185 protein-coding genes (1 of these 185 only partly in view) are annotated in these 230,686 nt (G+C 34.5%); 108 read left to right on the top strand and 77 right to left on the bottom strand.

Annotation, left to right across the window (positions count from 1 at the left end; genetic code table 11):
- Nucleotides 1–111 precede the first annotated feature (111 nt).
- From leuB to PBT89_RS10945, 4 genes are all read right to left on the bottom strand, one after another.
- A complete protein-coding gene (gene leuB, locus PBT89_RS10960) occupies nt 112–1,224 on the bottom strand; it encodes a 3-isopropylmalate dehydrogenase (protein ID WP_270061943.1) in 1,113 nt (370 codons plus the stop codon).
- A gap of 37 nt (nt 1,225–1,261) precedes the next feature.
- On the bottom strand, nt 1,262–1,873 hold the full coding sequence (gene leuD / locus PBT89_RS10955) for a 3-isopropylmalate dehydratase small subunit (RefSeq protein ID WP_270061942.1): 612 nt from the start codon (nt 1,871–1,873) through the stop codon (nt 1,262–1,264).
- Entirely contained in the window at nt 1,873–3,255 is a 1,383-nt protein-coding gene (leuC, locus tag PBT89_RS10950) for a 3-isopropylmalate dehydratase large subunit (protein ID WP_270061941.1), read from the bottom strand. Before leuC ends, leuD begins: the two co-directional genes overlap by 1 nt.
- Nucleotides 3,256–3,325: 70 nt before the next feature.
- Nucleotides 3,326–4,498 carry a 2-isopropylmalate synthase gene (locus tag PBT89_RS10945; protein ID WP_270061940.1) on the bottom strand — a complete coding sequence of 391 codons (1,173 nt, stop codon included), beginning with the start codon at nt 4,496–4,498 and terminating at the stop codon, nt 3,326–3,328.
- A gap of 147 nt (nt 4,499–4,645) precedes the next feature.
- On the opposite strand from PBT89_RS10945, the gene PBT89_RS10940 reads away from it, so the two are divergent.
- Together PBT89_RS10940 and PBT89_RS10935 are read left to right on the top strand one after the other, a co-directional pair.
- Nucleotides 4,646–6,190, top strand: coding sequence for a hypothetical protein (locus PBT89_RS10940; RefSeq protein WP_270061939.1), 1,545 nt, complete (start codon nt 4,646–4,648; stop codon nt 6,188–6,190).
- Between the two features lie 11 nt (nt 6,191–6,201).
- On the top strand, nt 6,202–7,068 hold the full coding sequence (locus PBT89_RS10935; RefSeq protein WP_270061938.1) for a DMT family transporter: 867 nt from the start codon (nt 6,202–6,204) through the stop codon (nt 7,066–7,068).
- Nucleotides 7,069–7,084: 16 nt separating this feature from the next.
- On the opposite strand, the gene PBT89_RS10930 is transcribed toward PBT89_RS10935, so the two are convergent.
- Entirely contained in the window at nt 7,085–8,887 is a 1,803-nt protein-coding gene (locus PBT89_RS10930) for a glycoside hydrolase family 15 protein (protein ID WP_270061937.1), read from the bottom strand.
- A 323-nt stretch (nt 8,888–9,210) separates the two neighbouring features.
- Between PBT89_RS10930 and ypfJ the strand changes: the two genes are divergently transcribed.
- Nucleotides 9,211–10,053 (top strand): KPN_02809 family neutral zinc metallopeptidase, encoded by an 843-nt coding sequence (gene ypfJ / locus PBT89_RS10925; protein ID WP_270061936.1) that lies wholly within the window; start codon nt 9,211–9,213, stop codon nt 10,051–10,053.
- Here ypfJ and PBT89_RS10920 read toward each other — a convergent pair.
- The 6 genes from PBT89_RS10920 to PBT89_RS10895 form a co-directional block, all read right to left on the bottom strand.
- A complete protein-coding gene (locus PBT89_RS10920; protein ID WP_270061935.1) occupies nt 10,050–10,748 on the bottom strand; it encodes an RluA family pseudouridine synthase in 699 nt (232 codons plus the stop codon). The two genes, ypfJ and PBT89_RS10920, sit on opposite strands and share 4 nt — an antisense overlap.
- Nucleotides 10,749–10,867: 119 nt before the next feature.
- Nucleotides 10,868–11,368, bottom strand: coding sequence for a cupin domain-containing protein (locus PBT89_RS10915; RefSeq protein WP_270061934.1), 501 nt, complete (start codon nt 11,366–11,368; stop codon nt 10,868–10,870).
- 24 nt (nt 11,369–11,392) lie between these two features.
- On the bottom strand, nt 11,393–12,211 hold the full coding sequence (panB, locus tag PBT89_RS10910; RefSeq protein WP_270060952.1) for a 3-methyl-2-oxobutanoate hydroxymethyltransferase: 819 nt from the start codon (nt 12,209–12,211) through the stop codon (nt 11,393–11,395).
- A 302-nt stretch (nt 12,212–12,513) separates the two neighbouring features.
- Entirely contained in the window at nt 12,514–13,518 is a 1,005-nt protein-coding gene (locus PBT89_RS10905; RefSeq protein WP_270061933.1) for an alcohol dehydrogenase, read from the bottom strand.
- Nucleotides 13,519–13,576: 58 nt separating this feature from the next.
- Nucleotides 13,577–14,212: a CPBP family glutamic-type intramembrane protease gene (locus tag PBT89_RS10900; RefSeq protein WP_270061932.1), complete on the bottom strand. Its 636-nt coding sequence runs from the start codon at nt 14,210–14,212 to the stop codon at nt 13,577–13,579.
- A 73-nt stretch (nt 14,213–14,285) separates the two neighbouring features.
- Entirely contained in the window at nt 14,286–15,710 is a 1,425-nt protein-coding gene (locus PBT89_RS10895; protein ID WP_270061931.1) for an L-serine ammonia-lyase, read from the bottom strand.
- A gap of 240 nt (nt 15,711–15,950) precedes the next feature.
- Between PBT89_RS10895 and dnaK the strand changes: the two genes are divergently transcribed.
- The 5 genes from dnaK to PBT89_RS10870 all read left to right on the top strand — a co-directional run bounded on the left by dnaK (nt 15,951) and on the right by PBT89_RS10870 (nt 20,303).
- A complete protein-coding gene (gene dnaK, locus PBT89_RS10890; protein ID WP_270061930.1) occupies nt 15,951–17,867 on the top strand; it encodes a molecular chaperone DnaK in 1,917 nt (638 codons plus the stop codon).
- Nucleotides 17,868–17,983: 116 nt separating this feature from the next.
- A complete protein-coding gene (locus tag PBT89_RS10885) occupies nt 17,984–18,370 on the top strand; it encodes a hypothetical protein (RefSeq protein WP_270061929.1) in 387 nt (128 codons plus the stop codon).
- A gap of 110 nt (nt 18,371–18,480) precedes the next feature.
- Entirely contained in the window at nt 18,481–18,831 is a 351-nt protein-coding gene (locus PBT89_RS10880; protein WP_270061928.1) for a hypothetical protein, read from the top strand.
- A gap of 124 nt (nt 18,832–18,955) precedes the next feature.
- The gene (locus tag PBT89_RS10875; RefSeq protein WP_270061927.1) at nt 18,956–19,540 is read left to right on the top strand and encodes a hypothetical protein; all 585 of its coding nucleotides are present in this window, start codon (nt 18,956–18,958) and stop codon (nt 19,538–19,540) included.
- A gap of 106 nt (nt 19,541–19,646) precedes the next feature.
- Nucleotides 19,647–20,303, top strand: coding sequence for a hypothetical protein (locus PBT89_RS10870; RefSeq protein ID WP_270061926.1), 657 nt, complete (start codon nt 19,647–19,649; stop codon nt 20,301–20,303).
- A gap of 7 nt (nt 20,304–20,310) precedes the next feature.
- On the opposite strand, the gene PBT89_RS10865 is transcribed toward PBT89_RS10870, so the two are convergent.
- Nucleotides 20,311–21,588 carry an NRAMP family divalent metal transporter gene (locus tag PBT89_RS10865; RefSeq protein WP_270061925.1) on the bottom strand — a complete coding sequence of 426 codons (1,278 nt, stop codon included), beginning with the start codon at nt 21,586–21,588 and terminating at the stop codon, nt 20,311–20,313.
- Between the two features lie 205 nt (nt 21,589–21,793).
- Nucleotides 21,794–22,429, bottom strand: coding sequence for an alpha/beta hydrolase (locus PBT89_RS10860; RefSeq protein ID WP_270061924.1), 636 nt, complete (start codon nt 22,427–22,429; stop codon nt 21,794–21,796).
- Nucleotides 22,430–22,477: 48 nt separating this feature from the next.
- Between PBT89_RS10860 and PBT89_RS10855 the strand changes: the two genes are divergently transcribed.
- The 6 genes from PBT89_RS10855 (at nt 22,478) to PBT89_RS10830 (ending at nt 28,024) form a co-directional block, all read left to right on the top strand.
- Nucleotides 22,478–22,900 carry a PaaI family thioesterase gene (locus PBT89_RS10855; protein WP_270061923.1) on the top strand — a complete coding sequence of 141 codons (423 nt, stop codon included), beginning with the start codon at nt 22,478–22,480 and terminating at the stop codon, nt 22,898–22,900.
- Nucleotides 22,897–24,036 (top strand): chorismate-binding protein, encoded by a 1,140-nt coding sequence (locus PBT89_RS10850; RefSeq protein WP_270061922.1) that lies wholly within the window; start codon nt 22,897–22,899, stop codon nt 24,034–24,036. The genes PBT89_RS10855 and PBT89_RS10850 overlap by 4 nt, the downstream gene beginning before the upstream one ends.
- Nucleotides 24,037–24,234: 198 nt before the next feature.
- Entirely contained in the window at nt 24,235–25,965 is a 1,731-nt protein-coding gene (gene menD / locus PBT89_RS10845) for a 2-succinyl-5-enolpyruvyl-6-hydroxy-3-cyclohexene-1-carboxylic-acid synthase (protein ID WP_270061921.1), read from the top strand.
- Nucleotides 25,966–25,992: 27 nt separating this feature from the next.
- Nucleotides 25,993–26,538: an HNH endonuclease signature motif containing protein gene (locus PBT89_RS10840; RefSeq protein ID WP_270060963.1), complete on the top strand. Its 546-nt coding sequence runs from the start codon at nt 25,993–25,995 to the stop codon at nt 26,536–26,538.
- A gap of 196 nt (nt 26,539–26,734) precedes the next feature.
- Nucleotides 26,735–27,079, top strand: coding sequence for a DUF2853 family protein (locus tag PBT89_RS10835; protein ID WP_270060964.1), 345 nt, complete (start codon nt 26,735–26,737; stop codon nt 27,077–27,079).
- A gap of 105 nt (nt 27,080–27,184) precedes the next feature.
- The gene (locus PBT89_RS10830) at nt 27,185–28,024 is read left to right on the top strand and encodes a CvfB family protein (protein ID WP_270060965.1); all 840 of its coding nucleotides are present in this window, start codon (nt 27,185–27,187) and stop codon (nt 28,022–28,024) included.
- On the opposite strand, the gene PBT89_RS10825 is transcribed toward PBT89_RS10830, so the two are convergent.
- On the bottom strand, nt 28,021–28,518 hold the full coding sequence (locus tag PBT89_RS10825; RefSeq protein WP_270061920.1) for a hypothetical protein: 498 nt from the start codon (nt 28,516–28,518) through the stop codon (nt 28,021–28,023). The genes PBT89_RS10830 and PBT89_RS10825 overlap by 4 nt on opposite strands.
- A gap of 220 nt (nt 28,519–28,738) precedes the next feature.
- Between PBT89_RS10825 and PBT89_RS10820 the strand changes: the two genes are divergently transcribed.
- The 6 genes from PBT89_RS10820 to PBT89_RS10795 all read left to right on the top strand — a co-directional run bounded on the left by PBT89_RS10820 (nt 28,739) and on the right by PBT89_RS10795 (nt 34,145).
- Nucleotides 28,739–29,482: a GLPGLI family protein gene (locus PBT89_RS10820; protein WP_270061919.1), complete on the top strand. Its 744-nt coding sequence runs from the start codon at nt 28,739–28,741 to the stop codon at nt 29,480–29,482.
- Between the two features lie 84 nt (nt 29,483–29,566).
- Nucleotides 29,567–29,974 (top strand): DUF2059 domain-containing protein, encoded by a 408-nt coding sequence (locus PBT89_RS10815; protein WP_270061918.1) that lies wholly within the window; start codon nt 29,567–29,569, stop codon nt 29,972–29,974.
- A 337-nt stretch (nt 29,975–30,311) separates the two neighbouring features.
- The gene (locus PBT89_RS10810; protein ID WP_270060969.1) at nt 30,312–31,151 is read left to right on the top strand and encodes a 1,4-dihydroxy-2-naphthoyl-CoA synthase; all 840 of its coding nucleotides are present in this window, start codon (nt 30,312–30,314) and stop codon (nt 31,149–31,151) included.
- Nucleotides 31,139–31,663: a PH domain-containing protein gene (locus PBT89_RS10805; protein ID WP_270061917.1), complete on the top strand. Its 525-nt coding sequence runs from the start codon at nt 31,139–31,141 to the stop codon at nt 31,661–31,663. Before PBT89_RS10810 ends, PBT89_RS10805 begins: the two co-directional genes overlap by 13 nt.
- A complete protein-coding gene (locus PBT89_RS10800) occupies nt 31,656–33,188 on the top strand; it encodes a PH domain-containing protein (RefSeq protein ID WP_270061916.1) in 1,533 nt (510 codons plus the stop codon). The genes PBT89_RS10805 and PBT89_RS10800 overlap by 8 nt, the downstream gene beginning before the upstream one ends.
- Before the next feature lie 96 nt (nt 33,189–33,284).
- Nucleotides 33,285–34,145, top strand: a complete 861-nt coding sequence (locus PBT89_RS10795) for a right-handed parallel beta-helix repeat-containing protein (protein WP_270061915.1) — start codon at nt 33,285–33,287, stop codon at nt 34,143–34,145.
- A 67-nt stretch (nt 34,146–34,212) separates the two neighbouring features.
- Here PBT89_RS10795 and PBT89_RS10790 read toward each other — a convergent pair whose 3' ends face one another.
- The 5 genes from PBT89_RS10790 to PBT89_RS10770 form a co-directional block, all read right to left on the bottom strand.
- Nucleotides 34,213–36,618, bottom strand: a complete 2,406-nt coding sequence (locus tag PBT89_RS10790) for an alpha-ketoacid dehydrogenase subunit alpha/beta (protein WP_270061914.1) — start codon at nt 36,616–36,618, stop codon at nt 34,213–34,215.
- Between the two features lie 195 nt (nt 36,619–36,813).
- The gene (locus PBT89_RS10785) at nt 36,814–39,573 is read right to left on the bottom strand and encodes a metalloprotease (RefSeq protein ID WP_270061913.1); all 2,760 of its coding nucleotides are present in this window, start codon (nt 39,571–39,573) and stop codon (nt 36,814–36,816) included.
- A gap of 105 nt (nt 39,574–39,678) precedes the next feature.
- A complete protein-coding gene (locus PBT89_RS10780; protein ID WP_270060975.1) occupies nt 39,679–40,368 on the bottom strand; it encodes a TIGR00730 family Rossman fold protein in 690 nt (229 codons plus the stop codon).
- A gap of 90 nt (nt 40,369–40,458) precedes the next feature.
- Nucleotides 40,459–43,290, bottom strand: a complete 2,832-nt coding sequence (uvrA, locus tag PBT89_RS10775; protein WP_270061912.1) for an excinuclease ABC subunit UvrA — start codon at nt 43,288–43,290, stop codon at nt 40,459–40,461.
- A gap of 118 nt (nt 43,291–43,408) precedes the next feature.
- Complete coding sequence (locus PBT89_RS10770) at nt 43,409–44,002, bottom strand: acyl carrier protein phosphodiesterase (RefSeq protein WP_270061911.1); 594 nt, start codon at nt 44,000–44,002, stop codon at nt 43,409–43,411.
- 119 nt (nt 44,003–44,121) lie between these two features.
- On the opposite strand from PBT89_RS10770, the gene glmM reads away from it, so the two are divergent.
- Nucleotides 44,122–45,507 (top strand): phosphoglucosamine mutase, encoded by a 1,386-nt coding sequence (gene glmM, locus PBT89_RS10765; RefSeq protein WP_270061910.1) that lies wholly within the window; start codon nt 44,122–44,124, stop codon nt 45,505–45,507.
- Nucleotides 45,508–45,568: 61 nt separating this feature from the next.
- On the opposite strand, the gene PBT89_RS10760 is transcribed toward glmM, so the two are convergent.
- Both PBT89_RS10760 and PBT89_RS10755 read right to left on the bottom strand, forming a co-directional pair.
- Complete coding sequence (locus PBT89_RS10760) at nt 45,569–46,033, bottom strand: hypothetical protein (RefSeq protein ID WP_270061909.1); 465 nt, start codon at nt 46,031–46,033, stop codon at nt 45,569–45,571.
- Nucleotides 46,034–46,341: 308 nt separating this feature from the next.
- On the bottom strand, nt 46,342–47,244 hold the full coding sequence (locus tag PBT89_RS10755; protein ID WP_270061908.1) for a lysophospholipid acyltransferase family protein: 903 nt from the start codon (nt 47,242–47,244) through the stop codon (nt 46,342–46,344).
- A 52-nt stretch (nt 47,245–47,296) separates the two neighbouring features.
- Here PBT89_RS10755 and PBT89_RS10750 point away from each other — a divergent pair, with 52 nt between their 5' ends.
- Together PBT89_RS10750 and PBT89_RS10745 are read left to right on the top strand one after the other, a co-directional pair.
- Nucleotides 47,297–47,944, top strand: a complete 648-nt coding sequence (locus tag PBT89_RS10750; protein ID WP_270061907.1) for a rhomboid family intramembrane serine protease — start codon at nt 47,297–47,299, stop codon at nt 47,942–47,944.
- 53 nt (nt 47,945–47,997) lie between these two features.
- On the top strand, nt 47,998–48,675 hold the full coding sequence (locus tag PBT89_RS10745; RefSeq protein ID WP_270061906.1) for an SIMPL domain-containing protein: 678 nt from the start codon (nt 47,998–48,000) through the stop codon (nt 48,673–48,675).
- 76 nt (nt 48,676–48,751) lie between these two features.
- On the opposite strand, the gene PBT89_RS10740 is transcribed toward PBT89_RS10745, so the two are convergent.
- A complete protein-coding gene (locus PBT89_RS10740) occupies nt 48,752–49,879 on the bottom strand; it encodes a redoxin domain-containing protein (RefSeq protein ID WP_270061905.1) in 1,128 nt (375 codons plus the stop codon).
- Nucleotides 49,880–49,996: 117 nt separating this feature from the next.
- On the opposite strand from PBT89_RS10740, the gene PBT89_RS10735 reads away from it, so the two are divergent.
- Nucleotides 49,997–52,363: a GAF domain-containing protein gene (locus PBT89_RS10735; RefSeq protein ID WP_270061904.1), complete on the top strand. Its 2,367-nt coding sequence runs from the start codon at nt 49,997–49,999 to the stop codon at nt 52,361–52,363.
- Between the two features lie 20 nt (nt 52,364–52,383).
- On the opposite strand, the gene PBT89_RS10730 is transcribed toward PBT89_RS10735, so the two are convergent.
- Nucleotides 52,384–53,568, bottom strand: a complete 1,185-nt coding sequence (locus tag PBT89_RS10730; protein WP_270061903.1) for a Pycsar system effector family protein — start codon at nt 53,566–53,568, stop codon at nt 52,384–52,386.
- Between the two features lie 56 nt (nt 53,569–53,624).
- Between PBT89_RS10730 and PBT89_RS10725 the strand changes: the two genes are divergently transcribed.
- Together PBT89_RS10725 and PBT89_RS10720 are read left to right on the top strand one after the other, a co-directional pair.
- A complete protein-coding gene (locus tag PBT89_RS10725) occupies nt 53,625–57,344 on the top strand; it encodes a metallophosphoesterase (protein WP_270061902.1) in 3,720 nt (1,239 codons plus the stop codon).
- A gap of 197 nt (nt 57,345–57,541) precedes the next feature.
- Complete coding sequence (locus PBT89_RS10720; RefSeq protein ID WP_270061901.1) at nt 57,542–60,313, top strand: outer membrane beta-barrel protein; 2,772 nt, start codon at nt 57,542–57,544, stop codon at nt 60,311–60,313.
- A gap of 68 nt (nt 60,314–60,381) precedes the next feature.
- Here PBT89_RS10720 and PBT89_RS10715 read toward each other — a convergent pair whose 3' ends face one another.
- From PBT89_RS10715 to PBT89_RS10700, 4 genes are all read right to left on the bottom strand, one after another.
- Nucleotides 60,382–61,290 carry a mechanosensitive ion channel family protein gene (locus PBT89_RS10715; RefSeq protein WP_270061900.1) on the bottom strand — a complete coding sequence of 303 codons (909 nt, stop codon included), beginning with the start codon at nt 61,288–61,290 and terminating at the stop codon, nt 60,382–60,384.
- A gap of 11 nt (nt 61,291–61,301) precedes the next feature.
- Nucleotides 61,302–61,802: a Dps family protein gene (locus PBT89_RS10710; protein ID WP_270061899.1), complete on the bottom strand. Its 501-nt coding sequence runs from the start codon at nt 61,800–61,802 to the stop codon at nt 61,302–61,304.
- A 99-nt stretch (nt 61,803–61,901) separates the two neighbouring features.
- Complete coding sequence (locus tag PBT89_RS10705) at nt 61,902–62,222, bottom strand: phosphoribosylpyrophosphate synthetase (protein ID WP_270061898.1); 321 nt, start codon at nt 62,220–62,222, stop codon at nt 61,902–61,904.
- A gap of 118 nt (nt 62,223–62,340) precedes the next feature.
- On the bottom strand, nt 62,341–62,475 hold the full coding sequence (locus tag PBT89_RS10700) for a hypothetical protein (RefSeq protein ID WP_270060991.1): 135 nt from the start codon (nt 62,473–62,475) through the stop codon (nt 62,341–62,343).
- 398 nt (nt 62,476–62,873) lie between these two features.
- On the opposite strand from PBT89_RS10700, the gene PBT89_RS10695 reads away from it, so the two are divergent.
- The 6 genes from PBT89_RS10695 to PBT89_RS10670 are packed head-to-tail and all read left to right on the top strand — an operon-like array spanning nt 62,874 to nt 69,309.
- Nucleotides 62,874–63,893, top strand: a complete 1,020-nt coding sequence (locus PBT89_RS10695; RefSeq protein WP_270060992.1) for a LacI family DNA-binding transcriptional regulator — start codon at nt 62,874–62,876, stop codon at nt 63,891–63,893.
- Nucleotides 63,894–63,898: 5 nt separating this feature from the next.
- Entirely contained in the window at nt 63,899–64,900 is a 1,002-nt protein-coding gene (locus PBT89_RS10690) for an SDR family oxidoreductase (protein ID WP_270064258.1), read from the top strand.
- On the top strand, nt 64,901–66,181 hold the full coding sequence (locus PBT89_RS10685; protein WP_270061897.1) for a nucleotide sugar dehydrogenase: 1,281 nt from the start codon (nt 64,901–64,903) through the stop codon (nt 66,179–66,181).
- 52 nt (nt 66,182–66,233) lie between these two features.
- Entirely contained in the window at nt 66,234–66,830 is a 597-nt protein-coding gene (locus PBT89_RS10680) for a sugar transferase (protein ID WP_270061896.1), read from the top strand.
- Nucleotides 66,831–66,857: 27 nt separating this feature from the next.
- Nucleotides 66,858–67,997 (top strand): DegT/DnrJ/EryC1/StrS family aminotransferase, encoded by a 1,140-nt coding sequence (locus PBT89_RS10675; protein ID WP_270061895.1) that lies wholly within the window; start codon nt 66,858–66,860, stop codon nt 67,995–67,997.
- Nucleotides 67,990–69,309, top strand: a complete 1,320-nt coding sequence (locus tag PBT89_RS10670; protein WP_270061894.1) for a polysaccharide biosynthesis protein — start codon at nt 67,990–67,992, stop codon at nt 69,307–69,309. The genes PBT89_RS10675 and PBT89_RS10670 overlap by 8 nt, the downstream gene beginning before the upstream one ends.
- Here PBT89_RS10670 and PBT89_RS10665 read toward each other — a convergent pair.
- Entirely contained in the window at nt 69,306–70,037 is a 732-nt protein-coding gene (locus tag PBT89_RS10665) for a tyrosine-protein phosphatase (RefSeq protein WP_270061893.1), read from the bottom strand. The two genes, PBT89_RS10670 and PBT89_RS10665, sit on opposite strands and share 4 nt — an antisense overlap.
- A gap of 254 nt (nt 70,038–70,291) precedes the next feature.
- On the opposite strand from PBT89_RS10665, the gene PBT89_RS10660 reads away from it, so the two are divergent.
- Nucleotides 70,292–71,980, top strand: coding sequence for a PAS domain-containing protein (locus PBT89_RS10660; RefSeq protein ID WP_270061892.1), 1,689 nt, complete (start codon nt 70,292–70,294; stop codon nt 71,978–71,980).
- Nucleotides 71,981–72,031: 51 nt separating this feature from the next.
- Nucleotides 72,032–72,436, top strand: a complete 405-nt coding sequence (locus tag PBT89_RS10655) for a response regulator (RefSeq protein WP_270061891.1) — start codon at nt 72,032–72,034, stop codon at nt 72,434–72,436.
- Here the strand turns inward: PBT89_RS10655 and PBT89_RS10650 are convergent.
- Nucleotides 72,420–73,517, bottom strand: a complete 1,098-nt coding sequence (locus tag PBT89_RS10650; protein ID WP_270061890.1) for an endonuclease/exonuclease/phosphatase family protein — start codon at nt 73,515–73,517, stop codon at nt 72,420–72,422. The two genes, PBT89_RS10655 and PBT89_RS10650, sit on opposite strands and share 17 nt — an antisense overlap.
- A 203-nt stretch (nt 73,518–73,720) precedes the next feature.
- Here PBT89_RS10650 and PBT89_RS10645 point away from each other — a divergent pair, with 203 nt between their 5' ends.
- The 6 genes from PBT89_RS10645 (at nt 73,721) to PBT89_RS10620 (ending at nt 82,254) form a co-directional block, all read left to right on the top strand.
- Nucleotides 73,721–74,872 (top strand): vWA domain-containing protein, encoded by a 1,152-nt coding sequence (locus PBT89_RS10645; RefSeq protein WP_270061001.1) that lies wholly within the window; start codon nt 73,721–73,723, stop codon nt 74,870–74,872.
- 14 nt (nt 74,873–74,886) lie between these two features.
- Complete coding sequence (locus PBT89_RS10640; RefSeq protein WP_270061889.1) at nt 74,887–76,350, top strand: magnesium chelatase; 1,464 nt, start codon at nt 74,887–74,889, stop codon at nt 76,348–76,350.
- Between the two features lie 346 nt (nt 76,351–76,696).
- Nucleotides 76,697–79,144, top strand: a complete 2,448-nt coding sequence (gene thrA / locus PBT89_RS10635; RefSeq protein ID WP_270061888.1) for a bifunctional aspartate kinase/homoserine dehydrogenase I — start codon at nt 76,697–76,699, stop codon at nt 79,142–79,144.
- 2 nt (nt 79,145–79,146) lie between these two features.
- On the top strand, nt 79,147–80,067 hold the full coding sequence (locus PBT89_RS10630; RefSeq protein WP_270061887.1) for a homoserine kinase: 921 nt from the start codon (nt 79,147–79,149) through the stop codon (nt 80,065–80,067).
- 4 nt (nt 80,068–80,071) lie between these two features.
- Nucleotides 80,072–81,367: a threonine synthase gene (thrC, locus tag PBT89_RS10625; RefSeq protein ID WP_270061886.1), complete on the top strand. Its 1,296-nt coding sequence runs from the start codon at nt 80,072–80,074 to the stop codon at nt 81,365–81,367.
- Nucleotides 81,368–81,471: 104 nt separating this feature from the next.
- Entirely contained in the window at nt 81,472–82,254 is a 783-nt protein-coding gene (locus PBT89_RS10620) for an SDR family oxidoreductase (RefSeq protein ID WP_270061885.1), read from the top strand.
- A gap of 73 nt (nt 82,255–82,327) precedes the next feature.
- On the opposite strand, the gene PBT89_RS10615 is transcribed toward PBT89_RS10620, so the two are convergent.
- The 7 genes from PBT89_RS10615 to proC form a co-directional block, all read right to left on the bottom strand.
- Nucleotides 82,328–83,809 (bottom strand): S10 family peptidase, encoded by a 1,482-nt coding sequence (locus PBT89_RS10615; protein ID WP_270061884.1) that lies wholly within the window; start codon nt 83,807–83,809, stop codon nt 82,328–82,330.
- A 129-nt stretch (nt 83,810–83,938) separates the two neighbouring features.
- The gene (locus tag PBT89_RS10610; protein ID WP_270061883.1) at nt 83,939–85,609 is read right to left on the bottom strand and encodes an ABC1 kinase family protein; all 1,671 of its coding nucleotides are present in this window, start codon (nt 85,607–85,609) and stop codon (nt 83,939–83,941) included.
- 127 nt (nt 85,610–85,736) lie between these two features.
- A complete protein-coding gene (locus PBT89_RS10605; protein ID WP_270061882.1) occupies nt 85,737–87,740 on the bottom strand; it encodes a monovalent cation:proton antiporter family protein in 2,004 nt (667 codons plus the stop codon).
- Between the two features lie 149 nt (nt 87,741–87,889).
- Entirely contained in the window at nt 87,890–89,761 is a 1,872-nt protein-coding gene (locus PBT89_RS10600) for a M61 family metallopeptidase (protein ID WP_270061881.1), read from the bottom strand.
- Nucleotides 89,762–89,895: 134 nt separating this feature from the next.
- Nucleotides 89,896–91,095, bottom strand: a complete 1,200-nt coding sequence (locus PBT89_RS10595; protein ID WP_270061880.1) for a glutamate-5-semialdehyde dehydrogenase — start codon at nt 91,093–91,095, stop codon at nt 89,896–89,898.
- 107 nt (nt 91,096–91,202) lie between these two features.
- Entirely contained in the window at nt 91,203–91,979 is a 777-nt protein-coding gene (proB, locus tag PBT89_RS10590; protein ID WP_270061012.1) for a glutamate 5-kinase, read from the bottom strand.
- A 30-nt stretch (nt 91,980–92,009) separates the two neighbouring features.
- Nucleotides 92,010–92,813 carry a pyrroline-5-carboxylate reductase gene (gene proC / locus PBT89_RS10585; protein ID WP_270061879.1) on the bottom strand — a complete coding sequence of 268 codons (804 nt, stop codon included), beginning with the start codon at nt 92,811–92,813 and terminating at the stop codon, nt 92,010–92,012.
- A 544-nt stretch (nt 92,814–93,357) separates the two neighbouring features.
- Here proC and PBT89_RS10580 point away from each other — a divergent pair.
- From PBT89_RS10580 to PBT89_RS10565, 4 genes are read left to right on the top strand one after another with little or no spacing between them, the layout of a single operon-like run.
- Entirely contained in the window at nt 93,358–97,020 is a 3,663-nt protein-coding gene (locus PBT89_RS10580; protein ID WP_270061878.1) for a CheR family methyltransferase, read from the top strand.
- On the top strand, nt 97,021–99,246 hold the full coding sequence (locus PBT89_RS10575; protein ID WP_270061877.1) for an ATP-binding protein: 2,226 nt from the start codon (nt 97,021–97,023) through the stop codon (nt 99,244–99,246).
- 55 nt (nt 99,247–99,301) lie between these two features.
- Nucleotides 99,302–99,865, top strand: a complete 564-nt coding sequence (locus PBT89_RS10570) for a response regulator (RefSeq protein ID WP_270061016.1) — start codon at nt 99,302–99,304, stop codon at nt 99,863–99,865.
- On the top strand, nt 99,846–100,418 hold the full coding sequence (locus PBT89_RS10565) for a biliverdin-producing heme oxygenase (RefSeq protein ID WP_270061876.1): 573 nt from the start codon (nt 99,846–99,848) through the stop codon (nt 100,416–100,418). The genes PBT89_RS10570 and PBT89_RS10565 overlap by 20 nt, the downstream gene beginning before the upstream one ends.
- Nucleotides 100,419–100,430: 12 nt before the next feature.
- On the opposite strand, the gene PBT89_RS10560 is transcribed toward PBT89_RS10565, so the two are convergent.
- From PBT89_RS10560 to PBT89_RS10540, 5 genes are all read right to left on the bottom strand, one after another.
- Complete coding sequence (locus PBT89_RS10560) at nt 100,431–101,003, bottom strand: pseudouridine synthase (RefSeq protein WP_270061875.1); 573 nt, start codon at nt 101,001–101,003, stop codon at nt 100,431–100,433.
- Between the two features lie 62 nt (nt 101,004–101,065).
- Nucleotides 101,066–101,554, bottom strand: coding sequence for a MarR family winged helix-turn-helix transcriptional regulator (locus PBT89_RS10555; protein ID WP_270061874.1), 489 nt, complete (start codon nt 101,552–101,554; stop codon nt 101,066–101,068).
- Nucleotides 101,555–101,642: 88 nt separating this feature from the next.
- Complete coding sequence (locus PBT89_RS10550; protein ID WP_270061873.1) at nt 101,643–102,194, bottom strand: hypothetical protein; 552 nt, start codon at nt 102,192–102,194, stop codon at nt 101,643–101,645.
- A gap of 554 nt (nt 102,195–102,748) precedes the next feature.
- A complete protein-coding gene (locus tag PBT89_RS10545; protein ID WP_270061872.1) occupies nt 102,749–103,081 on the bottom strand; it encodes a hypothetical protein in 333 nt (110 codons plus the stop codon).
- A gap of 142 nt (nt 103,082–103,223) precedes the next feature.
- Nucleotides 103,224–103,850 (bottom strand): hypothetical protein, encoded by a 627-nt coding sequence (locus PBT89_RS10540; protein WP_270061871.1) that lies wholly within the window; start codon nt 103,848–103,850, stop codon nt 103,224–103,226.
- Nucleotides 103,851–104,015: 165 nt separating this feature from the next.
- Between PBT89_RS10540 and PBT89_RS10535 the strand changes: the two genes are divergently transcribed.
- The 8 genes from PBT89_RS10535 to PBT89_RS10500 all read left to right on the top strand — a co-directional run bounded on the left by PBT89_RS10535 (nt 104,016) and on the right by PBT89_RS10500 (nt 113,804).
- The gene (locus PBT89_RS10535) at nt 104,016–104,768 is read left to right on the top strand and encodes a YwqG family protein (protein WP_270061870.1); all 753 of its coding nucleotides are present in this window, start codon (nt 104,016–104,018) and stop codon (nt 104,766–104,768) included.
- Nucleotides 104,769–104,798: 30 nt separating this feature from the next.
- Nucleotides 104,799–106,025, top strand: coding sequence for a hypothetical protein (locus PBT89_RS10530; protein ID WP_270061869.1), 1,227 nt, complete (start codon nt 104,799–104,801; stop codon nt 106,023–106,025).
- A 23-nt stretch (nt 106,026–106,048) separates the two neighbouring features.
- Complete coding sequence (locus tag PBT89_RS10525) at nt 106,049–106,855, top strand: alpha-ketoglutarate-dependent dioxygenase AlkB (protein WP_270061868.1); 807 nt, start codon at nt 106,049–106,051, stop codon at nt 106,853–106,855.
- Entirely contained in the window at nt 106,852–107,361 is a 510-nt protein-coding gene (locus PBT89_RS10520; protein WP_270061867.1) for an endonuclease V, read from the top strand. The genes PBT89_RS10525 and PBT89_RS10520 overlap by 4 nt, the downstream gene beginning before the upstream one ends.
- A gap of 302 nt (nt 107,362–107,663) precedes the next feature.
- Nucleotides 107,664–108,257 (top strand): TetR/AcrR family transcriptional regulator, encoded by a 594-nt coding sequence (locus PBT89_RS10515; protein ID WP_270061866.1) that lies wholly within the window; start codon nt 107,664–107,666, stop codon nt 108,255–108,257.
- A 21-nt stretch (nt 108,258–108,278) separates the two neighbouring features.
- Nucleotides 108,279–109,325 (top strand): efflux RND transporter periplasmic adaptor subunit, encoded by a 1,047-nt coding sequence (locus tag PBT89_RS10510; protein ID WP_270061865.1) that lies wholly within the window; start codon nt 108,279–108,281, stop codon nt 109,323–109,325.
- Between the two features lie 21 nt (nt 109,326–109,346).
- The gene (locus PBT89_RS10505) at nt 109,347–112,451 is read left to right on the top strand and encodes an efflux RND transporter permease subunit (protein ID WP_270061864.1); all 3,105 of its coding nucleotides are present in this window, start codon (nt 109,347–109,349) and stop codon (nt 112,449–112,451) included.
- An 18-nt stretch (nt 112,452–112,469) separates the two neighbouring features.
- Nucleotides 112,470–113,804 carry a TolC family protein gene (locus PBT89_RS10500; RefSeq protein ID WP_270061863.1) on the top strand — a complete coding sequence of 445 codons (1,335 nt, stop codon included), beginning with the start codon at nt 112,470–112,472 and terminating at the stop codon, nt 113,802–113,804.
- 104 nt (nt 113,805–113,908) lie between these two features.
- On the opposite strand, the gene PBT89_RS10495 is transcribed toward PBT89_RS10500, so the two are convergent.
- Nucleotides 113,909–116,056, bottom strand: a complete 2,148-nt coding sequence (locus PBT89_RS10495; RefSeq protein WP_443089594.1) for a M3 family metallopeptidase — start codon at nt 116,054–116,056, stop codon at nt 113,909–113,911.
- 182 nt (nt 116,057–116,238) lie between these two features.
- Here PBT89_RS10495 and PBT89_RS10490 point away from each other — a divergent pair, with 182 nt between their 5' ends.
- Nucleotides 116,239–116,895: a porin family protein gene (locus PBT89_RS10490; protein WP_270061861.1), complete on the top strand. Its 657-nt coding sequence runs from the start codon at nt 116,239–116,241 to the stop codon at nt 116,893–116,895.
- Between the two features lie 3 nt (nt 116,896–116,898).
- On the opposite strand, the gene PBT89_RS10485 is transcribed toward PBT89_RS10490, so the two are convergent.
- Genes PBT89_RS10485 through PBT89_RS10475 form a run of 3 tightly spaced genes read right to left on the bottom strand, consistent with a single transcriptional unit; the run spans nt 116,899 to nt 119,647 of the window.
- On the bottom strand, nt 116,899–117,840 hold the full coding sequence (locus tag PBT89_RS10485) for a cation diffusion facilitator family transporter (RefSeq protein ID WP_270061860.1): 942 nt from the start codon (nt 117,838–117,840) through the stop codon (nt 116,899–116,901).
- 44 nt (nt 117,841–117,884) lie between these two features.
- A complete protein-coding gene (locus tag PBT89_RS10480; RefSeq protein WP_270061859.1) occupies nt 117,885–118,739 on the bottom strand; it encodes an NAD(P)-dependent oxidoreductase in 855 nt (284 codons plus the stop codon).
- Between the two features lie 2 nt (nt 118,740–118,741).
- Nucleotides 118,742–119,647, bottom strand: coding sequence for a formate/nitrite transporter family protein (locus PBT89_RS10475; protein WP_270061858.1), 906 nt, complete (start codon nt 119,645–119,647; stop codon nt 118,742–118,744).
- A 372-nt stretch (nt 119,648–120,019) separates the two neighbouring features.
- Between PBT89_RS10475 and PBT89_RS10470 the strand changes: the two genes are divergently transcribed.
- The 5 genes from PBT89_RS10470 to PBT89_RS10450 all read left to right on the top strand — a co-directional run bounded on the left by PBT89_RS10470 (nt 120,020) and on the right by PBT89_RS10450 (nt 128,428).
- Nucleotides 120,020–124,720: a PAS domain S-box protein gene (locus tag PBT89_RS10470; protein WP_270061857.1), complete on the top strand. Its 4,701-nt coding sequence runs from the start codon at nt 120,020–120,022 to the stop codon at nt 124,718–124,720.
- Nucleotides 124,721–124,777: 57 nt separating this feature from the next.
- A complete protein-coding gene (locus PBT89_RS10465) occupies nt 124,778–125,506 on the top strand; it encodes an Hpt domain-containing protein (protein ID WP_270061856.1) in 729 nt (242 codons plus the stop codon).
- 2 nt (nt 125,507–125,508) lie between these two features.
- Entirely contained in the window at nt 125,509–125,865 is a 357-nt protein-coding gene (locus PBT89_RS10460) for a response regulator transcription factor (RefSeq protein ID WP_270061031.1), read from the top strand.
- 185 nt (nt 125,866–126,050) lie between these two features.
- Nucleotides 126,051–126,995 (top strand): HEAT repeat domain-containing protein, encoded by a 945-nt coding sequence (locus PBT89_RS10455; protein WP_270061855.1) that lies wholly within the window; start codon nt 126,051–126,053, stop codon nt 126,993–126,995.
- Entirely contained in the window at nt 126,995–128,428 is a 1,434-nt protein-coding gene (locus tag PBT89_RS10450; protein ID WP_270061854.1) for a glycosyltransferase family 2 protein, read from the top strand. Before PBT89_RS10455 ends, PBT89_RS10450 begins: the two co-directional genes overlap by 1 nt.
- Here PBT89_RS10450 and PBT89_RS10445 read toward each other — a convergent pair.
- Entirely contained in the window at nt 128,425–129,126 is a 702-nt protein-coding gene (locus PBT89_RS10445; protein WP_270061853.1) for a Crp/Fnr family transcriptional regulator, read from the bottom strand. The genes PBT89_RS10450 and PBT89_RS10445 overlap by 4 nt on opposite strands.
- Before the next feature lie 131 nt (nt 129,127–129,257).
- Here PBT89_RS10445 and PBT89_RS10440 point away from each other — a divergent pair, with 131 nt between their 5' ends.
- The 8 genes from PBT89_RS10440 (at nt 129,258) to PBT89_RS10405 (ending at nt 138,074) form a co-directional block, all read left to right on the top strand.
- Entirely contained in the window at nt 129,258–131,660 is a 2,403-nt protein-coding gene (locus PBT89_RS10440; RefSeq protein WP_270061852.1) for a heavy metal translocating P-type ATPase, read from the top strand.
- A gap of 90 nt (nt 131,661–131,750) precedes the next feature.
- Entirely contained in the window at nt 131,751–131,930 is a 180-nt protein-coding gene (gene ccoS, locus PBT89_RS10435; protein ID WP_270061036.1) for a cbb3-type cytochrome oxidase assembly protein CcoS, read from the top strand.
- Nucleotides 131,931–131,944: 14 nt separating this feature from the next.
- A complete protein-coding gene (gene ccoN / locus PBT89_RS10430; RefSeq protein WP_270061851.1) occupies nt 131,945–134,185 on the top strand; it encodes a cytochrome-c oxidase, cbb3-type subunit I in 2,241 nt (746 codons plus the stop codon).
- A gap of 55 nt (nt 134,186–134,240) precedes the next feature.
- Entirely contained in the window at nt 134,241–134,426 is a 186-nt protein-coding gene (locus PBT89_RS10425) for a CcoQ/FixQ family Cbb3-type cytochrome c oxidase assembly chaperone (protein ID WP_270061038.1), read from the top strand.
- A complete protein-coding gene (locus tag PBT89_RS10420; RefSeq protein WP_270061850.1) occupies nt 134,423–135,397 on the top strand; it encodes a cbb3-type cytochrome c oxidase N-terminal domain-containing protein in 975 nt (324 codons plus the stop codon). Before PBT89_RS10425 ends, PBT89_RS10420 begins: the two co-directional genes overlap by 4 nt.
- 64 nt (nt 135,398–135,461) lie before the next feature.
- Complete coding sequence (ccoG, locus tag PBT89_RS10415) at nt 135,462–136,883, top strand: cytochrome c oxidase accessory protein CcoG (protein ID WP_270061849.1); 1,422 nt, start codon at nt 135,462–135,464, stop codon at nt 136,881–136,883.
- A 12-nt stretch (nt 136,884–136,895) separates the two neighbouring features.
- Nucleotides 136,896–137,336, top strand: a complete 441-nt coding sequence (locus PBT89_RS10410) for a FixH family protein (protein ID WP_270061848.1) — start codon at nt 136,896–136,898, stop codon at nt 137,334–137,336.
- A complete protein-coding gene (locus tag PBT89_RS10405) occupies nt 137,337–138,074 on the top strand; it encodes a sulfite exporter TauE/SafE family protein (protein ID WP_270061847.1) in 738 nt (245 codons plus the stop codon). It abuts the gene before it with no gap.
- Nucleotides 138,075–138,824: 750 nt separating this feature from the next.
- Here the strand turns inward: PBT89_RS10405 and hemN are convergent.
- Nucleotides 138,825–140,183 carry an oxygen-independent coproporphyrinogen III oxidase gene (gene hemN, locus PBT89_RS10400; RefSeq protein ID WP_270061846.1) on the bottom strand — a complete coding sequence of 453 codons (1,359 nt, stop codon included), beginning with the start codon at nt 140,181–140,183 and terminating at the stop codon, nt 138,825–138,827.
- Between the two features lie 2 nt (nt 140,184–140,185).
- Nucleotides 140,186–140,467: a hypothetical protein gene (locus PBT89_RS10395; RefSeq protein WP_270061044.1), complete on the bottom strand. Its 282-nt coding sequence runs from the start codon at nt 140,465–140,467 to the stop codon at nt 140,186–140,188.
- Nucleotides 140,468–140,672: 205 nt separating this feature from the next.
- Here PBT89_RS10395 and PBT89_RS10390 point away from each other — a divergent pair, with 205 nt between their 5' ends.
- Nucleotides 140,673–141,821, top strand: a complete 1,149-nt coding sequence (locus PBT89_RS10390; protein WP_270061845.1) for an MFS transporter — start codon at nt 140,673–140,675, stop codon at nt 141,819–141,821.
- A gap of 57 nt (nt 141,822–141,878) precedes the next feature.
- On the opposite strand, the gene PBT89_RS10385 is transcribed toward PBT89_RS10390, so the two are convergent.
- Both PBT89_RS10385 and PBT89_RS10380 read right to left on the bottom strand, forming a co-directional pair.
- Nucleotides 141,879–142,784 (bottom strand): DUF6892 domain-containing protein, encoded by a 906-nt coding sequence (locus PBT89_RS10385; protein WP_270061844.1) that lies wholly within the window; start codon nt 142,782–142,784, stop codon nt 141,879–141,881.
- 21 nt (nt 142,785–142,805) lie between these two features.
- A complete protein-coding gene (locus PBT89_RS10380) occupies nt 142,806–143,246 on the bottom strand; it encodes an SMI1/KNR4 family protein (RefSeq protein WP_270061843.1) in 441 nt (146 codons plus the stop codon).
- 213 nt (nt 143,247–143,459) lie between these two features.
- On the opposite strand from PBT89_RS10380, the gene PBT89_RS10375 reads away from it, so the two are divergent.
- From PBT89_RS10375 to PBT89_RS10330, 10 genes are all read left to right on the top strand, one after another.
- Nucleotides 143,460–143,813: a hypothetical protein gene (locus PBT89_RS10375; protein ID WP_270061842.1), complete on the top strand. Its 354-nt coding sequence runs from the start codon at nt 143,460–143,462 to the stop codon at nt 143,811–143,813.
- A gap of 2 nt (nt 143,814–143,815) precedes the next feature.
- A complete protein-coding gene (locus PBT89_RS10370; RefSeq protein WP_270061841.1) occupies nt 143,816–144,682 on the top strand; it encodes a hypothetical protein in 867 nt (288 codons plus the stop codon).
- Nucleotides 144,683–145,819 (top strand): adenylosuccinate synthetase, encoded by a 1,137-nt coding sequence (locus tag PBT89_RS10365; protein ID WP_270061840.1) that lies wholly within the window; start codon nt 144,683–144,685, stop codon nt 145,817–145,819.
- A 115-nt stretch (nt 145,820–145,934) separates the two neighbouring features.
- Entirely contained in the window at nt 145,935–146,972 is a 1,038-nt protein-coding gene (locus PBT89_RS10360) for an SMI1/KNR4 family protein (RefSeq protein ID WP_270061839.1), read from the top strand.
- 84 nt (nt 146,973–147,056) lie between these two features.
- On the top strand, nt 147,057–148,610 hold the full coding sequence (locus PBT89_RS10355; protein WP_270061838.1) for a hypothetical protein: 1,554 nt from the start codon (nt 147,057–147,059) through the stop codon (nt 148,608–148,610).
- Between the two features lie 281 nt (nt 148,611–148,891).
- On the top strand, nt 148,892–149,593 hold the full coding sequence (locus tag PBT89_RS10350; RefSeq protein WP_270061837.1) for a hypothetical protein: 702 nt from the start codon (nt 148,892–148,894) through the stop codon (nt 149,591–149,593).
- A 3-nt stretch (nt 149,594–149,596) separates the two neighbouring features.
- Nucleotides 149,597–150,253, top strand: coding sequence for a DUF1266 domain-containing protein (locus PBT89_RS10345; RefSeq protein ID WP_270061836.1), 657 nt, complete (start codon nt 149,597–149,599; stop codon nt 150,251–150,253).
- Between the two features lie 2 nt (nt 150,254–150,255).
- Nucleotides 150,256–152,487, top strand: coding sequence for a hypothetical protein (locus tag PBT89_RS10340; RefSeq protein ID WP_270061835.1), 2,232 nt, complete (start codon nt 150,256–150,258; stop codon nt 152,485–152,487).
- Between the two features lie 55 nt (nt 152,488–152,542).
- Nucleotides 152,543–154,486, top strand: coding sequence for a tetratricopeptide repeat-containing sensor histidine kinase (locus tag PBT89_RS10335; protein WP_270061834.1), 1,944 nt, complete (start codon nt 152,543–152,545; stop codon nt 154,484–154,486).
- Nucleotides 154,483–155,121, top strand: a complete 639-nt coding sequence (locus tag PBT89_RS10330) for a response regulator transcription factor (protein WP_270061833.1) — start codon at nt 154,483–154,485, stop codon at nt 155,119–155,121. Before PBT89_RS10335 ends, PBT89_RS10330 begins: the two co-directional genes overlap by 4 nt.
- 60 nt (nt 155,122–155,181) lie before the next feature.
- On the opposite strand, the gene PBT89_RS10325 is transcribed toward PBT89_RS10330, so the two are convergent.
- From PBT89_RS10325 to PBT89_RS10315, 3 genes are all read right to left on the bottom strand, one after another.
- Nucleotides 155,182–155,676, bottom strand: a complete 495-nt coding sequence (locus PBT89_RS10325; protein ID WP_270061832.1) for a hypothetical protein — start codon at nt 155,674–155,676, stop codon at nt 155,182–155,184.
- Between the two features lie 115 nt (nt 155,677–155,791).
- Nucleotides 155,792–156,988: an IS256 family transposase gene (locus PBT89_RS10320; RefSeq protein WP_270061650.1), complete on the bottom strand. Its 1,197-nt coding sequence runs from the start codon at nt 156,986–156,988 to the stop codon at nt 155,792–155,794.
- Between the two features lie 39 nt (nt 156,989–157,027).
- Nucleotides 157,028–157,534 (bottom strand): hypothetical protein, encoded by a 507-nt coding sequence (locus PBT89_RS10315; protein WP_270061831.1) that lies wholly within the window; start codon nt 157,532–157,534, stop codon nt 157,028–157,030.
- Between the two features lie 148 nt (nt 157,535–157,682).
- Between PBT89_RS10315 and PBT89_RS10310 the strand changes: the two genes are divergently transcribed.
- Nucleotides 157,683–158,078, top strand: coding sequence for a hypothetical protein (locus PBT89_RS10310; protein WP_270061830.1), 396 nt, complete (start codon nt 157,683–157,685; stop codon nt 158,076–158,078).
- 118 nt (nt 158,079–158,196) lie between these two features.
- Here PBT89_RS10310 and tssD read toward each other — a convergent pair whose 3' ends face one another.
- Both tssD and PBT89_RS10300 read right to left on the bottom strand, forming a co-directional pair.
- Nucleotides 158,197–158,598 (bottom strand): type VI secretion system tube protein TssD, encoded by a 402-nt coding sequence (gene tssD, locus PBT89_RS10305; RefSeq protein ID WP_270061829.1) that lies wholly within the window; start codon nt 158,596–158,598, stop codon nt 158,197–158,199.
- A 12-nt stretch (nt 158,599–158,610) separates the two neighbouring features.
- Entirely contained in the window at nt 158,611–159,300 is a 690-nt protein-coding gene (locus PBT89_RS10300) for a hypothetical protein (protein WP_270061828.1), read from the bottom strand.
- 300 nt (nt 159,301–159,600) lie between these two features.
- Here PBT89_RS10300 and PBT89_RS10295 point away from each other — a divergent pair, with 300 nt between their 5' ends.
- Nucleotides 159,601–161,991 (top strand): WG repeat-containing protein, encoded by a 2,391-nt coding sequence (locus tag PBT89_RS10295; protein WP_270061827.1) that lies wholly within the window; start codon nt 159,601–159,603, stop codon nt 161,989–161,991.
- 165 nt (nt 161,992–162,156) lie between these two features.
- Nucleotides 162,157–163,350 (top strand): hypothetical protein, encoded by a 1,194-nt coding sequence (locus tag PBT89_RS10290; RefSeq protein WP_270061826.1) that lies wholly within the window; start codon nt 162,157–162,159, stop codon nt 163,348–163,350.
- 27 nt (nt 163,351–163,377) lie between these two features.
- Here the strand turns inward: PBT89_RS10290 and PBT89_RS10285 are convergent, their stop codons facing one another.
- The 7 genes from PBT89_RS10285 to PBT89_RS10255 all read right to left on the bottom strand — a co-directional run bounded on the left by PBT89_RS10285 (nt 163,378) and on the right by PBT89_RS10255 (nt 174,605).
- On the bottom strand, nt 163,378–163,695 hold the full coding sequence (locus PBT89_RS10285) for a hypothetical protein (RefSeq protein ID WP_270061825.1): 318 nt from the start codon (nt 163,693–163,695) through the stop codon (nt 163,378–163,380).
- A gap of 1 nt (nt 163,696) precedes the next feature.
- Nucleotides 163,697–164,338, bottom strand: a complete 642-nt coding sequence (locus PBT89_RS10280) for a hypothetical protein (RefSeq protein WP_270061824.1) — start codon at nt 164,336–164,338, stop codon at nt 163,697–163,699.
- Nucleotides 164,339–164,350: 12 nt separating this feature from the next.
- Nucleotides 164,351–166,099, bottom strand: a complete 1,749-nt coding sequence (locus tag PBT89_RS10275) for a hypothetical protein (RefSeq protein WP_270061823.1) — start codon at nt 166,097–166,099, stop codon at nt 164,351–164,353.
- A gap of 35 nt (nt 166,100–166,134) precedes the next feature.
- The gene (locus PBT89_RS10270) at nt 166,135–166,503 is read right to left on the bottom strand and encodes a hypothetical protein (protein WP_270061822.1); all 369 of its coding nucleotides are present in this window, start codon (nt 166,501–166,503) and stop codon (nt 166,135–166,137) included.
- Between the two features lie 35 nt (nt 166,504–166,538).
- On the bottom strand, nt 166,539–166,952 hold the full coding sequence (locus tag PBT89_RS10265; protein ID WP_270061821.1) for a hypothetical protein: 414 nt from the start codon (nt 166,950–166,952) through the stop codon (nt 166,539–166,541).
- A gap of 114 nt (nt 166,953–167,066) precedes the next feature.
- On the bottom strand, nt 167,067–172,061 hold the full coding sequence (locus PBT89_RS10260) for a DUF4132 domain-containing protein (protein WP_270061820.1): 4,995 nt from the start codon (nt 172,059–172,061) through the stop codon (nt 167,067–167,069).
- Nucleotides 172,062–172,340: 279 nt separating this feature from the next.
- Complete coding sequence (locus PBT89_RS10255; RefSeq protein WP_270061819.1) at nt 172,341–174,605, bottom strand: serine hydrolase domain-containing protein; 2,265 nt, start codon at nt 174,603–174,605, stop codon at nt 172,341–172,343.
- A gap of 336 nt (nt 174,606–174,941) precedes the next feature.
- On the opposite strand from PBT89_RS10255, the gene PBT89_RS10250 reads away from it, so the two are divergent.
- The 4 genes from PBT89_RS10250 to PBT89_RS10235 all read left to right on the top strand — a co-directional run bounded on the left by PBT89_RS10250 (nt 174,942) and on the right by PBT89_RS10235 (nt 180,697).
- Nucleotides 174,942–177,455: a TonB-dependent receptor gene (locus tag PBT89_RS10250; protein ID WP_270061818.1), complete on the top strand. Its 2,514-nt coding sequence runs from the start codon at nt 174,942–174,944 to the stop codon at nt 177,453–177,455.
- Nucleotides 177,456–177,466: 11 nt separating this feature from the next.
- Nucleotides 177,467–178,405 (top strand): alpha/beta hydrolase, encoded by a 939-nt coding sequence (locus PBT89_RS10245; RefSeq protein WP_270061817.1) that lies wholly within the window; start codon nt 177,467–177,469, stop codon nt 178,403–178,405.
- Complete coding sequence (locus tag PBT89_RS10240) at nt 178,405–179,337, top strand: glycerophosphodiester phosphodiesterase family protein (RefSeq protein WP_270061816.1); 933 nt, start codon at nt 178,405–178,407, stop codon at nt 179,335–179,337. The genes PBT89_RS10245 and PBT89_RS10240 overlap by 1 nt, the downstream gene beginning before the upstream one ends.
- A gap of 421 nt (nt 179,338–179,758) precedes the next feature.
- A complete protein-coding gene (locus PBT89_RS10235) occupies nt 179,759–180,697 on the top strand; it encodes a hypothetical protein (protein ID WP_270061815.1) in 939 nt (312 codons plus the stop codon).
- Between the two features lie 31 nt (nt 180,698–180,728).
- On the opposite strand, the gene PBT89_RS10230 is transcribed toward PBT89_RS10235, so the two are convergent.
- Together PBT89_RS10230 and PBT89_RS10225 are read right to left on the bottom strand one after the other, a co-directional pair.
- Nucleotides 180,729–183,284, bottom strand: coding sequence for an ABC transporter permease (locus tag PBT89_RS10230; protein ID WP_270061814.1), 2,556 nt, complete (start codon nt 183,282–183,284; stop codon nt 180,729–180,731).
- 1 nt (nt 183,285) lies between these two features.
- Nucleotides 183,286–183,972 carry an ABC transporter ATP-binding protein gene (locus tag PBT89_RS10225; RefSeq protein ID WP_270061813.1) on the bottom strand — a complete coding sequence of 229 codons (687 nt, stop codon included), beginning with the start codon at nt 183,970–183,972 and terminating at the stop codon, nt 183,286–183,288.
- 111 nt (nt 183,973–184,083) lie between these two features.
- On the opposite strand from PBT89_RS10225, the gene PBT89_RS10220 reads away from it, so the two are divergent.
- Nucleotides 184,084–184,785 carry an arylesterase gene (locus PBT89_RS10220; protein ID WP_270061812.1) on the top strand — a complete coding sequence of 234 codons (702 nt, stop codon included), beginning with the start codon at nt 184,084–184,086 and terminating at the stop codon, nt 184,783–184,785.
- Between the two features lie 311 nt (nt 184,786–185,096).
- On the opposite strand, the gene PBT89_RS10215 is transcribed toward PBT89_RS10220, so the two are convergent.
- Nucleotides 185,097–185,882 (bottom strand): 3-keto-disaccharide hydrolase, encoded by a 786-nt coding sequence (locus tag PBT89_RS10215; protein WP_270061811.1) that lies wholly within the window; start codon nt 185,880–185,882, stop codon nt 185,097–185,099.
- Nucleotides 185,883–186,330: 448 nt separating this feature from the next.
- Here PBT89_RS10215 and PBT89_RS10210 point away from each other — a divergent pair, with 448 nt between their 5' ends.
- The 10 genes from PBT89_RS10210 to PBT89_RS10165 all read left to right on the top strand — a co-directional run bounded on the left by PBT89_RS10210 (nt 186,331) and on the right by PBT89_RS10165 (nt 198,701).
- Nucleotides 186,331–186,930, top strand: a complete 600-nt coding sequence (locus PBT89_RS10210) for a YkgJ family cysteine cluster protein (RefSeq protein ID WP_270061810.1) — start codon at nt 186,331–186,333, stop codon at nt 186,928–186,930.
- 102 nt (nt 186,931–187,032) lie between these two features.
- Nucleotides 187,033–187,545 carry a DUF4494 domain-containing protein gene (locus PBT89_RS10205; protein WP_270061809.1) on the top strand — a complete coding sequence of 171 codons (513 nt, stop codon included), beginning with the start codon at nt 187,033–187,035 and terminating at the stop codon, nt 187,543–187,545.
- A gap of 348 nt (nt 187,546–187,893) precedes the next feature.
- Entirely contained in the window at nt 187,894–189,534 is a 1,641-nt protein-coding gene (locus PBT89_RS10200) for a TldD/PmbA family protein (protein WP_270061808.1), read from the top strand.
- A gap of 27 nt (nt 189,535–189,561) precedes the next feature.
- A complete protein-coding gene (locus PBT89_RS10195; RefSeq protein ID WP_270061807.1) occupies nt 189,562–190,878 on the top strand; it encodes a TldD/PmbA family protein in 1,317 nt (438 codons plus the stop codon).
- 98 nt (nt 190,879–190,976) lie between these two features.
- Nucleotides 190,977–191,597, top strand: coding sequence for a DUF4159 domain-containing protein (locus PBT89_RS10190; RefSeq protein ID WP_270061806.1), 621 nt, complete (start codon nt 190,977–190,979; stop codon nt 191,595–191,597).
- A 12-nt stretch (nt 191,598–191,609) separates the two neighbouring features.
- Entirely contained in the window at nt 191,610–192,605 is a 996-nt protein-coding gene (locus PBT89_RS10185) for an AAA family ATPase (protein WP_270061805.1), read from the top strand.
- Nucleotides 192,606–193,499 carry a DUF58 domain-containing protein gene (locus PBT89_RS10180; protein WP_270061804.1) on the top strand — a complete coding sequence of 298 codons (894 nt, stop codon included), beginning with the start codon at nt 192,606–192,608 and terminating at the stop codon, nt 193,497–193,499.
- Complete coding sequence (locus PBT89_RS10175) at nt 193,500–194,774, top strand: BatA domain-containing protein (RefSeq protein WP_270061803.1); 1,275 nt, start codon at nt 193,500–193,502, stop codon at nt 194,772–194,774. It begins immediately after the preceding gene.
- Nucleotides 194,771–196,975, top strand: coding sequence for a tryptophan-rich sensory protein (locus tag PBT89_RS10170; RefSeq protein ID WP_270061802.1), 2,205 nt, complete (start codon nt 194,771–194,773; stop codon nt 196,973–196,975). Before PBT89_RS10175 ends, PBT89_RS10170 begins: the two co-directional genes overlap by 4 nt.
- Entirely contained in the window at nt 196,965–198,701 is a 1,737-nt protein-coding gene (locus PBT89_RS10165; protein ID WP_270061801.1) for a hypothetical protein, read from the top strand. The genes PBT89_RS10170 and PBT89_RS10165 overlap by 11 nt, the downstream gene beginning before the upstream one ends.
- 507 nt (nt 198,702–199,208) lie before the next feature.
- On the opposite strand, the gene PBT89_RS10160 is transcribed toward PBT89_RS10165, so the two are convergent.
- Both PBT89_RS10160 and PBT89_RS10155 read right to left on the bottom strand, forming a co-directional pair.
- Nucleotides 199,209–199,490 (bottom strand): STAS domain-containing protein, encoded by a 282-nt coding sequence (locus PBT89_RS10160; protein ID WP_270061085.1) that lies wholly within the window; start codon nt 199,488–199,490, stop codon nt 199,209–199,211.
- Between the two features lie 111 nt (nt 199,491–199,601).
- Nucleotides 199,602–200,297, bottom strand: a complete 696-nt coding sequence (locus PBT89_RS10155) for a LytR/AlgR family response regulator transcription factor (protein WP_270061800.1) — start codon at nt 200,295–200,297, stop codon at nt 199,602–199,604.
- A 201-nt stretch (nt 200,298–200,498) separates the two neighbouring features.
- Between PBT89_RS10155 and PBT89_RS10150 the strand changes: the two genes are divergently transcribed.
- Complete coding sequence (locus tag PBT89_RS10150) at nt 200,499–201,191, top strand: hypothetical protein (protein WP_270061799.1); 693 nt, start codon at nt 200,499–200,501, stop codon at nt 201,189–201,191.
- A 351-nt stretch (nt 201,192–201,542) separates the two neighbouring features.
- On the top strand, nt 201,543–201,809 hold the full coding sequence (locus tag PBT89_RS10145; protein WP_270061088.1) for a hypothetical protein: 267 nt from the start codon (nt 201,543–201,545) through the stop codon (nt 201,807–201,809).
- Nucleotides 201,810–201,814: 5 nt separating this feature from the next.
- On the opposite strand, the gene PBT89_RS10140 is transcribed toward PBT89_RS10145, so the two are convergent.
- Nucleotides 201,815–201,979, bottom strand: a complete 165-nt coding sequence (locus PBT89_RS10140; protein ID WP_270061798.1) for a hypothetical protein — start codon at nt 201,977–201,979, stop codon at nt 201,815–201,817.
- A gap of 48 nt (nt 201,980–202,027) precedes the next feature.
- Here PBT89_RS10140 and PBT89_RS10135 point away from each other — a divergent pair, with 48 nt between their 5' ends.
- The 4 genes from PBT89_RS10135 (at nt 202,028) to PBT89_RS10120 (ending at nt 208,424) form a co-directional block, all read left to right on the top strand.
- Nucleotides 202,028–202,471, top strand: a complete 444-nt coding sequence (locus PBT89_RS10135) for a hypothetical protein (RefSeq protein ID WP_270061797.1) — start codon at nt 202,028–202,030, stop codon at nt 202,469–202,471.
- A 137-nt stretch (nt 202,472–202,608) separates the two neighbouring features.
- Nucleotides 202,609–203,691 carry an efflux RND transporter periplasmic adaptor subunit gene (locus tag PBT89_RS10130; protein ID WP_270064257.1) on the top strand — a complete coding sequence of 361 codons (1,083 nt, stop codon included), beginning with the start codon at nt 202,609–202,611 and terminating at the stop codon, nt 203,689–203,691.
- A gap of 97 nt (nt 203,692–203,788) precedes the next feature.
- On the top strand, nt 203,789–206,953 hold the full coding sequence (locus PBT89_RS10125) for an efflux RND transporter permease subunit (RefSeq protein WP_270061796.1): 3,165 nt from the start codon (nt 203,789–203,791) through the stop codon (nt 206,951–206,953).
- Complete coding sequence (locus tag PBT89_RS10120) at nt 206,943–208,424, top strand: TolC family protein (RefSeq protein WP_270061795.1); 1,482 nt, start codon at nt 206,943–206,945, stop codon at nt 208,422–208,424. Before PBT89_RS10125 ends, PBT89_RS10120 begins: the two co-directional genes overlap by 11 nt.
- Before the next feature lie 78 nt (nt 208,425–208,502).
- Here PBT89_RS10120 and PBT89_RS10115 read toward each other — a convergent pair whose 3' ends face one another.
- Together PBT89_RS10115 and PBT89_RS10110 are read right to left on the bottom strand one after the other, a co-directional pair.
- Nucleotides 208,503–209,039, bottom strand: a complete 537-nt coding sequence (locus PBT89_RS10115) for a hypothetical protein (RefSeq protein WP_270061794.1) — start codon at nt 209,037–209,039, stop codon at nt 208,503–208,505.
- A gap of 74 nt (nt 209,040–209,113) precedes the next feature.
- Complete coding sequence (locus tag PBT89_RS10110; RefSeq protein ID WP_270061793.1) at nt 209,114–210,193, bottom strand: phosphatidylinositol-specific phospholipase C1-like protein; 1,080 nt, start codon at nt 210,191–210,193, stop codon at nt 209,114–209,116.
- A gap of 441 nt (nt 210,194–210,634) precedes the next feature.
- Between PBT89_RS10110 and PBT89_RS10105 the strand changes: the two genes are divergently transcribed.
- From PBT89_RS10105 to PBT89_RS10085, 5 genes are all read left to right on the top strand, one after another.
- Nucleotides 210,635–213,634, top strand: coding sequence for a SusC/RagA family TonB-linked outer membrane protein (locus PBT89_RS10105; RefSeq protein ID WP_270061792.1), 3,000 nt, complete (start codon nt 210,635–210,637; stop codon nt 213,632–213,634).
- 3 nt (nt 213,635–213,637) lie between these two features.
- Nucleotides 213,638–215,401, top strand: coding sequence for a RagB/SusD family nutrient uptake outer membrane protein (locus tag PBT89_RS10100; protein ID WP_270061791.1), 1,764 nt, complete (start codon nt 213,638–213,640; stop codon nt 215,399–215,401).
- A gap of 704 nt (nt 215,402–216,105) precedes the next feature.
- The gene (locus tag PBT89_RS10095; protein WP_270061790.1) at nt 216,106–219,015 is read left to right on the top strand and encodes a SusC/RagA family TonB-linked outer membrane protein; all 2,910 of its coding nucleotides are present in this window, start codon (nt 216,106–216,108) and stop codon (nt 219,013–219,015) included.
- A 16-nt stretch (nt 219,016–219,031) separates the two neighbouring features.
- Nucleotides 219,032–220,840, top strand: coding sequence for a RagB/SusD family nutrient uptake outer membrane protein (locus tag PBT89_RS10090; protein ID WP_270061789.1), 1,809 nt, complete (start codon nt 219,032–219,034; stop codon nt 220,838–220,840).
- A gap of 66 nt (nt 220,841–220,906) precedes the next feature.
- Nucleotides 220,907–222,025, top strand: coding sequence for an alkaline phosphatase (locus PBT89_RS10085; RefSeq protein WP_270061788.1), 1,119 nt, complete (start codon nt 220,907–220,909; stop codon nt 222,023–222,025).
- Between the two features lie 202 nt (nt 222,026–222,227).
- Here the strand turns inward: PBT89_RS10085 and PBT89_RS10080 are convergent, their stop codons facing one another.
- The 3 genes from PBT89_RS10080 to PBT89_RS10070 form a co-directional block, all read right to left on the bottom strand.
- Entirely contained in the window at nt 222,228–222,779 is a 552-nt protein-coding gene (locus PBT89_RS10080) for a hypothetical protein (protein ID WP_270061787.1), read from the bottom strand.
- Nucleotides 222,780–222,881: 102 nt separating this feature from the next.
- Nucleotides 222,882–224,639 (bottom strand): metallophosphoesterase family protein, encoded by a 1,758-nt coding sequence (locus tag PBT89_RS10075; RefSeq protein ID WP_270061786.1) that lies wholly within the window; start codon nt 224,637–224,639, stop codon nt 222,882–222,884.
- Between the two features lie 74 nt (nt 224,640–224,713).
- On the bottom strand, nt 224,714–225,790 hold the full coding sequence (locus PBT89_RS10070) for a glycosyltransferase (protein ID WP_270061785.1): 1,077 nt from the start codon (nt 225,788–225,790) through the stop codon (nt 224,714–224,716).
- Nucleotides 225,791–226,087: 297 nt separating this feature from the next.
- Here PBT89_RS10070 and PBT89_RS10065 point away from each other — a divergent pair, with 297 nt between their 5' ends.
- Complete coding sequence (locus PBT89_RS10065) at nt 226,088–227,110, top strand: helix-turn-helix transcriptional regulator (protein WP_270061784.1); 1,023 nt, start codon at nt 226,088–226,090, stop codon at nt 227,108–227,110.
- A gap of 64 nt (nt 227,111–227,174) precedes the next feature.
- A complete protein-coding gene (locus PBT89_RS10060; protein ID WP_270061783.1) occupies nt 227,175–228,026 on the top strand; it encodes a universal stress protein in 852 nt (283 codons plus the stop codon).
- Here the strand turns inward: PBT89_RS10060 and tenA are convergent, their stop codons facing one another.
- The 4 genes in view from tenA to thiM are tightly spaced (each overlapping or abutting the next) and all read right to left on the bottom strand, a layout consistent with a single transcriptional unit that may run on beyond the window.
- Nucleotides 228,027–228,674, bottom strand: a complete 648-nt coding sequence (gene tenA, locus PBT89_RS10055; protein ID WP_270061782.1) for a thiaminase II — start codon at nt 228,672–228,674, stop codon at nt 228,027–228,029.
- Entirely contained in the window at nt 228,661–229,494 is an 834-nt protein-coding gene (gene thiD / locus PBT89_RS10050) for a bifunctional hydroxymethylpyrimidine kinase/phosphomethylpyrimidine kinase (RefSeq protein WP_270061781.1), read from the bottom strand. The genes tenA and thiD overlap by 14 nt, the downstream gene beginning before the upstream one ends.
- Nucleotides 229,481–230,128 carry a thiamine phosphate synthase gene (thiE, locus tag PBT89_RS10045; RefSeq protein ID WP_270061780.1) on the bottom strand — a complete coding sequence of 216 codons (648 nt, stop codon included), beginning with the start codon at nt 230,126–230,128 and terminating at the stop codon, nt 229,481–229,483. The genes thiD and thiE overlap by 14 nt, the downstream gene beginning before the upstream one ends.
- Nucleotides 230,128–230,686, bottom strand: partial view of a hydroxyethylthiazole kinase gene (gene thiM / locus PBT89_RS10040; RefSeq protein ID WP_270061779.1) — the 3' portion only. 236 nt of this gene lie beyond the right edge of the window; 559 of the gene's 795 nt are visible here — the last part of the coding sequence; its start codon lies off the right edge, out of view; the stop codon is at nt 230,128–230,130. The genes thiE and thiM overlap by 1 nt, the downstream gene beginning before the upstream one ends.

The raw sequence follows: 230,686 nt of genomic DNA, 5'->3' as shown, positions 1-230,686 counted from the left end.
AATATATAAACTAAGATTTTTCTTTTTTCTTCACATGCCGATATATCGGGAAAGAATCTCATATTTTCTTATGAAATTCTGAAACGGGTTCAGGATGATGATGATTATTTTTTAAATAATCGTCATTTGCCCAAAATTCAGATTTTCATCGTTGATATTACTTTCAGATTCGCTAATTAAACCTTCTAAGAAGTCACCTACTTTTTCAGTACTGTAAGGATTATCTTTATTGATATCTTCAGTACAAACATTTAAATTGATGCTTATGGCAACAGCTTTTCTAATTACGTCTCCTTCTTCAGTTAAACCAAAATGATCCAAAAGCATTGCTGCAGAAAGGATCGAAGCTACAGGATTGGCAATTCCTTTACCGGTGGCTTGTGGATAAGAGCCATGAATTGGCTCGAACATCGCATTATCACCGCCAACAGAAGCTGAAGCTAATAAACCAATACTTCCACCAATTACACTTGCTTCATCAGAAATAATATCGCCAAACATATTTTCAGTAAGAATTACATCAAATTGTTTAGGATTTAAGATCATTTGCATTGCGGCGTTATCTACGAATAAGAAATCTAATGCTACATCTTGATAATCTTCAGCAATTTTTTTAACCGTTTTTCTCCAAAGTCGGGAAGTTTCTAAAACATTGGCTTTATCAACTAAAGTTAGTTTCTTACGGCGTTGCTGCGCAGCTTTAAAAGCCAAATGCGCCATTCTTTCGATTTCTTCAACAGAATAGGTGCAAATGTCTGTAGCGCTTTGTCCGTCTTCGCTAACACTTTTTTCACCGAAATAAATTCCGCCGGTCAGTTCTCTAAAAATGGTTAGATCTGCCCCTTGAATTCTTTCTGGACGAAGTGGTGACTGGTCGATCAATTTCGCATAGGTAGTTACAGGGCGAATATTCGCGAAAAGGCCAAGTTCTTTTCTAAGTTTTAAAAGTCCTTGCTCTGGTCGTACTTTTGCATCTGGATTATTGTCGTATTTAGGATGCCCAATCGCACCAAATAGAACAGCGTCAGATTTTTTACAAAGATCTAAAGTTGCTTCTGGAAGTGGGTTATCTAATAAGTCTATTGCAGCAGCACCTACAATGGCATCTTCGAATTCAAATTCGTGATCAAAACGATCTGCGATAGCTTTAAGTACTTTTATAGATTGCTGAGTGATTTCTGGACCAATTCCGTCTCCGGCTAATACGGCTATTTTTAATTTCATAATGTTCTTTCTCTAAAAGTTATAGATTCAGTTTTAATTACTGAATCGCAGCTTCACGCATTTGCGTTTGTTTCTCTTCAAATTTCTTAATGGCGTCTAATTTACTCACTAAAAAGTCGATATCGTCAAAACCATTAATTAAACAGGTCTTTTTATAAGCGTCGATGGCAAAATTTTCAGATTTACCACTGCTTAAAATTTCTATTTTTTGATTTTCAAGATCAACTTTAAAGCTTTCTTTGTTGTCTTTTCGAATCGCAAGAAAGAGTTCGTCTAAAAATTCTGGAGAAACCTGAACAGGCAATAAACCATTGTTTAGTGCATTTCCTTTAAAAATATCGGCAAAATAGCTGGAAACAACAACTTTGAAGCCATAAGCTTTTAGTGCCCATGCTGCGTGCTCTCTACTAGAACCACAACCAAAGTTATTTCCGGCAATTAAAATTTGTCCCGAATATTGATTTTGGTTTAAAGTAAAATCTTCAACCGGTTTTCCATCTTTGTCAAAACGCCAATCTTTAAATAAATTCTCTCCAAATCCTGCTTTATCGGTTGCCTTTAGGAAACGGGCAGGGATAATTTGATCGGTATCTATATTTTCGACCTCTAAAGGGACGGCTGTATCTTGTAATGTGGTAAACTTTTCCATTAATTCAAACTTTTTGTAAAGTCGGTTATTTTTCCGGATATGGCAGTTGCTGCTGCGGTTAAAGGGCTGGCTAGGATCGTTCTAGATCCTTGTCCCTGTCTACCTTCAAAGTTTCTATTACTTGTAGAAACACAATATTCTCCTTCCGGAATTTTATCATCGTTCATTGCCAAACAAGCTGAACAACCTGGTTGTCTTAATCTAAACCCAGCTTCTTCAAAAACTTTATCCAGACCTTCTTCCTGAATTTGAGCAGCAACCTGTCTACTTCCCGGAACGATCAAAGCATTTACATTTTCTGCTTTTTTCTTTCCTTTGATATAACTGGCAGCCATTCTGAAATCTTCGATACGGCTGTTGGTACAACTACCAATAAAAATGTAATTTATTGGCTTGTCAATTAAACTTTCACCAGGTTTGAAGCCCATATAACTTAATGCTTTTGCATCACTTTTACCACCTTCAACCGGTATTGCTCCTGTGATCTTAATACCCATTCCAGGATTGGTTCCGTAGGTGATCATTGGCTCAATATCTTCAGCATCAAAAGAGTATTCCTGGTCAAACTCGGCACCTTCATCGGTTTTTAAAGTTTCCCAGTAGGCTTTCAGCTTGTCGAATTCTTCTCCTTTAGGCGCAAATTCTCTTCCTTCAACATAATCGTAAGTGGTTTGATCTGGCGCTATAAGTCCGCCACGAGCTCCCATTTCGATACTCATGTTGCAAACCGTCATACGGCCTTCCATAGACATGTTTTCAAAAACATCTCCGGCATACTCACAAAAATAGCCAGTACCCGAATTGGTTCCCAGTTTGCTAATCACATAAAGAATGACATCTTTTGGAGTTACTCCTTTCTTAAGATCCCCATTTACATTTACACGTAATCTTTTTGGTTTCTCTACCAATAAACATTGGGAAGCAAAAACTTGTGTTACCTGGCTGGTACCAATCCCAAAAGCAATAGCACCAAAAGCCCCATGAGTAGAAGTATGGCTATCGCCACAAACCATAGTTTTTCCCGGTTGTGTGATACCAAGTTCAGGCGCCATTACGTGAACGATCCCGTTATAAGGATGGCCTAAACCATAAAGTGTAATATTATTTTCTTCGCAGTTTTGCGAAAGTTCTTTTAATTGTTTTCTAGATAGCAAATCCTTTACCGGTAAATGCTGATTTTCTGTTGGGGTGTTGTGATCTGCCGTAGCAACGATCTTATTTGGTCGAAAAACCGGGATATCACGTTCCTTCAGTTCGTTAAAGGCCTGCGGACTCGTAACTTCGTGAATTAAATGTTGATCGATATATAAAATATCCGGACCATCCGGAATCGACTCTACCACGTGGGCATCCCAAATTTTATCGAAAAGGGTCTTCTTCATTTCTTTAAATTTTTAAACACAGCACGAGGGCTGTGTTTTTCTGAATTCTAATAAAATTCAGTATTTTATGTTAGGCAATAGCTTTAAATTTCTTTTTTGAGATTTGCATGATTTCGTGAATATCATCATCCAAAACTTCTTTTTTCATATCTGCATAATTAAGAAATTCTGCGTAAACCGTGTCTAGTTCTAATTTTGTAAGATTATAACCTACTTTTTTAGCTCTATAAGCTAAAGCTGCCCGCCCGCTACGAGCTGTTAAAACAATAGCAGATTCGGTTACCCCAACATCTGCTGGATCGATAATTTCGTAAGTTTCACGATTTTTTATGAATCCGTCCTGATGTATTCCGGAGCTGTGTGCAAACGCATTTGCACCAACAATTGCTTTATTTGGTTGTACAAACATTCCCATCTCTTTAGAAACCATCGTACTTAATTGATACAATAGTTTAGGGTTGATGTCTGTATTTAAATTTAATGTAGGATGTTGGCGAAGAATCATTACAACTTCTTCTAAAGCCGTATTACCGGCACGTTCACCAATACCGTTAATGGTACATTCTATTTGGCGCGCTCCATTAGTTATTCCCGCAATGGCATTTGCTGTGGCCAAACCTAGATCGTTATGGCAATGGCACGAGATAATTGCATTATCTATGCCTACTACATGATCTTTTAAATATTTGATTTTCTTACCATATTCTTCAGGAAGACAATATCCTGTAGTATCTGGAATATTTAAAACTGTTGCACCTGCGTTGACGACTTCCTGGCAGACCTGCGCCAAAAAATCATTATCTGTTCTACCTGCGTCTTCAGCATAAAATTCAACATCGTCTGCAAAATTTTTCGCATAGGAAACTGCATTTACAGCACGCTCGATAATTTGCTCTCTGGTTGCATTAAACTTATATTTAATATGGGATTCTGAAGTACCAATACCTGTATGAATACGAGGTTTTTTTGCATATTTTAAAGCTTCAGCAGCCACCTCAATGTCTTTTTTTACAGCTCTGGTGAGTCCACAAACGGCAGCGTTTTTTGCAATTTTTGAAATTTCGGTAACCGATCTAAAATCACCAGGACTAGAAACAGGAAAACCAGCCTCGATAACATCTACACCCAGTTCGTCCAGTTTTGCGGCAATCTTAACTTTCTGTTCTGTATTTAATTTACAGCCCGGCACTTGCTCTCCGTCTCTCAAAGTTGTGTCAAAAATTTCTACCTTTTCTGCGCTCATAAGAGTTTTTTTTTGCTTTATCTTTAACTAAAGTATTATAAAGCATATTGCTTTACTATCGGGCAGTGTAAAGTGTTACGATAATTAAATCAGTTATATTTCTTTAATATAACTGATTATCAATTAATTAAAAACTATCTTGTTACAATGACTAACGATTTAACGGATAACCTTTTTTCTTTAATTAAATCATTATCTCCTTCTGAAAAGCGCCAGTTTTCGCTGTATGTAGGAAGAATTGGCGTAAATTCTGATAGCAAATTTTTAAACCTTTTTAAGGTTTTATCAAAACAGAAGAAATATGACGAAGAATTTGTGCTTAAAAATACCAATATTAGTAAGCAGCAATTGTCTAATATTAAAGCGCACTTATATAAGCAAATTTTAATTAGTTTACGTTTAAATCCCGCCCACCAGAGTATACCAATTCAGATTCGAGAACAATTAGATTTTGCTATTATTTTATATAGAAAAGGTCTTTATAAACAAAGTTTGAAACTTTTGGATAAAACAAAAGCTACGGCTTTGGCCTATGAAGAAAAAAATCTTGCTTACGAGATTTTAGAATTAGAAAAGATTATAGAATCGCAATACATCACACGTAGTATTGAAAATAGGGCCGAAACCTTAATTAAACAAACGGAAGAGCTTACGCGTCTAAGTGAAATTTCCAGTAAATTATCAAATCTTTCCCTTCAGCTATATGGTATTTTTTTAAAAATGGGATATGCACGTACTGAAGAAGAGGCCGAGGCAATTCGGCATTATTTTGATACAAATTTACCCGATTATAAATTTTCAGATCTTGGGTTTAAAGAGAAATTATGGTTATACCAGACGCATTTATGGTTCAGTTTTATTACACAAAATTTTTTAAACGCATTTAAATATTCCTCTAAATGGATAGATTTATTTAATGATAATGAACATTTAATCCCGGTGCATCCGGTCTTCTATTTAAAAGGGAATCATTATTTATTAGAATCTCTGTTCTATTTAAACCATACCACAACTTTCGAGAAAGTATTACATCGTTTTGAGGATACACTCAAAAATCCTAAAATCCCTGATGATGATAATATTGCCTCGTTGTCCTTTCTATATTTATATGAAAATAAGCTGAATCTTAAGTTTATGAAAGGAGAGTTTCATGGCGGCGAAAACTTAGTCGAAAAAATAGAGCAAAAAATTAAGCGATATAAAGGCAAAATCGATGAACATCATATCATGGTGTTTTATTACAAAATAGCGTCCTTATACTTCGGAAGTGGAAACAATAAAAAATGCATCGAATACTTGCGAAAAATTATATATAATAAATCTCTAGAGATGCGTGAAGATTTGATGTGTTTCTCCAGAATTTTAAGTTTAGTTGCCCATTACGAAGCCGGGATGGATTACCATTTAGAACGATTAATTAAAACGACCTATAAGTTTTTGATCAAAATGAACGATTTGCATGAGGTGCAAAAAGAAATGATCAAATTTCTAAGAAATCTGCCAGATGTTAGTCCGCTTGATATTAAAAATGAATTTAAAAAACTTCACGCTACCTTAAAGCAATACGAAGATCATCCATTTGAGCGTCGTGCTTTTTTATATTTAGACATTATCTCTTGGCTGGAAAGTAAAATTGAAAATCGCCCGGTAGCCGATATAATTAAAGAAAAGGTAAATGAATATGCACGCTAAAATGATTGAATTTGGTTGAAAAAAAAGCCGACTTAAAACATATTCTTCAGCTTAATCTCGCGGTCATCATTATAAGCACCTCGGGTACTCTTGGAAGATATATCGAGCTAAGCCCATTCTTAATTATTTTTCTGCGATCATTTATTGCGATTTGCGCGCTTGTAATATTCTGTAAGATTAGAGGTTTTAAGCTCAGTTTTTCTAACAAGAAGGATTTATTAAAAGTTCTTTTCGCCGGCGTTTTAATGTGTATTCACTGGCTTACCTACTTTCAATCATTAAAATTATCCAGCGTAGCCATTGGTATGCTTTCTATTTATACTTACCCGGTAATAACAACCTTTTTAGAGCCGCTCATCAGGAAAACAAGTTTTAGTAAAATACACTTGATTTTAGGGATTTTGGTTTTATTGGGGGTGTATTTTTTAGTTCCCGAATTTAGTCTCGATAATCAACAAACCATTGCGGTCTGTTTTGGCGTAGGTTCAGCATTTTTCTATTCTATTCGGAATATTTTAATGAAGCAGGAATCGGCTAAATATAATGGTTCAGTTTTGATGTTATACCAAATGTTTGTGGTAAGTACATTACTTATTCCGGTTCTGTTTATTTTTGATCTAACAACTGTACCTTCTCAAATCGCACCGGTTTTAGCCTTAGGCTTATTAACAACATCAGTAGGGCATACATTACTGGTAAGCAGTTTTAAATATTTTTCTGCCACCACAGCGAGTATTATTAGTAGTGCGCAGCCTATCTACGGAATTTTGCTTGGTTATTTTTTTCTGAATGAAATTCCTGCAACCAATACAATAATCGGTGGTTTTTTGATCGCTACTGCCGTTTTTACTGAAATTTTTAGAAGTTTTAAAAAGTAGCTGAAATTATAGAATATCAAGCATTATTCTTTCTGTCCATTTTTTTGTTGAGTTCTAAGCAGGCATTAATAAGTGCCAAATGAGTTAAAGCCTGCGGAAAGTTGCCCACCTGCTCACCACTTTTACTAATTTGCTCGCTAAATAATCTAAGGGAATTTCCGTAGCCTAAGATTCGTGAAAAATTTTCAGCAGCTTCATCTACGCGATCCATAAGTGCCAGACATTCGATATACCAAAATGAACACATGGTAAAGGTGCCTTCTTCGCCCTCTAGACCATCTGTTTCGGTTTCAGCGGCTCTATAGCGGTAAATTAAAACATCATATTTTAATTCTCGTTCAACAGCTTCAAGAGTTTTTTTCCATTTTTCATCATGTTTGTCGATAAAGTGGAGAATAGGCATTAACATGACCGAGGCATCAATTTCATCGGTTTCACTATGTTGTACAAAAGCTTCTTTTTTTTCGTTCCAAAAATCAGAATAGATACTGTCTTTAATTGCTGTTCTTACCTTTTCCCATTTTTCCTTTGGATAATCTAAATCATTATTCTCAGCGAGTTTTATGCCGCGGTCTAATGCAATCCAGCAGGTTAAGCGAGAATGTAAAAATTCTTTCTTGTCCCCTCTAATTTCCCAAATACCACGATCTTTATCTTTCCAGTGGTCACAAACATAGTCTACATATCGTTTAATATTTTTCCAGAAACTCTTTTTAATGTTACCATCATGTAGATTGTAAACATATACAGCATCTATAAGTTCTCCATAAATATCAAGTTGTTTTTGATTTTTCGCATCATTACCAACTCTTACCGGTTTACTGTTTTTATAACCATTAAAATGTTCTAATGTAGTTTCATCAGGCGGCGTTTTACCGTCGTAGGTATAAACCAAATCCATTTTTTCCTGAAAACAATATTTTTCTACCCATTTAAAAAATGCACTTGCTTCTTCTTTAAAACCAAGTTTCATAAAGGCATACATGGCAAAAGCTGCATCTCTAATCCAGGTATAGCGATAATCCCAATTGCGCTCGCCACCTATCTTTTCGGGTAATCCAAAGGTTGGAGCCGCAATAATACTTCCTTCTTTATGAGAGGTAAGGAGTTTTAAAGTTATAGCAGATCTTATTATTGTTTCTATCCACCTGCCTTTATAGGTAGTTTTGCTAATCCACTTTTTCCAGTAATCTTGACTTTCCCAATGATACTGCTCACCAAAAGAAGGCATATTTTCTTTGTTTTCTTCTGAAAGATGAAAATCTGTTAAAATAAAATAGCAGGATTCTTTTTCATCTAATTTGAATTCAGAATACGCATCATCACGAGAAATATATAAATCCCGACAACTATTCAGACAAAGAAATTTATCATCATCTGTAGTGAAAGTGATTTCATTCTGGTGCTGCTTAGCAGTATGCCTTGCCTTCGCATTATCAAATCTGGGTTTGCATTTAACTCTGAAGGAGATGTTGCCATGATTAGAGGATACTTTTCGTAATAATTTAAATTTATGGTCTTTTTCATCTATAACCATCGTGTCAGAAATTTCTCCAACACCTTTTTCAGAAGTAAAACGGGTAATTAAAGTTGCTGTGTCGGTTATATAGAATTGTGTATACTTTAAGTTTTCTATAAGCGGTTCTATAGAAAAACAACCGCCTTTATCTCCGTCTAGAATTGTAGCAAAAACACTAGGAGAATCAAAATTGGGAAAACACATAAAATCAATATCACCTTGTTGCGATACCAATGCTGTGGTTTGCAAGTTTCCTATAAAGCCGTAATTATTTATTTTTGTAAATCTATTTTTTATCATTCTATTATATAGTCAGAAGAAATTTTTCAACTCAATATTTTCATTTTTATTAATTATTTAATTGATCAAAAATCTCTTATTGAATTTTAGTATTTCGTTTGTATCACAAAATAGATTATCAAGAACAGACCTTCAAATTATTGGCATAGCATTGGCAAATAATTAATACTTTATTTAAGTATTATAGATATTTTACAATTTTAATTCACTTTAGATCTTATATCGATTGATAGAACAGATACGATAATTTCACAAATTTTTAATTCTTTTATTATCGTAGTAAGCCTCTGAAATTCATAATATAGCGTTTCTAAAACTAGGTTATGAAATGGAAAGGTAGAAGACAAAGTTCTAATGTTGATGATCGCAGAGGAATGTCGACAAAAGGCAAAACGATTGCCGGCGGAGGTATTGTTGCAGTTATTGTAATAGCGCTTCAATTATTTACAGGAGTAGATCTTAGCCAAATAATATCTGAAGAACCATCGAGCGTTGCAACTGAAAAAACTCGAGAACTTTCTGAAACTGAAGTCGAGGAGGGAGAATTTGCAGCCACCATATTAGCAGATACCGAAGATATTTGGACTTCCATTTTTTCAAAAAATGAAATGAATTACCCAAAACCAGGGATGGTGTTGTTTGATGATGCTGTAAATTCTGGATGTGGTAGAGCTTCTGCCGCGATGGGTCCGTTTTATTGCCCTGCAGATCAAAAGTTATATTTGGATCTTCGATTCTTTGACGAATTGCATAATAAATTTGGCGCAGAAAAAGGTGATTTTGCTACTGCCTATGTTATTGCACACGAGGTAGGACATCATATACAAACCGTTTTAGGAACTTCTCAAAAAGTTAGACAATTACAGCAAAGTAAATCTCAGGATCAGGCAAATGAACTTTCTGTTGCCTTAGAACTTCAAGCCGATTTCTACGCAGGAGTTTGGGCCAATCATAATCAAGAATATCTTCAAGAAGGCGATATTCAGGAGGCATTAAGTGCAGCAAACGCGGTAGGAGATGATGCTATCCAGCGTCGTATAAACGGAACTGTAAATCCAGATTCTTTTACGCACGGAACCTCTGCTCAAAGAATGGAGTGGTTTATGAAAGGTTACCGTAGCGGGGATATTAGTAAAGGAAATACATTTCAGGCACTTTTAAATTAGGTGCAGGCTTGCCAAAGCGGTTCGTCTGGGACTTCAGCAATTATTTTTATAGGTTCCTTTTTTACCGGATGGATAAATTCTAATTTACGAGCATGTAAATGAATTCCCGCATCTTTATTACTGCGATCAAAACCATATTTTAAATCTCCTTTTATAGGGCATCCAATAGCTGAAAGCTGACTACGAATCTGGTGATGTCTCCCGGTTTGTAAATCGATTTCCAACAAAAAATAATTGTTCAATTCTTTCAAAATTCGATATTCCAGGATCGCTTTTTTACTTTCTGGAACTTCTTTTTTATGCGCGAAAGATTTGTTTTGCTTTGGATTGCGTTTTAAATAATGGATCAAAACATCATTATCCTTTGGTGGTCTGTTTTTTACCACCGCCCAATAGGTTTTTTTAGCGTCTTTTTCCTGAAATAATTTGTTTAATCTCGGAAGTGCTTTAGAAGTCTTTGAAAATAAAACAATACCGCTAGTTGGGCGGTCCAAACGATGTACCACACCCAAATACACATTCCCCGGTTTATTATACTTTTCTTTAATGTAGGACTTTACAACATCACTTAGGGGCTTATCACCGGTTTTATCGCCCTGTACAATATCACCAACGCGTTTATTCACGATGATTATATGATTATCTTCGTGTAGTATTTGTAAATTATTTTTATTAGAAAGTAATTTTTCTGGCAAAATAGAAGTATTAAAATGGAATTATTAATTTTTAGTAAAATACCTCAGCGCAAGCCATAAGGCATTTATCAAAAAATCATTTATTATTTCGAGGCGAGCCTCGGAGCATTTAATCTCAATTATCGAGTAAATTCAGCGATTATTTTATCATGCTGCGGAAATTCTCTGGTAAGATTATTTCTTGCTGCTAATGTGAAATCTTCAAAATCAAATCCCGGTGCCACTGTGCAACCCACAAAAGAAAAATGATCTGGCTGAATAACCTTTGCTGCAAACCAGTAATTTCTAGGCACTACAAATTGAGGTTTTTCGTCCTTATCCAGATCTCTCCCAATTTTTATTTCTGAAAGTTCTCCGGAAGGTGAAATCATATATAAAAGTAGAGGAGAGCCGTCATAAAAATGCCAGATCTCCTCTTGATTTATTTTATGAAATGCAGAAAAATTTTCTGAAGTGAGTAAAAAATAAATACTGGTAGAATAGTTACGTTCTGTTTTAAAAGCTTCAGGTAATGCCTCCGCCTTGATAACATCGTCGCTTCGATAAACTTCTTTAAAGTAACCACCTTCAGGATGCGGTTGTAGCTTCAGTTTTTCGATAATTGCTTCTGCAGTATTCATTCAGCAAAAATATTTTCAGAAAAATTAATATTGTTCATCTTCCGAAGGAAAATCACCACTTTTTACATCTTCAGCATAGCGTTGGAACGCGCCTGTCATTTCAGTATAAAGATCTAAGTATCTTCTTAAGAATCTAGGATTAAATTCTTTGGTCATTCCTAACATATCGTGGACCACCAACACCTGGCCGTCGCATCCGTTACCAGCACCAATTCCGATTACAGGAATACTTACACTTTCAGCAACCTCCTTCGCTAATTTTGCCGGTACTTTTTCTAAAACTACAGCAAAACATCCTAATCTTTCTAAAAGTTTAGCATCAGATTTTAGTTTTTCAGCTTCTTCTTCGTCTTTTGCTCTAACCGTATAGGTTCCGAATTTATAAATAGATTGCGGAGTTAATCCCAAGTGTCCCATTACGGGAATACCAGCATGAAGAATTCGCTTTATCGATTCTTTAATTTCTTTGCCACCTTCAAGTTTAATGGCATGTGCGCCGCTTTCTTTCATAATTCTTATGGAAGATCGCAAAGCTTCCTTAGGATCACTTTGGTAGGTTCCAAAAGGTAGATCGACCACTACCAAAGAACGGTTAATAGCGTTTACCACACTCGTCGCGTGATAGATCATATGATCTAGCGTCATTGGGAGCGTAGTTTCGTATCCAGCCATTACGTTACTGGCTGAATCGCCAACAAGGATCACATCGATCCCGGCGCCATCCATAATTTTAGCCATTGAATAATCGTAAGCAGTTAACATAGAGATTTTTTCTCCACGTTTTTTCATGTCAACTAAAGACTTTACAGTAATTCTTTTATATTCTTTTTTAGCAACAGACATTAATTTAAATTTTGGTATGCGTAAAAATAAGGTTTTAATGAGAGACTAATTAAGATTGCCTCAAAAAATTGGGGATTCTGTAGTTTTATAATTTTCGAATTGAGATTTTAGAAATGCTTTTTTCATCCCAACTTATTTTTTTAATACTGTTTCTAGATTTTAACTAGTTTACTTTTAGAACATAATCATTATTCCAATTTTTAGAGAGTAGATTTTTTATTCAAATTTTTCTGGTTGAATTAAAAATAATCAAAAAAGCCATCAATAAAGATGGCTTAAATATACTATTTTGAAGCTTCTTGTTATGGCTTTAAAACGACTCTAAAACGAGCTTTATTATCCATCATCCTTTTATAGGCTTCCTTAACATCAGAAAGTGGGTATTCTTCAATCATTGGTTTCGTTCCGCTTAGCGCACTAAATTTTAAAGTATCTTCACTGTCCATGGCAGTTCCACTGGCCCATCCTGCGACAGAATTTTTGCCCATAATTAACTGCATTGGTGAAACTTCTACAGGCTCGCCGGTAGCACCTACGATTAGCAATTTTCCGTTGGGACCTAATCCATCAACCACACTACTTATGGCTTTACTGTTTGGTGCTGTTGCCAAAATTAGTTTTGCGCCACCAAGTTTTTTAAGTTCTTCTACGGTATCTTGTTCTTTAGCATTAATAAAATGGTGCGCACCAAGATCTGAAGCTAAAGATTTTTTATCATCGCTGGTGGAAATCGCTACGGTACGCATTCCCATTTTTGCAGCATACTGTATTGCTAAATGGCCTAAACCACCGATTCCCTGGATAGCGACAACATCACCCGGCGTAATTCCGGAGTTTCGCAAAGCGTTAAAAACGGTAATCCCAGCGCAAAGTAGCGGAGCAGCTTCTGCTGAAGATAATTCGTCTGGAATACTCGCAATAGCTTCTTGCGGCGCCGTCATAAATTCGGCATAACCGCCATCGTAAGAGATTCCGCTAATTTTTGCATTCTCGCAATTAATAAAATCACCACGACGACAAGGCTCACATTCAAAGCAGTGACCACCATGCCAGCCAACTCCAACTCGCTGTCCTTTTTTCCATTGTGAAACACGATCGCCAACGCTTTCTACAAGACCAACAATTTCATGCCCCGGTATTCTTGGATAATCGATAGGCATTATACCGTCTTTTGTAATAGCATCGCTATGGCAAATTCCGCAAGCCTCAATCTTGATTAATATTTCATTTTCTTTAGGAGATGGTTTTTCGACATCTACATATTCGAAATTACCACCTTTTTCTTTTACTTGTACAGCTTTCATCATTCAATTTTTTTGGTTCTTGAATTTACGAAATTGAAGGGCGAAGATTTTTAAGTCTTTGTTAAATAAAGAGATCGGTGATTTTTTCAGCATTGGTAGAAATGAGTACTACAATGGCATTATTCATCGCATGTAAAAGCATAGGCCAGTATAATTCTTTATTCTGAACTTTTAATCTGCCCATAAAATAACCAGCAATTATTCGTGGAAAAATGAGGAAGAATAATATAATATTGAATTCGAATCCAGAGACGTAATTCCACACATGTACGTAGCCAAAAATAATTGCTGAAAGGATCCAAACTACCCTAAAATTTTTATGAAGATAATATTGAAGTCTTTTCATTTTACTTTCAGGAATTACCGACTTCAGAAATAAAAAGATGATAAAAACGCTTAATAGTAATAGTGCATATCTAAGAATAAGATTGGCTTCCGCAGGAATAAAAGATAAACTCAAAAATAAAATCCAGGAACAGATGAATATAAGAATTTCATTTTTTGAGGGTTTTATTAAACTCCTAAAAAGACTTTCTTCCATAATCGGAGCAATAATTACGGCAAGAATAAAAAAGATGATGGGATTATCGGTCATCATCTCGTAGATCCCGGTTTGTTCGTAACGATCAAGATCTATTGTTGGAAAGAACTTATTTAGCAATCCCATTCCCATAAAAAACAAAATATAGCACATCATTATAAGAAAATAATGACGGATAAGATTTTTGATTTTCGATGGTAAATTTTGAGCGTACAATTATAAAATAGATTTAACAATCACTAAGGCTAACTTTAACCGCTAATCCTCCTTCGCTGGTTTCTTTATATTTAGAATTCATATCTTTTGCCGTGTCCCACATGGTAGCAATTACTTTATCTAATGGAACTTTGGCTTTAGTAGCATCACTCTCTAAAGCAATTTCTGCCGCGTTTATCGCTTTAATCGCTCCCATTGCATTACGTTCTATACAAGGCACCTGAACCAAACCAGCGATAGGATCGCATGTTAAACCAAGATGATGTTCCATTGCAATTTCGCTGGCCATTAAAACCTGCTCGGGCGTACCACCAAGTAATTCGGTTAATCCACCAGCGGCCATTGCGGAAGATACACCAATTTCTGCCTGGCAGCCACCCATAGCGGCTGAAATTGTTGCTCCTTTTTTAAATAGACTTCCTATTTCGCCTGCGACTAACATAAAGCGTTTCATATCTTCGAAAGTAGCTTCATGATTTTCGATTACCATATAATACATCATCACGGCGGGAACAGTTCCTGCACTGCCATTGGTTGGTGCAGTAACAACACGTCCTAAACTGGCATTAACTTCGTTTACACTTAAAGCAAAACAACTTACCCATTTAAGGATCTGGCGAAATTTAACTTCAGTATTTCTTATCGCATCGATCCAGTTTTCTGGCGAATCATATTTTTCTTCGCCAATAAGTCGCTGATGCATTTCAAAAGCGCGTCGCTTTACACTAAGTCCACCAGGCAATGTTCCTTCTGTATGGCAACCAATATACATCGATTCTAACATGGTATTCCATATTTGTTGAAGACCAGTATCGATTTTTTCGTCACTTCTTAAAGAACGTTCATTCTCTAAAACTAACTGCGAAATACTTAGATTTTCTGCTTTGCAATAATCTAGTAATTGATTGGCAGTTTCAACCGGAAAAGGAAATTCGTCAAATTTATCCTGTTTCTTTTTAGCGTTTTTCCTTGTTTTTTTAATTACAAAGCCACCACCAATAGAAAAGAAAGAGGAAGAGCATTTTTTTCCGTTCGATAAACTCGCTCTAAAGATCATTCCGTTAGGATGAAAATCAAGAAATTTTCGGTTGAATTTTATATCGCTTTCAATATTAAAGGGAATGTCATTTTCCTTATTTAGCTTCAGTATTTTTTCTGCTCTAATTTTATAAATTTCAGTATCAATTATTGAAATATCCATCGTCACGGGATCGTAGCCACTAAGACCTAAAATAGTAGCGATGTCTGTAGCGTGTCCTTTTCCTGTGAGTGAAAGAGAACCGTAAAGATCGATGTGAATTTTTTCTACTAAATCAAAAGTACCTTTATTTTTTAATTCGGAAATCCAACGTTGTGCAGCACGCCATGGCCCCAATGTGTGAGAACTTGAAGGACCAACGCCAACCTTCAACATATCGAAAACGCTAATACATTCCATATTGAAATATTATGCCGACAAATGTATTGTTTCAGAAACAGATTCAGAAATAAAAAAGCAATTGTAACTGCCTAATTATGCACAAATCAAAAGGAACTCTGCAAAATTTACATTGAATTCTCTCCAAAACACAGCTGTTTAAAAATGTTTCTGCCAACCTGTCATAAGTTTTTTGCTGGCATAAAGATTGACTTTTAGAGATCGAAACATTGAATAAAAAATTAAATTAAGTATAAAGTTATGAGTAAGATAATTGGAATTGATTTAGGTACAACAAACTCCTGCGTTTCAGTTATGGAAGGTAACGAGCCTACGGTAATCCCTAATGCCGAAGGTAAAAGAACAACTCCTTCTGTAATTGCTTTTGTAGAAGGTGGTGAAATTAAAGTTGGAGATCCTGCAAAAAGACAGGCTGTTACCAACCCAGAAAAAACGATTGCTTCCATCAAAAGATTTATGGGTAATAAATACTCTGAATCTTCAAGAGAAGCAGGGCGTGTAGCATATAAAGTAAAAAAAGGAGATAATGATACTCCTCGTGTAGATATTGACGGTCGTCTTTATACTCCGCAAGAACTTTCAGCAATGATCCTTCAGAAAATGAAAAAAACTGCTGAAGATTATTTAGGACAGGATGTTACTGAAGCTGTAATTACAGTACCAGCATATTTTAACGATTCTCAGCGTCAGGCTACTAAAGAAGCTGGTGAAATCGCAGGTCTTAAAGTAAGACGTATCATTAACGAGCCAACAGCGGCTGCACTTGCATACGGTCTTGATAAAAAATCAACAGATCAAAAAATCGCAGTATATGATCTTGGTGGTGGTACTTTCGATATTTCTATCCTAGAATTAGGTGATGGTGTATTTGAGGTATTATCTACAAATGGTGATACTCACCTTGGTGGAGACGATTTTGACGAAGTGATTATCGATTGGTTAGCTGATACTTTTCAGAAAGCTGAAGATATCGATCTTAGAAAAGATCCTATGGCGTTGCAGCGTCTAAAAGAAGCTGCTGAAAAAGCGAAGATTGAGTTATCATCTTCTTCTCAAACAGAAATTAATCTACCTTATGTTACTGCTACAGCTAGTGGACCAAAACACTTGGTAGAATCTTTATCTAGATCTAAGTTTGAGCAATTAGCTGCAGAATTAGTGACAAGATCTATGGAGCCAGTTAAAAAAGCGCTTCAAGATGCAGGTCTTTCTAAAAGTGATATTGATGAAGTAATTTTAGTAGGTGGTTCTACTCGTATTCCTAAAATTCAGGAAGAAGTAGAAAGTTTCTTCGGAAAAAAACCTTCTAAAGGTGTGAATCCAGATGAGGTAGTATCTATTGGTGCTGCAATTCAGGGTGGTGTATTAACTGGTGATGTTAAAGACGTATTGTTATTAGATGTTACTCCGCTTTCATTAGGTATCGAAACTATGGGTGGTGTGAACACTAAACTAATTGAAGCGAATACAACTATTCCTTCTAAAAAATCCCAAACATTCTCTACCGCAGCAGATAATCAGCCTTCAGTAGAAATTCACGTACTACAAGGAGAGCGTCCAATGGCGGCAGATAACAAAACGATTGGTAGATTCCATTTAGACGGAATTCCACCAGCGCCAAGAGGAACACCTCAGATTGAAGTAACTTTCGATATCGATGCTAACGGTATTATTAAAGTAAGCGCGACAGATAAAGCAACAGGAAAATCTCAGGATATTCGTATCGAAGCTTCTTCAGGACTAACAGAAGAAGAAATCGAGAAAATGAAGCAGGAAGCTGAAGCTAATGCTGATGCCGATAAAAAAGCGAAAGAAAAAGTAGATAAGCTTAACGAAGCAGACGGGATGATCTTCCAAACTGAGAAGCAGTTGAAAGAATTTGGAGACAAACTTTCTGACGATAAGAAAAAGCCTATTGAAGATGCTTTAGAAGAGCTTAAGAAAGCTTACGAAACTAAAGAGTTGGAACAAATAACTCTTGCATTAGACAAATTGAATGAAGCATGGAAAACAGCTTCTGAAGAAATGTATAAAGCGCAAGCTGAAGCACAAGGTGGTGCTCAGGGAGCTGCTGGTGCAGAAGGTGGACAAGCCGGAGGCGGTGAAGCCAAAGGTGGAGACGATGTAGAAGATGTAGACTTTGAAGAAGTGAAATAAACTTCATCTAGATATTAGATAAAAAGCCGCTGGATTTTTCAGCGGCTTTTTTTATACGCAACCTTTTAGGGTTTTTTGCATCTATAGTGTGAAAGCATGTTTTAATTCAATCAATTATGAGAAGATCATTATTATTTTTCCTTTTACTCTCTGTACTATTTTCCTGCACTGAAGATGGAAATGAAGTCGTTGCAAATTCGCAAATTAAGTTAGAAAGTGCTTGTACAGCAGAAGATCCTTTAGCAATAGGTTGGATGCAGGACTTAAAACAGAAGTTAGATTGTGGTGAATTTTCCTGCGAAGTTTCAATTATAAAAAGTGAATATGAAGGTGAAACAGTTTTTTATATTCAAATGATAGACCCGTTATGTTATGGATTCGACGAGATTACTTTATACAGTTGTACGGGAAAAAAGGTTGAATCATTTACTATTGAAGAGAGCAGGGAGTTCGTAAATAGTCCAGGTCGAGAGATCGAGGAAATCTTTATTTGTAATGACTAAAGGAGATTAAAATTTCATATTTGATAAAAAGCCGCTGGATTTTTCAGCGGCTTTTTTTGTACGCAACCTTTTTTGAATTTTAGTATCTAATTAGAAATCAATGAAATATTATGATCAGAAAACTATCAATTTTAGCTTTAACAATTTTACTATTTTCTTGTTCAGACGATGATGATACTAACTGTCCAGGTGGATTAAATGAAACTTGGTTTACTAATTTTAAAGCTGAACTGAACTCAAATTGCGAAATTGAAGTTTCAATTTTTAGAGGTAATTATAAGGGACAAACTGTTTATTATGAATTAATCACTGATGGTGCTGTGAATTTTCAAGCGATGATAACATTTTATAACTGTAATGGAGATGTTGAAGCTGAATTAACTGCAGAACAAAGTAATGAGTACTTAGACAATGAAGGTCAGGATGATTTAAAGCTTTTTACCTGCTCTGATTCGGATTAATTTTAATGATAGTGATCTCCACTTTTTGAGATAAATACTTATTTGACTCAAATTAATCCTTTTTGCATAAGTGCTTTTTTGATGAAAAAATAAAATAATCATATATCGAAATTCAAAAAAACAAATGAAAAAACTTTTACTTCTATGTGTATTAACCTTTCTTACACTTTCCTGTAGTAATGATGACGATGATTCAACAGATTTTAGATATGAACCGTATAATTTAAGCATTGGTTCTTTAAATGATTGTACAGCGCTTGAAATCACTTGTCCTGTTAACGTCACTTGTGACGAAAACTATTATTATCGAGCTTATAGTTATATGGATGAGCGTTTTCAAATTTATATAAGTTTGGATGCAGACATCGTTAATAATTTTTCCGAAAAAAGTATTCGTGAAAATTTTCAATATATAAATTTTGTATTCCGTTTTCCGGAGCAATCGAGCGAAACTGTAAGCTATCATTATAGTACACTAGATCCTATTAAAAAATTAGATGAAGCTACTGAAGAAGGAGCTAATTTTAGAATTAATAGTTTTGAAAATGGAGTTTTAAATGCAACAATATCTGGATATACCAATAGGATTTCAAAAATAATAATTTCAGATGATCCAGATTGTAGTATTGGTGACGTTCGAGGTATGTGTGGCGAAAATATTGAGGCGGATATTAATTATAGCATAGATTTAAGTTTTTGTTTTGAGTAAACTTTTAAAAATACAATTGTAGAAAAAGCCGCTAAGAAATCAGCGGCTTTTTTTATACGCAACCTTTTTTGAATTTTAGTATCTAATTAGAAATCAATGAAATATTATGATCAAAAAACTATCAATTTTAGCTTTAACAATTTTACTATTTTCGTGTTCAGACGATGATGATGGTATTAAAGTCAATTTTGATGATTTTGAAGCCATACCTGAAGAATATCCTTTTTCAGATATAAATCCAGAAACGCCAATCTCTTATTTTGAGTATATCCAGACAATGCCAGATTATGAAGATCCCGATGATCCAAATTCAATAATATATCGCAATACTATACTTTTTTCTTTTGGTGAAACTTGTTCAGATGTTGATTGTAAAACAGCTTTTAACGAATTACAGGCCGAAGAAGGATTTAACTATGGTTGCCTACCGGGATACTGCTTTAGTTACATCAAATATCAAAGACAAGAAGATAATTTTTTAGTCACTTCTAAAGAGGATGTTCTTAATTTCCTCGGAGAAATAAGCACACCAGGCGAAGCCTTACTCGTTGCGAGAGCTAACGGATATTATTGGGCAGTAGATGATAAAAATAATGGAGCTTATAAACAAGTAGAAGATGGATTTGAATTAATCGTTAGGCAAACCGTAAAATTCTGTGAACCAGTACAGACCGATCGATTTTATATAAAAATAAGTGCAGATGGTACAATTAGCATTTTGAAACAAGAAGTTGCTGAGGTTTTGGAGAATGCCTGCGTTTAATATGATTCTATACAAAAAAATTATAACCCAAATATGCAATATTAAATATCAAAAGCATCACAAAGCATATCATGGTAAATATTCGATAGTTTTTACCGGGACGGTCGGCTTCTGGCATTTCTTTGCCGGTAACTAATTTATAATTAAACCATGCGAGAATCGGAGCTGATAAAAAAGATAATCCGGCAGCAAAATCAACAAGAACAGTAAAAGATCCAGAACTAAAATATAGAATCGCCAACGAAAGTATCGGGATAATGAATATCGATATTTTATAAAATTGCCAGCGTTTTTTACGATTATCGGTTTTGGATACTTCAGGATGAAAAAGTTCTGAGATTACTCTGGGATACGCATCGGTCACGGTAATTACAGTACTCAGCATGGTGACAAAAGCAGCGATTGCGATAATCGGTTTGCTCCATTCTCCAAGTGTTTTTCCGTAGAGATTAATAAGCTGAGAAGAAAATTCAACGCTGTTGCTGCTAAAACTCTCACCACTCCCAAACATTACTAAAACACCAAGTAAAAAGAAAAGCACTCCAATAAAACATGCCGAAAAATACCCAATATTGAAGTCTAAAAAGGCATTTTTTAAAGTCAATTTTTCTATGTTGCCGTGAGCTTTTTCCTTAGTCCATATTGAATGCCATACTGCAGCATCAAGGGGAATAGGCATCCAACCCATAAAAGCGATAATAAAGCCAAGACTTGCAGTAGTCCAAAGCGACGGAATTTCTACGGTTTCAATTGGGTCTTTTTGTATTCCCAAGGCCATACAAACTGCCGCCAAAGTGGCTACGGTAAGCAGACTCACGATAATCTTCATGCTTTTGTCTAATCCGGGGTATTTCCCGATTAAAAGCAAAGCAATACTAGCTCCAAAGATGATAAAACTCCATACAAAAGGGGATAAGCCGAAATTAAAAAGCCGTTCAGCTAAACCAGCAGTCACGATAGTTACAGCGGCCTGAATAATAAACATGCTGGCCACGGTAATAAATATGAACAAATAATACGGAATCTTACCTAACTGCTTATAGCCGGAAATTAAATGTTTCCCGGTTCCGGCCACATAACGAGCACCAAATTCTAAAAATGGATACTTAGAAATACACGCCAGCAATAACGCCCAAATTAAGATGTATCCATAATCAGCTCCGGCACGTGTAGACTGCACCAAGTGTGAAACTCCAATTGCAGCGCCCGCAAGTAAAAATCCCGGACCGATATTCTTTAAAACTGAAGTTTTTTTTGAAGTTCCTACGCTTTTTTGTGATTCCATTGCTTTTATAAATCGTATGTCGCGAAAATATTCAAAATTATTCAGAAAAAAATGAAAAGTGGATAATGTAATTTAGGCGTAAGTTATAGGAAACAAGACTCAAGATAAAAGAGTCTAGAAGATAGAATATAGAATTTGTGTTGAATTTTGAATTATAAATTTATTAAGATAGTTGCTAACAGCTGATCGCTCAAACAAATGCAAATCAACTAAGTTTCTTAATAATTTCAGTGTTAAATTCGTGTCCGCCGTTATACCTTATAATTTCAAAATTTTTTGGGAACAAGGATTTCATACGTTCTTCTTCAACTTTTATGATTCCTTTTTTTAGGTATTCATCTTCTGTTCCGTAGAGATAAGTAACTTTTGTGTCTTTTAAGAATTTAAAATCTTCGGGATTTAATTCCGCAGGCACTTTTCCGGAATGAAGAATTAGTTGATCGCATTTAATCTGTCTTCGCGCTAAAAATCGTGTAGCTACAGAAACTCCCTGGGAATATCCCAAAACAATCAAATTGGGCGCTTTAGCTAACTTTTCTTCTGTAAATAATTCATCTAAATAGTTCAGCACGTTTTCAATATCAGCGTCTGTATTTTCTTTTGTAAGCCAGGAAGCGCCTACATGTCGATAATCAGATTTTAAATAATATTTGCTTTGTGCCTGTGGTGCGATAATATAGTTTTCACTGGGATCCAGATGATTAAAAAACCGAATAAAATACCGGCTTAAATATCCAATACCATGGCAAACCAACCAGACATTTTTTGTGGTTTCGGTAAACTCGTTTAAAACACTATAGGTGTTGCTAATTTGGTAATAAACCTGTTTTTCGCGGCTCATGCTGTAGATTCAATTTTGTACTTTTACAAAGTAATTAATCGTAATGCTATGAACAAAGAGGAAATCCTGGGAATGTGTGCAAAAATGTGTGAAAACACGTTGATGGAAACCTTGAATATTGAATTTATCGATGTTGGTGAAGATTTTTTAACCGCAAAAATGCCTGTGACGCCAAGAGTGCATCAGCCAGATGGCGTGTTGCATGGCGGCGCAAGTGTGGCTTTGGCCGAAAGTGTTGGGAGCGCTGCGAGTTATCTATTTTTAGATACCCAAGATTTTGTGATTCGCGGTATAGAAATTTCTGCCAATCACCTTAAAAGCATAAAAGAGGGCGATGTTTTTGCCAAAGCCACTTTTATTCATAAAGGCCGTACCACGCAACTTTGGAATATTCATATTACCGATGCTGCAGATAATTTAATTTCCCTGGTAAAACTAACAACCATAGCACTAGCAAAAAAGAAATCATGATGCAGGCGATGGCGTTTTTTAACGCATTAGAAGATCATATCAATAAAAATTTACCCGTTGTAGCTTATCGAAAACCCGATGAAAATGTAATCCAAGCATTGCTACAAAAGGATAAGCAATCGTATACAACGACCGATTTTTCAGAAAGCGGATTTGTTTTTTCTGATTTCTGCGGAAAGAAAAGTTTTTTAATTCCTGAAGATAAATCTGAACATATTTCTACGGAATTAAAAACTGAAGATTCTATAAAAGAAACTTCAGAATATATTCCAGAAATTACAAATCATACTCAGCAAAAAGAGCATGAAGAGCTGGTTGAAAAAGCAATTACTGAAATTGAATCCGGTAGTATGAAAAAAGTGGTTTTAGCCAGAAAAGAGCATAGCCAAACGCAACTTTCAGCCGTTTCGATCTTTAAAAATTTACTCGAAAATTATCCAAAAGCCTTTTGCTATATCTGGTCTCATCCTGAAAGCGGAATTTGGTTAGGAGCTACACCAGAGACTTTGGTGAAAGTTGAACGAAATCGCTTTAAAACTATGGCTCTTGCTGGAACGCAGGCTTTTAAAGCAACCATCGATGAAGCTACGTGGACACCAAAAGAGGTAGAAGAGCAAAAAATTGTTTCAGACGAGATTGTGCAAAAATTAAAGGATTTTAAAGTATCTGCCGGAGCAATTAACCTGAGTGATCCTTATACCGTAAAAGCGGGGAATTTGTTACATATTCGTACCGATATATCAGCTGTTTTAGAGAATGATAATTTATCGAATTTATTGGAAAGTTTACATCCAACTCCTGCTGTATGCGGATTTCCGCGTGAGAAAGCAAAGAAATTCATTTTGGAGAATGAGCATAGTGATCGCGAATTTTACTCCGGTTTTCTTGGGGAGATTAATCTTAAACAAGAAATAAAGCGAAATTCGAATCGTCGAAATCAAGAAAATCAGGCGTATGCCAGCATTTCAAAACAATCACAGATATTCGTGAATCTTAGATGTATGAAATTAGTGAAAGGCGAAGCTGAAATTTTTATTGGCGGCGGTATAACGGTAGATTCTAACCCGGCAGCCGAATGGGAAGAAACAGTGAACAAAAGTTATACGATTAAATCGGTTTTGGTCCATCAGGATTAAAATGAAAATCAATTAAACCTCACAGGTTTTTGAAACCTGTGAGGTTTGGCTAAGTTTTCTCTATCTAAAAAATTCAGTTAAATACTTTTTAAAGGTGCTGCGGAAGTCTGCCGTAAATCGTAATTTTGAGGTATAATTATGTTGCGTTGAAGTTTCCTAACTTTCCCTAGAAGCTTCCGCTCGCAAAAAATAAACTTTGTGAAGTATTCTAAAATACCTGTTGCACGTAATGTGGTTTCACTTTGCGTTTCAAAAAATATAAAACACGTAGTAATCTCTCCAGGCTCAAGAAATGCACCGTTAACAATTGGATTTACGCATCATCCAGAAATACGGTCTTACAGCATTGTAGACGAGCGTTGTGCCGCTTTTGTTGCCCTAGGAATGGCGCAGCAACTACAGCAACCGGTGGCACTGGTGTGCAGCTCTGGTTCAGCATTGCTTAATTATTATCCGGCAATTTCAGAGGCTTTTTATAGCGATATTCCGCTTGTAGTAATTTCTGCAGATCGCCCAATCGAACGTATCGATATTGGGGACGGGCAAACCATTAGGCAGAAAAATGTCTATGAAAATCATATTCTTTATTCGGCAAATCTTTATTCTGAGCTGGTTTTAGAATCTGAAGCGATCGATAAAAAACTTCAGCAAAAACAATGGGAAGCACAAAAACATAATGAGCGTGAGATTAATTTAGCGCTGAATAAAGCTATTGAAGAAAAAGGACCGGTGCATATTAATGTGCCTTTTTACGAACCGCTTTATGATACGGTTGAAGATATCGAGGTAAATCCTATCGAGATCCTTCCTGAAATTACCAAAAGGCACTATTCCAAAGAAGAGCTTTTGCCTTATGCCGAAATTTGGAATAAGTCTAAGCGCAAAATGGTAATTGTTGGTGTTGCTCATCCAAATGTAGTGGAGCAAAAATTCCTTGAGAAACTAGCTAAAGATGACTCTGTAATTGTATTTACTGAAACAACCTCCAACTTACACCACTCAGCATTTTTTACCAGAATCGATACGATCGTTGGCCCTATCGAGAAAGACGAAAATATGCAAGAGCTTTTTGAAGCTTTGCGACCAGATATTTTGTTTACGTTTGGAGGAATGATCGTTTCAAAAAAAATAAAAGCTTTTCTGCGGAATTATAATCCCAAGCATCACTGGCACGTCGATTCTAAAAAGGCGTATAATACGTTCTTTTGCTTAAATAAGCATTTTGAAACATCGGTGAATGATTTTTTTAAAGATTTCTTTCCGCTTACATCAAAAATCGATAGTGATTATGGCGAATTTTGGAAAAATATACGTGAAAAACGCCAGGTGCGGCACGATGCGTATATGGACGAGATTCCGTATTCAGATTTAAAAGCCATGCAATTATTGGTGCCAAAGGTGCCAGATCATTATATTATGCAATTGGCCAATAGTTCTACTATTCGCTACGCGCAATTATTTAAATGGAATCCTTTGCTGCGAATTTTCTGTAATCGCGGTACTAGTGGTATCGATGGTAGTATCTCAACCGCAGTAGGATCTGCGATGGCGAGTAAAGAACCTGTTTTGATGGTAACGGGCGATCTTAGTTTCTTTTACGATAGCAACGCCCTTTGGAATAAATATTTACCTGCTAATTTTAGAATTATAATTCTGAATAATTCAGGTGGAGGAATTTTCAGAATTCTGCCAGGAAATAAGAATAGCGAACAGTTTGATACATTTTTTGAAACCGTTCATGACCTTAAAGCAGAACAATTGGCAAAAATGTATAAATTTGAATATGATTCGGCCAATTCAGAACCTGAAATTAATCATTCTTTAAGCACATTTTTTGAGGCTTCAGAACGACCTAAAATTTTAGAGATTTTTACGCCGCGTAAAGTAAACGATAAGGTTTTACTAGAGTATTTTAGTTACATGAGGTAATTAACATTTGATAAAAAAAATTGAGAAATGATACGAAGTTATTGGAATGAAGAATGGAAAGAGATTGAGTTTGATAGCAAAATATCTGAAAAAGAAAAATTTAAAATATCAAATTACGGTAGAATTATAAATTGCAAAACTGATAAGGAATTTCTTGTAAAGAAATATTTTATAAACGGTTATCAAACTTTACCTCTTCAGCAAAAAGAGAATGGAAAACGGACAAGCAGATACGTCCATAGGCTTATTGCAGAGCATTTTTTAGAAAGAAATGATGGCACTTGCGTGATTCATTTGAATTACGACAAGACCGACAATCGAATTGAAAATCTAAAATGGGCTACTAAAAGAGAAAAAGAACTTCATCAATTTAATCATCCAGATTGGGCCAAAATTGTTGAAAAAAGGAGCAAGAATATTGGTAAATTAAACGAAGGAAAAGTAAAGATTATTAAACGCCAATTAAAAAACAATAGGACTAGAATTAAAATGATTGCAAAAAATTTCGGAGTATCCGATATGCAAATTCATAGGATAAAAACGGGAGAAAATTGGAGTTCTGTAACGGAATAAGAACTTTAAATAACAGGTACATTAATTCTGAATTTTGAGTGAGCTGCTAACTAAACAGCTCACTATATATTGAATTCTTTAACAAATTCTCAGGTTTTTGATTAGATTTTAATTTTTCAGTAAGTATTCTTATGATTCTGTTGGGGCAAATTTGCTGAGTTTCTATGTAAATTCGAAGAAACCAAAAAACAAAATTATGAGTGCTAAGACTGATGAAAAAGTAGGAAAATATATTCAGGATATTAAAGAAAAGGTAGGAGAGGAGCCCGACGTGGCATTAATTCGAAAAATAACCGAATCGTTAGGTCCCGTAGTTTTTAGAAATGATGCAGAGACAGTTTCATCAAGCAGCGAAGACGAGTTAGAAACAGTAAAGCAAAATTTTCTAATTAAAAAACTGGGATTGCCTAACGATAGTAAACTTGATGTAGGATTAAATGCCATGCTAGAAAAATATGGCAAATCCAACCGAAATAAATACAGAGTAACACTGTATTATTTGCTTACCAAATACTTTAATAAAGAATCTGTATTTGCCTAATCTCATAGATTAGTTAAAAATGAATCCGTTTTCTAATTTAGGAAGCGGATTCTTTTTTGTGTAAGCCTGAAATTAAAAAGTATCTTTGTCATCTAAATTTATATTATGCTGAATATTGGCGAAAATCATCGTTTAATAATTGATCGTGAAACCGAACCCGGCTTGTTTCTAAAAAACGCTGAAGGAGACGAGGTGTTATTACCTAATAAATATATTCCTAAGAACTTTCAGTTAGAAGATGAAATAGAAGTTTTTGTGTACCTGGATCATTCAGAGCGACCGGTGGCGACTACTTTAGAGCCTTATGTAAAATTAGATGAATTCGCTTTTTTAGAATGTGTTGAAGTAACCGATTTTGGTGCATTTTTAGATTGGGGTTTAGAGAAACACCTTTTTGTTCCGTTTAAGGAGCAAGTATATCCTATGCAAAAAGGACATCGTTATTTGATCTTTTGTTATTTAGATGAAGACACTAATCGATTGGTAGCTTCAAGTAAAGTACATGCTTATTTAGATAATTCAGATTTAACAATAAAACCTTTTGAGGAAGTCGATCTAATTGTAAGTAACAAAACAGATCTTGGTTATAACGTGATTATCAATGAAATTCATCTTGGTTTGGTGTATAATGATGATGTTTTTCAGCCTATAGAAATTGGGGATCGCATTAAAGGATTTATAAAAAAGACTCGGAAAGACGGCAAAATCGATGTTACGCTGCAACGTCCTGGATATCGAAGTATTGAGCCAAACGCACAGGCTATTTTAGATGAATTACAACACCATGACGGCTATCTAAATATTACCGATAAATCTTCACCAGAAAAGATAAAAGCGGTGTTTAAAATGAGTAAAAAGAGTTTTAAGCGCGCGGCAGGAAATCTTTATAAACAACGCCAAATTGATATTAAAGAAGACGGTATTTATTTAAATCAGCAAAACTAATAATAATATCTACGGTTAGTGCGATATGGTTGTGAGTAATAACCTCTCATGGTATTATTGTATAATGCATTATGATATTGATAGAAAGGATTATTACTATTGGTAGTATTATTGAAGTTGCTAATACCGGTATTTAGTTGATTTTGTTCCTGATTATTACCGGTAAGCTGAAACACTTTTTCCTCTTTTCGCTGCGTTTGCGGTAAACTAATATTAGCCAATCTTTTAGCTTTCGCCATTTCACGTTGGCGATTTTCTTTTTCTATAATACCCACCATATCAAATTCTTCGCGCTCATTTTGGACGCCTATAAAAGTTCCACTTGGTAAATTAGGGTCGTATTGTAGAAATTGATTAGGGCTTAATTCCGTTAACGCAGGGGCGATAGAATGATCTTCCATTTTTAGATTCACAATGTTATTTTCAGGATTTTCCTGTGCCAAGGCAATTGCATTGAAACCTATGATAAATAATATGGCAAGAAGTCTTTTCATTAAAAATGAATATTTTAAAAAAGAAGATTCAAAAATTATGCTAAACTTAAAACAGACGGCGGTAATTTCAAAATTAAGAATCATTTTTTTATAGTAAACATATATTCTCAAATTTTAGTATCCATTTTTCTAAACTTTATCATTAAAATCCAATATTGTAAAATTGGTAAAGATTTTCTCTATATTTAGATAGCCTTACAAACAAAAACCATCAATCATCATGAAAAAAGTAAGTTATCTCTTAATAATATTAGTTTTATTTTTCAATTTAAACTCATTGCTAGCTCAGGAGACTTCGGGAATTATAAAGTATAAAGCAGTGATGAATGAAGATTTTAAAAACAAATCTCTTGAAGAGTTCAAGAAGAAAAAAGATGTTCCTCCGGCTATACGTAAACAAGTTATAGACATGTATCTAAACGATGAAGAGGATAATTACGAACTTCATTTTAAAGATCAAGAATCGTATTTTCATTACATCGAGAAATTAAAAAATGAAAATAGTAGCCTCAGTTTTGGAAGCAAAGCTGGAATAAACGATTTTTATGTAAATCTAAAAGACCAGAGAATTATAGAAAAAAGTTCTATGATGGGGTTATTGAAATATGATGTTATAAGCTGGAAAGTTAAAAACGAGACCAAATTAATTGGTGATTACAAATGCTTTAAAGCTGAAGGCTTAGAAAAAAAATATATGCGTGACGGGACAATTGAAGAAGAACCTGTTGTTGCATGGTTTACGCCAGAAATCCCATTGCAATTTGGACCACATAGTTATAATGGGCTCCCGGGCTTGATCTTAAGAATAGATAAGGAAGAGTCTACCGTTATCGCTACTGAAATTATGCTGAATCCAGAAGAAAAAATTAAGATCGATCCAATAAAAAAGGACGCAAAGGTTCGCTCTAGAAAGGAAGCTTATCAAATAGCAACAGATTATTATAACGACACCTACGGAAATTAATCTTTAATTGAAAAAACTTTGTGAAAATGACGATTCTTAAAAAATAAGACTACTTTAGGCTAAATTATAAAACCAAACCTAAATATGAAAAAGTTGATATTTGTCCTATTTGTAATCTTAGGAACCAGCGTTTTTGCACAGGAAACTGAAGGAGATTCATTTCAGAAAAAAGCAGTAAAATTAATCGAATTAACCTCTGGGCAACAATTTGAAATTATTAGCGAGCCTATTGTACAGCAAATTCCTGAAGAAAGTCGCGAAGATTTTAAAAAAGATTTAAATGAGAGTTTAAACGGACTCTATGTTAAGTTAGCTGAAATTTATCGAGAAGAATTTACTGAAGCAGAAATAGATGAAATTCTTGCGTTTTATGATACTTCGGTAGGAAAGAAAATGGTAGCTACCACACCAAAAGTAATGCAAAAAGCTATGACCGTTGGACAACAATGGGGGATGGAACTACAATCGATTATGGCAAAATACATGCAATAAGCGATAAATTCGAGAAAAATTAAAAAGCCTGGTTTAATCACCGGGTTTTTTTATAACTATTTTTTAAAGATTAGAATTTAGATCGCTGCGCTTTTAGAATCTAGAGAACAGACAAAAGAGAATTGTCAAGAAATACCGGAGATTTTATAATGTTGTATTCTAAATTTCAGGAAGAAACCAAGTCCACTTTTAATTCAAAATGTATAAAAAATCAGAGTTTTTCTGTAGATTATTAAATGGCGAGCTTCTTTTTAACGCAAACGGTAAAGTCCAAACTCCAACTTTCACTTTATAAACTCCTTCCAAAACCTTATTTTTACTTCATAAATTTTACATTATGGAAAAAGCTGACTGGAAAACAGTTAAGGAATACGACGATATCACTTATAAAAAGAGCAATGGTGTTGCCAGGATTGCATTTAACCGTCCAGAGGTTCGTAACGCATTTCGACCAAAAACAACTAGCGAGTTACTTGATGCTTTTCAAGATGCACACGAAGATACTTCTATAGGTGCTGTTTTACTTTCTGCAGAAGGTCCTTCACCAAAAGATGGAGTGTATTCTTTTTGCAGTGGTGGCGATCAAAAAGCCAGAGGTCACCAGGGTTATGTAGGAGAAGATGGTTATCATCGTTTAAATATTTTAGAAGTACAGCGGTTAATTCGCTTTATGCCAAAAGCGGTTATTTGTGTAGTGCCAGGATGGGCTGTTGGCGGTGGTCACAGTTTGCACGTGGTTTGTGACATTACTTTAGCAAGTAAAGAGCATGCTATTTTTAAACAAACCGATGCAGATGTTACCAGTTTCGATGCAGGTTATGGATCGGCTTATTTGGCCAAAATGGTTGGTCAAAAGAAAGCACGTGAAATTTTCTTTTTAGGTCGAAATTATTCAGCGCAAGAAGCTTACGATATGGGAATGGTAAATGCTGTAATTCCGCATGAAGAATTAGAAGATACCGCTTACCAATGGGCGCAGGAAATTCTTGCGAAATCACCTACTTCCATAAAAATGCTCAAGTTTGCCATGAATCTAACCGATGACGGAATGGTAGGACAACAGGTTTTTGCTGGTGAAGCGACTCGTTTGGCGTATATGACAGATGAAGCCAAAGAAGGTCGTAACGCATTTTTGGAAAAAAGAAAGCCAAATTTTGAGAAAAAATGGATTCCGTAGAGACTCAATTTAGCAATAATACGATCGATATCGCTACACTACCAAATTTTGAACAGGTAGCTATGAATCCCGTTCGTGCAAAATTATTAACCAAGCATCTGTTACAGACAGGTGCTTGGTTTCTACTTATTATTGCCTTTGGTGTTTTTATGTATTTTCAGAAAGAAGTTTTGGTTGGAAGTATTATTAGCGGAATTTTAATGCTGTTTTTAATATTTATGGTCTTCAACTTCATCAAAAAACAGCCGCGCTATGCCTACGCGATCAGAGAAAAAGATCTAATTTATAAACGCGGATTTCTTTTGAGTAAATCTACGGTTGTTTCTTTCAATAGAATTCAGCATGTATCTATAAGCCGTAGCCTTCTAGATAAGTGGCTCGATCTCTCTACTCTTAAAATTTTTACTGCCGGTGGTAGTGGCAGTGATGTGAAAATCCCTGGTTTAGATCCAACAATTGCCGAGAAACTAAAAGAAACTCTAGCAGGTAAAATAGCTAACGAAAATGGCTAAAGCTTTTAGTATACCGCAACGGCAATCTTTAGTAGGGATTCTACTCATTTTTACTTCTACTTTTTACAAGCTCGTTAGAGGTTTTTGGGCAGTTTTGGCCTATTTTGTATTCAAAAGGCCAGATGGTGACTTGTTATTATACATAGGTTTGGGACTTGCTGTGCTTTTGGTTTTGATCGCGATTTATAGCTATTTTGATTATAGAAAATTCCTCTTTCATATCGATTATGAAGCAGAAGAATTTATTCTGAAAAAAGGCGTTTTTAATTCAGATTTTGTGTCGATTCCTTTTGATAAAATTCAGCAGGTAAATTTTAAACGAGGCATTTTACAGCGTATCGCCGGAGTGTATAGTTTGGTTATCGATACTGCCGGAAGTAACGAAAAAGAAGTTGAAATAAAGGCGGTAAATACTGAAGATGCTAATCAACTGGCCGATATTTTAAACAGCCTGAAGGAGTCTAATAATACCGATACTGAAGTTTTAGAGGCGAATCAAATTAACGCTGAAGTCAAAACTGAAGAAGTTCAGAAAGAGAAATGGACGTATCGTTTAAGTTTGTCAACTTTGATCAAAACAGGTTTAAGCAGTAATTTCTTTAGAGGTTTTGGTCTTATCTTCGTATTTATTTCCACTATTTTTAATGAGCTGAATCAATTTTTCAGGGAAGAAACATCACAGTGGGAATCACAGTTTACTGAAGATATAGGAGGTGTAGCAACCGAGTCGATTTTGTTTATTTCCGCACTTATTTTTTTACTGCTCGCACTAAGTATTTTTATTACTACTGCGGAGGTTTTTATTAAATATTTCAATCTTAATCTTACGCAAACCAAAAGCAGTTTAGATCTGCAAATGGGTTTGCGTACCAATACACGGGTTTCCTTAAAACCAATCAGGGTTCAGATCTTAAAGATCGTTACCAATCCTATACAAAAACGCTTAAATTTATACAAAGCGAGCTTATGGGTAGCAAGTAGTGAAGACAATGATAAGAAAAGCGTGATTCAGATTCCTGGATTGGAAAAAGCTACGATTCAGAAAATAAAATCCTTTCTTTATCAGTCTTCAAAAGACGAATCCGGTATTACTTTTAGACCGCATTGGGTGGAATTATCGCGTCGTTTGCTTGTAGGCGTTATACCAGTGGTTGCCATCGGAATTTTACAATACTTCACTAATTTTATCGCATTTAGGTGGTGGATATTGGTAGCTTCAGTATATGTATTGCTCTATGCAATTTTACAATTCAGAATTTATAATTCATTATGTTTAAAGATAGGAGAGGAGTTTATAGCCAAATCCTATTCAGCTTGGGATGAAAGCACCGAAATCGTAGAAATCTACAAATTACAGGGGATTACTGTAGAACAACCTTTGTGGTATAAAAGGAGAAATCTTGTACACGTAATTTTTCATAATGCTGCAGGGGACATTACATTTAGAGCCGTTGATAAAGCCATTTTGCACAAAATGAACTTTTGTCTTTATGCTATAGAACGAAGCAATAAAGCCTGGATGTAATCCTAAACTTATAATATTTTCTTAAATTTTTTACGAAAACGTTTTCTTAAGACGAATCCTATTTATCTTTAGGTTACCTATTTAAACTAATTTATCATGAAAAAAATTGTACAAATTTTTGTCGTATTCTGTCTTTTCTTTACCAGTTGTAGCAAAGATGATCTGGACAAAACGGAAGATGATCTGAAAGTTTTAGACGCTAGCGTTGGCGTTTATAACGAGACCCAATTGAGAAACGCCGTAAATAATGCAAACCCCGGTGATATAATAACTATCAACGGAACCATTTATCTTACCCAGCAGTTACAGCTTTTACGTAATGGAACTTCGAGCGGTAAAATTAATTTAACAGGGGGAACTTTAGATTGTTCTAATATCTCTTCTGGTTGGGGTGTTAAAGTGAATGGTAGTTATTGGAATATTAGTAATATGACGATACGCTATGCACCAGATTGCGGGATTGTTTTTCAGCATGGTGGATATAATTGGGTATATAATGTAACCACCCATGGGAATGGCGATTCTGGTCTTCAAATTTACAATGGGTCCCATCATAACAGTATTAATAATAGTTACTCTTACGATAATTACGATGCTAATAACGGAGGAGAAAATGCAGATGGTTATGCATGCAAATTATCTGCAGGACCTGGTAATCAGTTTAACAATTGCACTGCTACCCATAATTCTGATGATGGTTGGGATTTATACGGGCAGCCATATTCAGTTTCCATTAAAAATTGTAATGCCTATAATAATGGCTATGGAGTTAATGGCGATGGAAATGGTTTTAAATTAGGTAGCGCTAACCAAAATGTAAGCCATACCGTTACAAACTGTTGGGCCCAAAATAATCTTGCTTATGGTTACGACGGGAACGGAAATACCGGACATATGAATATGAGCGGTAGCGGTGGTACCGGAAACCAGAAAGGACTTTTTGCAAGAATTTATTAATTATATAATTATCTAAAAAAAAAGCCGCTAACATAGCGGCTTTTTTAATATTAAGAATCTATAATACTTAGATAAATTTCGGGAATTTTTCTGGATTGGTTTCATGCATAATGCCATAAACTTTTTCAAAAACATCCTCGGGTGATGGCTTAGAAAAATAATCACCATCACTACCGTAAGCCGGGCGATGTTCTTTGGCAGTTAGCGTTTGTGGTTTGCTATCCAAATATCTCCATGCATTTTGGTCTTCCAGCACTTGTTGTAAAATATAAGAAGAGGCTCCACCTGGCACATCCTCATCGATTACCAGAAGACGGTTAGTTTTCTTAACACTCTCTACAATGTCTTTGGAAATATCAAAAGGAACTAAAGATTGGACATCAATAATTTCAACATCTATTCCGCTTTCAGCTAGTTCTTCAGCACTCTGTTCAATAATTCTAAGTGTTGAACCATAAGATACTAAGGTGATATCTTTCCCTTCTCTAATCGTTTCTACTTTTCCGATTGGTGTTTTGAATTTTCCTAAATTTTCTGGCAGCTTTTCCTTTAAACGATAGCCATTTAAGCATTCGATAACTAATGCAGGATTATCTAAATCTAAAAGATTGTTATAGAAGCCGGCAGCTTTTGTCATGTTTCTAGGAACCAAAACATAAACACCTCTCATTAAATTTAAAAGTCCACCAAGTTGCGATCCACTATGCCATATACCTTCCAGGCGATGTCCACGAGTTCTAACAATAAGTGGGTTTTTTTGTGTTCCCTTGGTACGATAATGTAAAGTTGATAAATCGTCACTAATTGTTTGTAATGCGTACATTACATAATCTAAATACTGAATTTCAGCTATAGGACGTAAACCTCTTAAAGATAAACCAATACCCTGGCCTAAGATCGTCGCTTCTCTAATCCCTGTATCGGCAACACGGTATTCTCCATATTTTTTCTGAAGCCCTTCTAAACCTTGGTTTACATCTCCAATTTCTCCAGCGTCTTCTCCAAAAATTAAGGTTTCTGGACGAGTTTCAAAAATCTTATCGAAATTATCACGAATTACAATTCTTGCATCCACAGTTTTAGACTCGTCACTATAAAATGGTTTTATTTCTTCATCAATTTTTTTGTTGTTACTATAGAGGTGACTGCTATATTCATCATCGGTTTGGACTTTGAAGTCTTCCATCCAGGCTAGCAAATCTCTTTTTTCACTACCTTCAAAATTAATGAGATGTCTTAAACTTTTCCTCGCAGTTGAAAGAACATCCTTTTTAAGAGGCTCTTTGCAACTTTTTAGCCCATTGATTAATTTCTTGATATTCTCTGCATCTTCACTTTTCTTAGCTATAGTGCTTAAAAGATGCAGTAATTCTTTTTGTCTTTGTTTATTAGGATTAATATAAGCCTCCCAAGCGCGTTTTTTACCTTCTCGTACTTCTCGCTTAATATTCTTTTCTAAATCACTAATCTCTTCAGGAGTGCTGAATCCATTATCGATAATCCATTTTCTAAATTGTGTATTACAATCATATTCTTTTTCCCACGCAAGACGTTTTTCACTTTTGTAACGTTCGTGAGATCCAGAGGTCGAGTGGCCTTGCGGTTGTGTTAACTCAACCACATGAATCAGTACCGGGCAATGTTCTGCTCTGGCGATTTTCTGAGCTTTATCATAAGCTTCAACAAGGGCTACATAATCCCAACCATTCACAACGATTATTTCGTAACCATTGTTTTTATCTTCATCTCTTTGGAAACCTTTTAAAACTTCAGAAATACTTTCTTTAGTTGTTTGATGTTTTGCGTGAACAGAAATTCCGTATTCATCATCCCAAACGCTTAAGATCATTGGAACTTGCAAAACACCTGCTGCGTTTACAGTTTCCCAAAAATGTCCTTCACTGGTACTGGCATTTCCAATGGTACCCCATGCAATTTCATTTCCGTTATCTGAAAATTTTTCAGCATCAATACCTTCAACGTGACGATAAATTTTAGAAGCTTGCGCCAATCCTAATAATCTTGGCATTTGTCCTGCAGTTGGAGAAATATCTGCACTAGAGTTTTTCTGCTCCATCAAATTTTTCCAACTTCCGTCTTCATTTATGTTGTGGGAAATAAAATGGCCACCCATTTGGCGACCTGCAGACATTGGCTCATTCTTAATATCTGTATCGGCGTAAAGGCCGGCAAAGAAGTTTTCTATGGTAAGAGCTCCAATCGCCATCATAAACGTTTGATCGCGATAGTAACCAGATCTAAAATCTCCGTTTTTGAAGCTTTTAGCCATAGCAAGTTGTGGCAATTCTTTTCCGTCTCCAAAAATACCAAATTTAGCTTTTCCGGTTAGTACTTCTCGTCTTCCCAGTAAACTACATTCTCGGCTCGTAACGGCAACTTTATAATCTTCTAAAACCTGAGTTTTAAAATCTTCGTAAGAAATCGATTCTTTAGTTTCGGTTTCGCTTTGCATGAACTTCTTTTTTGGATCATACAAATATAGCGAAAATTAGAATTATACACAATTCATAAAAATCGTGATATTTTAAATATAACATATTTTAACATCGATTAATTAAATATAATTTAAAAAATATTAGCGAATTGTAGTTTTTGTTGAATTCTTTAAAATTTGTAGTTCTTGCTGAAATTTTCGGATTCTAGTCCTTTAGTACCAACGCCTGGTAAATAATCTTATTAATGTATTGATATCCAGAGAAACTATAAATCGAATTTTTTGGTCGTAATTGGGTTGAGCTACTTCCCAGCCCAAATTTGAATAAACCGGGAAAAATAATTCGAAATAATCTTCAACAAGGGCTACGCGAACTCCTGAATCGTATAGAAATTCGCTGTTCTTGCCTTGGTTTTTTACTATTCCGGCATCACCGTAAGCAAAAATCCATTTCCAGATATTAGTACTTGCATTAACTGTAGTGATCCATTGGTTTGCGTATTCTGGCATCACCTGAGATTTAAAGCCGCCTTCAGCCATAATAATTTGCTGGCTAAATAATCCAGAGCCTTCGCTTCTTCCGTAGTAATTATAATCGAACAAATAATCTGTAGGGCGATCTAGAGCGAAGCTAAAGTAATCTGAATCCTGAATGTCTCTATAAATAAATGCTCCACCAAAAAATCTTAAATTTAACTGGCGATTATTTTTGAAAAGCTTACGATATTGAAGTGTTAATGAAACTTTACTAAAATTTTCTGCAAGCTGGTAATCTATCAGTGCTGAGGTACGATCTACTAAATACGATTTGCTAAAAGCATAGCGAATATTGAAAACATTGTAATTAGGGGTTTCATTTTCAATCTCCGGGTTATCATCGCGAAACACATTTACATTTCTTATGGATAAAGTTTGTCTTTCGTTATCGCGAAGATTTTGCGGCCTAAAGTAAAAGCTAAGATAAGGGGTGTATCTTCTATAATACAAATCGTATCCATAAGAAAATCTATTACCACTTATACCCATTCTAATAGTGCTTAAGTCGCGATTTAGATATTGCCAAGTGTAATCTAAACCTGCGCTCCCAACTACTGTATTACTATTAAAACCATATTTTGGAGATAATTTAAAACTGAAATTGCGTGACAAAAATGTCGTATTATATAATTTAGGGCCTAAGGCTATACCGTCGTATAAATTGTATTCGAACTCTGGCATAAAAAAAACTTGCGTATATCGTGGATCTTCAATATCTTCTAGTAATCTAAACTGAAGTGGTTTGTTGAATAATTTACTAACCCCTTTGTAATTATTGCGTTGATTAAACTCAGGGATTATCTGCTCGTAGTTTAGTGCAATTCTTTCGGCGTCATTACGCGGGATCGTCACTGTTTTCTCTTTATTAATACTGTCTACCCAGGTTTTGTAAATTATTTGGTCGTTTTTAATCGCATATAGAGAAACGGGCAGGTTATTTTCCCGACGATTTTTAATTGTAACCTTAAGTGAATCTTTAGATTTTTTGAGTTTCGATATTTTGAAATCGATTTTTTTACGAGTACTCACATAGTCCTCGAAAAACCAATTTATATTCTTATCGGTATTGTTCCGAAGTATCGAGGCAAATTCTTCTGCATTGCTCAGCTTTAATTTATTTTCTGAATAAAATTTAGAAATCGAATTTCTTACAGCCGTGCTTCCAAGATAATCTTCTAAATATTTTATTCCAATTCCGGCTTTATAAGGATTGGCAATATTAAGGTTAAATTTTAATAGCGAATCTTTATGTTCATTTAGAGGCTGATCGATATTCATTCGCGCCATATTCATATAAAGCAATTGATAGCGATCATTAAATTCCAGATCTGCTGCATGAAACCAGCGAAGACCTATAATTTTACTAAGACTACCAAGAAGTTTCATTTTTGGATAATAACGATCTACATAATCCATCATTATTGAAATAGCTATGGCATCATAAATCCATTGATCTTCTCTTGGATTAAGTAAAAGGCTATTGCTAAGAAAATTGTTGGTAATTGTTTTTAATTGCTGAATATCATAATTAAAACCATCGGGGAAAGGTCTTATAAAATCGGGTAATTGGTTTAAGCCATAAACAGGATTTTTAAGATAATCTTCTTTGGTAATTAAAAGTTTTTTGTGGGGATATGCTCCCAAACGTTCTTCTAAGAAATCAAAAATTCTAATAAGAATTAGATCTTTTATTTCTGGTTGCAAACCATCATCATCAAGATTAGTTACTAATCGATGGCGACCAACGGGTAAGGTTTCTAACTGGTAAGTTTGGGTGAGTAAAAGTTCAGATTCAACCCGGTTTTTCCCCGATAATGAAATGCATCTTCTATTGCCTTTAACATAATTTTCGGTAATATTTAATGAGCTCGAAGGACTAAATTCGGTAGGTGTATTTAGATGAATATCAATATCAGCAGGCGGTGTAAATTGCTCGCCAATATCTTTATGGCTATAAATTTTCCAACCCCCATTAAAAACAGCCGGAGTTAAATACCAGAATTTTAATTTGTAGTCGCCCTTATCGCTTACACCAAAGCGAGTAAATTTATCGCTGGGCAATTTGATATTGTAATCAAAATGAAGTGTTACTGATGCACCAGGTTCGATCTTTTTATTTAACAGAACCCGAATAATATCTGGATGGTCTTTAGGTCTTAGCCAAATAAGACTGTCACCATCCAGTTTTACATTATTTATCGTAGTATATCCTTTTTCTTCTGGTTTAGAAAAATGAAATTTTCTTATGTATTCTTCCTCAAAGCGCCGTGCTAGGGGAGTACTTTTATCCTTAAACGCGTTCGCCCAATCATTTAGATAAACTTCCCTAATTGCTTCTGTGGAAGTATTTAAAAATTTAACTTCCTGTTGAATATAAATTTTACTCTCTTCTTTATTTATTCTAGCATCTATTGAAATATAATGCTGAGCGACCAAGCTCGTTATATTAACTAGGCAACATAAAACTAATAGAAGAAAGTTTCTCAAAAGGCTTTTAGGTTTTAGTGTCTAATATGCTTACGAAAACTTTGATATCAAGGTTTAGAAGTTAGGACTTAAATTGTACTCTTCATAAAATTTATCCAGAATTTCAATTACTTCCTCTGGAGTATCAACTACCTGAACAAGATCCATATCTGGAGCGCTAATGTTTTTAAAACTATCTAATAACGTAGTTTTTATCCATTCTACCAAACCACTCCAAAAATCGCTTCCCACTAAAATTATAGGAAACTTGTCGATTTTATGGGTTTGAATAAGTGTAATCGCTTCAAACAATTCGTCTAAAGTTCCAAAACCTCCCGGCATTACCACAAATCCCTGAGAATATTTAACGAACATTACCTTTCTTACAAAGAAATAATCGAAATCTAAACTTTTATCATTGTCAATATATGGATTGTCGTGCTGCTCAAAAGGTAGTTCAATATTAAGTCCAACTGAAGTTCCTCCGGCAAGATGTGCTCCTTTGTTTCCTGCTTCCATAATCCCGGGACCACCACCTGTTATAATTCCGTAGCCATGATCTACTATTTTCTTCGCTACTTCTTCAGTAAGCTTATAATATTTCATATCGGGTTTTGTACGAGCTGAACCAAATATCGAAACACATGGGCCAATCTGACTCAATTTTTCGTATCCATTCACAAACTCGCCCATAATTTTAAAGATTGCCCAGCTATCGTTTGTTCTTATTTCGTTCCAGGTTTTTCCTCCTTGTTTTGGTCTCATTCTTTTATTCTTTTGCCCGAAAATCGGGATTAAATTTTTCGTTCCAATCCATCTAACTTTCGTTATCCGAAAGGTTCGAATTCAAAATTTTTATTTAAGTTCTTTTTTTAGGAATCTAGCCGTATGGCTTTTCTTGTTTTTGGCGACTTCTTCTGGTGTTCCGGTAACGATCACTTCGCCACCACCTTTACCACCTTCTGGGCCAATATCGATAATATGGTCTGCCATTTTAATAACATCCAGATTATGCTCGATAATTAAAACTGTATTTCCTTTATTGGTTAGTTTATTAAGGACTTCCATTAATACTCTAATATCTTCAAAATGAAGTCCGGTTGTGGGTTCATCTAAAATATAAAATGTATTGCCGGTATCACGCTTAGATAATTCAGTAGCTAATTTAATTCGTTGAGCTTCACCTCCAGATAAGGTAGTACTTTGTTGCCCAAGCGTAATGTAGCCTAAACCAACATTTTTAATTGTATTTAATTTTCGATAGATTTTGGGTATAGGCTCAAAGAAATCTGTTGCTTCGTCGATAGTCATTTCTAACACATCTGCAATCGATTTGCCTTTATACCGAATTTCTAAAGTTTCGCGGTTAAATCTTTTTCCGTGGCAGGTTTCACATTCCACATAAACATCGGGTAAAAAATTCATTTCGATTACTCGAAGTCCGCCACCCTTGCAGGTTTCACATCGACCACCTTTTACGTTAAAACTGAATCTCCCAGGTTTATAACCTCTAATTAAAGCTTCAGGAGTTTTAGCGAAAAGGCTTCTAATTTCAGAAAAAACACCGGTATAGGTCGCCGGGTTACTTCTTGGTGTACGCCCAATCGGCGATTGATTGATATCAATTACTTTATCGATATGATCTAATCCCTTTATTTTTTTATAAGGTTTAGGTTCTTTAACGCCATTAAAGTAATGCGTGTTCATAATCGGGTAAAGTGTCTCATTGATTAAGGTTGATTTTCCACTTCCCGAAACTCCAGTTACAGCGATCATTTTTCCCAGAGGAAAGTCTACTGAAACATTTTTTAGGTTATTTCCGCTAGCACCAGTAAGTTTTATTTTCTTCCCGTTGCCTTTTCTTCTTTCCTTTGGAACAGCGATTTCTCTTTTGCCGCTTAAATAATCTGCAGTAAGCGTGCTGTTTTTATGCATTTCTGAAGGTGGTCCCTGGCTAATAATTTCCCCACCGTGTTTTCCTGCTTTTGGCCCAATATCAATTACATGATCGGCGCGTTCGATCATATCTTTGTCGTGTTCTACCACGATTACTGAATTTCCGATATCTCGCAAAGAAACCAAGGAATTGATTAGTTTTTCGTTATCACGCTGATGCAAACCAATACTTGGTTCATCTAAAATATAAAGTACGCCAACTAATTGCGACCCAATTTGAGTCGCCAATCGAATGCGTTGTGCTTCACCACCAGATAAACTTTTAGAGCTTCGATTTAGGTTTAAATAGGTAAGCCCAACATCTTCTAAAAACTGAAGTCGGGTTCTAATCTCCTTAACCACTTCTGTAGCGATCTTTTTTTGTTTTTCTGAAAGTCGTTCTTCCATATTTTCAAAAAGAGCTACCAGATCACTAATATCAAGATTCGCTAATTCAGCAATATTTTTATTGTCGATTTTAAAGTAAAGCGATTCTTTTCGTAATCTACTTCCATTACAGGTAGGACATTCTATTTTATCCATATATTCTTTAGCCCATCGTCGCAGTGAAGTAGAATCATTATTTTTAAAAGTTTCTTCAATAAATGTAGCAACACCTTCAAAATCGATTTTATATTCTCGAGTAATGCCTATGGTCTTAGATTCTTTACTGAATTTTTCTTTCCCTCCATTCATGATCATATCCATGGCTTCCTTCGGAATTTTTTCAATAGGATCATTCAGGCTGAAGTCAAATCGGTCTGCAATAAGCTGAAGTTGGGAAAATACCCAATTCTTTTTTTGCGGTCCATGTGGCGCAAGTCCACCTTTTTTGATAGACTTTGATTTATCTGGTATAATTCGATCTTCATTAACCTTATAAAGTGTACCAATACCATTACAGCTAGGACAAGCTCCTTTTGGAGAATTAAAAGAAAAGGTATTAGGTTCTGGGTTTGGATATGAAATCCCGGTTGTAGGACACATTAAATTTCTACTAAAAAAACGCGTCTCACCGGTTTCCTGTTCCATGATCATCAGCACATCATCGCCATGGTACATCGCGGTTTTAATGCTCTCGTCCAGACGTTTTTGCGCATCGGTATTATCGTCGATCTTAAGCCGGTCGATTACAATTTCTATATCGTGCGTTTTATAGCGATCCAGCTTCATACCTTTTACGATATCTCTAATCTCTCCGTTGGTTCTTACTTTAACAAAACCCTGTTTGGCGATATTTTCGAATAGTTCTCTATAATGTCCCTTTCTAGATCGCACCACGGGAGCCAAAATGCTTACGCGTTTATCCTTATAATGTTCGATAATCAATTCTTTAATTTGATTATCGGTATAACTTACCATTTTCTCACCGGTGTTGTAACTGTAAGCTTCACCGGCACGGGCAAAAAGAAGCCTCAAGAAATCGTAAATCTCGGTTATGGTTCCTACCGTACTACGCGGATTTTTACTAGTGGTTTTTTGCTCGATCGCAATTACGGGAGAAAGTCCTTCAATTTTATCGACATCGGGACGTTCTAAACCACCAAGAAACTGGCGTGCGTAAGCAGAAAATGTTTCAATATAGCGGCGTTGGCCTTCAGCATAAATCGTATCAAAAGCAAGAGAAGATTTTCCAGATCCTGAAAGTCCCGTGATCACAACTAATTTTTCACGGGGAATTTCTACGTCAATATTTTTTAAATTATGAACTCTGGCTCCTAAAACTTCTATTTTTTCTTCAGTTTTCGTCATATTTTTCATCAAGATCGCAAAGTTACTCAATGCATTGCTAACTAAAAAGTAAGCAAAGTTTCACCATTGTTAATTTCAATCTAAAATTGAGTGATTTTTTTAAACTATCGATTGGCAATTACTGTTCTAGTAGTTCTTTTTTTCTTTTTTCTGAAAATTCTTCAAGTTCAGCAAAAAACCTATAGAATTCATCTTTAAACTCATCATAATATTGGCGAAGTTCGTTTACAGATTCGTCCATTTTCGACCTAAATTTTGTACGCTTATTCATTTGTGATAAAATTAGCCCAATTCCGTCTATAGTAGAATAGGTAACAAGCCAATTATGTTCGATCATGTAGGGCATAAAATTTTTTACCCGTTTTGGTAACACATCGGGATTATTTTGAATAAGATTGTAAAAATCTGCACTGTACTCTTCTAATTTCGTTTTATGGAAATCTTGCCAGTTGGCAGCCAAAAAATGATCGTATAAAATATCAACGATTACGGTACTGTAATGCGAATATTTCTCAAAAAGTCGGTGAACACTTTGGTGAACAATAGGGTGGGAGTCTGTAAATTCATCGATATTGCGATGTAAAGTAATTCCCTTTTGTACGGCTTTTGGGTATTCTAAATATTGCTTTCCTTTTACAGAATCGGCGATAAAATTACCGATTTTAAGCATGTCGTTATTGCCAGAAAGGTAAATGTGGGCGAGGTAATTCATTTTCACAATATACAATATCTACTTCTTTAAGTTATGTTAAGATTTTGAGTAGGCGGCGCATCCTGCTATATTTGTAAAAAGGCATTAAAAAAGCCGGATGAAACAAACAAACTTACAACATGAGCTTAATAAAATCTATTTCAGGAATACGTGGCACTATCGGTGGGAAAATTGGTGATAACTTAACACCAATCGATACCGTAAAGTTTGCTGCCGCTTACGGGACCTGGTTAAAATGGACTTCAGATAAAAAAGATTTAAAGGTCGTTATTGGTCGCGACGCCAGAATTTCTGGGAGTATGATCCAACAACTAACGGTAAATACATTAATTGGCTTAGGAATAAACGTGATAGATATTGATTTGTCTACAACACCAACAGTTGAAGTTGCGGTGCCTTTAGAAAATGCAGATGGCGGAATTATCCTCACTGCAAGTCACAATCCAAAACAATGGAATGCATTAAAATTGCTGAATAGGAAAGGTGAATTTTTAAGCGGCGAAGACGGAGCCAAGATCCTTGAAATCGCCGAGAGTGATGATTTTAATTTTGCCGAAGTAGACGATCTTGGAAAAATTATTGAAATCGATGATTATATTGATCGACATATCGAGGAAGTTTTAAAACTGAAGTTGGTCGATGTTGAAAAGGTAAAATCTGCAAAATTTAAAGTGGTTGTAGATGCGGTAAATTCTACTGGCGGAATTGCCATCCCAAAACTTCTACAAAAATTAGGCGCTGAGGTGGTGGAGTTATATTGTGAACCAAATGGTCATTTTCCACATAATCCAGAACCTTTAAAAGAACATCTTACTGATATTTGCGAATTGGTGAAAACGGAAAATGCCGATTTTGGAGTGGTGGTAGATCCCGATGTAGATCGTTTGGCATTTGTCGATGAAACCGGAGAAATGTTTGGTGAAGAATATACGTTAGTGGCCTGTGCCGATTATGTGCTGGGAAAAACTCCGGGTGATACAGTTAGTAATTTATCGTCCTCTAGAGCTTTACGCGACGTTACCCAAAAACATGGCGGAAATTATAATGCCAGCGCTGTTGGAGAAGTAAATGTGGTCACCTTAATGAAAGAAAGTAATGCGGTAATTGGTGGAGAAGGAAACGGCGGAATTATTTATCCTGAAGCGCATTACGGGCGTGATAGTTTGGTAGGTGTAGCCTTGTTTTTAACACATTTAGCTGAAAAGAACGTAAAAGTTTCTGAATTGCGAGCTGAATATCCTGCGTATTATATGAGCAAAAATAAAATTGAACTGACTCCGCAAATCGATGTCGATGCCATTTTAAAAGCGATGGAAGAGAAATATGCTGATGAAGAAATTAGCACGGTAGACGGAGTGAAAATCGATTTTCCTGAAAACTGGGTACATCTAAGAAAATCGAACACAGAACCTATTATTCGAATTTATACCGAAGCAAAATCACAACAAAAAGCCGATGAACTTGCACAACAAATGATTGAAGAGATTAAAAAAATAATCTCATAAGTTTTCCCATAAAAGAATAAAAGCCGAAATTCAATAATTTCGGCTTTTTTGATGTGGGCATTTATTCTAAATCGATGCCATTTATCTGCACATCTTCTAGGATTGAAGCAAAATAAATAATTGTATTTAGAGGTCTTTCTTTATCTATGGTTTGGCTAAAAGAAGAGATTTTAGATTGTTCAAAATCTAAGGTAAATACAGGTTCTTTTTTTCCGTTTTGATAAACAATTAAATTTCCAGACCATTCTTCAGGGTTGCCTTTAAGCCAATCTAAAAATGTTTTATCGATTTGATGTTCTAACGAAGCTGAAAAGTGAACTTTAAATTTATTAGTTTCTTCCGATTTATTATAGCTATCCAGTATATAATCAATTTGGCTTAGTGAATAAGTTTGCTGGATTTTTTGATTCTTTTTTAAAGTAAGCTGGATGCTGTCTAGTGTTTCTTCAGCAGTAGGATCGTTCTTTTTTTGTGCACTAACAGAAATGCTTACAACTAAAAAGAGAATGGCTAATAGGTTTTTCATAATCTTAATTTTAATGTTTTTGTTTTTTAGAATAGTTTTTTTGGAAAAATTTAAAATCCATAAAAAATAGATTGATTTAAAAATTACCGGTTCACAAAAATCATTTTTTATAACATATTATTTTTCACTGTTTTCAGTGAAAAGTATTTTTATCTCAGGCCAACTATTAAAAAGAGTTATACAGCTTGAAAATTAGCTAAGCCGCTTATGCTAAATCTCTTAATATTTGAAAAATTATAAATTATGTCTTTTGACTGAGCAGGAAAACTAAGGCATTATTTAATGCTAGTATATCAGTAATTTCGAATTTATTTCACCACAGCATTTTCTGGAATGGGAGCATTACGATGTTTCCAACGTTTGTGCGTCCAAAGATAAAATTCGGGATTAGATTTGATTTGAGCTTCCAATCGGTCACGAAAAGAAGTGGTGATAAAGAAATCAGGTTCAGATTGTGGTGTCTTGGTAATTTCTTTTAATCGAGCTTCGTAAAAACCACGCTTTACTTTTTCAACCTCAAGGTAATACACCGGCATATCAAAATCTCTAGCTAGTTTTTCAGATCCGGTGAAGAAAGGAACTTTAACGCCCATAAAATCGGTCCAGAATTTATAGTTTGCGCGCTTTGGGGTTTGATCGGCGATCATTCCGTAAATTCCTTTTAGATCATTTTTTTGATGGCGCGCGATGGTGCTCACTACACGGTGAGATTCGATCATTTCAGTATTAAATTTTCCGCGAATGTCTTTAATAAGTTTATCAAAGCGTTTATTTCTAATCCTTTTGTAAATACCGTGACCTTTTAATTTGAGTCCGTATACTTCCATAGAAATCATCCACTCGTAACTGGCATAATGTCCGCACATTACTAAAACACCTTTGCCAAGTTTATTAATATTTTCAATTTCTTCAGGATGGGTAAATACAAAACGTTTTTTAATTTCTTTTTCAGAAATATTCATCGTTTTAATCATCTCTAGAAACATATCGCACATGTGGTGGTAGAATTTCTTTTTGATGATGTTTCTTTCTTTTTCAGACTTTTCAGGGAAAGCGATTTTTAAGTTTTTAACGACCGTTTTTTTCCGGTAACCAATTAAATGATACACCAAAATATAAATTAAATCTGAAAAAATATAGAATAGCCTAAATGGCAAAATAGAAATTAACCAAAGTAGAGGATAGGCCAGCCAGAAAACTAATCCTTGCATAAAAAAACTTTCAGCAAATATATGGTATATTTGAAACTAAACTGCAACACCTATGGGAGATTTAAGCTTGGTAACCATTATCATTATCGCGGCTAACGTGATTATATCCTTTAAAGGATTTAATGATCCAGGATTTTTTCATAAATATAAATTCAATATTGCTGATATAAAAAGTGGTAAAAAATATCAAATATTTACTTCGGGATTTTTACATGTAGATCATTCTCATTTATTTGTGAATATGCTTACGCTTTATTTTTTTGCGGAATCTGTGATGTATTATTTGGGTACCACAGGTTTTATTGTTGTGTATTTAGTGAGTTTGATATTAGGCAATTTACTTTCTCTTTATTTCCATAAGGATGAGTATCACTATACCGCCGTAGGGGCGAGTGGTGCAGTAATGGGCGTGTTATATGCAGCAATCTTACTAAATCCTGATATGATGCTAGGATTGTTTTTTATTATACCTATCCCTGCATACTTATTTGGAATTGGTTATTTGCTTTATACTATTTACGGTATGAAGAGTAGACGAGATAGTATTGGTCATGATGCTCATTTTGGCGGAGCGGTGGGAGGATATTTATCAACAATAATTCTTGCTCCTTATGTATTAGAGGCTCATCTTATGATGGTTATACTTTTAGCTATTCCAATCATTATTTTATTTATCCTTCATCGTACCGGTAAATTATAGTTTGGTATCGTATTTGAAATACTTACTATAAATCTAAAAAAAAAATCAATCTTATGAAAAAGTTAGTGCTACTACTGGCGGTTATCACCAGCATGGGTGTAAACGCACAAAATTCTGCTGAAAGAAATGTAGTTAATGTAAATGGAGAAGGTACTGTAAATGTAGTTCCCGATCAGGTTACTATAAGTTCTAGAATAGAAACAGAAGGATTAAATGCTGAAGATGTTAAGAAGGAAAATGATAAAATAGCGAATAATATATTCAAATATTTAAAATCTCAAGGTGTTGCTGAAAAGAATATCCAGACCGAATATGTGAATCTTAATAAGCGTACTGATTATAATACCAAAGAAGAAACGTATGTAGCCAACCAGTCTATTTCTATTAAGTTGGAAAACTTAAAAAACTACGAAAAGATTATGCAGGGGTTACTTAAAAATGGCTTAAATCGAATTAATAGCGTAAGTTTCTCTTCTTCTAATATGGAAGAGTATCAAAAGGAGGCCAGGAAAAAAGCGGTTTTAGATGCAAAGCAAAAAGCTGAAGATCTTGTGGCTCCATTAGATCAGGAAATTGGTAAAGCGGTAATGATTTCAGAAAGTAGTCAGAATAATTATCCAGTAATGCGAATGGCAGAGATGAAGTCTTCACAGAGTTCAGATCAACAAACTATCGCTCCTGGTGAAATGGAGATTAGCGTAAGTGTAACGATAAGTTTTCAATTATATTAATCAACAATATAGAATTAGTAGAACAAAAAAATCCCCGGTTTTGCCGGGGATTTTTTTTAAATTATTTCCGAAGAAATTATTCAGCATTCGCTAAAAGCTCCTCTATTTTTTTGTCTAGCGCTTCTTCACCTCTAACATCGCGATCTACGATCACTCCGTTTTCATCCAAGATAAAAGTTGCCGGGATAGCACGAACTCCGTATTTTTTAGCAATAGGATCATTCCAGGCCTGTAGGTTAGATACGTGATTCCAAATAAGACCATCATCTTCGATAGCTTGTAACCATTTATCTTTATCTTCTTCTTTATCTAAAGACACAGCAATAATATTTAAGCCTTTATCATGATACTTATTGTAAACTTTAACCACATTAGGGTTTTCTTTTCGGCAAGGCTTACACCATGATGCCCAAAAATCTACGATCGTAACTTTACCAAGAACATCACGCAATGCAAGATTTTCACCTTCTGGAGTAGTAGCGCTAAAATCTGGTGCTTTGCTACCAATTTCTGTAGCCGTCATAGATTCTAATTGTTCTCCAACTTTACTACCAAGCGGTGTGTTTTTAATTTCTTCGTTTAAAGAACTGTACATATCTTTAAGCTCTTTAGTAGTAGCTCCCTGCATTCTTAACAAATCCATTATCGCCATTAAAGATACAAATGCATCTTTGTTCTCTTTAATAATTTGTTTTTTGAATAACTTGTCGTTATCCATAATTTCTTGTTGTGTACCTTGTAAGGTTTCCAATTTCGTAGAGTCTTGACTTTGATAAGCCGATCGCATCTCTACTCTTAAATTACTAACCTCTTTATTTATGCTATTTAAGTTTTCAAGATATTCATTAAGAAGTTCGTTTTGTTTACCTCCTTGTTTCTTAGAAGTCTGTAAGCTATCTTTATATAATGTAAAATCGATATTTTCGTTTTCAGAAATAAAAAGAACCATACCATTTACACCTTCAACCTCGAGATAACTTAAATTAGGACTTTTGGTTTCTGCAAGATCTGCTTCAAACTTACCGTCTTTTACGGTAGTAGAATCAATTCTTTCTGGACGTTGGTTTAGATCTGTTAATTCAGAAATATAAATTTTCTTTCCATTTTCGATACCATCAGCCTTACCTGAGATCGAATATCCCTTATCTTTTTCGCATCCGGTTAGTATAACCAATAAACTAGCTATTCCTATTAATTTTCGCATGATAAAATATTAATTTTGTGCAAAAGTAATGAACTGGTGATTGAAAGCGGTGTGATTATTGCAAAAGTTTTGTAATTTAAAAACCGATATAATTTACCGAAAACGACGCGATAAAGAATGAAGGATCAAAAACAGGATTTTCCCTTAGATATAAAAGTTAGCTTTCATAAAGTAATAGAGCAATACGAAGATCGGCTTAAAGTTGAAGAAAATCCTATTGCCAAAAATTATATCGAAAGCGTGCTAAATTATATTAAGGATTATCCAAACCTTGTCGATGGAATTGATACTATAGAGGAGTTAAAAAAATATCGGGATCCAATTAAAATTTTACTTGACGATCTTTTTCCCAGCGTTTTGAGTAATAACGAGATTAAAGCAGTTTCTATACCTTATCATAATTTACTTTTTAATCATTCTAATCGTTTAAAAAAAATTATAGAGGCTGCAGGAGAAGATTTTAAGCCTGAAATGCGAGAAATCGACGGGAATTCTAAATACATTCATGCCTGTATTAATATTCTAAATAATTATTACGATTTTAATTTAGATTTTTCCAGACCACCATATTATGATATTCCAGACGAAAATGGAATAGAGAAGCATTATAGAGCGAGTTTGAATGGTGATTTTGTGGAACTGTATCCTAAAAAAGAAGCAAAAGAAATTACACAAGATGATGTAGATGAATTACTTCAGGATGTGGATAATATTGATCTTTGGAAAGAGAAATTCCCTCCATGTAGCTGGGTTTTCAAGGGATTCATAATCGTAAACCTTACAGATGTAACTATCGAGGATGCTATATCTGAATTGAAAACAACCTTACTTTTCCAAAAAACGACACGCAAAGACGAGCTTGAAAAATTGCAAGGTATTTTTAGAACTATTTATAAAGTACCAGATCTACGTGTAGGATTTACGAGTTACAATATTGATGAAAAAACTTTTGAACGCGTCACTAAAATGAACGCAAAAAGTTTTATGCTGAATAAAGATCTATCCAGCGATTGTAAAACCGGTATTTGCGAGCAAAGTTTTAATAGTCTTATTGAGAAGAATAAAAAATTTAGCATTCCTAATGTGGAAATCTATGCTAAAGAAAATGACAATCTTTTAGCCAAAAATCTTCTGGCGAACGATGTTAAAAGCTGCATTTTGGCGCCATTATCAAAAAATGGTACTTTGGTAGGAGTATTAGAATTAGTGGCCAATCGAAAAAATGTATTAAATCGGATCAATGCAATGAAGCTTGATGAGATTTTGCCATATATCATCACTGCATCAGAGCGGAACAAAAATGATTTTGAAAATCGTGTAAAAGCTGTAATCCAGAGCGAATGTACATCAATCCACCCAAGTGTTCTCTGGATTTTTGAACGGGAAGCACGTAAATTCATCAGTGATTACGATAGCGACGGTTTAGCTTCTTTTAAAGATATTGTTTTTAAAGATGTTTATCCTTTATACGGGCAAATTGATATCGTAGCAAGTAGTGACGCTAGGAATGATGCTATTCAAAAAGATTTGCTTTATCAATTAGATGTAATTCTTAATATTATTGATAAAGCTTATAAAATTGAAGAATTACCTATTTACGAACAGGTGAAGTTCAGGATTAAAGACTTTAGAGAAGACATCGATGAGAGTCTAAACGCTAGTAGTGAGCAAAAAATATTTGGTCTTTTGCAAAAAGAGGTGAATCCATTAATGGAACACTTAGAGAAACAAAGTGAAGAAATTCGCGGAATGGTTGCCGAGTATCAAGAACTGCTAAATCCTGAGACAGGTATTGTGTATAATCACCGTAAAAATTATGATGACACGGTGCAACAAATTAATCGTACCATGTCTCGTTTTTTAGATAAAAAACAGTCGGAAGCGCAGCAAATTTATCCTCATTATTTTGAACGTTACAAAACCGATGGTGTAGATCACAATATGTATATCGGGGCATCGCTAACCAAAAATAAACCTTTTAATGCCGTTTATCTTTATAACCTAAGATTGTGGCAAATTAAGACGATGGTAGAAATGGAAAATAAATTCTATCATTTGCAAGAATCTACACCTATGCATCTAGATGCCGCTTCACTAATTTTAGTTTATAATTCTACTTTATCTATTAGGTATCGGATGGATGAAAAGAAATTTGATGTCGACGGCACTTATAATGCACGCTACGAAATTATTAAAAAACGAATTGATAAAGCATTCATTAAGGGAACTGAAGAGCGAATTACTCAAAAAGGTAAGATTGTAATTATTTATTCTCAAAAATCTGATGAACGCGAATATTTGAGATATGTAAAGTATTTACAAGCAAAAGATTATTTAGGAGACGAATTAGAATTACTAGAGCTAGAAGATGTTCAGGGGGTGATTGGTTTAAAAGCAATACGTGTAAATGTTCTATATACTTCAGATAAAAAAGATCATCAAGACTCTATAACTTACGAAAATCTTATGGAAGAGTTGCATTAAACTCTTCCATGTTATTTCTTTTACATTAGATAAAATGCAATCACAAAAGCTATTACAGATACGATAATTCCTAGCATAAAAACGGTATACGTTAATCGTAGCAATAAGTATTTGCGATGAAGTACTTTACCTAAAAGATGTAAATCTAGCATCAAAGATTCGTAAACATAATCTTTATCCTGAATCATTTCATTAATTCCCCATTTGAACAAATCGAAAGGCATTTTATGAAAATTTCCAAAGAAAAGAAGATTTACATCACGATTTTTAACCTGTTCTTTAGTGAATTCGCCACTGGTAACATTGGGCCGTGTAGACATTATCGATAATATCATAGAAGCCACACTAAAAAGAACCAATACTAATGTAGGAATTAGTAAATGCCGATTACTTACCGCATCTAATTTTGGAATAAGATTAGAGATGGCTAATGAAATTATAATAGCATTTACCGATAGTAAAATATTCGCCTTTGTATCTGCAATATCACTAAGTTTGATGTGATTTCGTAACGTTACACGAAACAAAGTTTGGATACTACGTTCTGGGTTATCGTTTTTATATTTTGCTTTTAGACGGGCTTTATGCTCTTCTTTAGTTAGCTTTTTTTCTCTTTTATTCTGCTTCTCAACGAGATTTAAAAGATTTTGTTCTTTGGCCTGATTCCAATTTTTTAACGCATAATCTGTATAAAAGGTATGCTTTTCTGTAAGCATTTTGATATTCTCCATGATCCATTCGCTGGAAGAGAAATTTTTACGATTATGTAATTGAAGTTCCTGTCTTAAGAGTTCGCTGGTTTCATCGTAGTATTCTTTTGCAAAATGTGAAGAATCGGCATCACGAATAATTTTTTCTCCAATTCCTTCAGGATTATGGCTAAATTTTGTGGCCATAATATACCTTGAAACCATATTTATAAGTTCCTGGGTGGCGTTATTTTCTTCAAGAAAGTTCTTAGCTATTTTAACACTAGATTCTTCATGCTTATCATAACCTTCAGTATAACCACTGTCGTGAAACCAAGCAGCCAGCTTTAGCGCTTCTTCTTGTTTAACATTAATTTCAGAATGTTCAATTAATTCTTCTGTACTTTTAACAACCCTTTCTGTATGCTTATAATTGTGATATAGATAAGTATTTGGAAGGTTTTCCTTGAACAGTTCAAGGATATATTTATCAGCTTTATCTAAGAGGTTGTTCATCTATAAATTACTTGTTTAACAGAGGCCAAATTACGAAAATTTGTGTAACAACATTTATGAAAAGAAATAACTACTACTGTTTTTTATTAATTTTAACGCTTGTTGCTTCTTGTACAAGCTCAGATCCCAAATATCGTAAGGGAGAACCAACTACAAATTTCGAATATCCTGAAAATAAAGAAATTGAAAAGACTTTTTATCTTTTAGGTGATGGTGGATATTCACCCGCTGGTGGAACTTCTAAAGCTTTAATAGTTTTTAAAGAGTTTATTAAAGAACGGGATACACGCGGCGATTACGCTATTTTTTTAGGTGATAATATTTATCCTGCGGGAATGCCTCCTAAAGATGATCCTTTACGCGAACAATCTGAATATCGACTAGATGCACAGCTTGATGCTGTAGAAAATTATAATGGTAAAGTTATTTATATCCCCGGTAATCATGATTGGTATAGCGAACGAGTTGAAGGCTTGGAGCGACAAGAGGAATATCTAATAGAACAATACGGCGATTCTTTAGATTGGTCACCCAGCACCGGTTGTGGTTTAGAAATCAAAGAAATATCAGAAGATATTCAAATGATTATTATCGATTCGCAATGGTATTTAGAAGATTGGGACAAAAGCCCTACGATAAACGACAATTGCGAGCAAATAAAAACTAGAGAAGCCTTATTTACTGAAATTGAGAGTGAACTTAAGAAATCTCAGAATAAAACAGTGATTATTGCATTGCATCATCCAATATTTTCAAACGGTATTCATGGGGGGCAATATAATTTTAATCGACATTTATATCCTTCTCAAAATAAAATTCCAATTCCGCTTCTTGGATCTTTGGCTATGCTTATAAGAACAACGGGCGGAGTATCTATTCAGGATTTACAAAACGAACGTTATAAATCACTTTCAGATCGATTACAAACACTGGTAAAAGGTAAAGAAAGAGTAATTTTTGTTTCTGGCCATGAGCATACACTTCAGTATATTGATCATGATGGAATAAAACAAATAATTTCAGGATCTGGTTCTAAAGAAAATTATGTAGCGCTAGGAACAGACGGCTTATTTGCTTTTTCACTTCAGGGATTTGCGGTATACGATGTTTTTAAAGACGGATCTTCTTGGGTAAGTTACTATCGGAATAAAGATGATAAACCTGAATTGATGTACCAAAAAGAAGTTTTTGCTTCACCTAAACCTTACGAATTAGCAGATTATCCAGATTCTTTCCCTAAAACAGAAACTACAAGTATATATTCCAAAGAAGAAACCGATGTTAGCGGGTTGTATAAAACTTTATGGGGAGAACGCTACCGGAAATTATACGGTACCGATGTTACTTATAAAGTAGCAGATTTGGATACACTTTATGGAGGATTAACACCACTACTGGAAGGTGGTGGTCACCAAACGGTATCTATTAGGGTTAAAGATTCTTTAGATAGAGAATATAATATTAGAAGAATAAGAAAGGATGCAGTACAATTTTTGCAAACGGTAGCTTATAAAACCAAGCCTATAGAAAAGCAATTTCAAAATACGGCGGCAGAAGATATCATAAGCGACTTCTATACTTCTGCACATCCATTTGCTTTTTTAGCAATACCCACTTTGTCTGAAGCTATTGGTTTAGCACATACGAATCCTGAAATTTATTATTTGCCAAAGCAAGATAATCTTGGTGCCATGAACGAAAATCATGGTGATGATGTTTATATGATTGTAGAACGTCCTGAAGAGCATTGGTTGAAAAACAAAAGTTTTGGCGCTCCAAATCATGATATCGTTAGCACAGCAGATATGTTTGAGCGAATTAGAAGAGATGAGAAATATAAAGTAGACGAACCCGCTTACGTTAAAGCTAGAATTTTTGATATGCTTGTTGGAGACTGGGATCGACATCAAGATCAATGGCGATGGGCGGAGAACGAAGATGAAGAAGGTAATCACACTTTCACACCTATACCCAGAGATCGGGATCAGGTTTTCTCAAATTTCGACGGTGCTTTTTTTGGAACTTTACGCTCATTGGTCGGTTTGGCAAATCAATTCGCTGTCTACGATGAAAAATTACCAAATATAGAGTGGTTTAATATTGCAGCAATTGGCTTAGATCGTTCTATACTTCAGAATACCGGAAAAGATACATGGTTAGCTCAGGCAAGATTTGTGCAGGAAAATATTACCGATCAGGTTATAGAAAATGCATTTAGTAAGCTCCCGCCGGAAACGCAGGGAGATATCACTCAAAATCTTATAAAAAAGGTAAAAGGCCGAAGAGACAATATTGTTGATATTGCCGAACGATACTACGATTATTACGCAAAATTAGCGATTATCACAGGTACTGATAAAGATGATTTTATAGACATTACCAGAATGCCAGAAGGCAAAACAAGAGTAACCGTTTACCGTAATAAAAAAGGAGAGCGAAAAGACATTGTGAGTGATTATGTTTATGATAAAGAATTTACAAAAGATATTTGGGTTTATGCTCTTGATGACGATGATATAATAACCGTAGACGGGGAAGGAGATCACTTAATTTACACCCGTATTATTGGAGGGCAGAATAATGATATTTATAGAATAAGAAATAAGAAAAAACTTAAAATCTATGATTATAAATCTAAACCAAATACTATAGAAGAAGGTAAAGATGCTCGTTTTAGATTTACCGATAAATACGATTTAAATGTTTACGATAAGGATAAAAAAGTTTTTAAATCTACAAGTATAACTCCGGGAATAGGTTATAATCCAGATGATGGTTTAAAGCTTGGTTTTAAAGCACTGTATACGATAAACAATTTTAAGCGCAACCCATATACATCTCAGCATGAATTAAACGCCGGTTTCTATTTTGCTACAGATGGGTTTGATCTAGATTATCAAGCAAGATTCGCTACTATTATAGGAAATTATAATTTGCAGGTAGGAGCTCATTTTACAAGTCCTAATTTTGCAAGAAACTTTTTTGGCTACGGAAATGAGACCGTGAATTTAGACGACGATAGAACTCTAGACTATAATCGTGTAAAGATTAGCCGAATTGGTGGTGATGTTGGTTTAGTTAACGAAACACCATTTGGAAGTTATTTTAGTTACAAAGCAAGTTTCGAAACAGTAGAAGTAGATAATACTGAGGGACGCTTTATAGATGAATTTACTCCTGAAAATCCTGATGGATTTTTTGAAAGGAAATTTTTTGCTGGTCTAGATGCTCTTTATCGTTATGAGAGTTATGATGATGTTTTAAACCCTAGTAGAGGAATGCAATTTGATCTAAATTTAGGCGGTAAATTAAACACTTCAGAAGCAGACCGTTATTATGGTTATTTTAAATCTTATTTAGAATTTTATAATTCATTAATTAGAAGTAGAAAATTGGTTTTAAAAAGTCATGTTCAAACACAAATAAACATTGGTAGCGATTACGAATTCTATCAGGCGGCAGTTCTAGGTAGTGGCTCTGGTTTACGAGGTTACCGATTACAGCGTTTTGCCGGTAAAAGCACATTTGCAACGGGTGGAGATTTACGCTATAGCTTTAATAAATTCAAAACGTCATTTTTGCCATTTCAGGTAGGCGTTTTTGGAGGATACGATATTGGTAGAGTTTGGGCCGATAACGAAGATAGTGATGAATGGCACGATAGCTACGGTGGTGGTATTTGGATTAATAGTGCGGAAGCAGTAAACGGAACTGTTCATTTATTTAAAAGTGACGAAGGATGGCGATTGAGCTTTGGTTTTGGCTTTAGATTCTAGAAAAATATTTCATTATTTAGAATTAAAAAACCTGCATTTTTGCAGGTTTTTTTATGTTTAATATTGGATGAATTAGAGGTGAAATCTAAAATTATCAAACTTAAATAAATGTTAAATAAAACTTAAAAGAATAGTTATATGCAATTTTATAACTGTTTTTTTAGTTCTTAGAGGACATCAATCAAAATAATCATCTCATGCTCAAAAAATTACTGGTTCTCGCCATAGGACTTTTCAGTGTATCATTAACTGCTCAGAAATTCGAAATTTCAGGAAAATTATTAGATAAGGAAACTGCTGAACCATTAGAAGCAGCTACAGTTTTTGCCGAAGCTGTTAGCGATAGTACGCTGGTAACCTACACGATCAGCGATAAAGATGGTTCCTTTAAACTAAAAGGTATCACATCTCTAAAAGAGCTGAATTTATATGTCACTTTTGTTGGATACATACCGTATGAAAGTCGAGTTAGCTTAAAAGAAAGCAGAATAGTAAATTTAGATCCTATTTCCTTAGAATTTCAGGTGGAGTCGTTAGGTGATGTTTTAGTAAAAGCAAGACGAGCACCTGTAACCATAAAAAAGGATACGCTTGAATTTAATGCGGAATCATTCAAGACGAAGAAAGATGCTACTGTAGAGGATTTGCTGAAAGAATTACCGGGGGTTGAGGTTGATGCTGAAGGAAATATTACAGTGAATGGGAAGCCGGTAAATAAAATACTTGTTAATGGTAAAACATTTTTTGGCGGGGATGATCCTACGATCGCAACCAGAAATCTTACCAAAGAGATGATCAGTAAAATACAGGTTTCAGATTCGAAATCAGATTCAGATGCGTTTACCGGCGAAAATAGTGATGGCGAGAATAAAACCATCAATATAACCATAGATGAAGATAAAAATAAAGGAATCTTCGGTAGAGTTTCTGGTGGCGGAGGGACAGACGACAGGTTTGAATATGCTGGGCTCGTAAATTATTTTGATAATGATTTACAAATAAGCGCACTTGGTGGAGGGAATAATATTAATTCCCCTGGATTTAGTTTTGGTGAAATTGAAAAAATGTTTGGAGGAGGAGGGAGTTTAATGATTTCCAGCTCTGGAGCTTTTAGTATAAACGGCCGTAATTTCGGTTTCGGTAGTGGCATTATAAATTCTAGAACTGGCGGTTTAAATTTTGCAGATTCCTGGGGAGAAACTTCAGAAATTTCCGCAGATTATTTTTATTCAGGATCAAATAATTACGAAAATACGCAGCGAGAGCGCCAAAATATATTACCAGACGAGCGATTTTTTACAGAAAGTTATTCTAGAAGTGATGGAAATACCGATCGTCATCAGGCGAATATGAAGTTTACTACAAAGCCAGATACGACCTGGTTTATTGATGCTCGTCCTAGCTTTAGCATTACCAAAGCAGAAAATAATTACGAGAGCAGTTCTGAAACTTATAATGAAGCCGGAGAACTAGTAAATCAGTCTGAAAGTGATAACCAAACATTTAGTGATGGGCAAACCTTTGGAGGTAACTTCAATATAAATAAAAAATGGGCAAACGGATCTTCATTATCGTTGCGAACTGAAGGAAATATTGAAAAAAATGAATCGGAATCCTTTATTATGACTTCCGCAGAAACTTTTGGCGATGAAGGAGAAGATATCTTTAGAAACCAAGTGACCGATGGAAACCAGGATAATGCAAATATAAGTTCATCTTTAAAATATCGAATACCGGTTTTAAAGGATAAACTTTTTCTTAATGCTGAAGCAGGCTACGGAAACGATTCCAGAGATGATAAACAATATGTTTATGATGTAAGTGGCGATTCTTATTTAGACAATTTTAATGAAGAGCAAAGTACCGATTTTGAAAATATTAATGAATATTATAGACCTGAATTTGGCGTAGACTGGAATACAGAGAAACTTAATCTTGGTCTGGATGTCGGCTACATTTTACGAGAACTGTCCAGTCGTGATAATTTAAGGAATTTTGATTTTTCTCAGGATTTTGATGCCATCGAATTTGATTTGAATATGAATTATTCGCTTAGTCAGAAGACGAGAATTTACGCATCGGTTTCACGAAATAATAATGCACCCCAAGTTCGGCAATTATCACCTTATGTTGATGTTTCAGATCCATTGAATATTATCCAAGGTAATCCAGATTTAAAACCTTCTAACGAAACACAATTTTATTTAAATTATAATAATTATGATTTTCAATCGCGAAGCGGATTTTACGCGTATGTCATGTATAGTTATACCAACGATCAGGTAGTTTCAAGGTCTACCGTAGATGATAATTTTGTGAGAACCACAACCTATGATAATGTTGATGGAGCTTATAGAGGATCAGGAAATATTAGCTATAGTAAAGAAGTTCAAATTGATTCTCTTTCATCCCTAAGAATTGGTTTAGGATTCTATGGAACGTTACTAAGAAATGTGAATTTTATAAATAATGAAATATATAACAGCAACACCACAGCTTTAAACCCAACTTTAAATTTAACCTATACTCTTGGGGATTTCTTAGAGCTACGACCAGGATATACCATGAGGTTTAATAATACCGATTTCGATATCAATGCCATACAAGATTATGAGTTTACGCGGCACGAATTGAGATTAAGAGCAACTACAAATTGGCCGAAAAATTTAGAGTGGCAAAATGATTTTCGCTATTTTAATAATCCTAATGTGGGGGAAGCTTTTCAGAAAAATACGTTCTTATGGAATAGTACATTAACGTATTCGATACTAGATAATAAAGGAAATATTAGTTTAAAAGCTTTTGATCTTTTAAATCAAAATACAAATACAGAACGTCAAACTTCAGAAAACTTTGTAGAGGATGTGCAAAGTACCGTTTTGCAACAATACTTTATGATAGGTTTTAGTTATAAGTTTAATACCTTGGGTAAAAAAGGAGAAGTTAGAGAAACCAATTTTTTCTTTTAAGTTGAGTTAAATAAAAATCGGCTTCTGAAATTTCAAAAGCCGATTTTATAAAGAAATCTTATCAATTTTTAATCTTCTGAATCCTGACTAGATTTTTCTTGAGCCTTATTTAAATCTAGTTTGTTTGAAAAATCAATGGTTCTAATTGGGAATGGAATATTAATACCTTCACCATCAAAAGCCTTCTTAATCCCTATAATAGCACGACTTTGGGCTACTAAAATATCGTAATTCTTTTTAGCGTCGGTCCAGAATCTCACTGTAAAGTTAATCGAACTATCACCAAATTCATTATACATAAATTCCACTTCTTCCTGACCGTTTTGCGGAAATAAATCTGCTATGGTATCTACGGTTAATTTCTGTACCATTTCTAGGTCAGAATCGTAATGCACTCCGCAATCCACGAATATTCTTGATCGTTCGGTTCTACTAAAATTCTTAAAAGATTCATTTACGATCTTAGTATTCGGTATAATTACAAAATTATTATCAGATTGCTTAATCTTAATGCTTCGTAAATTAATTTCTATTACGCTACCAGCATAGCCGTTGGTTTCTACCCAATCACCAATCTGCAATTCTGGTAAAAAACTTAATATAACACCGGAAAAGCTATTATTTAATGGCCCTTGCAACGCTAAACCGACAGCCAAACCAATAACTCCGGCACCGGCAAGAATAGAGGTTAATAGTTGATTAAGATTTAAAAGACCTAATGCAACAAAAAATCCAACAAGCGTAATGGTCGCTTTTAAAACTTTTACGGTAATTTCTCTTATAGAATCTTGCTTAACTTTTTTTATTAACAGGCGATTTACAAATTTACCCACCCATTTTGCCACAAACCAAAAAAGTATAAAAACGAGAACTGCCAAAATTATATTTGGCAGGTTCACGATAAGGCTGTCAAGCCATCCAGTTAGTTTTTCAACTAAAGATTCTAAAGATTTTTTGAAATCAAATCTTTCAAACATTTACTTAAGGATTATTCCGCTGCTATAGCTTTGTGAGTTTCTGTAGTTTTCATCTTCCATGCATCTAACATCCAACTTGTTTTTTCAAGCTCTCTTATATAAGCACCTATTAGATCGATAGTTCCTTCATCACCAGCAACATCTGCACTTTTAACAACCTTACGCATTTGTTTTAGCAAAACACCATGATCATTAATTAGCTGTTCGATCATGTCGTAATCTGTAAGTTCAGATATCGATTCTTCTAGATTCGACATTTTTAGGTAATCGCTTAAATTACTTGTAGGCTGAAATCTGAGCGTTAGAATACGTTCGGCAATCTCATCAACTTTAAGTTTGGCATCATCATACATTTCTTCAAATTTTTCATGTAAATCGAAGAAATTTTTACCGATTACGTTCCAATGAAAATTTCTAAGTTTTTGATAATATAGATGGTAATCAGCCAACAGAATATTAAGCTCATCAACTGTAACGGCTGTTTTTTCTTTGTCTAATCCTAAATAGTTCATAATTTTTATTTATAGTTTTTCTTATTTCAATACAAATTTAAAATAGTTTATCCGATCAAAATTCCAATTGTAGAAGTTAAACCAAATACGATTATAAATTTATTTTATTGGTCGGTTTTCTTTAAGATCTAATTTTTTGCTCATTTCTTCTGAAAGCTGACCGCTAGAAATCCCATAGCCATCAACTAATATACCTTTGCGACCACTTTCTGTAGTTATTGCGTATAAAATTGAATTATCGTCTGGATTACTCATTCCTTCAAATCGTAAAACTTTGTCTACATCAAATTCGTGAGCAGCAAATTTTTCCTTTTCAGATTTAATTTCTAAATGTTCATCCAAAAGGTTAAAATCATGTTCGTAACCTTCTTCTAATTTTAATTTATTAATTGCCTGAGACAGGGTTCCGTAATCTTTCATTTTCTTTATTTTCAATTTATTTCAAATGTTAAATTACGTCGAGAATCCTTTATTTCCAAGCCATTCAGGGTGTTTAGTATAAGTTTAACTTGATTTGGCGATTCCTTTAGAACTTGTATTATTCATCTTTATTTCTACCAAATAAACCAAAAGGAATAACAAGTAGAAAAAAGAAATACCACCCCGTTACAATACCAACAATTGTGATGATGGCAGCGATAATATAAAACCAATAAGACTTTGGGATTTTCATATAGAAAATTGTTTGTATAAGTTTTTTTTTAAGCATTATTTATTGCCGATAAGCTATTTATTTCAGCAAATTAACTCAAAATTCTTTAAAAATGGTTTGAAGCTATCATTCTAAAATTTCTGATTTTATTCATTTAATCTAAGATTTTTAGGGGGTTATATGTTATAATATGTGTAATTAAAAATAAAGCCCCCTAGTAATATTCTGAAATGCTTTAGATAGATAATTATAAACACCAATATTAATAAAAATAGGGGGTTGGGTTTGTGACTTGGATAAGCTATCTTTGCACACTTAGAAAAAATTATGACGAGTTACATCTCGTCGAATTAATTTTCTTTCAAAGTTAAAAATGCTTTTCTTTGAATGTAAACCAGATTTAAACTTAGGTTGGAGGTATGAAAAACAAGATCACCTTAAAAGAGCTTTCTAAATTGCTAAACGTTTCAGTTTCTACTGTATCGAAGGCACTTAATGACAGTCCTGAAATCAGTCAGAAAACTGTAGAGCGCGTAAAGGAGTTGGCGAAACTTCATAATTATCGTCCTAACCCTGTAGCTGTTAATTTAAAAAGCAGTAGAAGTGGCACCATTGGTGTGATTATTCCAAATATTGCCAATGTGTTCTTTGCAAAGGTACTTTCTGGGATCGAAGCTAGAGCACAGGAAGAAGGTTTGCAGGTAATTACCTATATTTCTAACGAATCTTATGATAGAGAAGTACAAATTATAGATCATCTAACGTCTGGTTTTGTGGATGGTGTTTTACTTTCTATAGCCGAAGAAACTCAGCGTAAGCGTGCTTTTGATCATATTTATCAGTTAATCGATTACGATATTCCTGTAGTTTTATACGATCGTATTAATTACGATATGCCGGTGGATAAAGTTGGTGTAGATGATGCCGAAAGCTTTAAAAAGGTAACTAATAAACTTATCAAAAAAGGACTAAAAAAGATTGGTGTTGTTTCAACAATACTGCATTTGGTAAATGGTAAGGAAAGGATTCGTGGTTATCAGGAAGCTTTGTTACCAAGCATGAAAGAACATATAGCTGCTTCTACTCGTAGAGAATTTTTAGATGAAAGAATTCGCGAAATTCTTATTGAAGATCGTGTTCAGGCTGTGCTATGTTGTGATACCGAAAGTACGATGAAAGTTTATCGTTACGCTCACGAACATAATATCCGTATTCCGGAGGATTTAAAAGTTGTAGGATTTCTAAATGAAGAAATTACTAAATACCTAACTCCGTCAATTAGCTATATAGAGCAAAATCCACGTAAGATTGGTAAAGGAGCAATGAAACTTCTAGGAAAACGATTAAAAGGAGAAGCGGAATTGAATAAAACCACCGAGAAAATTATCAAAACTAAATTGATGCATTTAGAATCTACCGATTTTGATTCTGATAAGTGAAAAAAATTATAGACGAAAATAAAACAGCAAAGCTTTCCTCCTGTAAAATTCTTGTTACCGGAGGAGCTGGTTTTATTGGATCAAACCTTTGCAAAACGCTTCTAGATTTTAATGCTGAAGTCACTTGTCTGGACAATTTTTCTACCGGGAAAAGACAAAATTTAGAACGTTTTGAAGATCATCCTAATTTTAGTCTAATAGAAGCAGATATTCGAGATTCAGAAGCATGCAAAAAAGCCTGCGAAAATATCGATTATGTTTTGCATCAGGCTGCTTTGGGCTCGGTGCCACGTTCTATTAAAGATCCGCAAACAACCAACGAGGTCAATGTAAGCGGATTCTTAAATATGCTGGTCGCTGCGAAAGAAAATAAAGTAAAAAGATTTATCTACGCAGCAAGTTCATCTACCTATGGTGACGCTTCAGATTTGCCAAAAATAGAAGATAATATAGGGAAACCTTTGTCACCATATGCCATTACCAAATATGTAAACGAACTTTATGCTGATGTTTTTCAGAAAACCTATGGCTTAGAAAATATTGGTTTACGTTATTTTAATGTTTTCGGTAGACATCAGGATCCCAACGGTGCGTATGCTGCGGTAATTCCGAAGTTTGTAAAAAAACTGATGGATCATAAATCGCCAACGATCAATGGCGATGGAAGTTTCTCTAGGGATTTCACCTATATAGATAACGTGATTCAAATAAATCTTCTTGCAATTACCACCGACAATCCAAAAGCCGTTAATCAGGTTTATAATGTCGCTTGTGGAGGGAGAACTGATCTTAATGAACTTCTTGATATATTGCAGTTAGAATTAGCTAAATTTGATCCTGAAATTTCAAAGATTTCTGCTGAATATGGTCCTGCACGTCAAGGTGATGTGCCACATTCTCAGGCTTCAATAGAAAAGGCAAAAGAGCTACTTGGATATCGGCCAAATTTTTCAGTAAAAGAAGGTTTAACTGAAGCCGTTTCTTGGTATTGGAATAACTTAAAGTAAATGACTAAAAAGAAAATAGCTGTAATTGGTCTTGGATATGTAGGGCTGCCCTTGGCGCGACTTTTTGCTACAAAATATGCTGTTGTAGGTTTTGATATTAATCAATCTCGCATAAGTGAGCTAAATCACGGCGAAGACAAAACGCTTGAGGTTGAAAATACAATCTTAAAAGCTGTTTTAAAAGAAGACAATTCCGAAGAAAACGGACTATTCTGCACAGCTAAGTTAAGTGATCTTGAATCTTGTAATTTCTATATTATTACTGTGCCAACTCCAGTAGACAGAAATAACAAACCAGATCTTACGCCACTATATAAAAGCAGTGAAACAGTTGGGAAAGTTATTCAAAATGGTGATATCGTAGTTTACGAAAGCACAGTTTATCCGGGAGCTACAGAAGAAGAATGTGTGCCGGTTTTAGAAAAGATAAGCGGACTCACATTTAACAAAGACTTTTTTGTAGGCTATTCGCCAGAGCGTATTAATCCAGGAGATAAAAAGCATACTGTAGATAAAATTTTAAAAGTAACTTCAGGTTCAACCTCAGTTATTGCTGAAGAAATAAATAATCTATATGCCTCGGTAATTACAGCAGGAACACATCTGGCACCTTCCATAAAAGTTGCTGAAGCTGCGAAGGTGATAGAAAACTCGCAACGGGATATTAATATCGCTTTTGTAAATGAACTGGCCAAGATTTTTAATATTCTTGAAATTGATACCAGAGCGGTTTTAGAAGCTGCGGGAACAAAATGGAATTTTATTCCGTTTACGCCAGGTTTGGTTGGTGGTCACTGTATTGGTGTTGATCCTTACTATTTAGCGCAAAAAGCACAAGCAGTGGGATATCACCCCGAGATTATTCTTGCCGGGAGACGTATGAATGATAGTATGGGCCAATATGTTGCGGCAGAAATGGTGAAATTAATGCTGAAAAATGATCTTAAAGTTAAAGACTCCAATATTCTAATTTTAGGATTTACTTTCAAAGAAAACTGCCCAGATGTGCGCAATACACGGGTTATCGATGTGTATCGAAATTTAATTGAATATGGAGTAAACGTATCGGTTTACGATCCTTTAGCGAACCCTAAAGAAGTTTTACACGAATACGGCGTGAAAACGATCAATCAAAAACCAGATGCAAAATTTGACGCTTTGATCTTAGCCGTAGCACATCAGGAATTTTTGGAAATAGATTTAACCGAATTGAAAACTGAAAATGCTGTAATTTACGATGTAAAAGGTGTTTTAGGCGAAAAAGCCGATAAAAAATTGTAAATTTTTATCTGAAATTTGACCAATTCTGCTTTAATTTAAACGCATTTTCAATATGTATCGTAAATACGTAAAAAGCACTGCCGACTTTATTTTTGCGTTGTTTACAATCGTATTATTTCTTCCTGCCTTTCTAATAATTATTTTACTCATATTAATTTTCGATGGTTTCAATCCATTTTTTATTCAGGATCGGGTAGGGAAGGATGCATGCAGTTTTAGGATTTACAAGTTCAAAACGATGAACGATAAAACGGATTCCGAAGGGAAACTTTTAAAAGAAGATCTCCGCGTTACTCCTTTAGGCCGAATTTTAAGACAATCTGGTTTAGATGAAATCCCGCAACTTTTTAATATTCTTAAATTAGAGATGAGCTTTATTGGGCCAAGACCTTTGCCGGTTTATTACATCGATTTTGAAGATGAATTACAATGTGATCGGCATCGTGTGTTGCCTGGCATCACCGGTTTAGCACAAATCACCGGCCGAAATTCATTGAAATGGACACAAAAATATCGACTAGATAATTATTATATCGAAAACCAGAGTTTTTGGTTGGATTTTAAAATTTTGCTAAAAACAATACTGAGCTCTAATGGATACGATGCTTTAAATTTTGAGAATGTTATTCCTGAAAAAAACGCAGAATAAGCTATATTTCCTAAAAATGAGTCGTAGATGAAAAAAATATGGCTTTCACCGCCACATCTAAGTGGTAACGAATTGCAAAAAATACAACAGGTTTTTCAGGAAAACTGGATCGCACCGGTTGGTCCCCAGATTGCCGAATTTGAAGCTCGAATTTCTTCGTTTTTAGGAACTGAAGATCATCAAGTGGTTGCAACCAACTCAGGAACTTCAGCTTTACACTTAGCTTTAAAATTATTAAATATTGGAGAAGGAGATGTGGTAATTTGCCAAAGTTTAAGTTTTGCCGCTTCCGTAAACCCGGTTTTGTATCAAGGCGCGCTACCGATTTTTGTAGATAGCGAAAAGGAAACCTACAATCTTTCGCCAGATTTTCTGGAAGACGCCATAAAAGACCAGATCAAAAAAGGAAAGAAGCCCAAAGCGATTATCGCGGTGCATATCTATGGGATGCCTTATAAAGTAGATGAAATTCATCGAATTTCGGCTCAATATGAAATACCTATTATCGAAGATGCGGCTGAAGCTATGGGGAGTTATTATAGAAATAAACCTTGCGGTAGCTTTGGCGATTTAGCGATTTACTCTTTCAATGGTAATAAAATAATTACCACTTCGGCTGGTGGTGCGCTGATTTGTAATAATAAAATTCAGAAAAATAAAGCAATTTTTTTGGCAACGCAGTCTAAAGAAGACGAGGATTTTTACCTTCACAAGGAAGTTGGTTACAATTATAGGATGAGTAACGTGTTGGCGGCAATTGGTTTGTCACAGCTAGAAGTTTTGGAAGAGCGCGTAAAAAAGAAACGAGAAATTCAGCAATTTTACGCTTCGGTTTTTAGTGAAATTGACGGTTGCCAGATTTTTAAAGAACTTTCTTCAGAATATAAAAGTAATCACTGGTTGAGTATTTTAGAAATCGATACTCATATTGCACCAATTTCGGTTATAGACCTGATGAAAATATTAGCTAAGAAAAATATCGAAAGTCGGCGTATCTGGAAACCTTTGCATACCCAGCCTGTTTTTGCTGAATTTGATTTCTATGGGAGCGATGTTGCTGAGAAAATCTTTGAAAATGGCTTATGTTTGCCCTCAGGAACTGCGATGACTAAAGCAGATCTTCAATTTATAAAAACCGAACTATTAGCGGCAGTAAAACATGCTTAAACCAGATCTAAAAGAGCAAATTATTTTAATAGGAGAAGCTTCCAAATTTCAGGAAGTTTCTGAATTTATTCAGCGAAAATTGCCAAAATCGAACATCTTAAATTTCGATAGATATCAGCTTTTTTCTGAAGATTTTTTGAATTTTGAGTTTCAAGAAAATAACTGTTCTGTAATTTATATTGAAGAAACTTATAAATCTGATTTTGGCAAGAAAGCTGTTTTTTTAGATAAAGCCATTAAAGCAAAAGCAGATCTTTTTACGATTGCGCTTCAGGAAAATCTAAACACCGATTTCAATTTTAAAGAATTTGAGCTTCAGGATCTTTATAAAATAGAAAAGATAAGTCCGAGTAAATTTCCGCAGAAAAATAAAAAGTTATTGATTACTGGTGGTGCCGGGTATATCGGTTCAGCTTTGGTAAAATATTATTCAGATTCGTTTTCAGAAATCATCATTGTCGATCAGAGTGAGTCGGCGTTGTTTTTTATAAAAGAAGAAATCGGTTTTTTATACCCTAATGCCAATATTCGATGTTTTTTAGCCGATGTTACCAATCGCCAAAAAATGACCTCTATATTCGAAGAATTTGAACCAGAAATTGTGATTCATGCAGCAGCTTATAAACATGTTAGTTTATTGGAAAATGAGATTGAGGAAGCGATAAAAAATAATATTGCTGGCGCTTATATTTTGTTTTATCTAGCCGAAACTTATAAAGCAGAGCAATGTATTTTACTGTCGACAGATAAAGCAGTACAGCCAAAATCTGTTATGGGAAAAAGTAAACTTTGGGCAGAAAGATTATGTTTTTGGTTTTCGCAAATGGGAGAGAAGACAGCTTTTAAAACGATTCGGTTTGGGAATGTTTTGGGAAGCACTGGCTCGGTTTTACCGGTTTGGCAGAAGCAGATTGAATGGAAAAATGCTATAAATCTAACCGATGGCAATGCTTCACGATACTTTTTTACGCTTCAGGAGGTATTTAAGCTTACCGATTTTATTTTGGAAAGTGGAAGTTCTGGTAAAATATTCATTTCCAAGAATGAACAAGCAGTTTTGTTAAACACACTTGCAAATCTTAAGTTGTATAATCGATCTGCCGATATTTTGCGGACAGAATTAAAGCAGGGCGAAAAGAAGCAGGAACAATTACTTGCTGAAAATGAGAAAGAGATTCAACGAAATGGTAATTTTTTAATTCTTGAAAATACCGAGATCAATGACGATTTTATGGAACAGCTTAGCGTATTGCTGAGTGATAAAATCTCGCCAGAGGAGAAAAAAACGATTATAGAAGACTATCAACTTTAGGCAAAAAGCTCTTTACTTTTTTCTATAATCGGTTTTAGCATTTCTATTTCTTTCGATTTTAATTTGATGTTTTGAAGCTTTTCTAGATGTTCCATTCGGTGTGTATCACTACTTATATAATCGATCATTTGATTTTCGAGAAGTTTAAAGGCCATTTTTTGGATTCCTTTTCCGTAGTGTTCAGAAAGCGAAAGCATATTCAGTTGAAAATAGCAGCCACGATTTTTAAGATCTATATATTTTTTTAGATCTGCGGAATGATTAAATCCATAGCGTTCTGGATGGGCAAGTATTAATACGTGACCTTTATTTTGAAGTTTAAAGATAATTTCTTTTAGGTTAATTGGGGCTTGTAAAAACGACATCTCAACCAGGCTGAAGTTTCCTGAAATTTTTAGGAGTTCTTCATCATCAAGTTTTTCCATTAAGGATTGATCCATCATATATTCTGCAGCTGCTGAATTTTTAATATGCGCTGGTTGTGCAGCTTGTAATTCTGCCAATGCAGCATTAATGGTTTCTGGAGTATTGGGATGATAGTCATTCATCACATGTGGTGTGTGTACAAAGCTTGTAACTCCAAACTCTCCAAATTTTTGTAGTAACTGAAGGCTTGTTTCAACATCGCGAGAACCATCATCGATTCCTGGTAGGATATGGTTATGAAAGTCGGTAAAACCTTCTAGCAAATCCACAAAAAAATATTTCTTCGAAAAGAATGAAAACATCTAAATTACTTTTTTCGAAAATTAGTGTGTTTTTGGCACATCGCCAAGTAATAAAAACTCCAATTTTTCGATTTTTGACGTAATGATCAGTTTATTTTTATTTATAGTAAAATTTCATCATTTTAACTTAAAAAATACTAATTTGGTAATTCTATTAATTGATGAATGATGATTGCAGGTACTTTGAAATTATGAACACTTCGTCAAGCTTACATATACTTCTTTTTGGTTTTATTGCAGAAACCGAAATAATTATGAGCGCTTTAAAAAAAGAACCCCATAATTATATTTCACATTGTACTAGCTTAGATTCTCTAAAAAGAATATTAATTGAAAATTGCGACTTTGACATTTTGGTTTTGCAATTAAATTATAGAGAATCGAATTTAAATAAAATATTAGATTTTGTAACTCACCATAAAGATTTACCTGTATTAATAATAACAAATAGCAAAGTTAGAAAACATGCCTACGACTCTTTTGCCAGAGGGATAGAAGATTATATGCATATAGCAGAAGTAACACCATCTTCTTTAAAACGTAGCATAGATTTTACTATAAAGCGTAAATATTACAAGTGCAAAATAGAGCGATCGGAGAACAATTATAAAACACTTTTTTATGCTTCGCCACTTCCAATGTGGGTTCTTGATCGCCAAACTTTAAAGTTTTTAAGTGTCAATCAAGCCGCTATAAATCATTATGGCTATTCTGAAGAAGAATTTTTACAGAAATCTGCAAGTACAATTTGGGATGTCGATGAAGAAAAAAAACAATTATTAATTCAGAAAAAACGAACGAGTGAGTTCTTCAAGGATACCATTGGTCATAGAAAAAAAAACGGACAATTAATTCGAGTTAATTTTCACAGTACGCCAATAGATTTCGATGGTCATGCCGCCAGATTAACACTTGCCAACGATGTAACACAGAACTTAAAAATTAAAAAAGCTCTGGAAAATAGCGAAGAGCGTTTTAAGGCTTTGGTTCAGGAAGGTGGTGATTTAATTGCCATTTTAGATAAAAATTTAAAATATAAATATGTTAGTCCTGGTAGCGAGAATATTTTACATTTTAAGTTGGAAGATATCAAACATCAAAGTTTTCTAAATCATGTACATCCCGAAGATCAACTTTATATAACTACCTTATTACAAGCGGTAAAAAAAGAGCCAAATAAAAAAACGAGTCTTCCTTTCTATAGGTATTTTGATGGTAATGGATATTGTCGCTTTATCGAAACTAAAGCTACCAACCTTTTAGATTACGGCCCTGTTAAGGGAATAGTTATTAATAGCAGAGATGTAACCGATTTGGTAGAGCAAAGAAATAGGCTTTCAGAAAGCTTATCTAATTATGAAATTGTTTCAGAAGCAACCAGTGATATAATAACCGAGTATGATATACGAAATGAAACTGTAAAAATTTCTAAGGCGATTTATAAGGTTTGCGGATATGATCCTAAAGAAATTGAAGAAAATGAATTTATAGATTGGTGGAATGAAAATATTCATCCTGAAGATCGTGTTCAAGTAAATGAAAAGATTCAAAAGGCGATCGTTTCTCGGGAACGCAAATTTCAGCTTGAATATCGTTTTAAATGCGCTAATGGATTTTATAAAGTTTTTTTAGATCGTAGTTATATCGTTTTTGGCTCGAACGGTAAACCCGAAAAAATTATAGCGTCAAAGCAAGATATTACTCAGCAAATAGAGCATCTGAAACAAATTGAAAAAAGAAATCGTAAACTGGAGGAAATCGCCTGGCAGCAGTCACATATGGTTAGAGCACCGCTAGCAAAAATCATGGGATTAGTGCAACTTATAAAGCACGATAAAAAAAATGCCGTAGAAAATGAAGATTTGTTGGAAAAATTATTAAATTCCGCGGATGATTTGGATGCTATCGTTAGAAAAATAGCTGAGAAAACATACAATAATTAGATTTATACCCTCAAGTCTATTGAACCTTTAATCTAAACCTACCTTTAGCTTATGTTAGAAGTCATATTAGTAGATGACGATGATATTGTTTTGATGATGCAAAAAAAAATGGTTTTAAGATGCGGTATCGCCTCTAAGCCTTTAGCATTCAAGAGCGCAAAAGAAGCTCTTGAATACCTAAATCATCCCAAAACGATTAAGGATTTTGAGAAGCGCTATTTAATTTTACTAGATATTAATATGCCAGAAATGAATGGCTGGGAATTTTTAGATGAATTAAAAAAGCACCGATTATATGGTAATATGAATGTTATTATGGTAACTTCTTCGATAGATCAAAAAGATCGGTTAAAAGCAAAAAATTACCAGAGAGTAATAGATTACATTGAAAAGCCTGTAACGATAAAACATTGTAAAACATTAAAGCAGCTCGAGCCGATTAACTCATTTTTTTAGGCATATTAATACTTTTTTCTAAAGGGTGTGCCTCCTCAATCTTTTCAAAAGCCCATTGCTCATCTTCCCGATCTAATTCTAATTCGTCTTGAACATTTTCAGCCCGTGGTTCGTAATGCAATTTTATATACATAGGAAAGTGATCGCTACCAATATTTTTTTCGCGAGCAATATCAATTAATGTAAAATCTTTGGAGTGAAATACATGATCTAAAGGCCATCTAAGTAAAGGATAACCCGTGTGAAACGTGTTAAAAAATCCACGACCAATTCTTGGATCCATAAGTCCGCTCATTTCCTGAAATAACTTAGTAGTTCTAGACCAGGCCACATCGTTTAAATCGCCAAATACTAAGACTTTTCTATCTTCTGGAGTAATATCTCGACCAAGCATTAAAATTTCGGCGTCGCGATTTGTAGAGGTATAACTTTCCGTAGGACTTGGAGGCATAGGATGCAAACAATGAATCTTTACATATTCACCATTTCTTAATTTTACGAAACCATGTATCGATGGAATATCATCTTGTACAAGGTAATGTACATCGGTATCTACTAATTCAAGTTTTGAATATAAGTGCATACCGTAAAGATTATCCAAAGGCACTTTAACTGTATATTTGTAGCGGTCTTCGATTTCTTCTAAAGCTTTTTCCCATCTTTTATCACTTTCTAAGGTTAATAAAATATCTGGATCCCTTTCTTTAACTAAAGAAATAAGCTTCTCAGGATGTTTATTTGTGGTAAGGACATTGCTTACCAATATAGAAATGGTATCATTTTTTTCCTTTCCTTTAAATTTTACCACTTGTCTTTTAGAGAGATAGGTATAAGGATAGATTTTGAAAAATTGATGCACAAGGCTTAATACTAAAAGTCCGGATCCTACATAATGCCAAGTTTTAGAATAATCATAATAATATACACAAAGACTCAGTATCACTAATAGACAAAAGGAAATTTGTATTCTCGGAAAATCAAAACCACGAATCCACCACTGGTCAAACCTGGTAATAGAAGCTATAGAAGGAATTAAGAAAATAATATTTAAACAAAGAATTATAATTTCAGCGGTTTTCATGCTGACGGTCGATTTTTAGCTTGCGAAGCCGGTTGATGTAGATTAGTGTCAAATTTCTAATTATTCAGCAAAATTAGAAAGTATTTAAGAAAAGAATAACGTAAGCATAAACGTATATCCAGACTAACTATTAAGTTTTTCAATTAAGAAAAGTTATGAAATGTTCAATTTTAATTCTGCTGAAAAAAGCTTAAATTTAAGCTATGAAGAAGAAAGAAAAAATGAGGGAAAAGGGATTTGTTTTCAAGAAATATGAAGAAGAAAGTACAACTCCTTTCGAAAAACTCTTTGAAATTTTTAAAGAATTAATCACCCACACTTCGGGAGATTTAGACGAAGCGCTAGACTGGTTACGCCAGTTAGATGAAGAATATAAACTTACCGACGACGAGTATACCATAGAAGATTTTATCGAAGATCTTAAACAAAAAGGCTATATTAAAGAAGAACTAGATCCAGATGGTGCTGATGGAGAAGGTGAGGGTTCGGGAAGTTTAAAGATTACCGCTAAAACCGAAAGAGCTATTCGCCAGCAGGCTTTAGATCAGATTTTCGGAAAAATGCGTAAAGGTAATTCGGGGAATCATCGTACCAGTCATGTTGGCCGTGGAGACGAACATACTGGCGATTTTCGTAATTATCAGTTTGGAGATTCTTTAGACCGAATTTCTATGACAGAAAGTTTACGGAATGCCCAAATCAATAACGGTATTGGCGATTTTAGTATGACGCATGACGATTTGGTGGTTGAAGAAACGCATTACAAATCGCAAATGAGTACCGTGTTGATGATCGATCTTAGCCATAGTATGATTTTATATGGTGAAGACCGAATTACTCCGGCTAAAAAAGTAGCCATGGCTTTGGCTGAATTAATTACGACACGTTACCCAAAAGATACATTAGATATTATCGTTTTTGGGAACGATGCCTGGCCGGTTTCTATTGCAGATTTACCCTATTTAAAAGTAGGGCCTTATCATACAAATACGGTAGATGGTTTAAAATTGGCGATGGATATTTTGCGAAGAAAGCGAAATACCAACAAACAAATTTTTATGATTACCGACGGTAAACCAAGCTGTATTAGAGAACGCGATGGTAGTTATTACAAAAACAGTATGGGGCTAGATCCGTATATTGTTGATAAATGTTACAACATGGCACAGCAAGCCAGAAAATTGCAAATTCCCATTACTACGTTTATGATTGCACAAGATCCCTATTTAATGCAATTTATTCGGGAATTTACACAAGCTAATCAAGGAAAAGCATTTTACACTGGTCTACAAGGCTTAGGAGAAATGATTTTTGAAGATTACGAAACAAACAGAAAAAAAAGAATTAGAGGCTAAAAGAAAAAGAAGATATGAATATTGAAAAATTGAAAACCCTGGGAGATTTAAAATCTTCAGGATATACTAGCAAAAGTATAAAAGACGAGCTTCGTGATAATTTAATTGAAAAAATTAAAAAAGATGAACAGGCATTTACCGGAATCCATGGGTATGATGACACCGTGATTCCTGAATTAGAACGTGCCATTTTATCGAAACACAATATTAATTTATTAGGATTACGTGGGCAGGCGAAAACAAGGCTAGCGCGTTTAATGCTAAATCTTTTAGATCAGTACATTCCCGCAGTTCAAGGTTCAGAAATCAGTGATGATCCTTTAAATCCAATCTCGCGTTATGCTAAAGAGTTAATCGCTGAAAAAGGAGACGAAACGCCAATAACCTGGATTCATCGTAGTGAACGTTTTTTTGAGAAATTGGCCACTCCAGATGTAACAGTAGCCGATTTAATTGGAGATGTCGATCCTATTAAAGCCGCTAACTTAAAGTTAAGTTATGCTGACGATCGAGTGATTCATTTTGGGATGATTCCAAGAGCTAATCGAAGTATTTTTGTAATTAATGAGCTGCCCGATTTACAGGCAAGAATTCAGGTAGCCCTTTTTAATATCCTTCAGGAAGGCGATATTCAAATTCGCGGTTTTAAACTCAGATTGCCGTTAGATATGCAATTTGTATTTACCGCAAACCCGGAAGATTATACCAATCGAGGTAGTATTGTAACGCCGCTTAAAGATAGAATTGGTTCTCAGATTTTAACGCATTACCCGGAAACTATCGAGATTGCCAAAACAATCACGCAGCAAGAAGCTAAATTAGATTCCCGACAAACAGATATGGTATATGTGCCAGAATTAGCTAAAGATTTATTAGAGCAAATTGGTTTTGAAGCACGTGAAAGCGAATTTATAGATGAGAAAAGCGGAATTAGTGCCCGAATGAGCATTACTGCTTACGAAAATTTATTAAGTGCTGCAGAACGACGAACTTTGAAGAATGGCGAAGAAAAAACCTTACTAAGGTTTGGCGATTTTATGGGGGTAATTCCTTCAGTAACCGGAAAAGTAGAGTTGGTGTACGAAGGAGAGCAAGAAGGTGCTGCAGCCGTAGCAACACAATTGTTAGGTGATGCGGTAAAAACACTATTTCCAGATTATTTCCCAAAGATCGAGAAACTGCAAAGGCCTGATGAAAAAACACCGTATGATAATTTGGTAGAATGGTTTTTTGAACAAACCGGTTTTGAATTACCCGATAATCTAACCGATGAAGAATATAAGAAAAAGCTAGATGAAATAGAGCCATTAAATGAGCTGATCGAAAAATATCAACCCAAAATGGATAAAATCGATACCTATTTTCTAAAAGAATTTTTGCTTTGGGGATTAGTCGAATTTAAGAAGCTTAGTAAACAACGCTATACAAAAGGTATTCAATTTAATGATCTTTACGGAAGTTATATCAGCGGATTATAATTTTTCCTATTGAAATAAAAAGAACAAAAGCCCGATTTCACTAAAAATCGGGCTTTTGTTTTTTCGAAATTATGAAAATCTCACATTTTTTCAGCAAAAGAGAGGTTTTAGTTTTTTTTATGTTCTTATTTGTATACTTTTATCACATCTTTTAAGGAAAATAATGAAGAGTTTTAAATTAAATAATGGTTCTGGGATTACTTCTACAACAGGAGCTGCTATTTCTATTATTATTACTCGCACATTTATTACCCCTTTGGGGTAATATGTATATAATTTTCCGTCCGCACTCACACACGTTTTTCAACGAAACTTAAACTTTTATTTCAACTTTTAAATTATTCTTATGAATATCCTAAAATTCGGAGGATCTTCTTTAGCCTCTCCGGAGCGAATCAAACTTGTAGCTGAAACTGTAAAAAAGCATGTGCAACAAGATAAAACCTTAGCTGTATTTTCAGCATTTGGAGGGGTTACCAACGATCTTTTAAAAATGGCAGATCTTGCCGCCAATGAGGATTTAGCTTATAAAGAAATTCTTGCAAAAAATGAAAAAAGACATTTAGATGCGGTAAAAGAATTAATTCCGGTACAAAATCAAAGCGGAGTTCTAAGTAAAGTGAAAACCGAATTTAATCGTTTGGAAACTTTATATGAAGGCGTGTATTTACTAAACGAACTTTCCAACAAAACCAAACATGTAGTGTCTAGTTTTGGTGAAATATTGTCCTCTTTAATTATTGCTGAATATTTTAAAAGTCTGGCTACCGATGCACTCTTAATTGATTCTAGAGAGTTGATTGTTTGTAAGAATAACAATGAAAAGATTCAGCTGAATTATGAACTGACGAATAAAAATGTAGTTCAGTATTTTAAAGAAAATGACGCTAGTTTATTTGTGGTTCCTGGATTTGTAGCAAAAAATGAACAAGGTGTACCCAGTACTTTAGGACGAGGCGGTAGCGATTTTACAGCTGCAATTTTTGGTGGCGCTTTAGATGTTGCCAAAGTAATCATTTACACCGATGTAAACGGAATGTACACGGCCAATCCAAACGTAGTGCATCAAGCGTATCCGCTAGAAAAAATATCATATCAGGAAGCGATGGAATTATCGCATTTCGGAGCTAAAGTTCTATATCCACCAACGCTTCAACCCTTATTAGATAAAGGAATTCAAATTCATATTAAAAATACATTTTCACCGGATGATGCGGGTACATTGATTTCTAAATCTAGTGAAGAAAACTTTAGATGGGTTACCGGTATTACACATATCGACGATATCAAATTATTAAATATTGAAGGTAGTGGAATGGTTGGTATACCTGGTTTTTCAAAACGATTTTTTGAAACCTTATATCAAGAGAATATCAATGTTGTTCTTATCACACAAGCATCCTCAGAGCACAGTATTTGTGTCGCCGTGAAAGATGATGAAGCTCAAGCAGCAAAAGAAGCTTTAGATGAAGCTTTTGCGGTAGAAATCGACTATCAAAAGATCAAACCGGTAGAAATTGAAGGGAATGTAGCAATCATTGCCTTAGTAGGAGATCGCATGAAAAGCCACCACGGGTTAAGCGGTAAAATGTTTAGTGCACTAGGAAATAATAATATTAATATTAGAGCCATAGCGCAAGGATCTTCAGAGCGTAATATATCAGCAATCATTGCTAAAAAAGATATCAATAAAGCGCTCAATACGCTTCATGAGCAATTTTTTGAAGTACCTTCTAAAGAACTAAACCTGTTTATAACCGGTGTAGGAAATGTAGGGAGTAAATTGTTAGCGCAATTAAAGAAGCAGGAAAAATACTTACTTGAAAATCTACGATTGAAAGTTCGTGTTCTTGGTTTATCGAATTCTCGTAAAATGGTTTTTGATGAAAACGGACTCGATTTAAGCAATTGGGAAGAAGCCTTAGGCAATGGTGAAAAAGCCAGTAAGCACGACTTTTTTAATCGTGTTAAAGAATTCAACCTAAGAAACAGTATTTTTGTAGATAATACGGCAAGTGCCGAGATTTCAAAATGGTATAAAGAATATTTAGCAAACTCTATTGCCGTGGTTACTTGTAATAAAATCGCAGCCGCAGACGATTTGGTTAATTATCAGCATTTACAAGAACTGTCTAGAGAATATGGAGCTTCTTTCCTTTACGAAACCAATGTAGGAGCGGGATTACCAATTATCGATACCCTTAAAAATTTAATCGCTTCCGGAGATCGAATCCATAAAATTCAGGCGGTATTATCGGGTAGCTTAAATTTTGTTTTTAACACCTATAATGCTACTGAACCTTTCTATAAAACGGTAGAGCAAGCGATGGAAGAGGGGTATACGGAACCTGATCCTAAAATCGATTTAAGCGGGGTAGATGTCGCTCGTAAAATATTGATTTTGGCTCGTGAAAGCGGATTGAAAATGGAACTTAGTGATATTGAAAATAAAAGTTTTCTTTCCGAAGAAAGCCTAAATACCGAGAATAACGAAGATTTCTTTAAATTACTTCAGCAAGATGAAGGCAAATTCAAAGAAATCTACGAAGATGCAGCAAAAGAAGGGGCTCAGTTAAAATATGTAGCCCAGCTTGAAGATGGTAAAGCTTCGGTAGGATTACAAAAAGTAGGTTCCGAGCATCCATTTTATAATTTAAGCGGTAGCGATAATATCGTATTATTCTTTACCGATCGGTACAGTGTACAACCACTAATCGTAAAAGGAGCAGGTGCCGGAGCCGATGTAACCGCTTCAGGAATTTTTGCTGATGTTATACGAATAGGTAAAAAATAACCATGGAAGAAATAAAAGTTTTTGCGCCGGCAACGGTAGCTAATCTTTCTTGCGGTTTCGATGTTTTAGGTTGCTGTCTGGATAATGTTGGCGACGAGATGGTCATTAAAAAGAACGATCTTAACGAGCTTCGAATTACCAAATTGGAAGGGCAAGATCTTCCTATGGAAGTTGATCAGAACGTGGCAGGTGTAGCAGTAAAAGCAATGCTCGAAAAGCTGCAATCTAACGCCGGTTTCGATATCGAAATTTATAAGAAAATAAAAGCAGGAAGCGGAATTGGTAGTAGTGCTGCCAGTTCTGCTGGCGCTGTCTTTGCCGTAAATAAATTATTAGGTTCCCCATTTACTAAAAATCAATTGATACCTTTTGCGATGGAAGGAGAGCGATTGGCTAGCGGAAATGCGCATGCCGATAACGTGGCGCCCGCTTTGTTAGGCGGATTTACATTAGTAAAAAGTTATCATCCTTTAGAGGTTTTATCGCTACCATCTCCAGAAGAATTGAATGTAGTAATTCTTCATCCGCAAATTGAAGTGAAAACTAAAGATTCTCGTGCTATCATCAAACGCAATATTAGTTTGGATAAAGCGGTAAGCCAATGGGGAAATTTGGGAGCATTGGTAAGCGCTTTATATACTAACGATTATAATTTGTTGGGCAGAAGCTTAAAAGATGACATCGTAGAACCTATTCGTTCTATTTTAATACCATATTTCGATGAAATTAAAGCACTTTCTTTAGAAAGTGGCGCACTCGGATTCGGAATTTCAGGATCTGGGCCTTCGGTTTACGCAATGTGTCGTGGCCGTGAGCAAGCTGAAAATGTAAAAAAACAGATTGCTCAATTTATGGAAAAACAAAGTATAACCTACGATCTTCATGTATCAAAAATAAACCCTGAAGGAGTTAAAATCTTATAAAACAATGAACTATTTTAGTCTGAATAATCGAAGTCATTCTTCCAGTTTTGAGAATGCGGTAATTAGAGGGCTGGCTCCCGATAAAGGATTATATTTTCCCGAAAATATCGAAAAATTACCGGATTCTTTTTTTGAAAAACTACCTGATTTACCACAAACTGAAGTGGCTTATCAGGCCATTAAACAATTTGTGGGTGATGAAATTCCTGAAAAAGAACTTAGAGAAATTATTGCTACAACTTTAGATTTTGAGTTTCCGATAGTTCACGTAAAAGACAACGTTTATACTTTAGAGCTTTTTCATGGACCAACTTTAGCTTTTAAAGATGTTGGGGCTCGTTTTATGGCGGGAAGTTTAGGTTATTTTATTACCAAAAATGAAGTGGGTAAAGTAACTGTGCTTGTTGCAACTTCTGGGGATACCGGTGGCGCAGTAGCCAACGGATTTCTAGGGGTAGAAGGTATCGATGTGGTGATTTTATATCCTAAAGGAAAAGTAAGTAAAATCCAGGAAAAGCAATTAACCACGCTTGGACAAAATGTAACCGCTTTAGAGATTGATGGCGCTTTTGATAAATGCCAGGATATGGTGAAGCAAGCATTTTTAGATGATGAAATTCAGTCGAAACGCCAGTTAACTTCAGCAAATTCCATTAATGTAGCGCGTTGGCTTCCGCAGATGTTTTACTACTTTTTAGCGTATCGCCAATTAGCTTCCGAAGGAAAAGATATTGTTTTCTCTGTGCCCAGTGGTAATTTCGGGAACATTTGTGCCGGGATGATCGCTAAAGAACTTGGGCTTCCTATAAAACATTTTATAGCTTCCAATAATGCCAATAGAACGATAACTGATTATTTAGAAACAGGCAATTATGAGCCAAAACCAAGTGTTTCAACAATTTCTAACGCGATGGATATCGGTAACCCGAGTAATTTTGTTCGGATTTTGCAATTATTCCAAAATGAATACGGAAATGTAAAAGAAAACCTGACTAGCTTCAGTTATGATGATGAGGTTACCAAACAAGCTATGGATTCAGTTTATAAGGAAACAGGCTATGTGATGGATCCTCATGGAGCGGTTGGATATCTTGGTTTGCAAGACTATTTTAAAACACATCCTAATGAAGTTGGCGCCTTTTTAGAAACTGCCCATCCTTGTAAATTTCGAGAAACAGTTCAGGAAGCAATCGGAAAAGAAATTGAAATTCCAGATGCAATCAAATCGGTTCTCGATAAAGAGAAAAAAGCTATTTCAATTAGAGATTACGAAGATTTAAAAGCCTTTTTGCTAAAGTAGAAATCTGAAATTCGGTAAATTTTAAGCATTTTTTAATGCTTGTAAATTGATGACAAGTCGAGCATTCCATATCTTTAATGTATTAAATTGAAACATTGAAAGTTATGGAAAATAAAATTGTAATTATTACAGGTGCGGCTCTTGGTTTGGGCTATGCTGCTGCTGAAGAGTTGGCTGCTAAAAAAGCTAAATTGGTTTTAGTAGATTATAACAATAAAGCTTTGGCAGACGCCGAGGAAAAGCTGAAACAGCAGTTTTCAGGTGTTGAAATATTAACGATAAGCGCTGATGTTTCTAAAGAAGACCAGGTTAAAGCTTACGTGGATAAAACAGTAGAGAAATACGGAAGAATTGATGCTTTTTATAACAATGCGGGGATAGAAGGTAAACAAGCTTTAATGGCCGATTACGACATGGATGTGTTTAAAAAAGTAATTGATATTAACTTAATGGGTGTTTATTTCGGACTTCGATACGTAATTCCTGTAATGAAAGAGCAGGGCTACGGTCGTATTGTAAATGTAGCATCTGTAGGTGGAATTCGTGGTGTAATTAATCAAACACCTTATGTTGCTAGTAAACACGCAGTAAGTGGAATGACGAAAAATGCAGCAATTGAATATGGGCAATATGGAATTTTGACCAATGCGATTGCACCAGGAGCTATCTTAACACCTATGGTAGCCGGATCTTTTAAGCAGGTAAATCCATCAGATCCTAAAGCAGCCGAAAAAGAATATGCAAGTCGAAACCCCACTAGAGCCTTAGGTGATCCAAAGGATGTAGCAAAAGTAGTTGCGTTTTTCTTAAGTGACGATAATGGATATGTAAACGGGCAGACTCTTGCCATTGACGGTGGAGAATCAAATATGTATGGGAATGCTTAGATATTGATTGTGATAAATTAAAAAAGCCTTTCTATTTAGAAAGGCTTTTTTTAGTTCTAAAAATTTCTAAAACTTAGTACTTTGCTGAGGCACCTTCAGCCGGTAAACTATTTTTTATAAACTCACGAATATCATCATTTGCCGTTTTTAGATCTTCTTTCCGCAAATACATCATATGGCCACTTTCATAACCTTTAAACGAAAGTCGATCTTTCATTTTTCCGCTTGGGTCTAATTGCCACATACTATATTTTGCGTTAAAATAGGTGGTCGCACCATCGAAATAACCAGACTGGATCATCACATCTAAATTTGGATTTTGGGCCATAGCCTGTCTTAAATTCTCTCCAGTATTATTGCGTGTGCGATCCCAAGGATGTACAGGACCAAACATAAAATATTTAAGATCGGTTTTGAAGTTGAGATCTTCACGTAAATAATAGTTTATAGCCGGAGTAAAGGAATGCAACCAAGAAGTTAATTCAGCATTATAATCTGGATAACTACCAGTTTCTTTTCTATCGATACCTAAGTAGCGAGAATCCAAACGCCCAACAGTAAAACCTTCATCTCTTCTCAGTTCTTTCCAGAAGGCACCAATTGGTAGTTCTAAATTATTCTGAAGAAATACTTTTTTATCGATGCTAGAATAATACGCCATTTTTTCAGCAATAGCATTTTTAGTTTCTTCGGAAGTAAATCCACCTTTAACTAAAACAGGAAGCACTTCATTGATACTGTAAGCTTCAACTTCTTCTAAAAGCTCGTTGAGCGATTTGCTCTGCAATTCCTGCGGAAGCAATTTATGATACCATGCGGTAGCAGCAAAATAAGGCAAACGATTGGCGACTTCAACAGGACCTTCTCTGTCGATACCTAATTCAGTTGGAGAAACTAAGATAACTCCGTTTAAATACATCCACTGACTTTCTTGAAGTTCTAAAGCCAAGCCTGAAACTCGGGTAGTTCCGTAGCTTTCACCAATTAAATATTTTGGTGATAACCAACGATTGTTTCTAGTTACAAAAGTATTTAACCATTCCGCTAAATAGCTAATATCGGCATTCACGCCAAAGAATTTACTTTTATCAACTTTCCCATCTTTATCAGGAATAGGTCGAGAATAACCAGTGTTTACAGGATTCACATACACAATATCAGCAACGTCTAAAATGGAATATGGGTTTTCTTTAATTCCATAAGGCTGTACGGGGAATCCTTCATCATCAATTTTTAAGATTCTTGGGCCGGTGTATGCTATATGCATCCAAACTGACGCCGAACCGGGCCCACCATTAAAAGAGATGACTAAAGGTCGATTTTCAGTATTTTTAATATCTTTTTTTTGATAATAGGTATAGTACAAACTGGCAATTGGAGTTCCAGATTTATCCCATACCGGCTGCATACCCGTTGTTGCTGAATAATTAATATTCTTACCGTTAATTGTAACAGAGTGGTTAGTTACAACGGTAGTATCTACCGGTACTTTTACTTGTTGTGCGAAAGAAATGCTTGCAATAAGCAAGAAAAAAATAGTATGAATTTTCTTCATTTTGGATTAATTTGTTTAGGGTTATTGCTGAAAAATACTGCTATTTCCCCTAGTCTGCAAAAAACTGTTGGTTTTTGCCTGTAAATTAATCCTGATATTTATAGAAATCATTTAAAAAAATGCTATTTCCTATTTTTTATTATTAAGATTGTTATCTCTAAAAATGATCACGTAAGCTAACCATAAACCTAGAAAAGCAGCTAAAATAAAGAACAAAATAGCAAAACCCGGATAACCAAAAATTTCGAATTCGGTAGGAATTTGCATTAGCATAGATGCCCCAATGATCATGGCAGCGATAATGATTCCTAAAGTTATTCTATTGGCTATTTTTTGAAAACCGTCGGTTAAACGTTCTTCGTCTAAAGCTTCGATATTTACTTTAAATTTGTTTTCGGCTAAGTTTTCGGTTATTTTATTTAGTCGTTCTGGAATATGCTCTAATAATTTTTTAGATTCCAAAAGCATTGAAAAGAAATTCTCTGGCTTCAATTCATCATACATTTTCTTTTGCATGATTTTTTGTGCGTGCTTTTTAATGGCAACTCTTAAATCAAAATCGGGATCAAGAACTGCGATGATCTGATCCATATTCAGCAAAATCTTACCTAAAATATTTACTTCAACTGGCATACGTATTCCGGTTTCAGCAGTAAGTCTATTTAACTGAATTAATAAGCGACCCGTTTGTAATTCTTTTGCCGGGCTGTTCTCGCTGTCTAAAATAATATCGCTTATAATTTTGTTGAAGGTAACAAGGTCGCTTTCCTCATCTGTTTCACTCATATTAATGATAACATGGGCTGTTTCGGGGCCATTATTATTGCTAATAGCAATTAATAACTGTAGCATGCATTCCTGCATGTGGCTGGTAAATTTTGCAACCATACCAAGATCAATAAGTGCAATTTTACTGTTTTTGGTAAATTGAATATTGCCAGGATGCGGATCTGCATGTACAAAGCCGTCGTTTATAATTTGTTGCAAATAAGCTTCAACCAATTGATCGACCATTGGCGCGTAATCTACTTCCAGTTGTTTTAGTGGCGATAAAGAAGTGATTTTTTTCCCGTCGATAAATTCCATTGTGAGAACTCTGGTTCCGCAGTAATCTGAGATTGGTTCTGGAACTATCAGATAATTATAGGGAATTAAGTTTTCCCGTAAAGTGATAAGGTTTTGTTGTTCCTTAGAATAGTCTAGCTCATTCATTAAAATTCGTCGCAGTTCTGCTAAGACCGTATCTATAGCATATTTTTTTGCGACTTTGGAGTGCTTAACTGCAAGTTCTGCCATTTCCTGGAGTGTATCCATATCTTCTAAAAACTTGCGCTTAATTCCCGGTCTTTGGATTTTTACTGCAACTGGTTGGCCACTTCTAAGCGTAGCGTAATGCACTTGTCCTATGGATGCACTGGCAATAGGTGTTTTCTCGAAGGTATCAAAGGCTTTCGAAATTCTGGTTCCTAAGTCTTCTTCAACAATTTGATGTACTTCTTCATAAGTAATAGAAGGTACATCGTCTTGGAGTGTGGCTAACTTTTTTAAGTAGGCATCGGGAAGTAAATCGGGGCGTGTAGACAGTAATTGTCCCAGTTTGATATAAGTTGGCCCCATGGCTTTTAAATCCTCTACTAATTCTTCTGGAGATCGATCAAACTCTTCTTGGTTTTCATTTCTGCTAGTAGCATCATCAAAAGCATTAGCAGTAGTCGATTTAAAAAGATCACTATTTCCATATTTCAGCATAAAACCGAAAAATTTTCTATAGCGATTAAAGTTTTCTGGCAATAGAGACATAGGCACTTTGTAGCATTACATTCCCTGCAAATTACGATTCTTTAGAATTCTAACAGTCCTTCTTTTGTTACTTTTAGCACTTTGATAAGCTAACACTACTTTGAATGGATCTTATCCTGTTTTTGGATTAAATAGAAAGCAAGCTGTTAAGGTGATTTATATTTGAAGGATTACCAAAAATGTAAATTAAATCGCCTCTTTTTATTTTTGTTTTAGGTGTAATTTCGGTTAAATATTGAGTGTCGCGTTTAATCGCTAAAACTGTAACGCCGTAATTTTTCGCAATACCAGATTCCTCTAAAGTCTTTCCAACAATATTTTTATTTTTTTGCTGAACACTTAGCGTGGCAATCTCTTTATTGGGAATATTTAAATGATGTAATGCAGGATTATGTGGTTTGTCTTTTATTTTTGTAAGCATCTCGTAATCTGCTGACCGAATACTGCTGGTAAAATCTACAATTTCATCATAAGGAACTAAATATTTCTTCAACACACGCGTAAATATTTCTATGGAAGTTTCGAAATCTGCCGGAATTACTTCATCTGCGCCCACTCGAAGATTTTCCTCGATTTCTTTTAATTGTCTTGTTCGTACGATAATAAATGCAGTTTGTGTAAATAATCTTATCGAACTGATTATTTTTTTTGTTGCCGTAGCATCAGAAATCGCTATTACTACAACACGACTTTCCTGAATATGGATATGTTTTAGAATTACTGAATTGGTAGCATCTCCAAAAACAATTGGTTCATTATTTCGTTTTGCATTTTCAAAACTATCGGGATCGATATCTACAATTACATAAGGAATATTTGCACTTCTAGCGGCTTTTGCAATGTTCTCTCCATTAGTACCGTAACCGATAATTACAATATGGTCGGTTAAATTTTCTTCGGAAAATTGATCTTCAGATTGAGTGTTTTTTTTAATGTTGGATAAGCGATAGCGTACAGCTGAAGGAATGGGTGCTTTTAAAATAGCATAGGTAAGCTTAGAAGCATTCATAATCAAAAACGGCGTTAGCGCCATACTTAATATAGAAATTGCTAAAAAGTACTGGTAAATATTATTTGGAAGCAATCCATTTTCTAGACCAACGCTAGATAGTAATAAGGAAAATTCACCTACCTGAAATAAACTAAATAATGTAAGAAACACCGTTCTAGGCTTGTATTTAAGTACCAAAACTGTAATCCCGATTACCAGCATTTTTAGTAGAACAACCCCTAGTACTAAGAGAAGAATATAGCCAATATTGGAGAAAAAGAACTCTAAATCCAAAAGCGTTCCTACAGAGATAAAAAAGAAACTAATAAATATTTCTCTAAAAGGGAGCACATTGGCTGTGGCCTGATGGCTATAATCAGATTCAGAAATAATAAGTCCGGCGAAAAAGGCACCTAAGGCAAGCGACAAACCGACTGAACTTGTTAACCAGGCGATCGCAAAACAAAAAACAACAACGGTTAGAATAAATAACTCCTGATTTTTGGTTTTTACAACCCAACCAAGAACTTTAGGTACTACATATTTTGCCAAAAGTAGGATCACTACCAAAACCAGTGCAATTTTCCCTACTAAAATCCCAACGGTCATTAAAATGTTATCAGATTTTCCAGCTAAAATTGGTGTAAGTAGCATCATGGGAACAACAATTATGTCCTGAAATATTAAAATTCCGATACTAATTCTTCCGTGAGGAGAAGTAATCTCACCACGTTGCTGAAATAATTTTAAAACAATTGCTGTACTACTTAGAGAAAATAAGAATCCAAGGAATATAGAAGTATTTAAGGGTAAACCTAAAATCTGGGCTGTTAGAGCCGTAAATAAAATGGTGCCACCAACCTGTAAACCCCCTCCAATAAAAATAGTATTTTTAATTGCGGCGAGGCCTTTTAACGATAGTTCTATCCCAATTACAAAAAGTAAGAAAATAATACCAATTTCACTTAAGAGTTCAACCTCGTGGCCGTTGCTTATTAAATTAAAAGCATGCGGTCCAGCAATAATCCCCGCTAATAAAAAGCCAAGTATACTGGGTATTTTTATCTTTTGAATAACCAGAATTATAAGTACAGATAATCCCAGAATAACAACAATATCTTGTAAAATTGGGATTTCCATCAGTAAATTGGTTTAGGTTAGTTTGTTGGTAATTTAGCTGAATTAAATGAAAAAAAAAAGCTGCTTAAAATTGATCTTTAAACTATCCAACTTTAGATAGTAAAGAAAAATTCTAAGCAGCAATAATTCAGTCTTTTAAAGACTATAATTTAATTTTTAAGCCATGCTTTTCTAAGTTCAACTTTTGGACTTCCAGCTGGTAAATCCATTTCTGTGATCGAAGTTTCTTCAGTTTGTGGCTGGGAAGTTGTGGCAGTTAATGTCATTTCTTCACCATCTCTTTCTATAACAAATTCTACTTCTTTTCCTTCTTCCCAAGATCTAGAACTATTAATAAGCGCATATACATTTTGGATTGTATATTCAGTCCCATCAATTTTCTTGATAACATCACCGCCTTTTACACCTAATTCTTCGAGAAAGCTATTCAATTTAATGCCTTCTCTAAAAAATAATTCTTGGGAAGTTGGCTCGCCATCGATATAAGGAACCTGCCCATGCAGAAAATATCCTGTGTTTACCATTTTGCTTTGCTCTTCAAGACCAACTTTAGCAAAAAACTCGTTGTAAGGAATCGGAGTTTCACCGGTAACATAAGAGTCGAAGAAATTTTGAATTTCAGGATAAGTCAAGTCTACGATATCACCTATTAAATCTTCATCGTTAAAGGGCTTATCTTTACCATATTTGTTGCTTAATTTTTTCATTAAGTCCAGAATGCCCATTTCCCCATTGCTTAATTCTCGCAGCCTGATGTCTAATGCCATACCAATAAGCGCACCTTTTTGATATACGTTATAATAACTGTCTTTGTATTCATCAGTTAAAATATTTTCACTCATCACCGTAAAAGGTACTGTATCATCAAAATTCATTGAAGATTTGATCTTATCAGCCATACGGTCATAGAAATCCTGATTATCAATCAAGCCTTGATTTACCTGAAAAAGGTTGGCGAAATATTCAGTAACTCCTTCGTACATCCATAAATGTTGACTCATTTTAGGATCGTTATAATCAAAATAATGAATCTCATTAGAATGAACACTTAATGGTGTTACGATATGGAAAAATTCGTGCGAAACCACATCCTTCATACTTTCATCAAGCTGCTCGTTCGTCATTGTTTCAGGAAGTACAACTACCGTACTGGTATGATGTTCTAAAGCACCGAAACCACGAGCATCTGGAGCTTCTAGATTTGAAAGATAAAGTAATATCGCATATTTTTTAGTGTCGTTTATATCTCCTAAAAATTGCTTTTGCGCACTAATCATTTTTTGAATGCCCGGCTTGATATCTTGTGCTGAAAATTTCCAAGATGGTGAATACACATCCAAAAGAACTTTCATTCCCTGTACATCAAAACTAGTGGTATCTGGTTTTGCATACATGATAGGATGATCGGTAACTTCAAAGTAACGACCTACATTATAAATATCTGTGCTAATGCTATCAGTTTTATCTTCATTTTTTGTTTGAGAAATTAAGCTTGTACCTGCGATCAAACCGTCTGGACGTGTAACTTCTATGCGATAAGGTTCTTCTTGCAGCGAATTAAAATAACCTACAAATCCATGCAAATTCAGCATAAAATTATTTGAAGCATCGATATTTGTACCTGCTGGAGAAAATACATCTTTTTCGCCTTCGATATCAAAACTATCATTTACCTGGTAAGAAACTTTATCTAAATTTTTAGCATCGCTTATGGTCCAGGTGTTGTCGTCGTTGTGCGATACTTGTAATTCGTTACCGTCGTAATCGTAGGCTTTAAAATTTTCTACAAATCTGCCGTAATTATCGGTAGAGTAGGTCCCGGGAACGGTTTTCGGGATAAAAAAGCTAATTTCTTCGGTAGTGATTTTTGCAGGATCTATGGTAACTTTTACTTTGTCGTCTTCAACATTTACCAGATCTAATTTAGCAATAACCGGCTGATCTTTAGAGCTTAGGTTTTGAGTGGTCTTACATGAGTACAAACTGGCCAATAAAGCCGCTGTATACAGTATTTTCTTCATTGTATTATTTTCTTTCCTATTTAGACTATTACTAACAGAAATTGTTACATTTTATTATAATTTATTTTGGGTAAGGATATAAAAAAAGGGTAACTTTTTCAGCCACCCTTTTTTAGTTTCAATTTATATTGAAATTATTCTCTAATGTGTCCATCACCTAACACATAATATTTATTTGTTGTTAATTGTTTTAATCCTAATGGCCCGCGGTGGTGTAATTTATCAGTACTAATTGCTAATTCTGCACCAACTCCCATTTGGCCACCATCTGTAAATCTGGTAGAAGCATTATGGTAAACAGCAGCACTATCTACTTGTTCCATAAATTTAGTTGCTTCCTCTTTATCTGTTGTGATAATGGAGGCAGAGTGCCCTCCTGAATATTTATTAATTTTTTCGATAGCAGCGTCTAAACCGTCAATACTACCAATTACGATCTTCATGGCAAGAAATTCTTCGTACCATGTAGATTCTGATGGTACTTCTTCCTCGTCACTAAGTATTTTTTTAACGTCCTTATCAACCAAGATTTTTACTTCGTTAGATTTGAACATCTCCTGAAGTTCTTTCAACTTTTCTTCATAATTAGGGACATTAACGTCTACTAAAACTTTATCTAATGCATTACAACCAGAAATCTTATCGATTTTTGCATTTAGCATCACTTTTTTTGCAGTTTCAAAGTCGGCATTTTTAGAAACATAAAGGAAATTATTTCCTCTACCACTTACTAAAACTGCTCCTGTAGCATGTTCTTTTACGAAACCTATTAGTCGTTCTCCACCACGTGGCACTATTAAATCTAATTGTACTGGTGGGTTTTTCAGAAACTCTTGAGTTTCTGGTCGGCTAAGGTGCAATAACTCAATCCAATTTGAATCTAAATCATTTTCCTTTAGTGCATCATGCCAACATTGCACAAGAATTTTATTACTATTTATTGCTTCTTTACCACCTTTTAAATAGATCTTATTATTGGCTTTAAAAGCAAGTACGGCAGCTTCTATAGTCACATCAGGACGAGATTCGTAAATAATCATGATGTTTCCAAAAGGAGCCGTTTTGTTGGTGATATCCAGACCAGTATCCAAAGTTCTTTTTTCGATCGTCTGGCCAACAGGGTCTTCCTGTTCCATTACATCTTTTACAGATGTAATCATACCATCCACTTTTTTATCGTCACAAACCAGTCGATCGTACATCGCCTGATCTCCTTCTCCAAAAGCTTCAAGATCCTTTTTATTTTCTGTGATAATTTCTTGGCGTTTTTCATCTAAGATGCGCATCATAGATTTTAAAACGTTATTCTTTTTATCTGAATTTAAAAGTATCATTTAATCTAATTTTAGTGGTTTAATCCTATATAAAGGATTTAATTTTATTTAGTTTCTGGAATCTTAAAAATTGGTTGGTTAGTTATTTAGTGTATTCCAGAGTTATTTTAAGAGGTAAATTTCGTTCCAACCGGTTTACCTTTCACTATATCGAGAATCACATTAGGTCTTTTACCATTTGCGATATATGTAGTGATATTTTTAGAGGCTGTTTCTTTTGCAATCTTAATTTTAGACTCCATTCCTCCACGACCTTCACCTTCACCTTTACCAGATTCCTGAACGTATTTTTCAACATTTTGATCTACCTGGACTTTATTGAGTTTTTCAGAATCGTCATCATCTGGATGTCCAGTATAAAGACCATCGGTATCACTTAAAATGATAAGAGAATCTGCGCCAATAAGTTCAGCTACAAGACTAGCTAATTCATCATTATCAGAAAACATCGACATGGTTACTGATACGGCATCATCTTCGTTCGCAATCGGTATTATTCCTTCAGAAAGTAAAGATTCGTAACAGTTAATCATATTTTCTCTATGAATACCTGGGCTAAAATCTCTTTTAGTGGCAAGTACTTGGGCACAACGCATTCCGTAGTCGTGAAAAATACTATAGTAATGTCTCATCATTCTTGGTTGCCCTACTGAAGAGTATACCTGTCTTCTTTTCGAAGGTTCTTTGATATTAATTTCTCCCAAGATTTCTTTACCTGCAATAGCTGAACCTGAAGATACTAAAACCGTCATAATATCTTCTTCGTATAATTCAGAGATTTGTTCTACTAAATGTTTAAGTATAGGTCCTAGAATTCTATTGTCTTTATTGGTCATAACATTAGTACCAACTTTTACGACAATTCTTTTCTTTTTAGTTTCCATTATAAAATTTTGATAGTATTAGTTAGTTAATTACTCTTCGCCAAGTTCTACAGCACGATTGAAGGCTGCGTATGCCGCTTCTTTAATTAATTCTTTCACATTATTATCGTCCATCGAATCTAAAGCTGCTCTTGTAGTTCCACCCTTAGAGGCTACTCTTTCCATCCAAGTATCTGGCGAAAGATCGTGTTGATTAAAAAGTTCTACTGCACCTTCAAAAGTCTGGCTAACCAAAACTTTACTATCATTTTCAGAGAATCCCATTTTTAAAGCTGCTTCAAGCATAGATCCCATAAAATAGAATACGTATGCTGGTCCACTACCACTAATACCTGTAGAGGCATCTATGAAATTTTCGTTTTTAACTTTTATAGATTCGCCAGTGGTATCCAACAAATTTCTAACCATTAAAAGTTCTACTCTAGAAACTTCCTTCGCAGCGGTGTAAGAAGTAACTCCTTTACCAACTTGTGCTGGAAGGTTAGGCATAGATCTAACAACTTTCTTGATTCCTAAACCATTTTGGATAGTTTTAATGGTAACACCTGCCATTAAGGAAACAAAAATTTGTTCATCATTAACCATAGGGCTTATTTCTTTGAAAAGCTCTTCGGTATGATATGGCTTTACAGCTAAGAATACAATATCTGCTTGCGGTAAGCAATGGTCTATTTTATCGAAAACATCAAAATGGTCTACTTTACTTAAGTCGGTAATAACTTCGGCAGATTTATCGAAAATCATAAGATTTCTTCGATTTAGCAGACTGCTTTTCGCCATTCCTTCGGCGTAAGTGAGTCCCATATTTCCTGCTCCAATAACTAATACTTTCATTTTTATGTTTTTCAATTTTGTTTGCGACCTCTGTCGCATTTATTTAGTTAAACTTTGTTTTATATCTCAAAGACCGTGCGAGCCAAAATGTACGTTTCTGCTCACAAAATTCAAGAGGGCTTAATATAGGATGAAATTGTTTTAACAAAATCTCAACTCGAGTTAAAGAAATGCAAAGATTTAAAGAATGTATTCTGAACTTTATATTATTTAAAGCGATATATAAAGGTCGCTGGAAGGTGTTTGGAGAGTACTTAGCCACAAATATATAGATTTTAATATTGTTAAAATATCATAAAATTTATTGATTGAAATGAGCTCGCTATGTATGTATTGAAATTTTCTATGGTTAATAATTATTTCTTATAGCTGCCGAACTGACAAATGCAACTGATAAGCTGGCAGAAACTTTAGTCTCGAATTGTGATTTTTGAGCTAAAATCTTGTGAATACCGTGCATTTTAAACTCTTTTGTATTATTACAAATGCAATTAATCCGATATATTTGACATTTACACGTGTAAACTACTGCTCATAAATTTTAATGACTAGAAATAACAAACTAACGACGCAAAAAGTAAAGCAGATTAATAGTAAAGATGTAGAATCCAGGATTATTGCTGTTGGAGCAAGTGCTGGGGGACTAGAAGCTTTAAAAGCTTTTTTCGGTGGCTTACCGGAAGAGGACAATAACACCTATATTGTAATTCAGCATCTATCACCCGATCATAAGAGTATGATGGGAGAATTGCTTGAAAAATTTACAAATCTGCCTATAAAACAGATTCAGGACGGTATCACCATAGAGGATAAAACTATTTATCTTATTCCGCCAAAATCTAATCTTTTGATAGAAGACGGGAAACTTAAATTGGTGAAAAAACCAGAAAGAGCTCATCTTAATTTACCCATAGATATGTTTATGGAATCGCTTTCACGCTATAAAAAGAACAAAGCGGTAGCGATTATTCTTAGCGGTACAGGCAGTGACGGAACCAGAGGTATTAGAGCGATTAAAGGTAATGATGGGATGGTGATGGTGCAAGATCCCAATCAATCCAAATTTGATGGAATGCCTAAAAGCGCCATCCAAACTGGATTAGTAGATTACATTCTACCTGCAGAAGAAATGGGGGAAGAGCTTAGAAAATTTATAAATGCTCCTTTAATTTTTGATATTGAAAATCATGATGTAGAATTTGATCAGAAAACGCTTTCTAAAATATTGAGTTTGATTGATGAAAAAACAGGACTTGATTTTAGAGAATATAAGTATTCTACATTAGCAAGAAGGGTGGCTAGACGTGTAAATGTTTGCAGTTGCAGTAGTTTAGAAGAGTATTATGACACGCTATTAAATAACGATGAAGAGATACCTATGCTTTATCGTGAATTCTTAATAGGTGTCACCAACTTTTTTAGGGACGAACGGGTTTGGGAAATTGTTGCAGATGATATTATTCCAGAACTTGTTGAAAGTAAATCAAATAATGATATCCTTAAAATATGGGATGTTGCATGTAGTACGGGAGAAGAAGCATATTCCTTAGCAATGCTTATTCATGAAGAAATGCAGCGCCAGGATAAAGTGTTGGAAGTTAAAATTTTTGCAACAGATATTTCTCAGGAACATCTTGATATTGGTAGTGCTGGGATTTATTCTGAAAGTGTTGTTGCAAATGTTGAGGATAAATTTCTAAAAAAGTTTTTCGTAAAAAAATCGGAAGGCTACCAAATCGTAGAGAAAATTCGCCGTATGGTGATTTTTTCTAAACACAATATTATAAAGAATCCACCTTTTAGTAATATGGATGCGGTATTTTGCCGTAATCTATTGATATATTTCCAGGCATCTATTCAAAAGAAAACAATGGATGTGTTACATTATTCGCTTAAAGAATATGGGTTTTTAGTTTTAGGTACCAGCGAAACTGTGACTTCTCACAGAGAGTCCTTTGAAGATATTAGCAGAAAGTGGAAAATTTTTAGGAATGTACATCCTAGATCCAGAATTAGAACTCGAAGTCTGAAATCGACTACCGGAAGAGATTACTCAGAGCGGGAGGAATCTAAAAGAGCACCTAAAAGTAGAGATAATCGTAACTATAATAATAATAAACAGAAGTTTGTAAAAGAACTTAATGATGCTATTATGGAACAATTTGGAGCTGCGAGTGTATACGTAGACTCTGAATTTAATATAATGGAAGCTGTTGGTGAATTTAGAAAGTACGCTAACTTACCAATTTCAGGTTTTACTACAAACCTGATCGAGATGCTTAATAAAGACCTTAAGCATGTGGTACAGTCTACTACAAAAAAAGCAGCGAAAGAAAATAAAAGAGTTGTATATCACGATGCTATCGTTAAAGAAGGAGAAGATAGGCTTATAAAAATGGATATCGTAGTTAAGCCATTTAAGCCTAAGAATCTTGATAACGAAAATAACTTTGTACTTACTTTTATTGAAAAAGAAGTAAAAGAGGAAGATACCATTGAGGTTGAACAAATTACTATTAGTGGTAGAACTCAGGAATATATTGTTGAACTTGAAGAGGAACTAAGAAGAACAAAAGAGGAACTCCAAACTTCTTTAGAAGAGATAGAGACCAGTAACGAAGAACTGCAAGCTGCCAATGAAGAGTTATTAGCCTCTAATGAAGAATTACAGAGTACCAATGAAGAGCTACAAAGTGTTAACGAAGAGATTAATACCGTTAATGCTGAAAATATTCAGAAAATGGATGATTTAGCTCAGCTTAATGCTGATATGAACAACCTTCTGGAAAGTACGAATATTGGTACTATTTTCTTAGATAGCGATTTACGAATTAGAAAGTTTACTCCGGCAATAAAAAAACATTTTAGTCTTATAAACGCTGATGTAGGACGGCCTATCGACAACTTTACAACCAACTTTGGTGTTAATAGAGGGAAAGGCCTTGTAGATCGTTGCCATAAGGTAATGGAAACCAATAAAACATTAGAGCGTAATATTCTTTCTAAAGAAGGAAGAAATTACCTACAGCGAATTTCTCCATTTAGAAATGGTGAAGATAATACGGAAGGGATTGTAATTACTTTTGTAGATATAGAATCACTTCAAAAAGCTAAAAATAAACTACTTGCTAGTGAACGACGATTCAAATCGTTTTACGAGGAAGATCCTGTATTACACTTTAGTGTAGATCCAAAAACTTCAGAAATTGTTCAATGTAATCAAGAAGCAGTTGAAAAGCTAGAATATGATTCTAAAGAGGATATTATCGGTAAGCCAATCTTCGAGCTTTATGAAGACGAATCTAAACTACGTGCATTACGCCTTAATAAGTTATTTCAGGAAAAAGGAGAACTTAAAAATGTAGAGCAGGAGATGGTCACTAAAAATGGTCGTGTTGTTCCTGTAATCATGAATTCTACTGTAGAACTGGATGAAAACGGTAATGGTATCACTAATCGCTTTACATGTGTAGATATTTCTGAATTGAAAACAGTGCAGGATGAACTAGAGCAACAAAAGAAAGATCTTCAAAGAGCCAATCACGATCTAGAGCAGTTCGTTTCTATTTGTTCCCACGACCTTCAGGAGCCTTTGAGTACAATTAAATTTGGAAGTGATATTCTTGGTAAAATCTATTCCGATAAGTTAGATCAAAAAGGTAAAGACTACATAAAGTATATAGACGAGGCTTCCGATCGATTATCAGCGCAGATAAAAGCCTTACTAGAACATTCTAGAATTGGTAGAAATACCAAGAAAAAAATGGTTGATACCAGAGAACTTGCCGAAGTTGTGAAGTATGATTTAACCAAAAGAATAAAAGATACTAACGCAAAAGTTCATATTGGTAGTTTACCAAAATTGAAGGTGTATGAGGTAGAAATGCGATTACTTTTCCAAAATCTGTTGAGTAACGCTTTAAAATATTGTGCTAAAGATAAAACTCCAGAAGTTCGAATTTCGTCTTATCAGGAAGATGAATATTGGGTATTTTCTGTAATGGATAATGGTATTGGAATTTCAGAAGAAGATCAGAAAAATATATTTACCATATTTAACAGAGTTCCTACAGAAGAGAAATACGAAGGTACTGGTGTGGGACTTGCACATGTTCATAAAATAGTAATACTTCACGGAGGAACAATCTGGGTGGATAGCCAACCAGGAGTGGGGAGTACTTTTTATTTTAAAATTAAAGCAAAATAGATGGCGAAAGGCGCATATAGCGAGCAGGAAATAACTCTTACTAATTGCGATAGGGAACCTATACATATTATAGGGAAAGCACAGGAACATGGGGTTATCATGATTTGTGATGTTAATACCTTAAGTGTTTCTCAATGCAGTGAAAATGCAAAAAGTATTCTTGGAATCGATCTTGCAACAATTTTAGGAGCGCCTTTAATAGAGGTTTTACCCAAAAAAGTAGCTAAATCTTTTAAAAGAAAATTAAAAAATAATGAAAGCCTACTTCCAAGGAAGTTTAAATTAGGCGATCAAAAATTTTTATGTATTCCGTCTATATCAAAAGATTTTTTGATCCTGGATATAGAACCCTCGGGAAAATCGTTAGATCCAGTTGGTTTTCAAGAACAACTAACTAAAATTTTAGCAGAGCTAAATGATAGCGATTCTGTAAACGATATGTGCCAACAAGCTGCTATGCTTGTTAAGCATCTTTTCGATTATGATCGAGTTATGATTTATAAATTTGACGAAGATTGGAATGGAGAAGTCGTAGCTGAGGTTAAGGAGCCGCAATTAGAAAGTTGGCTGGGTCTACATTATCCTGCAACCGATATTCCTAAACCTGCTCGTGATATTTTCATGAAGCAGGGTGTTCGTATAATAAGTGATGTAAATTATAAAGCCTCACCAATAATTCCTGAAATTTCTCCGATTACGGGACAAGCTTCAGATATATCTAGTTCAGAATTACGAGCGGTTTCTCCAATTCATATAGAATACCTTCAAAATATGAGAGTGGGTGCTTCTTTAACTGCTGCCATTATTTTGAATAGAGAATTGTGGGGATTGGTGGCATGTCACCATTCTACACCAAAATTTATAAATTACCATCAAAGACAATCTTGTTTATTTTTAACTCAGGTTTTTTCGAACAAACTTGCTTTAAAAACCACTAACTTATTCTTAGCCAAAACTTCAGCATCAGATGAGATCCGTAAAAAGTTAGTTTTGCAAATGACGTCGATTAATAATATAGTACATGCACTTTGCAATTTTGATCCAACTTTTGTTGATATATTAGATTGCGGTGGCGGTGCAATTGTTAAAGACGGAGAAATATATACTTGTGGTGAAACCCCAGAGAAAAAAGAAATTGCAAAATTATGCGATCATTTTTTAGTTAATAAAGGAACTTACTTTTCCTCTAAGTCCTTGTCTAATTTATATCCTGAAGCGAGTAAATTTAAAGCGAAAGCCTCAGGAATTCTTAGTGCGCGATTTGGTAATGAGGAAGGTGATTATATAATTTGGTTTAGACCAGAGGCTAAAGAAACGGTAAGCTGGGGCGGAAACCCACAAAAAAAAGGATTCATAAAAAACGGAATCGAATATCTTACCCCGCGCAAGTCTTTTGAGCGTTGGGCAGAAAAAGTTTCTGGAATAGCCAAGCCATGGGCAGATTATGATCTTGAGGCTGTAAGTAGTTTACGCGAAAGTATAATCCATATTTTAGTTAAAAAGCAAAAGGACGAAATTTATTCACTTAATAGTAGGCTAGTAGAAGCAAATAAAGAACTGGAAACGTTTAGTTATAGTGTCTCTCACGATTTAAGAGCACCTCTAAGGGGGATAGACGGTTATGCTAGGATATTACAAGATCATTATTGGGATCGCTTGGATGACTATAGCCAAAAGGCGGTAAAAACTATCGTAAAATCGGCTGGAGAAATGGATACAATGATCGATGATATTTTGTCATATTCCAAAGTAGGGCAAACAAAATTATCTAAGCAATTGTTATCGATAAAGCAAATTGTTACTAACGCGATTGAAGCACAAAACGCTGAAAATAATTATCCTAGTACGATCATTAAAATTGATGAAAATTTACCCAAAGCTGTTGGTGATCGCCGCATGATTTCCCAACTGATCAATAATTTAATAAGCAATGCTTTAAAATACAGTAGTAAAGAAAAGCTTCCTGAAATAGAGATAGGATTTTTTAAGAAGAAAGAGGAAAATGTTTACTTTATTAAAGATAATGGTGTAGGTTTTGATCCTAAATATAAAGAGAAGATTTTCAAATTATTCTCCAGAGTTGCTTCCAAAGACTACCTGGGAACGGGAATTGGTCTTTCTATTGCAAAAAAAGTAGTAGACAAGCATAATGGGCAATTATGGGTAGAAACCGAACCTGGCAAAGGATCAGTTTTTTATTTTATTTTGCCAGATTTTGAAGAATAGAATTTATTGAAATCTATTTTGTATTTTTCCCACGTAAATAAACCAAATTTATTAGATGATTACAACGGCGCTAAAAATTTTATTAGTAGAGGATTATGAGGTTGATGCAGAGTTAATTACCATGCAGATTAATAAAATTGTTGAGAATCCTGAAATTGAGGTAGTAGATAATGTAGAAGATTGTAAGAATAAGCTTCATAATTTTGTTCCAGATGTAATACTATCAGATTATAATCTACCTACTTGTACCGGGCTAGATATCCTCAAGTTAACTAAGAATTTTGATGATAGCCTTCCTTTTATATTTGTGACAGGAACTATCGACGATGATGAGCTTGCCGCAAATACTATTCTCGCTGGAGCTTCAGGCTTCATATTAAAGAAAAATATGAAGAACTTAAGTGAAAAATTGAAACCACTGCTTAAAAAAGTAGTCTTCAATATGCTGGAGCAGGAAGAGTTACGAGAAAAAATTAGAAGAAATAAAATAGCAGTAAATCAAATCTATCAATACTTAGATGAGATTAATGCTGAAAATGACGAGCAACGTCTTAATATTAGTAAGATTAGAGAAAATATAGATAATATCACTTTAGATAATGATGTTAGAAACGCTTAGAAAAGAAACATCAGATTTACATAAAGAGATTGAAAGCGATAACGCTGCGAGTCTAATTATGGATCATGCCATTACCCTAGAAGAATATAGGACGCTACTGCTTCAAAATTTCTTAGCATATCGTATTGTTGAAGATGAAATAAAACAGTTTTACTCTAATTTTTCTACTGATAAAAGTGAGCGATTGGCCATAGATTTAAAGATGCTTGGTGTAGAGTTTGAAACTGCTTTGAGCTATTTTAAAAACGATTTTTATTGTAGGGATAAGATTGAAGCTCTGGGAGCTTCTTATGTTTTAGAAGGTTCTGCAATGGGCGGTATGCTTATTGCAAAAGAACTTCAGCATTGCGAGCATTTAAAAGATATTTCTCAGCATCATTTTTTTAATGGAGAAAGAAAAAATGTGGAAGGCTGGAAACAATTTATGAAAGAAGTCAACTCGAAAGAATTTACAGAAGAAGAAATTCAAATAGCTACGGCAAAGGCTCAGGAAACCTTCCGTTTTTTTGGAAAAGTTTTTAATTACAATCCGTTACACCAGTACAATTTTTAGTTGATATTATTTTCAACAATTAAATTTAGAAAGTTCAATAACTTCACCACTATCCATTTGGTTTAGTTTTTCGTTACCTATGCGAACTCGAACTAAACGGAGTGTAGGAAAGCCAACTACAGCAGTCATTTTTTTTACCTGCCGGAATTTACCTTCTTTTAGGGTTATCGAAACCCAACTTGTTGGACCGTGTCTTTCATCTCTAATTTTCTTCGCACGCTCAGGAAAAACAGGACGCTTTTCTAATTTGAAAGCTTTACAAGGGAGCGTCTCATACTTTGTACCGTTTATACTTATTTCTACACCATGCTGTAATAATTCAACCGCTTTTTCAGTAATATCACCATCAACCTGTACATAGTATTCTTTTTCTACACCACCACCTGTAATTCTAGCACTTTCTTTACCATCGGTAGTAAGAAACAACAAACCTTCAGAATCCTGATCTAATCTTCCAACTGCCATCGTTTCTTCCGGGAAATCTCCAAGTTCACCCAGCAACTTTTTCTTTTTTCTAGGTTTTTCGTTGGTGATAAACTGACTGAGATAGCCGTAAGGTTTGTAGATTTTAAAATATCGGTGCATAAGAAATATTTTCTGAGACGAAAATAGACAATCTTGCTTAGAAAATTTAAAAGAGTAAAAGCTTACTCAGTTTTGTTGAGGTACTTTTTTGAACGCTCATTAAAATCAGCTTGCTCTATATTTTTTTCAAGAATGGCTAAGTGATCGAAAATCGCTTTGCTATGATTCATTATTTCTTTTACAGCTTTATCACCAGCATCCCAATGTCGCTGCATTTCGGGCAATTTAAGTTGCGCCTTTTTTGAAAGCCTAAGTAAGTGTTTCCTTTTATCTTTGGGATCTTTAACTGAATTGATATATCCTTTTTTCTTCATTTTATCAACCAGCTGCACAATTGCAGGGTGGGAGAGATGTAATTTTTCGGCGATTTCCATAACGGTTAATCGCTCATGTTTTTCTAACAGAAGAAAAATCATATGCCAATTTGGTTCAATTTCAAGACCATTATCACGATAAAACTGGCGTGTTGAATATAAAAAGGAATCGCTAAGTCGTTTCAATCTGCCAGTTAAACCTGCATAACCCATTTCCACTAAAAAATCGTCATCCATATAGTTAAATTAAAAACTAGCAGTAAAAGTAAGCACTTACACAGGTTTATTAAAGAAAATAGATAGTCCCATTAAAATTTATTTAATTCTATAAAAAATAAAATGGTCTTGTCGAACTGTTTTTATCATCCTTAAGAATTACAAAATCCTTTTTAGATCCTTCAAGATGTAAAAGACCAATAGGATAATATTTGTAGAGACTCAGTAAATCTTTCTCAGGTTGATTTTCATTTTCAGTATCAATAGTTACAATTAAACGCTGTAAATTGAACTTCTCGAATATTCTTTCTACAGAAGATATTATACTATTTTCACTTTCCTCTTTACTCAGGTTAACATGTTCAAACAAAGTAAATTTAATCTTAGCTTCTCTACCTTGGGTAATATTTGTTACACTTACAAAGCCAATGGTTTCTTCTTTACGAGACCAAAGCAAATGATAATTTTGTGTTTTTTTCTGCTCTAGGTTAAGCTCTGCGCTTAAAAAGGTTAATAATTTACCTACGTATGGATCTGTTTGTTCATTATTTTGAGCAATATGAGATGTTTTAGGTAGAAACATAGATGCAATGTTGTTTAAATCCATTGCATTGAGTTCTTTAATATCTAGTGCTAAGTTGTTTTTTCTTTCTAAGATCATAACTCATCTGTTTAAAAATTGTCTGTCAAATTTCTGGGTAAAATTTACTTTAAATAAATAATTCGTAAGTGCTTACGCAAAAGTAGTCTAAAATATACGTAAGAGCTTACATTGTTATTTCGATTTAACTATTATTTAATATTCGATCTTATTTTGCTAATGTTGTAATTAATATGTGATGTTTCAACCTAATTTTGATGATGCCTTAAAATAATATTATTATCTAAATTTTGAGAATCTTGGGATTTAAGGGGAATGGGGCTGATTTCTTAATGAGTGATAGATATCGAAATTTTTTGATCAAAATTCTTCAACTCAGGTCCAAGATCTAAAAACAGCTGATTTGAAGTCTTTAAGACTATTAATTAATAGCAGGATGATAAGCAATCAAATTTTGACATCCTCATGAGAAAATCTTTTAAATTTCAAGTAAGCCTAAGATCATTTTTCAATTTCCAGTCAAAAATTTTAATAATGTTTTTATTGAAAATTACAACTCTTACTATGTTTTACAATATCTATTATAAATTTTATTGAGCTAAATGCAAACTTGATTAATGCCACACAAATTGCTCAAAGACAACATTGTTTTCTATCATATAATCTCCAAATTTTGAATAGGCATCGTTAGTGTTAAAACGTTTTTTTAGGCCTTCTAAAATAGCAGCTTTGTCATTTTCTTTACAATTAAATAAGTGGGCCAGTTTTTTAGCTTCTTCCCAAGCTATTATGTACTGATATTCATAATCTGAATCGCCCAAACCTTCTTTTACACGTTTGCCAATATCGTAACCATCAAATAGTAATTGATTATCGGCATTAAAATAGACGTGCATAGAGATTTTGATAGCTGGATCTTCAAACTCATAAAGACACACTTTTTTCATAAATAATTGTTTTTAAATAGTATGAGTTAGCTTCAAATTAACTAGCCGTTTTTAAAGAAACCTATCTTTTCTATGCAAAAATTGCTATAGCTTTGAGTTTGTAAACAAAGCTATAGCAATTAGAGAACTACTAAAAACAGATTTAGTCTTCTAAATTTATATGGGCTACTATAGATCCTTCCTTCACAATAAATAAAAGATTGGAGATAGGTGCGTTACCGTAGCTATCGTCATTCCAAGTGTAGTCGTGTAGATACGCAAACTTATTTAATAAATCTTCTGAAGCATCTCTTGCAATAACCATCATACACGATCTTCTAGGTATTGATACTATTAATTCTTCAGCTTCTAACATTTCGTGTGCTTTAAGCATATGGCTTTGAGAAAGAATACGCTCACTCGCAAAATCTGGTCCGCTAGCGCTTAATGCTCTATTTTCAAAAGCTTCAAAATATTCAAACTCGGTAGGATACTCGTCTATATTTTGAAGCGCTTCTTCTATAATATTTCGACCCTCATACTTAGGCAAATCATTTTGTGTTAAGAACACTAAATTATCAGGCGTATCTTTACCATAAGCCACTACTAGCTTTAGGTTATTTTCTGCCGGGGAACCTATCATATTCGTTTTTAAAGCGCCTGCTCTTATACCTACCCAATCTGCTGGCTTAATAATAGGATAAATTTTAGCAGACGTGTCGTTAACTGCTCCTTTAATTTCTTCCATTTCTTTTGGAGATTTTCCTCCTGTATTTTCTGTATTGCTCATAAGTTCTTTTTATTTGATACAAAAGTATTTCTGAGAACACGAAAACAGCTCACGGAATTCAGCCATTTCTAAAAATAGTAAATCTTCTGTTTAAATAATATCCCTGAAAACGGTTACCTAATTTCGAAGATAAGCCTGCATCTTTGTCTATAAAATAAGACACCTATGATGGACCTCCCGAAACTAGAAAAGATCATGAAAGAAGCTAAATATAATTTAGCTAAAAAAGAAGCATATCTAAAATCTTTAGCTATTTCTTCTATTACCATTACTAGAAAAAATGAGCAAGGAGAAAATTTTGGTGTTAGTAAATTAGGTGGTGATCCTGAAGTTCCTACAAATTTTGAATGGCCAAGACACGAGTTTGGAGACTACAGATTTATAGCACAATTCAATTTAAGTGAAATTACATTTCCTTCTCCACTACCCAAAACTGGAATGCTAAGCATATTTGTGGCAGATGATGAAGATCAAAATATTTTTTGGGGAGCAGATGAGTATGCAAAAGTCTTTTATTTTAAAGAAGATGAAGAATTACAAACCTATATAAATACTAATATTACCCCCTCTCTTAGAATTTTTGGCTTTCCCATACAATTTGAACAAAGCATTGACATACCCCACAGACCGGAATTGTTTAAAGAAAAAGAACTCAACAAAAGGCAATTGTCTTACGTGTGCGATAAAGTACCTAGCCTAATTCGCAAAGGCGGCTACAATTACTTATTAGGCTATCCCTATTATAATTCATTGGCTTACGACCCCAGAAAAGGAAAAGAATGGGTTTCGTTACTCACATTACTTTCCATACGTTCTCTTGAATGGAATTGGCACGATGGTGGCTATTTAATGCTCTTTATAGAAAAAGACAAATTAGCAAAAGGAGATTTCTCTAACATTAAAACCGATGCGGGTTGATGATTGAAAATGAAAGCCGAAAAATTCAACATGATGAATACAGAAAATAATATTTCAACCGCTAAAAACTTCTTGATCAATTTAACTCAAGAAAAACAACATTCAGTAGCATTTGAGGAATTAATAACACATTTTTGCGGACAGGTAATAACCAAGTTTTCAGAAATAAAAAATACCTCCGATCTTATTCGTATGTATGTGTTGGGTGATATTGCTGAAATTGAAAAAGAAAACTGTACTTTTTATATTATTGAAGAATTTTCGTTCAATTACGAGAATTTAAACTCCACCTTTTTTAAGCGAATACATCTGGGTGAAGTTCCTTTAAACATCCATAATGCCGGCGTGTATTACCGAAAGTTTTTTAATACTGAAAACTATTTTCATAAAATTAAAACTGCTCATAATTTTCAGCAATTAACCGAATCTAACAAACAAGGAAAAGCCTTACGAAAAGGGATTTACCTGACTCCAATTACCAAAACCCAACTTGCTAAAAGCGAAGAAGAACTTCATTTTAGACTCTTAAGATGTTCTAGCAATTTTACCGGGCCTACAGAAAATTTCAGTGAAACAGATCATCATATCGTCAATAAAATAAATGAAGCGGTACGTTTCGATTTTGAACAAAAAACCGAATTAAATCATGTTTTGGCGCAGATTTATGAGAATAAAAAGAAAGACAAAAACAATCCAAAAGATGTAAAAGCCAAGATAAAAGCACATTCCGATAAAACCAAAGATATGCCCAACGAAGGACTTATCGCTTTTTGTTCGTTTTATGATGATACTAATATTGAAAAACTGCATCACCCAGAAAACAATCCATTCGATTGGTATTATAAAAAATCGAGTGCCTTAACACGACTTCATTTTAAATTAAAACCCACAGTGATCGATGCAAGTTTAGCAAAAGAATTTAGCATTACGCTATATCCAAATTCGGTGTTTTTAATTCCCCTTTCTACTAACAGATTGTATACGCACGAAATACGACCTTCGGTTTTAAATGTCGATCAAGTACCAACCCGAATGGGTTATGTCATTCGGTGTTCTAATTTGGAAGCGGTTTATAAAAACAATCAAACTTTTATTAAAGAAAAAGGAGGATTGATAAAACTAGAACCGATGAATGCTGAACAAATGGAAGATTTACGCAGCACCTACTTCGAAGAAAATAAGTCAGAAAAACAAGTTGAATACGGTAAAATTCATTTTAGTATGAACTCTGGCGATTACGAAAAACCGGTTTATTAATCTCAAATTTTAGTTGTAGTACCATGAAACCAAAAGATTTTTATGTTAGTAAACTATCGTTTCCCAAAAACCTTTTTAGCGATTTAACCAAAGCTACAGAATTTGAAAGCTTAGGAAAAGGCCGTTGGGGAAATAACTTGGTGAAGCCCGAAGAAAACAGATTTCCGATAGTGCGAACGACTACAGCATTTACTATTTCTGCCAACTCGTTTTCTGAGTTACATCAAGAAATTATTAATGGTATTGATAAAAATCTAGAAGATAAAAACTTCTCGAAAGTCAAATTTAATCATGCCCTTATCGAGATTTATGATGCTGAATATAGAAAGATGAAATACCATTCTGACCAAGCTTTAGATTTAGCAACAAACTCTTACATCAGTCTTTTTTCGTGTTACGAATATCCAGAAAAACTGAATTCTCAAAACACCAGAATTCTACGGATTAAAGATAAAATAACAGAAAAAGAAACTGATATTCCATTAACGCATAATTCATTGGTGTTATTTTCAACAGATACAAATTCTAGGTTTTTTCATAAAATTATATTCCCCGAAAAACCTCAACAAAAAGAATCATTTTCAGAAAACCGGTGGTTAGGCATCACATTCAGAACATCTAAAACTTTTATTCAGTTTAAAAAAAACACGCCTTATTTTGAAAACGGGAAACAACTAATACTAGCTAATGAAATTAAGCAAAAACAATTTTATACGCTACGCGGAAAAGAAAATAAACAATTAGATTTCACCTATCCTGAACTTAACTTTACCTTAAGTAAAGCTGATACGTTTGTACCGAAAAATTCAACAAAAAAAATAAAATTATGATTCTTGCTTTCGACACGTACTATTATAATAATAAAGCTAAAACCATTGCCGTAAGCTTTAACGACTGGCAAGATGGAGAGCCTTTGCGTATTTACAGCGAAATTATTGAAGGCGTTGCTGATTATGAACCCGGTTCTTTTTACAAACGAGAATTACCTTGTATTTTAAGTTTGTTAAATAAAATTAATCCCGAAGAAATTGATGCGATTATCATTGATGGTTACACCACGCTTGAAGAAAATAAACTCGGTTTAGGTGGTCATTTATACGAAAAATTTGATCAAAAAATACCGATTATTGGTGTAGCAAAATCGCAATACCAATCTAACACCTCGAACTACAAAGCATTATTACGAGGCGAAAGCATACGCCCGCTTTACATTTCTGCCATCGGGATCGATTTAGAAGAAGCCTACAATCATATTAAAACAATGCACGGCAATTTTAGAATGCCAACCTTATTACAATTGGTAGATACCAAGACAAAAGAAAAAACGATTCACTAAATATAGTCATCAAACGATCTTTCGTTAAATTTTCTAACGAAAGATCGAAATCTGCTTGATCTTTTTATTCAATTTATAACAGTTTTATTGTTCTAACTACTTCTGCATTTCAAGTATACTTATTAATAGCTATTGAATAAAATCCACTTTCACATTCAGGAGTTAAAGTTATTTTAAATTGAAAGGTTCATTAAAATGTTTAGCAAATTCCTCTTCAAATATTAACAAAATAACAAGATTCAAAAACTGACTAAATGCGTATTTTTGTCTAAAATTAGACATATTATAATATTTTGTCGAAAATGGAATCTAAAGAAGACTTCGTAAAAAAACAGATTATTGATGCTTCTAAAACGGTATTTAAAAATTACGGTTTTAAAAAAGCAACGATGGATCACATTGCCAAAGCTTCCGGTAAAGGCAGAAGCACTTTATATTACTATTTTAAAAATAAAAATGAGGTTTTTGAGGCTTTTGTTAAAAACGAATATGAAAGTAGAATTTTAGAAACTTCAAAAAAGGTTTCAAGCAATTTCACTATCAAAGAAAACCTTTCTAAATACCGAAAGATTAAACTTGAGCATCTCATTAAACTATCAGAGACCTACAAATACCTGTTAAGCGATTTAAAAGAGAATACCAGTTTTTTATTTCAACTATTGTATGAAATTCGGGCAGAAGAAGTTTCGATTATCGAGAATTGTCTTCGTTGGGCAATCGAGAAAGAAGAAATTACTCCGGTACCTGAGACTGATTTAAATTTTTTGGCCCTAGCTATTGTTACGGCTACCGATAGTCTGGAAAAAGAAATTTTCTTATATCAACGCTATTCAAACGATATGTTCGATCGTTTAGATTGGATTAATCAACTTATTATAAAAGGACTTCAACACTAATACTTTTTAAACCTTAAAACTATGCGCATTATTCGTCTCACTTTGCTAGTCTTTAGCATTTTTCTGGCCATAAGCTGTGGAGAAGAAAAAAAATCGACTCCTATTCAATCTATCGAGGTAAAAACAATGACCATTGGTAACCCAAATTCAGCTCAACAAAATCAGGATATTGGTTTTACCGGCAAAATTATAGCTAATAAAAAAATAAATGTAAGCTTTCAAATAGGTGGAACTATTGAATATTTAAAAGCCGATATGGGCGATTTTGTTCAGAAAGGTGAATTATTAGCCGAAGTTGATGCCACCGCTTATAAAGAAGAATATCAAGCAAAAAAAGCTCAAGCGGAATTAGCGAAAGAGAATTACGAGCGTATTAATGAAGTGTATTTAAAAGGAAGTATTGCTGAAATTAAAATGATTGAAGCGCGCTCTAAATACCAACAGGCAAAAGCTGCAGCAAATGCCGTATACCAAAACGTAAAGCATAGTAAATTATACGCGCCTACCAGCGGATATATTGGTGCTAAAATTATGGAAGCCGGAGATTTAGCAAGCCCCGGGCGTCCGGTTTTTCAGTTATTAGAGATCAACAAGGTTAAAGCTGCTATTCCTATTCCGGATGAAGAAGTGAATCAGCTAAAAAATGGCGATAGCGCTAAAGTAAAAATCAATGCTTTAAATAATGAAATAGTTCACGGACAAGTTTCTGAAATTTCTATTCAGTCTACCCAACAAAATCCGGTTTACATAGCACAAATCACTATCAATAATCCCGACCGAAAAATAAAACCCGGTATGTCTTGCGCTGCTATGCTCGATTTCGATAAAAATGAAACCTCAAAAAACACGTCAATTGTGTTACCGGTTGAAGTAGTTTCGGTAACCGAAAATGGTGAAAATTTCGTGTATATCGTACAAAATGGCAAAGCAAAACGACAAATGGTTACTACCGGAAAATTGTACAATAACGGTATTGCAATTACCTCAGGATTACAAAATAACGATCAAGTAATTACTTCCGGCTATCATAAATTAACCGACAATACTCCCATAAAAATAGCTAAATAAGCTAAAAAGTTCGTGTAGATTATGAAAAAAGATAACAGCTCTATTATCGAATGGGCTATGAAAAACAAATCGTTTCCGCTTGCGGTTGCCGCACTCTTGGTAATTATCGGGCTTATTGGTTTGTTTAATATGCCACGTAACGAATTCCCGGATTTTACCATTCGCCAAGGATTATTAATTGGGTATTATCCGGGAGCCAATTCTGAAGAAGTAGAACAAGAATTAACAACTAAAGTTGAAGAATACCTGTTCAGTTTTAACGAAGTTGATAAAACCAAAACTTACTCCTATTCCCAAGACGGGAAAATGTATATTTACGTTGAAGTTGCTAACCGAGTAGATGAAGATGCTACCGAGCAGTTTTGGAATAAGCTTAAAAATGGTTTACTCGTTTTTCAGCAACAAAAATTACCCAAAGGCGTTCGCGGAATTATAGTGAATAGCGAGTTTGGAAATACCGCGGCTATGATTTTAGCGGTGCAATCTCAAAACCGACCCTATAAAGATTTACAACGCCACGTAGAAGATATTGAAGACAATCTTCGCCAGCTAGAAAATGTGGCAAAAATAAGTCACGATGGTGGATTAACCGAGCAAATTGCTGTGTATGCCGATCAGAATAAATTAGCAACCTACGGCATTAGTCCGGGAATGCTAATGCAAAGTTTACAAGATCAAGGTTCGATAAATCCGGGAGGAACTTTAGAGCAGCAAAAATTTGATCGACCTATTCATATTGATACATTTATTAAAGATGAAACCGATGTGGCCAACCAAATTGTACGTACCGGAGACGATGGAAGTGTAATTCGGGTAAAAGATGTAGCTGAAGTAAAGCGAGAATATGAAGATCCGGACGCTTTTACCACTTCCAACGGAACCAAAGCGATGATTATTACCTTAGAAATGGCCAAAGGAAATAACATCGTACAATTCGGAAAACAAATTGAAGAACGCTTAACCAGCATCGAGCAACAACTCCCAAAAGATATTGAAATTCATAAAATAGCCGATCAGCCGGATGTGGTGCATAGCGCTATTGGCCATTTTATGAAAGAATTTGGTTACGCCTTGGTAGGGGTCATTTTAGTAGCGCTGTTTTTATTGCCGTTTCGTGTAGCTTCGGTTGCCGCTGCCACTATCCCGATTACCATTTCAGCAACATTAGCAGTTATGTATATGTTGGGTATGGAATTAAATACCGTAACCCTGGCGGCACTTATCATTGTGCTGGGAATTGTGGTAGACGATCCTATTGTGATTATCGATAATCACGTAGAAAAATTAGACGAAGGTGAATCGATTTGGAAAGCAGCCTACCACAGTGCGTTACAATTATTCCCGTCTGTATTTACGGCTACCTTAGCCATTACCGCCACCTTTTTACCACTTATCTTTTTCTTAAGCGGTACGGCGAAAGACTTTTTAAGCACGTTCCCTTTCACTATTATGATTGCGCTGTTTTTATCCTTAGCCATATCTGTGTTAATTGTGCCTTTCTTCAATACTATTTTTATTAAAAGAGGACTCCATGACGATAAAAAAGAAAAGAAAAAAGATAAAAAATCGATGTTAGATCGATTACAAAACTTTTTCAATTCATCTATACAAAAAGCAATGAAACACGCTAAAATCACTTTAGCGGTAGGAATTGCTTCTGTAGTTTTAGGAATCATTTTATTTTCAAGCTTAACTCAAGAATTATTTCCGGTTATTGAACGAAACCAATTTGCAGTTGAAGTGTATTTAGCCAAAGGCAGCAATTTAGATGAAACGGCCAAAGTGGTTAAAAAGTTTGAAAAAGAAGTTTTGAAAGATGACGAACGCGTACTGAACTACACCAGTTTTATTGGAGAAAGTTCGCCACGTTTCCATATGGTTTACGCACCTAATTTACCGGCTAAAAATTATGCCCAAATTTTAATCACCACAGCTTCGGAAGATGCAACCGAAGAAGTATTAAAAGATTATGATAAGCATTATGCCAATATGTTTCCGAATGCGTATTTACGAATGAAACAGCTTAATATGGTAAATAAACCGGCACCTATAGAGGTTCGCCTTTTCGGAAACGATATTGCGCAATTGCGCACCTATGGCGATAGCATTATTAATTTAGCACGGCAAACCCCAGAAACCATTTGGTCGAGAACCAATTTTGGCGAAAAACAGTCTACCATTAACATCGACATTAAAAAAGATGAAGCGGCACAAGTTGGCTTAAGTAAAGAAAATATTGCCAATACGGTGGCGATGTATATGGAAGGTTTAAATGCTACCAAAGTGTACGATGAAGATTATGCGATTCAGGTAAAAATTAAAGCCGAAAATAACAAAGCACAAACCGTAGCCGATTTAAGAGAACTTTCAATACTTTCTGCAAAAACCCAAAGTATGGTTCCGCTTCGGCAAGTAGCCAATGTAAAACCCGGTTGGGAAGAAGAACAAATTACCCACCGTAACGGAATGCGTTGTTTAACCGTTCGGGTTGATATTACCAAAGGTGCTGTAGCTAATGTGGTATTAGAAAAACTTAGGCCAAAAATCAAGAAACTAAATATTCCCGATACCATTCGAGTAGATTATGGTGGTGAATACGAGATGCAACAAGAAAATTTGGTTCCTATGGGCATTTCACTTTCCATTAGTGTATTGGTCATTTTCTTGATTTTAATCTGGCATTTTAAATCTATAAAACACGCAACGCTAAGTTTTATTACGATGCCGTTAAGTATTTTAGGAGCCGCTTTAGGCTTAATGCTGATGCAATACCCGTTTGGTTTTACTTCGTTTCTTGGGATTTTAGCTTTGTGCGGAATTGTAGTAAGAAACGGTATTATTTTAATAGATTTTGCAGATGAACTTCGATACGAAGAGAATTATAGCGTTAAAAAAGCTTCCATAATGGCAGCGCAACGTAGAATGCGCCCCATCTTTTTAACCTCTTCAGCAGCAGCGGTAGGTGTGATTCCTATGATTATTAGTAGGTCTACACTTTGGGGACCGTTAGGAACTGTTATCGCTTTCGGGTTAATGATTTCTATGGTACTTACCTTGTATGTTTTACCGGTTTTATATTGGATGTTCTTCAAAAAAGAAGATGAAAATAAAACCGAAGAAGCTTAATATTCAAATTGAAAAGAAATGAACACTAATTTTTCAGCATATTTAAAAAAGCTTGGCATTTTTGCACTATTTACGGTAGCTATTTCAGCAAATGCGCAAGAAAATTATATCACGCTAGAAAAAGCTAAGAAAGCAGCTTTACAATATAGCCACGATATTAAAAATGGAAATTTACGTATAGAAAAAGCTAACGCACAAAAACAAGAAGCCTTGGCTAATTACTTTCCTACGGTGGAAGCTTTAGGCGGAACGGTGTATGCTTTCGACAATTTTATAGATCCTATTGCTTTATTAGGAATACCGGAGATTGATAATGTATACTTAGCTTCGGCCACCGCATCTGAAGTGGTTTTTGCCGGCGGAAAAGTAAGAAACGCCAACAAATTAGCAGAATTACAAGTAAACGCCAATCAAATTCGGGCAGAGCAGTCTGTTGACTCTGTTATTCTAACCACCGAAAAAAAATACTGGCAATTGGTACAATTACAAGAACAGCAAAAAGTAGTAGATGCTGCTAAATTGTATCTTTCTGAATTATTAGCACAACAACAAGATTTATTAGATGCCGGTTTAATTGCTAAAAATCAATTACTACAAGTAAAAGTAAATCGCAGTAAGGTATTACTAAAAGAAAGCAAATTAGCCAATATGCGAAAATTAGCCTTGCTTGATTTGGCTTTATACACCGGTTTAGATTACGATACTACCCAAGTTGCTGTAGACACCTTACACCAAGTAATACCACCAGAACTGAAATATGAGTATACCGTAAATGTTAATGAAAATAAGAATTACCAATTATTAGACGAGCAAATTCAAGCCTCTAAACTACAAACCAAGATGGCACAAGCCAATCAAATGCCTCAAATTTCTGTAGGCGTCAATGCCAGTAAATACGGAACTTTTAGTACCGGTTTAGATTCAGATATTCAACCTTTAGCTTTTGGACTCGTTCGAATTCCTATTTCAGCTTGGTGGGGTAAAGAAAAGCAACAGGTAAAGCAGCGAAAAATTGAAGAAAAAATTGCTATAAATCAATTAAAAAAAGGGCAAGATCAAATTACCGTAGGTATTACAAAAAGTTGGTACGATTTGTTAGATGCCTACAAACAAATTGAGTATGCCAAAGAAAATCTGGCTTATGCTGAAGAAAATCTAGAGGTGCAGCGTGATAATTACAATAGCGGTTTAAATAATTTATCGGACCTGTTAGATGCACAACGTTTACAGCAAGAAGCTAAAACAGAATTAGTGACTGCTTTTGCCGAATATGAAGTAAAAGAAACTGTATATCTGTATAGAAATAATCAGCTGGATGCTCCTGGTATAGAAGAAATACAGGATGAGAAATAAACTTGAAATGAGTTAACTATTATCGTAATTAGGACGAACTAATATTCAATAAAAAAGCTACATTTTAAGTAATGTAGCTTTTTTATTTTTATGCTGAAATTAGCTTAATTCTTTGGCACAGGAAAGCCTCTGTCACGCATTAGCGCATCGATATTGGCATCTCTTCCTCTAAACTTTTTATAAGCTTCAGCAGGATCCATGGCATTTCTAGGCGCAAATAGAAACTTCACCAACTTATGTGCAGTTTGTTTATCATAAAAACCGTTTGGAGCTTCAGCAAAAGCTTCAGCAGCATCGGCGGTTAAAACATCTGCCCACAAGTAGCCGTAATAACCGGCAGCATAACCTTCCCCAGAAAAAATATGACCAAACTGCGTAGAACGGTGGCGCATAGGTATTTCTTCAGGTAAACCAAGCTCGTCCAGTTGTTCTTTTTCAAACTCTTGCACATCTGTAATTTCAGAAGGATCGGTTGTATGAAATTTCATATCCATTAAAGCAGAAGCCAAAAATTCGGTAGTACCAAATCCTTGATTGAATGTAGCTGCTTTTTTAATCTTTTTCACTAATTCTTCTGGCATTGGCTCATTGGTTTCATAATGTCTCAGAAACTGATTAATTACTTCATCTGTAGATAACCAACGTTCTAATAATTGAGATTGAAATTCAGTATAATCTCTTACACCGCTATTCAATTTAGGATATTTAATATCTGCGGAAAGAAAGTGAAGTGCATGCCCAAATTCATGGAAAAAAGTTTCAGCATCATCCCAACTAACCAGCGTAGGTTCTCCTTTAGCAGGTTTCACAAAATTTGAATTATTAGAAGCCAACACAGGTTTATTTCCACTTAATTCATCCTTACTGCGATAGGTCGTTGCCCAGGCACCAGAGCGTTTCCCCGGGCGAGCGTAAGGATCTAAATACCATAATCCAATGACTTCTCCATTTGTTTTATCGTTAACCTCGTAAACCGTTACATCTGGATGAAAAACAGATACATAACTGGTATCAACAGGCGTAAAATCGAAATTAAACAGTTCTCCTGCTACATAAAAAATGGCTTTTTTAAGATTGTCGAGTTGCAGGTATTGTTTTACTTCTTCGCTATCAAGATCATATTTTTCTTTTCTAACTTTTTCCATGTAATAGCGATAATCCCATGGCTCTATAGTAATGTCTTTGCCTTCTTTTTTGGCAAATTCCTGCATATCTTTTACTTCTTCTTCAACACGACCCAAAGCAGCAGGCCAAACGGCTTCCATTAATTCCATTGCCTGTTTTGGTTCTTTAGCCATACGGTCTTGCAAACGCCATTGCGCATAATTATCGTATCCTAATAATGAAACACGCTCATCACGAAGTTTAAGAATTTCTTTGATCACCTGATTATTATCAAATTCGTCTCCGTTATTTCCACGAGAATAATACGTACGCCAAACTTTTTCTCTTAATCCACGTTCATCTGAATAGGTTAAAAAAGGATCCATAGAAGATCGCGTATTGGTAATCGCAAATTCACCTTTATGATCTCTATCTTCTGCAGCGCTGGCGGCAGATTTTACAAAACTTTCTGGCAATCCGCTTAGCTGAGTGCTATCGATATACGTTACGTAACCTTCTTCATCTGCCAATACGTTATTAGAAAATTTCGTATATAATTCAGAGAGTTCTTTATTTATTTTGGCGTAACGTTTTTTGTCTTCTTCGGAAAGATTAGCGCCATCCATTTCAAAATCTTTGTAGATAAGATCGATGGTTCTTTGCTCAGCCGAGTCTAGCGGAGTTTCCTGAGATTGGTCGTAAACAGATTTGATTCTTTGGAAAAGCTTCTCATTTTGTGAAATCTTAGAACTGTATTCCGATATTTTTGGTGATAATTCCTTCTGAATTTCTCTAAATTCTGGAGAAGACAGATTACTGCTGAAAATACCATAGTACGTAAATGCACGATCTAGCGCCTCACCAGATTTTTCGAAAGGGATAATCGTGTTTTCGAAAGTTGCTTCTTCAGGATTGTTGGCGATACTGTCTATTTCTTCAAGATGTTGCTGCATACCTTCTAAAATTGCGGGTTTCAGCATTTTAACTTTCATTTTATCAAAAGCCGGTACTCCCTGGTAAGGGCCGGCCCATTCAGCAAGAATAAAATTGTCTTCCATAGCATCATCTTTATTTTGGGAGTCGTTTTTGCAAGCAGCGAATAATACGATTGCTGCCATACCTAAATTTTTTGTAAACTTTCTTTTCATGCGTTTTTAAAGAGCGTTGAGGTTTTAAGGCCTGAATATACAAAGACTGTAAATTCTGATGAATGAACTGGTAAAAAAGCTTGAAAAAATTATCGATTCTGAATACAAAATAATTCTATATTTATGCGCAATTTCAGGGAATTACAATTATTCAAAAAATCAATCCAAAAAAATCAATCAGAATGAATATTAAGAATCTATTTTTTATCATTTTATTATTTTCAGTATTCAAAATTACCGCTCAGGAGCATCAATTTGGACTAAAAGCAGGCGGGAATTTAGCGAAATTCACCGATGCATCTGGTAACGATTATCGTTTTAGAAATCGAGGGGATTTTAAATTTAAGCCAGGATTTTATGCGGGAGCGTTCTATGCATTTAGGTCTGGAAATTACCAGTTTCAGCCAGAAGTTTTATTTGGATTACAGGGAAGTAAAATGGTGAAAGATGATCTAACTGTTCCTGCTTTTGATTATTATGGCAATCCTATTTCATCTTCAACATACGAGTATAAATATGATGTTCACGAATTAAGTATTTTAATACCTTTAATGTCTCGGTTTTATTTGACAAAAGGATTGTTTTTGGAAGCGGGACCACAGTTTGCTTTTATTGTAGATCGCAATTTACAATCAGATTATCAGGTGATCGATGGGGAGAGCGATACTTTTATAATGCGCGATGGAGATAGTTTTGACGCCGGCTTGAGTATTGGAATTGGCCACCATATAAACAAGTCGATATTAGTGAATTTTCGCAGTTATTTTGGGGCAATAAAAAGAGAGAATGAGATTAGAGGTATTGTTTTAAATTTAGGTTTAGAATATCGAATTTGGTAAATTTTAATGAGAATGTTTATGATGATCGTGCCTATGTTCATCATCGTGATCATGTTTTTCACTGGAGATAAGTTCACAGGTTTCGTTATCTAATTCGGTTTCGATAGTGTAATGATCAAAATGGTATTTTTTAAGTAGGTTTTTTATCTGTTTTTTTACCTCGAATAATTCCTGAAAACAGGTGATATTCTTTAATTTTATGTGAGATGTAAATACGTGATGTTCTCCTTCTAAACTCCAAACATGCATATGATGTAACGAATCGATATTGTTGATTTTAAGAATGTCTTCTTTAATTTTTTCAGGATTGATCTCTTTGGGAACTCCCTGTAGAAAAATGTATAAGGTTTCTTTGAGTCGGATTATTACATTGTAAAGAATATACAAAGTAATTAAAAGCGATAGGGCAGGATCTAAATATTGATTATCTGTAAATTTAAGTACGATTGCAACAATTAAAACCGCCACCCAACCTAGAACATCTTCTAGTAAGTGCCAAGAAACTGTTTTTTCGTTAAGACTACTACCGCCGCTTAATTTCCAGGCTGCGTATCCATTAACCAAAACGCCGATAATTGCAAAAACTATCATTCCCTGTGCATCTGAAGGCTGTGGATCGAAAAGCCTACCAACCGCTTCAGAAATCACATAAACAGAACCTGCGATTAATACAAGACTATTAATTAAAGCACCTAATAACGAAAATCGTTTATAGCCAAAACTATATTTATTATCTGCTGCTTTATGAGATTTCTTATCGAGATACCACGCAGTTCCAAGAGAAAGGCTGTCCCCAAGATCGTGAACAGCATCAGACATGATAGCAACACTATTTACATAAATGCCTCCAAAAAACTCTAATATCGTAAATCCTAAATTTAAGAAAAACGCAATTTTTAGGTTTTTGCCCGATTGATTATGATGGTGATGGTGGTGGTGTGACATGCTGTAAAAGTACACTAGGATTTTTGCAATCCTAGTGCAATTCTTTAAAGCTTTTTAATAATTGAGATAACATCTTCTTCACCAAGTGCTACTTCGGCATCACTAAATGTTTTATAAGTAGTATTGCCCAGAGGTTTATCAAAACCACTTTCTTTTGCAAGTCTTAAATCTTTGGTTAAATGCGCTAAAGTAAATGCCGCTTCATAATTTTCTTTTATTGCCGCTTCTCCTTTTATTTTAACAAAAGTACTTCCTAAAGCACTGTTATTAATAATTTCCAGCAAATCTTCAGTGTTTACATTTTTAGTTTTTGCAAACTGAATAATTTCAGCTAAGCCTTGGGTTACTATTCCCAAATAAGTGTTTACTGCTAATTTTGCAGAATTTCCAACTCCGTTTTCACCAACATAAACAGCTTTTTTAGAATAAGTTTTTAATAGTGCTTCTGTTTTTTCGAAAATTTTTTGCGATCCCCCAACAATGCTTACCAGGGTCATTTCTTCTGCCTGCTTCACACTTCCAGATACGGGTGCATCCAAATAAAAGCCTCCCATGTTTTCGATCTTTTCAGAAATTTCTACGCTTAGTTCAGGAGCAATTGTACTAGAATTTATAAAGATCTTGTTGGCGATTTCCGTAGAAAAAATTCCATTTTCATGCTCAAAAACTTCTCTAACTGCTTTGTTGTCTGAAACCATTATAAAGATAACTTCGGTTTCTTTTATTAGTTCTCTAATATTCTCAGCAGTTGTAGCACCTTCAGTCTCTAATTTTTTGTTTTTTTCTGAAGATCGGTTATAAACACGAAGGGGATATCCGGCTTTTAAGATTTGTTTTGCCATGGGAATGCCCATTTTGCCTAAGCCAATCCAACCTACTTTAAATTTTGTTGTATTCATAATTAATAATTTCTGCGTTCCATATCAATATTATATACAAAAGCACGATATTTTAAAAGAGCTACGAAAACCCCGCCACCTATAGAATTTCCTATCAGAGCGAAAGACTGAAACTTTAAATAGTCCAGAAAAACAATGTTTGGTGATACCAACATACCTGCAAAAACTTCTACGCTACCTATTATACTGTGATGCAAACCTGTAAACGCCATGGTTGCTGTAACGATAAAAATCAGGATAATACGGCTCATACTATCTCTAGCCGACGTTATTAACCATGATAACAAACCCATTAACCAACCCGCCAAAATAGCGCTTACAAATATTACAATTCCGTTATAGTCGGTAACGTGCTTTGCTATTTTTTCGATCGCAAAATGCTCAAAAATATGTAGTTTAGGACCAATCCATACTAACAAAATTGCCATAATATAACCTCCTAAAAGATTACCTGCGATTACGATTCCCCAAATTTTAAATAAACTTCTTATGCCTCTTTTATTATTAAGTACTGGTAGGGTTAAAAGCGAAGTTTGTTCAGTAAATAAAATAGATTGGCCAAGGATTACCAAAATGAATCCTACAGGATAAACCAAAGCCATTATTTTAAAAAGTGCACTTTCAGATACGCTATCGCTAAAGAACGAAAATACCGTGCATAACAGCAAATAACTAAAACCAATTTCCAAACCCGCGGTGATGGAACTTAGTAAAATACTTCTAGGATTACGATCGTAAGTTTCCTGCCCCTCTATAATTTGTTGCTTTAATATCTCTCCATGAGATTTTGTGCCATCATTTGAAACCGAAGTAGAATCTTTGAGTTCTTTGTCTATATTTTCCTGTTTTTTTTCTTGCTCTTTCTTTTCTTTTTCTTTTTCAATGTTTTCAGCGTTTTCTTTTTGCATCTGTCCTTTTGTTATTATATCTCGCTGCCAACAGTTTAAGATAATAGCTGCGATATTTTTTACTAAATTAGGTAATTGGACGATTAAAGGTGTAGTTATCTTAATTCTTAAAGAATTTTTTAACACAGTAAGTCATTTTTGATTATACCTATGGTTGATCTAAGCGATTCTTTAAAAATAATATTCCTTAGAGCTTTAAATTTGAACTTCTTAAGAGAGTAGAAACTTATTCTTTGCTAGAATATCTTGTGTTTTTAGGCGAGTACAAATCTTTTTTAGCATTAAAAAAAAATAATATTGTAAATTACAACTGGATGAAACACTCATTTTATCGGATTAAAAGATTTACTCGCTATCATATCTTAACTTTTTATGTCATTATATTTTAAAGATTTAGAGCATACTTTTGAAAAATTGATCGCTAAAAACCCAACTATTTTAGGCTTCTTTGGCGAACATATTTTTGAATGTATTTGGTTTATAGACGTTGCAGATCAAGCAATTTGGGGCAATCTTCAAAAAGTTCTAGATAAAAATAAGGTGCTTGATTACGGTAGTCTAAGTTTATTGAAGAATAGCGACCTTAATTTTGTTCAATTTACAGAGGCTTTTATTTCATCGGCTGAGAAAGTAAGTCATATTGATTTTCACGATAAGGATAACGAAAAGAAAAAATGGCGATTTCATTTTAAAAAATTACAATGTATTCTCGATGATGTTTCGTATGAATTTGTCTTTATCCTACAGCAATTTGTCCCTGTCGAAGAAAAATTTTTACATCTGAGTGACGAGAATAGTTATTTGAAAAAATTAAATGAAATTTTTGAGAAAACCAACGAAATTGCTCGGGTAGGGGGATGGATGGTTGATCTTAAAAGCAACCAAGTTTATTGGACCAAAGTCACAAAAGATATTCACGAAGTTGAAGAAGACTATGAACCAGATTTTAATACAGGAATAAATTTTTATCTGGAAGGCGAAAATCGAGACCGTATAATCAGAGTTTTTACTGAAATTGTTGAAAATGGGGGGGCTTATACAGAAAACCTCCAGATCCTCACTGCAAAAGGACGTGTAAAATGGGTTAAAGTTTTTGGGAATGCTGAACAAGAAGCAGGAAAAACGGTAAGAGTATATGGTGCATTTCAGGACATTACTGAAAGGAAAAAACGAGAAGCTGAATTACACTTAACGCAATTAAGATTTAAGAATATTTTTGAATCGTCACCATTAGGTATTATTTTAGTTAATCCTGAAAGTGGTAAGGTATTTCACTTAAACCAATCTGCTCTAAAAATTTTTGGTTTACAAAACAAACCTTTAGAAGAATTATACAATCTTTCTATAGCAGACGTGCTTTGTGATGATGAACTAGATTCAGTTTTAAATCAACGTCAAAAACTGATGAATGGTGAATTTGATAGTTTCAAAAATGAATGCAAATTTCGTAAAGATGACGGTAGCCTATTTTGGGGACAAATTTATACCTCACTTTTAAGAACAGAAGAAGGCACTCCAAATCTCATTATCACCCAAATAGAAGATATCACTACTCGTAAAAATCTTGAAGCAGAAGCTTATAAAAATGCATCTCAATTTCAAAGTGCTTTTGATTATTCTCCAAATGGTATGGCATTGGTAGATCTAGATGGGAATTGGATCAAAGTAAACCGAAATCTTAGCAAGATCATAGGTTATAGTAAGGAAGAGTTATTGGAAATGTCTTTTATGGACATTACCTATTCTGAAGATTTAAATAAGGATCTGGAATTACTACAAAAATTAAAAGCAAAACAAATCGAAACCTATTCTATGGAAAAACGATACATCCATAAAGATGGTAGTGTGATTTGGGGGCTGTTAACGGTGTCGCTGCAAACCGATGAGAAGGGAGACGCTTTATATTTTATTTCGCAAATTAACGATATCACAGCTAAAAAAGAAGCACAGGATAGGATCAATAAAGCCTTTAGAGAACTCCAAAACATGATGGATGCTACAACCCAAGTTTCGATAATAGAAACTGATACCAATGGGATAATAAAAAAATTTAATAAAGGTGCCGAAAACTTTTTTGGCTATAAGGCGGAAGATTTAATTAATAAAAAAAACGTCCTTATATTCCATGATGAACAAGAGATTATTAATCGTTCTCTAGAGCTAAATGATCAGTACAAGAAAAAGGTGATAGGTTTTGATGTTCTTACCATTGGAGCAAAGCTTGTAGAATTTGAATCTTTAGAATGGACTTACATCAGAAAAAACGGAGAGCGTTTTCCCGTACAACTTGTAGTAACAGCTATTAAAAATGCTGAAGGTGAAATTACAGGTTATGTAGGAGTGGGAACAGATATCTCTAAATTAAAGCATTTTCAGGAGGAATTAAAAGAAAGTGAACAGCGTTGGCAATTTGCTTTAGAAGGTGCCGGCGATGGGATTTGGGATTGGAAGATCGATAGCAATACGCAATTTTTATCTTTAAGAGCCAAAGAAATGCTTGGTTTTGATAAAAACGACGATCTTACCGATTCGGAAAAATGGGATAAAAGAATTCATCCTGAAGATCGTGAAAAATCAGAGAAAGCATTAAAAGACTATTTTGATGGAATAACAGAAGTTTATAGTGTAGAAAAAAGAGTAAAGAGCAAAAACGGCAAATATATATGGATATTAGATCGCGGTAAAACTATCGAGTGGAGTAAAGACCATAAACCATTAAGAATGATGGGTACCCAAAGTGATATTAGTAATCGTAAAATAGCAGAACGTAAAATTAAAAGAAACGAAGCTAGATTTCGATCTTTATACGAGCTATCGCCAATAGGTATAAGTTTGATAGATTTAAAAACCGGATATTTCTTAGATGCCAATCAATCTTTAATAAACTCTTCTGGGTACACCAAGAAAGAGTTTACAAGTTTGTCTTATAGAGAAATTGTACCAAAGGATTATGTAGAAGCCGTAAAAAATAGGTTTGATAAATTGGTATTTAACGGTAGAACTGGACCTTTTGAAAAAAGTTTTATTAAAAAAGACGGTAGCATTTATCCCGCACTAATCAATGGTGTAAGAATTAAGGATGCAGATGGTCGTGATATTATTTTGGCAACAATTCAGGATATCACATCCCGTAAGGAAATGGAAAATAGTCTTTTAAAAGCGAAGCTCAAGGCAGAAGCCGGTAGTAAATCAAAATCTGAATTTCTTGCGAATATGAGCCATGAAATTAGAACTCCTTTAAATGGTGTAATTGGTTTTACTGATTTATTGATGAAAACGGAGCTTAGCAGCAGCCAAAAGCAATATATGGAGACCGTTTATAATTCGGCTAATACATTATTAGATTTGATTAATGATATTCTTGATTTTTCTAAGATTGAAGCCGGCAAATTGGAGCTTAATATCGAAAAAGTAGATCTACTTGAGTTGTGTGGTCAAACTGTTGATGTCGTTAAGCACAAAGCTCATCAAAAAGGTTTGGAAGTACTACTTAATATTAGTCCAAATGTAGATCGATTTATTTACGGGGACTCTGTAAGAATTAGGCAAATTTTGATTAATCTGCTTGGAAATGCTGTAAAATTTACTTCATCTGGAGAAATAGAATTAAGGATTGATGCTGAAGAAGTTAACAGTGAAAATAAAAGAACATACAAATTTCTTGTGAGAGATACAGGTATTGGTATAGCTCCAGAAAATCTTAAGCGTATCTTTAAAGCATTCGATCAGGAGGACGGCAGCACCACGCGTAAATATGGAGGAACAGGACTAGGTTTAACGATTTCCAATAAGCTGTTAGGACTAATGGGTAGTAGCTTGCATTTAGAAAGCAAGCTGGGAATAGGTAGTACTTTTTCTTTTAAATTAGATTTTGAGTCGGAAGCTGGAGAATCACTCTTAAATACAGAATTGTCTAAGATTGAAAAGGTATTAGTGGTTGATGATAATGCGAATAACCAGATGATACTTCAGGAGATGTTAGCCATTGAATCAATTGATTGTGAAGTTGTTTCTAATGCAATAGAAGCACTAAAACTTTTAGAGAAAGAGAATCACTTTCAATTAGCCATAATAGATTACAATATGCCTTACATGACAGGTATAGACCTCATTTCTCACGTAAGAAATGAGCTGAAAATAAATTCAGAAGAATTGCCAATTATATTATTGCATAGCTCTGCAGAAAAAGAGAAACTTAGCATACGTTGTAAAGAATTAGATGTTCAATTTAATTACACAAAACCCATTAAGATTGGCCAATTATACAATATGTTAAACCAGATTGAAGCACCGGTAAAAGATATTGAAGAGAATCCAGCAGATGTTAGTGAAGAAATAAATTTTGAGGATAAGTTTAGAATTTTAATTGCAGAGGATAATCCTGTGAATACTTTTCTGGCAAAAACTATTTTGAAAAAAGCGATTCCCAATGCCGAGATATTTGAAGTTGAAAATGGTCTCGACGCTGTTTCTTTTTATAAGGTAAACGATATAGATATCATTTTTATGGATATCCAAATGCCTATGATGAGCGGTTTTGAAGCTTCTCAGGAAATTAGAAAAATAGAAGAGGACAAAGAATATCATATACCTATTATTGCACTTACCGCACGCACGGTAAAAGGAGAAAGAGAAAGATGCTTAGATGCCGGTATGGACGATTATATAACTAAACCAGTAGTTTTTGAGACTATTAAATCGGTGATAGGTAAATACTTATTAGGCAAAAAAGAGAAAATTAATAAAGAAGAAAATCTTCAGTCTTTTGATAAAGAAGAACTTTTAAGAAAATTTGATAACGATCAAAATACGTACAATGAATTAATTACTATTGTAAAACAAGGGTTAGAGGAATTTTCAGCACAATTAAGACAGGAAATAGAAGACCGCAATTTAGTGGGTATCAAAAAACTTGGACATAAACTAAAAGGTTCCTGCCAAAATTGTTGTTTTTATAAACTGGAATATCTTTCTTCTAATTTGGAAGAGATTTCTCAATTTAAAGAATCTACTATTTTAGAATTAGAAGAAAAAATAGAAGCAGAGATTAACCATTTGAAGCGTCTAATATAAAACCCTATTTGAAATAGAAAATTTGTTATACGATAAAATAGTGTAGGATATTAAAAAATGAATACTGATATACAGATTTCAAAATTGATTTTAATTATACATAAAAATTTTACCAGTATTGAACCAATTTACCTTCGTTTTACCAAAGAAGGCTACCAATGCTTATATGCATCAAATGGTTTAGAGGCTATAAAAAAATTAGGAAATAAAGATATCTTTGCCTTACTGGTAGAAGAAAAGACTAGTCCGTTAAATGCTTATCAAACCATAAACTATATTTTTACCGAATTAAAAATGAGCCCCTTTAATGTAGTTTTGCGCGATCCCGAAAATCCTGGTAACATAGATTCGCAGGTAAATATTCATATAGATGGTTTTTTTGACCTGGGAGGAGATATAGAGATTTTGCTGAAAGAAATTGATAACGGAAAACAAAGTAAAATAGATAGCTCTTCTTATTCCATTGGTTACTTAAAAGAAGTTTCGGGGGATAATGCGCAGTTTATAGAAGAATCTTTACAACTTTTTTTAAATTCTGTTGTTAATGATATTGAAGCATTGTATCTTCATATTAATTCAAATTCTTTTGAAGAAATTCGGCAAATTGCGCATAAAATAAAACCATCTTTTTCAATGGTTGAAAATAATAGAGGCGTAGAGATTTGTGATAGAATCACTTATAAGGCCAAAGACAAAGATTTGGAAAAGCTAATTGAAGAGTTACATGCTGAATTTTTAAAGATTCAAAATTCAATTAAAAAGGATTACCCCAATTTAAACCTATAAAAATGAAGAAGATTTTAGTTATCGAAGACAACCTAATGGTTATAAAATCTCTTCAATTTAAGCTCTCCAAAGACGGGTATGAAGTTATCATTGCCCCCGATGGAAGAGAAGCTATGAAGCTTTTAAAAACAGATACTTATGATCTTATTTTAACAGATCTTAATCTTCCTTTTGTTACAGGAAACGAGCTTATTGCGTATGTGAAAGAAAATTTGCCAACAGTGCCCATAATTGTTTTGTCTACATCAACTCAAGAAAATATTATAATGGATGCGTTTAATATGGGAGTTGAAGATTTTATAACAAAACCTTTTAGCCCTAACGAATTATCCTTACGAGTAAAACGTCTTCTTTCCTAATTTTGTAGGTAGTTGCAAGGTAATTGCTTTGTGATTTTTCATTTATGGCAGTTATTCAATTTATAGATCTAGAATGGATTTTTCGGTATTTTCCCGAGGGTATTCCTTTTGTAATAAAGGTCAATATTTTGATGACTTTTGTTTTTTTGTTTTTTTCACTTCTTTTCGTCGCTTTCATTTTATTCTTGCGGCTGTATAAAAATGTTAGGACTAAAAAAAAGCAAACACAGCAATTATTACTTCAGGATATTCTAAACTCTTATTTATTTGACGAAGAATTTGAAGAAAGAATAGAGTTGAACCATTTTGAGCAAAAGTATCTAAGATCGTCATTAGAAATAAAAATGGCTATCAAAGAAATTCTTCTTTTTCATAGCAATATAAAAGGAGAATCGGCAGAGCAACTTCGCAAACTCTTTTTAAGATGGAAGCTGGACAAATTTTGCATCAAACAGTTATCCCGTGGTGCATGGTACACAAAATCTAGAGCTATTTTTAGTCTTTCAGAAATGCTTATTGCTGTAGACCTTCAAACTATAAAACCATTATTAAATCACAAAAGAGACGAGGTAAGACAGCAATCGCAGTTATATTTTGTGAAGCTTGCAAAAAACCAACCATTATTATTTTTAGATCATCTTACTAAACCTTTAACGATTTGGGAGGAAATTTATATTGAAGATGCTCTACGAAATGAGTATCAAGGAGTTATTCCTGATTTTTCTAAGTGGTTAAAATCAGACCTTGATAGTGTTGTAGAATTTTCAGTTAGGATGATTGCTAAATTTAACCAATTTGAAAATATTCCAGCGCTTTTACCATTATTAGATCACAGTGCAGAAAGTGTTAGAAAAGAAACAATAAAATGTTATTATGTTTTGGAATATGTAGAAGTGGTTGAGCTCTTGGTCGCAAAATTTGAAAATGAATCCCATTCTGTAAAAAAGACTATCTTAGAGGCCATAAAGCGATTAGGAGATTATGATAATCTTCTTCAGGTTGCAGCTAAGATTAAAGATTCTGAATGGGAACTTAAAATAATATATTACAAGCTGTCTGAATATTTTTTACCTGAAGAAAAACACAAAATCTACAATCAATACGAAGAAGAAAAAGCTAGATTGCTATAATGATTATTACCTTCGATGACATTGCGGACATCGCCAGCTGGCTTTTTTTGGTCTATGGTATTCTTATAAGTCTGGGTTATCTATTTTCCGCTGTATTTTCTATTATCGAAATTAGGGACTATAAAAGGTCTAATAATTACGACGATGAAATTTCTTTGCTTCAGGCTTCAGAATTGCCTTCGGTATCCATTTTAGCACCTGCTTATAACGAAGGACTTAATATCGTAGAAAACGTAAGGTCTCTTTTAACAATTAATTATCCGAGTTTCGAAATTGTAATTATTAACGACGGAAGCAAAGACGACACGCTACAACGTTTAAAAGATGAATACGATCTTGAAAAACAAGACTATTTTTTTCACTATTTCATCAAAAGTAAGACGATAAGAGGTGTATACAAATCTAAAAATACAGCATTTAAAAATTTATTGGTCATCGATAAAGAGAATGGGGGCAAAGCAGATGCCTTAAATACGGGTATCAATGTTTGTTCTTACGATATAATCTGCTGTATCGATGTAGACTGTATTTTAGAACATGATGCGATGCTTAAACTGGTAAAGCCGTTTCTAAACAATAGTAAAAAGGTTATAGCATCGGGAGGAGTAATTAGAGTGGCTAACGATTGCGTGATTGAGGATGGTAGAATTATCGATGTACGCTTGCCAAGTAAGTTTGTTGCCAGAGTTCAGGTTATAGAATATTTTAGAGCATTTTTAATGGGGCGTATGGCCTGGTCTCGTGTTGATGGTTTGCTGTTAATTTCTGGTGCTTTTGGTATGTTCGATAAACAATTAGCGATAGAAGCTGGTGGTTACAATCACAATACGGTAGGCGAAGATATGGAGCTTTTGGTTAGGATGCGGCGAATGATGCGAGAAAAGAAAATACCATACAAAGTTGGTTTTGTTCCAGATCCTTTATGTTGGACAGAGGTTCCGCAAAGTTGGGAAATATTAAAACGACAGCGTAATCGTTGGACGCGTGGCACTGCTGAAACACTGATGATTCACAAAAAGATGATTTTTAATCCTAAATATGGTGTTCTGGGATTATTATCAACACCTTTTTGGTTATTTTTTGAATGGATGGCACCGTTAATCGAATTTACAGGAACTATTTTCTTTATACTGCTACTGTGGTTTGGATTAATTAGCTGGAACTTTTTCTTGACTTTTCTTGGTGTCGTTTACGCTTTTGCAGTATTATTCTCGGTAACTGCTTTGTTTTTTGAAGAATATAGTTTTCAGCAATACAAAAAGCCAAAATACATATTTAAACTAATTGGCACTGCCTTTTTAGAACCATTAATCTATCATCCTTTTGTAATGTGGGCTGCCGTTCGCGGAAATTGGGATTTGATTATTGGCAAAAAAAGTTGGGGCGAAATGACTAGAGCCGGACTTTCCAATTCCAGCAAAAAGCAGGATTAAAATCCGCTAATCATATCTTCAAATCCTTTTTTATTTTCAATTTTGGTTTTTTTCCCTTTGGTAGAAATGTAATTATCTTTTTTCAGTTCAGCCACTTGACGAATGCAACTCTCGGTCGCTGTACCTACTACATTTGCGAGATCCTCTCTGGTAAGGTTTACCGCTAAAAAGCCTTCATCATCAGTTCCAAAATTAGCTTCAAGATATAGTAAAGCTTCAGCTATTCGCTGCTTTACATTGTGCTGAGACATATTAACGATAAAATTATCTGATTCCCGAAGGTCTGAAGCCATAACCTTTAATAGGTTTCTGGTGAACTCGGGGTTTTCATTTATTTTATCGATAATAAGCTGTTTTGGGATGTAGCACATAGACGTATCATTCAATGCGGTAGCGCTTAGATTGGTTTGCTCGTCTGAAACTACAGAGCGCTGTCCCAAAATTTCACCTTTTTTGGCGATTTTGACGATTTGGTGTTTACCGTTTTCACTAAGCTTAGATAATTTAGATGCACCATCTCTAACACAAAAAACACCACTTAACATTTCACCTTCTTTAAAAATCTGATCTCCTTTTTTAAATTCTCGAGAAACTTTATTGTCAGAGATCGTTTTTAATTCTTCTTTACTGAATGCTTTTAAAGAGTTAAACTGTCTAACAATACAATTTTCACATCTAGTTTTTTCCGGGGTTTTCATAAGAAAGCTATCAGTTTTGGTTGAAAAAATTTTAATACAACAAAGATAATGATTTATACCAACTGACATTTATCATATTTTAATTTCTATTAGTAAGCAATCTTTGCATTACGATTAAGTTTTGCAAAATTATGAAATCATGTTACCACTGTGGTGAAGCTTGTAAAAGTGACGCTCTTGTTTTTGATAATAAGGATTTTTGCTGCAACGGTTGTAAAACCGTCTACGAGATATTAAGTAGTAACGATCTGGATTATTATTACCAATTGGATGATCGCCCGGGAATTTCTCCTAAAACGCAATCTGGTAAATTCGATTTTCTTAAAAATGAAGAAATTACCGAAAAACTGCTGGAGTTTAAAAGCGAGCAAGTTTGCATCATCAATCTTTTAATTCCAGAAATTCACTGTAGCTCCTGTATTTGGGTTTTAGAAAATCTTTCAAAATTACATTCAGGAGTTAAAAATGCACAGGTTAATTTTCCTGAAAAAACGGTAAGAATTCATTTTTCTTCAGAAACAATTAACCTTTATCAACTTGTAGAACTTTTATGCAAACTTGGTTACGAACCTTATATTTCGCTTTCAGATGGAGATAAGAGTGAGCGCAAAATCGATAGAAGTTTAATTTACAAACTTGGTATTGCAGGTTTCGCTTTTGGAAATGTGATGTTTTTATCTTTCCCAGAGTATTTTGAGGTAAAAGAATTTTGGCTCGATCAATTTAAATACGTGTTTCGCTGGTTGATGTTTGGTTTTAGTCTGCCCGTAGTTTTTTATTCTGCTAGCGGATATTTCGTAACTGCTTTTAAGGGGTTAAAGTCTGGCATTTTAAATATAGATGTACCAATAGCATTAGGAATAACGGTATTGTTTATAAGAAGTGCGTTTGAAGTTTTCTTCGATCTGGGTACTGGTTTTTTTGATAGTCTTACTGGGTTAGTTTTCTTTCTTTTGTTGGGAAGATTTTTTCAGCAAAAAACCTATTCTTATCTTTCTTTCGAGCGAGATTATAAATCCTATTTTCCTATAGGAGTCACAAGAATTAATCATCCTAATACCGAAAATCAAAATGAAGAGCAGGTAGAAGTTTATAAACTTCGGAAAGGGGATGAGATTCTAATTCGGAATAATGAATTAATTCCTGTTGATGCTCGTTTGGTAGAAGGCGAAGCGCTTATCGATTATAGCTTTGTAACAGGTGAAGCTATTCCTGTAACTATCAAAAAAGGAGAAAAAATTTATGCCGGCGGAAAACAAACGGCCGGTTTGGTACAGGTAGAAGTCATTAAAGCGGTAGAGCAATCTTACCTTACGCAGTTATGGAATAACGAGGTTTTTGATAAAGATTTTAAATCTACTTTTCAGGATTTAACCAATAGAATTAGTGGTTATTTTACCAAAGCAATCTTAAGTATTTCGATAATAGCTGCGCTAGTGTGGTATTTTATTAATCCTTCGATGGTGGCGCAGGTATTCACTGCCGTTTTAATAATAGCCTGCCCTTGTGCGTTAGCGCTTGCAGCGCCTTTTACTTTGGGGAATTTACTTCGCATATTTGGGCAGCATAAATTCTATTTAAAAGAAGCCAATATTATTGAAAAAATGGCGCATATCGATGCCGTTGTATTCGATAAAACAGGTACGCTTACTTCAACAAAAAAGAATTTAGTGACGTACGAAGGCATTTCGCTTTCTGAAGAAGAAAAATCTTTACTGAATAGTACACTTCGAGCTTCCAACCATCCGCTTAGTCGTTCACTTTACGATATTTTGGAGCAGCATGATATAAAAACTTTAGATCATTTTACTGAAGAAGTTGGGAAGGGAATGGAAGCGACCTCCAACCAAAATTCGATAAAAGTTGGTGCCTTTAAATATGTTGCTGAAAATACTGAAGCATCATCAGAACAGCTTAATCAAACTACCGTACATATTAGCGCCAATAATTTATACAAAGGGCGATATATTTTGAAAAATGAATATCGTAAAGAAATTAAAGAGCTATTTCTAGAACTGGGTAAAGATAAAGACCTATTTGTTTTGTCTGGGGATAATGATGGCGAGCGTAAAACGCTTGAAAAATTATTACCGCTAAGCACCAAAATGAGTTTTAATCAAAAGCCTCAGGATAAATTACAGTTTATAAAAAAACTTCAGCAAGAAGGAAAATCTGTAATGATGATCGGAGATGGTTTAAATGACGCCGGAGCTTTAAAACAAAGTGATGTTGGTATTGTAATTTCAGAAAATATCAACGTCTTTTCTCCAGCCTGTGATGCAATTTTAGATGCTTCGGTATTTGGGAAAATTAGTCAGTTTTTTAGTCTTTCAAAAAGTGGTCATAGAATTATAAAAATGAGTTTTCTATTTTCTCTTTTTTATAATCTTATAGGTCTTGGTTTTGCTATTACCGGTCATCTTTCACCGATTGTGGCTGCGATCTTAATGCCGCTAAGTTCTATTAGCATTGTGGCTTTTACGACGATCGCAACGCAGATTTCAGCAAAGAATATTCTAAAAAAACAGGAATAAATAGATCCAAAATCCAATTTCAACTAAAACCTGATAAATGTCATTTTATCCAAGCTATACTAGCGATAATTTTACAAAAAATTAAGATTCATGAACATCATCTATGTTTTGCTAAGTATTAGCGTAGTGGTAGCCATCGTATTTTTTATTGCCTTTATTATTTCAGTTAAAAACGGGCAATACGATGATACGTATACACCATCTGTAAGAATGCTTTTTGAAGATGAGGTTGTAGAAAAAAAAGAAACTTCTAAAATCACCGATAAATAATCTTTTATAATCTTATGGAAAAAGAGCAGTTTTATTACGATAACAAGGTCGTAAGGAAATTTATTAATGCGACCATTTTTTGGGGTATAATAGGAATGACTGTGGGGCTCTTACTGGCCTTTATGTTTTTATTTCCTAATCTTACCGATGGTATTTCTTGGCTAAGCTTTGGCCGTTTAAGGCCTTTACATACTAATGCGGTGATATTTGCATTTGTGGGTAATGCTATATTTGCCGGAGTATATTACTCTAGTCAGCGCTTGCTTAAAGCTAGAATGTGGAGCGACGCACTTAGTAATTTTAATTTTTGGGGCTGGCAGGCTATTATCGTAGCAGCAGCCATTACTTTACCTTTAGGATATACAACTTCTAAAGAATATGCCGAGCTTGAATGGCCTATCGATATTGCAATTGCACTTGTATGGGTTGCTTTTGGAGCTAATTTAATTGGTACGATTCTTAAACGTAGACAACGTCATCTTTATGTAGCCATTTGGTTTTACCTGGCCACTTTTGTAACGGTAGCAGTATTACATATTGTAAATAGTGTAGAGATCCCGGTAAGTGCTTTAAAAAGTTATTCAGTATACGCAGGTGTTCAGGATGCCTTAGTGCAATGGTGGTACGGGCATAATGCGGTGGCATTTTTCTTAACCACACCGTTTTTAGGCTTAATGTACTATTTTGTTCCTAAAGCAGCGAATAGACCGGTCTACTCTTATCGATTGTCTATCGTACACTTTTGGTCTTTGATCTTTATTTATATCTGGGCAGGCCCACACCATTTGCTATATTCAGCTTTGCCAGATTGGGCACAAAATCTTGGTGTAGCGTTTTCAATTATGTTACTAGCTCCATCTTGGGGAGGGATGATTAATGGATTATTAACCCTTCGTGGTGCCTGGGATAAGGTAAGAACAGATCCTGTTTTAAAATTTATGGTAGTGGCTATTACCGGTTATGGTATGGCAACTTTCGAAGGTCCTATGTTGTCTCTAAAAAATGTTAATGCTATTGCACATTTTAGTGATTGGGTTATTGCGCACGTTCACGTTGGAGCTTTGGCATGGAATGGCTTTCTAACTTTTGGAATGATTTACTGGTTGGTGCCTCGTTTGTTTAAAACAAAACTTTGGTCTACCAAACTAGCCAATGTTCACTTTTGGGTAGGCACATTAGGTATCATCATGTACGCATTACCTATGTATGTTGCAGGTTTTGTTCAGGCTTCTATGTGGAAACAGTTTAATCCTGATGGAACTTTAACTTACGGTAACTTCTTAGAAACCCTTACAGAGATTATCCCGATGTATTGGATGCGTGCGATTGGAGGTAGCTTGTATATTGCCGGTGCATTTATTGCTTTGTACAATATTGCTAAAACCGCAAAACAGGGTAGTAAAGTAACAGACGAGCTTGTAGAGGCTGCACCTTTAACAAAAATCACAAATAAAAGAACTTCAAAAGAAGGATATCATACCTGGTTAGAAAGAAGGCCGGTTAGACTTACCATTTTTGCTACGATCGCAATTTTAATTGGTGGAATGGTACAGATTATTCCATCTCTAATGGTAGATGAATATGTACCGGTAATCTCTAGTGTAAAGCCATATACACCTTTAGAATTAGAAGGTAGGGATATTTATATAAGAGAAGGTTGTGTAGGTTGCCATTCGCAAATGATTCGTCCTTTCCGTAGTGAGGTAGAACGTTACGGTGAATATTCTAAATCTGGAGAATATGTTTACGATCATCCTTTCTTATGGGGTAGTAAAAGAACTGGTCCCGATCTATTTAGAGTAGGAGGAAAATATTCTGATAACTGGCATTTAAATCACCTTTATGATCCACAAAGTACCTCTTCAGGCTCAATTATGCCGTCTTACAAGTGGTTACTCGATAGAGAATTGGATAAATCTTCTACTGAAGATAAAATGGAAGCAATGGTAAGTTTGGGAGTTCCTTATACACCAGAGGAAATTGAAAGAGCGCAACAATGGATGAGCGAACAGGGTAAAACGATAGAAGAAAATCTATATAGTGATCCCGATTTTGCGAAAACCTACGAAGCAGATAAAGCCTATGCAAAAGAAAATAATGAAGATTTCGTGGAAATGCGTAACAGAGAAATTGTGGCTTTAATTGCATATCTACAGCGTCTGGGAACAGACATTAAAGTAAAGAATGTAGATAAAGAACAGGAAGCAGAAATTATAGGTCAGTCTGAAGGTGGATTAGAAGCCGGTATGCACTAGTCCAATTTAAAGTAGAATAATAACGTATAGCAGGTACACTATTAAAATTTAAATCATGCTAAAATTTGTAAAAGGAAATCTTGAAAGTATCGATGGGGTAGCACTTTACCCCATGATATCGCTACTGATCTTCTTCATCTTTTTTGTAGGTCTTTTTGCCTGGGTAATTACTGCAAAGAAAGAACATATTAACCAGGTTAGTAACATTCCTTTAGAGGAAGATAATAATGAGCTATTATGAGAAATACCGCATCATATTTAAGAGTTATAGCAATTACCATTCTCGCTTTTATATTTCTGCAGCTTACTGTAGAATCTTCAGAGGAATGGGCATTTATAGAATATCCAGTAATCTGGGCAGTACTTGGGATTTTACTGGTATTTGGTATTGCTATGGAAGTTATTCTTGCCAGTATTACATCTGTATTATTTAGAAGTTTAACTCCTGAGGCCCAAGAGCGCTACTTGCACCAGCAATCGTTAAGAAGAAAAAACCGATTTGCTAGTCTTAAGACGTTCTGGAAGAAAATGAATGATAGTAAACCGGTAGAAGAGGAAGAAGAAATTATTCTGGATCATAATTATGATGGTATACAAGAATTGGATAACAATCTTCCGCCATGGTGGTTATATGGATTTTATGCATCCATTGTATTCGCAGCAGTTTACCTAGTAAGATATCATGTTTTAGATGCGCCCGATCAACGAGAGGAATATATTGCTGAAGTTGCTTCAGCTAAAAAAGCCATCGAAGAATATAAAAAAACAGCTAAAGATCTTATCGATGTAAATACAGTAGAGCTGCTAACCGGTGAAGAAGACATTAAAGCCGGAGCATCCATTTTTGCAGGAAACTGTGTAGCCTGTCACAAAGAAGATGCCGGTGGAGGTATAGGCCCTAATCTAACCGATGATTATTGGATTTTAGGCGGTGGTATCAAAAATGTTTTTAATACAATTTCTGAAGGGGGGCGTCCCGGTAAAGGAATGGTTGCCTGGAAAACCGACTTAAAACCGAGCGAAATTGCTCAGGTAGCTAGTTACGTCCTTAGCCTTCATGGTAGTACACCAGCCGATCCCAAAGAACCTCAGGGAGATTTATGGGTAGATGAAAATGCACCTGTAGACGAAGTTGAAGTGACCAAACCCGATTCCACTTCAGTAGAAATTATTATGGAAGATGGAGTGACAGGTATGGATGAAGAAGAATAATTAATTATAGCGCCAGTGTCTAATCGCTGGCGCTAATAAAATCTTACTTAAGTAAGTAACCGTTATGAGTAATTCCCCCGAAAACAATTTTAGAGATTCACTAGGTACCGTAAACCAAGAAGGCAAGCGGGAATGGATTTTTCCCAAAAAGCCATCTGGTAAATTATATAAATATAGAAAGCTGGTAAGTTATGTCTTATTGATATTTCTTTTTTCAGCTCCGTTTATCAAAATTAACGGTAATCAATTCTTACTCTTCAATGTGTTGGAACGTCGTTTCAACTTCTTTGGATATCCTTTTTGGCCACAGGACTTCTACTTAGTGGTGATCATGATGATTATAGGGGTGGTCTTTGTGATTCTATTTACTGTGGCCTTCGGAAGGATATTTTGCGGCTGGATTTGTCCCCAAACCATTTTTATGGAAATGGTGTTTAGACGTATCGAATACTGGATAGAAGGCGATCGTGGTAAGCAAATGCGGCTTGCCAAACAACCATGGAATGCTGAAAAAATTAGAAAAAAAGGATTAAAATGGATTATATTTTTTATTATTTCATTTTTAATAGCTAATATTTTTCTTGCCTATTTTATTGGTAGTGATGTCTTATTAGAATATATAACAGAGGGACCTGTAGAAAACTTAAATACGTTTATATCCCTTCTTATTTTTACAGGAGTTTTCTATTTTATTTTCGCCTGGTTTAGAGAACAAGTATGTGTGATTGTTTGTCCTTATGGTCGGCTTCAGGGAACATTGCTTGATAATAAATCGATTATTGTAGCATACGATCATAAACGTGGTGAAAAAGAAAAAGGAAGAGCAAAATTTAAAAAGAAAGAAGACCGCGCCGCATCTGGTAAAGGAGATTGTATTGATTGTATGCAATGTGTACATGTTTGTCCTACCGGGATAGATATTCGTAATGGTACACAATTAGAATGTGTAAACTGTACTGCTTGTATCGATGCCTGTAACGCGATGATGGAGGCGGTAAATTTACCTAAAGACTTAATTCGCTATGCCAGCGAAGAAAATATAGAGAAAAAAGCCAAATTTCAATTCACTGCTCGATTAAAAGGCTATACCGCAGTATTGGTGATTTTAATTGGGGTGTTAACCGGCATGCTTTTTTTAAGAAATGATTTAGAGGCCAGAGTGCTTAGATTGCCTGGGCAGCTTTACGAGCATCAGGAAAATAATAGAATTAGTAATGTATTTACATTTAAGCTGGTCAATAAAACTTCAGAAGATATTAATGACGTTCAGCTAAAACTAATTTCACATAAGGGTGAAGTGCGTTTGGTTAAAAGTGAAAGTCTAACCGTCCCAAAAAGAGGCTATGCCGAAGGAACGCTTTTTATTGAAATTCCCGCGGCTTCCTTAGAAGGAGAAAAGGAAAAACTTAAGATTGGCGTTTATAGTAATAATGAATTAATAGAAACTACAACAACCAATTTTCTTGGCCCACGTAGTTACAGATAAAAAAATAATATTATGAAATTTAACTGGGGAACAGGACTCGTAATAGGAATGTGCTGCTTTGTGAGCTTTATTCTATTCTTTGTGATTAAAATGAGTACCGACACAAAATATGACTATGATCTCGTGGTAGAAGATTACTACGGAAAAGAATTACACTTTCAGCAAGAAATTGATGCTGAAAAGAATCTAAATTTATTTTCTGAAGAGATTACAGGAAAGAAAACAACTGAGGGATATATGCTTTATTTTCCTGAAACTACAGAAGAAATCGAAGGAAATATATCTCTATATCGTCCTTCTAATAAAAAACTTGATTTTACCATTCCATTAAAATTAGAAGAGGGTAAAATTCTAATTCCCGATAATCAATTAGTGGATGGTCGTTGGGATATTTCCGTAGAAATGAAATATCAAGGAAAAGAGATTTTATTTAAAAAATCAATTACATATTAGATGTTTTTTAGCGCTTTTTTATTCGGACTTTTAGGTAGTTTTCATTGCATTGGGATGTGCGGTCCCATAGCATTTCTATTGCCATTAAGTCGGGATAAAAAACCGCTAATGTTCCTTCAGTTATTCCTTTATCATTTTGGAAGATTATTATCCTATGGAGTTATAGGCCTTCTATTCGGGCTTCTAGGAAAAGGATTAAATCTTTTTGCTGCTCAACAAAAACTATCTATAGGAATTGGAGTTTTGATGATTTTGACAGCAATTATTTCCTTCGGAAAATTTAAATTCGATAAAATAGGAACTCCTTTTTTTAGCATTATAAGTCGGTTAAAATCAAAAATTGGCGCTGGTTTAAAAAAGAAATCACCAGATACTTTTCTTTCTATAGGTATGCTGAACGGATTTTTACCATGCGGACTCGTTTACATGGCGATGCTGGGTGCAATTGCTGAAGCTAATGCCGGGTTTGGAGCTTTATACATGGTTTTTTTCGGTCTTGGCACTATTCCATTAATGACCGCGGCTGTGGTCTTATCTAGTAGGCTTTCTAGCGGAGTAAAAACCCGCGAAAAAATAAGAAAGCTTATACCCATATTCGTTGTTTTAACAGGCTTTTTATTTATTCTTCGTGGTTCAGGTCTAAACATTCCTTACCTCTCTCCAGCAATGGCTGAAGATAAGGTAGACGCTAAAATTGAATGTCATGAGCCTGTGCAAATCTCTTTCGAAAAACAATAAATTAGAATTTAAAGCGCTTCGTCTTTTAGAGATTAAATGATCGAAAAGTGAAACCATTTGAAGTGATGTTTCATTTCGAGTGATTTAGAGGTGGTAAAAATGAAATTAGATTCGTGTCTAGAACTACTGAATTTACATACTGCTAACTAAAAACGACTTCCCGATGCAATAACTTTTTTCGTTTTACTTCAAAATAGATAACTACCAACTACTTACTGAGGTTTTACTGTTTATTGAAGAAATGAGGAACATAAAGAAGAACTCAAAAAGACCAAAACGGGAATTATACTAAGCTTGCATTTGCTTCTTGAAAAGCTTCAAGAGTTATTTTTATATTGATATGATGAAGTGTTGCTTCAGCAAGATCAAAACAAGAACAATTAGAAGCAAGATATGAGTTCGCTAAATAAAAAATAGCCTAAAATAGAGGTGAGAGATCGTATGGCACTACAAATCTAGATTAGGTGGTTAAAACATCAGATCTACTCGCTTTCTAAGCTATAAAAGCTAAACAATATTTAAGGAAAATAGATTAATGTATTTTAACCATTCCCATGCAGGTATAAGTTATTCAACTTTGATATTTTAGTAAATGATTTGATGAAAGGTGAAAAGACTTCGTAACATCTGCCTGTAATAAAAGAAAAGGCTTTCCATACAACTTGTCTACCTGCTTCTCAGAAAATCCCCGAAATCTTATGGAGCAGTATGTAGTTGTAATAGAAAGCCTTATTAAAAAGAAGACAGAATTTAAATCGTCATAGAAAAGAGTTTTACATCTGGTTTTTTACGTTGCAACCTTAAATCGAATGCCATACAAACATTACGAACAAACGCTCTTCCTTTTTCAGTAATTTCAATTTTTTTATCGAGGATTTTTAATAGCCCGTCGTCTTGCATTTCTGCTAATTTTACAATCACATCAGGGAGTTCAGAAAAATACATATGATTATCTGCCCAACTTGTCTCGAATTTGCACATTAGGTTAAGAATATGTCGTCTAATAATTAGGTCTTCGGGGCTTAAAATATGTCCGCGATAGATTGGGAAAATACCGCCTTCCACCAGGCTTTTGTATTCTTCGATATTTTTGGTGTTTTGCCCAAATGCGTACCAGGAATCTCCAATGGCAGATACTCCTAAACCAATCATTAATTGTGTAGTCTCGGTAGTATATCCCATAAAATTTCGGTGAATTTGCTTCTGCTCTAAACTACGAGCCAATTGGTCGTCTGGTAAAGCAAAATGATCCATTCCTATTTCTATATAGCCGGCTTCTAGTAGCATTTCTTTCCCCAGCTCAAACTGTTTCTTTTTCTCATCTGGAGAGGGCAAATCTTCATCTTTAAAACCACGTTGCCCATTTCCTTTAATCCAGGGCACATGGGCATAGCTATAAAATGCAATGCGCTCTGGCATTAATTTTTTAGTAAGATTTATAGTGTTTTCTATATCTTTTGTGGTTTGAAAAGGTAGACCGAAGATAATATCGTGTCCTACTGAGGTAAAACCATTTTCTCTAGCCAAAGTTGTTACCTTTTGAACATTCTCGAATGGCTGCACACGATTAATTGCTTTTTGAACGCTTAAATTATAATCCTGAACGCCATAACTAACCCTTGTAAAACCAAGATTAGCTAAAACCTGAAGATGATTTTTTGTGGTATTATTTGGATGTCCTTCAAAACTCAGTTCGGCATTGGCTCTTTCAGCAGGATCTTTAAATAGACCCTCTAAAAGCAACTTAAGATTTTCCGAAGAAAAAAAGGTAGGTGTACCGCCTCCTAAATGTAATTCAGAAATTCTAGGGGTCTCTTCAAAAAGCGAAACATATAAGTCCCACTCTATAAGAAGTGTTTTGATATAAGGAATTTCAACCAGATGATTTTTGGTGATCCTTTTATTGCAGCCACAAAAGGTACACATGCTTTCGCAGTATGGAAGATGTATGTAGAGGCTAATTCCATTTTCTTTACTTTCTACATAACTCCTTTTTAAACATTCTTTCCATTCTTTTAAGGAGAAAGAAACATCATCCCAATACGGTACTGTTGGATAGCTTGTATACCTTGGACCGGCTACGTTATATTTACTTACCAGAGACTGCATGATTATATGCTATTTCCTATAATTAATAGTATGTTTATTAAAACACTTGCAGTGAATAAATGAAAAACTGTAGATGGTTTTTGCACTGTTAATATCGATGCGTTGTGAGCACTACATATAGCAACACTAATAAAAACCAGAAACATTTGGAAAAGCTCGTGACCATGTTGTAAAGTGGTCATAATCGCAATTCCTCCCAAACAAGTTGAAACAATCATTCCTATGGCTGAATAACCCATGAAATTCTGACTAAATTCTTCGTTTAATTTTGCGTAAAGTGTCATAACTAAGAGGATTTAAATTATACACCAAAATTACCGTAGAAGCAGGGCATAAAATATGATATTTGTCAGGTTGAAATTTTTTATTCAAATTTTTAAAAGAAAATTATAAGATTTTGCATTTAAATGATTCTTTTTTAAGCAATAAGAGTTCGTTATGGGGATAAATTAATTTCAATTTTAGATATTTGCTTTTTTTAATTGAAGAATGGAAGTAAAGCACAAACAGCGCATCGCATTAAGTATTTGTTTTTTTATAAGCGGACTAGCATTTTCTACCTGGGCATCCCGGATTCCTACCGTTAAAGAATTTTTTGATTTAAGTGAAGCCGAGCTTGGCAGCTTGTTGTTGGTACTCCCTGTTGGAAATATTGTAGGGCTTCCCATTTCTGGTTGGTTAGTTTCTAAATTTGATAGTAGAAAACCACTGTTTGCCGGGATTTTTTCCATCGCATTAAGTCTGGTGGCGATTGGTTGGTCTACTAGTATATATGCTTTAATTGCTTCGATATTTTTCTTCGCTTTTTCCCTGCGGATTATGAATATCTCGATGAACACCCAGTCCATCACCTTGCAAAAACATTTTTTGCGTAAAATCATAGGGTCATTCCATGCGGCATGGAGCTGCGGAGGCATTACCGGGGTTGCACTTTCCACTCTCATGGTACGTTTTGGTCTAGGAATGGGACTGCATTTAACTATCGTCGGAATTTTAATTATAATATTAATTGTAACTGGTTTTCCCTTTCTTCTTAGAAATGATAGAACAACCTCTGGCGGTAAATTGAAATTAGGCAAGCCAAATTCTTATATTTTTATCCTAGGGATTTTGGCCTTTTTCGCCTCTATTTGTGAAGGTGGCATGTTCGATTGGAGTGGTGTTTATTTTAGAGATGTAGTGGGCGAGGAAATTTTTACTTTAGGATATCTTATTTTTATGGTGTTTATGGCGCTCTCCAGGTTTTTTTCAGATATAGTGATCGAAAAAATAGGGATGCCTAAAACCTATCTTATAAGTTCTTGTATGGTGGTAATAGGGGTGAGCACAGTAGTGATATTTCCACATTTTTGGCCGGCACTAGCTGGTTTTAGTATTGTGGGCATAGGAGTAGCCGCAGTAATGCCTATGACGATGGGCTTAGCTGGTAAATCCCCAAAATATAGTCCGGGTATGGCGATATCTATAGTTACCACTTATAACGTAACAGGCATGTTATTAGGACCTGCCGTAATTGGATATCTAGCCGAGCTTATAGGATTGAAATTTGCATTTTTGTTTTTCCTAATTGCTGGCTTAATGCTTACTCCTATATCTAGGCAGTTTTTTAAAAGACACAATGCTAATATTATAGATTGATAACTTTAATTTAAGTCAAAATAGCTGATATGGTTAAAGGTTTTTCTATTGAATATTTTAAAGCCACTCTGCTTCAATACCTAATTTTTCAAAATCTTCAACAATGTGGTCTTTGGCGTAACATAAAGTTACTTTTTTTAAGTTGGGAAAGTGCTTGGCATCGGCTATACTTTCGATATCCCAATAGTCCTCTTCGCCGCTAGAAAACGGAATTAAATTCATATAAATATCGTTACCGCCATCTTGGTAAATCTCAGTAAGTTTTGGCGCTAAACGTTTAGGAACCGGAAAATCTTTAAAGTATTGTGTCACTTCTGCTATGGGCTCGTAGCCTTCTTCATCTAAATCAATTTCTCTTTGTGTATACCATTTCGCAAATTCGTGTACATCAAATTTAGGTGTCAATAAACCTTGAGTATATATCAACTCTTCAATCACCGAGAGTTTAAACCCAAAATCGGTAAATGTGATGAGTTCTTCATCAGGTTTGTTAATTGCATATTTATCTTTTGATATACCTTCTGTTCGATCGTAAGGCTTGTAAGTACTAAGTTCTATAGCCTTTACCTTATCTTCTCGTACATCAAACCAAGCACTAATGGTATTTAGAACTAAAGCGCCAGAGGTATCGCCTTTAAAAAGTTTTACGTGTTTTTCTTTGTGCTGGTGGTAATAATCTATAATATCTTCATTGTTAAAAAGAAAGGTACCCGAAAAAGTTTGGGACGGACTAAATTTATACACTTCTTGCTCTAACTCAAGACTTAGTGTTTCTATTTTTTTACCATCTTTAGCGAAAGCAATAACCCCTAAATCATTCCACGTAAAAAGTGTATTGTTTTTGGTTTTAAGTGTGCTGTAATTGTTACCAATAATGCCTTGTAATTTCTCTATGGAAATAGGAAATTCAACAGAAACATTGTTAATTTTAAACGAATCTGGATTTAATTCTAAATGAAGCATAATACAAATGGGTATAGGAATTTATAAAATATTTATCGTTTTCAGAAACAGATCAAAAGATTCTGAAATTTTAGTAATATCACCACCATCGTGATAATAGATCCATACCGAAAAATTACTTTCTGGATCTAAGTACAGGTAATCTCCATTTTCGTGACCAATCACAAAACCTCTGGCTACACGCTTTAATTCAACACAACCAAAAGCTGAATCTATATAAAGTTCGTCTAAATTCTCTCCTTCGATATGAGTATAAAGCTTTAAGCATTCGTAATTCGCGGCTTCACCAACTCCATTCATTGTCCAACGTTTTAATAACTCTGTTTTTCCCATCATATTCCAATATCGGGTGTCATCATCTTCGTTATGTTCAATGTCAATACCATTTGGATGGTCGTTAAGAAATTTTAAATACTTGCTAGGTAATTCTTGCTGAAAGGTTTCGCTAAATTCTAATCTCATACGATGTGAATTTTATTAAACAGTTGGAGAATAATTTGATTACAAACTTGAAAACATTTCAACCAAATAAAGTAACCGTTTTCAGTGATTTTGAATTTTAGTACTAATGTTTTCTTTAGTACATATTGAAAATCTACAATTAGATTAAAATTCCCCGAATTCAGGGATAATAATAAGGAGACTGAAGAGTTAACTTTGTAAGAAATTAATATTATGGCAGATACTAATAATCCACAAGCAGCTTTTCTAGATTCATTAAAGCGCAATAACGACAAAATAAGAGATGACCGTGCAAATGCTATTGCAGAAGATGCACAGTTAATGTACAAACGAGAAACCGAAGATTTGGCCTTGTCTTTAAAACGCTTAAAACGCGAACAAGAAAATATGCTGGATATGAGTCCTACAGATGCCAATAGCTTGGTATTAGCTTCAGATTTTGATGCGAAAAATTATGTAGCTAAAGACTTAGAAATGGCAGTTAAAATAAGAAACTTAGAAATTAAATTAGAATTAGCCAAAAAGCGTTACGCGTATTTATTTGGTGGAAAAATAGAACAATTATAATTATGGGAGGAGGAAGATTTAGTCACGAAGCCTATTCACGCTTAAGAGATTCAAAAGGTTATAGCAATAAATCTCGTGAAGAAATATTTACGGCAAGAAACATCGATCCGGAAATGGATCCTACAAAAGCATTAGTAAGAGAATCTAGAGATTCTGAAGAGCACCCAGAATCGGTTTCTATTATCGTAGGTTTAGATGTGACCGGAAGTATGGGATTTGTTCCCGAATTGATTGTTAAAGAGGCGCTGCCAGATCTTATAGGTTCGCTTATGGAAGCCGGGATCGAGCATCCGCAAGTTTTATTTATGGGATTGGGAGATTTTGTGTACGACAGCGCTCCATTACAAGTAGGGCAATTTGAGTCTTCTGCCGAGTTGTTAGACCGTTGGTTAACCCGTGTGTATTTAGAAGGCGGCGGTGGCGGTAACAATCAAGAAGGGTATAACTTGGCGCATTTATTCGCAGCCCGTCATACCGCTATAGATTGTTGGGAAAAAAGAAAGCAAAAAGGATTTTTGTTCACCATTGGTGATGAGCCTGTCTTTAAAGAGCTTCCGGCAGAAATTATTAGAAAATATACATGTACCAATGAAGCTTCAACCATTAGTACAGAAGCTATTATTAAAGAAGCCCAAGAAAAATACAATGTATATCACATTCATTTAGAGCATAATGATTGGTCTAAAAAAGAAATTCGAAAAGGAAATTGGAAAGACTTGCTAGGTGAAAATTTTATAGAATTACCCGATTATAAAAAAGTAGCCAAGCGTATTGCTGAAGTAGTGATTCAAAATCATCAACCTGCTGCGTCTTCTGCAGGAAACAATACTTCTTCTAATTCGAATATTGATGTAGAAAATATGCTATAAATGCCGAAGTGTAGTATTGTAATAGATTTAGGTTTTGGCGATGCCGGAAAAGGGTTAACGACCGATTTTCTGGCATCGCAACAACCTGAAGAAAGTCTGGTAGTTCGGTTTTCTGGTGGGCATCAGGTAGGGCATACGGTGGCAACAGAAAATCTAGAACACACCTTTAGTAATTTTGGGTCGGGAACGTTGCAAGGTGTTCCTACCTATTATAGCGCGCATACCACACTTTTTCCGCCTGCCATTTTACAGGAAGGAAACTATTTAAAAGCCTACCATCCTAAGTTGTATTTACATCCGTTGGCCATGGTAACCACTGTGTATGATATTGCGTATAACCGTGCTTTAGAAAAACAACAAGGCCATGGTTCTTGTGGTTTAGGTTTTGGTGCTACTATTGCTCGCAATCGAGAAGAAGTATATTTTTATGCGAACGATTTACAATTTAAATGGGTAATCGAGCAGCGATTACAAAGTATTCAAAAATATTATCAAAACAAAATAGCGCAGGAATCTAAAGCCGTTCAAGAATATTATACAAATGAATTAAAGCAATACGAGGAAGCTTTTTTTGTAGAGACTTGTCTTAAAATGCAGTCTTTTTATACAATTGCAAAATTGGCAGACTTAGCTTCTTCATTTCAGCATTTTATTTTTGAAGGCAGTCAGGGTATTTTGCTAGATACCCAACACGGGTTTTATCCGCATACGACTTGGAGTGCAACCACTTCTAAAAATGCCATTCAGCTTATTGAAAAAGAATTAAACGATACTCAGATTAGTATTTATTATGTAACGCGCTGTTACCAAACTCGTCACGGCAACGGCCCAATGAGCGATACGCCAGAAGTTACCTTAATTAATAATGAAAATGAAGCCAATGTAACCAACGAGTTTCAGGGGAAATTTCGAACAAAAACGCTTGATCCCGATTTACTTAATTATGCCTTAAGCTGTGATCAAATTCATCATCAAAATTTAGCTATTACCAAAAATTTAATGATTACCTGTTTAGATCAGTTACCTGATTTTTCGGTAGAAAATTTACTTCAAAAAATTCCGATTTCATTTTCAAAAATATATGCTAGTTATGGTCCTAGTTCACAAACCATTCAACTCATAAAATCTACCAATTAAACTTTTTTTCAAGCTAAAACATGCTTTAATTAGAATGCCTATTTTCCAAAATCACCTTTTTCAGGGATAAATTTTAAGCTATTCTACCATAATTTCGTTTTACAAAAATGAAGTTATGATGAAAAGTATAATTGCGTATAAAGAAGATATCAATCAGAAAAAATGGAGCGATTTTAAGTTTGAACCTGTTCAGATAGAAACACTTCCGGAGCTTACAGATCCAGAAAGTTTTGAAAACAGCTTTACCTTTAGAGATTCGCTACTAGAAGCTTTTGCAGAAATTTCAGGTAAAAAAGTGATGAAGCTCTTATTTATAACTCCTAATTATAGTACCAATACTCATTTTTACGGCATTGCTTACCTAGAAACTAAAGAGATATTTACCGCTGAAATTCAGCAAACTGAAATTTTCACCCAGTGGTTTGATGCTATTCTTGATGAAAATGATGATAAAACAGATGCTAAGTTGTTTCATTTTTCTGAAAGCAGTTATAGTTACAGCCCAATAAATGCTAAAAAACACGAACAGATTTTTGAGCATACAGGAGAATTTATTGTACAAAGCATTCCCAATCATTTTATTGCAGAACAACTAGCCAAGGAAAAAGCAGATTTCTTATCGCCATTTATTCAGTTAAATGCTGAATATGATTTTGAAACGATAAAAGCAAATTTTGAAAAACTGGTAGCTAAAAATTCATGGAAGATTATTCCTCCAACCGATAATCAACAAATTTATAATGAATTTGAAGCGGAAGCCGGTTTTGCATTTCCGCAGCTGCTCAAAGATTTTTTAAGTCTTCATCATGGAGTTGAAGATACCCGTTTTTTAAATGCCGAATCTATTCTCAAGGAATGGAGAGATTGGCAAAGTATCTATAACGAATGGATGCAAGAAGAACTATTAGATACCTATAGTACCAATGAAGGCAAAACTTTGTTGATGTACACCACGCCGTATTGGATTCCGTTTTTCGATTTATACAACGGTAATTTTATAGCCTTAGATTTTGCGCCTACAGAAAAGGGAACGCCCGGACAAGTGATACGTTTTGGTGCCGATCAAGAAATAGGTTATCAAGAAGCAGAAAGTTTAAACGCCTTTTTAGAAGAACTATTAACTTCTGATGAGTTTGAGGACGACGAGTATTAAACTGTTTAAATACAAGGCATCATAAAAACAAAATTTTAGTTACGCAGCTTTACCAATGCGGACTTCAATAAAAAAACTGCAACCGTGGAAAATAATTTGAATAGCGAGGCTTCAACAGAGATATTTAAAAATGTAATTGTCCCCAAAATAAAAACTTTGGAGCTAGATCATACGGAACTTCAAGCTTTGTTAGAGGTTTTAGAGTTAATAAAAGCCCAAGATTCTGGTGTTTATATTGAAACAAAAAATACAGTAGAGTTACAGCCTGTCGCTCCTGTATTTTCAAAAGTTTTAGCCCAAAAAATATATTATCATCCTGAGGTTTACGCAGATGAAGCTCGAGGATTTGAATGGATGGCGACTTGGATTCCTTTGCTGAAAAAAGGTTTTTTTCCGGATGAAAAGAGTGCAGAAAAACTGGTAGAATTTCTTTATTTCGGGTTAGTTTTTTTACAGTCAGAAAAAATTTCAACAGAAAGAAGGAAAAATGTATTTGAAGTCTTATACCTTTTAGTGCATGGTAAATCTGAAGCGTCGTTGCCGGTAGCTCGTTTTTTAATGGAACGTGCTTTTGATATTCGAGATTATCAGAGTTCTTCGTTTATTGTTCAGCAGTGTTTAAATTATAAATTACTGGCCAAAACCTATTTTGCAAAAGATAATAATGAGGTTTTACAGGAATATCCATTTCTGATTACCGATGATTTTGTAAATCATTTTTATCAAAATAGTTTTTACTTGTTGGCAAAAAGCTTTCACGAAGTTTTACCGGTAAGTGAAGAAAATACACCTGGCGCTTATGAGTTGCTGAAACCTTGGCTAACGGAAGATTTAGCTGATTTTTATGCCGCGAATGAAGATTTTGCAAAAAGCGCACATCAAGTCTTGCTAGAGCGTTTGTTTTTTGTAGAAGATGAAAGTTTTGATTACCTCAATCTTCGCACTGCAGAAGGATATTACCCAATAATTGCAGCTTTCAACAATAAAGAATGGAATGAAAGAGATGTACTTTTATTTAGCTTGAAAGATAAAAATATTCCTTTAAAACAAACTGAACCCGGTTTTTACAAATTACAAAATTGGCTGTTGGCAAATAACGGAACTAATTTTAACCGCCCTGTTGTAGACAATTATGCAAAAGCAGTATTTGCTGTAAAAAGTGCTCGAGAATTACCGGTAAAATCAATTTTACTTTGGTTTGAGATGAGCAAAGGCTATCATAAAAATTTTGAGCGAAAAGCCTATTTTAATCAGGTATTTGCGTGTTTACTTTCAGATTGGAAAGCTAAAAAATTGCCGGTCATGAGTCATGAAGGAGAAGCTTTTCAAGTCACCGGAATGTATGTGCTCGACAGTTTATTAGAAAATAGTTACTTATTAAAAGATTGGCTTACGGCCTACCAACGTTTAGGTTTTGCAGATCCATTAAATCAGTTTTTACTCCTTTGTTTTTACGATGTTCGTACAGAATTGAAAGAAAAGATTAATGAAGAAAGTAAGGTAGTTTTGTATAACTACTTGCTGACATTAGCTAAAGATGCCAGAGAAACAGAACCTTATTTACGAGAAACCGGTGTAGAGATTTGTGTAGAAATTTTAGCTGAAGTTTACAAAACACTGAAGATTTTAAGCAAGTAAATGAAATTGCATCCTTAAAAAATATAAATCCTAGCCTAACAGAATACTGCGAAGAGTTTGCAAAATCTCATTATGTAAATACAGAAATTCCGTTAACCGCTAACCTCATACAAAGTTGGTATTTATTTTTAAACGATTATTACTACAGCTTAGGCAAAGAAGCCTTATGGGTAAAAGAAGTATTAAAAACGCAGGGAGCTCGTTTAGCTAAGTATTTTAATGAGAATGATGAAGGAAGTTTTTCTAGTGAAATACTTTTTAGGCTGAATATGTTTTTAAAAATGTGTCGCAAACATTCAGAATCGTATTCTCAATTAAATGAAATAGGTTTTGCTATTGCTCAGCATATTTACCATTTGTTACAAGATTTGAAACCAGAAAAATTGTCTAAACAAGCGGTAGAGGTTTTATACAACTACATTATGGGGCACGAGATTAATGCCTACCATAATATGCAATTAGAAAGTGTGATTCTTCCTTTTTACGAATATTATTTTCAAGAAGAAGAAAAAGAAAAAGACACCGCAGAATTACCAATAGAATCTGCAACAGAAGAACAAACCGCTTCACCAACTGCAGAGCCTATAGTACTTTCATCAAAAACGCAATTCAGTAAAGAGGTTTTAGAACAAGTAATTTCAGGATTAGAAAACTATAAAACCAATGGAATAGATAGTAGTGTTTATAAAACATTTATAAAACAACACGAGACTGAAATTAAAGCTTTGCTAGAAGAAAATATGGAGCTTAAAATGAAAATGTATCAGGTTTTATATTTATTGATTATCGATTTAGAAGCCGCACCCGACACCGATTATGAAGCATACGGAGATTTGAGTAGAAATCTTTTTGTGACGCTGGTAAAAGAAAGTTCTATGGCTTTAAGCTACGCACAAGGATTAGAAATGATGGCTTCATCTGGTGCCTATCCTGAAAAATTAACCCAAGCTTTATTACAAGTAGTGACCAATTTAAAAGCCTAATTTATGACTACAGAAGAAATTACACCTCAAATACAAAAACAATTAAACTTTTCGGCTTTGCTTTTAAAAAAACACGCTCACGAAGTAGATCTTGAAAGTTGGTTTGGATTTGATGTACATAACGAGTGGCATGTTAAAGCAGCAAAACGCTTATTGAAGTACTACGGAATACATTCTGGCTTAGATTTACGCAGTAAGTTGTTTGAATATGAAAACGGAATTATAGCTTCCGCTATTTTTGAAAAATTAGCAGCCAGTTTACGCCTAGATACCACCAGCAGTTTCGAAGCCAAATATAAATCCTTAGATAATGTTATTCAAGAGCACCAATATACGCTTGCCTGGAAATATAGATTTAGCCTTAAAGACCAGAAGCTTAAAGGCTATGAGATGGCAAAATATGTATTCCTGATGCGTTTGGGCGGCATCTTAAATTACATGGAGGTAGAAGAAATTACCTTACGCTTAACGGAAGCAGAAGCCTTACTTAAAAATACATTTACTAGCTGGGGAGAGTTTCATCGAAACGTATGTATAGGAGATGAGTTTATTAACGGAAGCGGAGAACAAGATAGAAGTTCATTCCCTGGAATACTAACCCTGTGGGAATGTTACCAGCGGATGCACATCACTTATCCAACTTGGTTTAAAGAATGGTAATTATGGAATTGACAAGAGAACAAGTAATCACACATATAGAGCAGGCTGAAGCAGCTTACGCTAACCAACTTAACAGACAATTAGAATCGCATATTGTTGCTATTCAAGAAAATTTTGATGCTTTAGAAGCTCAAGACCAAGCCATATGTATTCGGTATTATCGATTATATATGCGTTTTTTAACGCTTTTTGAAGAGGTGAAAATATCTGCAATGCAAACCTATTTTGAAGCTTTAGAAAATGAAGGTGTATTAGAAGCATCAGATTACGAACTCATTTGTAGTTTTTACAAAATATGTCCGCAAGCAATTTATGAAAAAGCGTTAATGGCTTATTCTTATAACGAAACCTTGCATCTGCATTATGCTTTAAAATTGAAAGAAGAATGCCGTTTTACTGAAGCTATAGAAGTACTAGAGTATATACTAGAATGCTATCCGGGAAGTACAGATTGTCGCTTTTTATTATGGGAAATTAAACAAGAATATTTGGATGAATTATGTAATTCTGAAAAAGAAATTGAAGCAACACAGCTTCTTGATTTAGCTTCTGCAACCCACAATAAATCGGTTTTAAAAGGATTAGAACTAGATCCTCGATTAACATCAGCCGAAAAATACCACGTTCAAATTCAATTAGCTGTTTGGCAAAATAGATCGGTAGAGAATCGTAATCAATGGAGAGCCGAATGGAAACATGTAGAATTAGCAAACCAAACTCGTGATTTATTGGCAGATTATGCCAAGGCATTTATGATGTATGATATGGTAGATGAGGTTTTAAAATTTCCTGAGGCACCAAATTTTCCTGAAGAAAACTATAGTGATTTTGCAGCTTATAGAACTTACATGCTAGCGCTGACTAATGCAGGTTGGCAACGTGCACAACATCATTACTTACTCATAGGTAAGTCTTGTTATCATTATTCAAAAGACTTGAAGAAAATGGCATATTGCCTTCAGCAAGGCTTAGAACTTCATCCTAAAAATCCGTTATTATTAGAGTTGAAAGGGAAGTTTTTCTTCTTTCAAGCAGATTATCAGCAGGCATCAGAAGCGTTTAACGAAGCATTTAAACAAGGACTTTCTGCTACCGATTATTTACAAACCTCAATGGATGTATATGATCGGGTAAACAATTATAAAGGAATTTTACAAACGGTGAATCAGTTTCATCAACGGCATTTTCCTAATGTAAAAAGTACATGTTTTAGAGGAATAGCTTTGGTCAAATTAGGCTTTTTAGATCATGCTTTTGAGGTTTTTACAGAAGGAATAGAAAACTACCCACAATCGGCATTTCATGCTTGGATGTATTACTGGCGAGCGGTAATTCATAAACATCATAAAAATTATGATTTGATGCTGAAAGATATTCAGAGTGAAGTAAAATTTTATCCGGAAGGAAGCAGCGACTATTGCAACTCTATGAATTTGTGTATGGTTTCGTTTTTTGAAACGGGAGATTACAAAAAATCGCATCAATACGGGGTATATTGTTTTGAACAAGCACAGCTGGATGCAGATCTTCACACTGTATTAAAATGGATTTGCTTTTATAGTTACCTACCAAAACCTGAAGGATTAGAAAAAGCTTCAGAAGCAGATTTAATTGCTAATCCGGAAACCTTTATTCATTATCGTAATAACGGATTAACCTACTGGATGATAGGGAATTATACAGAAGCTATAGATTCTTTATTAATTGCTGTTGAAAAAGATGTAGAAAAAGGCTTGTATTATCAATTAGCTTACCTTTGTGCGAGAGAAAGTCCGGGTAAAGAATCGGCGGTACGCATATATAGAGATTTAGTAAAAGAAGTTCCTGAGGCTAGAAACTGGGAGATCGATATTTCTTACACCGGTTTATTAGAGCGAACCCAAAATTTTAAAGAAGCAAAAGAGGCATTTCTCAATTTTACAGCCTCGTATCCGTATGAAGTATTTTATAATTTTGCGCAACATAAAAGTATGATTATTCAAACCCTTAGAGAATCGGCAAAAGGGGAAATGAATATAAAAGATTATACCAGATACACTGCGGTACTTTTAAGCAAAGAAAATCCGCTTGAAATATATTTACAAGAGCATCAACAAATTGCTGAAGATTTTCATAAAGAAGATTTATTTTTATACCATAATTTATTAGCTGGTAGTAAAACAGAAGTAACAGAAGAAAAAACAAAGAAACTAAGAAAAATAAAAGCTGAGCTAATACAAAATTATTTTGCTTAACACTTTCGCGAAGGCGAATGAATTCATGAAAATATTAAAAACGTTTATTTTAGGTATGCTCTGGCTATTGGCAGGTTATACGCCTGTTTATAGCCAGCAGAAGCTTGAAATTACTGCAATAGATTCACTTTCGGCAGTATATCGAAGCAACTTGAACAGCCAGCCTAAAATTGCAAAGCAAGCAGCTTTAGCTTGGTTAGAGGCGGCAAAAAATTCAAATGATCAATTACAGCAAGCGCAGGCGCATTATGCATTGGCTAATTTAGGGAATAGCGCCGGCGATTATCAGAGTACGGTTGCCAATATCCAAGAAACTATTAAAATTTTAAAAGCGCTCAATCAAAAAGACGGCTTATCGGCGAGCTATAATTTATTGGCGCTGGGCTATAAAAATATGGCAGAATATCCAAAAGCAATGGATAATTTTCTGAACTGTTTAAAGTTTGCCGAAAAAGAAAACAACAGAGAGCAGCAAGCCAATGCTTACCAAAATATTGCCACCTTATATATTCTACAGGAAGATTATAAAAAGGCAGCTGAAAATTTAGACAGAGCAGCAGATCTTTTTCGAGAATTAAAAGATGATGATGGCGTGCTTACTACTTTATTCAATTTTGCAAATATTTTAAAAGAACAAGGTAAATTTAAAGAAGCAAGAAAACACTACCAAACGGTATTAAAATACAGAAAACGCGAAGGAAATAAATCGGTGATAGCCTATGTGAATATGAACCTTTCACAAATGTTGCTGGAAGAAAAAAAGTATCATGAGGCACTTATCGCTTTAAAGAAAACATTAGGTCTTTTGCAGGCGCTTCAATTTAAATCAGATATAGCGGTTGTTTATAATGATTTAGGACTTTGCGAAAGTAAATTAAGAAATACCCAAAAAGCCATATTTTATTTTGAAAAAGCTTTAAAAATAGGAGAGGAGCAAGCATTGTTACAGTATAATTCAGAAATTTATAGTAACATTTCGCAGCTATATAACGATCAAAAAAACTATAAAAAAGCGTTAGCATTTTATCAAAAAGCGGTAGCAACAGAAGAACAGCATAATAGCCTTAATAAAGAAAAATATGTCGCTAAACTTCAGGAGCGTTACGAAACCCAGTTAAAAGAAACCCGAATTAAATTGCTGGAGAAAGAGCAAAAATTAAGCGATGCCGAGTTGCAGAAGGCGGCTCTAACGGTAAAGCGCCAGCGTGTAGTAAGAAATGCTTTTATAGCCGGTTTTGTGTTGGTTTTACTAACCTTAATTTTATTGCGACTTTTTTATATTCAGCGGTTACGAATTCAAAAACAATTGAGTACTCAAAAAGAAGAAAATGCCAGACAGCGCATTAATCAAATGATGCAAGAGCACAAGCTTTCTGTAATAAAACGCTATCAGGAAGGGCAAGAAGAAGAGCGTTCTAGATTGGCGCGAGATATTCATGACGGTATAGGTAGCGATCTGGCAGGAATTAAAATTGCCTTTGAGCATTACTTGGAGGGAGCTGGCGCACAACCTAACGCAAAACGTTTATTAGGAGCGATTAGCAATGTATGTATTGATGTACGTACACTTTCTCACCAATTACACCCATTGCCTTTTTCTAAAATTGGTTTTAGTAGTTTTTTAAATGAATTTATCGATCAGGTAACGCAAAAAAATCAATTAAAAATTCAAACTTTTTTGTTTCCGGAGGAAGAGATAGATGAACTACCGGACGAACTTTTAGCAGACACCTATCGTATTGTGCAAGAGTTAATCAACAATATTCTTAAACATGCTGAAGCCACCAGTGCAGAATTGCAACTCACTAAACACGAAGATCATTTAAATATTGTAATTAACGATAACGGCAAAGGCTTTCAGAAAACCAAGAAACAAGGAATCGGACTCCGCAACATCCGAGAGCGTTTACAAAAAGTAAACGGAACTTTAGATATAGACAGCAGTTCTGGAAGCGGAACTTCAATTACCATAGACATCCCCTTAAACGCTACATTTTGAAAAAAATAAACATCATTATTGCAGACGATCACTTAATGTTTTTAGAAGGCATTAATACCATTTTGCAGGATATGCCTGAAATTAATGAAATACATTTAGCTACCGAAGGAAAACAGGTATTACGATTGCTAAATCAGTTTGAAATCGATTTAATAATCAGTGATATTAGTATGCCAAAAATGGATGGAATAGAACTGCTTAAAGAAATCAAAAAGAAGCATAGTGATACCAAAATAATTATGTTAAGTATGCTCGATAACCATCGTACCGTGCATAAAGTAATTCAGAAAGGAGCCAACGGCTTTGTGCCAAAATTTACCAGTAAAGAAGAATTGCAAAAAGCGGTAAGAACCGTGTTAGAAGGCGAACAATATTTTTCAGAAGTGATAAAACAACGTTATATGGAAAGTGTTTTTGAACGTAAAAAGTACAAAAACATTGAGCTTTCTCCCAGAGAAAAAGAAGTGCTGAAGCTTTTAGGAGAAGAATTTACTTCTAAAGAAATTTCAGAAAAACTGTTTATTTCTGTGAATACCGTAGAAACACATCGTAAAAATATTTTGCTAAAAACAGGTTCTAAAACTACTACTGGAGCCGTGAAATTTGCGATTGAATCGGGATTATTTGATGACTAAATAAGCTAGAAAACAAAAAAACCTGATACTGAATCAAGTTTTTTTGTTTTGAATAGAATCTTAAAAGACGGTAGAAAACGGAAGTTTTTCTTTTGTATTCTCCCAATATTCTTCAAAAGAGTCTACATTAGCAATGGGTTCAACTTCGGTACGTATAATCTTTTGGGTTTCAAGATCAAAATATTGGAAAATAACTGCGGTTATTGGCGCCATTGAACGTTTAATAATAGTATCGTCAGTTTCAGATTTATCACTTAAAAATTGAATCCAGACGGCATCTTCAAAAGTATCTGCATTTACAAAAACCTTAGTTGCCGTATGCATTTGGTATTGATGATCGAGAGTTTCTAAATAATTGTTTGTTTCATCTTCAATAAATTTTTCAATTAATTTATAATCTTCTGCTTTAGTGTTGAGTGTAAAATAATTCAGTTTCCAATTTTCTTTTTTTTCTGAAGTGGTTTTGGCTTGTAAAACAGCCGATGAATACTGAGTTGTTTGTATATTAAAGTTAAAATAGTTAGCACATAACAAATTATTTTTATTAGTGTTCATGGTAGTTATTAGTGTAGAAAGTGTTTCTTTAAGCTGATCAGGTTTTGGAATGCTTTCAAATGACACTATCCCGTAAAGTGTGTAAGTTTTAAATAAGGGGGTTTGGCTTTATTACTTAAAGTCGAACCCTTTCTTCATATATAGTTAAGAACTGATTGAGGATAATTCCCCAGTTTCTAACCGGCATAGTCCACTTTTTTGTGGCTTCCCTTAATGCCAAATATACTGATTTCATAACAGCATCATCTGTTGGGAAGGATAATTTATTCTTGGTGTACTTCCTGATCTTACCGTTTAAATTTTCAATCAGGTTGGTGGTGTAAATGATACGCCTGATCTCGAGTGGGAATTCATAGAAAACTGTAAGATCTTCCCAGTTGTCTCTCCAGCTTTTAATAGCATAGGAATACTTGTCATTCCAATTGCGTGCAAAATCCTCTAGGGCAGCTTCTGCGGCCTGTTTGGTCGGAGCATCATAGATGAGCTTCATATCCTTTGTAAAGGCTTTTTTATCTTTCCAGACCACATACCTGCAAGCATTCCTGATCTGGTGGACTACACATATTTGCGTTCTGGATTCCGGGAATACGTTTCTAATGGTATCGGTAAATCCATTCAGGTTATCTGTAGCGGTGATCAGAATATCCTCCACACCACGGGCTTTCATATCAGTAAGTACGCTCATCCAAAAAGCCGCAGATTCATTCTTACCCAGCCATAGGCCAAGAACCTCTTTCTTTCCATCCCTCCTAAGACCTACTGCGATATAAATCGTTTTGTTGACTACCTTGGAGTTCTCTCGTACCTTAAACACAATCCCATCCATCCAGACAATAAGATAAACCGGCTCTAAAGGGCGGTTCTGCCAGGCGACAATATCATTGCTAATCCGGTCAGTTATTCGGGATATGGTGGAAGTAGAAACATCAAAACCATAGACTTCAGAGATCTGTTCTTCGATATCACTATTGCTCATTCCTTTGGCATAAAGAGAGACAATTACATTCTCGATTCCATCAACCATATTCTGCCGCTTTGGAACAATCATGGGATTAAAGGATCCGTCCCTGTCTCTTGGAACCTTTATAGAATCTTCTCCATAGGAACTGCGAACCTTCTTCTGGGAATAGCCGTTGCGGGTATTACCTTCTTTAGATCGCTGGTTTTTCTCGTAATCAAGGTGACCATCAAGCTCACCTTCCAGCATTTTTTCCAGACCACGCTTTTGGAGTTGTTTTAGGAAATTACTGAGTTCTTCTCCGGATTTGAACTGCTTTAAAAAATCATCGTCAAATAAATCTTCTTTTTTCATTACTGTGTAAATATTAGAGGCCTGAAATTACAGGCAAGATTAAAAAAATATCGGGGTTTGCAAACCCCGATATTTTCTACTTACACAGTTTTTGAGATAGTCCCTTTCAAATTGAAGTTGTGCATCATAATAGTCAAAATCTATAATTATACCGTTATTTTTTAAAGGAACAGTTATGCTTTGTTTAATGCGGTAATCAGTTTCAACTTCTTCATATTGTTCTTGAATAGATAGGGTTTGAAAGCTACCTTGATATAAGGAATCTTGCTCTTTCATCAATTTAGCGTCAAAATGAAGTCCAAATCGAATTTCAGGTGTTTTTTCATCAAAAATTTCAACATTAAACATATTCGGATTCATATTCCCTTCATTCCAAAATCGAGTTAGATTGGTAAAACCTAATTGTTGTTGCGTATGTTGCTCGAGATATTGACTAAGTGTTTTTGCAGCTTTATTTTTACTCATTCCGCCAAATAATCGGGCGCAGGAGCTAAAACAGCCCACTATTATAGGGATCAGAATTGCGATATAAATAATGTTTTTCATAACGTTTTACTATTAATAAACTAATTTAAAAGATAAGCAAGCAAACAGCATCACGGAATTCCGTGAGTTTTTATATTCATTAAAACAGGGCAATTTTTTTTCGGTAATAGCCAATACTTTTGAAGTATAAATTTCAATACAAAACATCATGGGATTACAAGAAAAAAAGACAGCAAAAGCAATTGAAGATCAGTATTTAGCAGATTATCAAAAAGAAATTAACGAAGTTGTAGGGAAAGAACTTCCTATAAATATTAATTGGGATACGTTTGAACTAGATTTTATGAAGTTTGTCCCTAGCGTTTGTTTACAACGTCTTACCGATGCGTTTAAAGAAGTTTGCGCAGATGAAATGGGGAAAGAAGCCGTGCAAGAAAGTATTAATACGGTAGAGGTTTATTGTGTAGCAAATGAGGGCGCAGAAGAGAAGAAAGAATTAAAAATAGAAGACGGTGTATTTTCGCTTACTGCTTGTTGGGGTGGTCACCACAGTGGTTATTTCTCTGATTTGGTGATTCGTGAATTTTTAGAAAATAATTTATAATCACTACTTTTAATACCTTATAAAAAACGGAAAACTGAATTCAGCTTTCCGTTTTTTTTGGTTTTATTTGATAGTTCAATAATTAAAAAAGGAACAAAATTTTGACTTCAATAAGCTATTAATTTACTGTTACTTTATTAATGACAACTCCTTTTAAATTTGCAGAAAAATAGCCGTTTTGTTGATAACCATTATTCTCGGTAAACGATTGATTATAGCTTTGTGCAATAGATTTTTCAAAATTGAGGGTTATATTGGGTGTATCTTCATTTTTAAAGAAAATTTTTATAACTCCAGACCAATCGCTAGGGTGGTTGGCAATCCATTCTAAAAATAGTTTGTCTGGCTCGTTATTATTACAACCAGAGGCGTAGACATCTATTCTTTTTTCAGATTCATTATTTAAATCGTATGCAGTAGATATGCTATAATCAAATTGCTGTAAACTATATTTGTTTTGTGTATTCTCATCTTTGTTTAAAATGAGATCAATACGATCTATAACAGTATTAGGTATCATATTATTTAAATTTTATAAGTTTTTTTCAATTTCATTTTGAAGTTGCATTTTACTAAAAATGCTTTTCCATCCTTTTTCAATATTGAAGCTAATAGTAAACGAGCGTTCGTTAAGCGTTACGGTATTTTCTTCAGAAAAATTAAAGTTAATCGTATCAATACTTTCTGAAAATGCTTCTTTGGCCAGGTTATTTTCAGCAAGCGTAGTTATAGTTTCTTTTATGAAAGCAATTGCTTTTTTAGCGTAGAATTTTTCGGTGTCTGTTGTGTTTTCTCCTGCATCAAATTTGATTTTCAATTCTTTACCTAAAGATTCTTGAAGTGCTAAAACGGCAATCTTGATCTCTTTTTTTAATTGAAGCTGTGTTGGAACGTCTTTAGAATCTGGCGTAAACGGTATTTTACCATCAGATAGCAGGTGCACGTAATCTTTTACGTTTTGTAACATAATACACGATATGCTATGAAAACTTACATATTGTAAATCGGCCTCGTTATCGTACCAATTTCCTATTAGAACCACCCCTTTATCGGCATCGTAGTTTATAAAATAACCAGAAATAGTGCCATCTGTATTGCTAAAGCTAATTTTTGGCATATTTGGGTTCTCGCGTTTACGCTCGTTGTCTGCAACTTCCTGAAGTATTTTTAAAACCTCACTCGTTTCTATAACTGGTAATTGTAACATTGTTTTAAAGTCCATCGTGTATCGTATTTGTGTACTACAAATTTGGACTTTTAGCGTTGTGTTTTTATACCGGTATTCCGTGAAATTTAAAGTTCATCTCAGTAAATTTCTAGAATGTATAATTCTTCTTAAAAAATTCATAAACCCTGAAAACAGGGAGTACTTAGTTTCAGAAAATCAGTTTTTTTGAAGTCTAGTTGAAATTGAAAAAATGACAGCAGTTTTGTATTAGCGTAAAGTATGGTATTCCTGCTGCAATCACTCTTTAACCTGAGTTAATAAAGTTTTAAACACCAAAGATAGAAAAGCAATAAAATGAAAATCGCCTCAAATTTTAATTATAATATTTTATTACTAAGCGTAATAGGTCTTTTAAATGCTTGCGACACTTCTAAAAGCTTGGCCGAACATAAAACAGAAGCTTCTAAAACCGTGACCGATACTATGGAATTCGATAAAACGTCTCGTTTTTCTTATGGTATTTCGCGGGTAGAAAAAGATAGTAGCAGTTTTTTTATCTTCAAAAATGGGCAACCTGCATTTCAAAAAATATTGCAACAATTCCATCCATTAGACAGTGTTTCCGCTGCTAATAATGGCACGGTTCGGTCTTATCCAAATGAAGAAAAAATAATGCGAATCGTGCAGCTTGAAAATGGAAACTATGGAATGCTGAATCACGCAGCAGAATGGATATTGAAACCGGAATATGATAAAATTGAATTTGTATATAATCGCTACGTGAAAATAGAAAAAGACGGAAAAATGACGTATACCGATTCTTGGGGTAAGTTATTAGTTCCCCTAAAATACGATACGGTTCAGATCATCTCTCCCCGCTATTTTGATGTAAAAAAAGAGGATAAATGGGGTATTTATGATGCTGAAAACGATAAAATTAGTATTCCTTTTGAATACGATCGTTTTGATTATTGTAGCGGTTGCGGGAAAAAGTCTGATTATTTTTATGCTGAAAAAAATGGAAAATGGGGTGTCATCAATCTCAAGAATGAAGTGTTGGTTCCTTTTAACTATGAACACATACACTCCAATATGCGAAGTGACGAATGGGTTGCCGCATTTAGAAAAGAAGGGAAAAACGTAATTATAAATATTCCGCAGCATAAAGAATTTGCAGCCCCCGAGTATGATAAATTTCAGATTGAAAACGGGCATTTAATAGCCGCAAAAATCATAAACAATCAGCGTTATTACGGTGTGATTAACCGTAAAGGAGAAGAAGTTATTCCTTTTGAATATTCAGCAATTTATAATTCTTATTCAAGCTTTCAGTCGGGACCTTATTTATCGATAAAAAAGGATGAAAAATTCGGAATTATAGATACGTTGGGAAATGTTATAATTCCACCAAGTTATAAAAGACAATTACGCGTGCAAGGTCATTATTTTATTAGTAGAAAAAACGGCAAAGTTGGCGTGCTTAATTCCGAGAATAAAGAAGTATTACCTCATAATTATGATGAGATTATTTTAACTGAAATGAAAATTGCCGAGAATAAAACGGAATTTATTTTTAAACTAACATCCAATGAAAAATATGGGTTTTATTTTCCAAAAACGGGTGAAATTATTCGCCCAACCTATGATAAGATCAATTTTCTAAGCAATGGGCAGCGTACGCCTTATGTATCTAGAGCCAAAAATAACGGATTAATTAGCTTAGAGAAAGACGGAAAGACCACACTCTATAATCTAAATGCCAATACTATGATTGCTGATAGTTATGTTGATTATAAATTTCTTCCATATCAAAAAATGGTGGTAAGAGCAGAGAATTATGGAGATCAAGGCCTTTATGATTTAAAAGAAAACAAGTTAATTCTACCCATAAAATATAAATCTATACAAGTTTTTAAAGATCAACCTAAGCTCATAAAAGTGATAAAAGAAGTAGGTGATTACCAAACCCAATCGGGTCTTTTTGATGATACGGGTAAAGAAATTCTACCTATAAAGTATGACGATATTAAACAAATTGATCCGTCAAAATTTTTATTGCACGAAAAAGATAGCTTGTATTATCTGTATTCGGTTAAAAATCATAAAAAGGAAAAGCTCCCTTTTTCTAAAGTCAGTGTAAATGACAGCACTTCCTTATTAACTGTTCGAAAAAATGAAAAATGGTATTTGTACGATTCTAAACAAAAAAAGCGCTTGTTAGAAGAAGGATATTCAGAAATATACCAATTCAGAAACGGAAATTATATTGTCATCCAAAAAGACAGCACCAATCAATTAAAATTTGGTTATGCCGATAAAGAGGGAAAAATAATTGTTCCGGTAGCATACGATATCAGACCTACAACATATTTGCCTAGTCTTGAGAACAAGCGGTATTTATTTTTGAAGAAAAAAAACAAAGCTACGGGTAATATGCTACAAGGCTTTGCGACTTTTGATGGAAAAGTTGTAGTTCCGCCACATTTTGATAAAGTATATCCTGATGGAAACGGAAATGGTTTTTTTACGATGAAGAATAATCACTACGGCATTATTACGGCTGATGGAAAAGAAGTATTAAAGCCGCTATATATTATCGGGATTGACGGTCCTTTTAATAGTCGCACGCTAGAAATGGATTTTCACTTTCCGGTACCTTTTCAAGAAAATAATACTTGGAAATATATGACGGAAGACGGAAAAATTTTACCCATAAAAGCGAATGATTTAATCCTGTTTCAATAAAAAAGAATAATCAAAATACGCCTTAATTTATGTAATCGCCAGAAAGCTAATAGTTATTGAAGTTTCTAGCCTTCAAAACAAAATCACTGAAAACAGGGTGTATTTTTATGCCTAGAAATGAGTTCTTTGCCATAGTTAATTACCCTGAACTAAAACGACTAAAAAATGCTATTTAAACAGATTAAACAAACAATATTCCTTTCCCTAATGTGCTACAGTGCCTTTACCAATGCTCAAACTAAATTATTTGTGGGGTCTTATACCCATAGTAAGATGGAGTTCGCCGAGCAAATGCATATTTTGGAGTCACATCGTTTTTCCTGGCAGCAAGTATATGGCGCCAGTGATATTGATTTAAGAGGAAAGTGGATTATTAAAGGAGATACATTAATCGCAACGCTAGATCCAATTCCAGACAATAAAAATCCTGGTGAGTTAGAAGCTGTTTTAACACCATCTGGAGATTTAAGTTTATCAAAATTTAATGATAAAAGTACTGTTGAACCTTATATTTTTAAGCGTTCTGAATATAATTTATCTCAAGATGTAGCAGAAAAATTGGCTCAACCTATTAATCATTCAAAATTAATAGCATCAAAAAAGAGTCCATTAGAAAGACAAAATGAAAAGGCAAAAAAACGCTTTGAGAAATTTAATAAAGAGAGAAAGCAATTAGGGAAATATCACGGTTTTTTTAAAAGTGATGATCTAGATGCTCCTGTAATTTTAGGATTAAATGCTAAAAGAAAGCAATTTGTAGTTAAAAAACCAGCTACTGAAAAAGGTGCGGTAAATTATTTTCAGGGAACATTTACGGTGAAAAACGATACCGCTTATGCAACCACAACTGCAGATCAAGATGAAATTAAACTTTACGGATCGCATTCTGATGATTTAGCTGAAAACGAGCTCATAATTTATTTTAGAAAACTCGACTTGAACAATCTTCAAGTAAAAGTTGGTGAAAATTTTGAGGAAGCTAATTTTATTTCTTCAAAAAAAATAAAAACAGAAAATGATAGCGTTCAATATGTACAGCTAAAAAAGGGAGATAGTCTTTGGGTGCGTATCGGTAAAAAAGAAGCGCATATTTATAATTTTTCGCTTCAAGATTCAAATTACAATCAACTTTTACTTCAACCAAATTACGCACACGTAGAAACCTGGGTAGAAAAACCGATTTATATTACCGATGAAGATGAAATTAATTCACTTTACGATGGTAAAATTACTTTAAAGCTTAGTACGCCAGAACGGGTACATCCTCGATTTGGTATGATGCCGTCTACTCCCAAGTTTAATGGGAATAGATACTTTTCTATAGATCGAGAACAGCTTTTTAAGCTTCAGAACGACTAAACTTCAGTTAAAGATTCGGCAAGATTTTCAACATTCATCGTGAAGCAAATCCAAAATTTTTAATTCTTGAAGTTCCTTATCAAAAACAAACGACCCTTCTCCAGAAACTAGAAGGGTCGTTATGTAATTTATTCCAGTTTCGTGGGGTTCTTCTATATTTAAATCAAAAGAGAATTCGGCATTTTTAAATTGAAAAGTATTGTTTGCTTCATTTAACTGAATATCTTCTGCTGCTAGTTTTACCTGCCAAATACTAGGTGCATAATTTCCCAGCTCTTTTTCTAAGAGCAACTTAGACCAGCAGCTATCCATATTACAAACCAAAGCAGCCAATTTTCTTTTCATCTTAATAGTAGTCGGCACTAAATAAGAATGAAAGTTTTTCATGACTGAACTTTTTTTTCAGTTGAGTATAGTTAGGGGTCATTAAATTTTGAAAAGTCTTTTCTGATATATTATAGCCTCTAAATTTTGAAAAGTAGTATTTCACTTCTTTTAATTTTAGTTTCTGAAAATAGTCAGGAATATCATGTTCAAAGGTACACGCATTAATTCCTAGATATTGTAGATGTTCGAGATCGGCAATCCATTTAGGAAAATCGACAAAATGTACCCCACCTAAATATAACGTTTCTAAATTTGAAAACTCTTTAACGTAATCCGGAAGTTTTTCCATTTTATGATGCGGATTAAAATCGATAAGATCGAGCTTGGTTAAACTTTCTGGTATGCTTGTAACATCATCGCCAATGCCCATCAGATGTAGTCTTTGTAAGGCAGTAAACCGATCGAGCTGAGCATAAGCCTTTTGATTGAACGAATAGCATAACGATAGCTCGAGATCGTTTAGTTTGGGAGCCTCTAAAGCTGTTAAAGACGATACCTCTGTACGCGATAGTGACAATTTTTTTAATTCTGGAAGCTGTACTGCAGGAAAATCGTTAATTAGTTGATTATGTTGAATGGAGAGCGCTTGTAAATTAGGCATTTCTTGAAGGAGTTACGCTACATTTTCTGCTTTATAATACGCTAATTTAAGTCCTTTTAAATGCCGAGCCGGATGGGCATTTAGTGCAACTTCGCTTTCATTTTGATTTTCTATAAACAGTTTTTCGAGTTGCGTACAATGTTTTAAAACATCTTTAATTACCGCTGTAGACCAAATAACCTGTAGTTTTTTTAAGTATTCAGGTTTAGGAAAATAGGCAGAATAGTCAGTTTTAGGAGCTGCTTCAAGAAAAGACACATCTAAGGTGCTAGCTACAATTTTACTAAAAAAAACTTCCATATTGCTAATATTTAAAGATTGAAATAAAGCACTTTCAGTTTGTATCAATCTTTCTCCCGCAATAAGCTCTTTAATAGCTAGAATGTAGAGGTTATTAATTTTTTGAGGAAGCACATCACTTTTAATGGATAGATTAGGACATCGTTGAATTTCTAAAGAGTCGAGTAGTGCTACATTTTTTAAATTTTCAGGAAGTTTTTCTATATCAGAATTCCATATTTTTATGGATGATAAATTTGGGCATGCTCCTAAGTTGTTAAATAAAGTCTCACAATTATTTATTCCAAAACATGCAATGGTTTCTAAGGCTGGTAAGCGTTCTAGGCCTGTAGAAAGTTGAGGTAGTTCACTAATTCTGTAAATTTCTAACTCTTTTAAATTGAGGAAACTTTCAGGATGTTGTATTATATAAGTTAAGAAATCTACTCTATATAAAGTTAGTTTTGTAACTTCTAAAGGTTTACCGGTGTTTATAATTTTTATCGAAGCATCTAATTGAATAACACCTATATTCGGCATAAATGCGCAAGCATCTTCAATAGTTTCAACCTTTGGTACTTTATTAAACTGAACTTTTTTTAGTGTATTTAATTTTGGAATATAGTGTGGTATTTCAGTAAGCTTAGGGCAATCAAAAACTTCTAGTTCTTCTAATTTTTTTAAAGAAGAAAGATCGGGTAGGCTTTCTAAATTTTCCAATTTTTCAAATTCCAATACTTTTAGAGAAATCGGTAATTTTAATTGATTAATCTTGGAAGCGTTTACGCCTTTTAATTGTAAAGTTTCAAGATTGCAAAGTTGCTGCAAATCTGTTGGTAATTCTAAAACTACGTTTTTTTCAGCACTAGACTTATTAATCGAAAGTTCTTTTAACTGTTTTAATTGGCTGAAATATTTTGGAAACTCTTGTAAATATGGCGTTTTTAACGTTAAGGTTTCTAAGTCTTTAAAATTGCTGAAAGAATTTGGCAGATTGCTGTAGTCGCCTTTTATTTGAAGAATACGGATTGAGTTTAATGCTCCAAATTCTTCGGGAATTCCATTAGCAAATATGTTATTGATAAATAATCCGGTTATCCCCTGAAATCGTAAAATAATAGAAGGATCTTTAACTATTTTTTTAGCCACACTTGCTTCGTCTAAAAAAAGCCGTGTATAGCCCAACATTTGATATAGTTTGCCAATAGGGAAATCGAGATCTATAGCTGCAAAATGAACAAGAGTACTAATTACTTTTCCGGTATCATCTAGTTTTTCAGGGAGCTTATTACGGGTTTTAAAAGCTTTTAATTGCGCTTTATTGGCGTGTTTTTCTAAAACTTCTGTAATTTCTTGTACAACTTTTTTATTTCTGTAAAGTTTACCGATTATAAAAAGTTCATAAATACTTTCCTGCGGAAAATTACTTTTTTCTTGTAGCTGTTTGTAGTAAGATTCTATATTTTTCAGGCTAAATTTCATGGCAATTCTATTTTTAGCTTTTACTAAGTTTATGCTTAGTTAGAAAGTTTATACGTATTCATTTTTTTAAGAATAACCGGCGTAAACAAAGCGAACCGTGCATTAAATTCTTCTTGTGAGCTTGCAGTATTTAAGTTGTTCACCATGGTTACCCAAGTATGCATTATTTCGTCTTCTGGATTTTCGTGTTCAGTTTCTATGGCAATAGCTTTGGCTAAATCTAAATGATCGTCTAACTCATAAAAACCCGTTGGTTTAACTAGTTTAAAAACTTCTTCCAGTTTAGGTTGGGTAGCGAGTAATTCGCTAGGTTGAATTTCGGATGAATTTGAACTTAAGCTTTCAAATACATCGACCATTAAATTTTGTACGTCATCATTTATACTTTTATCTAAAATTTGCATGATTTATTTATATTTTGAATTATATATTTTTTGATTTACCAATACGTGCCGACTAAAAACGTCATTCTTATAAAGGCAACAACACTTTCTGAAGTAAGCTGCAACGGCGTTTGCAAATCGGTAACTTCTTCATCGTCGATGAAGACCAGAAATAATCCGTCTTTAAATGCGATGAGTACATTATCTATAGCTTCTTGTTCGTTAGCTAAATTTTTATTAGCTAACTCGCCAAAATCTACTTTACCGCTTTGGGCTTGATTTTGAATTTCTGACGGGCTTAAAAAACCAATCACATTTATTTCTAAGCGTTTTTTATTGAATGCTTCTACCTGATTTTTTACACAACCAATAAGTAAGTCTTCTAAGGTTTGTGGGGTTTCTGCTAAGGTGAACGGTATTTTTTTTACCTTTTTTTTACCTAATCTTTTTAATTGTAACGTGAGTTGCATAGTTAACGTAACTTTTGCGTTAGCGATTGTCGTGAAAAGTCCACAGTGCGACAGCACCCGGACTTGTAACAGAAAGCGCGCCCCACGAGAGTGGGGAACGCCCTAATGCTAATTTTAATTATTGATTTGCGCCAAAATGGTTGGATCTTGTATTTTATGGTCTTCGGCAAGCAGTTTCATTTTAGAAATAAGCTCGGCGGTTTTAGGATCGTCATCTACAAAAGGTAAAAACATACGGCCACGATGCTGACTGTGAACCGGTAAGATGGAAAGCGCTAATCCGTTTTTGCTGACCTGCGCACTACCTAAATGAATGCTGTATTCGCCAAGTTTTCCTTTAATGAGAATATGTCGATTTTTAACTTCAATATTATCAAGTTTAAAGAGTTTGGCAGATTCTTCGGCTAGAGCTGCACGCATTTCCATGGTGCTGTGGCTGGCTTCCGGATCTACACCACCCACATGAGCAACACTAACCACCAAATCGATATCGCGCATAATTTCGCTAAATACTACCGGCGGAATTTCGCTAAGCGGAATAGGTTGATAATCGGTTAACGAGTGGAAGCAAACTTCTTCTAAAGTTGGCGCTTCTACATCTGAAGGCGAATACCAGTCGGCCATGGCATACATAGTCGCCATAAATCCGCGTTGGTGATATACTTTTTGCAAACCTTCGTCTCTATTTACTGTCCAACCACGACTGCGTAATAAGGCTACAGTTTTATTGGGTTGAATTTGATGCCCTTCGTAGCGTTTTGATCTATAACCGGTTTCGCGTTCTTCTTCGGTAACTACATACAACTCTCTAAATACCTGTTTAAAAGGTTGTACGATGCGCTCAGCAAAAAGATGTTTTTGGTATATATCCCATTCTACGGTTTGGAAAAGGTGAGAAGGATGGGCAATCACTAACACGTCTTCTTCTGCTAATGCATGTTTTTTACCAGAAACATCGGTTAAAGTAGCTTCATGATAAAAACCGCTAATTTCTTTTTCCGGAGAAAATAATACCAATTGATTGAGCATCGCTTTTACAATAGGATGCAGCATAAGCTTATGAATTTCTGCTGCGGTAAATTGATCTTCGTTTACCATTGCATTTTCTAAAGATAAACGCGTTCTTTTGTATTGCTGTGCTAAATAGGTTTTATGTTCTTTTAATTGAACAACCGATTTTTCTTTGCGGTATTTTGCCGGAATATTTTTAAGCGGTTTGCCCGCTTTGGTTACTTGAATACTTGCTTTACCTAACTCATTAATCACCAATTTTAATTCGGTTTCATCGAGCGTTAGGCTTGCATTTTCCATAATTTCTTGCGTAGCTTTTGCTTCCATGGCCCAACTGAAACGTACACGGTCTTGGTAGCCGGCGTTTCTAGATAAATTGTCTAATGCAATTTCTACAGCTAATTTTTCGCTTTCTTGACGCTGTGCTCCAAATTGCTTGCTTTCTTTTAGAAATTGCTGCAACAGATTGTAGCGTTTTAATAAATCTTTTTCGGGTACGGTTTTACTAAGCGGAATTAGGCCTAAAGCACGCACATAATCTTTGTCTCTTTTTTCTTTTACTTTCTTAAGCGTTTCGGTAATTTTTACTTCGCCTAGCATCACACTAGAATACAATTTAACTTGGCGGTGGCCGTTTCCGTCAGAAATATATTTGGCGGCATCGTGTAAAAGCTTCCAATTCGATTTTCCTAAATCTTTATACACTTTATTGAACCAATCAATATCGATAGCGCCAATGGCAAAATCTGATTTTGGAATGTTAGAATACCTGGAAATGATTGTTTCTTTTTCGCTACTCATATAATCTGAAACATGCGCCTGAAACCACCAAACGGCATCTTCTAACTTTTCTAAGCCTAAATATTCTCCTACATAACCTGCCCATTGCGTGGCGTAACACGCCAATTCGATTAAGCGTTTTTTAGGGATTTTAGCTTCATCGGCAAGTGCTACAAAATCGGTATAACTTTCTGATTCTTTAGGAACACTTTTTCTAAGGATGGCGCTAAATTTAGATTTTTTACTGTCTCCATAATAGCTGTAACCACGCTCAAAAGATTCTTTACCTAAGCGCTGTAAAATTTCAAATACATAATGAGTGCCCGCTACTGTTTGTATATGGGCAATATAATCTGAAGCCTCGGTGGCTAAATCTCCACGCTCTAATTCTATTTGTAATAAATTAGTTTTTAGCGGTAAAAACACCTGTGGCGGAATAGGGTTTTTAGGTATTTTGCCACTACGTACTCGGTAATTTAAACCACCGTCTATAATAGACATTAATTCTCTAGAATATAGTGCTTGAAATAAGAGATCGTCATCATTAATTATATTTTTTTGATGTAATTTAATGGTGGTTGCTATATCGGGGCTAGGCATATCACTAGCGTTTTTAACTTTCTGTGAAGCTACATCTCGAAGTTGTGAAACCGGTTTAGGATGGCCTAAATACTGAGCAGTTAGGTACAGATGCAAATCCCAATATTTTTTTAGTTGATCTAGGTTTGCATTTTCTAATTCATTTTCATTTAGGGATCCAATAAGTTGCGAAGCAATAATCGTCCAATTGGAAGATTGTATGGAATAGCTGTTTTGTTTAAAGCCTGTTTTTTTATATTCTTCCGGAAAATTAGCAATTACATCTTCTAAAAGATCTAATTTGAAATTAATCATATTAGGCAGATCTTTATAAGCACTGAAAAGCCTATTTAGAACTCTTAAATACCATTGATTTTTTCCGTAATAAGAACGCGGATTATGGTCTATAGCCAATTTTTCTAAGTTAGGAATGTACTGTTTGGCAAAAGGAATAACCTTACCGTAGGTGCCGAAAGGGTTGCTGGCATTGGCTATAAAACGTATCGCCATATACATTTCATAATCGTTTAGTTTACTGTTTTCATACCATTCTATCCAAAGGTTAGCTAACGGAATATTATGTAATTCTTCTAAAGGAGTTGGGTCTTCTAGTTGTTTAATATCGTGAATTCCCTGTCCTAATAATGTAGTAACAGTTTCTCCCTGATAACCTTCTCGTTCATATTCATAATTACGCTGATTATCGATTAACATAATCAATTTATTTACTTCAACTATTATTTTTTCGGCATTTACAAAAGCTTTTAATTTAAAGCTTTTACCGGCTGAAGTAACGATACCCAGTTTATCAAAAAAGTTGGGTTTATTTTCAAATTTTGATTGTGGTATATAAAGCGAACTTAAATTACTATAATCTACCGCGCCAAAGCCATTACTAAAGGTATTTGCATTTTCAGACTGGTTAAACTTGTCTAAAAAAACTTGTTCGTTTTTGGTGTGTTTAGGGCGTTCTTTATACCGTTCAATTTGTTCTGTTATAAATTCAGGATATTTTTGATCGTTATCTAAAATCGATAAAATTTCTAGCCCTGCTAAACGCTGATTTACATTTTTAGCTTCTATTAAATGAAGGGTAGTGGTTTGTAAAGTTTGTTCCGGTTGATGAACCACTAATTCTATTAAAGCAGAACGTAAGGTTTTGCTTTTTCTACTTAGCAATTCTTCGGTTAGCATTAACTCTTCTTCATATAGCGGCATCACATAAAATAGTTGAATACCGGTAGCCATCACGGTTTCGTTACGGTTTTTTATGGCTTGATGTGCTAAATTTCTTTTCCAAGAACCTCGCTCGTAATCGTAATTAGCTTGCGGATTTGGTACATTTTTTTTGCCCCAATAATATCGATGACTGTTTGGGAAAACTTTGCGAATATAATTTTCCCTATGTAGAGAAGGTAAATTATCTATATCATCAGAAAGTAAGGCTAATTCTTCTTCGTTAGCATTTTTGATCAGAAAGTTGTAAAACGATTCTGATGAAGGTTGAAAATCATGCCACGAAAATATTTCACCTATTTTTTGTGATTTACCGTTATCTACAGCTTGAGCAACTTCATAAATTCGCTTAAAAGTATCGGTATCTAATTCAATTTGTGGCAAATTTAAAATCACCCAATGATCGATAGCCGGATCGTTCCCTAACTCTTTTTTAAAGTAATCTACAATAGAATAATTAGTCCGATTGGTTTTTGATACAAAATAGAGCGCGACTAGTTTGGTGTCTCTATTTTCTGTGGTGTAAACTAGGTTTAATGCTTTTTGATTAGCTACATCTACATCTATAATTCCTACCGCCCAAAGTGCTACATATACTTCTATATTGTCTTTACTTTCAAGCAGCTCATCAACGTTGTCAATATTATAGATTAAACTTTCAGCAAGCTGTAAAATTCGGTTAACGGTAGCCTTTTTAGGTGCTTCCCAATTAAAACCAAACCATACATTTACCGCACGAACCACACTGCTAAAACGAGCTAAATCATTATCTAAAATAAGATTGATAATGTATTTAAGTGCCCCCAGATGGGTTTCATCTAAACATTCTAAAATAGTTTGTCGTAAGCCTTCTTGACGTTGCGCTGCAAGAAGCAAATTACCTACCAATTCCCAGTTTTTTTGTATTGGAGTAAGTAATAGCCCTTTGATAAGGTCGTGACTTACACCGCCTATTTCGTCTTCACCCTGAATAATATCATCTACAACTTCATCTACAAGTTCTGGTTTATGTACCATAATAGCAGCAAAAAAATAGCTATTTCCTCTATCGTAATAAGTGCTATATTGTAGTTGTTCTTGAAGCGATAATCCGCCCATTCCTAAACGGCTAATGCTTAAAAAGCGTCTAAAAATATTAATTTTTTTAGTAAGCAACTCGAAAGTAGGTTTAGACCGAAAGGCTTTTCGAGAATAACCATCTTGGTAGGGTAGAGATTCGATAAGATGCCACATCACCCGTAAATAAGAAGCTTGAATGGGGCCGAATAAAAATACGCCTAATTTCATTCCTTCCTCACTCGCCCAAGGATTCATAGTTTCGGGTTCAGCAAAACTATCTACTAAATCGTAAGCAGTATAATAATTGTATTTGTCTTTATTAATTCTAGAAAGTACCCAGCCTAATTTTTGATAGGGTTCTGAAAATTGACTAAAATCCTCTTTTTTTAATGTGGGTTTTTTAAAAGTAGCTACGTATTTATTGGCTTGTTCTGTAGGTATCATAAGTTAGAATCTTAAGCTTTATTTTGCGTTAATCGATTTTAGCCGAAGTAAATTCTTCGTTCATTTTATATCTTAACGCAAGATAGTAGGAGCTTAGTTGATTTAACTCACGGTATTTAGGGATTTTTTTCTAAAAATATAAAATCATAAAATATTCCCCCTTCAATAAGTAGGGGGAATATTTTTTTACTAGATAGTTTAGGTTAAATGCTCCGAGGCTTGCCTAGAAATAATGAAGTTCTTTCTGATAAATGTCTCATGCATTTGTTCTGAGATAGTTTACTTAAAAAAATCTTTGTTCATTTTAACGAATTTTACACCATTTGTTCTTCCGTTGTCTATTTCAAAACCTATAATTTCATTGTCATTATTCCGAAGGTATTTTAAAGATTCAATGGGGTATCCGCCGGAAAATGTATCTTCTGTAAGATATTCAATTTTAATATTTTCAGGAAAAAGAAAACTTGAAACTTCTAATACTTCATCTTTTAAATGAATATGATATACGGTTTCAATTTCTGCACTATAAAAACTTCCGGTAAAATCTATAAGATCGATATTTTCTGAAATTTTTATTTTTTGTGCTTTATGCATTCCATGCTGAATTAATGTTAAAGAATCTGCAGTACCGTTGTTGTTTAAATGAAATTTCACCTTAGCATTTACTCCCTTTATTTTAAATAACGAATCAGATTCTGCAATAAGATCTATTTCTGGTTGACCCGTAGCTTGTGTATAGATTCGATCTCCGTCTTTCATGAAACTCATTACAAAAGATTGCATCTCTTCTAAAGAATATTTACCTAAAAGTTTTTCGAATTTGGTTACATCGTATACAAATTCTTCATCTTCTGGATTATTTGAGGCTATTTTAGTTGCGGTATGATTGCCGTTTTGCATCAAAGTTAAATGATCTGCTGTTCCGTCCTTTTTCAAATGAAATTTAACTCGAGCATCTACTCCTGCAATTTTAAAGATGGAATCAGATTCAGGAACAAGATTTATTTCTGGCTGTCCTGAAGCCTGGGTATAAATTCGATTACCATCCTTCATAAAAGAAAGAATAAAATTTGGCGATTCGTCTAATGCGTATTCTCCAATTAATTTATCGAATTTCTTAAGATTATAATCACCAGGTTCACTAGTTGTAGTATTTTCAAAATCTTCTTTAAAATAAATATCAGCAATTTTATTAGCCATTGAATTACTATTGAAAGCAGCATTATTACTTTGCATTATAACTGCGCCATCAAATTCAGGAAAATACATGAGCATTGATCGATGCGCATTATCGGCGCCACCATGTTGTATTCTTGCTTTATGTTGGTATTCATCGATAAAAAGTCCGAATCCATAATCTAGCGTGTCTCCATTTTTCAGCACAAATGGCGTCGTCATCGCTTTATAAATTTCCTCGCCTCCTAATTGATGAGATTTGAAGTTTTTAATCCATTTTTTAAAATCTGGCAGGGTTGTATAAATTCCGCCTGCTCCCCGAGAGTATTGCAAATCTTCAACTTCTACATATTTTCCGTTATCACCAATTTTGTAACCAGCTGCACGATTAGGAATAATCTCGTCGTTAGAAGCTCTAACCCGAGTATCATTCATATTTAAAGGGTTAAATACATTTTCTTTCATCCATTCTGGGAAAGGCATATCGGTAACACGCTCGACCACCAAACTGAGTAATACAAAAGCAGTATTATTATAATTGAATTTTGTTCCCGGCTCGTTTTGTAATTCAGATTGATTTTGGATACTTCTAATAATTTGTTCTTCACTAATTGGTAACGTAAGATCGCTACCGGTAAGACTAAACAGGTTTAAATACTCTCGATATCCATTAGTATGGGTTAATAGATTGCGTAAAGTTACTTTTTGATCGAATTCAGGTAATTCTGGAAAATACTTTCGTACATCATCATCGATGTTCAGTTTACCTTGTTGCTGCAATAACATAATCGCCATTGCCGTAAATTGCTTAGATGTAGAGCCAATATTAGTTGGAGTAGTAGTTTTAAACGGAATATTATAGCTAAGATTAGCCATTCCATACGCTTTTTCTAAAAGTGTTTTTCCTTCCTTGAAGACTAAAACTTCAGCGCCGGGAACATCTCCGGTATACCCAATTAATAACTGATCGACCTTCCCTTCTGGAGTTTTGGCAACAGGTTCTAATTTTAAAATTTCTATGCTATACTCACCAGAATCTTTTTTGAAAGGCACAACTTCAAGTCTGTAATTCCCCTCTTCTTTGGTTTTAAACATAAAGAAGTCGGGTCCTTTAGCGTCTTTATCAAATTCTTCGATGAATTTATTTTCTGGGGAATATAATTTTACTACTCCGTCCATGGTTTTTTGCTCTAATTTTCCATACACGAAGTAGGCTGAATCTAAAGCGATTTGATAGGAGTCAGAACTTTCTGAAGTTTTTAGTTCTCCTGAAATTGGCTCGTTTAGCTGAAGTTTTTGATTCTGGGCACACAGATGCACAGCATTCAGCATTATTAATAAAACAGTAAAGATGTTGGTTTTAGTCATGGATTGATGATTTTGATTGATGTTAAAATTCTATTTCTTAATTGGACGATTTTTTATTCCTAAAGGTTACAAAAATCTTCTTTAAATATAGCAATCTTTTTTCTGTCTATATGTCTAGTTAAGCTTATACAACTAGTCCTTGTATCTAAATTTTTATATGAAGCTTAAATTATCGTAAATATTCTAAACATTTGTAAATGGATATACAGTTATTGAATAATATAAAATTTACATAGCTGGTATTATAATAATATACAATTTAATTTAAGGAAATCTAGGAATAACAGGGCTTCCGGTACTTTTGTGGCGTAAAAATTATAAACCACAAATTTCATTATGCAAAAATTTTATTCTTTATGTGTGCTGTTTTTCTTTTGTTATATTAGTTATGCCCAAAATGGTGTAAAACTTCAGGGAAAAATAACTACAGAAGACGGAGAGCCTATTACAGGAGCTAATATTACTGTTCCTGAAATTTCAAAAGGAACAACATCAGATTATTCAGGAGATTATCAAATTCAAGCTATAGATAAAGGAACTTATACGATAAAGGTTTCTTTTATAGGATATCGTACGCTGACTAAAGAAGTGACTCTAAATACCAATACTACACTTAATTTTAAATTAGAAGAGTCGGCTTTCGAACTCGAAGGTTTAGTGGTTACCGCACAAAAAAGAGAGCAGAAAAATAAAGATGTTCCTATTGCGATCACTTCTTATGGAAACGAGTTTTTACAAAAACAAAACGTTCAAGAATTTGATCAACTTTCAGAATTTGTTCCGGGATTACAAATTCAGTTGCAAAGTGCAAATAACCCAGGGATTGTAATTAGAGGAATTACTAGTGATAACGGAGATTCTAGAGTAGAGCCTCGAGTATCGGTTTTTCAAAATGGCGTTTCTATTAGTAAATCCAGAGGATCAGTAGTAGAACTTTACGATATTGATAGAGTAGAAGTATTAAAAGGACCTCAGGGAACATTGTTTGGTCGTGGTGCCGAAATTGGTGCCATGCATATCATAAACAATACTGCAAAAAATGAAAATGCTGGTAAGCTAACTTTAGGTTATGGTAATTTCAATCAGTTTAGAGCTACAGGTTACGTAAATACTCCGCTTGTTAAAGATAAATTATTTGTAAGACTAGCAGGAATTTACAGCAAGCGTGACGGATTTATCGATAATCTTTCTGGAGGCGACTTAAACGGAAAAGAGACTTTAGCTTTTAGAGGATCGTTGAAATATATGATAGGGATGAATACCACACTTGATGTGATTGCCAACTGGCAACACGACACTCCTCCGGGAACGGCTTTTAAAAGTGGGACTTATGCACCGGTAGGTGGAGATACAAATCCAACTCATTTTGCAGATTTAGAACGAGGAAAAGAATTAGGTTTAGATCGTACGGTTTATGACATTACAGCAAACTTAAAACATCATATCAATGAGAATTGGGATTTCACTTCGATTACAGCGTATCGTGAATTCGATTCTGATGAAGCTTTTGATGCTGATGGTACCGCAGCTCCTGCTTTATTTTTTCATGAAATAGCCAAAGGAAAACAATTTAGCCAAGAGGTTCGTTTCAATTTTAGTGCAGATGATAAACTACACGGCTTTTTTGGAGGAAACTTTTTCTTTGAAGACGGATCACAAGCTGCGCCACTTATCACTAACGAGCAAAGTTATGGCGCTTTAATTTTAAGTTATTTAACCGGTAATCAGGATTTATTTATGGTAGATGGTGTTCCTCAATTCTTCCCAGCCATTCCAAACGATCCAGATACTTTTGGTCAAGCAGCCGGAGCTCCCTTAAATGAAGCTAATCGTGAATCGTATACCAACTATGGTAAAAATTATTCAGGAGATATTTTTGCAGATGTTTCGTATTCGGTTATTCCTAGTCTTTCTTTTACTTTAGGTTTACGCGGAACTTGGGAAAATATAAATGCCGGCTACGAAGTAGAAGATGCTGAAACACCAAGTTTTATAGGCGCATTGCTAAGCACCTATCCTAACAACTTATTTGCTCCAACTAATGGAAGACTAGAAGCAAGTGAAAATTTCTTATCAACAGTAGGTAGGTTTGCTGTTAATTTTGAAGCATCTAAGCAATTGTCTTTATTTGGAAACATTGCAAGAGGCAGACGCCCTAATGTAATTAACATTGATGAAACAGGAGCAAATACCTTAGCAGCAGAAAGTGTTTGGTCTTACGAGGTAGGTGCTAAATCATTATTCTTAAATAACCGTTTACAGTTTGATGTGAATGCGTATACGTACAAGTACCGTCACTTCCAAACTTCAATAACCACTTTCGATCCTGAAACTGGTATAAACACCAACCCAGATGATAGTGGTAGTGCAACCTCGTATGGTTTTGAAACAGCTTTTCAATATGCTTTTGCTAGAAATAGTAACTTCTTTGCGAACTACAGTTACATTGATGCAAGCTTCGATGATGAAGATGAAAACGGAAACGAGCAAGAATTAGCAGGAAATACCTTTAGATTAACCCCTAAACATTCATTCTCACTTGGTGTTAATTATCAGCCTTCAATAACTAAAAATATGGATTTATATGTTCGACCTTCATATAGCTATAAATCTAAAGTGTTTTTTGAAGAAACTAACAAACCCGGAGTTTCTCAAGATGCTTATGGTTTGCTAAACTTTAAAGTAGGAACAATCATTAATAAAAAATACGAAGTAAATTTCTTTATGAATAATGTGTTGGATGAAGAATATATAATCGATGGTGGTAACACCGGAGGAGGATTCGGAATTCCAACATTTATCGCAGGAGCACCACGTTTTTATGGTGTGCAAGCTTCAGTTAAATTTTAAATCAAACAAAAATGAAAAAGTATTTTTTAATCGGATTTTTATTGCTGAATTTAGTGTCTGTAATTGCTCAGCAATTAGAAAAAATTCCGTTGAATACATTAGATCAGTACATCACTTCCCAAGAAGAAGAGGTTAACGCCTTGAAAGCAAATAATGAAGCACATATTATTTGGGAAAAAAAGTACCAAAAAACGCCAATATCGATTGTGTATTTACACGGATTTGGCGCGAGTAGTAGAGAAGGCGAACCGGTAGTTTCTAAACTCGCAAAAAATTTTGGATGGAATGTGTATATGTCCAGATTACAGTCACACGGCATTGCTGCTGAAGATGCTTTCAAATCCTTAACCCCAGAAAACTATATTGCTTCAGCTAAAAAAGCTTTAGCTATCGGGAGAAAAATAGGAGAGAAGGTACTTTTAGTAAGTACTTCAACAGGCGGTACGTTAAGTTTAATTTTAGCTTCCGAAGAAAAAGATTTGGCCGGCTTAATTATGTATTCTCCATTTATCGGATTAAAAAATCCGGCGATGGCAGCGATAACTCAACCTGGTGGTAAAGAATTCTTTATCAACCAGATTGGTGGTGAAGTGCAACATCAAGATCGTCCTGCAGAAGAAGCAAAATATTGGTCTACCGATTATCATGTAAATGGTTATATAGGCTTAATTAAAATGCTTCAGCAAAATATGAAGCCTGAAACCTTTAGCAAAGTTACCTGCCCGGTATTTCTAGGGTATTATTATAAAAATGAAGAAGCGCAAGATCAGGTCGTTTCTGTGCCGGCGATGTTAAAGATGTATGCTGAATTAGGAACGCCAGAGTCCAAAAAAGAAAAAGTAGCTTTTCCGGAAGCAGGAAACCATGTAATTGCTTCCGATTTACGTTCTAACGATTGGGAAAATGTGTATAAGAAAAGCGTTGAACTTATAACTGAAAATATTAAATAATGAAAAAGATTTTGATACTTGCCCTAGCGGTAGTGGCTTTCTCTTGTAAAAATAAGTCAACTGAAAAATCGACAACAGTAGTAACTACAGCTGAAAATAGTGCTGAAAAAACATATGATTTCGATTTAGAAGGACACAGAGGAGCAAGAGGATTAATGCCAGAAAATTCTATTCCTGCCTTTAAAAAAGCTTTAGATCTTGGAGTAAATACACTCGAGATGGATGTGGTAATTACGAAAGATAAAAAGGTATTGGTTTCTCACGATTTATGGTTTAACCGCGATTTCTGTTTAGATTCTGTAGGAAAACCAATTGCAGAAAAAGATTCGATGCGTTTTAATATTTACCAACATACCTATGCTGAGGTTCAAAAATATGATTGTGGAAGTATCGGAAATCCTAAATTTCCGGAGCAAGAAAAGCAACACGTCACCAAGCCATTGTTAAACGATGTTTTCAACATGGCTGAAAATTATAAGTCTGAAAAAACTGGCGATTTTTCTTATAATATCGAATTAAAAAGCGATCCGCGTGCCGATAATTTATACCATCCAGAGCCTAAAAAATTTTCAGAATTAGTGATAAAGACCATTGAAGATTCAGGAATTCCAAAAGAGCGAATTGTACTACAAAGTTTCGATTTTAGAATTTTGCAGTATTTACACGAAAATCATCCGGAGTATCAACTGTCAGCATTAGTATATAAAGATGGGATTGATACGAATATGAAGAAGTTGGGTTTTGTGCCTGCAATTTACAGTCCGGAATACAATATGCTTTCTAAAGAGAGTATAGATTCTTTACATCAAAAAGAAATGAAAGTAATTCCATGGACGGTGAATGATACCACTGCCATGAAACAACTTTTAGAATGGAAGGTAGACGGAATAATCACCGATTATCCTAACCGAGCTTTGCCGTTTCGTTCGTAAATATTTAAAAAATATTGTTCAAAACCTCTTATTTCAGTTGAAGTAAGAGGTTTTTTTATGACCTGCTTTTTCTTCACTCCAATTCGTTTCAAGGTCTCATGCTCTTCAGTTTTTGATTTAATTATGAAATATTCATATTGGGCATATTTCGATTAATTTCTTCAACATATAAACTACCGATTTTAGCTTAAGATCCTTTAAATCCTAAAAATGATGAGATCCAGGATAAAGCGCAGTATGACGGCAGTTGAATAAAAATCTTCAGCGGTAAAAATTATCAATTTTTTCAGTCAAAGCGAGAAAAAACAGAAATAGAAAATAAATTTTATATTAAAACGTTATAGTTTGATCTATAATATTTTTTTGAAAAATCATTCATCAACTTCAATACTAGTATAGTATTTTAAATTCTACTTCAATCATGCAAAACCGTCTACCAGTACTTATTTTCCTATTAAGTTTCGTTTTATTTTCCTGTAGCGATGATGATAATATTTCGCAAATTCAGCCTTCTACAACTTACATCGAAATAGAAGCTGAAGGAGGCGACGCCGAAGTTTCATTTAAACAAGCTGATTGGTACATTTCAGAAGTTATTAATAAAAATGGTGACGTTAGTCTGTATGGAGATATTTATGCGGAAGATGGATCTATCCTTAGAGAAAATACTATTTTATCGCTAGAAAAATTAGGAACAATTTCATTGAATTGGCTTGATAGAGGATTCAAAATCTCTAGAGCAAATCCATCTTCGATAGAAATTCATGTAGACGAAAATAGTAGAAAAGAAGCTTTCAATTTTGCTATAGTAATAGCTTCTGGAACAGAAACTAAAGAAATCCATATACATCAAAAAGTATCTCAAGGTTATACGTTTAATAAAATTGAATATTTTCTTCAGGAAGAAGATGGCGATTCACTATTTTTCAGAAACGGAATGAGACGAAAATTTGATATTCTTAATCCTCAAAATATGTCATTTTCACCTTTTGGAGGCATCGATATACAAAGAAATTCTCAATTTATAAGCGAAGAAAATGACGCTTTTATTTGGTTGAAGAATGATTCGATTAGCGTAGAAGTACCTACAAGTATCTATGAAGGTGAAATTTATTTTAATGGTGAAAAGAATGAATATAAATCTAATGTTAGCATCAAACCCCACGGTTTCGAAACCATGGAAACCTTAGAAATTCCTGCCGGAGAATCTGAATTTTTAACTGAAATAGAATTCCGTAAACGTCAAGTATCTTATAAACTTTATTTGATAAATAATAGAACCAATGAGGAAAAAGTAATAGAAGGCAAGTGGATTGAAACAGCTCCTACCGGAAATTATTCAACAACACGTTTAGAATAAAAAATAAATGCCTTGTAGGCATATTTGCGGTTTAAACACTTTCCCGTCGTAACACTTGTAACGGCGGGTTTTTTATGACACTTCGGCTATTTGCCAAACCAATAATTAAAACCAGTATTGTGATTCCCGGGAATAAAACTCCAAACGGAATCCAAGATGGGATAAAAGTGGTTTCAAAAGCTAACCAGGCTAATAATAAACTACTAATTAGGGATAATAAAATCCCGCTTAAACTACCTAAACTACCTAAATAAATATATTCTAAAGCGGCAATTTTGAGTATTTGGTTACTTTTTGCGCCGATAGTTCTAAGTAGTACACTTTCTTTTATGCGCTGGTATTTACTGGTTCTTACCGCACCTAGCAATACAATAATACCAGTTAGAATACTAAAGAAAGCCATAAAATTAATAATCCAACTAATTTTATTCAGTAAGCCTTCAATAACTCCAAGAACCTGTCGTAAATCTAAAATCGAAACATTTGGGTATTTTTTAACCAATATTTGCTGAATTTCGGCAGATTTTTCAGCGTCCGGAACCTGCGTGGTCATCACATGAAACTGTGGCGCTTTTTCTAAAACTCCTTTTGGAAAAACAATTGAAAAATTAGTTTGCATACGTCCCCAATCGACTAATCGCGTGCTCGCAATTTTAGTTTTCATTAGTACTCCTTGTATATTAAAAGTCACAAGGTCGCCTACCTTTACCTGCGCATCTTCTGCGAAATTGGTACTTACTGAAATCGGAATGACTTCTGTAGCTGTAGTGTTTTTTACTTCAGGAATCCATTCGCCACCTTCAATATTTTCCGAAGCAATTAAAGAATCTCGGTAGGTTACGCGAAATTCATGACTTAAAATCCAACGGTTAATGGTTGAAGTGGAATCTTCCCGAATTTCATTTACCGATTTTCCGTTTAGATTCTGTACACGCATGGTCACAATCGGAATTGCCTCTAAAACTGGCAAATCTTGATTTTTAATAGTTTCAACAATATCTTTGGTCTGATTGCTTTGTACATCCAACAAAATCATATTAGCGCTGGTATTGTTGTTATCCAAAGTAGCTTGTGCTAAAAGAAGATCTTTAGTGAAATATAGTGTGCTGATTAAAAACGTACCAATTCCGATGGCTAAGATCAGAATCAGAGTTTGATTTTGAGGGCGAAATAAATTCCGAAGTGATTGTCGAGAAACAAAACTCCAGGAATCTGGGAAAAACTTTCTAATTGCATTGATAAATAATTGTGCAATACCGGCTAAAACGGCAAAAGTTACCAAAACACCACCGATAAATGATAGTGAATATTTCCAATCTTTAAGCAGCCAGAAAGAGAATAAAAATAGAAATAAAACGATTAATATTGAAATTCCAATAAGCGCTTTTCTTGATCTTGAATTCGAATTTTCTTGTACGCGTAAAACCTGAAGCGGGGAGACATATAAAGTACCAACCAGCGGATATAAGGCAAATAAAACCGACATTAAAATTCCTAACACAATTCCGGCTAGAATAACTCGATATGAAATGGATAACGCGATTTCTATGGGCAATAAACCTTCTAGAATAAATGGAAATGCATATTGTAAAATGACACCGAGGATACTCCCAATAATTCCACTCAAAAGTCCGATAAACGCAACCTGAATCAAGAAAATCAAAAAGCTTTGTTTTTTAGAAGCGCCCAAACATTTTAAAACCGCTACTGAAGTTAGTTTTTCTTTGATATAAATGTTTATAGCACTGGCAATACCCACGCAGCCTAAAAGCAATGCGATAAAAGCCACCAGATTTAGAAACTTACCAAAGTTTTCGTAACGTTTTCCTAAGCGTTCGCTAGTGGATAAATGCGTATCTAAATCGGCTTCTTCTTGGTCTAATTGCGGCCCTATTTTTTCGTCTAAATCGGCAAAATCTGTATTTTTATCAGCTTTAAAATAATACTCATAATCAATTCTACTCCCTGTTTGTATAAGTCCGCTTTTTTCAATGAATTCAAACGGAATAATCACGGGAGGAGCAATCGCACCAAAAAGCGAAGAACTGCCGGGAGCTTCTTTAAGTTCGCCTAAAATTGGCAGCGTAATTTCCCCAATTTTAATACTATCGCCAACCGCTAAATCTAACTGCAGCATTACCGTAGCATCGACTAAAGCAGCATTTTGATCTTGATAATTTTCAGCAGCAGATGCTGGTTGCGTTTCCAGTTTTCCATAAAACGGATAATCGCCTTCAATACCGCGAACACTTATAAATTTTGTCCCGGTTTTATTCGGAAAAGCCGCCATCGAGGCAAAGCTTATTTCGCGAGAATCGATGCCCAGAGAATCCATAATTTCAGTCACCCGTTCGTTGGGCGGATGGTTCATGTCTATAGTGAAATCGGCTCCCATTAGGGATTTGGATTGTAACGCGATATTATCCTGTAGATTTTCACCAAAAGACTGTATGGAAACTACAGCAGCAATTCCCAAAACGATAGAAGCCATAAAAAGCAAAAGCTTACGTTTACTGGCTTTACCATCTCTCCAAGCCATTTTTAGCAACCACGAAAATCCAGGTTTTGCAGTGTTTGTTTGCTTCATCTTAGATTCCGGTTTTTTGGTCGGAAACTATTTTTCCTCCTTTAATTTCTAGAATATGCTGCGTCATTTTGGCCAATTCCATATCGTGAGTAACGATCACTAAAGTAGTTCCCAATTCGGCATTTAATTCGAATAAAAGTTTAATCACCTTTTCCCCGGTTTCGGCATCCAGATTTCCGGTAGGTTCATCTGCAAATAAAATTTCAGGATCATTACAAAAAGCTCTGGCTAAAGCTACTCGTTGTTGCTCACCGCCAGAAAGTTGTGAAGGGTAATGATGCATGCGATGTTCTAAACCCACTTTTTTTAACAGTGATTTCGCTTTTGCTGTTGCTTGTTTATTTCCTTGTAATTCTAACGGAACAGCTACATTTTCTAGCGCAGTAAGTGTAGATAATAACTGAAAATTCTGAAAAACAAAGCCTACTTTTTGATTCCGAAGCAAGGCAAGCTCATCTTCAGAAAGGCTGCTTAATTTTGTTCCACATAATTCAATATCACCATTATCAATTTGGTCTAAACCGGCGCAAAGACCTAGTAAAGTTGTCTTCCCACTTCCGGAAGGACCTACAATGGCGAAACTTTCTTTAGCTTCAACTTCAAAATTAATATCGTTTAAAATTTGCAGTTTTTTACTTCCGCTATCGTAGCTTTTCTCTAGATGAGTAACGTTTAATATCTTTGCCATCGGATGTTGTGGGGCTTTTTGCTTTCAGCATACAAATTAAGAAATGATTTTAAGACCTTTTGAAATTTATCCCTTAAACTTGTTTAAATTTCTTTTTTGAAAAAATTGAACATGAAAATAACCAATCTTAGTACCCTTATATTAGCCATTTTTTGCCTTGTTTTTCTGAATTCTTGTAAAAATGAAAAAAAACAAACTGATCCAGCTTCAGAAGAAAACACAACAGAAGAGGTAGCTTCGGAAGAAAATAATACTGAAAAAGCGCCGGTAATTTTATTTTTTGGAACCAGTTTAACCGCCGGTTTAGGATTGGATACGGCAGAAGCATATCCTGCCTTGATTCAGAAAAAAATAGATTCGTTACATATTGATTTTGAAGTGGTAAACGCCGGATTGAGTGGAGAAACTACAGCAAGTGGCCTTAACCGATTAGACTGGGTGTTGAAGCAAAATGTAGCTGTTTTAGTCATTGAGTTAGGTGCGAATGATGGTTTACGTGGCGTGTCTTTAGATGAAACAAAAAGTAATTTAGAAGAAATCATAAAAATCGCAAGAGAGAAGAATCCTGAAGTAAAAATTATATTGGCCGGGATGCAAATTCCGCCAAATATGGGTGAAGAATATACTGCTGAATTCCGCTCACTTTTCCCTGATCTGGTTCGGGAATATGATTTAAAACTTATTCCTTTCTTATTAGAAGGCGTTGCCGGTAATTCTGAATTGAATCAGCAAGACGGCATTCATCCCACAGCAGAAGGGCAACAAATTTTAGCCGATAATGTTTGGGAGATTTTGAAGGGTGAAGTTCAGTGATTCAGTATGCAGTGAGCAGTCTCAGTTGGCAATCTTCAATAAACAGGGAGCAATTATCAAATTTTGTATTGAAACGGAAAGATTTGCGGTATCTAGAAGTCTTTTTCAGTTGGTAGTTAAAATGTTCTCGATACAATCTTGATTCCGCTGACGCTAAATCAAAATCACTCGAAATGACACTCTTTTATAATTCAAAAAAAATAGTTCTACCGCTCCAAAATACTAAGCATCTAGCTTACCAAAATTCTACTCCTAAAAAAATCCGACTAAAAATATAGCCGGATCTGTTTGCTGAAAATCGATATATCTGATTATAATTTTCTCACCCAAATATTCCTAAACTGAACTTTTGTGCCGTGATCCTGCAAAGCAATTACATCTTCTTCATGAGCTTCTGGATAGTTGTGTAATCCAATATATAAAGTTAATCCCTGGATCGTAGTATTGTTTTGAACAACCACACCATTGTGTAGCACGGTGATCTTAGCTTTTTGATCTAATTTACCATCTCTAAAACGCGGTGCAGTGTAGATCACATCGTAAACATTCCATTTATCAGGAGAGCGCATGGCGTTAACCAAAGGCGGCGCATCTTTATAAATACTACCAGCCTGCCCATTGCTGTAAGAGCGATTATTGTAAGAATCTAAAATTTGTAGTTCGTATCTATTCTGAAGAAATAAACCACTATTTCCACGGCCTTGCCCAGAATTTTCAACTTTATCTGGTGCACTCCATTCAATATGAATTTGCACATCGCCAAACTTCATTTTGGTTTGTATGCCTCCTGTTCCCGGCACTACCTCAAAATAACCATCTTTTATAGCCCATGGTGCTGATTTCTCGGTATTATTCTGGCTTACCCATTGGTCTAAATTCTTACCATTAAAAAGTATAATCGCATCTGAAGGTGCATCGCCCGGCTTTTCTCCCGGAGTAATTTTTTCTACCTGTGGCTCCCAAATTTCAGTCATTTCAGGTTTCATAGGCATTGGAGATTCCTCAGGTGGAGTAGTAGGAGCATCAATCTGTGAAAAACCGATGCTAGAATATCCAATTCCGAATAAAATTAGTGCGATTATTTTAGATTTTTTCATTTTAGTGAAAATAGAGTTTAATTAATTTATTTCTTAAATATAAAGAATAGCAAAGAAAAAGTCTGTAAAAATTAGTGAATTATAAAATTAGCAGTTATTCGAGTTTTCAGAATTTAATTTAAAATTGTTGAAGCTGAATTAGATATTTACTCAAAATTGAAATTTAATTTTCTTAGGCTTGCCTAGTAATAAGATAATTCTCTGATCAATTATTCAGCGTCTCTTTATGAGGCAGTTTTAATTTTTTGAAATCTTTACGCAAAAATGGCAATACCTAATTTTATCATTTTAAAAATATGAAAAACGGTTTATAAAATAGTGATTATTAAATTCTAAAAGGTTTCATTTTAGAATAGAGGGTACGCTTAAATTCTAATAGAATATTTAACAGTTTCGGTAAAAGATTTCTTGAAATTCGATTCGGTTTTCAACTAATTTAGCCTTTTGAATGAAATTAGAAGAAAAAGTAAGGGCAGTCGAAAGTTTATTCGAAACCCTTTCAGAAGAGCTTAATACTTTTCAAGCTCATGCTGGTTTTAGCTGCGCCACGGGTTGTGGTAAATGCTGTGAAAAACCAGGTATCCAGGCATCCCCTTTAGAATTTTTACCATGGGCCTTACAATGCTTCCTTGAAGGCAAAGCTGAAGAAACATTGGAGGCGCTAAGCAATACATCGGTAGAAATTTGCCATAATTATAAAATGCTGAGTTTAGAGAATAGCACCGGCCGTTGTACTGCATACAAGCATCGCGGACTTGTTTGTAGATTATTTGGCTATGCGGCACAGAGAGCTAAAAATAATAAACTTCAGCTTATAAGCTGCAAGCTGTTGAAACAATCAGAAAACTTTAGCAAAGCTGCTGTATCCATTAATAATGGACTATCTGTTCCTGTTTTTAGTGATTATTATTTACGCCTGGCACAAATTGATTTTGGAATGGGTAGAAAAATTCTTCCTATCAATAAAGCAATGAAATTAGCGCTAGAAGAAGTTTTACATTATTATTCGTATCGACCGGTTCCAAGAAACTGGAAACGAGTAGCCTAGATAAAATTAAGATCACTTATTTTAAACTTGTGGATATCTATTGGAAAGATTGCTTCGGTATCAAGTTGGAAATTTTATTTTTGCGCTCCTAAAATTTAAGATATGAGCGTTATTTGGTACGAATGTAAGGTGAAATACAGAAAAACACATGAAACCGGAGAGCAAAAAGTAGTTTCTGAAGTATACTTATTAGATGCCGTTTCTTTCACTGAAGCAGAATCGAGAATCACCGAAGAAATGCAAAAGCTAACAAGTGAAGATTTTAAAATTATGAATATAAAGGTTGCCAATTTTGCAGAAGTTCATCCTTTTGAAAATTCTGATCGTTGGTTTAAATCTAAGGTTTCACTGATAGCTATGGATGAAGAAAGCGGGAAAGAGAAAAAATCTAATATTTATCTTTTAGTGCAGGCTAACGATGTAAAAGATGCTTATGAAAATACTGAAAAAGCGATGGAAGAAACTATGGGAGATTTTAGTATTCCGGCAATTACAGAATCTCCAATTTTAGATGTATTTCCATACTTTACGGGAGAAGAAGAGCAGCTGGAAAGATTTAATATGATGGATGCTGTAGAAAACCTAAACGAAGAAGTAAGCCAGGAAGAAGAATAAAAAGAATTATCGCCGAAACTTGAGAATTTCGGCTCATTAGATATAAACTTTTAAGCCTTTCAGTTAGTAGCTGAAAGGCTTTTTTATGCTTTGAAGTATTAAATTTGAAAATAATCATTACTTGTTTTGAAGATTATTTAAAAATTATCGGAGTAATATAAATGCTAGTATTTAATTATGTTAAATTTATATAATTTATGATAAAAATATAGTCTAATTCTCTTAATAGTGTTAATATTAAAACGATTTTTTCTTACAATAGATTTTAAAGGATAGTTCAACCATATTCTTAGATCTATTTTTAAGAGGGAAAATCAAATCTTAGCCAATTAATAATAGACTTAATTTATGAAAAGAAGAGATTTTGTACAATTAACCGGAATGGGTTTAGGGGCGATGATGTTACCTTTATCTACGATGGGAAGCAATATTGCTGCTGAAGCCCTTTTAGAACCGGGATTAGATGTAGCTGCAAAAAAAATCCTTGCCGATGTAGCTTTAAATACTGCTAAAAACTTGGGAGCCAGTTATGCTGATGCTCGTATTGGTAGATATTTAAACCAATATGTTTTTACCCGTGAAGATAAGGTTCAAAATGTTGTCAATACCGAATCTTTTGGTGTAGGTATTCGCGTAATTGCTGAAGGAACATGGGGATTTGCTTCAACAAATGATGTTAGTGAAGACGGTATCAAAAAAGCAACCAGCCAAGCAGTAGCCATAGCAAAAGCAAATTCGAGAATTCAGAAAGAGCCGGTACAATTAGCTCCTGTTGAGGCGCATGGTGAAGTAAGTTGGAAAACTCCTATAAAAACCAATTTTAAAGATATCCCTGTATCTCAAAAAGCTGAATTGCTTTTAGATGCAAATGCAGCAGCGATGAATAATGGGGCGAATTTTGTAAATTCTGCATTATTCATGGTTAATGAACAAAAATATTTTGCTTCTACAGACGGTTCTTACATCGATCAGGATATTCACCGTATCTGGCCTACTTTCGATGTTACTGCTATAGACCGTGATGCCGGTAAATTCAAATCTAGATCGGCTCTTAGTGCTCCAATGGGAATGGGCTATGAATATATGGATGGTTTAGAAAGCGAAAAACTAATAGGGCCAGCAGGTTTAAAGTTGTATCGTAACAGTTATGATATTATAGAAGATGCTACATTGGCCGCTAAACAGGCTAAAGAGATGCTCACTGCAGAATCTGTACAGCCTGGTAAATATGATCTTGTTTTGGAACCTAATCATTTGGGACTTACCATTCACGAGTCTGTAGGACATCCGTTAGAGTTAGACCGTGTCCTTGGATACGAAGCGAATTACGCGGGGACCAGTTTCGCCACTTTAGACAAATGGAAATCTGGTGATTTTAAATATGGAAGTGATAAAGTAAATATAGTTGCTGATAAAACACAACCTCATTCTTTAGGAGCTGTAGGTTACGATGATGAAGGTGTTAAAACTAAGAAATGGGATCTTATTAGAAACGGAATCTTAGTGAATTACGAAGCGATTAGAGATCAGGTTAAAATAATCGATCAAAACGAATCTCATGGTTGTTGCTATGCACAAAGCTGGAATGATGTTCAATTTCAACGCATGCCAAATGTTTCTTTAGAGCCAGGAAAAGAAAAGTATTCAGTAGAAGAAATGATTAAAGATGTGGAGAAAGGAATTTATATCGCAGGGCGTGGATCTTATTCTATCGATCAGCAGCGGTATAACTTTCAGTTTGGAGGTACCGTTTTTTATGAAATTAAGGATGGAAAAATCGTAGGAATGCTTAACGATGTAGCTTACCAGTCCAATACACAGGAGTTTTGGAATTCCTGTGTGAAGATTTGTGACGAAAGCGATTATCGCTTATTTGGTTCTTTCTTTGATGGGAAAGGCCAACCATCACAAGTGAGCGCTGTTTCTCATGGAAGTTCTTCTTCTCGATTTAAAGATGTTAATGTAATTAATACAGGCAGAAGCATCTAAAAATTTTATAATCTAACAATAAAACAAATGGCAATATATACAGAACAAGAAGCTCGTGCAATTCTGGAAAAAGCTATGAGCTTTTCTAAATCAGATGCATGTGTAATATATCTAAGCGGTAGTGAAAGTGGAAATATTCGTTACGCTAGAAACACTGTTTCGACAGCAGGACACCAGTCTAATCAAAATTTGCAAGTGGAAGCCAGCTTCGGAAAGAAATCTGGTATAGCAACTATCGACGAATTTGATGATCAATCTTTACAAAGTGTCGTAAGACGTGCTGAGGAATTGGCTAAACTTTCTCCAGAAAATCCAGAATTCATGGATCCTTTAGAAGCTCAAACTTACGACAGGCCTGTAAATTATGTAGAAGCAACTGCAAAAATAAAACCGGAATACCGTGCTGAGGTTGCCGAGACTAGTATAGCACCGGCAGCCGAAAAAGAAGTGACAGCTGCAGGCTTTTTGGAAGATGGCGCATCCTTTAGTGCTATGTTTAATTCTAAAGGATTATTTGCTTACGATAAGTCTACTAATGTAGATTTTACGGTAACAATGCGTACTAATGATGGTACAGGGTCTGGATGGGTTACTAGAGATTACAACGATATATCGAAATTTGATCCCAAAGAAGCATCAGCTATTGCAATAGAAAAAGCGGTACTTTCTAAAGAAGCCCGTGCTATCGAACCTGGAAGGTACACCGTTATTTTAGAACCTGCCGCTGCTGGCGATTTACTTAGAAATATGTATGGATCATTGGGTGCTCGTACAGCCGATGAAGGTCGTAGCTTTATGTCTAAAGAAGGTGGTGGAACCAAGCTTGGCGAAAAAATAGTAGACGAGCGTGTAAATATTTGGAGTGATCCTTTACATCCAGATGTTCCTACAGCAACATGGAATAGCGATGGTTTACCACTTAAGAAAACAAGTTGGATAGAAAATGGTGTAGTTAAAAATTTATCTTACGATAGATATTGGGCGTCGCAAACTGGCGTAGAACCTCTTCCATTTCCCAGAAATATGATCATGGAGGGAGGCAATCAATCTCGTGAAGAATTGATTAAAAGCACTAAAAGAGGTATATTGGTTACTCGATTTTGGTATATTAGATCCGTCGATCCTCAAACTTTACTATTTACGGGTTTAACCAGAGATGGTACTTTTTATATTGAAAATGGCGAAATTAAATATCCAGTAAAAAACTTCAGGTTTAATGAAAGTCCAATTATCATGTTGAACAATCTGGAAGCTTTAGGGGAACAGATTCGAGTGAACGGAAGTTTAATTCCGTATATGAAAATCAGAGACTTTACCTTTACCAGCCTGTCAGACGCTGTTTAATTAAAGATAAAAACATAAAATCCATAATCTTGTGAACTTTCATGGGATTATGGATTTGAATATATCCAAAAGAAAATTCATAACCGAAGCCCCTCAATTTGAATAAGGATTTTTTCTTTACAAGATTACAATACGAATCGGGAGATTGGGATGTAGACCAGCGAATGCCTTCCAACCTTTTAAATTCTTTGATCGAATATACCACGTTACCCGTAGATACTCAGGAAAACATTATTTCCTTGGGAAGTGATGAAATATTTAATTGTCCTTTTTGCTATTTGTCGGGGCACAAACTGGTACAATTTACCAAAGCCGAAAGCGATAATTTTAAAAAGTATATCGAAAATGGCGGATTTGTATTTGTGGACGACTGCAATCACGATATCGACGGACTCTTCGCAAAATCCTTTGAGCGACAAATGGATGAACTTTTTGGTGCTCAGAAATTAAAAAAGATTCCAAATGATCACGAGATTTATTCCAGCTTTTTTGAGTTTGAAGATGGCCCGCCAACAACTTCACAGGAACTAAATGGCTGGGGAGACGATTTAGTTCACGAATATCTTAAGGCCATTGAAATCAACGGAAAAATAGGGGTATTGTATTCTAACAAAGATTATGGTTGCGAATGGGATTACGATTTCAGAAATAAAAGATTTTACAGAATAGATAATACTCGCTTTGGTGTAAACATCGTGATGTATGCACTAACGGCATAAGAGTTTTAAAATATGGATAAAGAATTAGCAAATCTTGAAAAAGAAATAGATAGCCTAACCGCTAAGATCGAACTTCTAAAAAAGGAAATAGGAAAGATCATTATTGGTCAGGAAGAAACGATAGAACAATTATTAATTACATTTCTGGCTGGCGGTCATGCTCTGCTGGAAGGTGTTCCTGGTTTGGCAAAAACCTTAATGATTAGAACATTATCTGATGCGATTGATCTTAAGTTTAGGCGAATTCAATTTACACCAGATCTTATGCCTTCAGATATTATAGGTACAGAGATTTTAGAAGAAGACCATTCGACAGGTAAAAAGTTTTTTGAATTCAATAAGGGGCCAATTTTTTCGAATATTATTCTGGCCGATGAAATTAATAGAACTCCCCCTAAAACCCAGGCTGCTCTTTTAGAAGCTATGCAGGAATTTGAAGTTACCTACTCAGGAAATACCTATAAGTTGGATAAACCATTTTTTATTCTGGCAACTCAAAACCCTATCGAACAATCGGGAACTTTTCCGCTTCCAGAAGCACAACAGGATCGATTTTTATTGTATATAAAAATTGGATATCCAACTGCGCAGGAGGAAACCAGTATTTTGAAAAGCACCACAAGTTCAGTAAAAACAAAAGTGAATTCGGTTATTAGCGGAGAAGAAATTGTGCGTCTGCAACAGATGGTTAGAGAATTACCAATTAGTGATGATCTTATAGCTTATGTTAGTAAAATAGTTAGGGCAACCAGACCGGAAACCTCGACCAACAATTTTGTAAAAGAATGGGTAAGTTGGGGAGCAGGTCCAAGAGCGGGCCAGGCCATGATCTTAACAGCCAAAGCCAGGGCGTTATCACAAAAAAGGCTTGCCGTAACCAAAGAAGATATCAATGCGGTGGCTTATCCTGTTTTGCGCCATCGCGTAATCGTAAATTTTAAAGCAGAAGCTTCTAGAATAAACTCAGATCATGTGACCCAAGATCTATTGAAGAATATTGCTGTTTAGATGAATACGTATCAGGAACTTTTAAAACCGGAGATTGTAAGGGAAGTTTTGGGCTTAAGCTTAATGTCTCGAGTAATTGTTGATGGTTATTTACAAGGCCTAAATAAAAGCAAACATCTTGGTGCTGGGATGGAATTTAGCCAGTATCGAGGTTACGAAGCCGGTGACGATCTACGTTTGTTAGATTGGAAAATGCTCGCCAGATCTGGGCGCTATTATATCAAACAATCTGAAATCGACTCGCAGATCAGTGTAAAATTTATTTTAGATGCCAGCGCTTCGATGGAGCATAGAGAGAACGACTTTACCAAGATGGATTTCGTAAGGATTCTCGTGGCATCTATATCTTATCTAGCACATAGCCAGGGCGACGATGTTGGACTTTTTGCTCTAAATCAGTATCAATTGCAGGCTGTTTATCCAAGAGCTATTAAGAAAGATTTTAACCGATTATTACACGAATTGGTTTCTATCGAAAATAGAGGAAAATGGCCGGAAAAATCGACGTCTTTCAATCAAATTCATAGTCATAATCGCAAAGAGATCGTCTTTTTTATTACCGATATGCATCAGCATCAACACGAATTACAGGAATTTGTAAAAGGGCTGAAAACAGATCGAAATGAAGTTGCTGTACTTCAAATAATGGGAGCACAAGAAATGGAATTTCAGTATAATGGAACCTTAACTTTCGAGGATATTGAAACCGGAGATAAAGTAAAGATTTCAGCAAAAGAAGCTAAAGATCAATATTTGAAAAATCTGGAAAGGAATATAAAAGAAAACGAAGATTTCTTCTTGGGAAATGGCATCGATTATCAAATATTTAAAATGAACGAGCCCTTGACCGAAACTTTAAAATTATATCTCAAAAAAAGAATTAAACTAGCTTAAATGTCTTTCGTTAACCCCACATATTTATGGAGCTTTTTAGGACTTTTGCTGCCTATCGCCATTCATTTGTGGAATAAAAGTGAAGGCAGAACCATAAAAGTAGGAAGCATAAGGCTATTAAAAGAAAGCCAAACTTCAAAGAGTAGCTGGTTGCAATTTAGGGAGTTCTTCTTATTGATTTTAAGGCTATTATTGGTAAGTTTAATCTGTCTAATCTTGGCGGCTCCAGTTTCGATTTCTAAGCGATCTAATTTAGAGGTAGCTTATGCGGTAGAACCATCTTTGCTGAAGTTAAAAAGTTTCAGGACTTTAGTTGATTCAATAAATGATGATAATGAAGTCTATTTATTAGCTGAAGATTTTCCTGCTTACACTGAAGAAGAAACTGAATTAAATTTTGAAAAAAAACACTTCGAAAATCCTCAATATTGGCAATTGGCGCAGCAATTTTCTAAGCTGCATAGCGACAGCCTAGTTATTTTTACTAAAGGTAGATTAACAGGAATTAAAGGAAAGCGACCGGAAATTTCGCAAAAAGTAAACTGGATTCTAATTGATTCTACTAAAAGTACCAATGAAATTATCGAAGTCACCTCTTTTAAAGATTCACTAGAGCTTTTGCAATTCGAGATTACACAAAATCTAGGGAAATTTTCCAAGCAAAGAATTGCTGCAAAAGACAGTACTAAATTTCATTTTCCTGCAAATACATTAAGAACCGAATTGGATACGATTCACGTTCAATTTTATGATGATTTGGAGCTAAAGAATCAGGTTGAATATTTAAAAGTATCGTTTACGGCGCTAGGAAAGTACCTAAAAAGACCATTTGTTTTTAGTGAATTTAATCAAGACAATTTAGACGAACATTCCTTTGATAATCATGGGGTTTTAGTTTGGTTAAGCGAAAAGGAACTTCCAAAATTTAGCAATAGGCGTTTAATCTTTAGACCGAATATTTATGCTGAAAAACTAATCAAAAAAACTCAGAAGCCTGGAGTTTATCAATTGACTGACACTTTACACCGAAAGAATATTTTAGAATATCATTTGGCAGAAAACCTGTTACAACTTTTAGAATTACATCCTAAAATTGCATCTGAAATTGCAGAGATTGATACTAGAAATTTTGATAGAGAACTTTTAGCTCCTAATTTTAAAATCGACAGTAAAAATAGCTATTTAGCAAAATTCGATTGGGTGCCCTGGCTTTGGTTAGCTTTTTTAGTGGTTTTTATTATTGAAAGAATAGTTTCAAAACTTAGAGAGCAATGAAAGAGGCAGCGAATATTCTCTATGAATTTAAAAAACGCTGGCATATTTATGCCTGGCTAAAGGTTTTTGGTTTTGCAATCGCTCCTTTAATTATTTTTTGGACTTTAGGATTTAAATTATTGGTTCTAGCACTAGTTTTTTTGGTGCTATTTATTATTGGAGTATTCATTTTAAAACCTTTCAGAATAAGGCTTCATGAAGTTTTAAAATTTATAGATACTCACTTTAATGATCTAGAATATAGTTCGGCTTTAATTTTAAAAAGAGATTCAGAGTTATCTAATATAGGCAAATTACAGCGCGAAAAAATTGTGCAGCGATTTCAGCAGAAATCTAAATCATTACAACCACCGGTTTCATTTAAGAGGTTAAGTGTTTTATTACTATGTTGCTTGGTGACTGCTTTTGGTTTGCGTTATTTTGGAATCAAGCTTCAAAATATGTCTGAATTTGAGCAAAATCAAATTGATAATTCAGTCACTTTTACTTCAGTAGGCTCTGTTTCTTCCTCGATCTATACTCCGGCTATTGCTAATTATACCTTAGAAATTCGTTATCCAGATTACACAAGAACTGGCAGCTTGCGTAGTAAAAAAATGGATGCCGAAGTGCTGGAAAATTCCCAATTGAGTTGGATGGTGAATTTTGATCAAAAAATTGATTCGGTTTTTGTTGAATTTCAGTCAAATTCTTACAAAATGAACGGTGAAGGTGAGCAGTTTAAATTTAGCAGAAAAATTAGCGAATCTGGTGTTTATAATTTTAGATACTTTGATACTCTGGGGAACGAATATATTTCAGATTTGCACAGCATAAGTGTGTTTGAAGACAAAGATCCGATAATCGAGATCGAAAATCTGGATCAGTTTACTTCATTCAACTATTCCGAGGAAAAAAGACTTCAGTTCTCAGCAAAGATCAGCGATGATTTTGGAATCAATGATGCGTATATTATCGCAACGGTAAGCAAAGGGAGCGGTGAATCTGTGAAATTTAGGGAAGAAAAAATCAAGTTTCAGCAAGAAGTAAATTCGGGTTCAAAAAGTTTGGATCTCCATCAGCAAATCGATCTAGATCATTTAAAAATGGAACCTGGAGACGAACTCTATTTTTATGTAGAAGCGTTGGATTTGAAGCAACCAAAAGCCAATATTTCAAGAAGTGAAACTTATTTTGCGGTGATAAAGGATACGGTGGAAACCGATTACATGGAAGCTGGTGGAATGGGAGTCGATTTGCTGCCAGATTATTTTAGGAGTCAGCGGCAACTTATTATCGATACCGAAAAATTGATTAAAGAAAAATCTCAAATTAGTCAGAAAGAGTTTGAAACCAGAAGTAATAACTTGGGTTTTGATCAAAAATCATTGCGTTTAAAATATGGACAATTTATGGGCGATGAAACCGAAGGCAGTATGGCAACTGAAAATACTGAAAATCATGATGATGAGCCAGATATTTTAGCAGGATATTCGCATAAGCATGATAGCGATAACGAACATAATTTGGTGGAAGAACACGAACATGAGGGCGAAGAAGATGGTGAAGAAGATCCATTAGAAAAGTATGTTCATAATCATTCAGACCCGGAAGAATCTACATTGTTTGCAAAATCATTAAAGTCACAATTACGCCAGGCCATAAACGAGATGTGGGATGCCGAATTGCAGTTGCGTGTATATAAACCAAAGGCATCGCTAGAATATCAATATCGTGCTTTAGATCTTATTCAGAATATAAAAAATAGTTCACGAATTTATGTGCATCGTATAGGTTTTGATCCACCACCACTTATGGAAGATAAACGCTTAAAAGGAGATCTAAAAGGAGTAGAAAGTAATCGCATTACTAAAAGTATAGACGAAAAATCGGCTTTTACAGGAATTAATGAAGCCATTTTTATTATTGAAAAAATGCTAAAAGAAGTTAATGCTATAGACGAAAAGGAACAAGAGATTTTTAAAACCGCTGGAGAAGAAATTGCAGAGTTGGCCATGGCAAAACCAGGTGAATTTTTGCAAACTTTGAAAGGCTTAAAATTACTGAGCAGTGGTAAAATTGATGGATTAGATTTAAAAACGATTCAAAAAGGTTTGTTGAAAGCTTTGCCTGAATTAAAAATTGAGATATATCCGGCAGATACGTATCACCATGAGCTTGATCAATTAATGCTTGAAGAATTGGAGTTTTATGAATATTGAAATTAGATTTCCTAATGATCAGTTTTTAAGCTTCTATCTATTTGGAGGATTACTTTTATTGCTGGTTTTTATCTTTAAAGAGCTTCCGGGAGTGCATAAAAAGATTTTCTATTTAAGAATTTTAGTAGCTATTCTAGCCATTGGATCACTTTTAGGGATTGCTTTGAAGCCTGCATATTTAAGGACCAAAACAAAGAGTAAAGCCGTTATTTTAACTGAAGGATATTCTAAGGTTACCTACGACAGTTTAAAGAAACAATATCCTAAAATTAAGACGATCGAGTATAATGCCGGTGATTTTATTCAACCAGCAGTACATGATGTTAGCAAAATTTATGTGTTGGGTTATGGGTTACAGGATTATGATTTCTTTCAGTTTAAAAATAGGCAAGTGGTATTTTTGCCAGCTAAACTACCTTCGGGTATCGATCGGATAGTATATAATGAAGAGCTTTTTGAAGGTGAAAAATTACAAATAAGAGGTCATTACAATCAAGCAATTAAAGCAAATAAGATTTATTTAAAGGATTTTACAGGTAGTATTGTCGATTCAGCGGCTCTAGAAAAAACTGATTTTTCGCTGAAGACAAATACGAAAGTTGCAGGTTGTTTTTTATACCGTTTAGAAATTAGGGATTCTTTAGGTAGAAAAATAAACGAAGAGCCTTTACCGGTGAAGATAAAAAACACCGAAAAATTGAAAATTTTGATAATCAACAATTTTCCAAGTTTTGAAACCCGTCATCTTAAAGATTTCTTGGCAGAAGAAGGACATCAGGTTAGCATTAGAAGTAAATTAACCAGAGAACGCTTTAAATATGAATATTTAAATACCGATAAAAAATCTTTTTCCGAGATTAGTAAAGCCTCAATTGAACACTATGATGTTTTAATTTTGGATGCTCAAACTTTCAACCGTATTTCAGGAAATAAAAAACTTCTTCTATTAGAAGCAATTCGAAATGAAGGTTTAGGATTGTTTATTCAGCAAACTGAAGATAATTTCCAACAGAAATTATTTTTAAATTTTGAAACTGAATTAGATCGTAATCTAGGAATAAATTGGCTGGAATCTACAGACATAAGCATTTCTAAATTTCCTTATCAATTTAAGAATTCACCTGAAGTTTATCCACTCGTAGAGAATGCAGAAGGAGTTTCGGTTTATAAATATATGGGAAGAGGTCGTATTGGTACCAGCGTGTTACAGAAAACTTATGAACTTATATTAAAAGGGCATCAAGAAATTTATCAAAAACTATGGTCAGAAACTTTAAGAACTCTTGCCAAAAGAAAACAAAAGCTGGTAGAATGGGAAAAATCCACATTGTTTAGCATGGTGGATGAACCTTTAAATATAAAACTACAAACAAGAATCGAAGAACCGCAATTAAATGATGCTTTTGGCAATTCTATACCATTATTAGAGTATCCAGATTTGAAAAATACGTATCAGGCTACAGTGTATCCAGTAAATATAGGATGGAATCGTTTAGAACTGGTAAAGGACAGCTTGCTTAGCTACCAATTCTATGTATTTAACGATACTCTTTGGAAAACTAAAGAGGCAAGAGAGATATCTAAGCGAAATATAGATTATTTTAAAAATGATTTAAAGGGAGATTCAAAAACAAAATACTACGAGCCGATAAACTTATGGTTCTTTTTCATCGTTTTTATGGCCGCCAGTGGATTTTTATGGCTGCATCCAAAACTTATTAAGTAAGCTTGAATTGTGTAGTCGGTTTTAAAATTCCAGTTTAAATGACACCTAATTTTTATGGTAATTTAATAAGTATTGATAAACTCTATAAACATATAATTGAAAATTGATGGATTTTTTGAAAATTTAAATAATATATGGTTTAATTGCATGTTAGATATAATGATTTATATGTAATTTTGAAGCCCGTAATTTTATAAGATGAGTACTATTGAAAAAATAACTTTAATTGTAGCCATTATCGATGTACTTGCAGTTATTATCTTCTATATTATTTTGATGCGATCTAAAAACAAGAAAGATTGATTGTAATTTTATGTTCAAAATAAAACCTTGAAAATATTTCAAGGTTTTTGATTTAAGCAGCCATTTGGAAAATAATCAATGACTAATTAACTATTGATAAAATAAAAACAAAACATCCAAAATGCGAATTTTGATAGAAATTCCGGAGGCGACGTTTATGCTTTTCAATCACTCCCGATTCTAATCTAACCAATGTAACCTTATCTATAATAATCTTTCTATTTTATACTGTTTTAATTTTTTAAGAGCAACACATTCATTTCTCTCAATGCTTATTAATTTACCCAATTCTTTTGCTTTTTCTTTCAGCATATAAAGTGTAAAGGCTGCCGTAACGTCTATATCTGTTACCTGATTAATATCTATTTTTAGGTGGTCTACTGCTTCATGTATTCCTGAGATTAGATCATTTTCAATTTTTTTGATGGTATAGGCATTTAAAATTCCCGATATTATTATCGCTTTAATATTACCAGTAGCATTCATAATAGATTTCTTAATCTGTATTGAAATTACATGGAAAATCGATATAGATAATATTTTTTATTCGAATGTCCGACTTCTTACGATATTCGGTATGTTATTTAATTTAAGCGGTTAAAGAACATTGATTAGCTCGAGCACATTTTTTTTGTAGCGCCTGCTTATAGGAATTATTTTTTTATTGATAAGAACGCTATTATCTTTTAAATCTTCGATTTTATTGGTGTTTATTATATAAGATCGATGTGTTTGTAAAAAATTATCTGAATCGAGTTTGGCAAAAACTTTTTTTAAACTGGTATAGGTTAAAATCTTTTGCTTTTCTAAATGAATGCATACATAATTTCCATTAGCTTCAATAAAATCAATTTCAGAAGGATTTATTCTTATTAGTCGTTTGTCACTTTGAACATAGAACGCCCCGTTTCCTATGGTATTAGGTTTTTGCATTATTCTATTTTTACCAATAGCTTTTTGTACAGCTTTATTGAAGCGTACTTTTTCTATAGGCTTTAGTAAATAATCGAGTACAGGATCAAATTCAAATGCTTTGATCGCAAATTCTTTTGCCGATGACATTAAGATTACACGAGGAGGATCTTGCATTATGGACAGCATATCAAATCCATCAATATGGGGTAGCATAATGTCTAGAAAAATGAGATCAATATTTTTTGTTTCATTAATAAATTTAAGAGCGGTAAGGGCACTATTAAATGTTCCTACCAGTTCCAGTTCATTATGTTCTAAGACTAACATTTTACAAACAGAAATCTGTAATTCTTCATCATCTACTATAATACATTTCATCTTTCCTAAATATTTTATGAATATAAAAAAAGAAAAATTTATTATTAGAAATTTATATTTTGAATATTTAATGGAGGGTTAAAATCTTTTATTTTCATAATTATTTTAACCACTTTTTAAGTAAAAAATGGGTTTTTAGAAAGATAAATTTTAAATGGGGTGCAGTAGATTTGAAATCGAAACTTATCAAAACCAACCACCATGAACTCAACCTTAAATATTGGAAGTATTCCCTTTAGCGAAGCGCTTAATAAAATTGGACAAAAACATCAGATTCAACCAAACGAAAAACGTTCTTTAATGCAGCTTGAAAATACCCAAATAAAACGTTTAGCGTTTACCACAGATGGAGGCTTTTGTGATCACGGAAATTTTCACAAGGAGCTACAAGAAGGTTTAGGGACCATTAAGATTAGCTATAAGGATATTGAAACTTCAGAAGAAAAGATTTTGATTTTAAATAAACTGGAGTCTAAGCAAAAGGAAATTCCACTGGATTTTAAAATCAATGCAATCTACCAAAAAATAGAAGACGCTTTCTGTTTTTATTCTCAGGCATTAGACGAATCTAATAGATTATATTTTAAAAATATATTCAAAAATTTATGTCTTCATAAAAAAGCTTACGTAGCCGGTTTGAAAGCACAGTATAAATTGGCGAATTATAGAAGAAAGCAAAACGGACTTAAATGTGCAGAGTTACAAGCTAAAGGCAAAAGCTATATAATAAAACGTGGTATCGAGCTTCAATCTGAATTAATATCGCTTTATGAGGATATAATACCAAATATTAAAAACAAACAGGAGCGCAATACGCTAGAAAGTCATCTTAAATACATAAAATCTGATAAAGGAGTTTTTTCTCAATTAGAGAAAAATCACTTTTTGGTTTAATAACTGATAATCTTAAATATTATGCTTTTAATCTATTTAAATTATTTTTAGGGATTTTTATTGAAAGAAAAATCTTACAAATGTAGTTTGTGATATTTTTTGAAGAATATAGATTTTCTTAGTATAATAGTATTGAAGTCGTGTAGAGCAACCATTTTAAAGGCCATTTTAGCAATTTGATGCCTTTATATTTTTTTAAAAATCAACTTCTTATGAGGTTGATTTTTGTTTTTAGATTTTGTCTTATTTTTCCTATACTTATAAAGCTATTCAATTTTATTTTTATCAACTGTTTTTACGTTTTATAAGAACACGTAATACTGATTCTTATAAAGCTATAATAATATGTTTATGAAACCAAAAATTAAACTATTTAAGGAAAAAGCTTTAGAAGTAGCGAATCAAAAAAAGGAGGCCGCAGAAGATCTTAATCATAAGATATTAAGTACGGTAGATCGGCAGCAGCAGCTAGAGGCAGCTATAGCAGAAACCGCTGCCATTCTTAATAATATCTATTCTAAAACGATTAAAGATTGTTTTTCTGATTCAGAAAAGCAGCTTATAAAAGCCGCAGAGAATGAAGCGATGTTTATAATTTACGATGCTTACCGTAATTGATACAGCTATACATCTTTAGCTTTGTACGCTATAATATCTTTAAAATTAAATAAAATTTGGTGTTTTTTTGGTCCTGATTTTTTTAAAATAATAAGCTTCAAAGTAATCCCAAAGTTGATTAAATCAAGTTTGGCTTTAAAAGCTTGATTGTTAATTTTATGTAACCTCATCAATTTTTTTTTACATCTTCTTGTAGTTAAGGTGAAGTTTGTATAATTTTGGCGCTTCAAATGAAATTACTATTTAAGTACATATCATTTTTTGCACTTCTTCTTAACGGATATGGCTCACTTCATGCCAATTCGTTAAATGACGATACTCATTCTTTTTCAGAAATTATTTCTTTTGAATGTGATCAAGATTTAAATTTTGACTACATAGACGATAGTGATGCTTTAATCCATCAAAGATCAAGTTCGTATCCAGAGAGAAAATTTTCTGAAAGTGAAGAAATAGAAATAGAAGAAGCACAGAATGAAACAGATGCTGATGTTTCAAAAAAATGCTTAGGGAGTAGCGATTATCTAGCTACTCTTTTTTATACCGTACTTTCTGCCTATCATGACTTCAATCGATCTGATAGTACACCTTATTTTTCAAATGAATTTCACCAATTATCTTACCCATCTCTTTGCGTAAGATATTGTGTATTTAGAATATGATTTTCAAGTCCGGATTTCACTCAAAATCCGGAATCTTTCATTTAAGCCTATATCACTTTTAAAAAATCTCATTCCAGATTTTTGTAGGCTTCCATAAGGTTTACCCTAATTTTTTCACTTTAATTTTTAAAATTATGATGAGTAGAAGTCTCATGATTATTAGCCTGTGCGTTTTATTTTTAAGCATAGGCTGCGAATCCCACAAGGAAAAGAAAGAAGAAAAATCCAAGTTTCTTGTAACTAGTCCCATTCGAAAAGATACATTGATTGTAAATCAATATGTAGCACAAATCCAATCAATCCGAAATATCGAGGTACGCGCGCAAGAGCGAGGTTATTTAGAAAATATTTATGTAGATGAAGGGCAAGTTGTAAAGAAGGGGCAATTAATGTTTAAAATTATGCCAAAGCTTTACAATGCTGAATTGCAGAAAGCTAAAGCTGAAGCACATTTTGCCCAAATTGAATATCAAAACACTAAACAATTGGCCGATAGTAATGTAGTGGCTCCTAATGAATTAGCAATGGCTAAAGCGAAATATGAAAAAGCAAAAGCCGAGCAATCTTTAGCGCAGGTTCATCTTGAATTTACTGAAATTAGAGCTCCTTTTGATGGGATCGTAGATCGTCTTCATTTAAAATTAGGAAGTTTAGTTGAAGAAGGGGAGTTACTAACCAGCTTATCTGATAACAGCGATATGTGGGTATATTATAACGTTCCTGAAGCCGAATATTTAGATTATCAACAAGCAGTTCATGAAGATGATACAACTAAAGTAGAACTTTTAATGGCTAATAATCAGGTTTATAAGCATGAGGGTTTTGTGCAAACTATAGAAGGAGAGTTTAATAATGAAACCGGTAATATTGCTTTTAGAGCGAATTTCCCAAATCCTGAAGGTCTTTTAAGACATGGTGAAACAGGTAGCGTTTTAACTAAAGTACCTTTTAAAAACTCGTTGCTAATCCCACAAAAAGCAACTTTTGAAGTATTAAGTAAACATTACGTCTATGTGGTAAACGAGGATCACAAAATTGAACCACGTGAAATTTCACTTTCCGGTGAACTTCCCCATATCTACGCAGTAAGTGACGGAATCACTGAAGATGACAAAATTTTGCTAGAAGGTCTTCGAAAAGTAAGAGATGGAGACGAAATCGAATATGAATTTGAAGAACCGCAGGAAGTTATCGATCACTTACAATTATATGCAGAGTAAGTTGGTATATAATTTATCCAAATTAGTTAGAGAATTTCCTCTTCTAATCTTTGGAAAAAAGTTCAATCTCAATATTGAGTAAAATCTAAAAAAAACTATGTTTAAACGTTTTATACATAGACCCGTATTTGCCATTGTTATTTCTATAATAATAGTATTTATGGGGTCTTTAGCCATAAAAAAACTGCCAATATCGCAGTTTCCCCAAATTGCACCAACTACAGTGAACATCTTTGTAGCTTATCCAGGGGCCAGTGCAGATGTTTTAGTAAAATCGACCCTTATCACCCTAGAAAATTCTATTAATGGGGTGCAGGGAATGCGTTATTTAGCTACAGATGCTACGAGTGCAGGTGAAGCTACCCTTAGGGTAATTTTTGAACCGGGAACAGATCCAAATGATGCGGTAGTAAAAGTAAAAACCCGGGTAGACCAGGTGATGCCCTTATTGCCCGAGCTTGTGCAGCGGGAAGGGGTGACAATTACACCCATTCAACCCAGTATGTTGATGTACGTAAACCTTTATTCTAAAAAGGAAAGTATGGATGAAAAATTTCTATACAATTACGCCAACGTAAAGATGATACCTGAAATTAATAGAATCAAAGGAATTGCGCGATCTAAAATTTTGGGAAGTAGAAAATATGCTATGCGTGTTTGGTTGAATCCTGATAGAATGCGTGCTTACGATGTTTCTGTAGACGAGGTGATGGAAGCTATGAAAGAGCAAAGTATCGTCGGAAGACCAGGTCGTTTAGGTCGAAGCTCTGGTATACAGGCACAATCTTTAGAATATGTATTAACTTATAAAGGTCGATATAATGAACCAGAACAATATGAAAATATTATCATTAGAGCTAATGCTGAAGGTGAAAGCTTACGTTTAAAAGATATTGGTAGGGTAGAACTAGGAAGTGAATTCTTTGATATTTATTCTAATTTAGATGGTCATCCATCTGCAGCTATTGTCTTAAAACAAAGTTACGGTAGTAACGCCAGCGATGTTATAGATGAAGTTAAAGACGAGTTGGAAAAAATGAAAGAAGATTTTCCTCCTGGTATGGATTACAAACTCAGTTATGATGTATCGCAGTTTTTAGATGCATCTATAGAGCAGGTGGTAGATACTTTAAGAGATGCTTTTATTCTGGTTGCAGTCGTAGTATTTATTTTCTTGGGTGATTGGCGTTCCACACTTATACCTATTCTTGCCGTTCCGGTTTCCTTGGTAGGGGCGTTTTTTGTGATCCAATTTTTTGGTATTTCTATAAACTTGGTAACGCTTTTTGCTTTAGTATTAGCGATTGGTATTGTGGTAGATGATGCCATTGTCGTCGTCGAGGCGGTACATGCCAAGTTTGATGAGTATCCAGATATATCTCCATATGTAGCCGTAAAACAGGTTTTAGGAGAAATTGGTGGGGCGATTATCGCAATTACTGCAGTAATGGTTTCTGTTTTCTTACCTATCTCGTTTATGTCTGGACCGGTTGGTACGTTCTACAGACAATTCTCTATCACTATGGCTAGTGCCATCGTAATTTCAGCAATAATAGCACTTACTTTAACGCCGGTGTTATGCGCAATTTTACTTAAGAACCATCATGGTAAAGAGCATAAGCAAAATTTCTTAACCAAAGGGCTGGATAAATTTAATTCAGGATTCGATAAACTTACCGGTAAATATGTAAGTATTTTAAAGCGAATGGTAAGTAGAAAATGGTTAACATTCGGGATTTTAATTGCTTTTTGTGCTGGGATATACTTAGAAAATCAGGTGTTGCCTTCAGGTTTTGTGCCTAGTGAAGATCAGGGAACTATTTACGCGATTATTCAAACTCCACCGGGAGCAACCTTAGAGAGAACTAACGAGGTCTCCAGAAAACTACAGGCAATTTGTGAAGAAGTGGATGGTATCGAATCTGTAGCATCTTTAGCAGGTTACGAGATCATGACAGAAGGTAGGGGATCTAATGCTGGTACCTGTTTGATTAACCTAAAAGAATGGTCTGAGCGTGATCATACGGTTACAGAAATTATGGAAGAACTGGAAGAAAAATCTAAAGATCTTGGTGCGGTTATCGAGTTCTTTGAGCCACCGGCAATTCCAGGTTTTGGTTCTTCAGGAGGTTTTTCTATGCGTCTATTAGATGAAAATACAGAGACAGACTATCAAGATTTTGATAAGATCAACCAGGAGTTTATGGAGAATTTAAGACAGCGTCCAGAGCTTAAAGGGCTATTTACATTCTTCGCTGCAAATTATCCGCAATATGAATTAGAATTCAATAACGAACTCGCCATGCAAAAAGGTGTTTCTATTGGCGATGCCATGGAAAACCTGAATATTTTAATTGGTAGTACGTACGAGCAGGGATTCATTAAATACAATAGATTTTTTAAAGTATATGTTCAGTCTGATCCTAAATTTAGAAGATTACCTTCAGATGTATTAAATATGTATGTGAAAAACGATCACGGAGAGATGGTACCTTATTCGGCTTTTATGAAGCTTAAGAAACTTCAAGGTCCTAACGAGGTGACACGTTTCAATATGTATAATTCGGCTGCTATACGTGGTTTGCCGGCCGAAGGTTATACCACGGCAGATGCTATTGGTGCGATAAAAGAGGTTGCAAAAGAAACTCTTCCGAAGAATTATGATATTGCATGGGAAGGTCTTTCTTATGACGAAGCACAGCGCGGTAACGAATCTATTTATATTTTCTTAATCGTTTTGATCTTTGTTTATTTTGTTCTCGCAGCACAATACGAAAGTTTTATAATTCCTCTTTCTGTGATATTTTCCTTACCTGTAGGTGTTTTTGGTTCGTTTATGCTTCTTAAGTTTATGGGACTTCAAAATGATATCTATGCACAGATTGGATTAATTATGCTTGTTGGTCTCCTAGGGAAAAATGCGGTATTAATTGTGGAGTTTGCTGTAATGAAACATCATGAAGGTTTATCAATTCTAGAAGCAGCAATAGAGGGAGCCAAAGTAAGATTTAGACCAATTTTGATGACTTCTTTTGCCTTTATCGCGGGGCTTATTCCTTTAATCTTAGCTAGTGGAGCAGGAGCTGTAGGAAATAGAACTTTAGGTGCCTCTGCGTTAGGAGGAATGCTCTTTGGGACAATCTTCGGGGTACTTATAGTTCCCGGTCTATATTATATCTTCGGAAGTCTTGCCGAAGGAAGATCACTTATAAAATTCGAAGATGAAAATCCATTAACTGAAGATTTTGAATATGATGAATAAAATAAATAAATATAAACGTTTCTCTTATTTGGGCGTTACAGCAGGAATCATACTTACTGTTACGTCTTGTGTACCTTCATTATCAGAGAAAGCAGTTAGTAAAGAGGTTCCCGGGAATTATCATAATTCCCAGGATTCTCTGGCTAGCAAAACCTTTAATGAGACAGATACTTCCAGTTCAGCTTTGATGGATTGGAAATCTTTTTTTAATGATCCTCATTTGTCTGCACTTATCGATACTGCTTTAGAAAATAATCAGGAGCTTAATATTACGCTTCAGGAATTGGAAATTGCGAAAAGCGAAGTTCAGGCCAGAAAAGGTGAATATTTACCTTCTATAGGATTAAAAGCAGGTGCAGGAATCGATAAGGTTGGAAAATATACAAGAGAAGGAGCGGTAGAAGAAAACCTGGAAATAAAAGAAGGGCGAAATTTCCCTGATCCATTACCCGATTATACCATTGGTTTGAATGCACAATGGGAAGTTGATATCTGGAACAAATTACATAATGCCAAAAAATCTGCCGTGATGCGTTATTTGTCTAGCATTGAAGGTAGAAACTTTATGGTAACCAATCTAATTGCTGAAATTGCTAATTCTTATTACGAATTATTGGCTTTGGATAATCAGCTTCAGATTGTAAAGAATAATATCGAAATTCAGGAAAGAGCTTATAGAATTGTAAAGCTTCAAAAACAAGCCGCTCGAGTTACCCAACTTGCGGTAAGTAAGTTTAATGCTGAAGTTTTGCATACTAAAAGTTTGCAATTTGACATTCAGCAGCGAATTGTGGAAACAGAAAATAAACTGAACTTTTTGGTGGGGCGTTATCCGCAGCCAATCCAGCGTAATTCAGAAAATTTTGCAGGGATGATTCCTAAAGAATTGGATGCAGGTTTACCTTCGCAATTGTTGCAAAATCGCCCCGATATTAGACAAGCAGAATACGAATTGCAAGCTTCTAAACTGGATATTAAAGTAGCAAAAGCACGCTTTTATCCATCTTTGGGAATTTCAGCAAATGTAGGCTACCAGGCGTTTAATCCAGATTATTTGTTAAATACGCCTGAGTCTTTGATTTACTCGGTTGCAGGTGATTTAATGGCTCCTTTGGTTAATAGAAATGCAATAAAAGCAGCCTATAAAACAGCGAATGCAAAACAGGTTCAGGCTGCGTTTGATTACGAGCAAACCGTTTTAAAAGCTTATATAGAAGTTGCTAATCAATTATCTAAAATCGATAATTTAAAGAAGAGTTACGATTTAAGAGCTGCAGAAGTTGATGCATTAACCGAATCGATAAAAATTTCGAATAAATTATTTAAAAACGCGCGAGCAGAGTATATGGAAGTTTTAATGACACAACGCGATGCATTAGAATCTAAATTTGATCTGGTGGAGACTAAAATGAAACAAATGAATGCTGTGGTAAATATGTATCAGGCACTTGGTGGTGGCTGGAAAAATTAGAATTAGTTTTTTTTATTGTTTTTTTATTTGAATTGTTGGAAAAGCTCCTAGTATTAATTTCTAGGAGCTTTTTTTACTTTAAAATCCTATTTTAATTTTCGCTCTAGTGATATTAAGCGGGGTGGGATTAAAAACAGCATTGTTGTCACCTGGCAATAGAGTTTTGTTACCTATATCAAGATTGATATTGTTATTAATCTGAAAATCTAAACCGAATCCAATTTCTGAATTAGGGAAAAATGGATCTATAGGTGTTGTAGATTGCAAATCAACTTGATCGAATGGCTCTGAAATATATTGTGCTGAAATATAAAATAAACTTTTGGGCGCTACCTGCATGTCTAATCTCGCCCCATAGGAGTAATGCAACGTTCTAGTTGCACTCATAAAATCATAACGTTCTAACAGTCCTACAAAAGCTTCTAGTTTCAAAAAATTCTGTTGAACTATTTCAAAATTATTACGAAAATGAGAAAATTCGCCAACCCCAAATAAACGATCTGAGACTTTATTTTGACTGAACTTAGCGGTTAATCCTTCTTCCGTAGAATTTCTTTCTTGCCCAATTACTAAATGAAAGGAGAGCAAAAGCAAGACAATTAGTGGATATTTCAAGATGTAGTGATTAAGAGATATTAAAGATAACGTTCTGTTCTAAAATATATTCTTAATTACTGAATATTTGTAAGTTAAGATTTGTTATTTATTGGGTTCTTTCTAGAAAAATTACCTTTACCAAAGTCAATATGATAGTCAGAATCGAAGAACTTACTAGGCATATAGTAATCTGTTGTTATAATTTGTGCACCCGATTTTTTAGTGGTTTCAAAACGAGAATAATCATTATTTCTGGCCTCAGTAGTATTTGCGTCGGCTCTTGTTCTAATAATATAGCCTTTTTCTACTAAACCTGGTATTCGTGGATCATTGGGATCATTAATGATCATAGCAGCTGCTTCCGCAGAATTCTCTTCAGAATTTGTAAAAATCACTCTGTTTTTTAAAGATTCATGATTTTTAATGTAAAGTTCCATTTTGGCGTCTTTAGTATCTAAAATAAACATGAATTTGCCTTTAGCCCCATCGATAGTTGGCCAATTTCCAGCGATCACGGCTTCGTTTAAAGTTTTAAAATCAGCTCGAACATCATCTGGTGTGATCAAATGTTCTTTACCTAAGAATTTCAGCATAACATCATCTAATTCTTGATAGGCTTCCGCAGTAAAAGGTTCTGGAGAGGTGCCAAAAGTATTCTCTTCGCCATCTTTTGGCTCTAGCGTAATAAATATTGGTGTGTGATCTGGATTTTCTTCAGACCAAGATTTTAAATCTTTAAGGCAATTTTCAAAAAGGTAATATTGAGTTCTAAAATCGATATCTGGGATATGTATCATTTTAAACCCTGGTTGCGCTAATTTTTTTTCAGGATCATATTCCGATTGGTCTTCAGCTAAAGATAAACCTTTAGGATTCGAGAACTTCCCTCCATTTTTATCAATATAAACGTCAATTTCTAAATTCCTGAGCCCCATGCTTAATTGTTCCAGCATCGGGATATGTTCGTATTGTAAACTTTTTAATCCTCCGGTGGTATCCTGACTTTCTAAATAGGCATACAAAGAGTCTTCAATAGCCTTCTTGTAACTATTATGAGATCCAATAACCTGAATTTGATTTATTTTTTGTTTGATTTTCTTATGATCTGAGCATGCAGAAATGAAGTAGATGCTAAATAATGAGAATAGGGTGATAGAAAACTTTTTGATCATTGGGATGCTTAAATTTTAGCCGCTAAATCTAGATTTTTAGGATGATTTTAAAGTAATCTAAAGAATAACTTGTGTTAAGAAAATGTAAGCTTGGTCCTTTATATAGCAATTAAAATTGCACTAAATATTAAGAGAAAATTATTTAGGTAGTTGGCAAAGGTTAATAAATAGGTCGAAAAATGCAGAATTACTTAAAGCTTTAGTAAAATTAAAAAAATGTGAAAGAAATTAACATTTCATTATTTAGCGGCTTGAAAATTTAAGTAAAACCTTTTATCAAATTCAGCAATTTAAGATGATATAAGAAAATAGAAATTAAAAGGAAAAAAACCACAGTTGCTACCAACAACTGCGGTTAATCATTAAGCATTGTGCAACCAATTACTTAACTACATGTATTTTAAAATTACACAATTAAAACCGAAAAAAATAATTTTTGGAATGTCGGTTTTACTAGCTTCTCAAATCGCTACTGCAGGAAGCAGTATTTATATTGAGAATGCAAAAACTAAGATTAGTTCTAACAAATATCAACAAACTATTACCGGTACGGTTGTAGACGACAAAGGGATGCCGTTACCAGGCGCAACCATTAAAGAATCTGGTACAGATAATGGTGTCGTAACCAATTTTGATGGTCAGTTTACCATAGAAGTTGCTGATAATGCAATTTTGGAAGTTTCTTATTTAGGCTTCAAAAGCATTCAGGTAGAGGCAAAAAATGGGATTACAGTTACACTCGCAGCAGATGCCGCCAATTTGGATGAAATTGTCTTAGTAGGTTATGGTAAAAAAACAAAAAAGGATTTAACGGGAGCCGTTAGCCAACTTTCTTCAGAAGATTTTAAAAAGGGAGTTAATGTTTCTCCAGATAATTTAATTCAGGGAAAAGTTGCTGGTGTACGTGTGGTACAGTCTAGTGGAGAACCAGGAGCCGGGGTAGATGTGTCTATTCGTGGTATTGGTTCTATCCGTAGTGGTAGCACACCTTTATTTGTGGTAGATGGGATTCCTTTAAGTAATGAGAATGTAAGTGCTGGTGGTCCAGATTTTGGTCTTGGAAATACTGCTGCAAAAAACCCGCTAAACTTTTTAAATACTAGCGATATTGCATCGATTACCGTTCTTAAAGATGCATCAGCTGCTGCGATTTATGGAGCTAGAGGTTCTAATGGTGTTGTGATTATTACTACAAAACAAGGTGAAAAAGGAGATGCGACAATTACAGTAGATTCTTATTTAAATGTAGCTAACGTAATAGATAAGGTAGATTTACTTTCTGCTTCTGAATATAGAGACGCCATCGACGATCCATCATACGATCATGGTGGTAGTACAGATTGGCAAGACGAATTATTTAGAACAGCAATTACCCAAAATCATAATTTCTCATTTTCCAAAAGAACAACGACTGGTAACTATTATGCCTCGCTTTCTCATATGGATCAGGAAGGGATTGTAGAGACTAGTGATTTTAAAAGAACTACGGCTAGAATTAATGCTGAAGAATCTTTCTTCGATAATAAAAGGTTGAAGGTTAAGATGAATCTTACTGCCAGCCAAATTGATGAAAACGGAATTCCGAACGGAGCAGATGCAGGATCAGATGGGCAGGTAATAATGCATGCGTTAATGGCTAATCCTACACGTTCGGTTTTTGATGCCGATGGCGATTATACCAACTTCAATATGAATGCGCATTACAACCCTATGTACTTGCTAAATATCTATGAAGATAAAACCGAAACACTTAGAGTTTTGGGGAATATTGAAGCAACTTTCCGCATCATTGATGGATTGGAGTATAAATTTAATTTAGGGATAGATCGTTCTACTTCAGAGAGAAATTCAACTATATATCCAAACGTTACCGATAGAACTCCGCTAGGAGCTTATGTTCAGAATAATCTTGATTCTCAAAGTTCTTTAGTTGAACATTACCTAACCTATAATTTTGATCTTAACAAAAGTAATTTTGAAGTTTTAGGAGGTTTCTCTTACCAGAAATTTAATTTTTCGGGGACTTCTTTTTCTACAACCAACATCAGCCCTATGGGCGAAGGTGTAGCACCAGAATATAATCCTGGCTATTCTGGAGAGCAATCTGGGGTGAGTGGTTATGCTCAGGAAAATGAGCTACAATCTTATTTTGGCCGAGTTAATTATACTTTTGATGATCGTTATTTAGTAACGGCTTCTTTAAGAGCAGATGGATCAACTAGATTCGGCGAGAATAATAAATACGGTTATTTCCCATCTTTTGCTTTGGGGTGGAATATAGACAGAGAATTATTCCTTAGTGATTTTAATGAAATAGATCAGTTAAAATTAAGAGCCAGCTGGGGAGAAACTGGTAACCAAGAAGTTCAGAATAAAATCACTCAGGCAAGTTACTCACAGTCGGCAGCAGGTGGTTACTATCTTTATAACGATTACAACTTAATGAATGGTGTTGTGGTAAATCGTACCGCTAATCCAGATTTAAAGTGGGAAGTAGTGACACAGTTTAATGCTGGTGTAGATTTCAGTTTATGGAATAATAAGTTATACGGCTCATTAGACTATTACAATAAAACAACTACCGATGCGATTTTAAATATTCCTTCTGAACCTTTAAGCCCAACAACTTCAGTTTGGAAGAATATCGAAGGAGAAATTGTAAACAAAGGATTTGAATTTTCATTAGGGTCTAAAATTGTAAGCACAGAAGATTTTGACTGGTCTGTTGATGTGAATGGTGCTACATTACATAATGAAATTAAAAATTTACCGGTTTCTGAATTGTATTCTGGTAGTGTTGCCGGACCTGGTTTAACAGGAGTAGCAGCAAATATCTACAAAAGCGGTTACGAGGCAGGTTCTTTCTTTATGCTGAAGCACCTTGGTTTTGACGAAAACGGAAATGATATTTTTGAAGATATCAATAATGACGGAGTAATTAATAGTGACGACCGTCAAATTTTTGAAGGCGCTATACCAAACTTTACTTTCGGTTTAAATACCAGTTTAAGCTACAAAAGATGGGATTTAAGTATGGCATTTATTGGCCAAACAGGAGGTTATTTAGTGAACAATACCAATTTGGCACTAAATATTAATAATCTTGCTTCAGACAGAAACGTACTTTCCGAATTTTACGAAGCAGGCGCAAATCCTCAAAATACACCACAGCTTTCTACTTTATATATGGAGAAATCTGATTTCTTAAGATTAAATAATGCAAGAGTCGGCTATACTTTTAACACTGCAAATCTTAATTGGCTTAAAGGTCTTAACCTTTATCTAAGCGCTCAAAATGTATTTACCATAACCAATTATTCAGGATTCGATCCTTTAGTAAATAGTCCAAGATCAACAGGAGGTAATCAATCTATAGGGATCGATTATACAACCTACCCATCTTCAAGATCTTACATGATTGGTGCAACTTTAAAATTATAATAAATGAAATTTTCACATATATCAACTAAAACTATAATTGCGATCTGCTTTAGTGCAACTTTATTTAGTTGTACAGATTTAGAAGAAGAAGTAATTGATGAAGTAATCGGAGGAAAAAGCTCCAGTCCCGAAAGTGCTATGGCAGCAGCCTATGGACAGTTAGCAGAAGGTACATTTACCGATCACGGTAATGTATTTGGACTTCAGGAATATCCAACAGATGAGTGTATGCTACCTACAAGAGGTAGCGACTGGGGTGATGGCGGTAAATGGAGAGCCTTAACCGAATTTACCTGGGGAACAAATAATGCAGCCGTTGCTAGTACTTGGAATGCCTTAAATAGTGGTATCACTAAAACACTTACCGCTATTGAATCTTTGGAAGCAAACCCAGATTATGAAAATTACGAGCTATTTTTAGCAGAAGCTAGAGGTCTTTTAGCATTGTATGTTTATAATACGATCGATTTGTTTCAACAAGCACCTTATAGAGATCCATTTACAGAGAATGCCGAGTTACAATTTCTTCAAGCAGATACTGAAATTGATAATTTAATTATCGAAGTAGAGTCTCTTATTCCAAATTTGGCAAATTTAGGAGAACAAAGAACATTTAATGCACGTTTTACCAAGCAAGCCGCTTATGCTTTGTTGGCAGATATGTATTTAAATAGAGCCGTTTTAAAAGATAGATATAATGCTTCGTCTAGTTTTAATTTTACTGAAGCTGCAGTCGATAATGACGGCAGCGATATGGACAAAGTGATTTATTATACTTCCTTATTGATTGAAGGAAATTTCAGTTTAGAAAGTAATTATTTTGACAATTTTGCCATCGATAATAGAAACGGTTCAGAAATTATTTTTGCCGTAGCGCAAGAAAATGATAACATCCGTAGAAGTGATAACGATTTTGCATACATGTCTACAGGAAGGGCCCAAAAGCCAACCCCAGATAACAGAGGTACTAACGCTTCTTGCGTAGAACCAGAATTTTATTATACCTGGGAAGGAAATCATGATGATCCTCGTTTCCACAGATATTATCAATATGCAGATGGCACTTGGTTTATGAATGATGGTACAACAGGCAGTGTTCCTGCAGAAGATGTACGTCCCGATACCGGTGGAGCTTGGTTTCACTTTAATAGGGGATTACAGGTAGGCCAACAATATGGACCAACGTTAGATGGTGAAGGAGGATTTGATATGACTTCTGATGGTAGAATTGCTATCAGTAAATTAATGATGGAAAAAAATACAACCGTTCCTATGGATTACACCCCAGATCTTAATTTTGACAATTCACTTTCTGCCGTGTTCAGTCAGGATCAGATTAATCGTGGTGTAAGAAATTTCAAGTGGGAATTTGATCCTGAATATGGTAATGGTACAAGCGCTGTTGATGTTCCACTTTACAGGTTGGGCGGAATTTATTGTATGAGAGCTGAAGCTTACTTTAGAAATGGAGAAACTGCAGCAGCTTTACAGGATATTAATTTACTTAGAACCAGTAGAACTCGAGAGGCATTATTTAATAATGAGCCAGGAAAAGCGATTTCTTCTCTAGATGAAGAAACACTTTATAACGAGATTGGTTTTGAAATGTATTGGGAAATGTACCGAAGAAAGCAAATGATTCGCTTCGGAACTTACGATGAAGCATATACGGCTAAAGCAGAAACTGAGCCTTATTTAAGAGTATTTGCTATTCCGCAAGAAACTATTGATGTTACTGCTGAAATTACACAAAATATAGGATATTAAATTGTATCCTTTTAGGATTAAAATTGAAAAGGAGTACTGTGAAGTACTCCTTTTTTTATGCTGCAATTCGACGATTTTAGTTCTTATTTATTTCGAAACAAATTTCAATTGAAAATTAATAATCTTCATTTTTCTTTTTTTAATCATGGAAATCTTAATTCCTTAAACTATCCAAATCTTCAATTTTAAATCAGTGTTAAGCCTTAATTTCTCTAATGTTAGCCGAATATCATGTATGTTAATCAAACTTAGTAAGAGATGAGCATCCCAAATCTCTAAAATTCTTCTTTCAGTAAAAATCTATCATTCTTAAGGGGTGTAAACTTCGAATTTAGGAATATCTAAGGCTAAAGGCTAAAAAATACACGGTTAATTCTAGTTTAGATGTCATCTACGTTAATTAAAGTATACATAAACTTCAATTAAAATTGGTCTAAAGCTTTCTTTATTATTTAGCAGCGTGTTAAAAAAAAACTAATTCAAATATTTGATCCTATAACTAGGCTATTTAAACATTACTAAATCGTAGGTGACAACAGGAACTGCGGTAATTTAATTAAGCATTGTGCAACCAATTAATTAACTACATGTATTTTAAAATTACACAATTAAACTCGAAAAAGGTAATATTCGGTCTTTCCGTGTTACTTTTTTCTCAAACTGGTGAGGCTGCTCTAGTCAAAAAGCCCTCAACAGAATTTACGATGACAAGCAAATCTATTCAACGCTCAATAAGTGGTGTAGTAACAGACGATCAAGGAGTGCCACTACCGGGTGCAACGGTAATGATTAAAGGAACCAACAATGGTGTTACTACCAATTTTGACGGAGAATATACCATTAATGCGCAGGAAGGCGATATTCTACAAGTATCGTTTGTAGGTTTCAGGACTTTTGAAATGAATATTTCTGGACAAACAAATTTCGATATTCAGTTAGAAACAGATAGTGCATCTTTAGATGAAGTTCTTGTTGTAGGCTACGGAACTCAAAAAAAATCTGATTTAACCGGTTCTGTGAGTTCAGTTAGTGATGAAGAATTCAATAAAGGTATTAATACGAATCCGGGAAACTTACTTCAAGGTAAAGTATCGGGTTTAAATGTTACTAATGCAAGTGGAGAGCCTGGTTCTGGTCAAGATATAATTATTCGTGGCGTGGGAACATTGCGATCTGGAACTTCTCCTTTATATGTAGTTGATGGATTTGTATTGGATAATTCTTCTACAGGAATGCAAACCAATCCTTTAAATTTTATCAATACTGAAGATATTGAATCGATCAATGTTTTAAAAGATGCTTCAGCTGCTGCAATCTATGGATCTCGAGCTGCTAATGGTGTGGTTGTAATTACCACTAAAAAAGGAAAAGCAGGAAGAACTCAGATGAATTTTTCAGCTTCTACAGCAATTTCTTCTATTGCAAATAAAATCGATGTATTCTCTGCAGATGAGTTTAGAAATGTAGTTGAGGAAATTGGAGGAAGTTTAAGCGATAACGGAGCAAATACCAATTGGCAAGACGAGCTTACCAGAACCGCGATTACCAAGGATGCTAATTTTTCTATGAGCGGGGGTACTTCTAAGACATCATATTTCGCATCTTTAGGTGCTAGAGATCAGGAAGGTATTCTTAATAATAGCAATATAAAACGCTATTCAGGGAGAGTAAATGTAACGCAAAGAGGATTGGACGATCGCCTAAAGGTAGATTTAAATCTATCGGCTACCAGAACCGAAAACGAGCGTCCAAATACTGAAACTATGGTTAGCAATATGTTGTCTTTAAATCCAACAAGACCTGCGTACACTGATGGAGAACCTACCGTTTTCGGGACAGGAATTAACCCTCTAATCATCGAAGATATTTATGGTGATTACGCATTCAATAATAGAATGATTGCCAACATTTCACCCTCATTAGAAATTATTGATGGGTTAACTTATAAATTGAATTTAGGCGTAGATTATTCTAAAACCGATAGAGACGAGCAATACATTCCGTACTCAGAAGATCCAGATTATGCAGAAGGTTCTATAGAATCTACCTTTACAACAAATAGAAATACCCTAATCGAAAATACTTTAAACTATGAAACCGATTTTGGCGATCACGGTTTAAGTCTTTTAGCGGGACATTCTTATCAGAAATTCTATGTGCATAATAAGAATTTCTATTTTACCAATTTTCCTGATAATGGGATCGAACCGAGATATCAACTTGGAGAGGCCAGAGGAGAAGACAATACACAATCTTCAGACGCCATTCAAAATGAATTACAATCTTTCTTTGGAAGGGTAAATTATAATTATGCCGATAAATATTTAGTTACTGCAACAGTTCGTTCTGATGGATCTACCAAGTTTGGAGAAAATAATGAATATGCAGTTTTTCCATCTTTTGCATTAGGATGGAATATTTATAAGGAGGACTTTTTGGAAAACTCAGCTGTTAGTAATTTAAAGTTAAGAGCGAGCTGGGGTAAATCGGGTAATCAAGAAATTCCTTCTAAGCAAACCAATTTAAGTTACGGGGAAAGTTTTGAGGATAATGACATCTACCCAATGAATGGTGATGAAACTACCCGCGAAAGCTATCCTTATGGTTTAGTGTTTGCTCGTACTGCAAATCCAGATTTACAGTGGGAAGAAACAGCGCAAACTAACATTGGTTTAGATTTTGGACTTTTCGATCAGAAATTAACCGGTACGGTAGATTATTTCTTAAAAGAAACGACTGATGTTTTGCTTTATTTCTCTACTCAGGATCCTATTGATGAGGTTGGATATACCTGGCAAAATATACCTGATATGAAAATTGAAAATTCTGGTTTAGAATTTTCTTTAGATTATCAAAGTGATAAAACAAGAGACTTTTCTTATAATATCGGAGGTAATTTCTCTTACATCAAAAATGAAATTACAGATTCTCCATTTACAATTGTTACTACAGGAACCGCCCAAGGATCTGGTCAAACAGGAGCAACGATTAATGGATATATGAATAACCAACCTATTGGTAACTTTTATGTAAGACAGTTTGAAGGTATAGGTGCCGATGGTTTAAACCAGTTTACCGATATTAACGGTGATGGGCAAATAGATGATAACGATAGGGTATCTTCAGGAAGCGCAGTACCAGATTTAATTTATGCTTTTTACACCAAATTCAATTATAAAAACTTCTATTTAGGATTGAATTTTAACGGAGTAAGTGGTAATAAAATCTATAACCATACCAGAATGAGTTTGTTTAATAAAACTCAGATTTCAAATTCATTAAACACTACAGATCAAGCAATCGAGTTTGCAAATGAAGATCCTAGTAACACTAATACTGTTTCAACAAGATATCTTGAAGATGGAAGCTTTTTACGTCTAAACAACGCCACATTGGCTTACGATTTAGATCCTACTTCTATAGGTTTAGGCGATTGGTTAAAGAGTTTCAGATTATCAGTAACAGGACAAAACTTATTTGTAATTACCGATTATAGCGGTTTTGATCCTGAACTTAATACAGGAACTTCTGGTGATGCGAAGTCTTTTGGTATCGATTATTACACCTATCCTAAAGCAAGAACATTTGTTTTTGGCTTAAATGTATCTTTCTAATTTTAAAAAAGTAAAAATGAAACATAGAATTCTAACTGTATTTGCGGGACTTAGCGTATTAGCATTTACAAATTGTACAGATTTAGAAGAAGAAATATTAGACGAATCATTAACCGGATCTGAAGGTCTTGTTGAACCCATCAATGGTTCAATGGCTGCTGCATACGGTATTCTTCCACAAACCTTTAGACATACTCGATATTTTGGGTTGCAGGAAATCCCTTCAGATGAAGCGATTTTGCCTCCAAGAACAGGCCTTGGCGGTACGCAGTGGGCAGATAATGATACGTATACTACAGCACATAGACATTTAATGTCTTCAAGTAATAGTTTAGTAACAGGTGCCTGGAGCTATTTAACAACTGCTTTATTTAGAACCGTTGCAGCTATAGATGTAATTACACCAATTGCTGATGATGGAGATGCAGAAGCAGTACAGGCGTTAGCTGAAATGAGAGCTTTAAGAGCTTATGAAAATATGCTATTTTTAGATAGCTGGGGATTAGCATTTGGTAAAGAAACGACTTCAGAAACTTCTGAAATTTTAAGAGGTGAAGAAGCCGTTGCCTATATCGAATCTGAATTTTTAGCAGCTTTAGAAAATATCAATAACGATCGTGGTCCTGGTAGAATGACAGAAGATGCTATTTATGGATTTTTAGCAAAATTATATTTGAATGCAGCGGTTTATAGAGATCCTTACGGAACTCCAAATTTCAGCGATTCAGATATGCAAAAAGTGATAGATTATGCCGATAATATTATTAATAACGGAGGTTATTCGTTATCCTCAGAATACTTCGATCTTTTTAATGATGAGAATCATGATAATTCAGAGCTTATTTTTGCTTTAGATCTTCGAGGTGTTCTTAATAACGATCACAACCGTTGGGCATATTGGTCAATGTCGGGTTCATTATTTCCAAGACCGGGAGAATTTTATTTAAGCATGGATGGTACCGATGGTCCTGCTATGACACCAGATTTTTATCAAACCTGGGTAAATGCTTACGGAGATACCGATCCCGCTGATGCCGATGCCAGGTTCTATAAAAAGAATGCAGAAGTTCCTGCTGAGTTAGAAGATATTTCAGGATTAACGCCGTATAAAAATGATACTTTAGGAAAAGTAAGCGATAAAGATCATTATTTTGTTGCAGGTTCAGATTTTGAAATTGATCGCGGAATTATCCGAGGAACAATGTGGGCACCAAGAAAAACGGAATTTCGTTCTGGTAGTTTTATGACGGGAACGGATGCTAATGGAAACTCAGGATATAAAATTTTTCCTTTAGCTGAAGCACGTGAAAATGGTTCGGATACCGAAGATATTACTTATTATGTAGATCATACTTTAGATATTAGTCTTGATGGCAGCGCCGGTTATGCTAGTGGTTATCGCTTTGCAAAATGGCAATTCAGTAAAACATCAGACGATGGTAATAATTACAGTAGTGTAGATCTTGTATTATTACGTTTGGCAGATGTTTATTTAATGAGAGCTGAAGCTAAATTAAGAATGGGCGATAATGCAGGTGCTTTGCAAGATGTAAATACGGTAAGAACATCTAGAGATGCAAGATCAGATCAAACCCCTGAAGCTTTAACTTCCATAGATTTAGAATCTTTATATAGAGAACTTGGTTTTGAGTTTTACTGGGAAATGCACCGTCGACAAGACCAAATTCGATTTGGAAAATACGAGGATTCCTGGACTTCAAAGTCAGATAGTGATCCTAACCATAGATTGTTCCCGATTCCGCAAGAGGCTATCGATGGAGCTTCAAATGTAGAAGGTTACTTGTTACAGAATCCTGGCTATTAAATAAATTCAATTGTCTGATAAGCGGTAGGAGTTCGTTGAGCTGCTACCGCTATTTTATATAAAATTATGAAGAGAAATTTAAAAAAAATTATTGCATTTTCAGCAGTATCGATTGCATTAAGCTGCGTAAAAACTTCCGAAGAAAAAACAACAGCGACTACTAAAGAATCTGAAGCAGAACCGCTAAATATCATCTTTATGGTAGGGGATGGGATGGGAATTCCGCAAGTTTCCAGTGCTTTTTATTTTGGTGAAGGCGAGTCTAATTTCAAACAGTTTGAAAATATTGGTTTAAGCCGAACGTCGAGTACCAGCCATTTAATAACAGATTCTGCTGCCGGTGCCACCGCTTTTTCAACAGGAGAGAAAACCTATAAAAGAGCAATCGGAGTTTCTAAAGATACGCTACCGCTTCCAACAATTTTAGAGCAGTTAAAAGATAGAGGATATCAAACCGGATTGGTGAGTTTAACCTCCATTACGCATGCTACTCCCGCTGCATTTTATGCGCATGTAGAAGATCGTGATATGCACGAGGAAATTGCAAGACAACTTATCGATGCTGAAGTTGATTTTTTTGCCGGAGGTGGTAAAAAATACTTTAGAAGTAGAGAAGATGGGGTGAATCTTTTTGATAGTCTAAAAGCTAAAGAATATAATTTGGATACTTTAGAATTAAGTAAGCCTAACAATGATATGCGAAACGCCTATGTTTTAACCGAAGAAGGTTTGCCATCCAAACCTGAAGGTAGAACAGATTTTCTTCAGCAAGCGTCCAAATTGGGATTAGAATATTTTGCGGCGAATAATAAACCATTTTTTATGATGATTGAAGGATCATATATCGATTGGGGAGGCCACGCCAAAGATGATAATATGATGATTCAGGAGGTTTTGGATTTTGATAAAACAATTGGAGTGGTATTAGATTTTGTAAAAGCTCATCCAAATACATTGGTTGTAGTTACTGCAGATCACGAAACGGGTGGTGTAAGTATCGGTAAAGCCTACGACAAGGCCGGGGAAGAAATTCCGCAGCAGGTGCAGGTTTATTTTAATACCGATCAACATAGTACCGAGTTGATTCCTGTTTTTGCTAAAGGTAAAGGAGAAAAATTGTTCAGAGGGATTTACGAAAACAACGAAATCTATCACAAATTAATGCAAGCGATAGAAGAAAATTAAGTATTTACAGAATTGATATTTTTAATGGCATTTATAAAAGAGCAAAGACTTTCCATATAAAATTTGGAGAGGATTAAATATGTGATATTTGAAGTAATAAATACGAAATTCAGCTGTTGATCACACTTTAACATAAGAAAGATAATCGAAGAGCTGAATTTGGTATTTACTATAATTCATTCAATTTTTCTACCATAGCAGGTTAATCCAATATAACTAACTCCGTTTTTTCGTCAAAAGTACCTTCATCAGTAATTCTTCCAGTAACCCTAAATTGCAAGGTATCATGAGATGGAATTTCTGAAAATTTAAGACTCAGCGATACAAATTTTTGTTCACTTAAGTTTTCTATTGGTGAAGTATCTCCCATGCCGTCAAGGTAAAGTAGCATTTCATTTATTTTACTGCCTGCAGGATAATTTTCATTAAAATCATATACCGTAAAAATATTTACAGAATCTATTTGGTTAGTTTGAACATATTCATTTGGATCACTCCTTGCGTAGGTGGGTAGATCTGATAGGAAAGCACTAAAATAAATCCTTTTATCCATGGTTGAATCGGGTATTATACCAATGCCCAATTCTTCTCGATTAAAATGATCTAAGTATGGATAAATTCCATTTTCCTGAAAAGAAAAAAGTAGTGGTTTAACACTTTTAATGGTAGAATATGTTATACTTCTATCATCTGGGCATCCGGTTAATAGAAAACAGGAAATAAGTAAAATTGAAGCATAAAATTTATTTTTCATTTAAAAATCGAAAATAAATTCTCCGAGTATTTTCTCGAAAAAAGATTTTTTAGATCGATGTCTCATAGGATTATCCAACAGTGGTATTTACCGAAATATCAACTACTCTAATTCTTGAATATCACCATTATGCAAATCAATTTTAAAATGATTGGCAGGCAAACCATTAATAAATTTATCAAAAATACTTAAAAACTGTAGTAATCTTTTATCAATTTTATTTTCTGAAATTTTTCCGGCTTTTGCTTCAGCAATAATCGTTTTATATTCTTTCAATCGTTGTTCTGGAATATCCTGAAAAGCCAATTTATCGGCATTTCTTATTTTATAGAAGTCTAAAATCATATCGTAGCCTTTCCATTCTGAAAAATTTTGTGAAAGCTTAGAACTTGTCGAAACATTTTTCAATAAATCGCTGCTGGTAAGATTAGACAGATATGTTTTAAAATCTGTATCCCAATCATTAGGAAGAAATCTTAGTTTTACAAGATTTTCTAAATGATATTCTGTAAAATCATGATAATTTTTACTGTTTAAAATATCGATATTCCATATTTCTCTATTAGAATTTTTCAAATATTCGTATTCCAGTTTATAAAGTGGAAAAAGCTCGTCGAATCCTGGGACTTCGTTTATAGACACTGTTTCTATTTCAGCAAAATCCTTATCTAAATTAAGAATTTTATAACCCGGAATATAAGCGGCCAGCGATGGTGTTTGAATATTTACTAGAAAATCTTTGTTATTGTAAATTCGTTTTCCGGTATCATTAATATGCATATGGCCAGCAAAATGAAGTTTAATCCCTGCTTCGGCCAAAGTTTCTGCAATATGTTCTTGCGGTACTCTTTCTAATTGCCATTTATTTTTACCCAGAAATTTCTCTAATTCTGGTGAAGCATTCTCATTAAAATCTATGGCTGGATAATGGCTAAATGCAACTAACCGCTTATTGAGTTTCTTAGCTCTTTCAGCAACTGTTTTTATCCATTTAAATAGATGTTTCTTATGTGCAATCGTTTGGTTATATCCAATACTAGCACTACTAAGATTACCATCTTTTTGCGGCACATAAGAGTTACCATCGATTGCCAAAAGCCATAGTCCTTCTTTAGGTTCCACTAAATAGGAAGCATCGGGGATGGAGAGTGAATCATTAACACTGTACCTTCGGTTAGAAATTTTGGCAGCTTTATGAGCTTTTTGGAATGTATAATTATTTGTGTTGTAGTTAGAAAAAGGAGTTTCCCAATAACGATATTTTTGCTGCGGAAAAAAACCAAAGTCAGCTAAAGCATTCAGAATAAAATTATAACCAGCTTTTTCTAGTCTGGGCTCTATAAGAACTTTATGCTCATTTGATTTTTCTCGATATAAACCAACTTCACTATAAATGGGTTGATTCCTACCGTCTTTGGCCAAAAAATCATTTTTACCTGCTGAAATATTATAGGGACGTACAGGATCGTGATTTCCTGTGGTTATAAAAAATGAAATATCATATTGGTCTTTATAAGTTTTTAAAATTTCAGCAAGACCATTGATGTTTATGGGTTGGCCATCATCTGTATAATCGCCGGGAAAAGCAACTAATTTTATTCCGCGTGCTGCAATATCATCTAAAACAGCTTTCAGTACAAAATAATTTTCATTAAAAAGTCGCGTTGAGTGCAGCTGAGCACTCATGCTTCTAATTTTTGCTTTTTGGTGTTTGCCATCAATTTCAATTCCATCAAAATTTTCATAATCAGCATAAATGTCCAGCAAGTGAATATCTGCAACAAATGCAATTTTATCAGGCTCTTGCTGAGCAGTGATGGTTAATGACATTAAAATCAATAATAGCGAAATTCGCTTCATCTTTAATTAATTTTAATGCGATGATACAATCAAAACATCAGTTTAATATTATCCTTAGGTTAAGTTGATGGATTTTAGTAGACTTCAGCATTTTCTTCTATCAGAGCTTCGTAAAATTCGACGTAATTATCAATCATTTTATCAATATTGCAGTGTTGTTCTGCGTGTTTTCTACATGCTTCTCTATCGAATCTTTCAATATTTTTAAGCGCTTCAGCCATTGCTGTTGTGTCTAATGGATCCAATATTTGCCCAACTTTATCTGTTATTATTTCAGAAGCTACACCTTTATCCCAACTTAATACAGGCGTTCCTGAAGCCAGACTTTCTGAAATTCCCAATGCCGAAGGTTCTTCCCATACGCTGGTAAATAATAGAGCCATAGCATTTCTTAAAAGCCGATTTATTTGAGTTTTGTCCTGTTCTCCTACATAAGATACTAATGGGTTTTTAAGCAGTGGAGATACGAAACGTTCAAAATATTCGCTATTTTTACCTCGACCTGCGAGAATAATGGGTTTGTTAGCTTTTATAGCCACTTCGATAGCTAAATGAGGTGCTTTTTCTTTGCAAATAGAACCATACCACATACAGTATTGATTATCTGCTTCAAAATTAGCTTCCCAGTCGTTAAGATCTATAGCATTTCTAATCACTTTTGGGAAATTTAAAAATTTAGAATATTGATCTCTAAGTGATTCACTTACTACTACAAATTCCTGGTTTAAATCTTTTTTTACATAATCCAATGCGAACTTAATTTCAGGAAAAGCCATGGTATGTAAAGTAGTTATAAACTTAGTTTTTAGCTTATTTCCTAAAATAATTGGAAGATAATGTAAAGTGTGATTGTGTACTATATCGTATTCGTTACGCTCTAAATCTTGGAAAATTTCAGAATAAATAACGGTATTTTTAATTTCAGTAGGATTATATTTTTCAGAATAGATACAAGAAAAAGGACTATCTTCTGCAAAGTGATGGTCTAGGTTCTGTAAATTTTCACATTGCGATCCAGATTTTGCATAAATATCTACTTCTATGCCTTTTTCTGCTAGTTTTTGTACCATTTTGTGAGTAATCATGGCTAGTCCGCCGGCATAGGGTTTTTTTAAAGGGTGGCGATGGTCGGCTATAATGGCTACTTTCATAATTGGTAGGTTTTAGTTGTAATGTAGTAAATCTCCTGAAAGCGAAAGATTAGTATTTGTAAAAAACTTATCGCTTTCGGGTAAAATATTTTCCTCTACTAATTTAACGGAAAGGAAAACTTTAGTGTAAGTTCATGAAAATTTAGCGCTAAAATGTGCTTTATTGCTAAGAGTATGGTAACAAAAGATGTTTTTAATAATATTTTAACGGATATATTAAGCCTAAGGCTGTAACTTTTTATAGAAATTCAAAAAAAATGATGTTTTTTACTCAGTTTTTTAAAATCAAGTATATTAATGAATACGTATCATTTACAGTTGAATGATGTCGAAGATTTCGTGCCGAAGCTCGCAGAAAAGTTAGGAATAGGATTTAAGAATAAATTAGGAGAATTTACGGTAAGCATTCCTTCCGATTATGGAAGTGGTAAAGTTAATTGTATAAATTTTCCTAATGGAATTGGTTTATATACCTTAGATCTAAAATTTTTAGAAGACACTTGTCTAAAAATTATTCATCCAAATGTATGTCCTATTCGGTTTATATATTGCGTAGAAGGCGATCTAAATGCGTACATCGAGGAAGATAGTGGCTGTGTGCTTAAAAGCCATCAGCATTTAATTGCTGCAACCACTTCTACTGGGATACAATCTCTAAGATTTAAAGGAGGGGACAAGGTACTGGTTTGTTATTTAGAAGTAGATCGCTTGAAGTTTAAAAATTACCTTTCGTTCGATTTAAATGAAATTGAAGAAAAATACTTTAGACTCTTTGGTGATATCGAAGGTGATAATGAAGTCTTTCAGACTGGTAGTTATGGACTTCGCACACTAGATACTATTAGAGAAATCGAAAATTGTAGTTTAGAAGGTTTTCCAAGAATTAATTATTTAGGCGGTAAAGCTCTCGAAGTATTTTCTCACATGCTTTTACAGTTTAGGGAAGGTAACAGAACACAAGAGCCGCGATTGAAAAAGCGCGATCTAAAAGCGATAGAGAGAGCTGTAAGCTATATTAACGAGAACATAGCTAACACTGGTACAGTGCAAGCATTAGCCAAAATTAGCGGTGTGAATGTAAATAAGTTGCAGGATGGTTTTCAGGAAGTTTATGGTAAAACGGTTAATTCCTATATTAGGGATGTACGCTTAACCAGAGCAATGAATTTGCTTTTGAGTGGAGAGAAAGGAGTAGGAGAAGTGGTTTACGAATTAGGACTATCCAGCCGCAGCTATTTCTCAAAAATATTTAAAAGACGTTATGGGATTTTGCCTAAAGACGTATTAAATAATAAGAATTTAACCGAGGCTTCTGAATAATAAAATCATAAGCTTTTTAAATATGAAGTTCTTATTTGTAAATTGGTCATAAAATTTAGAATTTATGGAAAAGCAGATTTTGGTGCCTACCAATTTTTCAAAACATGCCTGGAATGCTTTAGTTTTTGGACTTAAACTGTATAAAAAAATTTCATGTAAATTTATTTTATTGAATGTTTATGAAGATAGTCACGGTTTAAGCGATAGAATTGTTGGTGTCAAGTCTGAAGACAACGCGAATACCAAAGAAACTTCTAAAAGTGGTTTAGATCGAATTATGCAAGGTTTAAGTTTTAGAAAAGAAAATCCTAATCACGAATTTGAAATTTTATCTTTAGAAGGAGATCTGGATGATGCCGTGCAAGAAATTATTAATACCCGTGCAATAGATTTAATTCTAATAGGTGCAGAGGGTGCTAATGTAAATATTCATAGCTCTTATAAATCAAAATTATCTAAACTGGCCAATAGCATACAAAATTGTGCTATGCTTTTTGTTCCTGAAGAAATAGAACTTAGCGCTCAGCCATTAAATGAAATTGTCTTTCCTACTACACTTAGATTCCCTTTTAAAGAGAGAGAATTAGACCCACTAAAGGATTTAGCTTCAAATTCTGGTTCTCCAATTAGAATTTTATACATAGACAGTGATAATAAAGGTTTAACTGAAGAGCAAAAAACACTTCAAACCAATTTTGAAGGACATCTTTCAACAATAAAGCACTCATTTCACAGGCTTACAAAAACAACACCATCTACAGGAATTCATTTATTTATCGAAAGTAGGCAAAGTACCATGTTAGCCTTATATAAAAGAAAACAGGGATTTTTCTCTAAACTTTTCTCGCAGTCTAAAGTAGATGATATTGAGTTTGATCCAAGTGTCCCTGTTTTACTTTTAAAAGAAGTTAATTAATTACCATTTTCTTAGCGAATATCCGGCATCCCAAAAATGATATTCTAAGTGAGAAGCAGTAACAAAAGCTTCAGTCATTTTAGCACGAACAATTGGTGTGGTATTTTCAGCATGCTTATCACAAATCTGGATAGCCTTGTTTACAGCCTCACCAAATTCTTCTCCCGCATAAGTGTCAATCCAAGCTTGATATGGATTTTCGCCCTCTTTTTGATTTTCCAAAATATAATCACCTACTGCTTTATAAATCCAAAAGCACGGCAGCACAGCAGCCATTGCTACTTCGAGATTTTCTAAAGCAGCAGTACTTTTTAGAAAATTGATATAGTGGTGGCAGGCCGGCTGGATAATAGCTTTTTCAGAAACACCAAATTCCTTAAAATAAGATTCGTGCAATGCACTCTCAACAATTATAGCATTTTCAGCAAATTGAAGAAAAGTAAGCATATTTTCAGTATTATAAGCACGCGCACCAATCAATGCTAACGCACGTCCAAAATTTTCTAAATATGCCGAATCCTGACTCATATAAAACTGAAACTTCTCTAATGGTAAACTGCCATCCATCAATTCTTCTATAAACGGCATTTTAATAATTCGGTCGTAAATTGGACTTATCGTTTGCCAGGTTTCTTTACTCCAGCTCATTTTTTATTAATTTTTGTGGGTTAAAAAAGTGATTTAAGGGACCATTTCCTTCTCCTGTTTTTACATCTTTACCATGGTTAATAGCATTATGGGCAAAATCCTGCCCTAATTTTACAGCTTCAACTAATTCTTTGCCTTGTGCGAGATATGCAGCAATTGCAGATGATAATGTGCAACCAGAACCATGCGTATTACTGGTATCATACTTCTCAAATTCGTAAGAATAAACTTGCGAGTTTTCAGCAAAATAAAGAGAGGTGATTTTATCGCTTTTTAAGTGTCCGCCTTTCATTAAAACCGATTTACAGCCCATTTTCATTATTTTTTCTCCTGCTTTTTTCATGTCTTCCAGCGTTTCAACTTTCATTTCAGCTAAAACCGCAGCTTCATCCATATTAGGTGTAATGACATCGGCTAACGGAAACAATTTCTCGACAATCGATTTTATTGTTTCGTCTTCTATTAATTTGTGGCCGCTTGTCGCAACCATTACAGGATCAAAAACTAGGGGCGTTTTTGGATATTTCTGTAATCCTTTTACAATGGTTTCTACTAATTCTGAGGTATGAACCATTCCTATTTTAACCGCGTCGGGAAAAATATCTTCAAAAATACTTTTTATTTGTTCTGAAACAGCCTGGTAGGAAATAGGGAAAATATTTTTTACCCCAGTAGTATTTTGTACGGGAAGTGCGGTTAACACCGAGGTGGCATAACATCCTAAAGCCGAGAAAGTTTTGATATCGGCCTGGATTCCTGCGCCACCACTACCGTCGAAACCAGCGATGGTTAATGCTGAAGGATATTTATAGGTTTTCATGTTGATTTTGTTGAATTTGAGTTTTAATTTTTTCCGCTGCCTTTTTAGGATTGTCTGAAGCGCAAATCGCAGACACTACCGCAATACAATCGGCTCCTGCTTTTATAACTTCTGCAGCATTACCTGCATCCATACGCCCAATTGCAACAAGTGGTTTTTGGGTTAAAGCGCGTATTTTTTTTATTCCGTCGATTCCCCATTCGGTTACTGTATCGGTTTTGGTTTTGGTGCTGTAAACCGGGCTAATTCCTAAGTGATTTGCGACTTTAGTTTGATCGTTTTCAAGCTGTTCCAAGTATTCGATAGAATATCCTATAGATTTATTTTTATTCCATTTTTGCTGAATTTCAGAAGGAGGCACATCATTATTTCCCACATGAATTCCGAAGGCATCTACCGCTTTTGCAACTTCAAGATTATCATTAATAATAAGCGGAATTTTATATTTATCAGTGATTTTTTTTAGCGCTTCGGCATTTTTGATGAATGCTGAAGTGTCTAAATTTTTCTCCCGAAGCTGGATAATATCTACTCCTCCTTCGATAGCCATTTCAGCTACCTGAAGTAAAGGATGATGCACACAACTTTCTTCTGAAATAGCCAAGTATAATTGGTACGGAAAATCAGGATGCATTATTCGCTAATTTTAAGATGAGAAAGGAATTCCTCTTCAGTAATATTGTATAATTTATCGAGTAAATTTAGTTGAAGACTACCCGGTCCGGCCGAATTTTTAGCAGCGATTTCGCCACAAACTCCCATTAAAGCCATGGCTGTGGTGGTAGCTTCAAATTTATTATCGATAACTGCCGCAAAAGCAGCTGTAATTGCGGAAGCCGAGCACCCAAGACCGGTAACTTTTGCCATTAGTGCATCACCATTTTTTAGTGAAATTTTTTGATGCCCATCAATAATGATATCGGTCTCTCCCGATATACAAACCACTGCTCCAAATTCTTTATTTAAAGATTTGGCTGCTTCGATAGCTTCAGTACTTTCAGCAGTGCTATCTACTCCTTTTGTAGTAAGATTTGAAGCTTTAGCCAAAGCCATAATTTCTGAAGCATTTGCTCTGATAATTGTGGGTTTTAGCTCTAGTAACTCGGCGATAATTTCGTTGCGGTAAGGCGTTGCGCCGGCACCTACAGGATCTAAAAGCCAGGATTTACCAAGGTCATTTGCTTTTTTTGCA

This window comes from Zunongwangia sp. HRR-M8, assembly GCF_027594405.1.
Lineage (GTDB): Bacteria > Bacteroidota > Bacteroidia > Flavobacteriales > Flavobacteriaceae > Zunongwangia.
Note: the sequence above shows the minus strand (reverse complement) of the source record. Positions and strands in the feature narration are given on the sequence as shown.

What these genes read in the sequence shown, in the direction of transcription:
- PBT89_RS10510 (WP_270061865.1), top strand. Translation starts at nt 108,279, where the DNA reads ATGCGCATTATTCGTCTCACTTTGCTAGTCTTTAGCATTTTTCTGGCC.
- PBT89_RS10340 (WP_270061835.1), top strand. Translation starts at nt 150,256, where the DNA reads ATGGAATTGACAAGAGAACAAGTAATCACACATATAGAGCAGGCTGAA.
- PBT89_RS10375 (WP_270061842.1), top strand. Translation starts at nt 143,460, where the DNA reads ATGGCAGATACTAATAATCCACAAGCAGCTTTTCTAGATTCATTAAAG.
- PBT89_RS10060 (WP_270061783.1), top strand. Translation starts at nt 227,175, where the DNA reads ATGGAAAAGCAGATTTTGGTGCCTACCAATTTTTCAAAACATGCCTGG.
- PBT89_RS10150 (WP_270061799.1), top strand. Translation starts at nt 200,499, where the DNA reads ATGAACTCAACCTTAAATATTGGAAGTATTCCCTTTAGCGAAGCGCTT.
- PBT89_RS10175 (WP_270061803.1), top strand. Translation starts at nt 193,500, where the DNA reads ATGTCTTTCGTTAACCCCACATATTTATGGAGCTTTTTAGGACTTTTG.
- PBT89_RS10275 (WP_270061823.1), bottom strand. Translation starts at nt 166,099, where the DNA reads ATGAAATTTAGCCTGAAAAATATAGAATCTTACTACAAACAGCTACAA.
- PBT89_RS10750 (WP_270061907.1), top strand. Translation starts at nt 47,297, where the DNA reads ATGGGAGATTTAAGCTTGGTAACCATTATCATTATCGCGGCTAACGTG.
- PBT89_RS10945 (WP_270061940.1), bottom strand. Translation starts at nt 4,498, where the DNA reads ATGAGCGCAGAAAAGGTAGAAATTTTTGACACAACTTTGAGAGACGGA.
- PBT89_RS10245 (WP_270061817.1), top strand. Translation starts at nt 177,467, where the DNA reads ATGAAAAAGTATTTTTTAATCGGATTTTTATTGCTGAATTTAGTGTCT.
- PBT89_RS10915 (WP_270061934.1), bottom strand. Translation starts at nt 11,368, where the DNA reads ATGAATACTGCAGAAGCAATTATCGAAAAACTGAAGCTACAACCGCAT.
- PBT89_RS10505 (WP_270061864.1), top strand. Translation starts at nt 109,347, where the DNA reads ATGAAAAAAGATAACAGCTCTATTATCGAATGGGCTATGAAAAACAAA.
- PBT89_RS10320 (WP_270061650.1), bottom strand. Translation starts at nt 156,988, where the DNA reads ATGAAAAAAGAAGATTTATTTGACGATGATTTTTTAAAGCAGTTCAAA.
- ccoN (WP_270061851.1), top strand. Translation starts at nt 131,945, where the DNA reads ATGGAAAAAGAGCAGTTTTATTACGATAACAAGGTCGTAAGGAAATTT.
- dnaK (WP_270061930.1), top strand. Translation starts at nt 15,951, where the DNA reads ATGAGTAAGATAATTGGAATTGATTTAGGTACAACAAACTCCTGCGTT.
- PBT89_RS10675 (WP_270061895.1), top strand. Translation starts at nt 66,858, where the DNA reads ATGAAAAAAATATGGCTTTCACCGCCACATCTAAGTGGTAACGAATTG.
- leuB (WP_270061943.1), bottom strand. Translation starts at nt 1,224, where the DNA reads ATGAAATTAAAAATAGCCGTATTAGCCGGAGACGGAATTGGTCCAGAA.
- PBT89_RS10575 (WP_270061877.1), top strand. Translation starts at nt 97,021, where the DNA reads ATGGCGAAAGGCGCATATAGCGAGCAGGAAATAACTCTTACTAATTGC.
- PBT89_RS10180 (WP_270061804.1), top strand. Translation starts at nt 192,606, where the DNA reads ATGAATACGTATCAGGAACTTTTAAAACCGGAGATTGTAAGGGAAGTT.
- PBT89_RS10660 (WP_270061892.1), top strand. Translation starts at nt 70,292, where the DNA reads ATGAGCGCTTTAAAAAAAGAACCCCATAATTATATTTCACATTGTACT.
- PBT89_RS10830 (WP_270060965.1), top strand. Translation starts at nt 27,185, where the DNA reads ATGCTGAATATTGGCGAAAATCATCGTTTAATAATTGATCGTGAAACC.
- PBT89_RS10565 (WP_270061876.1), top strand. Translation starts at nt 99,846, where the DNA reads ATGATGTTAGAAACGCTTAGAAAAGAAACATCAGATTTACATAAAGAG.
- hemN (WP_270061846.1), bottom strand. Translation starts at nt 140,183, where the DNA reads ATGCAGTCTCTGGTAAGTAAATATAACGTAGCCGGTCCAAGGTATACA.
- PBT89_RS10780 (WP_270060975.1), bottom strand. Translation starts at nt 40,368, where the DNA reads ATGAGACCAAAACAAGGAGGAAAAACCTGGAACGAAATAAGAACAAAC.
- PBT89_RS10545 (WP_270061872.1), bottom strand. Translation starts at nt 103,081, where the DNA reads ATGAAAAAAGTGTGTCTTTATGAGTTTGAAGATCCAGCTATCAAAATC.
- PBT89_RS10605 (WP_270061882.1), bottom strand. Translation starts at nt 87,740, where the DNA reads ATGGAAATCCCAATTTTACAAGATATTGTTGTTATTCTGGGATTATCT.
- PBT89_RS10680 (WP_270061896.1), top strand. Translation starts at nt 66,234, where the DNA reads ATGTATCGTAAATACGTAAAAAGCACTGCCGACTTTATTTTTGCGTTG.
- PBT89_RS10870 (WP_270061926.1), top strand. Translation starts at nt 19,647, where the DNA reads ATGATCAAAAAACTATCAATTTTAGCTTTAACAATTTTACTATTTTCG.
- PBT89_RS10205 (WP_270061809.1), top strand. Translation starts at nt 187,033, where the DNA reads ATGAGCGTTATTTGGTACGAATGTAAGGTGAAATACAGAAAAACACAT.
- PBT89_RS10880 (WP_270061928.1), top strand. Translation starts at nt 18,481, where the DNA reads ATGATCAGAAAACTATCAATTTTAGCTTTAACAATTTTACTATTTTCT.
- PBT89_RS10615 (WP_270061884.1), bottom strand. Translation starts at nt 83,809, where the DNA reads ATGAAGAAAATTCATACTATTTTTTTCTTGCTTATTGCAAGCATTTCT.
- PBT89_RS10645 (WP_270061001.1), top strand. Translation starts at nt 73,721, where the DNA reads ATGAAGAAGAAAGAAAAAATGAGGGAAAAGGGATTTGTTTTCAAGAAA.
- thrC (WP_270061886.1), top strand. Translation starts at nt 80,072, where the DNA reads ATGAACTATTTTAGTCTGAATAATCGAAGTCATTCTTCCAGTTTTGAG.
- PBT89_RS10825 (WP_270061920.1), bottom strand. Translation starts at nt 28,518, where the DNA reads ATGAAAAGACTTCTTGCCATATTATTTATCATAGGTTTCAATGCAATT.
- PBT89_RS10695 (WP_270060992.1), top strand. Translation starts at nt 62,874, where the DNA reads ATGAAAAACAAGATCACCTTAAAAGAGCTTTCTAAATTGCTAAACGTT.
- PBT89_RS10525 (WP_270061868.1), top strand. Translation starts at nt 106,049, where the DNA reads ATGAAACCAAAAGATTTTTATGTTAGTAAACTATCGTTTCCCAAAAAC.
- PBT89_RS10240 (WP_270061816.1), top strand. Translation starts at nt 178,405, where the DNA reads ATGAAAAAGATTTTGATACTTGCCCTAGCGGTAGTGGCTTTCTCTTGT.
- PBT89_RS10805 (WP_270061917.1), top strand. Translation starts at nt 31,139, where the DNA reads ATGGATTCCGTAGAGACTCAATTTAGCAATAATACGATCGATATCGCT.
- PBT89_RS10160 (WP_270061085.1), bottom strand. Translation starts at nt 199,490, where the DNA reads ATGAATGCTACTGGTAATATTAAAGCGATAATAATATCGGGAATTTTA.
- PBT89_RS10875 (WP_270061927.1), top strand. Translation starts at nt 18,956, where the DNA reads ATGAAAAAACTTTTACTTCTATGTGTATTAACCTTTCTTACACTTTCC.
- ccoS (WP_270061036.1), top strand. Translation starts at nt 131,751, where the DNA reads ATGAACATCATCTATGTTTTGCTAAGTATTAGCGTAGTGGTAGCCATC.
- PBT89_RS10090 (WP_270061789.1), top strand. Translation starts at nt 219,032, where the DNA reads ATGAAACATAGAATTCTAACTGTATTTGCGGGACTTAGCGTATTAGCA.
- PBT89_RS10365 (WP_270061840.1), top strand. Translation starts at nt 144,683, where the DNA reads ATGCCGAAGTGTAGTATTGTAATAGATTTAGGTTTTGGCGATGCCGGA.
- PBT89_RS10395 (WP_270061044.1), bottom strand. Translation starts at nt 140,467, where the DNA reads ATGACACTTTACGCAAAATTAAACGAAGAATTTAGTCAGAATTTCATG.
- PBT89_RS10195 (WP_270061807.1), top strand. Translation starts at nt 189,562, where the DNA reads ATGGCAATATATACAGAACAAGAAGCTCGTGCAATTCTGGAAAAAGCT.
- PBT89_RS10110 (WP_270061793.1), bottom strand. Translation starts at nt 210,193, where the DNA reads ATGATCAAAAAGTTTTCTATCACCCTATTCTCATTATTTAGCATCTAC.
- PBT89_RS10640 (WP_270061889.1), top strand. Translation starts at nt 74,887, where the DNA reads ATGAATATTGAAAAATTGAAAACCCTGGGAGATTTAAAATCTTCAGGA.
- PBT89_RS10070 (WP_270061785.1), bottom strand. Translation starts at nt 225,790, where the DNA reads ATGAAAGTAGCCATTATAGCCGACCATCGCCACCCTTTAAAAAAACCC.
- PBT89_RS10655 (WP_270061891.1), top strand. Translation starts at nt 72,032, where the DNA reads ATGTTAGAAGTCATATTAGTAGATGACGATGATATTGTTTTGATGATG.
- PBT89_RS10685 (WP_270061897.1), top strand. Translation starts at nt 64,901, where the DNA reads ATGACTAAAAAGAAAATAGCTGTAATTGGTCTTGGATATGTAGGGCTG.
- PBT89_RS10170 (WP_270061802.1), top strand. Translation starts at nt 194,771, where the DNA reads ATGAAAGAGGCAGCGAATATTCTCTATGAATTTAAAAAACGCTGGCAT.
- PBT89_RS10370 (WP_270061841.1), top strand. Translation starts at nt 143,816, where the DNA reads ATGGGAGGAGGAAGATTTAGTCACGAAGCCTATTCACGCTTAAGAGAT.
- PBT89_RS10770 (WP_270061911.1), bottom strand. Translation starts at nt 44,002, where the DNA reads ATGAATTACCTCGCCCACATTTACCTTTCTGGCAATAACGACATGCTT.
- PBT89_RS10835 (WP_270060964.1), top strand. Translation starts at nt 26,735, where the DNA reads ATGAGTGCTAAGACTGATGAAAAAGTAGGAAAATATATTCAGGATATT.
- PBT89_RS10165 (WP_270061801.1), top strand. Translation starts at nt 196,965, where the DNA reads ATGAATATTGAAATTAGATTTCCTAATGATCAGTTTTTAAGCTTCTAT.
- PBT89_RS10185 (WP_270061805.1), top strand. Translation starts at nt 191,610, where the DNA reads ATGGATAAAGAATTAGCAAATCTTGAAAAAGAAATAGATAGCCTAACC.
- PBT89_RS10105 (WP_270061792.1), top strand. Translation starts at nt 210,635, where the DNA reads ATGTCGGTTTTACTAGCTTCTCAAATCGCTACTGCAGGAAGCAGTATT.
- PBT89_RS10255 (WP_270061819.1), bottom strand. Translation starts at nt 174,605, where the DNA reads ATGACTAAAACCAACATCTTTACTGTTTTATTAATAATGCTGAATGCT.
- ccoG (WP_270061849.1), top strand. Translation starts at nt 135,462, where the DNA reads ATGAGTAATTCCCCCGAAAACAATTTTAGAGATTCACTAGGTACCGTA.
- PBT89_RS10610 (WP_270061883.1), bottom strand. Translation starts at nt 85,609, where the DNA reads ATGTCTCTATTGCCAGAAAACTTTAATCGCTATAGAAAATTTTTCGGT.
- PBT89_RS10470 (WP_270061857.1), top strand. Translation starts at nt 120,020, where the DNA reads ATGTCATTATATTTTAAAGATTTAGAGCATACTTTTGAAAAATTGATC.
- PBT89_RS10065 (WP_270061784.1), top strand. Translation starts at nt 226,088, where the DNA reads ATGAATACGTATCATTTACAGTTGAATGATGTCGAAGATTTCGTGCCG.
- PBT89_RS10810 (WP_270060969.1), top strand. Translation starts at nt 30,312, where the DNA reads ATGGAAAAAGCTGACTGGAAAACAGTTAAGGAATACGACGATATCACT.
- PBT89_RS10210 (WP_270061810.1), top strand. Translation starts at nt 186,331, where the DNA reads ATGAAATTAGAAGAAAAAGTAAGGGCAGTCGAAAGTTTATTCGAAACC.
- leuD (WP_270061942.1), bottom strand. Translation starts at nt 1,873, where the DNA reads ATGGAAAAGTTTACCACATTACAAGATACAGCCGTCCCTTTAGAGGTC.
- PBT89_RS10350 (WP_270061837.1), top strand. Translation starts at nt 148,892, where the DNA reads ATGTGTCGCAAACATTCAGAATCGTATTCTCAATTAAATGAAATAGGT.
- PBT89_RS10720 (WP_270061901.1), top strand. Translation starts at nt 57,542, where the DNA reads ATGCTCAAAAAATTACTGGTTCTCGCCATAGGACTTTTCAGTGTATCA.
- PBT89_RS10290 (WP_270061826.1), top strand. Translation starts at nt 162,157, where the DNA reads ATGCTATTTAAACAGATTAAACAAACAATATTCCTTTCCCTAATGTGC.
- PBT89_RS10130 (WP_270064257.1), top strand. Translation starts at nt 202,609, where the DNA reads ATGAGTAGAAGTCTCATGATTATTAGCCTGTGCGTTTTATTTTTAAGC.
- PBT89_RS10145 (WP_270061088.1), top strand. Translation starts at nt 201,543, where the DNA reads ATGAAACCAAAAATTAAACTATTTAAGGAAAAAGCTTTAGAAGTAGCG.
- thrA (WP_270061888.1), top strand. Translation starts at nt 76,697, where the DNA reads ATGAATATCCTAAAATTCGGAGGATCTTCTTTAGCCTCTCCGGAGCGA.
- PBT89_RS10580 (WP_270061878.1), top strand. Translation starts at nt 93,358, where the DNA reads ATGACTAGAAATAACAAACTAACGACGCAAAAAGTAAAGCAGATTAAT.
- PBT89_RS10420 (WP_270061850.1), top strand. Translation starts at nt 134,423, where the DNA reads ATGAGAAATACCGCATCATATTTAAGAGTTATAGCAATTACCATTCTC.
- PBT89_RS10555 (WP_270061874.1), bottom strand. Translation starts at nt 101,554, where the DNA reads ATGGATGACGATTTTTTAGTGGAAATGGGTTATGCAGGTTTAACTGGC.
- PBT89_RS10500 (WP_270061863.1), top strand. Translation starts at nt 112,470, where the DNA reads ATGAACACTAATTTTTCAGCATATTTAAAAAAGCTTGGCATTTTTGCA.
- PBT89_RS10450 (WP_270061854.1), top strand. Translation starts at nt 126,995, where the DNA reads ATGATTATTACCTTCGATGACATTGCGGACATCGCCAGCTGGCTTTTT.
- PBT89_RS10930 (WP_270061937.1), bottom strand. Translation starts at nt 8,887, where the DNA reads ATGATAAAAAATAGATTTACAAAAATAAATAATTACGGCTTTATAGGA.
- PBT89_RS10380 (WP_270061843.1), bottom strand. Translation starts at nt 143,246, where the DNA reads ATGAGATTAGAATTTAGCGAAACCTTTCAGCAAGAATTACCTAGCAAG.
- PBT89_RS10465 (WP_270061856.1), top strand. Translation starts at nt 124,778, where the DNA reads ATGAATACTGATATACAGATTTCAAAATTGATTTTAATTATACATAAA.
- PBT89_RS10860 (WP_270061924.1), bottom strand. Translation starts at nt 22,429, where the DNA reads ATGAGCCGCGAAAAACAGGTTTATTACCAAATTAGCAACACCTATAGT.
- PBT89_RS10460 (WP_270061031.1), top strand. Translation starts at nt 125,509, where the DNA reads ATGAAGAAGATTTTAGTTATCGAAGACAACCTAATGGTTATAAAATCT.
- PBT89_RS10315 (WP_270061831.1), bottom strand. Translation starts at nt 157,534, where the DNA reads ATGAAAAACATTATTTATATCGCAATTCTGATCCCTATAATAGTGGGC.
- PBT89_RS10475 (WP_270061858.1), bottom strand. Translation starts at nt 119,647, where the DNA reads ATGCAAAAAGAAAACGCTGAAAACATTGAAAAAGAAAAAGAAAAGAAA.
- PBT89_RS10155 (WP_270061800.1), bottom strand. Translation starts at nt 200,297, where the DNA reads ATGAAATGTATTATAGTAGATGATGAAGAATTACAGATTTCTGTTTGT.
- PBT89_RS10730 (WP_270061903.1), bottom strand. Translation starts at nt 53,568, where the DNA reads ATGAACAACCTCTTAGATAAAGCTGATAAATATATCCTTGAACTGTTC.
- PBT89_RS10820 (WP_270061919.1), top strand. Translation starts at nt 28,739, where the DNA reads ATGAAAAAAGTAAGTTATCTCTTAATAATATTAGTTTTATTTTTCAAT.
- PBT89_RS10095 (WP_270061790.1), top strand. Translation starts at nt 216,106, where the DNA reads ATGACAAGCAAATCTATTCAACGCTCAATAAGTGGTGTAGTAACAGAC.
- PBT89_RS10535 (WP_270061870.1), top strand. Translation starts at nt 104,016, where the DNA reads ATGATGGACCTCCCGAAACTAGAAAAGATCATGAAAGAAGCTAAATAT.
- leuC (WP_270061941.1), bottom strand. Translation starts at nt 3,255, where the DNA reads ATGAAGAAGACCCTTTTCGATAAAATTTGGGATGCCCACGTGGTAGAG.
- PBT89_RS10100 (WP_270061791.1), top strand. Translation starts at nt 213,638, where the DNA reads ATGAAATTTTCACATATATCAACTAAAACTATAATTGCGATCTGCTTT.
- PBT89_RS10485 (WP_270061860.1), bottom strand. Translation starts at nt 117,840, where the DNA reads ATGTCACACCACCACCATCACCATCATAATCAATCGGGCAAAAACCTA.
- PBT89_RS10270 (WP_270061822.1), bottom strand. Translation starts at nt 166,503, where the DNA reads ATGCAAATTTTAGATAAAAGTATAAATGATGACGTACAAAATTTAATG.
- PBT89_RS10885 (WP_270061929.1), top strand. Translation starts at nt 17,984, where the DNA reads ATGAGAAGATCATTATTATTTTTCCTTTTACTCTCTGTACTATTTTCC.
- PBT89_RS10735 (WP_270061904.1), top strand. Translation starts at nt 49,997, where the DNA reads ATGAAGGATCAAAAACAGGATTTTCCCTTAGATATAAAAGTTAGCTTT.
- PBT89_RS10140 (WP_270061798.1), bottom strand. Translation starts at nt 201,979, where the DNA reads ATGAGGTTACATAAAATTAACAATCAAGCTTTTAAAGCCAAACTTGAT.
- PBT89_RS10530 (WP_270061869.1), top strand. Translation starts at nt 104,799, where the DNA reads ATGATGAATACAGAAAATAATATTTCAACCGCTAAAAACTTCTTGATC.
- PBT89_RS10800 (WP_270061916.1), top strand. Translation starts at nt 31,656, where the DNA reads ATGGCTAAAGCTTTTAGTATACCGCAACGGCAATCTTTAGTAGGGATT.
- PBT89_RS10745 (WP_270061906.1), top strand. Translation starts at nt 47,998, where the DNA reads ATGAAAAAGTTAGTGCTACTACTGGCGGTTATCACCAGCATGGGTGTA.
- uvrA (WP_270061912.1), bottom strand. Translation starts at nt 43,290, where the DNA reads ATGACGAAAACTGAAGAAAAAATAGAAGTTTTAGGAGCCAGAGTTCAT.
- PBT89_RS10840 (WP_270060963.1), top strand. Translation starts at nt 25,993, where the DNA reads ATGATACGAAGTTATTGGAATGAAGAATGGAAAGAGATTGAGTTTGAT.
- PBT89_RS10410 (WP_270061848.1), top strand. Translation starts at nt 136,896, where the DNA reads ATGAAATTTAACTGGGGAACAGGACTCGTAATAGGAATGTGCTGCTTT.
- PBT89_RS10335 (WP_270061834.1), top strand. Translation starts at nt 152,543, where the DNA reads ATGCTCTGGCTATTGGCAGGTTATACGCCTGTTTATAGCCAGCAGAAG.
- PBT89_RS10710 (WP_270061899.1), bottom strand. Translation starts at nt 61,802, where the DNA reads ATGAACTATTTAGGATTAGACAAAGAAAAAACAGCCGTTACAGTTGAT.
- panB (WP_270060952.1), bottom strand. Translation starts at nt 12,211, where the DNA reads ATGTCTGTTGCTAAAAAAGAATATAAAAGAATTACTGTAAAGTCTTTA.
- PBT89_RS10235 (WP_270061815.1), top strand. Translation starts at nt 179,759, where the DNA reads ATGCAAAACCGTCTACCAGTACTTATTTTCCTATTAAGTTTCGTTTTA.
- glmM (WP_270061910.1), top strand. Translation starts at nt 44,122, where the DNA reads ATGAGCTTAATAAAATCTATTTCAGGAATACGTGGCACTATCGGTGGG.
- tssD (WP_270061829.1), bottom strand. Translation starts at nt 158,598, where the DNA reads ATGATACCTAATACTGTTATAGATCGTATTGATCTCATTTTAAACAAA.
- PBT89_RS10425 (WP_270061038.1), top strand. Translation starts at nt 134,241, where the DNA reads ATGCTAAAATTTGTAAAAGGAAATCTTGAAAGTATCGATGGGGTAGCA.
- PBT89_RS10250 (WP_270061818.1), top strand. Translation starts at nt 174,942, where the DNA reads ATGCAAAAATTTTATTCTTTATGTGTGCTGTTTTTCTTTTGTTATATT.
- PBT89_RS10700 (WP_270060991.1), bottom strand. Translation starts at nt 62,475, where the DNA reads ATGAAAATCCCAAAGTCTTATTGGTTTTATATTATCGCTGCCATCATC.
- PBT89_RS10260 (WP_270061820.1), bottom strand. Translation starts at nt 172,061, where the DNA reads ATGATACCTACAGAACAAGCCAATAAATACGTAGCTACTTTTAAAAAA.
- PBT89_RS10755 (WP_270061908.1), bottom strand. Translation starts at nt 47,244, where the DNA reads ATGCAAGGATTAGTTTTCTGGCTGGCCTATCCTCTACTTTGGTTAATT.
- PBT89_RS10075 (WP_270061786.1), bottom strand. Translation starts at nt 224,639, where the DNA reads ATGAAGCGAATTTCGCTATTATTGATTTTAATGTCATTAACCATCACT.
- PBT89_RS10865 (WP_270061925.1), bottom strand. Translation starts at nt 21,588, where the DNA reads ATGGAATCACAAAAAAGCGTAGGAACTTCAAAAAAAACTTCAGTTTTA.
- PBT89_RS10325 (WP_270061832.1), bottom strand. Translation starts at nt 155,676, where the DNA reads ATGAACACTAATAAAAATAATTTGTTATGTGCTAACTATTTTAACTTT.
- PBT89_RS10345 (WP_270061836.1), top strand. Translation starts at nt 149,597, where the DNA reads ATGACTACAGAAGAAATTACACCTCAAATACAAAAACAATTAAACTTT.
- PBT89_RS10225 (WP_270061813.1), bottom strand. Translation starts at nt 183,972, where the DNA reads ATGGCAAAGATATTAAACGTTACTCATCTAGAGAAAAGCTACGATAGC.
- PBT89_RS10760 (WP_270061909.1), bottom strand. Translation starts at nt 46,033, where the DNA reads ATGAAAAACCTATTAGCCATTCTCTTTTTAGTTGTAAGCATTTCTGTT.
- thiE (WP_270061780.1), bottom strand. Translation starts at nt 230,128, where the DNA reads ATGCATCCTGATTTTCCGTACCAATTATACTTGGCTATTTCAGAAGAA.
- PBT89_RS10740 (WP_270061905.1), bottom strand. Translation starts at nt 49,879, where the DNA reads ATGCGAAAATTAATAGGAATAGCTAGTTTATTGGTTATACTAACCGGA.
- PBT89_RS10405 (WP_270061847.1), top strand. Translation starts at nt 137,337, where the DNA reads ATGTTTTTTAGCGCTTTTTTATTCGGACTTTTAGGTAGTTTTCATTGC.
- PBT89_RS10550 (WP_270061873.1), bottom strand. Translation starts at nt 102,194, where the DNA reads ATGATCTTAGAAAGAAAAAACAACTTAGCACTAGATATTAAAGAACTC.
- PBT89_RS10200 (WP_270061808.1), top strand. Translation starts at nt 187,894, where the DNA reads ATGAAAAGAAGAGATTTTGTACAATTAACCGGAATGGGTTTAGGGGCG.
- PBT89_RS10900 (WP_270061932.1), bottom strand. Translation starts at nt 14,212, where the DNA reads ATGATGTGCTATATTTTGTTTTTTATGGGAATGGGATTGCTAAATAAG.
- PBT89_RS10895 (WP_270061931.1), bottom strand. Translation starts at nt 15,710, where the DNA reads ATGGAATGTATTAGCGTTTTCGATATGTTGAAGGTTGGCGTTGGTCCT.
- PBT89_RS10600 (WP_270061881.1), bottom strand. Translation starts at nt 89,761, where the DNA reads ATGAAGAAAATACTGTATACAGCGGCTTTATTGGCCAGTTTGTACTCA.
- PBT89_RS10815 (WP_270061918.1), top strand. Translation starts at nt 29,567, where the DNA reads ATGAAAAAGTTGATATTTGTCCTATTTGTAATCTTAGGAACCAGCGTT.
- PBT89_RS10595 (WP_270061880.1), bottom strand. Translation starts at nt 91,095, where the DNA reads ATGATACTTTTAAATTCAGATAAAAAGAATAACGTTTTAAAATCTATG.
- ypfJ (WP_270061936.1), top strand. Translation starts at nt 9,211, where the DNA reads ATGAAATGGAAAGGTAGAAGACAAAGTTCTAATGTTGATGATCGCAGA.
- PBT89_RS10495 (WP_443089594.1), bottom strand. Translation starts at nt 116,056, where the DNA reads ATGAAAAGAAAGTTTACAAAAAATTTAGGTATGGCAGCAATCGTATTA.
- PBT89_RS10855 (WP_270061923.1), top strand. Translation starts at nt 22,478, where the DNA reads ATGAACAAAGAGGAAATCCTGGGAATGTGTGCAAAAATGTGTGAAAAC.
- PBT89_RS10295 (WP_270061827.1), top strand. Translation starts at nt 159,601, where the DNA reads ATGAAAATCGCCTCAAATTTTAATTATAATATTTTATTACTAAGCGTA.
- PBT89_RS10445 (WP_270061853.1), bottom strand. Translation starts at nt 129,126, where the DNA reads ATGAAAACCCCGGAAAAAACTAGATGTGAAAATTGTATTGTTAGACAG.
- PBT89_RS10705 (WP_270061898.1), bottom strand. Translation starts at nt 62,222, where the DNA reads ATGAAAGATTACGGAACCCTGTCTCAGGCAATTAATAAATTAAAATTA.
- PBT89_RS10440 (WP_270061852.1), top strand. Translation starts at nt 129,258, where the DNA reads ATGAAATCATGTTACCACTGTGGTGAAGCTTGTAAAAGTGACGCTCTT.
- PBT89_RS10310 (WP_270061830.1), top strand. Translation starts at nt 157,683, where the DNA reads ATGGGATTACAAGAAAAAAAGACAGCAAAAGCAATTGAAGATCAGTAT.
- PBT89_RS10570 (WP_270061016.1), top strand. Translation starts at nt 99,302, where the DNA reads ATGATTACAACGGCGCTAAAAATTTTATTAGTAGAGGATTATGAGGTT.
- PBT89_RS10620 (WP_270061885.1), top strand. Translation starts at nt 81,472, where the DNA reads ATGGAAAATAAAATTGTAATTATTACAGGTGCGGCTCTTGGTTTGGGC.
- PBT89_RS10650 (WP_270061890.1), bottom strand. Translation starts at nt 73,517, where the DNA reads ATGAAAACCGCTGAAATTATAATTCTTTGTTTAAATATTATTTTCTTA.
- PBT89_RS10390 (WP_270061845.1), top strand. Translation starts at nt 140,673, where the DNA reads ATGGAAGTAAAGCACAAACAGCGCATCGCATTAAGTATTTGTTTTTTT.
- proB (WP_270061012.1), bottom strand. Translation starts at nt 91,979, where the DNA reads ATGGAAACTAAAAAGAAAAGAATTGTCGTAAAAGTTGGTACTAATGTT.
- PBT89_RS10560 (WP_270061875.1), bottom strand. Translation starts at nt 101,003, where the DNA reads ATGCACCGATATTTTAAAATCTACAAACCTTACGGCTATCTCAGTCAG.
- PBT89_RS10630 (WP_270061887.1), top strand. Translation starts at nt 79,147, where the DNA reads ATGGAAGAAATAAAAGTTTTTGCGCCGGCAACGGTAGCTAATCTTTCT.
- PBT89_RS10940 (WP_270061939.1), top strand. Translation starts at nt 4,646, where the DNA reads ATGACTAACGATTTAACGGATAACCTTTTTTCTTTAATTAAATCATTA.
- PBT89_RS10280 (WP_270061824.1), bottom strand. Translation starts at nt 164,338, where the DNA reads ATGCCTAATTTACAAGCGCTCTCCATTCAACATAATCAACTAATTAAC.
- PBT89_RS10725 (WP_270061902.1), top strand. Translation starts at nt 53,625, where the DNA reads ATGAAAAGAAATAACTACTACTGTTTTTTATTAATTTTAACGCTTGTT.
- PBT89_RS10520 (WP_270061867.1), top strand. Translation starts at nt 106,852, where the DNA reads ATGATTCTTGCTTTCGACACGTACTATTATAATAATAAAGCTAAAACC.
- proC (WP_270061879.1), bottom strand. Translation starts at nt 92,813, where the DNA reads ATGAAAGTATTAGTTATTGGAGCAGGAAATATGGGACTCACTTACGCC.
- PBT89_RS10120 (WP_270061795.1), top strand. Translation starts at nt 206,943, where the DNA reads ATGATGAATAAAATAAATAAATATAAACGTTTCTCTTATTTGGGCGTT.
- PBT89_RS10085 (WP_270061788.1), top strand. Translation starts at nt 220,907, where the DNA reads ATGAAGAGAAATTTAAAAAAAATTATTGCATTTTCAGCAGTATCGATT.
- PBT89_RS10480 (WP_270061859.1), bottom strand. Translation starts at nt 118,739, where the DNA reads ATGAATACAACAAAATTTAAAGTAGGTTGGATTGGCTTAGGCAAAATG.
- PBT89_RS10125 (WP_270061796.1), top strand. Translation starts at nt 203,789, where the DNA reads ATGTTTAAACGTTTTATACATAGACCCGTATTTGCCATTGTTATTTCT.
- thiD (WP_270061781.1), bottom strand. Translation starts at nt 229,494, where the DNA reads ATGAAAACCTATAAATATCCTTCAGCATTAACCATCGCTGGTTTCGAC.
- PBT89_RS10230 (WP_270061814.1), bottom strand. Translation starts at nt 183,284, where the DNA reads ATGAAGCAAACAAACACTGCAAAACCTGGATTTTCGTGGTTGCTAAAA.
- PBT89_RS10215 (WP_270061811.1), bottom strand. Translation starts at nt 185,882, where the DNA reads ATGAAAAAATCTAAAATAATCGCACTAATTTTATTCGGAATTGGATAT.
- PBT89_RS10080 (WP_270061787.1), bottom strand. Translation starts at nt 222,779, where the DNA reads ATGAAAAATAAATTTTATGCTTCAATTTTACTTATTTCCTGTTTTCTA.
- PBT89_RS10795 (WP_270061915.1), top strand. Translation starts at nt 33,285, where the DNA reads ATGAAAAAAATTGTACAAATTTTTGTCGTATTCTGTCTTTTCTTTACC.
- PBT89_RS10850 (WP_270061922.1), top strand. Translation starts at nt 22,897, where the DNA reads ATGATGCAGGCGATGGCGTTTTTTAACGCATTAGAAGATCATATCAAT.
- PBT89_RS10285 (WP_270061825.1), bottom strand. Translation starts at nt 163,695, where the DNA reads ATGAAAAGAAAATTGGCTGCTTTGGTTTGTAATATGGATAGCTGCTGG.
- PBT89_RS10385 (WP_270061844.1), bottom strand. Translation starts at nt 142,784, where the DNA reads ATGCTTCATTTAGAATTAAATCCAGATTCGTTTAAAATTAACAATGTT.
- PBT89_RS10515 (WP_270061866.1), top strand. Translation starts at nt 107,664, where the DNA reads ATGGAATCTAAAGAAGACTTCGTAAAAAAACAGATTATTGATGCTTCT.
- PBT89_RS10220 (WP_270061812.1), top strand. Translation starts at nt 184,084, where the DNA reads ATGAAAATAACCAATCTTAGTACCCTTATATTAGCCATTTTTTGCCTT.
- PBT89_RS10905 (WP_270061933.1), bottom strand. Translation starts at nt 13,518, where the DNA reads ATGATGAAAGCTGTACAAGTAAAAGAAAAAGGTGGTAATTTCGAATAT.
- PBT89_RS10300 (WP_270061828.1), bottom strand. Translation starts at nt 159,300, where the DNA reads ATGGACTTTAAAACAATGTTACAATTACCAGTTATAGAAACGAGTGAG.
- tenA (WP_270061782.1), bottom strand. Translation starts at nt 228,674, where the DNA reads ATGAGCTGGAGTAAAGAAACCTGGCAAACGATAAGTCCAATTTACGAC.
- PBT89_RS10790 (WP_270061914.1), bottom strand. Translation starts at nt 36,618, where the DNA reads ATGCAAAGCGAAACCGAAACTAAAGAATCGATTTCTTACGAAGATTTT.
- PBT89_RS10665 (WP_270061893.1), bottom strand. Translation starts at nt 70,037, where the DNA reads ATGTTTTCATTCTTTTCGAAGAAATATTTTTTTGTGGATTTGCTAGAA.
- PBT89_RS10715 (WP_270061900.1), bottom strand. Translation starts at nt 61,290, where the DNA reads ATGTTTGAAAGATTTGATTTCAAAAAATCTTTAGAATCTTTAGTTGAA.
- PBT89_RS10265 (WP_270061821.1), bottom strand. Translation starts at nt 166,952, where the DNA reads ATGCAACTCACGTTACAATTAAAAAGATTAGGTAAAAAAAAGGTAAAA.
- PBT89_RS10540 (WP_270061871.1), bottom strand. Translation starts at nt 103,850, where the DNA reads ATGAGCAATACAGAAAATACAGGAGGAAAATCTCCAAAAGAAATGGAA.
- PBT89_RS10360 (WP_270061839.1), top strand. Translation starts at nt 145,935, where the DNA reads ATGATGAAAAGTATAATTGCGTATAAAGAAGATATCAATCAGAAAAAA.
- PBT89_RS10490 (WP_270061861.1), top strand. Translation starts at nt 116,239, where the DNA reads ATGAATATTAAGAATCTATTTTTTATCATTTTATTATTTTCAGTATTC.
- PBT89_RS10670 (WP_270061894.1), top strand. Translation starts at nt 67,990, where the DNA reads ATGCTTAAACCAGATCTAAAAGAGCAAATTATTTTAATAGGAGAAGCT.